Origin of the sequence: Clostridium estertheticum, assembly GCF_018861295.1 — a bacterium.
In the GTDB taxonomy this organism is placed as follows: Bacteria; Bacillota; Clostridia; order Clostridiales; family Clostridiaceae; genus Clostridium_AD; species Clostridium_AD estertheticum_D.
The window spans coordinates 1-230686 of the sequence record NZ_JAHLDM010000001.1 but is presented as its reverse complement, the minus strand read 5'-3'; the positions used below and the strand labels follow the sequence as shown (position 1 = coordinate 230686).

184 protein-coding genes, 1 other RNA gene, 2 pseudogenes, 5 riboswitches and 2 other annotated features (1 of these 194 cut by a window edge) are annotated in these 230686 nt (G+C 30.9%); of the genes and pseudogenes, 36 read left to right on the top strand and 151 right to left on the bottom strand.

Going from position 1 to position 230686, the window contains the following annotated elements; translation table 11 throughout:
• On the top strand, nucleotides 1-1538 hold the 3' portion of the coding sequence (leuS, locus tag KPL54_RS00925) for a leucine--tRNA ligase (RefSeq protein ID WP_216103813.1). The gene continues 925 nt to the left of window position 1, outside the view; 1538 of the gene's 2463 nt are visible here — the last part of the coding sequence; its start codon lies beyond the left edge, outside the window; it ends in the stop codon at nucleotides 1536-1538.
• Between the two features lie 49 nt (nucleotides 1539-1587).
• Here leuS and KPL54_RS00920 read toward each other — a convergent pair whose 3' ends face one another.
• The gene (locus KPL54_RS00920) at nucleotides 1588-2379 is read right to left on the bottom strand and encodes a GTP pyrophosphokinase (protein WP_216103812.1); all 792 of its coding nucleotides are present in this window, start codon (nucleotides 2377-2379) and stop codon (nucleotides 1588-1590) included.
• 220 nt (nucleotides 2380-2599) lie between these two features.
• Between KPL54_RS00920 and KPL54_RS00915 the strand changes: the two genes are divergently transcribed.
• Entirely contained in the window at nucleotides 2600-3487 is an 888-nt protein-coding gene (locus tag KPL54_RS00915; protein WP_216103811.1) for a DUF2225 domain-containing protein, read from the top strand.
• Between the two features lie 173 nt (nucleotides 3488-3660).
• Here KPL54_RS00915 and KPL54_RS00910 read toward each other — a convergent pair whose 3' ends face one another.
• The 7 genes from KPL54_RS00910 to KPL54_RS00880 form a co-directional block, all read right to left on the bottom strand.
• Complete coding sequence (locus KPL54_RS00910; RefSeq protein WP_216103810.1) at nucleotides 3661-4350, bottom strand: metallophosphoesterase; 690 nt, start codon at nucleotides 4348-4350, stop codon at nucleotides 3661-3663.
• Between the two features lie 42 nt (nucleotides 4351-4392).
• The gene (locus tag KPL54_RS00905) at nucleotides 4393-4659 is read right to left on the bottom strand and encodes an EscU/YscU/HrcU family type III secretion system export apparatus switch protein (protein WP_216103809.1); all 267 of its coding nucleotides are present in this window, start codon (nucleotides 4657-4659) and stop codon (nucleotides 4393-4395) included.
• Between the two features lie 44 nt (nucleotides 4660-4703).
• Nucleotides 4704-7028, bottom strand: coding sequence for a hypothetical protein (locus KPL54_RS00900; RefSeq protein ID WP_216103808.1), 2325 nt, complete (start codon nucleotides 7026-7028; stop codon nucleotides 4704-4706).
• Nucleotides 7029-7318: 290 nt separating this feature from the next.
• Nucleotides 7319-8539 carry a tyrosine--tRNA ligase gene (gene tyrS / locus KPL54_RS00895; RefSeq protein WP_216103807.1) on the bottom strand — a complete coding sequence of 407 codons (1221 nt, stop codon included), beginning with the start codon at nucleotides 8537-8539 and terminating at the stop codon, nucleotides 7319-7321.
• Nucleotides 8540-8598: 59 nt separating this feature from the next.
• Nucleotides 8599-8817: a binding site (T-box leader), on the bottom strand.
• Between the two features lie 108 nt (nucleotides 8818-8925).
• On the bottom strand, nucleotides 8926-10071 hold the full coding sequence (locus tag KPL54_RS00890; protein WP_216103806.1) for an AlbA family DNA-binding domain-containing protein: 1146 nt from the start codon (nucleotides 10069-10071) through the stop codon (nucleotides 8926-8928).
• Between the two features lie 126 nt (nucleotides 10072-10197).
• Nucleotides 10198-11319, bottom strand: a complete 1122-nt coding sequence (locus KPL54_RS00885; protein WP_216103805.1) for a Ger(x)C family spore germination protein — start codon at nucleotides 11317-11319, stop codon at nucleotides 10198-10200.
• Nucleotides 11312-12718 carry a spore germination protein gene (locus KPL54_RS00880; RefSeq protein ID WP_216103804.1) on the bottom strand — a complete coding sequence of 469 codons (1407 nt, stop codon included), beginning with the start codon at nucleotides 12716-12718 and terminating at the stop codon, nucleotides 11312-11314. Before KPL54_RS00880 ends, KPL54_RS00885 begins: the two co-directional genes overlap by 8 nt.
• A gap of 161 nt (nucleotides 12719-12879) precedes the next feature.
• Here KPL54_RS00880 and KPL54_RS00875 point away from each other — a divergent pair, with 161 nt between their 5' ends.
• On the top strand, nucleotides 12880-13971 hold the full coding sequence (locus KPL54_RS00875) for an endospore germination permease (protein WP_216103803.1): 1092 nt from the start codon (nucleotides 12880-12882) through the stop codon (nucleotides 13969-13971).
• Nucleotides 13972-13980: 9 nt separating this feature from the next.
• Here the strand turns inward: KPL54_RS00875 and KPL54_RS00870 are convergent, their stop codons facing one another.
• The gene (locus KPL54_RS00870; protein WP_216103802.1) at nucleotides 13981-14523 is read right to left on the bottom strand and encodes an ECF transporter S component; all 543 of its coding nucleotides are present in this window, start codon (nucleotides 14521-14523) and stop codon (nucleotides 13981-13983) included.
• Between the two features lie 192 nt (nucleotides 14524-14715).
• On the opposite strand from KPL54_RS00870, the gene KPL54_RS00865 reads away from it, so the two are divergent.
• On the top strand, nucleotides 14716-14871 hold the full coding sequence (locus KPL54_RS00865; protein WP_216103801.1) for a lmo0937 family membrane protein: 156 nt from the start codon (nucleotides 14716-14718) through the stop codon (nucleotides 14869-14871).
• A 138-nt stretch (nucleotides 14872-15009) separates the two neighbouring features.
• Here KPL54_RS00865 and KPL54_RS00860 read toward each other — a convergent pair whose 3' ends face one another.
• The 3 genes from KPL54_RS00860 to KPL54_RS25900 all read right to left on the bottom strand — a co-directional run bounded on the left by KPL54_RS00860 (nucleotide 15010) and on the right by KPL54_RS25900 (nucleotide 18188).
• A complete protein-coding gene (locus KPL54_RS00860; protein WP_216103800.1) occupies nucleotides 15010-16605 on the bottom strand; it encodes a peptide chain release factor 3 in 1596 nt (531 codons plus the stop codon).
• 329 nt (nucleotides 16606-16934) lie between these two features.
• Entirely contained in the window at nucleotides 16935-17207 is a 273-nt protein-coding gene (locus KPL54_RS25905) for a transposase (protein WP_253203294.1), read from the bottom strand.
• A 6-nt stretch (nucleotides 17208-17213) separates the two neighbouring features.
• Complete coding sequence (locus tag KPL54_RS25900; protein ID WP_253203293.1) at nucleotides 17214-18188, bottom strand: transposase; 975 nt, start codon at nucleotides 18186-18188, stop codon at nucleotides 17214-17216.
• A 390-nt stretch (nucleotides 18189-18578) separates the two neighbouring features.
• Nucleotides 18579-18674, top strand: a riboswitch (guanidine-I (ykkC/yxkD leader).
• Between the two features lie 104 nt (nucleotides 18675-18778).
• On the opposite strand from KPL54_RS25900, the gene sugE (KPL54_RS00850) reads away from it, so the two are divergent.
• The 3 genes from sugE (KPL54_RS00850) to KPL54_RS00840 all read left to right on the top strand — a co-directional run bounded on the left by sugE (KPL54_RS00850) (nucleotide 18779) and on the right by KPL54_RS00840 (nucleotide 20621).
• Nucleotides 18779-19099, top strand: a complete 321-nt coding sequence (gene sugE / locus KPL54_RS00850; protein WP_216103799.1) for a quaternary ammonium compound efflux SMR transporter SugE — start codon at nucleotides 18779-18781, stop codon at nucleotides 19097-19099.
• Nucleotides 19100-19201: 102 nt separating this feature from the next.
• Nucleotides 19202-19909 carry a B3/B4 domain-containing protein gene (locus KPL54_RS00845; protein WP_216103798.1) on the top strand — a complete coding sequence of 236 codons (708 nt, stop codon included), beginning with the start codon at nucleotides 19202-19204 and terminating at the stop codon, nucleotides 19907-19909.
• A gap of 22 nt (nucleotides 19910-19931) precedes the next feature.
• Nucleotides 19932-20621, top strand: a complete 690-nt coding sequence (locus KPL54_RS00840; RefSeq protein ID WP_216103797.1) for a radical SAM protein — start codon at nucleotides 19932-19934, stop codon at nucleotides 20619-20621.
• A 98-nt stretch (nucleotides 20622-20719) separates the two neighbouring features.
• Here KPL54_RS00840 and trpS read toward each other — a convergent pair whose 3' ends face one another.
• Nucleotides 20720-21718: a tryptophan--tRNA ligase gene (gene trpS, locus KPL54_RS00835; RefSeq protein WP_216103796.1), complete on the bottom strand. Its 999-nt coding sequence runs from the start codon at nucleotides 21716-21718 to the stop codon at nucleotides 20720-20722.
• Nucleotides 21719-22140: 422 nt separating this feature from the next.
• Nucleotides 22141-22515 (bottom strand): desulfoferrodoxin, encoded by a 375-nt coding sequence (locus KPL54_RS00830; RefSeq protein ID WP_216103795.1) that lies wholly within the window; start codon nucleotides 22513-22515, stop codon nucleotides 22141-22143.
• A 259-nt stretch (nucleotides 22516-22774) separates the two neighbouring features.
• Here KPL54_RS00830 and KPL54_RS00825 point away from each other — a divergent pair, with 259 nt between their 5' ends.
• The gene (locus tag KPL54_RS00825) at nucleotides 22775-22981 is read left to right on the top strand and encodes a hypothetical protein (RefSeq protein WP_071614419.1); all 207 of its coding nucleotides are present in this window, start codon (nucleotides 22775-22777) and stop codon (nucleotides 22979-22981) included.
• A gap of 125 nt (nucleotides 22982-23106) precedes the next feature.
• Here KPL54_RS00825 and KPL54_RS00820 read toward each other — a convergent pair whose 3' ends face one another.
• Entirely contained in the window at nucleotides 23107-31737 is an 8631-nt protein-coding gene (locus tag KPL54_RS00820; protein WP_216103794.1) for a GH36-type glycosyl hydrolase domain-containing protein, read from the bottom strand.
• Between the two features lie 165 nt (nucleotides 31738-31902).
• Nucleotides 31903-33204, bottom strand: coding sequence for a M18 family aminopeptidase (locus tag KPL54_RS00815; protein ID WP_216103793.1), 1302 nt, complete (start codon nucleotides 33202-33204; stop codon nucleotides 31903-31905).
• 175 nt (nucleotides 33205-33379) lie between these two features.
• On the opposite strand from KPL54_RS00815, the gene KPL54_RS00810 reads away from it, so the two are divergent.
• The 3 genes from KPL54_RS00810 to KPL54_RS00800 all read left to right on the top strand — a co-directional run bounded on the left by KPL54_RS00810 (nucleotide 33380) and on the right by KPL54_RS00800 (nucleotide 35404).
• Nucleotides 33380-34564: a cation diffusion facilitator family transporter gene (locus KPL54_RS00810; RefSeq protein ID WP_216103792.1), complete on the top strand. Its 1185-nt coding sequence runs from the start codon at nucleotides 33380-33382 to the stop codon at nucleotides 34562-34564.
• Nucleotides 34565-34712: 148 nt separating this feature from the next.
• Entirely contained in the window at nucleotides 34713-34919 is a 207-nt protein-coding gene (locus KPL54_RS00805; protein ID WP_216103791.1) for a helix-turn-helix transcriptional regulator, read from the top strand.
• Between the two features lie 32 nt (nucleotides 34920-34951).
• The gene (locus KPL54_RS00800; RefSeq protein ID WP_216103790.1) at nucleotides 34952-35404 is read left to right on the top strand and encodes a hypothetical protein; all 453 of its coding nucleotides are present in this window, start codon (nucleotides 34952-34954) and stop codon (nucleotides 35402-35404) included.
• A 747-nt stretch (nucleotides 35405-36151) separates the two neighbouring features.
• Here KPL54_RS00800 and lysA read toward each other — a convergent pair.
• Complete coding sequence (lysA, locus tag KPL54_RS00795) at nucleotides 36152-37450, bottom strand: diaminopimelate decarboxylase (protein ID WP_216103789.1); 1299 nt, start codon at nucleotides 37448-37450, stop codon at nucleotides 36152-36154.
• A 29-nt stretch (nucleotides 37451-37479) separates the two neighbouring features.
• Nucleotides 37480-38685 carry an aspartate kinase gene (locus KPL54_RS00790; protein WP_216103788.1) on the bottom strand — a complete coding sequence of 402 codons (1206 nt, stop codon included), beginning with the start codon at nucleotides 38683-38685 and terminating at the stop codon, nucleotides 37480-37482.
• A 158-nt stretch (nucleotides 38686-38843) separates the two neighbouring features.
• A riboswitch (Lysine riboswitch) is annotated at nucleotides 38844-39015 on the bottom strand.
• Between the two features lie 172 nt (nucleotides 39016-39187).
• Here KPL54_RS00790 and asnB point away from each other — a divergent pair.
• Entirely contained in the window at nucleotides 39188-41029 is a 1842-nt protein-coding gene (gene asnB / locus KPL54_RS00785) for an asparagine synthase (glutamine-hydrolyzing) (RefSeq protein WP_216103787.1), read from the top strand.
• Between the two features lie 209 nt (nucleotides 41030-41238).
• On the opposite strand, the gene KPL54_RS00780 is transcribed toward asnB, so the two are convergent.
• The 14 genes from KPL54_RS00780 to ssrS all read right to left on the bottom strand — a co-directional run bounded on the left by KPL54_RS00780 (nucleotide 41239) and on the right by ssrS (nucleotide 61168).
• Nucleotides 41239-42222, bottom strand: coding sequence for a DUF3231 family protein (locus tag KPL54_RS00780; protein WP_216103786.1), 984 nt, complete (start codon nucleotides 42220-42222; stop codon nucleotides 41239-41241).
• An 86-nt stretch (nucleotides 42223-42308) separates the two neighbouring features.
• Nucleotides 42309-45023, bottom strand: a complete 2715-nt coding sequence (locus KPL54_RS00775) for a chemotaxis protein CheB (RefSeq protein WP_216103785.1) — start codon at nucleotides 45021-45023, stop codon at nucleotides 42309-42311.
• A 127-nt stretch (nucleotides 45024-45150) separates the two neighbouring features.
• Nucleotides 45151-46596: an ATP-binding protein gene (locus KPL54_RS00770; RefSeq protein WP_253203292.1), complete on the bottom strand. Its 1446-nt coding sequence runs from the start codon at nucleotides 46594-46596 to the stop codon at nucleotides 45151-45153.
• 259 nt (nucleotides 46597-46855) lie between these two features.
• On the bottom strand, nucleotides 46856-48277 hold the full coding sequence (locus KPL54_RS00765; protein WP_216103784.1) for a glycoside hydrolase family 1 protein: 1422 nt from the start codon (nucleotides 48275-48277) through the stop codon (nucleotides 46856-46858).
• Nucleotides 48278-48344: 67 nt separating this feature from the next.
• A complete protein-coding gene (locus KPL54_RS00760; protein WP_216103783.1) occupies nucleotides 48345-50186 on the bottom strand; it encodes a beta-glucoside-specific PTS transporter subunit IIABC in 1842 nt (613 codons plus the stop codon).
• A 181-nt stretch (nucleotides 50187-50367) separates the two neighbouring features.
• Nucleotides 50368-51210: a BglG family transcription antiterminator LicT gene (gene licT / locus KPL54_RS00755; RefSeq protein ID WP_216103782.1), complete on the bottom strand. Its 843-nt coding sequence runs from the start codon at nucleotides 51208-51210 to the stop codon at nucleotides 50368-50370.
• A 276-nt stretch (nucleotides 51211-51486) separates the two neighbouring features.
• Complete coding sequence (locus KPL54_RS00750) at nucleotides 51487-53490, bottom strand: ABC transporter ATP-binding protein (protein ID WP_216103781.1); 2004 nt, start codon at nucleotides 53488-53490, stop codon at nucleotides 51487-51489.
• The gene (locus tag KPL54_RS00745) at nucleotides 53487-55262 is read right to left on the bottom strand and encodes an ABC transporter ATP-binding protein (RefSeq protein ID WP_216103780.1); all 1776 of its coding nucleotides are present in this window, start codon (nucleotides 55260-55262) and stop codon (nucleotides 53487-53489) included. Before KPL54_RS00745 ends, KPL54_RS00750 begins: the two co-directional genes overlap by 4 nt.
• Before the next feature lie 29 nt (nucleotides 55263-55291).
• A complete protein-coding gene (locus KPL54_RS00740) occupies nucleotides 55292-55732 on the bottom strand; it encodes a MarR family winged helix-turn-helix transcriptional regulator (RefSeq protein WP_071614434.1) in 441 nt (146 codons plus the stop codon).
• A 679-nt stretch (nucleotides 55733-56411) separates the two neighbouring features.
• Nucleotides 56412-57152: a tRNA pseudouridine(38-40) synthase TruA gene (gene truA / locus KPL54_RS00735; protein ID WP_216103779.1), complete on the bottom strand. Its 741-nt coding sequence runs from the start codon at nucleotides 57150-57152 to the stop codon at nucleotides 56412-56414.
• 357 nt (nucleotides 57153-57509) lie between these two features.
• Nucleotides 57510-58874: a vWA domain-containing protein gene (locus tag KPL54_RS00730; RefSeq protein ID WP_216103778.1), complete on the bottom strand. Its 1365-nt coding sequence runs from the start codon at nucleotides 58872-58874 to the stop codon at nucleotides 57510-57512.
• A gap of 8 nt (nucleotides 58875-58882) precedes the next feature.
• A complete protein-coding gene (locus KPL54_RS00725; protein WP_216103777.1) occupies nucleotides 58883-60001 on the bottom strand; it encodes an ATP-binding protein in 1119 nt (372 codons plus the stop codon).
• A gap of 14 nt (nucleotides 60002-60015) precedes the next feature.
• Nucleotides 60016-60819: a hypothetical protein gene (locus KPL54_RS00720; RefSeq protein WP_216103776.1), complete on the bottom strand. Its 804-nt coding sequence runs from the start codon at nucleotides 60817-60819 to the stop codon at nucleotides 60016-60018.
• Nucleotides 60820-60979: 160 nt separating this feature from the next.
• A non-coding RNA gene (gene ssrS, locus KPL54_RS00715) (6S RNA) lies at nucleotides 60980-61168 on the bottom strand.
• Between the two features lie 238 nt (nucleotides 61169-61406).
• Here ssrS and KPL54_RS00710 point away from each other — a divergent pair.
• The gene (locus KPL54_RS00710; RefSeq protein WP_216103775.1) at nucleotides 61407-62111 is read left to right on the top strand and encodes a DUF421 domain-containing protein; all 705 of its coding nucleotides are present in this window, start codon (nucleotides 61407-61409) and stop codon (nucleotides 62109-62111) included.
• A 23-nt stretch (nucleotides 62112-62134) separates the two neighbouring features.
• Complete coding sequence (locus KPL54_RS00705) at nucleotides 62135-62500, top strand: DUF4363 family protein (protein WP_216103774.1); 366 nt, start codon at nucleotides 62135-62137, stop codon at nucleotides 62498-62500.
• A 444-nt stretch (nucleotides 62501-62944) separates the two neighbouring features.
• On the opposite strand, the gene KPL54_RS00700 is transcribed toward KPL54_RS00705, so the two are convergent.
• From KPL54_RS00700 to KPL54_RS00485, 44 genes are all read right to left on the bottom strand, one after another.
• On the bottom strand, nucleotides 62945-65143 hold the full coding sequence (locus KPL54_RS00700; RefSeq protein WP_375372969.1) for a HelD family protein: 2199 nt from the start codon (nucleotides 65141-65143) through the stop codon (nucleotides 62945-62947).
• Nucleotides 65144-65196: 53 nt separating this feature from the next.
• Entirely contained in the window at nucleotides 65197-66285 is a 1089-nt protein-coding gene (locus tag KPL54_RS00695) for a dipeptide epimerase (RefSeq protein ID WP_216103773.1), read from the bottom strand.
• 244 nt (nucleotides 66286-66529) lie between these two features.
• Complete coding sequence (gene pepV, locus KPL54_RS00690; protein ID WP_216103772.1) at nucleotides 66530-67921, bottom strand: dipeptidase PepV; 1392 nt, start codon at nucleotides 67919-67921, stop codon at nucleotides 66530-66532.
• Between the two features lie 300 nt (nucleotides 67922-68221).
• Nucleotides 68222-68572, bottom strand: coding sequence for a PqqD family peptide modification chaperone (locus KPL54_RS00685; RefSeq protein ID WP_216103771.1), 351 nt, complete (start codon nucleotides 68570-68572; stop codon nucleotides 68222-68224).
• On the bottom strand, nucleotides 68559-70481 hold the full coding sequence (locus tag KPL54_RS00680) for an OPT family oligopeptide transporter (protein ID WP_216103770.1): 1923 nt from the start codon (nucleotides 70479-70481) through the stop codon (nucleotides 68559-68561). Before KPL54_RS00680 ends, KPL54_RS00685 begins: the two co-directional genes overlap by 14 nt.
• Before the next feature lie 635 nt (nucleotides 70482-71116).
• A complete protein-coding gene (lepB, locus tag KPL54_RS00675) occupies nucleotides 71117-71632 on the bottom strand; it encodes a signal peptidase I (RefSeq protein ID WP_216103769.1) in 516 nt (171 codons plus the stop codon).
• A gap of 196 nt (nucleotides 71633-71828) precedes the next feature.
• Nucleotides 71829-73238 carry an alanine/glycine:cation symporter family protein gene (locus KPL54_RS00670; protein WP_216103768.1) on the bottom strand — a complete coding sequence of 470 codons (1410 nt, stop codon included), beginning with the start codon at nucleotides 73236-73238 and terminating at the stop codon, nucleotides 71829-71831.
• A 223-nt stretch (nucleotides 73239-73461) separates the two neighbouring features.
• Nucleotides 73462-74706, bottom strand: a complete 1245-nt coding sequence (locus tag KPL54_RS00665) for a hypothetical protein (RefSeq protein WP_216103767.1) — start codon at nucleotides 74704-74706, stop codon at nucleotides 73462-73464.
• 493 nt (nucleotides 74707-75199) lie between these two features.
• Nucleotides 75200-76045 carry a nitroreductase family protein gene (locus tag KPL54_RS00660; protein WP_216103766.1) on the bottom strand — a complete coding sequence of 282 codons (846 nt, stop codon included), beginning with the start codon at nucleotides 76043-76045 and terminating at the stop codon, nucleotides 75200-75202.
• 245 nt (nucleotides 76046-76290) lie between these two features.
• On the bottom strand, nucleotides 76291-77136 hold the full coding sequence (locus KPL54_RS00655; RefSeq protein ID WP_216103765.1) for an alpha/beta fold hydrolase: 846 nt from the start codon (nucleotides 77134-77136) through the stop codon (nucleotides 76291-76293).
• A gap of 75 nt (nucleotides 77137-77211) precedes the next feature.
• On the bottom strand, nucleotides 77212-78213 hold the full coding sequence (locus tag KPL54_RS00650) for an NADP-dependent oxidoreductase (RefSeq protein ID WP_216103764.1): 1002 nt from the start codon (nucleotides 78211-78213) through the stop codon (nucleotides 77212-77214).
• A 234-nt stretch (nucleotides 78214-78447) separates the two neighbouring features.
• Complete coding sequence (locus KPL54_RS00645) at nucleotides 78448-79026, bottom strand: TetR/AcrR family transcriptional regulator (RefSeq protein ID WP_216103763.1); 579 nt, start codon at nucleotides 79024-79026, stop codon at nucleotides 78448-78450.
• 257 nt (nucleotides 79027-79283) lie between these two features.
• Nucleotides 79284-80669 carry a 23S rRNA (uracil(1939)-C(5))-methyltransferase RlmD gene (gene rlmD, locus KPL54_RS00640; protein ID WP_216103762.1) on the bottom strand — a complete coding sequence of 462 codons (1386 nt, stop codon included), beginning with the start codon at nucleotides 80667-80669 and terminating at the stop codon, nucleotides 79284-79286.
• A gap of 124 nt (nucleotides 80670-80793) precedes the next feature.
• Nucleotides 80794-81153 (bottom strand): DUF1540 domain-containing protein, encoded by a 360-nt coding sequence (locus tag KPL54_RS00635; protein ID WP_216103761.1) that lies wholly within the window; start codon nucleotides 81151-81153, stop codon nucleotides 80794-80796.
• A gap of 288 nt (nucleotides 81154-81441) precedes the next feature.
• On the bottom strand, nucleotides 81442-83202 hold the full coding sequence (gene pyk, locus KPL54_RS00630) for a pyruvate kinase (RefSeq protein WP_216103760.1): 1761 nt from the start codon (nucleotides 83200-83202) through the stop codon (nucleotides 81442-81444).
• Nucleotides 83203-83273: 71 nt separating this feature from the next.
• On the bottom strand, nucleotides 83274-84233 hold the full coding sequence (gene pfkA, locus KPL54_RS00625) for a 6-phosphofructokinase (RefSeq protein ID WP_216103759.1): 960 nt from the start codon (nucleotides 84231-84233) through the stop codon (nucleotides 83274-83276).
• 422 nt (nucleotides 84234-84655) lie between these two features.
• Nucleotides 84656-88237 carry a DNA polymerase III subunit alpha gene (locus tag KPL54_RS00620; RefSeq protein ID WP_216103758.1) on the bottom strand — a complete coding sequence of 1194 codons (3582 nt, stop codon included), beginning with the start codon at nucleotides 88235-88237 and terminating at the stop codon, nucleotides 84656-84658.
• A gap of 39 nt (nucleotides 88238-88276) precedes the next feature.
• Complete coding sequence (locus KPL54_RS00615; protein ID WP_216103757.1) at nucleotides 88277-89581, bottom strand: DRTGG domain-containing protein; 1305 nt, start codon at nucleotides 89579-89581, stop codon at nucleotides 88277-88279.
• 7 nt (nucleotides 89582-89588) lie between these two features.
• Entirely contained in the window at nucleotides 89589-90539 is a 951-nt protein-coding gene (gene whiA, locus KPL54_RS00610; protein ID WP_216103756.1) for a DNA-binding protein WhiA, read from the bottom strand.
• A 43-nt stretch (nucleotides 90540-90582) separates the two neighbouring features.
• The gene (locus KPL54_RS00605; protein ID WP_216103755.1) at nucleotides 90583-91923 is read right to left on the bottom strand and encodes a gluconeogenesis factor YvcK family protein; all 1341 of its coding nucleotides are present in this window, start codon (nucleotides 91921-91923) and stop codon (nucleotides 90583-90585) included.
• On the bottom strand, nucleotides 91920-92804 hold the full coding sequence (gene rapZ / locus KPL54_RS00600) for an RNase adapter RapZ (RefSeq protein ID WP_071614454.1): 885 nt from the start codon (nucleotides 92802-92804) through the stop codon (nucleotides 91920-91922). Before rapZ ends, KPL54_RS00605 begins: the two co-directional genes overlap by 4 nt.
• 263 nt (nucleotides 92805-93067) lie before the next feature.
• The gene (gene murB / locus KPL54_RS00595; protein ID WP_216103754.1) at nucleotides 93068-94012 is read right to left on the bottom strand and encodes a UDP-N-acetylmuramate dehydrogenase; all 945 of its coding nucleotides are present in this window, start codon (nucleotides 94010-94012) and stop codon (nucleotides 93068-93070) included.
• Nucleotides 94013-94167: 155 nt separating this feature from the next.
• A complete protein-coding gene (gene uvrC / locus KPL54_RS00590) occupies nucleotides 94168-96033 on the bottom strand; it encodes an excinuclease ABC subunit UvrC (protein WP_216103753.1) in 1866 nt (621 codons plus the stop codon).
• A 285-nt stretch (nucleotides 96034-96318) separates the two neighbouring features.
• Nucleotides 96319-97740: a peptidoglycan D,D-transpeptidase FtsI family protein gene (locus tag KPL54_RS00585; protein ID WP_216103752.1), complete on the bottom strand. Its 1422-nt coding sequence runs from the start codon at nucleotides 97738-97740 to the stop codon at nucleotides 96319-96321.
• Complete coding sequence (locus tag KPL54_RS00580; protein WP_216103751.1) at nucleotides 97733-98977, bottom strand: FtsW/RodA/SpoVE family cell cycle protein; 1245 nt, start codon at nucleotides 98975-98977, stop codon at nucleotides 97733-97735. The genes KPL54_RS00585 and KPL54_RS00580 overlap by 8 nt, the downstream gene beginning before the upstream one ends.
• A 26-nt stretch (nucleotides 98978-99003) precedes the next feature.
• Nucleotides 99004-99432, bottom strand: coding sequence for an FHA domain-containing protein (locus tag KPL54_RS00575; protein WP_216103750.1), 429 nt, complete (start codon nucleotides 99430-99432; stop codon nucleotides 99004-99006).
• A 67-nt stretch (nucleotides 99433-99499) separates the two neighbouring features.
• Nucleotides 99500-102322 (bottom strand): excinuclease ABC subunit UvrA, encoded by a 2823-nt coding sequence (gene uvrA / locus KPL54_RS00570; protein ID WP_216103749.1) that lies wholly within the window; start codon nucleotides 102320-102322, stop codon nucleotides 99500-99502.
• A gap of 54 nt (nucleotides 102323-102376) precedes the next feature.
• A complete protein-coding gene (gene uvrB / locus KPL54_RS00565; RefSeq protein WP_216103748.1) occupies nucleotides 102377-104362 on the bottom strand; it encodes an excinuclease ABC subunit UvrB in 1986 nt (661 codons plus the stop codon).
• A gap of 106 nt (nucleotides 104363-104468) precedes the next feature.
• Entirely contained in the window at nucleotides 104469-104990 is a 522-nt protein-coding gene (gene dcd, locus KPL54_RS00560; RefSeq protein ID WP_216103747.1) for a dCTP deaminase, read from the bottom strand.
• A gap of 134 nt (nucleotides 104991-105124) precedes the next feature.
• The gene (locus tag KPL54_RS00555) at nucleotides 105125-105928 is read right to left on the bottom strand and encodes a lipid II flippase Amj family protein (protein ID WP_216103746.1); all 804 of its coding nucleotides are present in this window, start codon (nucleotides 105926-105928) and stop codon (nucleotides 105125-105127) included.
• Nucleotides 105929-106143: 215 nt separating this feature from the next.
• A complete protein-coding gene (locus KPL54_RS00550; RefSeq protein ID WP_216103745.1) occupies nucleotides 106144-106572 on the bottom strand; it encodes a hypothetical protein in 429 nt (142 codons plus the stop codon).
• Nucleotides 106573-106665: 93 nt separating this feature from the next.
• Nucleotides 106666-108306: a ribosomal protection-like ABC-F family protein gene (gene abc-f / locus KPL54_RS00545; protein WP_216103744.1), complete on the bottom strand. Its 1641-nt coding sequence runs from the start codon at nucleotides 108304-108306 to the stop codon at nucleotides 106666-106668.
• A 594-nt stretch (nucleotides 108307-108900) separates the two neighbouring features.
• Complete coding sequence (locus tag KPL54_RS00540; RefSeq protein WP_216103743.1) at nucleotides 108901-110259, bottom strand: PDZ domain-containing protein; 1359 nt, start codon at nucleotides 110257-110259, stop codon at nucleotides 108901-108903.
• Nucleotides 110260-110373: 114 nt separating this feature from the next.
• Nucleotides 110374-111654 (bottom strand): S41 family peptidase, encoded by a 1281-nt coding sequence (locus tag KPL54_RS00535; RefSeq protein WP_216103742.1) that lies wholly within the window; start codon nucleotides 111652-111654, stop codon nucleotides 110374-110376.
• A 192-nt stretch (nucleotides 111655-111846) separates the two neighbouring features.
• On the bottom strand, nucleotides 111847-112731 hold the full coding sequence (gene ftsX / locus KPL54_RS00530; protein WP_216103741.1) for a permease-like cell division protein FtsX: 885 nt from the start codon (nucleotides 112729-112731) through the stop codon (nucleotides 111847-111849).
• Nucleotides 112721-113407, bottom strand: a complete 687-nt coding sequence (ftsE, locus tag KPL54_RS00525; protein WP_216103740.1) for a cell division ATP-binding protein FtsE — start codon at nucleotides 113405-113407, stop codon at nucleotides 112721-112723. The genes ftsX and ftsE overlap by 11 nt, the downstream gene beginning before the upstream one ends.
• 249 nt (nucleotides 113408-113656) lie before the next feature.
• Nucleotides 113657-114004 carry a type II toxin-antitoxin system PemK/MazF family toxin gene (locus KPL54_RS00520; protein WP_071614469.1) on the bottom strand — a complete coding sequence of 116 codons (348 nt, stop codon included), beginning with the start codon at nucleotides 114002-114004 and terminating at the stop codon, nucleotides 113657-113659.
• The gene (locus KPL54_RS00515) at nucleotides 113964-114284 is read right to left on the bottom strand and encodes a CopG family transcriptional regulator (RefSeq protein WP_171295691.1); all 321 of its coding nucleotides are present in this window, start codon (nucleotides 114282-114284) and stop codon (nucleotides 113964-113966) included. Before KPL54_RS00515 ends, KPL54_RS00520 begins: the two co-directional genes overlap by 41 nt.
• A gap of 158 nt (nucleotides 114285-114442) precedes the next feature.
• The gene (gene alr, locus KPL54_RS00510) at nucleotides 114443-115603 is read right to left on the bottom strand and encodes an alanine racemase (RefSeq protein ID WP_216103739.1); all 1161 of its coding nucleotides are present in this window, start codon (nucleotides 115601-115603) and stop codon (nucleotides 114443-114445) included.
• A gap of 37 nt (nucleotides 115604-115640) precedes the next feature.
• Entirely contained in the window at nucleotides 115641-116255 is a 615-nt protein-coding gene (locus KPL54_RS00505) for a germination lipoprotein GerS-related protein (protein ID WP_216103738.1), read from the bottom strand.
• A 118-nt stretch (nucleotides 116256-116373) separates the two neighbouring features.
• Nucleotides 116374-116796: a holo-ACP synthase gene (gene acpS / locus KPL54_RS00500; RefSeq protein WP_216103737.1), complete on the bottom strand. Its 423-nt coding sequence runs from the start codon at nucleotides 116794-116796 to the stop codon at nucleotides 116374-116376.
• Nucleotides 116797-117004: 208 nt separating this feature from the next.
• Nucleotides 117005-117358: a DUF6514 family protein gene (locus tag KPL54_RS00495; protein WP_216103736.1), complete on the bottom strand. Its 354-nt coding sequence runs from the start codon at nucleotides 117356-117358 to the stop codon at nucleotides 117005-117007.
• 368 nt (nucleotides 117359-117726) lie between these two features.
• Nucleotides 117727-118323: a hypothetical protein gene (locus KPL54_RS00490; protein ID WP_216103735.1), complete on the bottom strand. Its 597-nt coding sequence runs from the start codon at nucleotides 118321-118323 to the stop codon at nucleotides 117727-117729.
• 219 nt (nucleotides 118324-118542) lie between these two features.
• Nucleotides 118543-119433: an N-acetylmuramoyl-L-alanine amidase family protein gene (locus KPL54_RS00485; RefSeq protein WP_253203290.1), complete on the bottom strand. Its 891-nt coding sequence runs from the start codon at nucleotides 119431-119433 to the stop codon at nucleotides 118543-118545.
• Between the two features lie 246 nt (nucleotides 119434-119679).
• Here KPL54_RS00485 and KPL54_RS00480 point away from each other — a divergent pair, with 246 nt between their 5' ends.
• Complete coding sequence (locus KPL54_RS00480; protein ID WP_216103734.1) at nucleotides 119680-119847, top strand: hypothetical protein; 168 nt, start codon at nucleotides 119680-119682, stop codon at nucleotides 119845-119847.
• Nucleotides 119848-119932: 85 nt separating this feature from the next.
• Here the strand turns inward: KPL54_RS00480 and yidA are convergent, their stop codons facing one another.
• Together yidA and KPL54_RS00470 are read right to left on the bottom strand one after the other, a co-directional pair.
• Nucleotides 119933-120757 (bottom strand): sugar-phosphatase, encoded by an 825-nt coding sequence (yidA, locus tag KPL54_RS00475; protein WP_216103733.1) that lies wholly within the window; start codon nucleotides 120755-120757, stop codon nucleotides 119933-119935.
• A 152-nt stretch (nucleotides 120758-120909) separates the two neighbouring features.
• Nucleotides 120910-121545 (bottom strand): flavodoxin family protein, encoded by a 636-nt coding sequence (locus tag KPL54_RS00470; RefSeq protein ID WP_216103732.1) that lies wholly within the window; start codon nucleotides 121543-121545, stop codon nucleotides 120910-120912.
• 272 nt (nucleotides 121546-121817) lie between these two features.
• Between KPL54_RS00470 and KPL54_RS00465 the strand changes: the two genes are divergently transcribed.
• Nucleotides 121818-122150, top strand: coding sequence for a winged helix-turn-helix transcriptional regulator (locus KPL54_RS00465; protein ID WP_216103731.1), 333 nt, complete (start codon nucleotides 121818-121820; stop codon nucleotides 122148-122150).
• Between the two features lie 79 nt (nucleotides 122151-122229).
• Here KPL54_RS00465 and KPL54_RS00460 read toward each other — a convergent pair whose 3' ends face one another.
• Nucleotides 122230-123822: an ABC transporter permease/substrate-binding protein gene (locus tag KPL54_RS00460; protein ID WP_216103730.1), complete on the bottom strand. Its 1593-nt coding sequence runs from the start codon at nucleotides 123820-123822 to the stop codon at nucleotides 122230-122232.
• Nucleotides 123822-124949: an ABC transporter ATP-binding protein gene (locus KPL54_RS00455; RefSeq protein WP_216103729.1), complete on the bottom strand. Its 1128-nt coding sequence runs from the start codon at nucleotides 124947-124949 to the stop codon at nucleotides 123822-123824. Before KPL54_RS00455 ends, KPL54_RS00460 begins: the two co-directional genes overlap by 1 nt.
• 357 nt (nucleotides 124950-125306) lie before the next feature.
• Between KPL54_RS00455 and KPL54_RS00450 the strand changes: the two genes are divergently transcribed.
• Complete coding sequence (locus tag KPL54_RS00450) at nucleotides 125307-125762, top strand: DUF441 domain-containing protein (RefSeq protein WP_216103728.1); 456 nt, start codon at nucleotides 125307-125309, stop codon at nucleotides 125760-125762.
• A gap of 37 nt (nucleotides 125763-125799) precedes the next feature.
• On the opposite strand, the gene KPL54_RS00445 is transcribed toward KPL54_RS00450, so the two are convergent.
• Nucleotides 125800-126345: a cytidylate kinase family protein gene (locus KPL54_RS00445; protein WP_216103727.1), complete on the bottom strand. Its 546-nt coding sequence runs from the start codon at nucleotides 126343-126345 to the stop codon at nucleotides 125800-125802.
• Nucleotides 126346-126730: 385 nt separating this feature from the next.
• On the opposite strand from KPL54_RS00445, the gene KPL54_RS00440 reads away from it, so the two are divergent.
• Nucleotides 126731-128554, top strand: coding sequence for a MutS-related protein (locus tag KPL54_RS00440; protein WP_216103726.1), 1824 nt, complete (start codon nucleotides 126731-126733; stop codon nucleotides 128552-128554).
• 93 nt (nucleotides 128555-128647) lie between these two features.
• Here KPL54_RS00440 and KPL54_RS00435 read toward each other — a convergent pair whose 3' ends face one another.
• Complete coding sequence (locus KPL54_RS00435) at nucleotides 128648-129280, bottom strand: hypothetical protein (RefSeq protein ID WP_216103725.1); 633 nt, start codon at nucleotides 129278-129280, stop codon at nucleotides 128648-128650.
• A gap of 256 nt (nucleotides 129281-129536) precedes the next feature.
• Here KPL54_RS00435 and KPL54_RS00430 point away from each other — a divergent pair, with 256 nt between their 5' ends.
• Nucleotides 129537-129680: a hypothetical protein gene (locus tag KPL54_RS00430; protein ID WP_216103724.1), complete on the top strand. Its 144-nt coding sequence runs from the start codon at nucleotides 129537-129539 to the stop codon at nucleotides 129678-129680.
• A 93-nt stretch (nucleotides 129681-129773) separates the two neighbouring features.
• Here the strand turns inward: KPL54_RS00430 and KPL54_RS00425 are convergent, their stop codons facing one another.
• The 6 genes from KPL54_RS00425 to galE form a co-directional block, all read right to left on the bottom strand.
• Nucleotides 129774-130523 carry an NADPH-dependent oxidoreductase gene (locus tag KPL54_RS00425; RefSeq protein ID WP_071614484.1) on the bottom strand — a complete coding sequence of 250 codons (750 nt, stop codon included), beginning with the start codon at nucleotides 130521-130523 and terminating at the stop codon, nucleotides 129774-129776.
• A gap of 159 nt (nucleotides 130524-130682) precedes the next feature.
• Nucleotides 130683-130937 (bottom strand): hypothetical protein, encoded by a 255-nt coding sequence (locus KPL54_RS00420; RefSeq protein ID WP_216103723.1) that lies wholly within the window; start codon nucleotides 130935-130937, stop codon nucleotides 130683-130685.
• A 21-nt stretch (nucleotides 130938-130958) separates the two neighbouring features.
• Nucleotides 130959-131564: a lactate utilization protein gene (locus tag KPL54_RS00415; protein ID WP_216103722.1), complete on the bottom strand. Its 606-nt coding sequence runs from the start codon at nucleotides 131562-131564 to the stop codon at nucleotides 130959-130961.
• A gap of 29 nt (nucleotides 131565-131593) precedes the next feature.
• A complete protein-coding gene (locus KPL54_RS00410; protein ID WP_216103721.1) occupies nucleotides 131594-132025 on the bottom strand; it encodes a hypothetical protein in 432 nt (143 codons plus the stop codon).
• Nucleotides 132026-132449: 424 nt separating this feature from the next.
• The gene (sugE, locus tag KPL54_RS00405) at nucleotides 132450-132770 is read right to left on the bottom strand and encodes a quaternary ammonium compound efflux SMR transporter SugE (protein WP_216103720.1); all 321 of its coding nucleotides are present in this window, start codon (nucleotides 132768-132770) and stop codon (nucleotides 132450-132452) included.
• 109 nt (nucleotides 132771-132879) lie between these two features.
• Nucleotides 132880-132984, bottom strand: a riboswitch (guanidine-I (ykkC/yxkD leader).
• Between the two features lie 491 nt (nucleotides 132985-133475).
• Nucleotides 133476-134462: a UDP-glucose 4-epimerase GalE gene (galE, locus tag KPL54_RS00400; protein ID WP_216103719.1), complete on the bottom strand. Its 987-nt coding sequence runs from the start codon at nucleotides 134460-134462 to the stop codon at nucleotides 133476-133478.
• 339 nt (nucleotides 134463-134801) lie between these two features.
• Here galE and mgtE point away from each other — a divergent pair, with 339 nt between their 5' ends.
• From mgtE to KPL54_RS00375, 5 genes are all read left to right on the top strand, one after another.
• Nucleotides 134802-136145 (top strand): magnesium transporter, encoded by a 1344-nt coding sequence (mgtE, locus tag KPL54_RS00395; RefSeq protein WP_216103718.1) that lies wholly within the window; start codon nucleotides 134802-134804, stop codon nucleotides 136143-136145.
• A 136-nt stretch (nucleotides 136146-136281) separates the two neighbouring features.
• Nucleotides 136282-137418 (top strand): SLC13 family permease, encoded by a 1137-nt coding sequence (locus tag KPL54_RS00390; RefSeq protein WP_216103717.1) that lies wholly within the window; start codon nucleotides 136282-136284, stop codon nucleotides 137416-137418.
• 149 nt (nucleotides 137419-137567) lie between these two features.
• Entirely contained in the window at nucleotides 137568-138197 is a 630-nt protein-coding gene (locus KPL54_RS00385; RefSeq protein ID WP_216104298.1) for a TrkA C-terminal domain-containing protein, read from the top strand.
• Between the two features lie 241 nt (nucleotides 138198-138438).
• Complete coding sequence (locus KPL54_RS00380; protein WP_216103716.1) at nucleotides 138439-139584, top strand: ABC transporter ATP-binding protein; 1146 nt, start codon at nucleotides 138439-138441, stop codon at nucleotides 139582-139584.
• Nucleotides 139577-141154, top strand: coding sequence for an ABC transporter permease/substrate-binding protein (locus KPL54_RS00375; RefSeq protein WP_216103715.1), 1578 nt, complete (start codon nucleotides 139577-139579; stop codon nucleotides 141152-141154). The genes KPL54_RS00380 and KPL54_RS00375 overlap by 8 nt, the downstream gene beginning before the upstream one ends.
• A 107-nt stretch (nucleotides 141155-141261) precedes the next feature.
• Here the strand turns inward: KPL54_RS00375 and KPL54_RS00370 are convergent, their stop codons facing one another.
• Both KPL54_RS00370 and KPL54_RS00365 read right to left on the bottom strand, forming a co-directional pair.
• Nucleotides 141262-142308, bottom strand: a complete 1047-nt coding sequence (locus KPL54_RS00370) for an acyltransferase family protein (protein ID WP_216103714.1) — start codon at nucleotides 142306-142308, stop codon at nucleotides 141262-141264.
• Nucleotides 142309-142516: 208 nt separating this feature from the next.
• The gene (locus tag KPL54_RS00365; protein ID WP_216103713.1) at nucleotides 142517-143044 is read right to left on the bottom strand and encodes a DUF6241 domain-containing protein; all 528 of its coding nucleotides are present in this window, start codon (nucleotides 143042-143044) and stop codon (nucleotides 142517-142519) included.
• A gap of 241 nt (nucleotides 143045-143285) precedes the next feature.
• On the opposite strand from KPL54_RS00365, the gene KPL54_RS00360 reads away from it, so the two are divergent.
• A complete protein-coding gene (locus KPL54_RS00360) occupies nucleotides 143286-145244 on the top strand; it encodes a PAS domain-containing sensor histidine kinase (RefSeq protein WP_253203289.1) in 1959 nt (652 codons plus the stop codon).
• 57 nt (nucleotides 145245-145301) lie between these two features.
• Here KPL54_RS00360 and KPL54_RS00355 read toward each other — a convergent pair whose 3' ends face one another.
• From KPL54_RS00355 to KPL54_RS00290, 14 genes are all read right to left on the bottom strand, one after another.
• Nucleotides 145302-145580, bottom strand: coding sequence for a FeoC-like transcriptional regulator (locus KPL54_RS00355; protein WP_071614495.1), 279 nt, complete (start codon nucleotides 145578-145580; stop codon nucleotides 145302-145304).
• Between the two features lie 54 nt (nucleotides 145581-145634).
• Complete coding sequence (locus KPL54_RS00350; RefSeq protein ID WP_216103712.1) at nucleotides 145635-145946, bottom strand: DUF2325 domain-containing protein; 312 nt, start codon at nucleotides 145944-145946, stop codon at nucleotides 145635-145637.
• An 84-nt stretch (nucleotides 145947-146030) separates the two neighbouring features.
• Nucleotides 146031-148097, bottom strand: coding sequence for a ferrous iron transport protein B (feoB, locus tag KPL54_RS00345; RefSeq protein ID WP_253203288.1), 2067 nt, complete (start codon nucleotides 148095-148097; stop codon nucleotides 146031-146033).
• Between the two features lie 27 nt (nucleotides 148098-148124).
• Nucleotides 148125-148349: a FeoA family protein gene (locus tag KPL54_RS00340; protein ID WP_216103711.1), complete on the bottom strand. Its 225-nt coding sequence runs from the start codon at nucleotides 148347-148349 to the stop codon at nucleotides 148125-148127.
• 22 nt (nucleotides 148350-148371) lie between these two features.
• Nucleotides 148372-148608, bottom strand: a complete 237-nt coding sequence (locus KPL54_RS00335; protein ID WP_216103710.1) for a FeoA family protein — start codon at nucleotides 148606-148608, stop codon at nucleotides 148372-148374.
• Nucleotides 148609-148817: 209 nt separating this feature from the next.
• Nucleotides 148818-149351, bottom strand: coding sequence for a GNAT family N-acetyltransferase (locus tag KPL54_RS00330; protein WP_216103709.1), 534 nt, complete (start codon nucleotides 149349-149351; stop codon nucleotides 148818-148820).
• A gap of 72 nt (nucleotides 149352-149423) precedes the next feature.
• The gene (gene argC / locus KPL54_RS00325) at nucleotides 149424-150461 is read right to left on the bottom strand and encodes an N-acetyl-gamma-glutamyl-phosphate reductase (protein ID WP_216103708.1); all 1038 of its coding nucleotides are present in this window, start codon (nucleotides 150459-150461) and stop codon (nucleotides 149424-149426) included.
• Between the two features lie 181 nt (nucleotides 150462-150642).
• The gene (locus KPL54_RS00320; RefSeq protein WP_216103707.1) at nucleotides 150643-151938 is read right to left on the bottom strand and encodes a hemolysin family protein; all 1296 of its coding nucleotides are present in this window, start codon (nucleotides 151936-151938) and stop codon (nucleotides 150643-150645) included.
• Between the two features lie 187 nt (nucleotides 151939-152125).
• On the bottom strand, nucleotides 152126-153442 hold the full coding sequence (locus KPL54_RS00315; RefSeq protein WP_216103706.1) for a hemolysin family protein: 1317 nt from the start codon (nucleotides 153440-153442) through the stop codon (nucleotides 152126-152128).
• A gap of 186 nt (nucleotides 153443-153628) precedes the next feature.
• On the bottom strand, nucleotides 153629-153775 hold the full coding sequence (locus tag KPL54_RS00310) for a lmo0937 family membrane protein (RefSeq protein WP_151553533.1): 147 nt from the start codon (nucleotides 153773-153775) through the stop codon (nucleotides 153629-153631).
• 131 nt (nucleotides 153776-153906) lie between these two features.
• Nucleotides 153907-155034, bottom strand: coding sequence for an SGNH/GDSL hydrolase family protein (locus KPL54_RS00305; RefSeq protein WP_216103705.1), 1128 nt, complete (start codon nucleotides 155032-155034; stop codon nucleotides 153907-153909).
• 141 nt (nucleotides 155035-155175) lie between these two features.
• Nucleotides 155176-157038: a nucleoside-diphosphate sugar epimerase/dehydratase gene (locus KPL54_RS00300; protein WP_309245349.1), complete on the bottom strand. Its 1863-nt coding sequence runs from the start codon at nucleotides 157036-157038 to the stop codon at nucleotides 155176-155178.
• Between the two features lie 202 nt (nucleotides 157039-157240).
• Nucleotides 157241-157915, bottom strand: a complete 675-nt coding sequence (locus tag KPL54_RS00295) for an ABC transporter ATP-binding protein (RefSeq protein ID WP_253203287.1) — start codon at nucleotides 157913-157915, stop codon at nucleotides 157241-157243.
• On the bottom strand, nucleotides 157908-159065 hold the full coding sequence (locus KPL54_RS00290; protein WP_216103703.1) for an ABC transporter permease: 1158 nt from the start codon (nucleotides 159063-159065) through the stop codon (nucleotides 157908-157910). Before KPL54_RS00290 ends, KPL54_RS00295 begins: the two co-directional genes overlap by 8 nt.
• A gap of 400 nt (nucleotides 159066-159465) precedes the next feature.
• Here KPL54_RS00290 and KPL54_RS26405 point away from each other — a divergent pair, with 400 nt between their 5' ends.
• A complete protein-coding gene (locus tag KPL54_RS26405; RefSeq protein WP_268037159.1) occupies nucleotides 159466-159594 on the top strand; it encodes a hypothetical protein in 129 nt (42 codons plus the stop codon).
• A 26-nt stretch (nucleotides 159595-159620) separates the two neighbouring features.
• On the opposite strand, the gene KPL54_RS00285 is transcribed toward KPL54_RS26405, so the two are convergent.
• Together KPL54_RS00285 and rfbD are read right to left on the bottom strand one after the other, a co-directional pair.
• On the bottom strand, nucleotides 159621-160124 hold the full coding sequence (locus KPL54_RS00285) for a hypothetical protein (RefSeq protein WP_216103702.1): 504 nt from the start codon (nucleotides 160122-160124) through the stop codon (nucleotides 159621-159623).
• A gap of 300 nt (nucleotides 160125-160424) precedes the next feature.
• Complete coding sequence (gene rfbD / locus KPL54_RS00280; protein ID WP_216103701.1) at nucleotides 160425-161258, bottom strand: dTDP-4-dehydrorhamnose reductase; 834 nt, start codon at nucleotides 161256-161258, stop codon at nucleotides 160425-160427.
• Nucleotides 161259-161441: 183 nt separating this feature from the next.
• A riboswitch (cyclic di-GMP riboswitch) is annotated at nucleotides 161442-161540 on the top strand.
• A 19-nt stretch (nucleotides 161541-161559) separates the two neighbouring features.
• Here rfbD and KPL54_RS00275 point away from each other — a divergent pair.
• From KPL54_RS00275 to KPL54_RS00265, 3 genes are all read left to right on the top strand, one after another.
• Nucleotides 161560-162921, top strand: a complete 1362-nt coding sequence (locus KPL54_RS00275) for a right-handed parallel beta-helix repeat-containing protein (RefSeq protein WP_216103700.1) — start codon at nucleotides 161560-161562, stop codon at nucleotides 162919-162921.
• Between the two features lie 144 nt (nucleotides 162922-163065).
• The gene (locus tag KPL54_RS00270) at nucleotides 163066-164313 is read left to right on the top strand and encodes a right-handed parallel beta-helix repeat-containing protein (RefSeq protein WP_216103699.1); all 1248 of its coding nucleotides are present in this window, start codon (nucleotides 163066-163068) and stop codon (nucleotides 164311-164313) included.
• 199 nt (nucleotides 164314-164512) lie between these two features.
• Nucleotides 164513-165847 carry a right-handed parallel beta-helix repeat-containing protein gene (locus tag KPL54_RS00265; protein WP_216103698.1) on the top strand — a complete coding sequence of 445 codons (1335 nt, stop codon included), beginning with the start codon at nucleotides 164513-164515 and terminating at the stop codon, nucleotides 165845-165847.
• A gap of 403 nt (nucleotides 165848-166250) precedes the next feature.
• Here KPL54_RS00265 and KPL54_RS00260 read toward each other — a convergent pair whose 3' ends face one another.
• The 16 genes from KPL54_RS00260 to KPL54_RS00185 form a co-directional block, all read right to left on the bottom strand.
• Nucleotides 166251-167465, bottom strand: coding sequence for a hypothetical protein (locus tag KPL54_RS00260; RefSeq protein ID WP_216103697.1), 1215 nt, complete (start codon nucleotides 167463-167465; stop codon nucleotides 166251-166253).
• Between the two features lie 9 nt (nucleotides 167466-167474).
• Entirely contained in the window at nucleotides 167475-168794 is a 1320-nt protein-coding gene (locus tag KPL54_RS00255) for a glycosyltransferase (protein ID WP_216103696.1), read from the bottom strand.
• A gap of 95 nt (nucleotides 168795-168889) precedes the next feature.
• Complete coding sequence (gene cps2T / locus KPL54_RS00250) at nucleotides 168890-170041, bottom strand: beta 1-4 rhamnosyltransferase Cps2T (protein WP_216103695.1); 1152 nt, start codon at nucleotides 170039-170041, stop codon at nucleotides 168890-168892.
• A gap of 37 nt (nucleotides 170042-170078) precedes the next feature.
• Nucleotides 170079-170708, bottom strand: coding sequence for a CpsD/CapB family tyrosine-protein kinase (locus KPL54_RS00245; protein ID WP_216103694.1), 630 nt, complete (start codon nucleotides 170706-170708; stop codon nucleotides 170079-170081).
• A 26-nt stretch (nucleotides 170709-170734) separates the two neighbouring features.
• A complete protein-coding gene (locus tag KPL54_RS00240) occupies nucleotides 170735-171403 on the bottom strand; it encodes a YveK family protein (protein WP_216103693.1) in 669 nt (222 codons plus the stop codon).
• A gap of 56 nt (nucleotides 171404-171459) precedes the next feature.
• Entirely contained in the window at nucleotides 171460-172521 is a 1062-nt protein-coding gene (locus KPL54_RS00235) for a glycosyltransferase family 2 protein (protein ID WP_216103692.1), read from the bottom strand.
• A gap of 87 nt (nucleotides 172522-172608) precedes the next feature.
• Nucleotides 172609-173652, bottom strand: a complete 1044-nt coding sequence (locus KPL54_RS00230) for a glycosyltransferase (RefSeq protein ID WP_216103691.1) — start codon at nucleotides 173650-173652, stop codon at nucleotides 172609-172611.
• Nucleotides 173653-173664: 12 nt separating this feature from the next.
• Complete coding sequence (locus tag KPL54_RS00225) at nucleotides 173665-174633, bottom strand: glycosyltransferase (protein ID WP_216103690.1); 969 nt, start codon at nucleotides 174631-174633, stop codon at nucleotides 173665-173667.
• Between the two features lie 28 nt (nucleotides 174634-174661).
• A complete protein-coding gene (locus KPL54_RS00220) occupies nucleotides 174662-176173 on the bottom strand; it encodes an oligosaccharide flippase family protein (RefSeq protein WP_253203286.1) in 1512 nt (503 codons plus the stop codon).
• 9 nt (nucleotides 176174-176182) lie between these two features.
• Nucleotides 176183-178270, bottom strand: coding sequence for a glycosyltransferase (locus KPL54_RS00215; protein ID WP_216103689.1), 2088 nt, complete (start codon nucleotides 178268-178270; stop codon nucleotides 176183-176185).
• A gap of 170 nt (nucleotides 178271-178440) precedes the next feature.
• Entirely contained in the window at nucleotides 178441-178998 is a 558-nt protein-coding gene (gene rfbC, locus KPL54_RS00210) for a dTDP-4-dehydrorhamnose 3,5-epimerase (RefSeq protein ID WP_216103688.1), read from the bottom strand.
• Nucleotides 178998-180065 (bottom strand): dTDP-glucose 4,6-dehydratase, encoded by a 1068-nt coding sequence (gene rfbB / locus KPL54_RS00205; protein ID WP_216103687.1) that lies wholly within the window; start codon nucleotides 180063-180065, stop codon nucleotides 178998-179000. The genes rfbC and rfbB overlap by 1 nt, the downstream gene beginning before the upstream one ends.
• 37 nt (nucleotides 180066-180102) lie before the next feature.
• The gene (gene rfbA / locus KPL54_RS00200) at nucleotides 180103-181026 is read right to left on the bottom strand and encodes a glucose-1-phosphate thymidylyltransferase RfbA (RefSeq protein ID WP_216103686.1); all 924 of its coding nucleotides are present in this window, start codon (nucleotides 181024-181026) and stop codon (nucleotides 180103-180105) included.
• 86 nt (nucleotides 181027-181112) lie between these two features.
• Nucleotides 181113-181781 carry a sugar transferase gene (locus KPL54_RS00195; protein ID WP_216103685.1) on the bottom strand — a complete coding sequence of 223 codons (669 nt, stop codon included), beginning with the start codon at nucleotides 181779-181781 and terminating at the stop codon, nucleotides 181113-181115.
• A gap of 67 nt (nucleotides 181782-181848) precedes the next feature.
• Nucleotides 181849-182760, bottom strand: coding sequence for a UTP--glucose-1-phosphate uridylyltransferase GalU (gene galU, locus KPL54_RS00190; protein ID WP_216103684.1), 912 nt, complete (start codon nucleotides 182758-182760; stop codon nucleotides 181849-181851).
• A 636-nt stretch (nucleotides 182761-183396) separates the two neighbouring features.
• A complete protein-coding gene (locus KPL54_RS00185; RefSeq protein WP_216103683.1) occupies nucleotides 183397-184233 on the bottom strand; it encodes a YihY/virulence factor BrkB family protein in 837 nt (278 codons plus the stop codon).
• A 372-nt stretch (nucleotides 184234-184605) separates the two neighbouring features.
• On the opposite strand from KPL54_RS00185, the gene KPL54_RS00180 reads away from it, so the two are divergent.
• Nucleotides 184606-185385, top strand: coding sequence for a nitrilase-related carbon-nitrogen hydrolase (locus KPL54_RS00180; protein WP_216103682.1), 780 nt, complete (start codon nucleotides 184606-184608; stop codon nucleotides 185383-185385).
• A 1146-nt stretch (nucleotides 185386-186531) separates the two neighbouring features.
• Here the strand turns inward: KPL54_RS00180 and KPL54_RS00175 are convergent.
• The 11 genes and pseudogenes from KPL54_RS00175 to addB form a co-directional block, all read right to left on the bottom strand.
• Entirely contained in the window at nucleotides 186532-186693 is a 162-nt protein-coding gene (locus tag KPL54_RS00175) for a hypothetical protein (RefSeq protein WP_216103681.1), read from the bottom strand.
• Between the two features lie 294 nt (nucleotides 186694-186987).
• Nucleotides 186988-188163, bottom strand: a complete 1176-nt coding sequence (locus tag KPL54_RS00170) for a phosphoribosylaminoimidazolecarboxamide formyltransferase (RefSeq protein WP_216103680.1) — start codon at nucleotides 188161-188163, stop codon at nucleotides 186988-186990.
• Between the two features lie 50 nt (nucleotides 188164-188213).
• Nucleotides 188214-188295: riboswitch (ZMP/ZTP riboswitch) on the bottom strand.
• 82 nt (nucleotides 188296-188377) lie between these two features.
• Nucleotides 188378-188521 (bottom strand): annotated as a pseudogene (locus tag KPL54_RS26810) (N-acetylmuramoyl-L-alanine amidase); the annotation flags it as partial.
• A 68-nt stretch (nucleotides 188522-188589) separates the two neighbouring features.
• Nucleotides 188590-189837 (bottom strand): oligosaccharide MFS transporter, encoded by a 1248-nt coding sequence (locus KPL54_RS00160; RefSeq protein ID WP_216103679.1) that lies wholly within the window; start codon nucleotides 189835-189837, stop codon nucleotides 188590-188592.
• A 41-nt stretch (nucleotides 189838-189878) separates the two neighbouring features.
• Nucleotides 189879-190844: a glycoside hydrolase family 43 protein gene (locus KPL54_RS00155; protein WP_216103678.1), complete on the bottom strand. Its 966-nt coding sequence runs from the start codon at nucleotides 190842-190844 to the stop codon at nucleotides 189879-189881.
• 328 nt (nucleotides 190845-191172) lie between these two features.
• Nucleotides 191173-191442, bottom strand: a complete 270-nt coding sequence (locus KPL54_RS00150; protein ID WP_216103677.1) for a DUF1294 domain-containing protein — start codon at nucleotides 191440-191442, stop codon at nucleotides 191173-191175.
• A gap of 40 nt (nucleotides 191443-191482) precedes the next feature.
• A complete protein-coding gene (locus KPL54_RS00145) occupies nucleotides 191483-191833 on the bottom strand; it encodes a hypothetical protein (protein ID WP_375372968.1) in 351 nt (116 codons plus the stop codon).
• Nucleotides 191834-192121: 288 nt separating this feature from the next.
• A complete protein-coding gene (locus KPL54_RS00140; RefSeq protein WP_216103675.1) occupies nucleotides 192122-195721 on the bottom strand; it encodes an AAA family ATPase in 3600 nt (1199 codons plus the stop codon).
• Nucleotides 195702-196958: an exonuclease SbcCD subunit D gene (locus KPL54_RS00135; protein ID WP_216103674.1), complete on the bottom strand. Its 1257-nt coding sequence runs from the start codon at nucleotides 196956-196958 to the stop codon at nucleotides 195702-195704. Before KPL54_RS00135 ends, KPL54_RS00140 begins: the two co-directional genes overlap by 20 nt.
• Before the next feature lie 112 nt (nucleotides 196959-197070).
• Entirely contained in the window at nucleotides 197071-201156 is a 4086-nt protein-coding gene (gene addA, locus KPL54_RS00130) for a helicase-exonuclease AddAB subunit AddA (protein WP_253203285.1), read from the bottom strand.
• On the bottom strand, nucleotides 201143-204787 hold the full coding sequence (gene addB / locus KPL54_RS00125; protein ID WP_216103673.1) for a helicase-exonuclease AddAB subunit AddB: 3645 nt from the start codon (nucleotides 204785-204787) through the stop codon (nucleotides 201143-201145). Before addB ends, addA begins: the two co-directional genes overlap by 14 nt.
• Nucleotides 204788-205105: 318 nt before the next feature.
• Between addB and KPL54_RS00120 the strand changes: the two genes are divergently transcribed.
• On the top strand, nucleotides 205106-205387 hold the full coding sequence (locus KPL54_RS00120; protein WP_216103672.1) for a late competence development ComFB family protein: 282 nt from the start codon (nucleotides 205106-205108) through the stop codon (nucleotides 205385-205387).
• A 174-nt stretch (nucleotides 205388-205561) separates the two neighbouring features.
• Here the strand turns inward: KPL54_RS00120 and KPL54_RS00115 are convergent, their stop codons facing one another.
• Nucleotides 205562-207286: a phospho-sugar mutase gene (locus KPL54_RS00115; protein WP_216103671.1), complete on the bottom strand. Its 1725-nt coding sequence runs from the start codon at nucleotides 207284-207286 to the stop codon at nucleotides 205562-205564.
• Between the two features lie 235 nt (nucleotides 207287-207521).
• On the opposite strand from KPL54_RS00115, the gene KPL54_RS00110 reads away from it, so the two are divergent.
• Entirely contained in the window at nucleotides 207522-208433 is a 912-nt protein-coding gene (locus KPL54_RS00110) for a transposase (protein WP_216103670.1), read from the top strand.
• A 465-nt stretch (nucleotides 208434-208898) separates the two neighbouring features.
• Here KPL54_RS00110 and KPL54_RS26695 read toward each other — a convergent pair whose 3' ends face one another.
• The gene (locus KPL54_RS26695) at nucleotides 208899-210809 is read right to left on the bottom strand and encodes a bifunctional diguanylate cyclase/phosphodiesterase (protein ID WP_216103669.1); all 1911 of its coding nucleotides are present in this window, start codon (nucleotides 210807-210809) and stop codon (nucleotides 208899-208901) included.
• A gap of 492 nt (nucleotides 210810-211301) precedes the next feature.
• Nucleotides 211302-211504: a binding site (T-box leader), on the top strand.
• A gap of 136 nt (nucleotides 211505-211640) precedes the next feature.
• Between KPL54_RS26695 and thrS the strand changes: the two genes are divergently transcribed.
• Nucleotides 211641-213578 (top strand): threonine--tRNA ligase, encoded by a 1938-nt coding sequence (gene thrS, locus KPL54_RS00100; RefSeq protein WP_216103668.1) that lies wholly within the window; start codon nucleotides 211641-211643, stop codon nucleotides 213576-213578.
• Between the two features lie 384 nt (nucleotides 213579-213962).
• On the opposite strand, the gene KPL54_RS00095 is transcribed toward thrS, so the two are convergent.
• The 4 genes from KPL54_RS00095 to KPL54_RS00080 form a co-directional block, all read right to left on the bottom strand.
• Nucleotides 213963-215621, bottom strand: coding sequence for a glutamine--tRNA ligase/YqeY domain fusion protein (locus tag KPL54_RS00095; protein WP_216103667.1), 1659 nt, complete (start codon nucleotides 215619-215621; stop codon nucleotides 213963-213965).
• A gap of 347 nt (nucleotides 215622-215968) precedes the next feature.
• Entirely contained in the window at nucleotides 215969-217006 is a 1038-nt protein-coding gene (locus tag KPL54_RS00090; protein ID WP_216103666.1) for a Gfo/Idh/MocA family protein, read from the bottom strand.
• 72 nt (nucleotides 217007-217078) lie between these two features.
• Nucleotides 217079-217840 (bottom strand): DeoR/GlpR family DNA-binding transcription regulator, encoded by a 762-nt coding sequence (locus tag KPL54_RS00085; protein WP_216103665.1) that lies wholly within the window; start codon nucleotides 217838-217840, stop codon nucleotides 217079-217081.
• Nucleotides 217841-217919: 79 nt separating this feature from the next.
• Nucleotides 217920-218390 carry a heme-degrading domain-containing protein gene (locus KPL54_RS00080; protein ID WP_216103664.1) on the bottom strand — a complete coding sequence of 157 codons (471 nt, stop codon included), beginning with the start codon at nucleotides 218388-218390 and terminating at the stop codon, nucleotides 217920-217922.
• 157 nt (nucleotides 218391-218547) lie between these two features.
• Here KPL54_RS00080 and KPL54_RS26390 point away from each other — a divergent pair, with 157 nt between their 5' ends.
• The 3 genes from KPL54_RS26390 (at nucleotide 218548) to KPL54_RS00065 (ending at nucleotide 220133) form a co-directional block, all read left to right on the top strand.
• Nucleotides 218548-218709 carry a glycine radical domain-containing protein gene (locus KPL54_RS26390; protein ID WP_268038688.1) on the top strand — a complete coding sequence of 54 codons (162 nt, stop codon included), beginning with the start codon at nucleotides 218548-218550 and terminating at the stop codon, nucleotides 218707-218709.
• 92 nt (nucleotides 218710-218801) lie between these two features.
• Nucleotides 218802-219668, top strand: a complete 867-nt coding sequence (locus tag KPL54_RS00070; protein ID WP_216103663.1) for an SDR family oxidoreductase — start codon at nucleotides 218802-218804, stop codon at nucleotides 219666-219668.
• 201 nt (nucleotides 219669-219869) lie between these two features.
• Nucleotides 219870-220133 carry an HPr family phosphocarrier protein gene (locus KPL54_RS00065; protein ID WP_216103662.1) on the top strand — a complete coding sequence of 88 codons (264 nt, stop codon included), beginning with the start codon at nucleotides 219870-219872 and terminating at the stop codon, nucleotides 220131-220133.
• Nucleotides 220134-220300: 167 nt separating this feature from the next.
• Here the strand turns inward: KPL54_RS00065 and KPL54_RS00060 are convergent, their stop codons facing one another.
• The 12 genes and pseudogenes from KPL54_RS00060 to KPL54_RS00005 all read right to left on the bottom strand — a co-directional run.
• On the bottom strand, nucleotides 220301-221503 hold the full coding sequence (locus tag KPL54_RS00060) for an EAL and HDOD domain-containing protein (RefSeq protein ID WP_216103661.1): 1203 nt from the start codon (nucleotides 221501-221503) through the stop codon (nucleotides 220301-220303).
• A gap of 212 nt (nucleotides 221504-221715) precedes the next feature.
• Nucleotides 221716-222642 carry a metal ABC transporter substrate-binding protein gene (locus KPL54_RS00055; protein ID WP_253203284.1) on the bottom strand — a complete coding sequence of 309 codons (927 nt, stop codon included), beginning with the start codon at nucleotides 222640-222642 and terminating at the stop codon, nucleotides 221716-221718.
• 266 nt (nucleotides 222643-222908) lie between these two features.
• The gene (locus KPL54_RS00050) at nucleotides 222909-224591 is read right to left on the bottom strand and encodes a ribonuclease J (RefSeq protein WP_375372967.1); all 1683 of its coding nucleotides are present in this window, start codon (nucleotides 224589-224591) and stop codon (nucleotides 222909-222911) included.
• A gap of 890 nt (nucleotides 224592-225481) precedes the next feature.
• Nucleotides 225482-225745, bottom strand: coding sequence for a hypothetical protein (locus tag KPL54_RS00045; RefSeq protein ID WP_216103660.1), 264 nt, complete (start codon nucleotides 225743-225745; stop codon nucleotides 225482-225484).
• Between the two features lie 360 nt (nucleotides 225746-226105).
• On the bottom strand, nucleotides 226106-226315 hold the full coding sequence (locus KPL54_RS00040; protein ID WP_216103659.1) for a hypothetical protein: 210 nt from the start codon (nucleotides 226313-226315) through the stop codon (nucleotides 226106-226108).
• Between the two features lie 124 nt (nucleotides 226316-226439).
• Nucleotides 226440-227108 carry an ABC-2 transporter permease gene (locus KPL54_RS00035; RefSeq protein ID WP_216103658.1) on the bottom strand — a complete coding sequence of 223 codons (669 nt, stop codon included), beginning with the start codon at nucleotides 227106-227108 and terminating at the stop codon, nucleotides 226440-226442.
• Nucleotides 227108-227968 carry an ABC transporter ATP-binding protein gene (locus KPL54_RS00030; protein WP_216103657.1) on the bottom strand — a complete coding sequence of 287 codons (861 nt, stop codon included), beginning with the start codon at nucleotides 227966-227968 and terminating at the stop codon, nucleotides 227108-227110. Before KPL54_RS00030 ends, KPL54_RS00035 begins: the two co-directional genes overlap by 1 nt.
• A gap of 46 nt (nucleotides 227969-228014) precedes the next feature.
• Entirely contained in the window at nucleotides 228015-228392 is a 378-nt protein-coding gene (locus KPL54_RS00025; protein WP_216103656.1) for a GntR family transcriptional regulator, read from the bottom strand.
• A gap of 225 nt (nucleotides 228393-228617) precedes the next feature.
• Nucleotides 228618-228734 (bottom strand): annotated as a pseudogene (locus KPL54_RS00020) (GGGtGRT protein); the annotation flags it as partial.
• 331 nt (nucleotides 228735-229065) lie between these two features.
• A complete protein-coding gene (locus KPL54_RS00015; RefSeq protein WP_216103655.1) occupies nucleotides 229066-229263 on the bottom strand; it encodes a phage holin in 198 nt (65 codons plus the stop codon).
• A 23-nt stretch (nucleotides 229264-229286) separates the two neighbouring features.
• Complete coding sequence (locus tag KPL54_RS00010) at nucleotides 229287-229739, bottom strand: hypothetical protein (protein WP_216103654.1); 453 nt, start codon at nucleotides 229737-229739, stop codon at nucleotides 229287-229289.
• A gap of 123 nt (nucleotides 229740-229862) precedes the next feature.
• Nucleotides 229863-230686 (bottom strand): hypothetical protein (locus KPL54_RS00005; RefSeq protein ID WP_216103653.1); only part of this gene is annotated, 824 nt, incomplete at its 5' end.

Below are 230686 nucleotides of genomic sequence, written 5' to 3'. Positions count from 1 at the left end.
ATGCTATAAATCCTATAAATGGACGCAAAGTTCCTATTTGGATTGCAGACTACGTTCTAAACACTTATGGAACTGGTTGCGTTATGGCTGTTCCAGCTCATGATGATAGAGATTTTGCCTTTGCTACTAAATACAATTTACCTATTGAAAGAGTAATTGTTGGTTTTAAAAGCAAGAATGAAGACGATGAAAAACTTCCTTATACTGAACATGGTAAAATTATAAATAGTGAAGAATTTAATGGTTTATCTACAAATGATGCAAAAGAAGCAATCGTTAAGAAATTGGAAACCATGAACTTAGGTTCCGGTAAAGTAAACTTTAGACTTCGTGATTGGTTAGTTTCAAGGCAACGATACTGGGGCTCACCTATTCCAATAATTCACTGTGACAAATGTGGAACTGTTCCTGTACCTGAGGCTCAGCTACCAGTAGAGTTACCTTATGATGTAGAATTTACACCAAACGGAGAATCACCTTTAGCTAAATGTGAGGAGTTTATTAATGTAACTTGTCCTGTTTGCGGAGGCCCGGCTCATAGAGAAGCTGATACCTTAGATACATTCGTTTGTTCTTCTTTCTATTATTTAAGATATGCAGATAATAAAAATAGTGAAAAGGCTTTTGATACAGACTTAATAAACAAAATGTTACCTGTAGACAAGTATGTAGGAGGTCCTGAACATGCATGTATGCATCTACTATATGCAAGGTTTATCACAAAAGCTCTTCGAGATATGGGATATTTAAACTTTGATGAACCATTCTTATCTCTTACTCACCAAGGTTTAATACTCGGAGAAGATGGACTAAAGATGAGTAAATCCAAAGGGAACACAATCTCACCAGACAAGTACATAAAAGAATTTGGAGCAGATGTGTTTAGAATGTACCTAATGTTTGGTTTTGGCTATACTGAGGGTGGTGCTTGGAGTGATGATGGTATAAAAGCTATATCAAGATTTGTTGATAGAATAGAAAGAGCTGTAGACACCGGAAGTGACGAAATTTTAAAAAGAACCAATAGCGTAACTTCTATTGGTGTTAATGAGAAAGAATTAAACTATTGGAGAAATTTCGCAATAAAAGGCATTACCGAAGATACTGAGAAACTTCAATTTAATACTTCAATTGCAAGACTTATGGAACTTACAAATGCTGTATCAAAATATGTTAATTACGAAACCATAAACAGTAAATTCTTAAAAGAAGTGCTTATAGATTATATTAAACTTTTAGCTCCCTTTGCTCCTCACTTTTCAGAAGAGAAGTGGGAAACATTAGGCATGGATTACTCTGTATTTAATCAAAGCTGGCCTATCTTTGATGAGAATGCTCTTATTAAAGACGAAGTAGAGATCGCCATTCAAATAAATGGCAAGATTAAATCTAGAATAACTATAGCTCAAGGTTTAGGTGAAGAAAGTATAAAACAAGCCGCTTTAAATGATGAAACATTCATTGCTGCCCTTGAAGGTAAAACTGTGCGCAAGGTTATTGTAATCAAAGGAAGACTAGTTAATATAGTAGTTTCTTAAAAAAAGGGGAGTAGAACATTTCATTTAAAATGTTCTACTCCCCTTTTGATTATGCCTTATACATGTCTAAAGTTTTTTGAGTTGCACGAAGTAAACTACTAAGTTCAAAAACCTCTCCTTCTTCTAATAACTTGTTTATTTGTTCCCTATACCTAGTTGCATCCATTAATTTTCCAAGAGATGACAACATAAGTATATTATTCATTATATCCGATACCAAATTAGATTTTACCTCAAACAATTTTTGCGCATCCTTAATTTCATCTTTAATTTCTAGCATTTGTTCATCTAGTTGAAAAGCAGCGTCTGCAGCATTTTTAAGTTTTTTTCTTATATACTCTGGAATATCATGCTTATATTTATAATTTAGAGAATGCTCAACCGTAGCCCAAAAATTCATTGCAAGTGTTCTGATTTGGAATTCTGCAAGTATTTCAGTTTGACCACCAGCTAAGTTCACAGGATACTTTATAATCATATGATAACTTCTATATCCACTACCTTTTACATTTGCAACATAATCTTTTTCATAAACTATCTTCATATCACGTCGCTTGCGAATTAAATTTACCACCTTATCAATATCATCAACAAATTGGCACATTATTCTTATTCCAGCTATATCCTCCATCTCAAATTCAATTCTGTCCAAAGGAATAGAGAATTTGTTAGCTTTCTCAAGGATACTAGATATCTCTTTTACTCTCCCTGTAACAAATTCTATAGGTGAGTAGTCATTTTTACGTCTATATTCTCTTCTTATACTTCTGAACTTTACTTTTAACTCCTCCACACCCTGTTCATAAGGGATTAGAAATCTTTTCCACTCTCTTATTGCCATATTCTCAGTCCTTTACATAATATTTCATTTTCTTTCTTTTAAGGTTTATAATTAACATATCAGCTTTTTATGGTTACGTTTTACATTAATATTATATTTATATTAATTTTCTGTTATAATTAATTTACTACTAAATTACTATAATAGCAATTTATTAAGTAAAATATAGTAAGTTATATAACTAATCATACCACATTAAATCTAACTTTGAGGTGATTAAATGGATAAAAATATATTTTCCGGTCTAGAGAATATGGGATTTGATAATATTGACCATATTAACATATATAACAAAGAAACTGAAGTCGTAAAGGAAAACAAGGAAAACAAGGAAAAATCTTTTTTATATAATAAAGAAGTTACCTGTCCTGTTTGTAACCACGTATTCAAGGCTGCAACAGTAAAATCTTCTGCTTATAGAATGATAAAAAAAGACAGTGATTTTTTTATTAGGTACTCATTAATTAATCCTTATTTCTATGATGTATGGCTTTGTAATTCCTGTGGATATGCAGCTATGAAAACAGATTTCTATACTATACGAAGTATAGAAATAGATCAAGTCCAAAAATCTATATCAACCAAGTGGCACGGACGAATGTACCCAGAAGTTTACGATGTTCATGTTGCTATTGAAAGATATAAGTTATCTCTTTTAAATTATGTTATAACAAATGCGAAATCTAGTAAGAAAGCAATAAATTGCATGAAGCTTGCCTGGATGTACAGGCTACTAGATACGCAGGCCTCTAAAGAAATCGAACTAGTATTTTTAAGCCAAGCTCTAGAAGGCCTTAGTGATGCATACTACGCCGAAGCATTCCCCATATATGGCATGGATAAATACAGTGCTATGTACCTTATTGGAGAATTAAATAGACGCCTTGGGCATACAGAAGATTCTTTAGTTTGGTTTAGCAATGTGATAACTACCCCTAATGTTAAGCAAAATTTAAAAGAACTTGCAAGAGACATGAAAGACCTAATCAAAGAAGAAGCTGCTGCGTTACTCGCTGATACTGATAATTCAAATAAATCTTCTACAGAAAACTTTGAGCCATTAGAAAATACCAAAAAATCTAGTTTTTTTTCCAAATTATTTAAATAATAATAATAATAATAATAAGGCACATAAAAATAAACAAGAAGTCAGTATACTCACATTTTAAAACGTGATTATTTGACCTGTTATTTATCTTTATGTGCCTCTTACTATTTAATAAGTTATCCACATAAATAAATTTATCACTATTAATTATACACATTGCATTAACTTATATTTTATTCTAATATTTTTAAAGGATCAAAATCTAAGTAGTCACAAGACGTCACTATATAATCAACGCCCTCTATATTTCCTTCATATAACCTATTTAAAGATGGCCCATGCAAGTGACCATAAATTACTTTTGAAACATTATATTCTTTTACTATACTAATAAGTTCAGTTTCCTCAAACTTATCAGTAGTAGGTGGATAGTGAAGCATTACAATAAATTTCTTATATCCACTTTTAACCGCTGCATCTAATGAAATTCTAAGTCTTATTAACTCTCTATTATATATCTTTTCATCATGAATAGAAAATTGTTTTGACCCCGGACAATTCCAGCCCCGCGTTCCACATATAGCAACATCATTATAGTTGAAAAAATTGTTTTGAATAAAATTCATATCTTCATAGAGAGCATTAAGCTTCGTTATACCACTCCACCAATAATCATGATTCCCTTTGATAAGTATTTTTCTTCCTGGGAGCTTATGAATCCAATCTAAATCATCCATACCCTCAGACATATGCATGGACCACGAAATATCTCCTGCAATTAGTACCGTATCCTCTGGTGAAATTTTGTTAATCCAATTTTTTTTTATTTTCACATGATGATTACTCCATTTATCTCCAAATATATCCATAGGTTTATCCGAATTGATAGCTAAATGAAGATCTGATATTGCCCACAACGCCATAATACACCTCCTAATTAACTACACTATATTCTTTTTTAAGTTCTAATTTTTTTTCATTAATGCATCTATATCCATAACATAAGCAATGACCTTTGCTATTGCATCATATAATTCTACAGGTATTTCCGATCCTATATCAACATTTGAGAGCAAATTCGCTAATTCTTCATTTTGTACTATGGCAACCTTGCTCTCCTCTGCTGTTCTAACAATTTCATCTGCAATATAACCTATTCCAGCTGCCGTTACTATAGGAGCATCATATCCATTTTCATATTTTATTGCAGTAGCTTTTTTTATCTTTTTCATTTTAACACACCTCATATGCTAATCGTCTTAAACACCTAATTATATTATACCTTTATATTGATAGCATTAAAACTTCTATCATTAAAAAATTCCCCACACTCTGCTAAAGTAAATTCGTTAATCTTATTATTTACATTAATGCTAACTCTATAACTTAGTCCAGATAAATCCTTAACTAACTTTTCCTTGCTAATATCCAAAACTTTAACAAAAAATTCATCACAATTAATATCTATATTCATACTACTATTACTAATTTTAATATATGCATCAACTGTTCCCATATTTATTGTTTTTATACTGGTAGCAATCTTTACATTTGTACTATCAATCTTTTTGCCTTTATTTCTATCATCTTTAATGATTAATTTAAGTTTATACTCATCATTTTTAACATTTATAGGCAAATCCAAATAATAATACTGCTGAGAAATAGAATTAAATATTTTTATATCGTTAAGTTTTTGATTAAAAATATCCATAACCTTCTCATAAGTCTCTGGTTTAAGATTAAGCTTATTTTGAATAATATCCTTAACTATATCTTTAATCTCACCTGTCTTTAATTTGATTTGATCCTTAATAAGAATATCTGTAGTTGTTTTTGCTATCTCTTTTTCCACGTTATCTATAACTTTTTTATCTATCTCTGAAAAATTCAATTCTTTTTTTATCATATTTATAATTTCGTTAAGTGAATTGTTTTTACCATAGCCATTAACCTTAGTATTTGTAGAACTTTTATTATCTATTTTGCCATCACTAACAGTAGCTTTATCCAACTTGTTTAAAGGAATCTCTCTATTTTGCTTTATAGCCTCTAAATTTTTACTGCTAGGCTCAATTTTTTGTGTGTTTAATTTTTCCTCTAGATTGTCTATAATTTTAGTACTACTATCTGAACTTATTTCTATATTTTCCATTTTTAAAATTTTGTCCACCAAAGTTTTAATTTCTACTTTATTAAAACTTTCATTATTTAATTTTAAACCTTTGCTTGATCCCAAATCTTTATCTTGCTGTAAATTTTCAACTTGTTCAAAATTTCCGCCTAATCCTAAGCTTTTATTCGGTTCTAAACTTCCATCCGATCCTAAACTTCCAATAGTAGAACTTGATACTATATGATTTATACCTAAATTTTTAAGTTCTTTATTTATTAGACTAACTACTTCTTTAAAATTATTATCAGATTTACTATCTAAAAATATTTCACTTGGGTTTAATTTTTTCTCTAAATTGCCTATAAGTTTAGTACTAGTATCTGGGCTTATTTTTATATTATCCATTTTTAAAATTTTGTCCACCAAAGTTTTAATTTCGCTTTTATTCAAACTTTCATTTTGTAATTTTAAATTCTTGCTTGGTTCCAAGTTTTTATCTTGCTGTAAATTTTCACCTTGTCCCAACTTTTCACCTGATTCTAAACTTTCAATAATAGAACTTGAAACGGTATGATTTATACCTAAATTTTTAAGTTCTTTATTTATTAGACTAACTACTTCTTTAAAATTATTATTATCAAACTTATTATCTATAAATGATCTCTCTGTACTAGTTTTTTCATTATTTTTAGCCATTGTAATAACATTCTGATTCTGATTTTGACTTACTGCTGAAGGCTTAATCGACCCTTGTATATCTTTATTTTCTCCACTGCTAAATAGATAGTTGTCAATTTCTTTTAAATTGTTATATATAGCTGAATCGCCCTTAAATAACTTTATAAAGCTTTCAAGATTTTCTTTAGTAAATCCAATATTATTTTCTTTAAATAATAATATCTCATCAACATTTAGGTTCTTTAAAACTACAAAAAAATCTTTTAAAACTTTTGTTATTTCATTTGCTTTAGCACTATTTGGATCAATGTTTCTACTTTCAATATATTTAGTTATAAAAGCATCCTCTTTTTCCCCATTCAAAAATATTTTCCCTTTGAAATCAACTAAATTTTTTATATCAGTTATATTATCCTTAGTTAGAGGCATATCATGTTTTATCATTTTTTCAAAAAGTAAAGCATCTGTTTTGTCATTACTTAATAATTTTCCACTATGATTGTCTTTTAAAATGTCATTTTCTACATTTTTACTATCCTCATATACTAGCTTTATTTTAAGCTTTCCCTCTTCGAATCCTTCTACTTCAAAATTCAACACATTACCGCTAGTCCCTTGTTCTAGTGGCTTATCTAGCTTCGCCACAAATTGCCATCCATCTAATAGTTTTAAATTAACTTCTCCTTTTTGCTGGTCTACACTTACTATTCTTGCATTGAATTTCTCTCCAGCTTCAAATGATATTTTACTAAAAGCTTTTTTAGCTAAAGGGTTTTGCAAAATTGGATTATTACTAATTATCGCCATAAGCCACCTCCCATTTGTTTAAGTTACTAATATTTAAAAAATCATCAATATTTTATTATCGTATATAAACCATTTTTTTGAAGGGGATATCAATAATTTTCTATAAATATTAAATTTCCCATTAAATCATCTCCTGGGTCGCTACAACAGCTTCGAAAAAGATGCATTAACAACTTCAGAAGGAAATTTATATTCCCACCTATAGAAGTGAGAGACTTTCCTTCTGAAATGTTGTTAAAATCAAAAGACAAAGCTAAAATATAAATTTTAACTTTGCCTTTTAGAATATTTTATTCAATGACCAATGAGTAATATTTTTTCTTTCCTTTTTTAATAAGTACTTTACCATCTTTGAAATCAGTATCTACTAGAGTTTCATTTTTATCTTCGATCCTCTTATCATTGATAGTTAATCCACCTTGTTCTATTAGCCTTCTAGCTTCTGCTTTTGAAGGTAATACTTTTGTGTAGACTAATATATCCATCAATCCAGTACCTAACATGCTTCCTGGGATAGATACAGTCGGCACGCTACTCATATCAACTCCAGCACCAAACAATGCTTGTGCTGCACTTTGAGCCTTCATAGCTTCTTCTTCTCCATGAATAAGTTTTGTAACCTCAAAAGCTAAAACTTTTTTAGCCTCATTAATTTCTTCACCCTTTAAAGCGCATAGCCTCCTGATTTCGTCCATTGGTACAAAAGTAAGTAAGGATAAACATTTCTCTACAACTGAATCTTCTACATTTCTCCAGTATTGGTAAAAATCATGTGGAGATGTTTTATCTGCATCAAGCCATAAAGCGCCATTTTCCGTTTTCCCCATTTTCTTGCCTTCACTATTTGTTAATAATGCACAAGTTATTCCATAAGAAGCTTTACTTTCCTTTTTTCTTATCAGTTCCATGCCAGCAATAATGTTGGACCATTGATCGTCTCCACCTAATTGCATAGTGCATCCGTATTTCTGATTTAACATTAAAAAATCATATCCTTGCATAAGCATATAGTTAAATTCAAGGAAAGATAAACCCTTTTCTAATCTCTGTTTATAACACTCAGCAGCTAACATCCTGTTTACTGTAAAATGTACTCCTATATCTCTTATAAATTCTACATAATTTAAGTTTAATAACCAGTTTGCATTGTTTTCAAGTATTGCTTTGTCATCCTTAAACTCTATAAGTCTTGAAAGCTGAGTTTTTATGCAACTTATATTATGATCAATTTCTTCCTTTGAAAGCATTTTTCTCATATCTGTTTTACCAGATGGGTCACCTATCATCGCAGTTCCTCCACCAACTAATGCTATAGGTCTATGCCCTGCCCTTTGCATATGTGCCATAAACATCATAGTAACAAAATGACCAACATGTAGGCTATCCGCTGTTGGATCAAATCCTATATAAAATGTTACCTTTTCTTTTCCTAATATTTTCTTTATTTCATCCTCGTGAGTAAGTTGCTTTAAATATCCTCGTTCTAAAAGTGTATCATATACATTTTCCATGATTTGTTCCTCCTTATTTTAATTCTACTTATTTTTAGGGATAAAAAAAACGCCCCTATGAAAGGGACGAAATAATTTCCGTGGTACCACCCAAATTGATTTAACAATCCGCTTTTTCCTTATAACGTAAGGTCAACCCGTCTCAGCTTAATCTAAAAATAACTTTATTTCAGCTTAAAGCTCCAGAATGTAATTCACCATATTCCTTAACTAGTTTACACCTACCACTAGCTCTCTTAATAATTCCTATGGTTACTTTTTTCTTTCATAGCTTTACATATTTTTTTAACTTATATCTATTTAACCATTTATTACGTTTATTTTCAACTATTTTCTCCGTATATATTAAATGTATATTTAATATATAGACATTATTAAAGATAAGCTCAAATAAAATGCTTAAGTCCTGGGAAAATAGACTTAAATGTATTATCATCTTTTGAATCCACAAATATTACTTTACCATACTTAATAAAATCCTTTTTCATTCGTGCAAATCCTTTTCCCGATTTTATAAATCTTTTTTTGTCATCTAAAGCTATTAGCTTATCATATATCCACATGTTTCTTTTTAAGTAATTATGGGTATTAACTTCAGCTGAAAATAATAGATTACCAGGACTAATTACACTTACACTATTGTAATTTACTACTATTTCAATTTCCTTATAAAATATAGTATAATCCCTATAAAGTATTGCATTCTTTACGGCTTCATGAACTGCACTTATAGGATAATTTGATGGAAATATCTTTTTTAAAATTTCTTCTACTCTATCTAACATATCTAATAAATTTCCTTGCACAAGTATGACCTCATCAAATTTATCGTTTACCTTATTTATTATCTTTATCATATTATGAGGTAAATAAATGCTATTTATTGAGGAAAATACCAATAATCCACCCAGGGTAACTACCCTTTTATTATAATCTCTTTCTATAAAAGTTATCCCTGCATTGTCCATAAATTCTAACCTATTATCGTTACTTACTAAGATGCCTTTATTTTCAAAATACTTATTGATGATATTGAAATTCAAACTATTAATATCACTATTCATAATAGGCATAGTCTCAATATTAAGATTAAAATTTTCTTGTAAACAGGAAATTAGTTCTTCTTTCCTCATTGTATCTGTTGTTGACCCTCGTCTTATGTAAAACGCCTCATTTTCCCTTAATTGATAAGGTTTCTGACCACCATCATATATAGTTATAATTGCCAGGTTTTTGCTTTGATATACTATAAAATCTATGGATACTGGAATAGGTGGTTCACATCTTGAACTAATTATTTGTTGAATTTGTTCTTCTTTAAATTCTTTGGCATCAATACCTATAATTCTTTTTGTTTTATCCTCTACCCCAATTATTATATATCCACGTCCTCCACGAGAATTTGCTATAGCAGATACATCTTTAGCTAATTCTTTTTTACCACTTTCTATTAATATATCAATTTTTTGCTTATAATCTAGTTTTGTGCCCTCATCCCTCTTTAACAAGATACTAATTCTTTTTAAATCCATATATCCCACCCCAAATACGCTGAAATAATATACTATGTTTATAGTTATAGAATTTTTCAAATTATTATATTTATAGTTTACAACAAAAGACGATGGAATACCATCGCCTTAATAAGACAAAACAAATTATTGAAAGTTCTTTTCATCACCCGTATTCATTATTTGCACTTCTACTTCAACTTTTAACTCAGTTTTTTCAATAATATTGTTTGGAATTTTAATTTTTGGGTATTTATTGTAAAATTGTTCACTTATATCAAAGATATCAATCCCCCTAGTCTTGTACTTTGCAAATAAAGTATTACAAGATTCTACAATGTTTTTTTCTGATTTCTCCACAATTTTATTTACATTTTCTTTTGTAAAAACAATCTTTTTTTGAGCTTCTGCAAAATCTACATTAACTTTAATCCGCTTTTTTAGGTGAATAACCTTACCATCATAATTTATATCTGTCTTAGTTTTACTTTTTAAAATTTCTAATGTTATAAATTTATTAATATCACAGGGGTTAGTTATTTCTAAACTACCACTTGCTACAGCGTTCATTAAAAAGTTGAATCCCTGACCTTCATCTGCTTTTATTATACTAACCATTTTATCGTCTTTAATCACTGCTCCACCATTTATTTCGAGTCTTTGCTCTAGGGCATCCTTTGGGAAATCTATTATGGTTACTACATTTGTTTTGTCCCCCTTGTTTCTTTGATTATAAAAATCATTAAGACTTAGTTTTAAAGCTCTTGAAGATGAACCAACATTTTCCACAAGATGCATAATAAAGAATCCAATGTACTTTTCTTGAAGAATGTTCATCTTTATAAGTCTCTCAGGATCCCCTAAATATATTGCAATATATGGCCTAATGAGCAATTCTTGATCTCGATCTAAAAAATCCATATAATTTTCAAGACCCTTTTCTGCGGCATTTTGAGTGAATATTATAGCCTTATTCTGTGTATAATTCAATTTATAACTAGAAGTAGAATTCATATTTCTAACAGCTTCAAACATTGTTTTTCCTTTTCCATCAAATAAAATTCGCTCATCCAACCCTTGAGGCGTTCCTGCTCCTATACCCTTATATGCTTCTGCATATATTATAGGATTACCATTACTATCTACATCTATTATTATACAAGTAACAAATAAAAGTCTATTAATATCCCTATAACTAAAACATGCTGACATGTTAAAACAACTTATTATTAAGCATATTATAACTAATGTTTTTTTATACTTACTCATTATAATCATCCTCATCAAAAATACTATTAGAGATCTTGTTAAGATCCCTTCTATATAATACATCCTTAAATTTAAAACTCTCTAGTGTACCCATAGGAAATAAATAAGGATACCCACAGCTTTCTAGTCCTGCCATATGTGCTATAAAAATAAAGAAACCAATATAAAATCCTGGTAACCCAAGAACTGAGGAAAATATTATTATTATTATATTCCATACTGATAAAGCTCCATAGAGCTTAGGCACTAAAAAAGAAGAAATGGATGAAAGTGCCACGATTACTACAGTACTTTGGGAAGCTAACCCTACTCCAACAACCGCATCTCCCAAAATTAAAGCTCCAACAATGCTCATTGCCTGGCCTATGGACTGCGGCAACCTTATTCCTGCTTCCCTAAGTAATTGAAAAAAGAAAGTCATTAATAATAACTCTATTACCGTAGGGAGAGGTACATCTGCTCTAGACATTGTAAACTTTACAGCAAGTACGGATGGAATAATAGAAAAATGGTACGTCGCAATAGACAAATATAATCCTGACAACAAGCTAGCTGAGAAGAAAGCAACCATCCTCATAATTCTTGATGCATTAGCAAAATACACGTTTGAATAATAATCATCCGGTGTATGGAAATTATCTATAAAAAAATATGGCGCAGTAATTACAAAAGGTGTCCCATCTACTATTATTGCTATTTTCCCTTCTAAAAGCTTTGATGCCGCAACATCAGGCTTTTCGGTAGTGCCTATTGTATCAAACGTCGTATTCTTGCTTTTTAGTTCTTCTTCAATATAATTTGTGTCTAATATAAATTCTAATTTTATGCTTGTTACCTTTTTCCTTATGTAATCCACGAGTTTCCTAGGTGCAACACCTTCTATATAAGCTATTACAACTACTGTATTAGATTTATTTCCCAAAAACAAAGGTTCGAATTTCAAATCCGGATTTTTTATTTTCCGCCTAATAAGTGATACATTATCTATAAAGGCCTCTGTAAATCCTTCTCTCGGTCCTTTGATTACATTTTCTGTAACTGGGATTCCAACACCCCGCCTTACATAACCCTTTGCTTCACAAAATATTGATTTATCTGCAAAAGAAAATATAAGCACCAAGTCTCCAGATAAAATATGTACTATAGCCTCGTCATTACTATTAATATCCCCAATGCTATTAGCTGGTAATACCTCTTTTTTTATATACTCTAAATCTACAGTTGATATCTTATGTTTTATTAGAGGATTAAATATATATTCACTAATAAATTTGGAATCACATAAATCATCAATAAATATGCCAGTTATTGTTCCTACATCACACTGTATCTCTCTATATTTTACATCATAACTATTTTTTAATTTTTCTCTAATATAATTTATATCTGTTTTTCTCATTTTAATCACCTAATTTATTATCCGTCATGTTTAAGTTAATTATTCTGTAATTTTTTATTTTGGAGTTTAATATTTAATAAATAGGTAAATAATACTAATATATGCAAAGTTTTATTAACAATAATTATAGACTCTAAACAAATAGGAGGTGCGATGACAACATGGATAAGCTAAATACAAAACATTTAATGTTCATAATTTGGGCTACCTCAATTGTTGCAATGAAAACCTACCCTAATATATTCATTGTAAATGGAGGTAGAGATTCTTGGATTTCAGTTATTATTGCCTCTATTATTTTATTTTTTTATTTTATTTTTCTAATATCCGTTTGTAAAAAAACAAAATGCTATAACATGGATGAAATATACCATAAAGCCCTAGGTAAAACTACGGGAAACATTTTTTTGATCTTATTTATCATAACTTTAATTGTAACCCTAATAGAAAGCTCCTCAGTAGAAGCAAATGCCTTACATGTAAATATGCTTGCAGATACTCCTGCTTGGTTCTTTCTACTGTTTATAGCAATACCAGCTATTTATATAACAAAGAAGGGTACTAGGGCGATAATTATAATTACTATTATCGCTATATCTCTCATAATGATGGCAGGAATAAACCTAGCAATCCTTACAGCTAAATATAAAAAGCTTAAATACTTACTACCTGTAATGGCCAATGGCATAACAACTTCTTTTATTTTATCAGTTATAAAAGCACTTGGATGTTATGGAAGTATAGCTATTTCTATACCATTTTTGACCAGAGTAACTAATAAGTCAAAAATAATAAAACATTGTGTTATTGCGTTATTGATTGTAATACAAATGGAAATTTTTGCAAATATTGGTCTTTTAAGTACCTTTGACGTAACTAGAACCTTAACCCTTAATTATCCCAAACTAATACAAACTCAGTTAGTTAGTTATTTTGATTTTTTAGAAGTTGGAGAATTTTTTGTAATGCTTCAAATGGTAGGTGGGTGGTTTATAAAATATGTATTAGCGCTAAACGCTATACTCATTTTATTAAAAAATCTTTCTTTCTTTAATAAATACATGATCTACATTATTACTTTATTTGTATTCATAATTTCCTATTTCATTTCTGCTAAGGTACTATTACTATATAAATTTTTAAACCTTTACGTATATTTTTCTGTGATAAGCTTCATATTAATACCAACAATAATTTTCAGTATATTCTACTTTAAAACAAAAATAAACAGTAGGAAATTCAATATAAAATAAGCCTTTTTACTAATTTATAAATCCATGCTTTTTATTATATTTAACTAGCGTTAATGATAATGGCAATGCAAGGGCAATACCAACTATAACTTGACCAATATTGGGAGGTATATCCACAAATGCAAGTAGTGCATTATTAGTTGTTAGCTTATATACTATAAGGCCTGAAAGGAAATAACCTAAAACCATCCATACACCTGCTACTATAAATGCAAATAGATTATTCCACAGATTATCTGCTTTATATCCCTTCCTATATGCAATCATCGCTGTTAGGTATGCCATTCCTCCTTTTATAATCAATGTAAAAGGCGCCCAATAAAACCACGGTGTTGATAAATCAAATAAAGTCATACCAAGTGCTGCAGCTATAACACCTTTTTTCTTTCCTAGTAATATGGCAGATAAATATACCATGCTATCACCTATATGAAATACTGCCTTATTCCCCACTGGTATTTTTATTAAATATGTAGCAATATATATAATAGCTGCCATGATTCCGATTTGTACTATATCAATAGTTTTAATAGATGTGTTACTACTTTCCATCATTCTCCCCCTAAAATTCTCTCTGAAATATGTTTTTAAATTTCTCTCTAATAACATTATATACAATATTAATTAGTTTTCAAATGTATCCATACGCTTTTCGAAATAATAGTTTATATATATTGTATATACATTGCCGAAATACTAAATACTATATAATATTTAGTTATTTTGATAAATGGAGGTATTCATATGACTTTTTTACGATGGCTCGGTGGATTTGTGGTTTTATTTTGGTTAATGGGAGTGCTTTTCAGTAAAGGTGGAAGTTTAATTAATATATTACTAATAGTTGCTGCAATTGTATTTATAATTGACATTCTATCTAGTAAAAGAAAAAACTTATAAAATTGAATACAGAAAAGTCTCTTGAAATATTTCCAAGAGACTTTTCATTTTATTTATTTTTAACGACATTTCAGAAGGAATGTCTCCTATTTCTATATTTATTTTTAATTAAGTTACCTAAAATACCTCATCATCTACTTAATCATTGTTTTTACTAACATCCGATAAGATTAAACCTTTATTATGCTCTAATGCCCAACTAATACCCCAATCATTTTGGAATAGTAATAGGTCCCTATCCTTAAAATCTTTAACTAATCTAGCATCACTAGTTAAGTTAAGTTTTTCTTTATCTATTTCACTCTTTTCGATCCATCTTATATTTTTAAATGCTAACCTATCAATTTTAATATCTACATTATATTCATTTTTAAGTCTAAATTCTAATACCTCAAACTGAAGCACTCCTACAACTCCAACTACAATTTGTTCAATTCCTATATGTAGCTCCTTAAATACTTGGATTGCTCCCTCTTGAGCTATTTGTGTTACTCCCTTTATAAATTGCTTTCTCTTCATAGTATCAACAGTTCTCACCCTTGCAAAATGTTCTGGCGCAAAAGTTGGTATTCCTTCAAACTCAAATTTATTTGAGGACGAACATATAGTGTCTCCTATACTGAATATACCTGGATCAAAAACTCCAATAATATCTCCTGCATAAGCTGTATCTACTATTTCTCTCTCTTGTGCTAAAAATTGTTGAGGTTGTGCAAGTTTTATTTTATTACCACCTTGCATATGATAAACATCCATGCCTTTTTCAAATTCTCCAGAACAAATCCTCATAAAAGCAATTCTATCCCTATGAGCCTTATTCATATTAGCTTGAATTTTAAAAACAAACGCAGAAAAGTCTTTACTATAAACATCGATTTTCCCTATGCTCGAATTTCTTGGTAATGGAGGTGATGTTAATTCTAAAAAGCTTTCTAAAAATGGTTCAACACCAAAATTAGTTGAGGCACTACCAAAAAATACTGGTGTAAGCTCCCCATTTGCTACTTTCTCTAAATCAAAATCATCACCCGCTACATCTAGAAGTTCCATATCTTCCATAAGCTTATTATATAAATCGTCGCCAATAAGCTCGATTGCCTTTTCATGGTCAGCATTAATTTTTGTTTCTTTAACTTCTATTTGCCCATGCTTTCCATCATCAAAAACAATAATTTCCTTTGTACGCCTATCATAAACGCCTTTAAAATCTACCCCGCAGCCTATAGGCCAATTCATTGGATAAGATCTAATACCAAATTCATTTTCTATTTCTTCCATAAGCTCAAATATATCTCGAGTTTCTCTATCCATCTTATTAATAAAAGTAAAGATGGGTATCTCTCTTATGCTACATACATGGAATAGTTTTCTTGTTTGTGCCTCCACTCCTTTTGCGCCATCTATAATCATTACTGCACTATCTGCTGCCATAAGCGTTCTATATGTATCCTCACTAAAATCTTGATGCCCTGGGGTATCAAGTATGTTTATACAAAAATCTTTATAATTAAATTGCATAACTGATGACGTAACAGAAATACCTCTTTGTTTTTCTATTTCCATCCAATCAGAAACTGCATGTTTAGAAGCTTTTCTAGCCTTAACTGAACCTGCAAGCCTTATAGCACCACCATATAATAATAACTTTTCCGTGAGTGTAGTTTTACCCGCATCTGGATGAGAAATTATAGCAAACGTTCTTCTCTTTTTAATCTGTTTTATGTAATCCTCCAAGGTATCCTCTCCTTTTTTATATTTCAAATTATGTAAACGCATATATATTCCTACAATCACTTGCTTAACTCCTAGTGATTCTAAAATTTCACCTATCAAATCTCTACCTATCAATTTTAGCTTTTATACACATATCTGTCAACTAAGGTTGTACTTATACAGAAGTTTAGCAGCAAATTTCCAGTAATAATTTTCAATATACTTAAATTGTATAATTTAAAATTTACTTGAATAAATGGGAAGTATGCATACTGTTGAGTCTTAAAAATAGTTATAACCCCCCCCACCCCAATAAATTCTGATAATTAATTTCCAGTTTTAATATTGGATTAGGTCTTCACAAATAGCGGGTTATCCCAATTATCTTCTATCATAAATCTTTCATCTCTTATATCTTCAATAATGTCTATTTGAAGCATACGCTTCTTTCTAAAACTTCTTATACACTTAAAAAAATACAATTGCATCAAATTAAATGCTATTATTATAAACATTAAAACTGTTTCTACGCCCGTAGGGCCATGAAGGAAACAATGATCTAAATGCCATTCTGTTTTTAACTGATGAAATGCATTGTTTTCTATATCCCATCTCTTATGCATTATTAGTCACAAACTTTTTACTGAGGTGAATTTATCTGTTGTTATAATCCATGATTCTTTAATTTCTACATTATCTCCAGTATGAATTTGTTCCACAAATTTTATAAATCTTACTTTTATATCTGAAGTTGGCATTTCAAAATGATCTTCGTCCCAAGCTTTAATTATGGTGTAGTTGTTATTTTTTTTCTTCTCAGTCCACCTTTCATCTGCCTCTCGGCATTTAAATAAAGCTAATGCGTCTTTTACGATGCTAAGCCTTTCATCCTTAACTCTTACCACTGCATTCATACCTATGGAAAGTACTTCTTTAATCCAAGTGGACTTACAGTATAAAGCATCATCGACTATAATATCTGCAAAATGATGATATTGCTTATATAGGTTTTTTATTAGTCGCTTACCGCCTGTAATCTCACCTTCATCCTTCTTTGAACCATCTTTTTTAGGTTCAAGCATTTCTTGCCCTAAAATAATATGTGGATCAGAACCTACGGTTACACATACTACTGTCCTATGGAAATAATGAGTAACTTCATTCTTATGAGTACGTGAAAGACAGTTCTCACAACACTTTTTAGCACTCTCAAACAGCTCCACACCATCTATAGCCACTATTTTTAATCCGTCTAAAGTACCAGTTCTAAATACCTTATTTTTTATACTAGTTTTTATTATATCAGTATGAACATTATTTAAACCTTCTAAATCAAAATCACTCAAACACCGCCTAACGGCGTCAATTCGTGGGATTTTAGTTTTTTTTGGCAATACTTTCTTAAATTTATCTTTTTCAAACCAGTGATTTAACCTGTTAAAACTTCTTATTTGTAACATAAACCCGAATAATACAACAAAAGTGATTGTTGTAATCTTTATTGGAGATTTTATTCTTTTATCCTCTAATGTATTGATTTTTTCACCTATATGGTATACCTTATTAATATAAGTGAGTAATTGCTTTAAATAACTTTTGCCCATTTTATCAGCATCCTTTTTTTTGTTTTCGCAAAACTATTATAAAAAGGATGCTTTTATTTTGCAAATTTTTTGACTGTAATTTCCAATAAAAATCGGAATTTATAGTTTTCTTGTTAATCACCAATAGACTATTACAGATCAACAGGCTACCGCCTTAAAAAAATTCATGTGCTAAACTTCTGGTACTTATAATGGTAGCAGGATAAAATTCTTTTAAGTGGAATTTATTATATATAAGCTTAAAATATCTATCTGTAAAATATTTATAATAAACCCTAAAGGAGGTAAAATATTACGAATATTATTTCAAGGTGAAAAAATAAATTGACTTACCTAATTTATTATGTTTATATTAATGTATAAGTTAAAACTTATATAAAACTTAATATTTATTTAGTTTTCTAGGGTTCCGCAGTTTATGACTGGCTGGTCCAAGAGAAAACGCACAGTTATCTGTGTTCACGGAAGGATAAAAGCCTGGGAGATATTATAATAATATTTCTTAAGGCTTTTTTATTTTGCTCACTTTAAAATGATGCCACGAAATATTATTATAATTTATTCCAAATATTAGTTTAGGAGGAGTAATTATGGAATGGTTTTATTTAGTGATAGCTGGATTTTTTGAAGTAGTATGGGCAATCGAGTTAAAATATTCGCTAGGATTCACGAAAATATTACCCAGTTTATTAACCATTATAGGAATGATTACAAGTTTTTATTTTTTATCATTATCACTAAAAACTCTGCCACTTGGAACTGCATATGCAGTTTGGACTGGTATAGGAACTGTTGGCACCGTGGTCTTGGGCGTTATTTTGTTTAAAGAGCCAATTGATATTATGCGTGTTATTTGCGTTGTATTAATTGTAAGTGGAATCATTGGCTTAAAACTGATAACGATAAAGTAGCAATTTATATAAGCTTTATACTAATCAACCCAAGTTCTAGTTATACCAGTAAAGGATTTAGATGAAACCCAGAATAATACCTATTAATAAGGAGGAATTTTAGTGAAAAATTTTGTAATTGAAGATGATTTTTGGGGTTTGTTCCCTAACGCAAAGATTGGGGTTGTTATTTGTCATGGAATAGATAACACCATAAGAAATGAAGAAGGATACCTTGATATGATTTTAAGGGCAGAAAAAGAAGCTTTAAAGTATTTGCAAAATGAAGAATTTAGCAATAACGAAGTAATAAAAATATGGAGAGAATCATTTCAAAAATTCAAAAGCAAAAAAGGTGCTAGGTCATCTATAGAAGCATTATTAAAGCGAATTGATAAAGGAAATCATATTGGAAATATTAATCCGTTGGTTGACATATACAATTCAATTTCATTAAGATACGCTTTACCCTGCGGTGGTGAGGATATAGACAAATTTAACGGCGATATAAGATTAACAAAAGCAATTGGAGATGAAGACTTTGTTCCACTTGGAACAGATAAAAATTCACCTCCTTATGAAGGAGAAGTTGTATATAAAGACAATGCTGGAGCGATTTGCAGATGCTGGAATTGGCGAGAATCATTAAGAACCATTTTAACTGAAAAAACAAATAATGCTTTTTTATGTATTGAATTGACTGATGAAAAAAGACAAGTGGAATTTGAGGATGCTCTAAAAGAATTATTAAAATTAGTAAAAAATAATTTAGGAGGAGAAACTCAGATTTCAATTTTAGATGCAAATAATAAGAATGTGCAAATTGATTAAATTAATTTAGGAGGGTTTATAAATGAGTAATTTTAGTTATAAGGATATTTATATTGAGGATGGTAAGCGGGTCCTTGAGATGAATATATTGCCAGAAAAGTATTGCAACTTTGATTGCATATTTTGCCCTATTGGAAGGTCACACAACAAAATAGACACACAACAAACATTTTCGGATATTTCTGAATCATTAAATGAACTGGAACATAAATTAATGAATAATGAAGTGGATTTAGTATTTATAAACTCTAAAGGAGAAGCTCTGGTTAATGATAAAATTGAAACTGTTATTAACTTAGTGAAAAGTAAAGGATTGGAAGTGAGATTACTTTCAAACGGTTATATATTGGGTAGGGTTGAATACATGAAAATAGCCAATAAATGTGATGAGGTAATTGGAGAAATAAAAGTTATTACGGATAAGGATTTTCAAAAGGTTCAACGCCCTATTGATGGTTATACCTTCCATGAGCATATATCAAGTATGATCTCTTTCAATAAACAATACAAGGGTAAGTTTATATTAGAGATAACAATTCTCAAGGGATATAATGACAGCGAAGAAGCCATTTACAAATTGAAAAATATTATTGATGAATTATCACCAAACAAGATAATTATTGAAAGAATGAACGATGACAGATTTAAAGAGAAACTCGGAATAAGTGATGAAAAATTTCATGCCATTTCAAAGGCATTACTTGATAAGTAACATGACATTATAATATAAAATAAAAAAAACCGACTCTTCTTAAATAGATAAGTCGGTTTTTATATGCATCTCTCCTTAATATTAGGTTACTTTTACTATTATCTAGGTATAAATCCTATTTTCTTTTGCATTTTTCTTAATGTCTTATTGGCAACATAGTTAGCCTTTTCTGCACCTTTTTTATAAATTTCTTCTAGATATGCTTTTTTACCTATGTATTCCTTAATTTTAATCTGTATAGGTTCAAGCTCTGAAACTATTGCTTCTGCTACATCTTTTTTAAACTGAGCATAACCTTGCCCTTCATATTTTGCTTCTATCTCTTCAATAGTCATTCTAGTTATAGTCATTAATATTGTCATTAAGTTTCTAACACCTAGTTGCTCATCATTAAACTTAACCACCCCTAGACTATCTGTAACTGCTCTATTTACTTTTTTTCTTATAACTTCTGGTGGGTCCATTATTAAAATAAATCCATTAACATTTTCTCCTGATTTAGACATCTTCTTAGCTGGTTCTTGTAAGTCCATTACCTTAGCTCCTGCTTTGCCTATATATGATTCAGGTATTACAAATGTATCGCTATATGTTTTATTGAACCTTTCAGCTATGTCCCTAGCAATTTCAAGATGTTGAAGTTGATCTTTTCCTACAGGCACTAAATTACTTTGATATAATAAAATATCTGCAGCCATTAGCACAGGATAGATAAGCAACCCTGCTCCTATACTTCCTGCGCTATTTTGTGATTTAACTTTATATTGAGTCATTCTGCTTAATTCTCCCATGTAAGTAGAACAAGTTAAAAGCCAAGCTGCTTCACTATGAGCAGGAACATGTGATTGAATAAACATGGTGTTTTTCTCAGGGTCAATACCTGCAGCTAAGTAAATAGCTAATAATTCTAAAGTTCTTCGCCTGAGATCTTTTGGTTCTTGCTTAACTGTTATTGCATGTAAATCCACCACACAAAAATAGCATTCATATTCATCTTGTAATTTAACCCAATTTTTTATTGCACCTAAATAATTTCCAAGTGTTAAATCACCCGAAGGTTGAATTCCACTAAATATTACTTTCTTATTACCTTCCAATATAACCATCTCCTAAAATAAATTATGCAGAATCATATATAATTTCCACCATTATGTAAAGTATAGGAAATTTCTCAATTTCCTTAGAAACAAAAAAACCCTATGGATAAATCCATAGGGCGAATATACACGGTACCACCTAATACTTAGAAACTATGTTAAAGCTTCTTCTCAAACAGATACACTACGATATCCTACCTCTATAACGTAAGGCTTACGTCAAGGACTACTATACTTCATCCTGAGTCTTAGAGACCCATTCAATTTAAACATAATTATCGTAATCACACCTTCTACGACTCTCTAAAAATCTGTTTTTAAATTTACTTGCTTCTCATCAAAGACTATAACATTATAATATATTTAAAATCTCTTTAAATAATATTATACTTATTTTATCGAACTGTCAATAGAAGTCAATTTTATGCTTTCCAAAGACCATGTAGATTGCAATATTCTCGTACGAATAACACTTCTTCTTCTAATTTAAATTCAGCTTCTGGTTTTTCACCTGGTTTTAAAAATTTTCTATATACTTTGTTCTCTGTGTGTACTTCAATAATTTCAATATGATGTTCTTCAAGTGATGGATGTTGTACTGCTCCAACTTTAACTTTAATACCACCCTCTATTTTTTCTGATACAGGAACATGTTTTTCAACTGCTGCATCCGTAGTGTTTTCTACTTGAAGTTTCATATCTTTTCCACAACAAACCAAAGTACCTCCAGAATTATGAACTACCTCAACTATATTACCACATATTTCACATTTATAAATTTGTCTTAATTCAGTCATTATTATTCCTCCTTTAAATTTAGAAATCAACAAATAATAATTATGCTTATCTATTCATAACAATTATTTATTGATAGTTATTATATATATTCTACATTCTTTTAAAATCCCCTCTTTTTATAGAGAATTTTATTTATATTTTATGCTAACCCAATTTATTATATACAATTATATTATATATAGTATTCCTAATATTACCTTCATTATTTTTCTTTTATGTGGAACACTATATAACATCAATATAAAGGGAGGTACTAATATGTCAAAAGATCAAGTAAAAACATATGCACCATATGAAAGAGATTTCTATGATCAGGAACCATCTGATATAAGATCTTATTCCGAAACTGATTCTACTATGCTCCCAGATCCAGTAACTGACCCCATAGTTGCTATGAATATATCTAATGTTGAATTTGACTATACTTACTATGGTGGAGTAGAGTTTGTTGATGAAGAAGACTAACCTCTTTCTCAAAGAAGACTAATTTCTTTTGTAAAAAAGACTAGCCTATTTATAAATACATTTAATTTTTTAAAGCTATAAAGTGTTAAAAACAGATGACTTCGTTTTAGAAGTCATCTGTTTTTTTAAATTATAACCTCAACTTTATGAACCCCATCAGTAAATGGTACTAACCCATCAATACATAACTTACCATCAAGCCATATTCCTTTGTCTCCAATGCGTTTAACCTCAATTACATATTCATAATTATCCTTTTTATAAATAATCTCATAATTCGGCCATTCCTCTGGGACGCAAGGCTTAATAGTAAATCCTTTTCCCTCCTTTAATTTAAGACCTAAAATAGCTTCTATTCCGGTTCTATACATCCATCCTGAAGTTCCAGTATACCAACTCCAGCCTCCTCTTCCTACATGAGGTTCTTTTCCGTATACATCAGCCGTCATTACATATGGCTCTGTTTTAAATCTCTCACATTCAGGCAGAGTTTTTGTATGATTTATAGGATTTATCATGTTATAAAGCTTTGCTGCTGTATCACCTTGATAGAGTTTAGCAAAAGCAAGAATTACCCAAGTTGCGGCATGTGTATATTGCCCACCATTTTCCCTAACTCCAGGAACATAACCTTTAATATAACCTGGCTCCAAAGAAGATTTGCTAAAAGGTGGAGTTAATAGTAATATCATACCATTATCTTCTTTTATTAAATAACGTTCTAATGACTTCATAGCCTCTGTCGCTCTTTCTTTATCTGCCGCTCCAGATATTACTGCCCAGGATTGAGATAAAGAATCTATCTTGCATTCTTCATTTTGTGATGAACCAAGTGGCGTACCATCATCAAAATATGCTCTTCTATACCAATCACCATCCCATGCGTTCTCTTCTAGATTTATTCTTATATACTCTTGCATATCCTTATATTTCTTAAGTTTTTCATCATCATTTTTGTATGTGCAAGCCTTTGAGAAATCTGCTAATATATCATATAAGAACCATCCTAGCCATACACTTTCACCTCTCCCCTTATTGCCCACAGTACTCATTCCGTCGTTCCAATCTCCACTTCCCATAAGAGGAATATTGTGAGGTCCAAATTTAAGGGCTTTTTCTATAGCTTTTGTACAATGTTCATATATACTACCTGTAAAATCTGCCTTTCCTGAAATGTTATATCTTTCATCTTCCCCTTCTGCAAGTGGTGTATCCATTAAATATTCTGCTTGTTCATTAAGGATATCAAAATCACCAGTATTTTTTATATAATCCATAGTGACATAAGGTAGCCATAATAAGTCATCAGAAAATCTTGTTCTTATTCCACTATCTACAACTGGGTGCCACCAATGTTGTACATCCCCTTCAACAAATTGCCTTGAAGCACTATACAGAATTTGTTTTCTTGTCATACTAGGCTCAATCATACTTAGTGACATAACATCCTGCAGTTGATCTCTAAATCCATATGCTCCACCAGATTGATAAAAAGCAGTTCTTGCCCATAATCTACAAACTATAGTTTGGTACATTAACCATCCATTAAGCATTAAATCCATACTCTTATCTGGTGTCTTAACCCGAATCGTATGAAGTATTCTGTTCCAATATTTTTTAACGTTTTCTAGTTCAGTATCCACTTTTTTATAATCTTCAAATTCCTTTGCTATCTTTGAAATATTATCTAAATTCTCATTTTCACCAAGCATTGCTATTAATTCTACTTCCATGTTAGGATCTAAATGAATTTTCGAAGTAACTGCAAGGCATGGATCCAGGCCCGCTCCAACATTATTTGATAGTTTTATTCTCTTTAGAACTTCCGGATTTTCAACACTTCCTCCTCTTCCTAAAAACTCACTTCTATCACCAGTGAAGCTTTGCTGAGTGCCTCCAAATAATTTTAAATAAGACTTTAATTTACCAAAATGTTGATTATAACAATTCGTTGCATATATATATTCTTGTTCGTCATTAAAATAAGTAACTATGTGCTGAGCAGTATGCTGAGGTACTACACCCATTACGAGTTCAGCATAATAAGTTATACTTATATCTCTAGCTTTATCACTATTATTCTTTAGTTTTATTTTGCATAACTTAACATTATGCGACCTTGGCACAAACATAGTTACTTCACCCATAATCCCAAAAACCTCATGTTTGAAGTTTGAATATCCAAAACCATGCTCTATTAAGTATTCTCCGCCATCCCTTATCGGCTTAGGTGTAATACTCCATATATTACCAATATTATCATCTCTCAAATATATAGCTTCTGAGCACTCATCACTTATCCAATCATTGGACCAAGTAGTAATTTTATTTTCGCGACTATTGCTGTTCCATGTATAAGCTGATCCACATTCCGACACATGAAATCCAAAATTACCATTTGAAATTACATTTATCCATGGTGCTGGGGTATTATTAAAATCTTTAAGTAGAATAGTATAATTTTCACCTTCTACATCAAAACCCCCGAGTCCATTAAAATACTCTAATGGTTTTATATTAAACTTGTGCTCCTTAAACATGAATTCTTTTTTTAAAGTTTGAAGTAACGGTAACTTCTGTACTCTCTTGTTCTTATTTTGAATTTGAGATACTAACATTCCCTTACATGAATCTATAACCAACCTAGCTATAGCTATTAATAAATCTATATCTTCATCTTTAATATTAGCCTTATTAAGTATAAATAATCCACCAGGTTTGTTTTCTTTATCTCTTAAGTGACTTCCACCTACTAAATCCTTAATATCAGCTTGTAGTGGCTGATCATATGAGGTCATTTGAAGGTTTATTATCACCAAATCAACTGTTAACCCTTTAAGGCTTAAGTATTCATGAGCATTTATAAGTTGGCGAACTAAATCCTTATCTTTACTCTCACGCACTATTAGAAGAATTATAGGTAAATCTCCTGAAATACCATATCCCCAAAGAGTGAATTGTCCCTTTTTTACATTTTTTATATGCTTTTCTCTTTGTCTAAATGTAGAATTTAAAAATAAAATTTTAGAAGCTATAACTTGATATAAATTTGCCTGAGTAGATTTTATACCCAAGTATTTCATATCTACCTGGGTTTGACTCCAAGCTAGTTCAAATACCCTATTTATGTTATGAAATTCACTATATTTTTTAGCTAAACTTATCACTTCTTCTTTTGTATTAGCTATTGACGTAGTGAATACTATAATGCATGTTTCACCAGGTTTAATTTTAACCCTTCTTCTTATACTTACTATAGGGTCAAGCACAGCTCCAACAGTATTAGATAATACCGAATCTCCCCTCATTGCTATAGGATGTATTGTATTCTCACCACGACCTATGAAATTAGCCCTGCTAGTCTCATATTGAATAGTTCCAATAGTATTGCCCTGAGTTGCGACGGTTTGCATAAGCCAAGGCTGTTTCTCTCCCTTAGACCTCGGCCTTCTCGTTGCAATAATGCAACTAGGATTATCAACATACTCCGTTTTCACAAACAAATTTCCGAATGCTGGATGTACTATATCCGCATCATAATGAGCTAGCGTTACCTCAAAATAACTTGTTATCTCTAAAATTTTACTTTTAGTATCTTTATTTATAATTGATAACCTTCTTACCTCTGAATCATCCTCTGTAGCCACAGTAATTTCCATACGCGTAACAAGATTTTTATCACGCCTTGTAAACTCAGCCTTGTCTAATGCGAATGTTACTTCATAACTATCACTTGGCTTTTTACAAGGCTCATAAGACGCACTGAAAAATTCATTTTTGGACCTATCTTTGATATAAACAAACATACCTGTATTGTCTTTTGTAACATCTTCCTTCCATCTGTAAATCATAGTTTTATCACGTAAAGCATACCCTGCTCCACTATTAGAAATCATTAGCGAGTAATTTCCATTTGAAATTAAATGTGTTTCAGGAGTTTCCGTTTTTGCTGTAGTGTATTTTCTAACTATAATCTTTTGTTTTCCTACAGGGGTACCTAATACCTTAAATTTACGTTCCCTATCATATACTACCTTCTTAGAAATTTTCTCTTGGAGTAATAACTCTGTAGCTTTCACTCTTGGTAGTGCATGAAATCTTTTTTGTAGAATATTATTTAATAATACATTATCTAAAGCCATCAAACTCATACCTTCATGATGAATCATAAAACACTTGATTATAGCCTTAGTATCATCTTTAAACATTCTGTTTTTAGTATAATCTACAGCTTCATAAAATCCATAATTCCCCTCAAGCCCTTCTTTAGTAAGTCTTTTAAGATTATCATAGGCTCCTCTAAAGTCGGTTTGGAGTGCCATGACAGTTGAATATGGTGAAATAACCAATTCATTTTCAAGTCCTGACTTTAATCCTACTCCAGCTACTCCAAACGCTTTATATTGATAATTTGAATTTATATCAAATTTATAAAATGCAGATTCAGATATGCCAAAAGGTACCCCTCTTTCACTACAATATTGCTTTTGTGCACCGATTACAGCATTGTACGTTTCATCTAGCATTGTGCCTGAATAATTTTTCATTATAAGTAGTGGCATCATGTACTCAAACATTGTTCCGCTCCAGGAAACTAAGCCCTTACTTTTCCCCATATTGGTCATAGATCTTCCAAGCTTAAACCAATGTTTTTTAGGAACATCTCCCTTTGCAATAGCAACAAAACTGGCTTGCCTTGACTCAGAAGCCAATAGATCATAATAACTCTTACCTAGATTATCATTCTCCACATCATAACCAATTCTAAACAGTTCCCTATCCTCATCATATAACATCTTAAAATCAGTAGCTTCCGCCATGGAATTTAGTTTTTCCTTTAATCCCTCTATTTTGTTAATAACAAATTGAGTTTTTTCTTTTGTTTGTTGTAACAAATCTTTTAATTTTGATAACGATTTATCATTTTTCACTTTGTCATCTAACACATTTAATATGTTTGTTGTTTTTTCTGGGATACTAATTATTGTTGCTCCCTCAAGCAAACACCTCATAGATTTAGTAAGTTCTAAATCAGAGTCTTTGTCAAAGACATAATCAAACCAAGGAAATAGTTCACTTATTTCCTCTAAATACCCACCTACATCATCTTTTAGTTTTTTATTCCAATATGCTTCCATGCAATATTCATTTTTTCCCACTTCTACAAGCTTATTAGATAACTCCCTAAGTATAGTTTTCCAACAATTAAAATCTATTGTTTCACTCTCTATTTTATTTAATACGCCCTGATATAAATCCTTAACTTTTGGGTATACTTCTGCTTCTTCAGAGGCAAGCCTCATAGTGTCTTCCAATCCCTTAATTTGAGCATGGTTAAACAATGGAGCCCTCAAATATTCATCTAACGCCTGTGCAACTACCCAAAGGTACCCAACTAAATTACCACTATCAACAGTAGACACATATCTAGGAAAAAGTGGGGTCTTAGTTTTAGTATCATACCAATTATAAAAGTGGCCTTTGTACATATCCAGTTCTTCCATCGACATCATAATTTTATCTATTCTACTTGTTACACTAATAATCCCAATATACCCTAAATCATATGCAACTAAATTTGATGTTAATTCCATTCCCATATTGGTTGGTGAAGTTCTATGTGCTACTCCATTAGGTGGATCTTCTTGGTAATTATCTGGCCCAAGCCAATTATTTTCATCATTTACAAAATCCTCAAAATAAGCCCAAGTTTTTCTACTCAATCTTCTTAAGTAATTCTTTTCTTCAATGATAATTTCAAAAGACTCAAACTCCCTATCACGACTTATCACATATGCAATTACGGGACTTAAAAACCAAATTACACAAGAAGGTACACTAAGAAATCCAATACTCATGCTTGCATTAAAGGATGCAATTAAAATTAAAATTGAAATTGCACTTCCAACCCACATAGCCTCTATAAAGTTTTTAAGTTTTTTCCCTACTTTCACCTCAACATCTGCTGCCGACTGCCACTCTAATAAGTTTTTTTTACTTATTAGTACCCTATATAATGTTCTAATTATAGCATCCGTCATCATATACGCTTGATAAGGTATAAAACAAAAAATCAAAAACACCTGTTCAATAGCCATCTTGCTATTTCCGATTTTGCCTGATAAACTTACCCCTAAAGCAGGAGAAACTACAGCTTCACTTACGTCAAAAAGTATAGGAGCTAAAATAGCTACAAAAGCTGCAATAACCCATTTATCCGTACTATCTGGCAATATTCCACCTAAAGCAAGTATAAGCAAAATCGTAACGGAGGGTGCAAGCAAACTTCTTCTTAAATTATCAAAAATCTTCCATTTAGATATTTTGTTTAATGGTGAAGACTTTTTAAGCCAACGTAATAATTGCCAATCCCCTCTAGTCCACCTGTGTAGCCTCATAGAACTAGCGTTATAATAAGATGGGTATCCGTCTATAAATTCCACATCAGTAACTAATGCAGTTCTAACATATGAACCCTCGAGCAGGTCGTGGCTTAATACAGTATTTTCAGGTATTTCATCCTTTAGCATATAATTAAAGACGTCTACATTATAAATACCTTTACCAGTAAAAATTCCCTCCCCAAATAAATCTTGATATACATCAGACACTGCCGTAGTATATATATCTATACCTGTTTCACCAGAAAAAATCTTTGAAAATATAGTTTTGTTTGCACTAAGAATAGATACTCCTATTCTTGGTTGCATTAGGCCATATCCTCTGCTTACTCGCTTTTTATCACTGTCTATAACAGCATTATTAAGTGGATGTGCCATGGCCCCTATTAATTTTCTAGCAGAGTCCCTTGGAAGTTTTGTATCTGAATCTAAAGTAATAACATATTTAACCATTCTGAGATCCTCTGCATTATTACTTATTACATTGTAACTAGTATTCTGCTTGCCTCTTAAAAATTCATTAAACTCCATAAGCTTTCCACGTTTTCTCTCAAATCCTATCCACTTATTTTCTTTTTCATTATATTGTCTCCTTCTATTTAAGAAGAAAAATATATTTTTTCCTGGGATACAATATTTTTTATTTAATTTCTCTATTTCTAAAAGTCCAACATCAACTATCTCTCTATCAGACACTTCATCCTTAGTATCACTATCCTTAAAGTCACCAAGAAGTGCAAAGAATAGATTACTTTGCGAATTCGCTAAATAGTATATTTCCAAGTCCCTTATTAATTCAATTACCCTAGAAGCATTATTTAATAAAGTAGGAATTACTACAACTGTACTATATTTTTCTGGTATCCCCTCTTCGAAATCCATTTTGGGAATAAATGAGGTCGTACATAAAAGACTTATGCTCCAGTTTAAAATTGAGATTGTTATTTCACTACATGGTACTAATATAATAATTACAGCTAATATATATCTCCATAACTCTTTATCATTATCATTTAATAAGCTACTTACAATAATTAAACCCACTATTAATAAAGTAACTATACCAATAGTCCTTATATAAACATTAACTATATTTTTCTTTTTGCTGTTTATCAATTTTTCCATGCCAGTACTTTTATATCCTATTTTTTTCTTTAATTCATCTAGTCCATCATCTATTAGATAATAACCTACATGGTTTTTATAAATATTATTTTCTGGCTTTTCACTATCATAACAACATTCAATTGCTTTTTTTGCTATATAAGATTCTGCAAGTTTTGTATGTTTGGATAGTTTTTCTATTTCATGTCTATATTTATCCCTCGATTGGAAATCCATTTCTCTATAAATGTCTGCAGGATCTTCTCCTAAAATAACCTCTACGGGACTTAACTTTTCAAAATATTTTTTCCAATTTAAACCTTCAATAACTCTTATACTATTAATAGAATTTGCCATAGAAATTTCAAAATTAGCCTCTATTTGATGTTCTAATGCTATGATTTTTTCTGAGCTTGTGTCCTGCGCTCCAAGTCTTTCATCTATAAAATCATAAACCTCCATAGAATCAATACCATTGTCCCTTAACAATTTGAGTAATCTTTCTGTAAAGTGCAAAGTGAATATATTTTTCTGACTATTTAAAAGCGATAATTCTAAATGTATTTTATCTTCATTAAAAGCATTAATTAACCTCTCTGCAACTAATTCCGCCTCTTTTTTATCTTCCTCTGCTTTAACAATTTTCTCAGTTATCTTACTAATATTTTGGATTAAGGCTATTCGGAGCATTATAGGTATAGCCCAAAGTTCGCCAGACGTCAGTACGGCATTCTTTTGATATGCGCGAATAAAGTCTTCAATTACATGCTCATCCATTCTACCATCAGTGTGAGATACTATTTCAATGGCAATATGATAGACTCTTGGGTATCCCTTAATAACTCCCTTACATATTACTGGTAAATCTTTATAATATGTTTGTGGCATATTATATTTTATGCTTTTGTATTCTTTTTCTATTAAATAAAGATTATCCAAAAGCCATTCTGCAGCAGGTAACACCTCTTTTTTATTTTTACCTTCTTTATCTATCTTCTCGTAGCCTTCTAAAATTTTCTCATAACTTCCATCTAAATTACTAATAAGCTTTTTTTTGCAATTAGTATTTTTTACATCAGAGTAATGACGTGCCATTTCGAAAGCATGTTTTTCCAAATCTTCTCTATTCACATTTATGGTTGGAACATCTTTCAGTAAATTTTCTTCTTCATAATGATTTAAATTTTTTCTTACAACTATATAAGCTAAAATACTTATTGCAACTATTGCCCCTAATATAACATATGGCATTATAAACACCCCTTTAATACTTTTTGTTAATAAACTTTGTAAAGTTTTAGAACTAGTTGAAATTATTATCCCCAACTAATTGTTCAATTATTAGTAAAAACAACAAAAAAACTCACAATTAAATATTGTGAGTTTTTTATATGGATGTTAATTAGCTAATTAATCTTAGATTTTATAAAATTCTTCAAAAGATTTTGTTACATAAAAATGATCTAATACTCCACCTAATTCTCTTATTGAATGCATAGCCAAAGTTGGACTTCCCATATCTACTGACCGTATATTTAAATGAGTTGAAGATATTGGCCCTATAGTTGAACCGCCCCTAGCATCAGACCTATTAACAAATTTTTGAATTGGAACACTCGCCTTTTCGCAAATTAATTCATAAACTGCATCTGAGTTACTATCAGTTGTATAACTTTGACTCGCACTAATTTTTATAACTGGGCCTTTATTAATATAGGGTTTGTTTGTTGGGTCATTTTTTTCCGGACTATTAGGATGAACAGCGTGTGCATTATCTGCAGATATTATAAATGATTTAGATATAGCTCTAAAAAACTCTTCACGATTTTTATGGAGAGAAATTGTAATACGCTCTAAAATATCAACTAGCATATTTGAGTCAGCTCCCTGCTTTGTTGAACTTCCCACCTCTTCGTTATCAAAACAAACTATTACATTTGTCGCCTGGACAGACGAGCCCCTAGATATTGCACTTATCCCAGCATGTACCATAGCTAAATCATCCAACCTTGAGCTTGATATAAATTCATTATTAAGTCCTATAATTGATCCCTTTTCATACTCATAAAGGAATAAATCAAAATCTATAATTTCCTTAAGGTCTACAGCTAATTCTTTTGCAATGGCACTAATAAGATAATTGTTTTTTTCTAGATTTTCATTAACCATTGAAAGTAATGGCAATAGATCCTTTTGCTTATTTAGTTCAATACCATTATTAACATTTCTATTCATATGAATAGCTAAATTAGGAATTATCATAATTGGTCTTTTAATATTTACTAGCCTAGTTTCAGGATGCAAAATATCCTTGCTTCTTAAAGTTACCCTACCAGCTATTGCGAGTGGCCTATCCATCCATGTATTTAATATAGGTCCACCATAAACTTCTGTATTTAATCTTACATACACATTATCTACTACCATTTCTGGGCTCGGTTTTATTCTAAAGCTTGGTGAATCTGTGTGTGCTCCAATAATTTTAAAGCCACTTTCCTCAATTTCTCCCTTTCCAACTACAAACGCAGTTAGTGCAGAATCATTTTTAGTCACAAAATATTTCCCGCCTTTTTTAAGTTCCCATTTATCTTCTTCTTTAATTTCCACAAAACCTGCTTTGCTTAAATCTTCTTTGGCCTTTGCTACAGCATGGTATGCTGTTGGACTATCATAAATATAATCAATAAGATTTTGGGCAAATTCTAATTTTTTAGACATATATATTCCTCCAATTAATGCTAAGACATATAAGCACCTTGCTTATCTCTATTATTAGTATAACAAATTTATTGCATAATATTTCTATAAAAACTAAATAAATGTTATAATTAATTATAAAAAATGTGTTTAAATTTAATTTTTTAAATTATACTATATAACTAGAGGTGTAAATATGTTATCAAAATTTTTAATTTCAAAATTTGTAAAAAATTATCAAGATATAAATAATAAAAAAGTAAGAGATTCCTATGGTTACCTAGGTGGCTCAGTTGGAATTATTTTAAATTTAGTACTTTTTACTACAAAACTAATTATAGGAATAATATCAAATAGTATAGCAATTACAGCAGATGCCTTTAATAATTTATCGGATGTTGCTTCGTCAGTTATTACAATTCTAGGTTTTAAATTAGCTAGTAAACCAGCAGACAAAGAACATCCCTTTGGTCATGGAAGACTTGAATATATTTCTGGTCTTATAGTGTCGTTTATAGTAATTCTAGTAGGTTTTGAATTTATTAAAACCTCTTTTGATAAAATAATTCATCCATCAAAAGTAATTTTTAAGCTTATACCCTTTATATTAATATTAGCCTCAATAGGTGCTAAACTTTGGATTAGTAGGTTTAATAAGATTATGGGCAAAGCTATAAAATCCTCAGCCCTAGAAGCCTCTTCAACTGATGCATTAAGTGATGTAGTAAGTTCAAGCTGCGTTGCACTATCACTTCTTTTATCCATTTGGATTAATTTCCCACTAGATGGGTACATAGGTATCCTTGTATCCCTTATAATAATATATGCTGGATACTCGCTTATAAAAAAAACCATGAACCCGCTTCTTGGTGAAGCACCTGATATAGAACTAGTAAACGGAATTCGATCAAAATTACTATCCTTTGATCATATTACAGGTTGCCATGATTTAGTTATACATAACTATGGTCCCGGCCGATGTATGGGATCTATTCATGCTGAAGTTCCTTGTGATATGTCTATAGTTAAAATCCATGAAATTATAGACGAGGCTGAAAAAGAAATTTCTGATGAATTTAGTCTATATTTAGTTATTCACATGGATCCTATAAACAAAACAGACAAGGAAGTTAACGCATCTCGCTTAGAGCTTTTAAATATATTAAAATCCTTTTCTATAATAAAATCAATTCATGACTTTAGAATTGTAGGCGAAGGTAATCATAAAAATTTAATCTTTGATGTCGTAATTGATTTCGATCCTAAATTTTCAGAAAGTGATGAGCTTAAACTTCAAGATGATATTAATATAGCTCTTAAAAAATCTTACCCTTATTATAATGCTGTTATGACAATAGATAGAGATTATATAGGAGTATAACTTAAGAAGGTATATTTTAGGAAATAAATTCAGTTATATACTATATATTATATTTAGCAGTGGAATTCCCACTGCTCTTATTTTTTATTTTTTCGGCAAAGCTAGCTATACTAAAAATGCAAAGTTAACATTGCAGGGGAGATCTAATATGAAAACATGTATTCAAGAACTTAGGAAAAAAAACAAATTATCTCAAGAGGAACTAGCATTAGCAGTCGGTGTTTCAAGACAAACAATCACATCCTTAGAGTGTGAAAAATATACAGCCTCACTTGTTCTTGCATACAAAATAGCAAAATATTTCAATCTTACAATTGAAAAGGTTTTTGATTTTTCAGAAATTAATAAATTATAAAATAAGGTTTTATAAAATGGAGGGATTATATAATGGTAGAATATAAAAAGTTATTAAGTAAAAATTTAAAATTTATGAGAACATTCGCCTGCCTCGCAGCTGTATTCATTGCCCTAACCGGCACTTTTGTAAGTATGACCACAGGCATCAATGAAGATATTTCTGATTTAATACCAGGATCACAAATAGGTATATTTATAGGTCTTCAGATTGCCATGTTAATATATATTAGAAAATATAGTAAGGCCTTAAAAACTGAAGACGGATTGAAAACTCTTTATATAGAAGAACACGATGAGAGAACAAAACTTATTTATGATAAAACTGGTGTTTCTGGATTTAGATTATCATTAGCTGTAATAACAATTGCTACTATTATCGCCGGATTTTTTAATCAAATAATTTTTTTAACTTTACTTGCTGTTCTATTTTTTATGCTTATGGTATCCATATTTTTAAATTTATATTACAAAAATAAATTTTAGCAAGCGCTTTCAAATCCAGTTTTCATACAATTATATTGCTTTTAATTTAAAACTAAAAATAACTTTATTTTAAAAAAACAAACTACAATATACGGAAATACAAATCAAGGGAACCCAAAATGGATTCCCTTGATTTTTTCATATTATCAACATTTTTATTAAACATATCCCAAATTCAAAGATGTGTATCACATTGGCAGCCTAGCGGCTAAAAGACTTTTTAGCAAAGCTATTAATCTCTTTCATTCTTTTCTTATTTACCAACTTTTGCAGATACACTTTAGTACAAATAAATAATAGTATAAGTTTCTCTGCAGTGACTTGCAACAAGAAACGAAAAAACATTGAAGTGCATTTAAAAGTTCTTCTCATACAACCTTAAATTTAAAAATTATATAGCACATCGACAGCCTAACGGCTAAAAGATTTTTTTTAATAGGATATTAGTTCTTTCAATATTTTCCATCTTTTACAGATACACTATAGTGTAAATAATAGTATAAGTTTCTCCGGAGTGGATTGCAACAAGAGACGAAGAAACTATTGAAATTGTATTTAGTAATTCTTGTTTTGCAGAAATACAATTCTCGTGAGCTTGCCAGGATGGCAAGCTAGTGAACCCGAGACAGGACGTCGAGTGTGAACGATAGAGAATTTTATTGTAGCAAAATATTAGAATTTCTTAATACAATTTCACGTTTCAAGCTCATGTTGCAAGTCACGCTGGAGAATTTGATACTTTGTTACCTATAAACATACTTCGTTACTAATCATATCTTTGTATGTTTGTCTTTTGCATATTATTTTGTGATTACCCTCATTAACTAAAACTACTGGAGCCTTAGGTATTTTATTATAATTACTACTCATTGAATAACCATAAGCACCAGTTGATAATACAGCCATAAGATCTCCACTATTCACCTTTGGTAAATTAACACCCTCAAGGAGTATATCACCACTTTCGCAACACTTACCTGCAATTGTAATTACTTCCATACATGATCCACTTATTTTATTTGCAAGCACACATTGATATTGTGCATTATACAAAGCTGGTCTTATATTATCAGTCATTCCACCATCCACTGCCACATACTTTCTAACGTCTGGAATATCCTTTATTGCACCTACAGTATATAGTGTTATACCTGCATTAGCTACAATTGATCTACCAGGTTCTATAACAAGAATGGGCTGTTTTATTCCATATTCTTTACAGCAAACTTTAGTCTCCTCAAGTATAACTGAGCAAAATTCTTCTATTTCCTTAGGCTCATCACCCTCATCATAATAAACGCCAAATCCTCCACCTAAATCTAATTCTTCTATATCATAATTAAATTTTTCTTTTATATGCTTAATTACAGTTGTCATTATATTTACTGCTTCTCTATAAGGTTCTACTTCGAAAATTTGAGACCCTATATGACAATGAAGTCCTGCAAGTTTTATACTGGGTAAACTTAAAACAGTCCTTATAACTTCTTCAAACTCATTATTTAATATAGTAAATCCAAACTTTGAATCAATCTGTCCAGTTTTTATGTAATCATGAGTATGGGCTTCTATACCAGGAGTTACTCTAAGAATAACCCGTTGAATAATACCTTTTTCATTTGCATTTTCATTTATAATTTCCATTTCATGAAGATTATCTACCACAAAGGTTCCAACTCCAAGTTCTATTGCCATTTTAATTTCATCAATTGTTTTATTATTACCATGAAAATATATGTTTTCCAATGGAAATCCAGCCTTATAAGCAGTGTACAATTCTCCTCCAGAAACTACATCTAAATATAAACCTTCACCTTTTATAATTTCACACATTGCAATAGTTAAAAATGCTTTCCCTGCATAAGCTACCTTATTATGTTCACTCTTAGCTTTAAAAGAATTATAGAACCTTCTACAATTATCTCGTATAAGCTGTTCATCCATTATGTAAAGTGGAGTACCATACTCCTTTGCTAGAACCTGTGCACTTACACCTGCAATACTTAACGTATTATTCTCATTTTTTACGTTGCCGAAAAATCTCACATAAATCCCTCCTTATATCAATATATTATTTATAGATTAAATTCCTTTGCAACAAGCTTTATAGCCTTTAGTTTGTCACTAGTTTTAATTGCACAAGTAATTCTTATTTCTGATGTAGTAATCATTTTAATCTCGATGTCATTTTCACTAAAAATCTTGAACATTCTAGCAGCAACTCCAGAGGTTGTCTTCATCCCCAGACCCACCATAGAAAATTTAGTTATATCCTCATCAACTATAACTTTATTATCAACTGTTATTTTTTCTATGATTTTCAAACTATTTTTTAAGCTTTCTTTAGGAATTGTGAACGACACACTCACCATTCCATCTACAGGCGATGATTGACTTATCATATCTATATTAACCCGTTTACTTCCTATAGCTTCAAATATCGTTGACAATATATTTACATCTTTAGGTATATTTTTAAGCGTTACTGCAACATCATCATCACTTGTTGCAATACCAGTTACTGGTTTACTTTCCATATTCACGTTTTTTACCTCCTTAATTACAGTTCCTTTAATATCACTATCACTTAATCCTACATATATAGGTATACCATATTTTTGAGCAAGCTCGATTGACCTTGAATGCATTATCTGAGCCCCCAAACTTGCAAGTTCAAGCATCTCTTCATATTCTATTTCATCTAATTTTTTAGCCTCACTATAAGCTCTAGGATCTACACTATATATACCGGAAACGTCCGTATATATTTCACATCTTCCATTAAGCTTTACTGCAAGCGCAACCGCGGTAGTATCAGAACCACCTCTACCCAGTGTCGTAATATCACCTTCTCCATTTATTCCTTGGAAGCCAGCAACTATTACAATTTTACCTTCTTTTAAACTTTTTTTAATTTTGTTACCATGTATATCCTCAATTAATGCCTTACCATATTGTCCACTAGTCTTGATTCCAATTTGGTATGCAGTGTAACTTATTGCATCATATCCAAGTCCCTTAATTGCCATAGCAAGTAATGCACTTGAAATTATTTCTCCCGTTGAGAGTAATGCATCTAATTCCCTTTTATCTGGCTCTTCTCCTATTCCTTTTGATAATGATAATAAATCATCTGTAGTATCTCCCATAGCTGATACTACTATTACTAAATCCGTATCCTTATCTTTATCTTTTCTTTTTATTATACTTTGTGCGATCTTTTTAATTTTTTCTGTAGTACCTACAGATGAACCCCCATACTTTTGGACAACTACTGACATTATTAAATCACCCCTAATATAATTTACAACTTTTGTGTATTCCTTAATCTGTCGCTAATATTTTGATTTTTTACTGTTAATACATGTTTCCAAAAAAAAATAATGCAGCAAAGGAACACCCTTGCTGCATAAAATATGTATTTTTACACAAACTTCGTGTACCTTGTAGCTCTCCACTAATAAATTAGTGACAACCCTACACATATTATGTGTAAAACCAGAAAATAATTTTACCAAATATATTTTCTTCGGCCATAACTCCTTTTCTTATTTATCCTCGCTTGCATGCTCCAAATAAGTACTAATAGACACAGCACCTCTACCCTAGGTAGTTTATTATTTAATTAGTCTCTAGTTTATCATAATATGTTTAGAAGTACAAGTGTCAATTATCTGAGTTTTTACTGAATTCTAAATTAACCTATACTATTTATATACACCTTTCAAACTAAATAACATAACATATATATGACAATGTTATTTAAATTTAGGAGATGATAAAATGTGCGGTATTGCAGGATGGATTAATTTGTATACTAATATTGAAAAAGAAAATAGAATTCTTTTTAAAATGACCGATACATTGAAACAAAGAGGACCTGATGCCGGTGGTTTTCATTTTTCAAAGCATGCGCTTTTAGGTCATAGGCGTCTTGTGGTTGTTGATCCAGAAGGCGGCTCACAACCTATGACAAGAAAAATAGGCAATAATACCTATACTATCGTTTATAATGGTGAGCTATATAATACAGAAGACGTACGGAAGATATTAAAAGAAAATGGTTTTAGTTTTACCTCATATTCTGATACTGAAGTACTTCTAGTAGCCTTTATTTTCTGGGGAGCCGAATGTGTTAAACATATAAACGGCATTTATGCCTTTGGAGTTTGGAATGAAACACATCAAACATTATTTTTAGCAAGAGATCCTCTAGGGGTTAAACCACTATTTTATACACTCAAGGATAATTCATTAATTTTCGGTTCAGAGATAAAGACACTTTTAGCTCATCCATTGGTAGACCCAATCCTTGATAAACAAGGCCTTACTGAGCTATTTGGCTTTGGACCTGCAAGACCTCTCGGTAGTGGTATCTTTCAAAATATAAAAGAATTACCACCATCGCATAGCTTAATTTATAATAAGGAGGGTATTAAAACAAAAGAATATTGGAAACTTACTGCTAAAACACATGATGAGAATTTATCTACAACTTCAGATCACATACGTTCATTGCTTGTAGACTCAATAGAAAGGCAACTAGTTGCGGATGTTCCAGTGTGCACATTTTTATCTGGCGGTCTTGACTCAAGTATAATTTCGGCAGTAGCCTCTACCTACTTCAAGAAAAATAATATGCCTAACTTGAACACTTATTCTATAGATTATGTTGATAATAGAAAGTTTTTTAAACCTACAGAATTTCAACCAAATACGGATGCAGACTGGATTTATAAAATGGTAGACTATATTGGATCTGATCATCACGATATATTAATTGATACACCCGAGCTTGCCTCATATCTTAAAGATGCTGTTATGGCTACCGATTTACCGGGTATGGCTGACGTAGACTCATCATTATATCTCTTTTGCAAAGAGGTAAGAAAAAATTCTACAGTTGCTCTTTCAGGCGAATGCGCTGATGAACTCTTTGGTGGTTATCCATGGTTTAGACGCGAGGAAGATATTAATGCGACTACATTCCCATGGTCAAAATTCGTAAGTGATAGAAAAAGTATACTCTCTCCTGATCTTCAGAGTCTTCCACTAGAAGAGTATGTTCAAGATAAATATGATGAAAGTTTAAGGCAGGTTCCAGGTGTTCCTGGTGAAAGCCAAAGAGAGCATAGAATGAGAGAATTATTCTATTTAAATATAAAATGGTTCATGATAACATTACTTACAAGAAAAGATAGAATGAGTATGGCGAGTGGCCTTGAAGTAAGAGTTCCTTTTGCAGACCAAAGACTTGTAGAATATGCCTATAATATTCCTATGGATATGAAATATTATAAAGGACGTGAAAAAGGAGTTCTACGTGAAGCTCTCACAGGCCTTCTTCCAGATGATGTACTTTGGAGAAAAAAGAGTCCTTATCCAAAAACTCATAATCCAGGTTATACAATGGCTGTTCAAACGCTTATGAATAATATACTAAAGGATAAATCATCACCAATACTACAACTAATAGACCAGAAGCATGTTCAAGAAATAGTTGATTCTGGTGGTAATGCCTATAAGAATCCTTGGTATGGTCAACTTATGACAGGGCCTCAACTTATAGCATATTTAATTCAAATAAACACTTGGCTTAAAGAGTATAATGTTATACTAAAATAAAAATATTATTATACGCAAAAAAAGTATATGTTACGTATAATGCATTGAAACAAGCTTTAGAACTTCTTATTTTACTTCTAATTAAGTTGCGTTAAGAAAAACATATGTTTGAGCGTATAGTTTATGTTTTTTAGTAAATTAATTAAAAATAAAATTAGTAGTTCTTAGCGAGTTGAGTGCATTAATAGTAATATATACTTTTTAAAATTTTATGTAACCGGCTCCCCATAAATTGGTACTACTCTCGTCCAGCCTTTCATTTTTCCATACTTAAGATATTTGTCGTAATAACTGAGCTCAGCATCAAGGATATCAGTCCATAACTTACGCAAGGATTCGTTCCTAATAGTCTCAATTATTGCTCTAAGATGAGCATCCAATGCAGATAATTGCCAGCTTAAAATAATTCGATACATAAACTTATCCGTAATCATTTCTGGGTCTATTGGAGTTGCGACCGGTAGTGCCGATCTATTAGGCAACGGTATATTAAGCTTTAGTGCTAATTTTTCAAGCTTGTTAACCTGCTTGTTGTAAATATATACCCCATGCTCAAGTATCACTTTAAACTCAGTATCATGAGCAAAACCTGAGAATATACCAATGAGTTCAATTTGTTCATATCTCATAACAATATGATCCCAAATATGAAAGGCTTCTGAAGTGGAAAGCTGTTCCTTATCCTGAATAATAGCTGTTTTGTATGTAGGATATGTTTCCTCCCAGCCTTTCAATTTACCAAACTTATAAAGTGTATCAAAATCCTGAAAATGTACCTTTAAATCTTCTATAATAACATTTCTTAAATTGTCATTTGTACTGGTTGAACGAACCGCATGGCTAAGAGACATCAGCTGTGCTACAAGGTCATGGTATATCTTTTTATATATATAATCATCTGTTATATCATTAAGACGAGTTGCAAACTTGACGTCCACCGGAGGTCTGTTTGGCATTATGATACGAAATTTTTCACCTAATTTTTCTAAATTATTTATTTGATTTTCAAAATTTTTCTGAAATCCACCTAGGATTACTTCCCAATCTACGTCATGAACAAAATTCTTAAATAATTGAACTGTTTGAGTGCTTACATATCTTGCTCTTAAAAGACTATATATATTAAATGCCTCCTGGATATCTACAACATCTTCTCTCTTATGAACTTTCTTAATTAACGAAATTATATCCAATACCTTCACCCCTCAGTTTTAAATATTGTTATTACTATGTGTAAAATAACTTATATATATACCTCGAGGGATGAAATACTTATAACTTACTGCTCCTGATCAATAGACGCAGCGATTTCTCTATGACCTCGTTCTTCTTGATCCATCAGCCTATTATTTGCAATTAACAGCTCGCCATCTTGATCCTCAATACGCTTTTGCAAAGCCAATTTTGATTTACCGAGCTCCGCCTCTATCGTTTTTAATTTAGTGATATTTACAAAAGTGATTACTACACCATCACTTTTACCATCCAACGTGCGATAAGGAAGGATTGACGCATTAAACCAACTACCATCGCGAGACAATATCTGTTTCTCAACTGCAATCAGCGTGCTTTGCACCTGCCTAACATCCTCTGTTAGTTCAGTATAAATAAGATCTGACACGATGTCAGTAACTGGCCTTCCTACGTCGCTTGGTATAAGCCTTGAGACTACAGTCATTTGATTGGTAAAGCGTTTAACAAGCAACTCATTATCCAAAAATAAGGTGGCAATCTTCGTGCTATCCATTAGATTTTTCATATCGTTTGTGACTAATGACAAGTCGTCCAACTTATCCTGTAGTTCAAAATTGATTGTCTTCAGCTCTTCATTTGAGGACTGTACTTCTTCCTTGGTTGTGGTCAGTTCCTCGTTTGTCGACTGAAGTTCTTCGTTGCATGACTGTAATTCCTCGTTACTTGATTTGAATTCTTCTTGAGATACCTGCATTTCTACACTGCTAGCTTGCCACATTTGGCGAGCTTGTAGTAGTTCTCTCTCTAGTTCCCCCTCCCTCTTATTACTGACAGGTATTTGTCCGGTTGCGCTTGTTTTTTCGCATACAGTAGGAGTTACTACATCAGTAAAAATAATCATTACCATCCCTCGTAGCGTCTCCGGCTCTTTAAGAGGATTTACTGTGATATCTACCCTAAGCTTTCCACCTTCGTTTAGTACAACAGCATTCTTGGAAATAACCACTTCTTTTCCCCTAACAGCCTTGTAGAAAGCGTCATTCAATTTATAATTTAACCCTTCACGTGCCATGGCAAAAATATTCCAATTAACCTTGCCGGTAGCCGGTTCCAGGTACTTACCCGTTCGCCCAGTAATGTAGAGGATATCACCTTTACCATTAACAAGAACTGCTGCAGGTGAATAATGCTGCAAAACTAGTTTATCAGCTAGCGACTGCATGTTTTGAACCTCTTCCGACGGCTGGTTCGCTTCTGGTTGATACGGTGCAAAGGAGTTAGGAAATTCTATAGGCTCCTTCTGAATTAAAGGCCTAAGCCTCTGATAAATTCGCGATTTGAGGTCAAGTGGTTTAAAAAGATCAGTAAAGTTCCCTACTGACTCCGCACTTCCTAAAAATAAAAATCCACCACTATTAAGACTGTAATGAAAAAGAGGAATAAGCTTTTTCTGAATTTCTGGTGTCAAGTAGATAAGTAAGTTCCTGCAAATCATTATATCAACCTTTGTAAATGGAGGATCCTTAATCATGTTCTGCTGAGCAAATATGACCATATCCCGAATTTCTTTAACAACCTGATAGCCACGATCCGCCTTAACAAAATACTTACTTAGGCGTTCGCTCGACATATCTTTTTCGATATTTTCATAGAAAACCCCCTCCCGTGCTTTATCAATAGCTTCAGAGTCTAGATCAGTAGCAAAAATCTGAATAGAAAAGTCTTTGAAAGGCTTTAATTTGTTTATCACCTCTTTGAAAACAATTGCTAAGGAATAAGCCTCTTCACCAGTAGAACAGCCAGATATCCAAACTCGAACCGTATCAGTTGGCGACCGCTGTGCTAAGATTGCCGGTATAACTTTGTCTTTTAGCAATTCCCACTCCGCCTGTTCACGAAAGAAATTTGTAACTCCAATTAAAAATTCTTTAAATAACAATTCCAATTCTTGAGGATTCTTCTTTAAAAAGCTCACATATGTAGCTATATCATGGAATTTATGAATACCCATACATCGCTCAATCCTACGCTGTATAGTGTTTCTTTTATATGAAGAAAAATCATGCCCTGTATGTGCTCGTAACATAGCTATAATATTATCGAAGTGACACTTTAGTTTTTCTGTCTGTTCCTTGTCAACCACAACCATATTTGTCTTGTGTTCTATATAATAAATAATCTTTGAAGGCATTATCTCTACAGTCGATATAACGTCTGCTACTTCTGTCTTAATAGCGCTACAAGGCATGCCATCATATTTAGCAGAGGAAGGTTCTTGAATAAATACACCTCCGCCTTTTTCCTTAATTTTTCTAATTCCCGCTGTACCGTCACTCCCCATACCCGATAGTATGACACCAATACTTCTCTCTCCCTTATCACTCGCAAGTGAGTAAAAAAAGGAATCTATAGGCAGATGCAGAGCGCGGGGCTGCCTATAATCAGAAATATGTATCACGTTATTTTTGATCGTCATATCCTTATTTGGTGGAATTATGTAGACTTTGTCAGGTTCCACAGATATGTTCTCATAGGCCTGTACAACCCTCATACTTGTATCGCCCTGAAGTAACTCTACCAAAATATCCTTACTATCCTTCTCCATGTGCTGAACTATAACATAAGCCAAGCCGCTATTTTCAGGCACATTACGAAGGAAATCTGACAGAACCTCCAATCCCCCTGCGGATGCACCTATGCCAACAATTGAAAAGTCTGTTTCTGATGCATCTATTTTAATATCATCACTACAATAATCTTTGGTCCCTACTTTTGTATCAATGTTCTTATTCTCTTTCATAATAGCCCTCCATTAACAGATTTATGTACACATTATTATAACAAATTGTTTGTAACCAAAGTATAATAGTCTTTAAACTTCTATATTTTTAAAATAATCCGTTTTAACGACATATACACAAATCTATCTAATTTAAAGAGTAAATATCGGAAAACTCAATATGTATTCTCTCAATCCTTTCTTGTGATTCAGATTCAAACACTTCAAATATATCATTCTCTTTAGGAAGCACTATTATTGGAAGTACAATAATAAACTCTGTTCCTTTGCCGTATTCGCTCCTTACTGAAATTGTACCCCCATGTAACTCGACAAGTGATTTCACTATGGAAAGTCCTATACCACTGCCTTCCTGTTTTCGTGTAAGTGACCTATCTACCTGTCTAAACCTATCAAAAATAATATTTAACTTATCAGGTGGAATTCCTATTCCTGTATCTTTTATGGATATTATAATGTTTTTTCCTTTATCATACATATTAACTTTCATACTCCCACCTGATCTTGTGAACTTTATCGAATTGGAAAGTAGATTTAGTATCACCCTTTCAATCTTTTCTGGATCGCAAGACATTATACACTCCTCTATATCAGTATCAAAAATTAATTTAATAGATTTAGTTTTAATATACTCGGCTACTGACATAGTAACACTCTCCACAACATTTACAATGTTACAATTCTGTAAATTTAGATTAAAAAAACCTGCATCAAGTTTTGTAATATCAATCATATTATTAACGAGTCTTAATTGCCTATAACAATTCTGCTTCATTATACCAATATATTGTTTAAATTTTCTCTCTTTATCATTAACTTCACTACCAGTTGTATATGTATCCAAAAGCTGCAAAGTACATAAAATTATATTTAAGGGCGTTCTCAGTTCATGAGAAAGATTACTGAAAAACTCCGTCTTTAAAGTTTCCGATAAAATTGTTTCATCTAATAATTTTTTGTTTGTTATATCCACAAGAGATAAAACAACCCCTTTAATTAAATTGTCAAATGTACAGTAGGGTGCACATTTCAATAAATACCAACTACCATTTTTGCTTTCAATTTCCTTCTCATATAACATATGACTACTCAATACTTCAATTGCACCTATATTTAAATCATCATTGATGAGATTATTTGATATATCATGCATTGGACGCCCAATATCTTGCACCTTAAGGTTTATCTCTTTAGTAATGCTAGGTGTAAACTTTCTTATACAAAGTTTTTCATCTAGAAAAATAGTTCCAATATCTGTGCTATTTAAATAGTTTGTCACATCACTATATAGATCAGACAATTCTTGATTTTTATGTTGATACTGAGTATTTATTTTTAATAATTCATCATTTACTGCTTTAAATTCTTCGTTTGCACTCATTAGTTCTTCATTATAAACAAGATGTTCCTCATTTGATAATTGAAGACATTCCTTAGTATGCTGCAGTTCGTTTTCAAGTCTCATAATTTTTTCATTTAATTTCTTTTCTAAATCATATTTGTTTATATATTTATCTTTATTTACACTATCATCCTTACAATCCATACTTATACTTGTCATTATATTTCCCATAATGCGCACCTCCTTTCGTTTTATTATTTAAATAATGATTTTAATCATATTATTAATCATAACATCAGTCTATTTATTCTTTAATACATATATATTTCTACAAATATACATAACTTCCTTTAATTATACTGTTTTTAGCACTATAATTCATTCGCAACTTTCGTCAAACTCTGCGTATATAAAACCATGATATATAACTTTTTTAAATTTAAAAAGCCACGTTGAAATTAATTTCAACGTGGCTTTCGATGCATAAATCCTATATCAAGCTTTTTCCATTTGTTCTTATTACTTCTTTATACCAATTAAAGCTTTTTTTCTTGTATCTTTCTAAAGTACCTGTTCCATCATTATTACGGTCTACATATATGAACCCATAACGTTTCTTAAATTCTGCAGTTGATGCACTAACAAGATCAATACAGCCCCATGAGGTGTACCCCATTACATCTACCCCATCTTCTATTGCCTTGGCTACCTGAACCAAATGATCATTTAGATATTTAATTCTATAATCATCATCGACAGTTCTCTTTCCATCTTTATCAATTACTAATTCATCAACAGCACCTAACCCATTTTCAACAATAAATAGTGGTTTTTGATAGCGATCATAGTAAAGATTGAGAATATATCGCAATCCCTTTGGATCTATTTGCCATCCCCACTGCGAAGATTCTAAATATGGATTTGGGACTCCTGAGATTATATTCCCACTTACTCCTTTTGCCTTTGTTAAATCTGCTGTTGCACAAGAGCTCATATAGTAACTAAATGAAATAAAGTCTACTGTATTTTTGAGAACCTCAACATCTCCTGGTTCCATAATAATTTTTATATTATTATCTTTAAAATATTTATCCATATATTTAGGATATACTCCCCTTACATGGACATCTGCAAAATATAAGTTTTCCCTATCTTGTTTCATTGCTTCAATTACATCACTAGGATCAGGAGTTAATGGATAATTGGGTACTCCAAGAATCATACACCCAATTTTTGCACCAGGCATCATTTCATGTCCAATCTTAACTGCCATTGCACTTGCTACTAATTCATGATGAATTGCTTGATATAAATCCTGTTTTGTTAACTTTTCTTTATCTGTAAATATACCACCGCTCATATACGGTTGATGCAATACCGAATTAATCTCATTAAATGTAAGCCAATATTTCACTTTATTTTTGTACCTATGAAAGATTGTTTTGCAATAGTTTTCAAAAAATCCTATAAGCTTTCTATTTACCCAACCATCATAATTCTTAGATAAGGCTAGAGGCGTCTCATAATGAGAAATTGTAACCAGTGGCTCCATTCCATATTTTAAACATTCATCAAATAAATCATCATAAAATTGTAACCCTTTCTCATTAGGCATGGCATCATCACCATTCGGAAATATTCTAGACCATGCAATAGATGTTCTAAATGTCTTAAATCCCATCTCAGCAAATAATTTGATATCCTCTTTATATCTATGATAGAAATCAATACCTATCAATTTCAAGTTATCTTCTGTTGGTTCTTTTGTGATTTTCCCAATGATGCCTCTTGGTGCTATATCCTGTGTTGACAATCCCTTACCATCTTCATTATATGCCCCTTCACATTGGTTAGCAGCAACTGCTCCACCCCATAAGAATCCTTTTGGAAATCTTTCTGTATTACTTTGCATTTTTAGTTCCTCCTATTATTCATTATTTTTTACTTACTCATTTTTTATATTTCAAATTATTTTTTAACTATACAATAGTTAATAGTGTTTCACCCTTTTTAATTTGTTTTATGTTACTTGCCAAAACATCTGAATAATTGTCAGTATTTGTTATAATAATAGGTGTTATAACTTCATATCCTGCTTCTTTTATTTTGTCTATATCAAATTTTACTAATATGTCACCTTGTTTCACCCTATCTTCTTGTTTAGCTATTTGGGTAAAATATTTCCCTTCTAATTGAACCGTATTTATTCCAATATGGATCAATATTTCAGCGCCTCCATCAGACATAATTCCAATAGCATGCTTTGTTGGAAATATTGCCTTAACGGTTCCATTTACTGGCGATACAACCTCACCGATTGTTGGCTCTATAGCAATCCCTTTTCCCATTGTTCCTGCTGAAAAAACAGGATCATTCACGGATGATAACGATTTTACTTCTCCAGTTAATGGACTAACAATAACTTCTTTCTTTAATAAGAATGATTCATCTCCATTATTTAACTCATCTTTAACTTTAATTCTTTTATCTTTACTTTCATATCCAAATATTATAATAAGAAGTGCTACCATAACAAAAGGAACTGACATAGCAATTGCGTACCTAGGCATTGGCGAAAATGCTGGAATTGATAATGCACTAGGAAAAGCAAAAACTTTTTCTTGTACTCCTAATACTCCACTAACTGCTCCACCGACAGCTCCAGCAATAGCAACATATGGAATAGTACGCTTAAAACGTAATAGCAACCCATAAATTATAGGTTCTGTTACTCCTGAGAGTAATGCTGGTAACAATGCGGCTCCTGAGAGTGTTTTTAATTCTTTATCTTTTGTTTTTACAAAAATACCAAAAGCCAAACCCATTTGAGCAAAAACAGCCGCTGCGGCCATTGCATAAATCGGGTCACCACCAGATGCAATATTTGATAAAATAATAGGCACTAACCCCCAATGAAGCCCAAGTATAGTTAAGAATGTCCAAGCAGTACCCATAACAGCCCCTGTTAATATGCCACTTTTACCACTTAAAAATGTAACTCCTGCTCCAATAGCATTTCCAGCGTAAACACCAAAAGGTCCAAAGGCTATTACAGTTAAAGGCACCATAACCATCATAGATATCATAGGAACTAAAAACATTTGTACATCTTTGTGTATAATTTTCTTAAGTAGTCTTTCAAACACTGCAAAAATACTAACAGCTATAAAAATTGGAAACACAGTAGATGAGTAATTCATCAATACAACAGGTATTCCAATAAACGAAGTCGTTTTGCCTACAAGAAGCAGTGCCGTAATATTCGGTTCTAAAAGAGCTGCTCCAATAATTCCTCCGACATATGGATTAGCCTCTAATTTAATAGCACAAGTGATTCCGAGGAATATTGGTAAAAAGTAGAAAATAGCGTTTGCAGCTGCAGACAAAATGCTATAAGTTCCACTATGAACAGATAACAAACCTGTCATTGTAAGAACTGTAAGTAATGCTTTCAACATACCTGAACCAGCAAGTGCTGGAATAAGTGGTGAAAAACTTCCTGAAATAACTCCGAAAATCTTTGAAGAAACTGATTCTTTTTCTGTTACTACGTCTTCTGAATCAGACTTCACGCCAAAACTTGCAATTTTTATTATTTCTTTATAAACATCGGAAACATCACTTCCAATAACTACTTGAAATTGTCCTCCGCTTTCAACTACGCTTAAAACACCATTTGTTTTATCGAGTTCAATCTTATTTGCCTTTTTCTTATCTCTTAATTTAAATCGTAATCTGGTAGCACAATGAACAACACTTAATACATTTTTTTCTCCCCCAACCAACTTAAGAATTTGACTTGCTAGATTATTATAGTCCATTTAATTCACCCCTTAATTTAATTTTTCTAAAATTTATAAAAAAAAGACCTAAACTGTAAACTAAACACTCCAAGTAATTATCATGCTTTTTGATTTCTAAAAGCTAATAATATTAAGTGGATTATTTAGTAAACATTTTAGGTCTTGCCTGAATCTCAGTCACAATCCTCATTTATTTACTTTATTTAATTGTATCTCGATTAACAACTCTTTGAATATGAATAGTAAGGTATACCATTTCCTCTTTTGACAATGTTGCATTATAAGCTTTTTTTAAATGAGCCTTTATTTTATTTACACATTTATACACATCACTATACTTCTCTATTACAATGTCATATAAATATTCATCATCACTTTTAGCTGTAGTTTCATTCATCATTCGTTGAGCAAAAAACTTTAAATGTGTTACTAATCTGTGGTAGCTTAAGGACTCTTCATCAAAATCCATTTTAAAGTTATATCTAATTATATTAAGTATTTCCTGAATAACCTTTGTCATAGCTACAACTTTTGGCATATCTTGATTTAGTTCTGCATTCACAATATGAAGAGCGATCGAGGCTGCCTCATCCTCTAGTAACGTTACCTCAAAGTTTTCTTTTATAATATTAAGTGCAATAAGTCCAATTGCGTATTCTTGTTTGTAAAATCTTTTTATCTCCCAAAGCATAGGATTTTTTATGTTTAATCCTTGTTTGTGTCTAGTCATTGCAAAACTAATATGGTCTGTTAAAGTTAAATATATATTTTCATTTAATTTTTTTCCTAAATTCCCTTCTGCATATTTTATTATTTCTTCTGAAATTTCCACATATCTTGCAGGAATTTCACTAATGAGATTCTTTAATCTTTCAGATACCTCTTTATTTTCTAGTGTAAATACCCTCTCAATTCTATCCTCTTCAAGCTCATCTCCAGCCCTTTTTTTAAAAGCTAATCCTAGACCCATAACAACTATTTCCCTATTCTCATTATTCATTACAGTAACAGCATTATTATTCAATACTTTTTTTATTTTCATTATTAACACCACTTTATATAATTATATTTTATATAATTTCGAATAATATTTAATTGTTTTTTAGTACTACCGTTTTAAAAGTAAAAAACCCAAATTAAAATCAAACACCTATAGACTCGCTATAAGTATGTTTCACATTAACCTAGGTCTTGCCTGAATTATCAGTCACAATCCTGTTAGACATTATTTAGTTTACAAAATTATATTATCACTTAATGTAAAGGTTGTCAACATAAAAGAATACACTGTAGAATTTTTTTCTACAGTGCATTCTTTTTACATTACTTCATTATCTAAGTTTGCACCAGCAAACTGGCTATTATAAAGATCTGCATAAAATCCGTTTTTAGCAAGAAGTTCATTATGATTACCCATCTCAATAATACTTCCTTTATCCATAACTAAAATTAACTCTGCATCTTTAATTGTAGAAAGTCTATGTGCAATTACAAAACTTGTTCTATTTTGCATAAGTTCTGTCATAGCCCTTTGTATATAAACTTCTGTTCTTGAATCGACACTACTTGTAGCCTCGTCCAGTATCATAATAGTTGGATTAGCAAGTATTGCGCGAGCTATAGTAAGAAGCTGTTTTTGTCCTTGTGATATATTAGAAGCTTCTTCATTTAGTATTGTATTATATCCATCAGGAAGAGTCTTAATAAAGTGATGTGCATGGGCAGCTCTTGCTGCCTGCATAGCTTCCTCATCTGTTGCTCCCTCTCTACCATAAGCAATGTTCTCCATTATAGTTCCATTAAATAACCAAGTATCTTGAAGCACCATACCAAACATACTACGTAACTCTCCACGTTTTATATCTCTTATGTCAACTCCATCAATTAAAATTTTACCAGCATCTATCTCATAGAACCTCATAAGCAAGTTAACAAGTGTAGTTTTACCAGCACCAGTTGGTCCAACAATTGCAATTGTATGCCCCCTCTTTACATCAATATTCATATCTTTAATAAGAGATTCTTCTTTTTTGTAACTAAAATCAACATGTGCAAACTTAACTTCTCCCTTTGGAAGTTCAATTACCTTAGAATCCGCAGTTTCTTCAATCTCTTCAACTTCATCTAGTAATTCAAAAATACGTTCAGCGGATGCTACTGTTGATTGAATAATATTAGCAATATTTGCAGTTTGAACTATTGGTTGAGTAAATTGATTAGAATATTGAATAAAGGCTTGAATATTACCTATTGTAATTTTTCCTTGTGTTGCTAAATATCCACCGACAACACAGACTACTACATAACCTATATTACTAACAAATCTCATCATAGGCATTATTACCCCAGATATAAACTGAGCTTTCCATCCTGCATTGTATAACCTGTCATTAATATTTCTAAACTCCTGTACTGAGTCCTTCTCATGTCCAAAAGATTTAACAATTTTGTGACCAGTATACATCTCTTCAACATGACCATTAAGTTCTCCAATTTCCTTTTGTTGCGCTGCAAAATATTTTTGTGATCGTTTTGCTACAAATGCTGTCACAACAATATATAACGGCAATGTTAAAATTACAACTAGCGTCATAAGTGGGCTTATTGTGAGCATCATAACTACAATACCAATGATTGTGACAATAGATGTAATAAGCTGAGTAAGACTTTGTTGAAGAGTTGTTGATATATTATCAACATCGTTTGTTACACGGCTTAATATCTCACCATGAGTTTTTGAATCAAAGAATTTAAGTGGCAATCTAGATAACTTATCTTCAACTTCCTTACGTAAATTATATACAGTTTTTTGTGCAACTTCAGCCATTATATATTGTTGAAGAAATCCAAAAATCGTACTTATTACATATAATCCAAGTAATAAAAGAATAATGTTTCGTATATATGTGAAATCTATCATTCCACCATTTATATCCATTATTTTAGATACTCCTGCCTTAATTTTATCAAGACCATCAATCACTTTAGGACTGTTTGCAGCCCCTGGGTTAGCCTTTATTACAGCTGCTATTTTATCTTGCTGTGCATGTAACTGTAATAACCCATATTTATTCATCATACCATCAACTAATTTAGTTATAGCTTTTCCTGAAATCTTAGGTCCTACTATTGTAAAAACGGTACTGAAGATTGCAAATATAAAAACTAATATAAAATTGGTTCTTTGTGGTTTTAAGTAACTTAAAAGCCTTTTTAATGTACCTTTGAAGTCTTTGGCTTTTACTTTAGGACCTGCAAAAGATCCCATTGGTCCACCACCCATACCCCCGCTTGGTTTATTGTTCTTATTTTTTTCACTCATGATAATTCCTCCTCTGAAAGCTGTGAAGATACAATTTCATGGTATATCTTACAACTGGTTAAAAGTTCCTTGTGAGTTCCTATGCCTGCAATTGAGCCGTCATCTATTACTATAATTCTATCTGCATCCATAACTGTTGCAACCCTTTGTGCAATAATTATTACAGTAGATTTTGATGTTTCTTTTTTAAGTGCTGCTCGTAATTTTGCATCAGTTTTAAAATCAAGTGCTGAAAAACTATCATCAAATATATATATTTCAGGTTGTCTAACTAAGGCACGCGCTATAGATAGACGTTGTTTTTGTCCACCAGAAACATTTGTACCTCCCTGGGCAATAGGATGATTATACCCTTCCTTCATTCCATTGATAAAGTCAGTAGCTTGTGCTACTGTGGCTGCATGCTTAATTTGCTCAATAGTAGCATTATCTTTACCATATTTAATGTTTTCTGCAATAGTTCCAGTAAAGAGAACAGTATTTTGAGGAACAAAACCTATTTTAGATCTTAGGCTTTCCTGACTCATTTCGCGAACATCTACCCCATCAACTAATATTGCACCGCTAGTGACATCATAGAAACGCGGTATTAAGTTTATAAGAGTTGACTTACCAGAACCAGTACCACCAATAATAGCTGTTGTTTCACCTGGTCTTGCACTAAATGTTATATTACTAATGGCTGGCTGATCTGCACCTGGGTAACTAAATGTTACATCCTTAAAATCAACATATCCACTTTGTTTGTCAGCTAATTTAGTATTCTTTGAATCAATTATTTCTGGCTCCATATCTAATACTTCATTAATTCTTATTGCAGATGCTTGCGCCCTTGGTATCATTATAAATACCATAGCAAGCATTAAGAATCCGAATAAAATTTGCATTCCATATTGTATAAATGCTATTAATGAACCAACCTCCATGCCTCCAGTATCTATTCTTCTAGCACCAAACCAAATAATAGCAACTGTTGTAACATTCATGATAAACATCATTATTGGCAATAAAAAAGCCATGATCTTATTTACTTTTACAGCATTATTCATAAGATCAGTGTTAGCATCATCGAATCTAGCCTTTTCAGTCCTTATACGATTGAATGCACGTACAACTCTAATACCAGTAAGTGATTCACGTAATACAAGATTTAATTTATCTATTTTAACTTGCATTAATTTAAATAACGGCATAGCGAATTTAAGAGTTATTCCAATAATAATTCCAAGAAGCGGAATTACAACTGCAAAAATCCAAGTTAAAGTTGCATCTTCTCTTAAAGCCATAACAATACCACCTATTGCAGTTAAAGGTGCAAAAAGCATGATTGAAAAAATCATTACAGTTGCTGTTTGAACCTGAGTAACATCGTTCGTAGTCCTTGTTATAAGTGTTGCAGTACCAACCTTATCAAACTCGTGTAGCGAAAATCCTTCGACTTTAGCAAATAATTTATTACGAACAATTCTACCAAGTCCAACAGAAGTTTTTGAAGATAGGAATGCAGCTATAATTGAACATATAACACCACCTGCTGAGATTATCAGCATAATAGCACCTATTCTCATAATATAATCTATCCCTTTGTAAGCTCCACTATATCCTAGGAATGAAATATTTTGAACTACATTTTTTTGAACTATACCTTTATCTATTATATCTGCCATTAATGTTGGCAAATAAAGATTCGCAAGTACCTGAATAAAAATTAATATAACTATTGCAATTATGTGTATTGTGTATTGTTTAAGAAATCTAAATAATTTAATCAAAAGTGTCATCTCCATTCATTGTTATTGTTTTATTTTTCTTGGTCTTTTAGAAGTTTTTTTAGTACGTCTAAACCCTCAAATATTTTATGAATCTCCTGTGCATTTCCTTTACTCATTACGTCTGCAATATTTTTTTCAAACTGTTTATGGAAAGTTTTATGCATATCTTCAAAATTTGGCGCTATACTTACATATACTACCCGCTTGTCCTTCTCACTTCTTTCTCTCACTACCATTTTCTGCTTTTCAAGTCTGTCTATAATTCCAGATACTGTACTATTTGATAAACAAAGCTCATTGCTAAGTTCAGTTATCTTCATCTTCTTTTTTTTACTTAAAAGTCCTAAAACCATACCTTGAGGTGCAGACATGCCTGTATCACACAATACTTTGGACATGCTATGTTTAAATAACTGCATAACCTCTTGAAAAAGTCTTGCAACTTCTATACTTTCATTCAATGTTTCCACTTAATCACCACCTTGAATATATTTCGAATACAAATGTTTCGTGTACGTATATTTAGCTTACGAAATATATTATAATCCCATAAATATCTCATGTCAATACATTTTTAAAAAGTAAATGGACACACGCTAACGTCTGCCCATCAAACAGTTTACAAGTATATGTTGTAAACATTTTCAACCATTTCATCAAGATTTTTTAATCATAAATAACTATTTTAAGCTTTCCTTTTAATCCTCTAAAACTATATTATGTAATAATTTCTAATTATGTTCGACGTTATTAATACACCTAACAGAAAAAAAAGATAACACCTTGGGGGTAAGCCCTTAGTATTATCTTTTTTTACTTATAGTTATATCAGTGTAACACTCATATCTTAATAAGCATAGTAATCCCACCGGAGTGACTTGCAATAAGAAACGACAAAACTATTAAATTTCATTTAGAAATTCGCTTTTGCGAATGTAAAATTTCCGTAAGCCTGCCAGGTTGCATAACAATTAATAATTGTTATGTCCCCCAGAGAACTACCCAGAGGCCCAGGCTAGTGAACTTGAGGCAGGACGCCGAATGTGAACGTTAGGTAATTTTATATAAGCAAAGATTAGAATTTGTTAATTGAATTTCTAGTTTTTAGTTCTTATGCAAGTCACACAGGTGATTTCTTGCTTCGTTATCTTAGTATTCAACGCCTCTTAAAGATAATCCTTTTGATTTAGCCATTGGTATATATGCCGATGCTTCTGTATCAATTAATAAATTTTCAATATCAATTGGTTTTATATTTCCTTTACCTACTTCTAAAAGACTACCCACAATAATTCTTACCATATTCCACAAGAAATCATCAGCATTAATTTCTATCTCAATAATACCTTCTTCTAATTCTATTATATTAATATAATTAATAGTTCTTATAGTAGACTTAATATTTGTAGGTGCAGTGGCTAAATACTGAAAGTCATGAGTACCAACTAAATATTCTGCTGTATTTCTCATTTCTTCCAAATTAAGTAGCATCTCGGAGTTATAAACATATTTTCTATTAAACACGTTTCTTAATTCACTATTACTTATTTTATACACATAAGTAATTGCTTTTATATTATATCCTGAATTAAATTTTTCACTTGCACGATCCATAGACTTCACTACTATATCATCTGGTAAATCTCCATTAAGATAATCTATAATAGCTTCTATACTTAAATCACAGTCGGTATGAAAATTCGCCACATAGTTCTCGGCATGCACACCTATATCTGTTCTCTCGCAACCTGTAACCTCTACAGGTTCCCCTACCATTTTAGATAAAGAACTTTCAATTTTGCCTTCAACTGTTAAATCATTATCTGGTTGTTTCTGCCATCCTTTATATCTACTTCCATCAAATTCTAATATCATTTTTAAATTTCTCATATATATCCACCTTTACCTTATTTCTTAACCAACTCTCCTGTTTTAAGTTGTTTTACTTTTCCTCTGCACGTTCAGGTATAAATTGCTTTCTTTATGAACATATTAAGCGCAAATTTCTACGAAGTGACTTGCAATACGGAACGACAAAACTATTGAAATTCGACTTAGACATTCTTGATTTATGAATGTAAAATTCTCGTAAGCCTGCCAGGACGGAAGGCTAGCGAACCTGAGTCAGGACGCCGAATGTGAGTGATAGAGAATTTTTCATGAGTAAATCATTAGAATTTCTTAGTCAAATTTCCAGTTTAAAGTTCGTTTGCAAGTCACATAGAAGAAATTCATGGGATTATCATGCTAATGTATTGGCTCTTGACTTTGCATAGAAAACCCATCAACCATTATATCTAATCTTTCCTGCGTATCCTCTATTATCTCTACAGGTTTTAATTTTTTTATAATTCCAAAAGGTTCCTTTAATGATAGTTTATCACCGCGTCCTGATATAACCCACAATGTTTTATAACCCTTTGGTAATATATCCAGTTTTTCTTCGCCTTTTCCATCTGTAAAATATATTAGTATATTAGTATCTGTACTATTTACATACTTAAACACAGGTGTAAATTTCGTACCACCACGACTAGTACATCGCTCTCTTATACTATTAATAGACTTAACCTTGTATACCTGCCTTATTTGCGTATCACATTCAATCAAAGTTATTTCATGTTTATAAGTTTTCACTATATTAAATACTTCCTTTATTGCTCCCTTAAACTCCTCATCGCTTATGCTACCGCTTACATCTATAGCCAAGGTAATTCTAGCAGTATGCCCCCTAAGTTCTCCTCTTAGATCCAATCTGTTAGGTTGGCGCCTACTTCTTCTTGCAACAGTCTTTTTTTTATCACTTTCTAATGTTCCCATAATCTTTTTCAAATACAAATTCCAAGGAATCTCACCTTTTTTGCTCTCAAGTCCCTTCAAAATCCCCTCTAAATAAAGAGGTACTTTGCCTTTTTCTGATAACATGGCATATTTCTGCGTAAAATTTTCGAGAGTTTCCTCGTCTACTTCTATAGAGTCTTCCCATAAGTCATGAGTTTTACTAGCATCATATTCTTTTTCTATATGCTTATCCTTAGAGTCATCCTCTCCACTTTCATCATCTTCCTCTAAAAGATCCAAAGTTTTCTGAATCTCCTTTGCATAATATTCCATGCCCATATATTGTTGAAGATTTAATCTATACTTTGAATTTATACTGTCTATCGTTATAGAAAATGGTGGAAGATAATCTAAATATTGATTTACTACTATATCCATAGCCATATTAATAGCCAAGGTGCTATATTTTGTTTTAAGGCCTCTTGCACGTTTTAAATGAAATGATAATATGTGATAAATCTCATGTTTTATACTGCTTTTCATCTGCTCTGCTGTAAGGTTTAAAAAAATATAGGGATTAAAGTAAATAACATACTTAGATAATTTAAAATTCACAGCGGTTGGAGAACTTATATCATATTTTATCTCTCTAGACATTTGAAGCAGAAAATAACCATAAAAATTATCCTTATCCTCTATTAACATAAAATTAACCATTGTAACTAGCTCCAAAAAATCTTTTGTAAAATTACTTGGCATATCCCTTATGCTTTTCACATTAGAAATTTCATCATAAAGTTCACTTTTAAGGATTTCAAATTTTTTTCCCATAATTTCACCTAGCCTTTTATTTGATTATAGGCCTTGAAATACATTTCAACGAAGGCTTCATTTTCCAAACACAACTTATAAACACTATTACTGCTTTCTTTAATATCCTGCATAATTCCTACACCTAAATCCACAGGATAAATACCCAATAATTCTATAAGCCTCTTTATATCACTGTGTAAAATTACTTTATTATCCAATGCATAAATGATATTTTTTGATATTAAATATAATCTAGTATGGGTTTCATTTTTCACCTTAGCAATTATTTCTTGTGATAATACCTCCCCTGCAAACACATCATCAAAAGAAATTAACGGCTCATTATCTTCCTGCGTAAATGATATAAACTCATTCGCTATTCTATTACCTAAATTTCCTTTTATTATATTAAGAAATATTCTTTTAGGAATAGTATCTTTATTTTCCTTGTATATTTTATAAACTTTAGAAACCCGCTCGTAACTTCTAGGGGTTGCTCTTATTTGATCATCCTTTTGATTATTTAGTAGATATTCCGGAAATGTAGATATGAATTCTATAACTTTTTGCTCTAGGTTATTTTCTATGGCCCATGAAATCCAAGCTTTTGAGTCACATTCCATATGTAATAAAACAAATCTATTTTCTTGTGCTGCATCCATATCAACTACTTGATAATCGAAATCTTCACCATATTTGCTAGAAGGATTCATTGCTGCTAATATTTTTACTTTTTTATCTAGTTTGTATCCATTTATCTCTCTATTTAATATTAGATTCATAAGTTCCTGTTGCACTGTGTGCTCACAACGATTTATTTCATCAATAAATAAAAACACTTCTTTACCCTCATTTATTAATTTATCTATCTCCTGTAGTTTTGTGTGAACCGCATAAACAGTATTTTTTGATCGAACCGCCTTGCCATTTTCATCTTTAAAACTATAATCCTCAACTGTTGGAAGTCCCCCTATTTCTCCTTCTTTTAATAGGTTACCATCTATAATAACTAAGCTCCAACCTTTATTTTTTGAAAGTGTTTTCGCGAGTGCTGTTTTTCCAATACCACTCTCACCTACAATTAAGGGCACTTCATTCGTTTCTATAACAAGTTCTACACTTAACATAGTATCTTTTAAATTCATTAGTTCATCCCTTCTTACATCATATTCAGTTTTTCATCAACTGCTATTTTTTTACATGTTTTGCTACCATATTTGTAAATAAAAATTACTTTATCCATAGATATGTTACCGTATTTCTCATTTATACTGTCACAATTTATGAAATCTCTAACATAATTGTCCCTTACAGTTTCTTTAGATAACACCTCTTTAAAAGCCATCTCTACACTCTCCATTGAAAGATCATTAATAATATATTTCATTACCAATGCGTTGCTTTTTAAAAACAATATCTTTTTATTGTCATCTATATTTTCAATAAACCTTATAGCTGATTCATTTTCGCGTATTGCCAATACCTCAGCACTTAATGTTGCATTTTTTATATACCTTAAAGCAACATAATTTATTTTTATAGCAAAAAATTGTATTTCTTCACTTGGTTTTTCTATATATTTTATAGAATCATAATCTTTTTCTATAGCTATCTTTTGAAGTTTTTCACTTGGATTTTTAACGTATTTTATTGCATATCCCTTTTGCTTCATACCTATTATTATCAATTCTTCTGAAGGATTATCAATAAATTCTAAAGTATTCCATAGCTTTGACACAACATATTTTTTCATATCATAAGTTGGTTCCTTTATAAACTCAATTACCCGTGGATTGCTTTGTATTGCTAAATCCGCCATTTCACTTGTAGGATTTTTTATATAACGTATCATTATACCGTCTTTTTTTATCGCCATAAGCTTCATCTCATCACTAGGATTTTCAATATTTTTTATAACAATTGGGTTAGTCTTTATTATCTCAAGAACTTTGTCTTCTCTCATATTATTGCACCTCTTTGCAAGACATTGTGCGCTTGCTGCTTTTTTAAAATGTCTTATTAATTTATATTAATTATAACATAAAAAAATTAAATTATAATTTAAGACACAATAAAAAAAGAGATATTTCTATCTCTTTATAAATTAATCAAAATTTTAAAATTATTAATCCAAAATACCGTTGCCCCAATTTTTACACCTATCTTTATGATAGGTGGGTGTCCTCAGAGATGTATAACAGTCCTTGCCAATTTAAAATTGGTCTTATAAGCCAAATGCACATCTAGATCTCGAACTCCCGTATAAATATTGTAGGTTGAAAATAAGAGCTTGACGAATACCCCAGAAATCTAATTTTTAAAATATTTGAATACGTTTAATTTGTTTTGTTAATTTTATTATATCAGAATTAAATTAAAATTCAATAGTATTTTATGATTTTTTTAAATAAATATACTTAAATATACTTAATAATATTTTCTTTATCAATCACCTCTTTAAATTTATATCACAACAATAATAATAATTATGATTTCTACATAAATACAAATTATAAATATGGAGATACTACTATTAAAGAAGGTGTTATTATGAATGAAGGTCTAATGGTTCTTGTAAGAGGAGTCATCGGCTTTTTTACGTTATTGATATTTACTCGTGTTCTCGGAAAACAACAAGTTAGTCAGCTAACTTTTTTTGATTATGTAGTTGGTATAACTATAGGTTCTACAGCCTCTACTTTAACTACAGACTTAACTAGTAGAGCTTGGCCTCACTGGGTAGGCTTAATTACCTGGACTGTCTTATGTCTTATCCTTCAATTAATAACCATCAAATCAAAAACTGCTGAAGAATTTCTAGATGGTCAGCCTACAATTATTATAACAAATGGAAAGATCCTCGAGGAATCCATGAAAAAATACCGTTATACCATAGGTGACCTTCTAGCACAGTTAAGAGATAAAGGTATTTTTGACGTAAACGATGTTGCTTATGCAATACTCGAGAAAGATGGTCAATTATCCATTTTAAAAAAGACTGAAAGTGATCCAGTTACACCAAAAGATCTAAATATTAAAACTTCTACTGCTTGTATTGATTATGAAGTTATATATGACGGCCGCATTGTACAAAACAACTTAATAATTATTAATAGGAATGAAAGATGGTTAATGAACAAACTAAAAAAACAAAATATTACTGATGTCTCTGAAGTATTTTTAGCTACATATAATGAAACAAGTGGTTTACATGTAGATCTTTATAACGATCATATAAAGCAGACAAAAAAATAAAATATAAAGGAGTAACTTAAACTATGAAAAAATTTATAACTTACTTTATACCTATAGTTACTTTAACAGTTTTTGTATTAATAATGCTTGGGGGTAACTATTTAAAAAAGCCTCAGAGCCCTTCAGAAGATGTAATCGCTTTTGTAAATCTATCCATAAAACATGCAAAAGTTGAAAATTGGGATAAACTTGAACAAGATGTGACTAGTATTGATATTGCCTGGAAAAAAATTATACCACGCATACAATTTAGCGTTGAAAGAGATGAAATGTATAATATAAATTTAAACCTTGCTAGTCTCCGTGGATCTATATCTAGTAAAGATAAAGCTAGTACATTAATTGAATTAAATGAAATGGTTGAAAATTGGGATGAACTAACAAAATAATTTGTACCGTCGAATAATAGATTATCAACTTTTCTTAGATGATATAGCAACAAAAAGATATATCACTATAACTGCTTTCGCTTCGCTAAGAAATTCTAATATTTAATTTATTTACAGATGCTAAAAAATACAAACTCGCTATCGCTCAAACATGTATTTTTCTTAACGCATCTTCAAATAAATTAAATAAAGAATTTCTAAAGCTTGTTCAAACGCATTTTACGTGATATATCCTTTTGTTAGCATCCTCTAAGAAAAATGATTTCATTTCAAATATTCATCAGAGTTGTTTGCAAAATGTAAACATAACAAATATATGATTATAAGATATAATAAAAATAATTCTTCAGATGCAAGACTTGTTACTTACAAAAGTATGAATCATTTTTTTGTTATATTCTGAGTCGACAGGCTACCGCCTTTAAAACCTTTTTTTGCAACTTTTTAAAAGTTTTTCTTAATTACTTGAAGTTCATGTAATGCTCTAGTTGCCATCACATACCTAAGTTTATCTTCTTGTTTATATTCACTTAAAGCATTATCTGCTTTATGATCACTTACATCCTCAGGCTCATCTAAGACCATAATTACTGCATCAAATTCGAGTCCTTTAGCAAAATATGATGGTAACACTACAATTCCACTATGATATACGTCATTTTCCTTATCTATAATTTTAATGTTTGCATTTCCATTAACTAGCCCAAATATATCTTCTGATTCTTTTATATCTTTACATATAATCGCAATGTTTTCATAAGTTTTATCTTTAAAATCATCAATTTTACCTAGTACAAACTTCTTAAATTCATCCCTGTTTGAAATTAATATTTCTCTTACGGGTTCACCACTTCTTACTATTGGAACAATTGGATCATGATCTAAATATTTATTAGCATACTCCATAATTTCTTTTGTAGATCTATAACTAGTATTTAGTCTAAACTCCTGAACATTACAATTTGGAAGTATATTTTTCATATCATGCATAGGTAATTTCCCGCCATATGGTATTAATCTTTGATTGCTATCGCCAACTATAGTTAAAGAACTACACCCGGTTAATTCCTTTATAACTAAAAACTGAAGTTCATTATAATCCTGAGCTTCATCTATTACTACATGTTTTATTTGTTCAGATGTTTTTGTACCTTCAAGCTTAATCTTAAAATATAAGATACCACCTAAATCATTTTCAGTTAATCTTTTATACCCATTGATCTTGTTATATAAATCAACACAGTTTCCATTATTGAGCCAAGTAAGGCTTCTTTTTAGCATAAGTACTGCTCTTATAACTTCGCGAATATTAAGTCTTCTATTAAAATCTAAATCATTTATTTTTAATTCCTTTTCTTCCTCAGGTAAAGAAAAAACAGTCTTTTCATATTCCTTTTGTATAACCCTAACTTTTTCATCTCTCGCATCAGTAATTTTAGAAAATATAATTCTTCTAATTTTTTTACTTCTTCTGAATAAAGGCATGGTTTTATAATAATTATGGAACATTTCTTTTATATCTTCTTTAGATATTATTAACTCATCCATAAAAATTAAATCTTCAATCTTAAAATATTCAATATCTAATTTTTCTACAGCTTCATCAATAAATTTTTTATAATCTATAGAATTTTTATATGTTATGTCTTTTGCGAATTCTTTTTCTCCACCAAGCACTTTTTCCATGTATTCTTTTAGACTCATTACTTCTTTAAGTTCTAAAATATCAAAAGCAAAGTCTCTAAATGTCGTTTGCTTAACCCCTGATTCCCCAAGACTTGGGAGAACTGTTGATATATATTCTATAAATACATTATTAGGTCCTAATATTAAAACCTTATCCTCAAGTATTTTTCTATAATTATAAAGTAAATATGCAACTCTATGGAGCGCAATAGTTGTTTTTCCACTACCAGCAACACCATCAACTACAATAGTTTTTGTTCTTGGTTGTCTTATTAAATCATCCTGTTCCTTTTGTATTGTCATTATTATATCTTTGAGCTTTTCACCCGTATTCCCACTAAGCACCATTTGTAGTATTTCATCCTTTATATCTAGTGCTGAGTCAAACATGCCTTTAAGCTTTTCTTTCTTTATTATATATTGCCTTTTAGCTAAAATATTCACTGCTATTTTTTCTTTTGGTGCGTCATAAAATGCCTCTCCTAAAGACCCAGTGTAAAATAGAGATGCAACAGGAGCTCTCCAATCTACTACTATAGGTTCATAAGTATTGTCTGGCGTAACCCCAAATCTTCCTACATACATTTCATTTATACCATAATCTTCTTCAGAAAAATCTATTCTTCCAAAATAAGGAGAGCTTTTAAGTGCAGTTAACTCCTTAAGTCTTCTATCAATAGTTTTAAACGCCTCTTCTTTCACATATATCTCATGATCAAAATACTCTATTACCATATCTTCATCATCTCTATAGTCTTCAATTACTTTTTTTCTATATTCTAAAATATATTTTGTAATTTCCTTTCTCTTCTCAATATATTTTAAAATTTCCTCACTAATAATATCAACAACAGACTTTAATTTATCTTCTTCTATATTAAACTCTAGCTGCTTCTTTAATTCGACTTCCACCGAACTAGCCTCTATATCATATTCATTATTATTCAAAACTATCACCTCATTTGCTTGTAATTTTTAATCTATTAACTCTAAAATAAATATACATATCTCTAAGAAATTTCATTCCATCCAATGATATCTGAAATACCAAGACCCGGGGAATCGTTAATAGTTATAGTATTACCCTCTACAGCTGCGCCACCAACTATTGCACACTTATCAAAGTACAACATAGTGTCTAAATCAGCTTTAACCAAGTTAGACTTTGATGCTGCAAAACTAGCTGCTGCTGTTATGCCTATTCTATTTTCTAACATACATCCCATCATACATCTTATACCCATATTTTCTGCCATGTTATATATCTTTATTGCATTATTAATTCCTCCACATTTCATAAGTTTTATACTTATGAGATCTGCTGCTCTTTTTTCAATTATCTTAAAAGCATCCGATGGTCCAAAAACTGCTTCGTCTGCAAGAATCTTCGTTGAAACATTGTCTGTCACATATTTTAGTCCATCTATATCCCAGGCATTAACCGGTTGTTCAACAAACTCAATATCAAGCCCCATATCTTCGAATTTTCTAATTATGCTTACAGCTTCCTTAGGTCTCCAGCCTTGATTAGCATCTACTCTTATCTTTATTCCACGCCTTACTGCTTTTCTTACTGATTTAACTTTCTCTATATCAAAATCCACATGATTCCCAACTTTGACCTTTAAACAAGTATAACCATCCATTACAGCTTTTAAAGATTTCCCTACCATTTGCTCTACTGTATCATTTACTATAGTAAGATCTGTAGTTAATGAAGTCTTATAACCACCCAAAAATTTATAAAGTGGTATTCCATATTTCTTGCAAAGTAAATCATATATAGCTATATCAATAGCAGCTTTCGCGCTATTATTACCGTGAATAGAATTATGAAGTACCTTCATAATTTCTTCAATATTTTCAATATCTAAGCCTATAATTTCAGGTTTAATATAATTTATAGCTCCAATTATTGAGTTATCTGTTTCCCCAGTTATAAGCGGTGTTGGTGCGGCGCTGCCATAACCTACTTCCCCTGTATCTGTAATCATTTTTATAACTATTTCATCGGAAAATGTAAGCATTCTCTTGCCTACTTTATATCCGTGTTTCAGCGGAGTACTAATTCTACCCATCTTAATGTCTTGTATTTTCATAATTATCCCTCGCTAAAAATCTGATTTTTTATAGTTTTTATATTATTTAACTTATTTATACAATGTTATGAAAATTTTTTATAGTATAATGTTCTATTATACTTCTATATCCAGTTTAATTCTATGACTTTATACAAATTCACATTACAAGAACACTAAAACCTATATCTTATTTTATAAGACATAGGTCTAAATGTTATTTATTATTTACCAAGATACGTACCTTATAAAATAAGTTATATATCTATTTTGCTAGTTCATACAATGCATGAGCATATATTTTAGCATTCTTAATCAAATTATCTATTGTAATATATTCATTTTGTTTATGAATAGTATCTGGTTCTCCTGGAAACATTGGTCCAAAAGCTACAATATTAGGCATTTCTTTAGCATAAGTTCCTCCACCTATAGATACCAATGTAGCTTCTTTTCCAGTTTGCTCAGTATAAACTTTTTGAAGTGATTTTATAATTGAGCTATCTGGTGGGAAGTATAATGGCTCTTGATGTACAAATTTTTCCACTCTTAATCCAGTCCCTTTTATTTTTTCATTAAATGGAGTCATCATATCCTCTAATTTGTTTGTTACAGGATACCTTAAATTTAATGTTACCGTAGCAGAATTTCTATCCATATTTATAACTCCAACATTAAATGATAACTTTCCCGAAATCTTATCCTCAAGGCAAACACCAAAAGACTCACCATGCGTCTGCATTCCTATATTCTTATTTAAAAACTCTACTAACTCAGAAGCATCATTTGAGTCAAGATTTATGGTTCCTAGAAATTGTAATAATTGCATTATTGCATTCTTTCCAAACTCTGGTGTACTTCCATGAGCTGCTTCACCTATAGATTTAATTATTATCAAATTTGTGTTAACCACTGCAGATAGTTTATACTCAGTATCTTTTATAAAAGTCCTTAATAATTTAACTATAACATTAGCATTAGTAGAAATAATTCCTGCCTCACAATAATCAGGTACCATGTTAGAAACTTGACCACCTTTAATATATTTTATAATGTTTTCACCTTTATTTATGTTATTAAAATCTTTTACAATATCAAAAATAGTTATACCTTTTTCTCCATTAATTATTGGGTAGTCAGCATCTGGTGTAAACCCAGCAACTGGTGGTTTTTCTTTTTCTAAGTAATGATCAAGTTCCTTGCTTCCTGTTTCTTCATTAGTGCCAAATAAAACTCTAATTCTCTTAGATACAGGCAATTTTGCATCTTTTATTGCTTTTAAACCAAACAGTGTTGCCATTATTGGACCTTTATCATCCGTAGTTCCACGTCCATACATTTTTCCATCATGAATCTCTGCGCCATAAGGTGGGTAAATCCATCCATCACCTTCTGGAACTATATCTAAATGACCTAGTGCTAAAACATAATCGTCACCCGTTCCATACTCTGCATATCCTACATATCCATCTACATTAACTGTATGAAGTCCTAATCTCTTTGCAGTGTCTAACGCACACTCTAATGATTTAGCTACACCCTCACCAAACGGCATCCCAGGTTTAGGTTCACTTTCTACACTTTTAATTTTTATAATTTCTTGTGTAGATTTAATAATGTCCTCTTTCATGCCATCAATTAATTTGTTTAATTCCATATTCTTTCCCCTCTCTTAATAATCTATTAAAGTAGATTATTTTTGTTTTTATTATTAAACATAAATGTCTCCTAAAAAACAGTTAAGAGCCATAACGGCTCTTAACTTATATTTTATATTTATTATTTAATCTATTATTTATTCCGTAGTTAAATTATAACATTAAATAGTTTTCGTGTCTATTTTTGTAGCATACACGTCTCTTCTTCTACATTAAACTTTTTAAGCTGTCTTTTTCAACCATGTCCTAGCTTACTAATAACAAAAGATGACAACTACAATGCATTGCCATCTTTTGTATTATAAATTTGTTTTTTCTATATAGTGGCAATTAACATCGATATGGTTTAAGAACAACAATAATCTTTCATAAAGTGGGTGAGCTTTATCACCATACTTTGCTTCTAGATTTTCTCCAATATCTTTTACAGTTTTCTTGCCATCTATTTGTAAAAACACACAACTTCCATACTCATCTAAAGAAGTCTTTTTATAATCTGGAATTTTGAAATTAAGTTTTCTAAAGACCCTTTGAAGCTTATGATCTTGTTTTTCAAGTACAGTCACAATATTATCTTTATCCAATTCATACTCTAAATCATGAAAAATTTTAAATATTATATTTAAAACATCTTCATTATTTTCTAGCATCTTTTACCTTACTTTTCATTATAGGTATTATAGTGGCTATTACTAGAACTGCTAATATTACGAATGCCATTCCATTAGAAGCAGCAAACCCACTTGGTCCATTTCCTTTTATAACTTTCAATACTTGAAGTACAATACCTATAAGTCCAATTATTGAACCACCAGCAACAAGACCAGACGATAATCCTATACCATTCTCAATTTTAACTTCTTTTTCTTCTTTAGATTTAGAAGTTTTCTCTATAAATAAACGAACTAACGCGCCTACTAATATTATAGAATTTGTAGCTATCGGTAAGTAGAATCCTATAGCAATTGTCATTACAGGAAGTTTCAATATATATAAAACAATTCCCATAACAATACCAGCAATTACCATAACCCAAGGTAATTTACCTGACATTATACCAGCAGTTAACGTTGCCATTAAGTTAGCTTGAGGTAATGCAAACGAAACGTTATCTCCAGTCATTGCAAGTTTACTCGAAAGTAATAATATAGTACCAATAACTACTACAACACCTACTATACCAGCTATAGCATAATATTTTTGCATTTCATTTTTGTCGCCACCTACTATGTAAGTAACTTTTTGAGATTGACAATAACCAGCCGCTACAGATATAACAGTAACTATAAATGTACCAAATAAAAGTAGTGATTTGTTGTTTGCAGGATTTTTCCATCCCATTACAACAAATAATAATGTTACAACAACTATAGAAGCTATAGTCATTCCAGATACAGGAAGATTTGAAGTTCCTATAGTACCTGTTAAACGACCAGAAACTATAGCAAATAGTAATGATAAGAATAATGATAAAATAGAAGCAGTTATCGCCATTAATATATTACCACCAGATATCATGAATCCTCCTATAAAAGCTATCACTATACCACTAATTAATATAATGTTTCCAGCAGATGAGCTACCAGTACCCTTTGAAGCCTTAGCATTCATAGTCTCCTTTATGGAAGATATTATGGTAGGTATAAGCTTTATAGCACCTATAAAACCACCAGAAAGCATCATACCAGCACCGATATATTTCACATAACTACCTGCTATATCTTTAACTTGCATAGCATTTATAGCAACGCTAGGATCATTCCATACAGTTGCTCCATCTCTTCCAAGATTAATGAAATATCCTATTAAAGGCATAATACCGAAATTAGATAATATAGAACCAGCAAACATAGTTAGAGAAACATCTATGCCGACTATAAATCCTATACCTAATAATAGAGGATTAACTTCCACTTCAAATTTCCACTTGTAGAAAGATTCATTTACATAACTTATAACGTTGTTAGCTACATTCATAAAAGAACTAGTTACAACAGTTATAACACCTCCTATTCCAAAACCTATTCCCATGTACTTCATTGTTTCTCCGGCTCCTTCTGAAGCAACAAGTGTTTCAGATATAGCCATTGATTCAGGGTACATTAATTTACCATGTTCTTCAACCATTAAGTAATTATGAACAAGAGAAGCTATTCCTATACCGAATAAAACTCCACCTACACCAACAACCAAACCTTCCATGAACGTAACTTTAGCACCTATTAAAAGAATTGCAGGTAAAACAAATATTATACCACTAGCGACTGACTCTCCACCACTTGACATACCTTGCAATAAATTTTTCCCAAGTATACCCTTTTGCTTAGCAAATAACGCTATAAATGCTGAACCTATTATAGAACCCGGTATACCAGCCGCAACTGTAAGCCCTGATTTCATACCTGAATAGGCAGTTGAAGCTGAGAACAAAGCAGCTAAAAAAATACCAATTATTAATACGGCAACGTTTCCACCTGATTTAGAACCAGTTGAAACGTAAGGAACGTAATCTTTACCATTTACTCCACCGTATGCGCCTTTTGACAATTTATTATCCATAATACGTACCTCCTTTTACATTTATTGGCCATAATTATAACCTAATTTACCTAGAATTATTGATATTGCTATTATTGTTTTGCATTTCTTGCCTAGCTGGTACAAATGGCAAATAATCTTCACCTTTAATTCCACCATAAGCTATATGAGAAACTTTTTAGATTTCTCCATAATATGTCCCCCTTATAATTAGTATATTTTTAATTAACAATTTATAATACCATATGTTATAAAAATGTCTAAATATGAAATTAGTTATTTTTTACGAAATTTTCATATTATCTTTGTTTATTACTTAAATATCTACACAATACTTCATTTCTCATAATTTAATACCATTGTTGCATAGTCAATTTAATACTATATTATGACTTTTGAAAGTACAGTTATATTCTTATTCGTTTTTATGATTTTGTCATGTATATATATTGTTTCCTAATCCTCAAAAAATACTAATAGTTTTTTTCAAATATGCCATAAGTTTACGTTAACCTTTACAGTACCTTTTATAGGGTTGTTTTGCATAAGATTACAATTTAGTAACCATTAAATTGTAATTTAAATTGATTCCTACTGAATTTTCAAAAAATTAAAATAGCAGATATATAAACTTGCATTTATACTCTGCTATTTCATTATTTTAATTTTCCAAAGTTACTAAAAGGACTAATTCTGATTCTCGCCTTACCCATTATATCTTTCCCAGGTATATAAGGTTTATCCCAGTATCTCGCATCTAAAGAATTAATTCTATTGTCTCCCATAAAGAAATAACTATCCGCCGGCACTTTATATTTACCTGTTTTACCACCTGGATATACAACATAACTTTGATCTATTTTTTTATTGTTTATGTACACAGATCCGTCTTCTTTAACTTCCACCAAATCATTTGGCAACCCAATAAGTCTCTTTATTAAATCTTCGCTTAGTTCATCGGAGTGAAATACTACTATATCTCCATGCTTAAGATTATTTAGGTTATGAACTCTTGTTACTAAAATCTTATCATTTAGATTTATTGTTGGTAGCATTGAACCAGTCGGAACAGTTACATTAAAAAAAATGACCTTATTTATAATAAACGCTATTATAATCGCTGCAAATATCGGTAATATCCAATCTTGAAATATCTTTTTTACTAAATTCATGTTTATCCCCTCTCAAATATTATACATTAATATTTTATCACAATATAAATATATAGTCTGTATTAAAAGTTTATTATATGTTAACATTTGATAAACTTTAAATGATTTTGATTTTAAAATATGTATAATTTGAATTGTAAAAACTCCTAACATTATAACATGTCAGGAGCTTTTCTTTTATAAATATGAAATTTAATTACATCTGAATATTTTTCACTTCTTCATTAACAACTTTTCCTTTATCATCAATTACCTTTATTGGATCATTATCTATTCCATCAAGATTATCATCCCATAAATATTTTTTAGTTTCACTTACAATTACAGGGCTGAGTAATATTAAAGCTATTAAATTCGGAATAGCCATTAATCCATTAAACAAATCCGCTAAATCCCAAACTAGATTAAGTGAGAACACTGAGCCAACAAAAACAAATATAACCCAAAATATCTTATAAGGAACAATTGCTTTTTTACCAAGTAAATATTCAATTGCTTTTTCTCCATAGTATGACCAACCTAGTATAGTTGAAAATACAAATGTAAGAAGTCCTATGGTTAAAATTATAGGTCCTATAACTGGTATAGCATCAAATGCTCCTTTAGTAAGTGCAGCTCCCTTTAACCCCTCCTGCCACAAACCCGAATTTACAATAACTATACCTGTCATAGCACACACAACAACTGTGTCCCAAAATGTCCCTGTGCAAGAAACAAGAGCTTGTTTAACAGGATTTCTTGTTTTTGCTGCAGCCGCAACAATTGGTGCACTACCAAGACCTGATTCATTTGAGAAAAGACCTCTTGAGACACCATATCTCATCGCCATCATAATTCCTGCTCCGGCAAATCCACCAGTTGCAGCTTGAGGTGAAAATGCGTCCTTAAATATAAATACTATTGTACTTCCAATTGTTTTATATCCCAATATAAGAAGTACAATACATCCAAGAACATAAAATATTGCCATGAATGGAACTAAAATATCACAAACCTTAGCTATTTTCTTTATTCCACCTAATATAACAATTGCAACTAATATAGATATTACAAGTCCAGTAATCCAAGTTGGCACCTTAAATGTTTCATATACCAATGATGATACAGAATTCGCTTGCACCATACATCCAATACCAAAAGCCGCTATGCTTGTAAATAATGCAAATAATACTCCTGCCCATTTCTGCCCAAGACCATATTCAAGAACATACATAGGGCCTCCCGCCATGCTTCCATCCTTAGTTTTAACACGATATTTAACAGATAATAAAGATTCAGAATACTTTGTAGCTATTCCAAAAACACCCGTTAACCAAACCCAAAGAACTGCGCCTGGCCCCCCAAGGCCGATTGCCGTTGCAACACCAACTATATTTCCAGTTCCAATAGTCGCCGCAAGTGCTGTTGTTAAAGCACTAAATTGACTTACATCCCCATCCCCAAAATCATCTTTTGTTACTGAAATTTTTATAGCCTTGAATATATATTTTTGAATAAATTTTAACCTAAATGTTAAAAATAAATGCGTTCCAAATAATAAAACGATAAGTGGTATGCCCCATACCCATCCATCAATTTGAGATATTAGTTTTGCAAATGATTCCATATACATTCCCCCTTTTATAATTATTTTATTATTATATATTATTCATAAATTTTTATCAATTCTAAATTTTTGCACAAATGACTTTTATAAGCACAACATCATTCATATGCTCGTATTTACTGCCTTTTATATTAGCACACAAAAAAGGTTCATAAGCGCTATGCCTAGGAGCCTTTTCAGTTTTACAACTGTATATTTATTAAGTTTATAAACATATTATTATTTATTTTTTTGCAAAGTGTTCCATAATCTTCCCCCAAATACATTGTGTTTCAAGAAATTCACCGTAATGTTTTTCTACATTTTTATGATATTTTTCAAGTTCTGACAAAATGTTAATAAATTCAGGTTTTCCGAAATATTCACAAATTTTAGGCAACGTAACTTTCAATTCTTCTCTCATTTCTTTAATCTTTTCCTCATAACGGTCTGGATGTGTTATATATAGCAGTAATGGTTTATAACGAATCCAGCCTATGCACGCATTGTAAAACCGTGTAGTAACCTTCTCATTATCAGCCCTAATAAACTTAAGTCTTATTGGGAGAACACCCTCTAAAAGATTATTATATGTAGAAAATCCATCATGAAATGTGTAACATGGCACGCGTAGAACTTTTCTATCACTTAGACATGTAGCTAGGAAAGTATCTTCTCCTCTAGCTCCCGGTGGATTGTAAAATGGGAAAACGCGCTCAGGTTTAGTAAGATTAATGCATAAATTCGCCCCTGATATAAATTTAGAATGATTTTCTTCCACAACCTCTACGGCATCATGGCTAGTAAGTATACTTGTATCAGCATAAGTTATTCCTCCGTTTTTCATAACTGATTTTAAACTATCCCACTTAACAATATCATTACTTATAGCCTCAATAAATGATCTGAAATCTCTTTCAGTCATAATATCATTAAACTCCATATACGGTATAGGAGATATATACCCGCAGTGATGTCCATGGGTAATGTCTGCATTCTTAATATTTTTAAGATGCTCTGACAAAACAAATTGCCCTCCCCAAATTGCAGTATCACGTGTATTTGTTACTGCCATTGGATACTCATCATCATCTAGAAACACTAAATAATCCATATTTTTTTTTATAGCATTATATAGCACAGCATTACGTTTAGCTGCATACCCCCTACCAAAGATCTTTTTAGTTTCTTCAAGGGTAAGAACATTCTCTCTAATTAAATAGTCAATTTCTTCTTGTGTTGATACACTTCCAATAAAAGTGCTACTATCAATTTTCTTAACTAAATCTGGATGTATGTTTGTGTAATCAGTTACTTTAGTTTTATTATAATGAAGATCATATGCCACAAAAACATTTAAACTTATCCTTTTGTTTTCCACCAAACCAGATTCTTCCCAATTGCTTATGTTAGTTCTAAGTACCTTTTGGAAGCTTTTTCTTCCAGTTGCAAATCCTATTCCAACTTTAATTTCATTAATTTTTTGCACTTAATCGCTCCCTTTCTATGCAAAATCTAAATATTCATATTATTCTATTATACCATAATTAATACATGTATTAATTATTATGGTCATTAAAAAAGCACTTGTCCTAGAATACATTTTTTTAGATAACTACCCTTAAATTAAAAAATTCCCCCAAACTAATGTCTGAGGGAACATAAAAGGCAATTCAATTTTGCTTAAAATCTTTCACATACCAGTTGCCACGTGGGTGGCACCTAACTTTTCTCTATCCTTGCAACGCATTCAATATGTGTTGTGGTAGATAAATGATACTAATACGCAAAACCTATTTTCATAACTTTATCTATAAAACCTTTAAGAATTTCTGGAACATCATTCCATCACAGTGGTGCAATAATAATTATTTTATCTACATTCTTAATAGATTTTTGATACTTTTCCACTAATGGATCTAATGTTTTTCCTTAAAGGAATCACATTACATTTCATGTATTTATCACCCCTTAGATATTTTTTATTTCTTATCTATATTCCAGGAAATAATATAGTCCGTATTATCTGGAACATCTATTTTAAAATCTGACTGCTTTTCAAAATTTCCAGTTAATCCATTCTCCAGCACTGTCTGATGGAAATGACTTAAAGCAATTCCAACATCAACCTTTTTAATCATAATTTCCTCTTCTTTTATATTCTTCTTATGTGACTCAAAAAAATGATAAGAGCCTTGTTTTTTCACTACTTTCCATGGTTGTGCATTAGTAGCAGAAGGTGCTAAGCGAAGCATTTCCAAAGGTTTTAAATACTCATTTGCTTCTTCTTTTGAAAGTGGATTTTCAAAAGAATCCTGGAAGAAAATCTCTTCCCATGGTTTCCGTTTATCTGACTTCATTGTTTTTCTCATCAGGCTTTCAGTAATACTTTTTTTGCCTGCTGCATATCCAATTGGAGAAATTGCCGGAAACAGTTCGTCTTTTTTTATATCCATGGCAGTTTCAAATTGCTCTCTGCTAAATGTCGCTGCCAACCAGACAGTTGCAATCCCCATATTGGTGGCATATAAAATCAGATTCTCAAATTGATATCCAGCCGCAACAAGTCCATATTCACTCTTCTCAACAGAAACACCTAAGAATGTCTTTGCACCTTTAATTACTCCATATGTTCCTAATTTTCCTCCATTGGCTACTGCCTCTTTTTCAATTAGATGAATTTGAACCTTTGCTCCAAATGGATTCGTTAACTTATTAATTTCATTCACTAATTTTTCTTTATCCTTTTCTGAAAGGCTTTTAGAATCATAGGTTCTTACACTTACCCTTTTTTTAATAGTTTCTTCTATTGGAATATTAAGTTTCATTCTTTCTACCTCATTTCGTTATATTTAATAAAAACTGCACTCTCATTAAAGCACTCCTCTAATTTATAATCCTATGTAATGCCGTCCTATGGATATAATCAACATTCCGCCTTGCTTGATAATGTGAAAATTTCTACATAACAAACTATTTTAATAGCACAATCCCACTGTTATAAAATCAAGTCAACTATCGCTTTTCTTTCTTAAATGTACTGCCCATTTTTGGGTGTCTTGATTTCATATTATTATTTTGTCATAAATTCTAGTACTGCTTTCACAAATTCAACATGATTTTGAAAAATCCCAACATGACCGGAATCCTTATAAATAATCAACTTGCTATCCGAAATTCGCTTTGCCAAATCATAGGAATTCAGCGTAGGTACCATTCTGTCACTGTCCCCATTCACAACAAGCGTAGGTTGCTTAATTTTTGACAAGTCAGCAGGTTCTGCCGATCCCCATTTGTGAATCGCCTTAAGCTGTGTACAATATCCCTTGATACTAATCATCTTATCTCGCGCCTCTTTACGTTCCTTAATACGAGCCAGAAACTCCTTTGATTTTTGTTTGCCATTATCTGTACGCGTAAAAAACAAATATGTTTTTATGTCTTTCAGCGTAAATATGGCGAGTACCATATCAAAATTAGTGATTTTCGTAACGTTCTTAATACCTTCACCGCCACGGGGACCTGTTCCAGTCAATATAAGTTTGCGGACAAGTTTCGGTTCAATAGCTAAAAGTTCTTGCGCAACCATGCCACCCATAGAAAGTGCTAATATATCGATTTGTTCAAAGCCCAGAGTATGAACAAAGGTCAAAGCATCTCTTGCCATTTGCTCAATGGTATCCGGAACTGTTCCACCGGAAAGTCCGATGCCCTTATTATCAAATGCAATCACCCAATGCTTTTCGGCAACGCCATCCACGACACGCGGATCCCAGTTGTCAAGATTCGCTGACAGATGAGTAAAAAAAATCACTGGAATACCTTTTTTCTCACCTAGCTCACGGTAAGCATATACTGTTCCATCTGCCGCCGTAATACTTAAATTTGGCTGTCTTATATATGAATATTTTGTGTTCATTTAAGTCCCTCCTTATCTAAAATGATTTCATTGGAATATAACACAAACTTAAAATGAACCTGTACAGATCATTCCTTAAAATTTGATGACAACTTTCCCTTTTATATGGCCTTGCGCAACAAGATTAAGTGCTTTATCAATGTCTTCAATACGAAATTCTGTCTGATCCACCGCAGGTACGATCTTGTTATCTTCAATAATTTTCTTAATCTTTTCTAATTGTGCTCCGTCACTTCGAACAAAAATGAAACGATATTGAACCCCTTTTTTCTTCGCCTTTTTATCATATCTAGACCCAGCAAAAGCAAAGAGTTTTTGTTTCCAACCTGGAAATCCATGATCTTCTGCAAAACGCTTGTTAGGACCGGTCCGCAGAGAAAGAAGCCTGCCGCCTGGTTTAATAATCGAAAGTTCATGATCGAATTCATCTGGTCCCAAGGTATCAATCACATAATCTATGTTGCTAAGCAATTCCCAATAATTTTCAGTTGTATAATCAAGGTATTGGTCTGCGCCTATCTCAATTGTCCGCTCACGTGCCTGATGATTTCCGCTGACAATCACTTTAAGCCCCATTGACTTGGCAATAGGAATGGCCATTTGTCCAAATGATCCGGAACCGCCAGGGATAAACACGGTTTCACCGGCTTTCGCTTCCAATTCTTCATGTAATCCCTGATAAGCAGTCAATCCAGTTAATGGTGCAGCCGCCCCGGTCACAAAATCAAGATTAACCGGTAAATGCCCGATAGCACCTGCATCAATTGCCGCATATTCGGCGAAAGCTCCGATTTTTGTTAATGGCAGCCGTGAATATATTGCACCTCCTACTTTAAATCCCTGCACTTTTTTACCGATTTTTTCAATCACACCTGTCAGTTCGTTACCAAGCGTCAATGGGAACTTATAATCCTGAATCAATTTTACGCTACCGGTAATAATAAGCATTTCCAACGGATTGACTGCCGCAACTTTAACCTTAACTAAAACTTCATTGTCACCAATTTCTGGAATTGGAATATCATTTACTTCTGCTGCAATAATTTTTGAATATTTTCTAATCTGTGCTACTTTCATAAATACCTCCTATAATAAAAATCACTAGTACAAATTTTCCTTATGTTGCTTGTCAGCATTTTATCACCGGGTTTGCTAACTAGTTTTAAAATTAATTAATTATTTTTTCATAGAAATCAATTCTTTCTTTATTAACGATTTGCATAATGATTCTACTTGCTTTATTGTTAAATAGGATTTTCAAGGAGCTAAGCGCATTTTTTGAGAACGTTCATTCTAATTAGCGTAAAAAAATTATTTATTTAACAAATCCAAGAAAAAATTCTCTATACGATGCAATTTTTCTTTGCTCGCCGAGGTTCTTAAAAGTACACGAATTCCAAGCAAAGTATTTTGCAAGATTTCTGACAAAACTTCAGCATCATAATCACAGGAAAATTCACCGCTTTGCTGTCCCTTTCGAACAATATCCGCAAGAAGATGCTCTGTTTGCATAAATGCCTCTTCCGTCTTTTCTTCTACCTCTTTATCTCGAAGAGCCATCTCTGTTGCTGAATTTACAATTAAGCAACCCCATGGTCTATCCTCGTATCCTTCGATCATAAAATCAAAGACAAATTGTATCGCTTGTTTTGCCGTTTCTGCATGTAAAATTCTAACTTGTACTTCGTTTTTTATTAATTCTTCGTAACAATCTATCGTTCTTAAAAATAATGTATGCTTGTCGCCAAATGTATCATATAAACTTCTACGATGTATTCCCATATGCTCTACTAGATCGCTCAAAGATGTCTTTTCATAGCCTTGTTCCCAAAATAATTCCATAGCCTTCTGTAGAACTACATTTTCATCAAATTCCCTGCTTCGTCCCATTAACTTCCCTCCTTGATAATAGCATAATAACATTTTGAGAACGATCGGTCAAGAATTATTTTCATATTCCTTCAATGGTCTATATTTTCGTTTAAACCTCTAAGCTCTATATTTAGTAAAGAGCATAACAAGTACATAATCTTTATATATCGAAGAGTCTATTTTGACCCTAAATTAAAAATTCCCCCAAACTCTCGTCTGAGGAAACATAAATCACACATAAATTTTCACTAATACTTAACTCTTCTGATATCAGCCTATTTCCTCTCTATCCTTGCAACGCACTCAATATGCGCCGTCTGTGGGAACATATCTACGGGCTGGATTTCCTTTGTAATATATCCAAGTTCATTTAAAATTCCTAAATCACGAGCTAATGTACCTGGATCACAAGAAACATAAACTATACTTTTAGGTCCCATATGGCTTATTGCTTCTAGTAGAGTTTTATCGCAACCTTTTCTTGGTGGATCAACTACAACTACATCAGCAATTACTCCATCATTTATAAGTTTTGGAATAATTACCTCTGCTTCCCCTACTAAAAACTCTGTATTTTCTGCATTGTTTACTTTAGCATTTATTTTAGCATTTTCAATAGCCTGTGGTACTATTTCAACACCATAAACTTTTTTAGCCTTCTGAGATAAAAACAATGAAATAGTACCTGTACCACAATAAGCGTCAAGTACAACTTCGCCACCGCTTAAATTTGCATACTCTAGTACCTTATCGTAGAGCACCTCTGTTTGAACTGAATTAACTTGGAAAAATGATAGTGGAGAAACTTCAAATTTAAATTCTCCTATGTAATCAGTTATTGTATCTTTACCCCATAACGTCGTGCAAGTTTCTCCGAGTATTACATTAGTTTTTTCGCTATTAATATTTTGTATTACGCTCACAATACCCTTAATCTTTTTAGTAATTATTGCTATAAATTCTTCTTTATAAGGAAGGCTTTTACCATTTGTAACCAACACAACCATAACCTGTCCTGTTTTAGATCCTTTTCTAATCATAACGTGGCGTAAAATTCCTTGATGATTTTCTTCGTTGTAACATTGTATATTAAACTCTTTTATCCACTTTCTTGTAAGTTTTACTACAATATCTGCTACACTGTCTTGAATATAGCAGTTTTCCATGTTAATTATGTCGTGACTTCTTGCCGCATAAAACCCAATTTTCACTTCCCCATTTTTATTGCTGGAAGGTAATTGAACCTTATTTCTATAATTATATGGAGACTCCATCCCGAGTGTTGGATGCACAATTACTTTCTCTAATTTTCCTATTCTATTTATAACTTGATTTACTCTATTGGTTTTAAAATCTAATTGAGCCGCGTAATCTATATGCTGCAAGTTGCACCCTCCACAGCTTTTATATATGTCACATACTGGTTCTATTCTGCTTATCGATTTCTCAATTATCTCGAGCAACTTTCCAAAGCCAAAATTTTTAGATATCTTAACAATTTTTATTAACACCTTTTCTCCTACTATTGCACCCGCAACGAAAACGGTAAATCCATCAATCTTACCTACGCCCTCACCCTCGTATCCCATATTATCTATAGTTATTATATAATCTTCATTTTTTTTAACAGGTATAACATAATTCTCAAGTTTTCTTTTCATGAATTCTCCTCCAACCTTCTATCTACTACTATTTTTCCCATACTAAAAGCATCTAGATTTTTTTCTAGATGCCTTTATAACAAATGCAAAGAAAAAATGCTTATTTCACAATCTTAAATTTTTCTTATTCTTTAAACGTCTGACATTCTGTTCTTTCACTGCTTAAAGCCTCTCTACCATTTACCATAATATTACGAGCAACACATTCTTCATCCCTATTATGCACACAGTTTATAACTTCGCATTCAATTTTGGGACTCATTTCTATTTCGTCATTATTAAATGCTTGTTTAATTTCTCCAATAACATTCATATTAAGTACATTATTAAATGAATTTTTCAGTCCCTTTTCAGCAAATGTTTCACACTGCGTCTCCTCTTTGCTATGAACATTTGATCCTAAAATATTGATAGTACTCGCTGAGCATATCCCAGACATATTATTAACACAATTTGTGGCAGTACAACTTAGAGTCCCTCTCATATCTACCCCTCCAAATATTTAATTTTAATATTATATTTAATTATAATTCCTTGCTTTACTTTTTATTATACTACAGATAAAAAAAAAGCACCATATAGGTGCTTTAAAAGAAATCAGTTGCCATGTTATTTGCTTGTACTTATAATTGTAACCAAATTTTTTTTATTTATGCATAATTACTTAAAATATTTTATATTCTTATAAAAAAGAAAAAGGATTGCCAATTATATGACAATCCTTAATTCATCTCCTGGGTCGCTTAAATATCAACAACTTCAGAAAGTTTTTTTAGTTTTTTATATTAGCCCTACCACTATACACAAGGCCTCTAGCTGCATCCATTGTTATAAAAGAACCAGTTTTAATAATATCAACTGCTCCTTTTGCATTGTATATCATTGGAACTGCTTTTGCAGTACCCTCAACAACAACATCTGATCTTGTTGCATCTTCTTCAACAATAATTCCTGAAACTCTATCTAATAAATTAGTATATTCCTTAGTCAATGTTTTTACTACTAAAATATCACCATCACGCATAGTTTCATTTGCTTCTTTTGCATTTTCAGCAAAGCAAGCTGTACCACAAGCTGATGCGCTTATATTTCCTTTACCTTGAAGTAATATATCACCAACAATATGAACCTTCATCATGTTTGTACTACCTACAAAATTGGCAGGAATTCCAGCAGCAATAACTACTAAATCTCCCTTTTGTACATATCCTGCTTTTAATGCAATAGCTACAGAATTATCTATAAGTTTATCTGTAGATTCTATTTTATCAGCACATACTGAAACAACGCCCCAATTTAATGCTAAACTTCTAGCTACTACTTCATAAGGAGTAACCGCAATAACTGGACATTCTGGTCTATAAGCTGAAACTTTTCTTGCTGTATTACCACTTTGAGTTGCAGTAATAATAGCTGAAGCGTTTAATTCCATAGCAGTAGTACAAGTAGCTAAACTAATAGCATTTGGTACATTAGGAATATGAACTGCTCCCTTATTCTTTAAATTTTCTTTGTAGTTAAGAGCATTTTCAGCAGTTTGTGCTATTTTAGCCATTATAGTAGCTGCTTCAACTGGGTATTTACCATTAGCAGTTTCACCACTTAACATTATAGCATCTGTACCATCAAATATTGCATTTGCAACATCTGAAGACTCTGCCCTAGTTGGTCTTGGGTTTCTGATCATAGAATCTAACATTTGAGTAGCTGTTATAACTGCTTTACCAGCAGCATTACATTTAGCTATCATCATTTTTTGAACTATTGGAACTTCCTCTGTTGGAATTTCAACGCCTAAATCTCCTCTGGCAACCATGACAGCATCGGATAACTTAATAATATCATCAATGTTATCAACACCTTCTTGATTCTCAACCTTAGAAATTATTTGTACTTTTTCTCCACCATTTTCATTAAGAACACGTCTTATATGAAGTACATCTGATGCTTTTCTTACAAATGATGCTGCAATAAAATCAACACCTATTTCGCATCCAAATTTTAAATCATCAATATCTCTTGCTGTAAGTGCAGGAAGATTTATTGCAACTCCAGGAACATTAACTCCTTTGTGATTTCCTACCATACCAGTATTTGCAACTACGCAATGTACTTTTTTGCCTTCAACGCTTTCTACTGTGAGTCCTACTAAACCATCATCTATTAATATAGTATCTCCAGCAACAACATCTTTATATAATTCTTCATAAGTTACAGAGCATATAGTTTCATCTCCAATAACTTCTTCACCACAAACAACAGTAAATTTAGATCCTTCTTGTAATTCAACTTTGCCAGCTGAAAAATTTCCTGTTCTTATTTCTGGTCCTTTAGTATCAAGTATTATAGCAATATGTCTATTCATTTCTGCTCTAACTAGTTTTACTTTATCAATTCTTTCTTTATGTTCTTGATGATCACCATGTGAAAAATTATGTCTTGAAGCATCCATTCCTGCATTTATTAAAGCTTTTATAGTTTCCATACTTCCACTAGCTGGTCCTACTGTACAAATCATTTTAGTTTTTTTCATTAATTATTCTCCTCTTATTGTATATTATTTTATATTTAGCTTTTATATATAAGCTTTCTTATTAAATCACTTTAGTAAGAAAGAATTTTAGATATTTCATAAAGTTCTTCATTAAATTTTCTTGGTATTTCTAGTGCTTCATTGATATCTTCATCAACTATTTTGCCATTTTTCATACCAATAACTCTTCCTGATCTGCCTTCTATAAGTACTTTTACAGCAGCTACGCCCATTTTAGATGCAAGCATTCTATCAAATGCACTTGGACTTCCACCTCTTTGAATATGTCCGAGTATTGTAGCTCTTGATTCAATTCCGGTTATTTCTTCAACCTGCTTTGCAAGTTCATTGGCACCGCCCACACCTTCAGCAAGGATTATTAGATTGTGCATTTTGCCTCTTAGTTTACCTTCAAATATAGTTTTGCACAAAGAATCTATTTCATACCCTTTTTCAGGTATAATTACTTCTTCAGCTCCTCCACCAATACCAGCATATAAGGCTATATCTCCACAATTTCTTCCCATTACTTCAACTACACTAATTCTCTCATGAGAACTTGAAGTATCTCTTATTTTATTTATAGCATCAAGCACTGTATTTAGTGCTGTATCAAACCCTATCGAATATTCACTATATGGAAGGTCATTATCTATAGTTCCTGGTATACCTACAGTTGCAATACCGAGGTCTGATAAAAGTTGTGCTCCTGCAAAGGAACCATCCCCACCAATTACTACTAGTCCATCAATACCAAAAACTCTTAGTACATTAACTGCCTTTTTTCTTCCAGCCTCAGTTTTAAATTCTTCACACCTGGCAGTTCTAAGAATAGTTCCACCTCTATGAATTATATCTGAAACCGAATGTCTATCCATATCAAATATTTCACCATTTATAAGTCCACTATACCCTCTTTGTACACCCATAACTCTTATTCCTTTGAATATAGCCATCCTAACTACTGCTCTAATGGCTGCGTTCATTCCTGGTGCGTCGCCTCCACTTGTTAATACCGCTATTGTTTTCATAACTATTCCTCCTTATAACTCTCTATAGAATAAACAATTACTAATTTTTCCCCTTATAATTCTTCGAGGTATAAAACAATTATTAATTGTTTTCCATTTCTGTACCATAGGGATAAATCTATCCCACCATGGTCATAATATGTCCATGTTAACAACAAAAATATAACTATTATTAAAAAATACCCTTTATACTCTAATATTATACAAAATTCTCGAAACATTCAACGGTTTATAGAAATAAATATTTATTTTTTATTAAACTACCTATTACTAGTGTAATGTAATCCTTTTAATGGTTATATTTAAGTTAAATATATATATATTACCATTTATGAAGATAAAATTACCACTTTAACTAAGATTGTTATTAAAGATAACAATCTTACCTTTAATAACCACCTCTATAATTATACAAAAATATTTTATTGTATTTTTATATTATCTTGGCCAAACATTTTTCTTAAAACTTCCATAACATCAATTTCTTCACTGAGCCATAAAGCCTTATCCACAGCATACATTTTTCTCGGCTCTTTTGTACACAGATATATAGGAGTACTTCCCCTATATATAGCTAAGTTTTGCTTTATTTTCTTTAATGCATCTTTCATCATAACATCATTTTCGACTAATATATAAATTTTTTCGCTGTTAATTTTTACAAGTGGCTTAATATCTTCGCATAATATTTTTGGTTGTTCCTCTTCGCGAATACTAACCCTGCCTTTAATTATTACTATTTCATCTTCTTCAACAAGTGACTTATATTTTTCAAATGTCTTTGGAAAAACTATTACTTCAACACTAGCATATAAATCCTCTAAATTAATAAATGCCATCATATCATTGTTTTTAGTAACTTTTTTACTAACCGATGATATTATACCACCAATTATAACTTTATCACCATCTTGAAGTTTAAAACTTTCACTAAGCATTTCATTATCTTCTTCAAGACTTTCATCTACCACAATATCAGATATTCTAGTATTGGTCTGTATATTAAGTGTCTCTTCGTATTCATCTAGAGGATGACCAGATAAATATATTCCAGTCATTTCCTTTTCCATAGCTAAAATATGTTTCTTTTTAAATTCTTTGATACTCGGATACTCTATTTCAAAATTATTATAATCATTATCAAAATCTAAAAATAGATTTATTTGTCCTGAAATATTCCTCTTTCTATCATTGTTCACTCCGTCTAGTACCTTCTCGTAAACTGCTAGTAGCTGCGATCTATGAACATTAAAATCATCAAATGCTCCTGCCTTAATAAGACTTTCTACTGCTCGTTTACTTACACAAGATGTGTCTATTTTATTACAAAAATCCATAAAACCTGAAAATTCGCCTTTCTCTTCTCGATTACGTACAATGCTCTCTATTACATTTACACCTACATTTTTAAGTGCTGATAGACCAAATCTTATAGTATCCCCTTTTACAGTAAACTCAGCGAAACTTTCATTTATACTAGGTGGCAACACCCCAATATCAATTTGAACTGCATATCTAGTATAAAAGGCTATTTTCTCAGCATTTCCTTTTACACTATTGAGCATTGCAGCTATAAATTCTGTAGGATAATAACACATTAAATATGCAGTCTCATAACCTACAACAGCATATGCTGCAGCATGTGATTTATTAAATGCATATGATGCAAAATCCATCATTTGATCAAATATCTTATTTGCTGCCACCTCAGTTATACCATTTCTAAGACAACCTTGTACTTCTATATTTCCAGTCTCGTCCACTATTCCATGAATAAAGTTATAACGTTCTTCTTCCATAACCTTGTGCTTTTTCTTAGACATAGCACGACGGACTAGATCAGATCTTCCCATTGAGTACCCAGCAAGTTTTCTAACTATTTCCATAACTTGCTCCTGATACACCATTACCCCATAAGTAACACCAAGGATTTCCTCAAGCTGCGGAGTAACATATTCCACTTTGTCCATACTATTCTTATTTCTAATGTAACGTGGAATTTCAGCCATTGGGCCCGGTCTGTATAAACTTATACCGGCAATAATATCCTCTAAATTGTCAGGTTTTAATTCCTTCATAAAGCTAGTCATTCCTGCAGACTCCAGCTGGAATATACCTACGGTTTTCCCTTCTCCAATCATTTTATAAACCTTATGGTCTTCAATGTCCAAATCATCTATATCTATAGATACATTTCTATTTTGTTTTACAAAATCTACACAATCCCTCATAACTGTAAGTGTACGAAGTCCAAGGAAATCCATCTTCAAAAGACCAAGTTCCTCAAGCGTCCCCATAGGGAATTGTGTTACTATCATTTCATCGTTTTTCTGAAGAGGCACATAATTTACTAGAGGCTTAGACGCAATAACTACTCCAGCTGCATGGGTAGAACTATGTCTTGGAAGCCCCTCCAGCGCCTTTGCAATATTTATAAGTGCTTCAACACGCGAATCATCTTTATATAAGGAATTAAGTTCTGCATTCATTTCTAGAGCCTTATTTATAGTTATATTAAGCACAGATGGTATCATCTTAGCGATTCTGTCCACCTCTGCATATGAATAATTCATAGCACGTCCAACGTCTCTTATACAAGCTCTAGGAGCCATTGTTCCAAATGTTATAATTTGTGATACATTAGTAGATCCATACTTTTCAACAACATAATCAATTACGTCTTGACGCCTTTCATAACAAAAATCTGAATCTATATCTGGCATAGATACTCTTTCTGGATTTAAGAAACGCTCAAAAATAAGACTATACTTAATAGGATCAATCTTCGTTATATCTAAAGTATAAGCAACTATTGAACCTGCTGCCGATCCACGCCCAGGGCCTGTTGGAATTTCATGATCTATTGCAAACTTGATAAAATCCCATACTATAAGAAAATAATCTACATATCCCATTTGTTTTATTATATTAAGCTCATATTCAAGTCTATCCACATACATCTTAGCAATTGGACTAACCTTCGCTATTTCATTTATGTATTCTATAGAGAAACCATCAGTAAGTACATCACTAAACACCTCATACCTAGGTGCCAACCCCTCGTAACAGTGTTCTCTTAGAAATTCATAAGGATCTACCCCGCCTGGCAGTGGAAACCTTGGAAGTTTCGATACATGAAATTCATAATCAAAATTGCACATCTCTGCTATTTTGACTGTGTTACTAAGCGCCTCTGGAACATAGGCAAAAGTCTTTTGCATCTCCTCTGGGGACTTTAAATAAAACTGATCTGATGGATACCTCATTCTATTTTCATCATCAACAGTTTTTGCTGTCTGAATACATAAAAGAATATCATGAGCCTTTGAATCCTCTTGCATTATGTAATGAGTATCATTTGTACAAATTAGTGGAATTCCCGTATCGTTAGATAATTTTACTAAGAGTTCATTAACTTTAAACTGGTCTTGCATACCATGATATTGTAGTTCCAAATAATAGCCATCCTTGAATATATTTCTATATTTCAATGCTATTTCCTTTGCTTTTTCGTAATTGCCTCGTAGAAGAAGACTTTGGACCTCTCCACCAAGACAAGCACTACTAGCAATTATTCCTTCACTGTACTTTGATAGAAATTCATAATCAACCCTTGGTTTATAATAAAAACCTTTAATTGACGCTGCCGACACTATGTGCATCAAATTTTGATAACCCTTATCATTCTTAACTAAAAGTATTAAGTGATGGGTAGCGTTGTCTCTATCAGTTTCCTTTATATTCATAGATTTAGCAGCTACATATATTTCACAACCAATAATAGGTTTAATTCCCTGTTCTTTCGCTTGTTTATAAAATTCCACGCATCCATACATTACTCCATGATCTGTTATAGCAATACTTTTCATGCCTAGCTCTTTGGTCTTAGCTATAAGTTCTTTAATCTTTCCAGAACCATCAAGAAGGCTGTACTCTGTATGCACGTGAAGATGTACAAAACTCCCTAAATCTTCCTGCTTTTTTATCTTTAGCTTCTCCGTCATTTTTTCACTTCCCCTCAACCCATAATTTAATTATATATATTATTTACCAAATATTTTTGCAGAAATCATAGACTTTGCAATAGGCTCATTATTCTTATTGTACATATTTATTTCTACCTTAGAAAAACTCCTACCTTTATCAACAATTTTCGCATATATATCTATATCACTTCCCATTTGCACAGGTTTCATAAAGTACGACATAATACTATCCACCGAGATATTAATGTTATTATTTTGCCTTAATGACATTATACCCATAGTTGATAGGAGCATATTTAGTGAACTCCAAGAGGCCGTTCCAAAAGGATCTAACATCTGAGGAATAATTTGGCCATTAAAATGTAAGCTATTATCCTCGTGTACACATGTAAAATTCATTAAAATAAGATCTTCTAAAGTTTCAGCTACTTGTGGTTGCCTTAGTGCAAACTCCATTGCTTTTATAACATGTTCTATAGTTAAAACCCCTACAAGCTTCTTCTTATCAACTACAGGACAAATTTTAATTCCATCCCAACCCATAATATGGGCAGCATAAGCTATAGTTGTTTTAGGTGTTACACATACAGGATTCTTATTCATAATTTTATTAATTAGTTCATCATCATCGTTACATCCTTGTAAATCTCTTAATGTAACTATCCCAATAATTTTCATATTCTCATCTAGTACTGGGTATCTCTCATGATTAGTTTCTAGCATTAGTTGCCTCCAGGTAGCCACAGTGTCCGTACCCATAAGACAAGTAGTATTAGTATCCATCACATCTTCAACTAAAATAATTTCCTTTTTAATCATAGTTTCATAAAGAGCCTTGTTTATCATACTAGCTACTGTAAAGCTATCATAAGTTGACGATAATACAGGAATTCCTTTTTCATCCGCAAGTATCTTTACCATTTCACTACAATCAAAACCCCCAGTAATCAATACTGCAGCCTCATTTTCAAGGGCAAGTAGTTGTGCTTCTTCTCTATTTCCAACAATAAGGAGGTATCCTGGCTTTAGATATCTAATTATTGATTCAACAGCCATTGCTCCTATAATAAATTTATTTAAACTTTTATTTATACCTTCTTTGCCGCCCAAAATAGTAGCATCAAGAATTCTTATAACTTCAGCATAAGTAAGACTATCAATGTTTTTTTTATATACCTTCTCAACTCTTACCGTTCCCACCCTAGGAACGGTATTAACAATACCCATATTTTCTGCTTCTTTTATCGCTCTATAAGATGTACCATCACTAATGCCGAGTTCAGAACTGATACCTCTTACAGATATCTTAGTACCAATTTGCAGGGCAAGGATATGATTAACTATCTCCTCATGTTTTGACATTCTCTTTTTACCTTCCTTCTTTCCTTAATTCTTCAGCAATTTTTTCTATTCTTCTTAATCTATGGTTAATACCAGATTTCCCTACTGGTGGTTCAAGTATTGCTCCAAGTTCTTTTAAAGATTCATCAGGATACTCAAGCCTTAGCTCAGCGATTTCTCTCAAATTCTTAGGCAATCTCTTAAACCCTATTTCTTTTTGTATTAATTTTATACTTTCTACTTGTCTTACTGATGCATTTACTGTTTTACTAAGATTAGCTGTTTCACAGTTCACAATTCTATTTACATTATTTCTCATTTCTTTCATTATCCTTACATTTTCTAAGAATAGTAATGAATTGTGTGCTCCAATTATGTTAAGAAGATCAACAATTTGTTCACCCTCTTTAATATAAATAACAAAACTGCTTTTCCTTTGTATTATTTTTGAAAACAATCCATAGCTATTAATAAGTGTGCTTAATTCCTGTGCATAATCACTATCATGAGTCACAAACTCTACATGATAATTTTTTTCAGGGTTACTAATACTTCCACCACCTAAAAAGGCCCCTCTTATATATTTACGTTTGCATTCCTCAGCATCAATTAACCTGCTTGGTATAGTATAATCTATTGAAAAGAAATTTTCATCCTCAAGGACTGCCACTTGCTTTAATAAGTCTTTAACACCCATTTCTTCCGTAATTATAACAACATATACATTTTTTTTCTTTAGTGAATTACTTCTCTTAACTAATAATCTAGCGTGAATAGCAAAATGCTCCTTTAACAATTTAAAGATAAGTCGTGCTATTGCAGGATTTTCAGTTGTTATTTGGAAATTTATTTGTTTATTTGATCCAAGTCCAATAGTACCACTAACCTTCATTATAGCCGCCATTTCAGCCATGGCCTCTTTCTTACTCATATCTGTAAATCTACAAATTTCATTCTTAACCTTAGACGAAAATGACATTATTCTACTCCTTATTGCATTTATTTTCTAAAAGAACATAAAATCAATTATTTTTTTTGTTTTTGTTTTCCTTAAGCCTCTGTGATAAATAAAAGTACTCACCTATTTTCTTTTTATCGTTAAATAACTTTTTCTCCATAATTGTTTCTACTAAAATGGTTGCAAGCTTTTCTGTATCATGTCTTATATGACCTTTTCCTATTTTTACAAAATCACTCCTAATTACTCCTATGCCTTGCTTTTTAATTTCCTCTTCATTTATAATAACCATATTAGAATTATCATTACGATATCTTAGTTCTAGCTCACTACTTATTTTCCCTGTATTTACTAAAACGTAATCAACAACTTTTCCTTTAGCATGCCGATTTATAGCCTTTATATGATCATTAACAGTATAATTATCACTCTCACCTGGTTGTGTCATTATATTTGACACATAAATCCTTATAGACTTTGTCTTATACAATGCATTTCTTATTTCCTTTACTAATAAATTAGGGATAATACTAGTATAAAGGCTTCCAGGTCCTAGGATTACTGCATCTGCTTCATTTATAGCAACTAACGCTTCCTTAAGTGCCCTAGCATCTGTAGGTTCTATAAAGACTTCATCAATAGGGCTCTTATTGTCTATTACGCCTTTAGGAATATTTGATTCACCATCAATTATATTTCCATTTTTAAGTTTTGCCTTTAATGTCATATTGTCTAAAGTAACCGGGATAACCCTACCCGTTACAGCTAGTACTGAACTCATTTTCTGTACAGCTTCTTCAAAATTATTTGAGATTCCATCCATCGCTGCTAAAAATAAATTACCGAAGCTTTGGTCCTTTAGTCTTCCGTCTTTAAATCTATACTGCAATAATTCGTCCATTAGTGGTTCCGTATCTGCTAACGCCAAAATGCAATTTCTAATATCCCCTGGAGGAAGTATTCCTAAATCTTCTCTTAAAACGCCTGATCCCCCACCATCATCTGCTACTGTAACTATTGCTGTTATATTATTAGTATATTTTTTCAGCCCCCTAAGCATAGTAGATAAACCGGTGCCTCCTCCAATTACTACAATCTTAGGTCCCTTTATAAGTACTCTTTTTTCATATATTAAATCTTCAAATTTTCTCGAACTCATAGCTACATCAATACTGCCTGTATTAACTAATATAATAAAAAATTTTATGATTTGTATTATAGCAATATATATTATCAAAGCTCCAAGCACTATAATCAGCGCTGATAAAACTATCTTTGGCAGAGAGTGATATTCTCTATTTATTAGTTCAAAAATTCCAAATATTAAAATAGAAACACCTACAATACCTAGAAGAATCCACCTTTTTATATTAATTCCAGGCTTCAGCAAATTCCTTAGCATCATAGCTTACCATCACCTCTATTTACATCTTCATTTATGTCCCTGTGATCTATATTAACATCATACCCATTACGCCCAAGTATTTCATAAATTCTATTTGCTATAGCAACTGACCTATGTCTTCCCCCTGTACATCCTATAGAAACTATAAGTTGTCTTTTTCCTTCTTTTTTATAATTTGGGATAAGAAACTGTAGCATATCTTGAAGTTTTTCTACAAATACTTTAGTCCCTTCAAATTCTAATACATAATCGCGAACCGGTTGGTCATTACCTGAATACTTCTTAAGCTCTGGAATATAAAAAGGATTCGGCAAAAATCTCACATCAAATACCAAATCTGAATCCACAGGTATTCCATATTTAAATCCAAAAGAAAGCACAGTTATAACAAGCTTAGTTTCTATCTGACCCTCCTCACCATAGATATTATTTATTTCTTCTGTAAGTTCTCTTGCAGAAAGCTTAGATGTATTAATTATATGGTCAGCACGCTCACGTACATCCCTAAGTTTGCGTCTCTCAGTTTCAATTCCATTTACAACTCTTCCTTCTGGCGCTAGAGGATGTTTTCGCCTTGACTCTTTATATCTTTTAATAAGCACTTTATCTGAGGCCTCTAGAAATAATATTTCATACTCATATCCTTCATCTTTTAGGTATGTTAAACTTTCAAATAAATCGTCAAAGAACTTTCCACCACGAATATCTATAACTAAAGCAATTCTGTCAATACTACCATTAGATTTATAACATGCCTCAGCAAATTTAGGAATTAAAGTAGGTGGCAAATTATCCACACAAAAAAAACCTAAATCCTCAAGGTTTCTTACCGTTTGTGTTTTTCCAGCTCCCGATAACCCCGTCAATATAACAAATCTCATCAAAAAAAACCCCCTATACAAAAATTAAGAATTTCTATTATACCAAATATTTTATTATTGCTACTAATATTTTAATATTATCAATTATTCACTTTAAATGTCTGTCTACTTAGTTGTACTAATACAGTTTCATTTTTAATTATAACACAAATAATCATAATTATAGATATGTAAATACAAAAAAAAACGCACAAATATTTATCCCCTTGTGCGTTTTAAAATCCTACTTATTTTATAATTTTTTTAAAATATTTATAAAAAACTCACTGATTTACCGAAATTTCAGAAGATTCTTTGTCCTCTCCCCAAATCTTTACCTCAGTATCAAGCTTTACACCAAATTTTTTTTGCACTTCATCCTGTACAAGCTTGATTAAATCCAAAATATCTGTTGCACTTGCGCTCTTTTTATTGATAATAAAACCAGAATGTTTAACAGACACCTCTGCATCACCAACATGAGTTCCTTTCAAATTTGAATCTTGTATAAGTACACTTGCATAATGCCCTTCTGGTCTTTTAAATGTACTACCTGCCGATGCATATTCCAAAGGTTGTTTATCACTTCTTTTTTTTGCAAGGTCATCCATTCTAGCTTTTATAACTTCCTTGTCACCGGCCTGTAATTTAAGAGTAACGCTTATAACTGCATAGCCATATTTAAGAACAGCACTACTTCTGTAAGATAGCTCCATATCGTCTTTGTCTATTGTTAATAATTCTCCATTCTGGTCTATTGCGAGTAGACTATCTAGAACCATAGACATTTCGCCGTTATATGCTCCTGCGTTCATAGCTGCTGCCCCACCAATGCTACCTGGAATTCCGTTAGCAAATTCAATACCTTTAAGCCCTTTGTCTAATGCTGCCATTGTAACATCATATAAACTAGCTCCACTTTGAGCTGTTATTTTATTTCCTTCAACCTCAATTTTATTAAGGTTACATAGTTTTATAACAACACCGCGAATTCCGCCATCCTTAACTAGTAAATTAGAACCATTTCCTATTAAATAATATTTAACTTTATGTTTTTTACAAATTTTTATTAAAGCTTGAACTTCTAAAACTTCATTTGGTGTTACTAAAATATCGGCGGGTCCACCCACTCTAAAAGAAGTATGGTTTTCCATTGGTTCATCAACCTTTATATTAGAATTGTCTGTTACTTTATTTATTTGTTTAAATAATTCCGCATATAATTTCATATTCTACTCCTTGAAAATATTAATATATTTATATACTTGAATAACATAAATAATATTATTTATGTTATTCAAGATATAGTTCTTTTAGTTTACCCTTTTTACTGCAATATTTCAACAGTTTAAATTTTTGATGTATATAAATATTCCTAATAAGTTTATTTATTATTTTTAAAATATAATATAACGCACTCTGCAGACTTGCTATCCATAGATGGGGTATCCATTAGCTCTTTTGCGTCAGCACCTTTTATATTATCTATACTACCAAACTTTTTTAATAACTCTCTTCTTCTCTTTTCACCTATATTGGGTATATTATCCAATATAGAATATAATGTTCTTTTATCCCTAAGCGTTCTGTGATAAGTAATTGCAAATCTATGGACCTCGTCTTGTATTCTAGTAATTAAGTGCATACTTTGGGAATTACTTTTCATAAATAGCTCTATATTATTATATATTAAACCTCTAGTTTTGTGCCTATCATCCTTAACCATTCCACATACCGGTATATCAATATTAAGATTATTTAAAACCTCAAGGGCCACATTAACCTGACCTTTTCCACCATCCATAAGAATTAAATCCGGGAACACACAAAACTTGCCCTTACTAAGTTCTAAATTTCTCTCTTTTATTCTCTCCACTTCATCCAGTCCTCGACGAAACCTCCGCTCTAAGATTTCCCGCATACTATCATAATCATTTGCTCCTATTACTGACTTTATCTTAAACCTTCTATAATCACTATTTTTAGGCTTTCCACCTTCGAAAACCACCATACTCCCTACAGAATCTACCCCCATTATATTTGAGATATCATATGATTCAATTCTATCAGGTATTTCATCAAGTTTTAATAATTCTGTAATTTCCTGCATTGCGATTTTATGAATTTCCTTATCTTGCATATCCTTTAATTTAAAATTTTCAAGAGTTATCTTTGCATTATTTGCAACCATCTCTAAAGTTTTTTTCTTTTCTCCCTTTTGAGGAATCTTAATAGTTACCTTCGAATCTTTTTTAGCGCTAAGCCATTGTTCTAAGATTTCCACCTCACTTATAAAAGGTACATATATTGTTTTAGGGATAAATGCTGTCCCGCCATAAAACCTCTTTATAAATTCTTCTATAAGTTCATTTTCTACATTCTCTGCTTCATCATTTAAAATAAAGTGTTCTCTACCTACTATCTTACCATCACGAAGAAAAAACACCTGAATACAAACATCTTTTTCATCAACATATACATTAATGAAATCTTCATTCTCACAATTTCCTATTATAATCTTTTGTTTCTCATTTATTTTTTCTATAGCCATAATCTTATCCCGAAGCATTGCTGCTTTCTCAAATTCCAAAACTTCCGATGCACTTTCCATTTTGTTTCTTAAATCTTCCTTTATACTTTTATCTTTTCCTGTAAGTAGATCCAAAGCACCTTTTATAATTTTTCCATAATCTTCTTTACTAATATACCCTGTACAAGGGGCCTTACATAATCCTATATGATAGTTTAAACATGGTCTATCATATAGGACACCTTCTTTAATATTTCTTCTGCATGTTCTAAGCGGAAATATTTGTTTTATAAGTTCAATAGTACTATATACAGCTGCAGAATCTGTGTATGGCCCAAAATATCTCCCTCCATCATTTGCAATATTTCTAGTTACAAATACCCTCGGGAACTCCTCATTAATAGTTATCTTTATAAATGGATAATGCTTATCATCTTTAAGCAAAATATTATATCTTGGACTATATTTCTTAATAAGATTGCACTCAAGTATCAATGCCTCCATCTCCGAATCAGTTACTATATATTCAAATTCAGCTATATTTTTCACCATAGCCATAACTTTTACAGAATGGTTTTTTGATGATTTAAAATACTGTCTTACTCTATTTTTTAATATTTTAGCCTTTCCAACGTATATTATTTCACCAAGATTATTTTTCATAAGATATACTCCTGGTGCATCTGGAAGAGTCTTTAGTTGATAATCAAAGTCAAACATAATACAACCCCTCCCCTTTAAGATTATAATTATTTTCACTTAAACATATATATTCAAAATTATACCAATACATTTAAATTTCCCGGGCAATTTATTACAAGTTACTACATATATTATTTTTTCTATACTAGCATTCATTTTATACGTCATTATCTCTAATTATACTACTAAATAAATCATGGTATATAAAATATAAAGTCAAATATTATTGTAATATTTGACTTTATATTTTCACTATTATGCCCATGCTTTCGCATGTTTTTCAAAATTAACAAAGTTAAATCTTTATTGCAAATAAGTTCTAACAAGTTCTCTAGTTATCTCAGCAGCTTTAACGCCACCTTGTCCGCCTTCCTCTACAATTACCGCTATAGCAATTTGAGGATCATCATAAGGTGCAAATCCAGTAAACCAAGCGTGTGGGGCTTCTTGTTTACTTGGGTCATCATGGTCTGCTGTACCCGTTTTACCACTAACTACTATGCCAGTAAGAGCTGCACTAGCGCCTGTTCCTTGAGACACTACTTCCTTCATTAAGCCCTTCATAATATCAGAATTATTTTTTGTCATCACTTGTCCAAGCTGCTTAGGCTGTAATTTTTCTATAGATTTACCCTTGCTACTTAATATTTCTTTAACAAGCATAGGTTCCATCATTGTACCACCATTAGCAACTGCACTCACAACTAATGCCATTTGCATAGGCGTAACTAAGACACCTGCTTGACCTATAGCACTCTGCGCAATATTACCTTTTTCATTATTTTTATAATTTGGAAACACACTATTTTCTACAGTTAACCCTATGGTTGGAATGTTTTTGTTAAAATAAAATTTCTCAGCTGTTTCCTTTAGTTTATTATTTCCTAAATCAAGACCTAATGATCCGAAAAACACATTACTAGAATGCATATAGGCAGATTTAAAATCTATATTTCCAAAAGATTCACCATTATAATCTTCCAATAGTTTTGTTCCATTGACAATTAAACTACCATTATCATTTAAGCTGCTATTGTAAACATTGGCTATGTTTTCTAAAGCACTTGCTGCCGTAACAGTCTTAAATGTAGATCCCGGTGGATACAGTCCAGATACTGCTCTATTAAGCAGAGGCATCTCCTTATTTGCAACTATACTCTTCCAATCTTTCTCTAAATTATTAGGATCATAAGAAGGTTTAGAAACCATAGCTAAAATTTCTCCGGTTTTAGGGTTCATTGCTACTATAGAACCTCGATGATCACCTAAAAGTTCATAAGCCTTCTTTTGGAGTTTAGAGTCAAGTGTAGTCCTTAACCCATTACCAACCTTTTGATCAGTGTCCTTATTAAAAAACACAAATTTTGAAAGTGGTGTATCATTATTGCCCATAAGCTGTGCATCATATTTTTTTTCAAGTCCGCTAAGTCCATAAACAGGATCCATATATCCTATAGCGTGTGCAAAAACTGCACCTTGCAAATAATTTTGTTTTTGAGATGTTTCACTTGTCTTAGTGCTTTTTGTTAAAGCTACCATATCCTTGTCATAAATTGTTCCACGTAGAACCTTATTTCTCTCTGCCCAAAGCCTTCGATTAAAGGTACTAGCTACCGCTTTCTGACTATTAAACATATATACATAAGTTATATATGTAATCAAAGCAATAAAGAGTATTAAAAATACCAACAGGACCTTTTTTATATTACTTACAAAATCATTCATAATCTTGACCGTCCTCCGAAATTTTTTGAAGTATACCTAGTGAAAAAAAAGTTATTAACATAGAACTCCCTCCAGCACTAACTAATGGTAGCGTTATACCCGTTAGTGGAATAGCTCCAACTACTCCTCCTACTATAACTAATACTTGAGCAGCTAGCATTGTACTATATCCCACCGCAAGTAACCTTGTAAAGTTATCCTTGCTATAAATAGGTACCCTCATACACCTATAAAACAATAAAAAATATAAAATAATAATAGCAAATCCAGTAACTAGTCCCATTTCCTCACAAATAGCAGCAAAAATAAAATCTGTAGTAACTACAGGAACCATTCCAGGGTGTCCAAGGCCAAGACCTGTTCCGAAAAGACCACCCGAGGCTATGGAAATTAAAGATTGTACTATCTGTAGTCCTTGATCAGTAGCATATTTCCAGGGGTTCCCCCAAATCATAACTCTCAATTGCACGTGGTCAAACATTTTATAACTTATAAATCCGCCTATCATAAATAATACTAAACATATTAGGATATATTTAAAATTCGAAGTAGCAATATATAACATAGTTATTGATATAGCGAAAAATAGGAGAGCTGAACCCAAGTCCTTTTGAACTACCATAAGTCCAAGTGATATCATAACTACTATTCCAGGTTCAATTAAAGCCTTAAATTTAGAAATTTCTGAATTTCCCTCGGTTTTTATTCCGTAATATTGCAATGCTGCTGCTAAATAGGCCACTAAAGACAATTTACCAAATTCTGTTGGTTGAAAAGTGAATCCCGCTATTTGAACCCAATTTTTAGAACCATTTACTTTATGAGCCAGTATGCTTCCCAAAGACATAAGAATAAGAGTACATATCATATAAACATATTTATACTTTCCAAACTTACTTAAGCTTGGGAAAATAACTACCACTAAAATAAATACAGCTATTCCAACTGCATAGAAAATAAGTTGTTTAATCGCAACGGGTGAGTCCAGCCTGTATAACATTCCTATACCTATAACCGCCAATACATTTGAAAAAAGCAAAATATATTTATCCCCATCCGGAAAAAATCTTCTTATAACAAAATGTGAAGCTGCAAAAACAAAGCATATTATCCCACCCATTATTAAAGCATTTTTGTCAAACTCATTTTTCCCAATGAGATACATATTCAAAAATAAAACTATACATAAAAGATAGGTATACCGTAGCAGCTTTCTCTCTTGTTTTATACTATCCATAATATCACCCCGCTTGCACTCATAATTTACCCTATAACCTTAAAGGTTGAAGTTCCTATTTTAATTACGTCACCTTTTTTTATATACACTGTATCCTTAACCGCTTTGTTGTTCATTATAGTACCATTAGTACTTCTCAAATCTTGCAAAATATAATCTGTATTTTTAATGTATATTTTTGCATGCTGAGAAGACACATATTTGTCTCCCAGAATTAAAAGATTATCTGCCTTTCTACCTATTGAAAGTTGATCATTTAAAGGTATAACTGCACCGACCCTTAAATTAAGATTATCTCCTCTTTCAATAACCTCAAGACCCATAGTTTTCTTTATAACTGGTTTCTTTTTTGCACCACCTTTTATGTCCTTATACATTATTCTCAATGCAAATATTATTATAATGTAAATAATCGCTATAATAGCATATTTCATAATCTTGCTTATCTCAGCCATAATGCACTTTCTCCTCTTTAAAAAATAATCAAAGACTAGCATTCACTTTATGCTAGCCTTATATAAATTATAACATTTTTTTTAGATAATGTCCTGTATATGAATTTACATTTAAAGATATTTCTTTTGGTGTACCAGTGCACAAAATGCTTCCACCCTTATCTCCACCCTCTGGCCCTAGGTCTATAACATGGTCTGAACACTTTATAACATCTAGATTATGCTCAATTACAACTACTGTATTCCCTGAATCTACTAGTCTTTGAAGTATTATAATAAGTTTACTAACATCATCAATATGGAGTCCTGTAGTTGGCTCATCCAAAATGTAAAACGTTTTTCCAGTACTTCTTTTAGATAATTCAGAGGCAAGTTTAATTCTCTGAGCCTCACCACCTGATAGTTGCGTAGAAGGTTGCCCTAGTCTTATATAACCAAGACCAACATCCATTAGTGTTTTAAGTTTACTGTAAATTCTCGGAATATTCTCAAAAAACTTTACAGATTCTTCAACAGTCATATTCAAAATATCATCAATATTTTTCCCTTTATACTTAACCTCTAAAGTTTCTCTATTATATCTTTTACCCTTGCAAACTTCACAAGGAACATAAACATCAGATAAAAATTGCATTTCTATTTTGATTATTCCATCACCGTGGCAGGCTTCACATCTTCCACCCTTCACATTAAAACTAAATCTCCCTGGTTTATACCCCCTAATTTTCGACTCGGAACTCATGGAAAAAACATCACGAATCACATCAAAAACGCCAGTATATGTAGCTGGATTTGACCTTGGAGTACGCCCTATAGGACCTTGATCAATATTTATAATTTTATCTATATTCTCTGCGCCTGTTATATCCTTGTGAAGCCCAGGATTCTTTTTAGAGTGATTTAATTTTTTATTAAGACCTTTAAATAAAATTTCATTTACTAAAGTACTCTTTCCAGATCCTGAAACACCAGTAACAGAAGTAAACACGCCTAATGGAAAATCTACACTAACGTTCTTTAGATTATTTTGCCTTGCATTAAGTATTTTTATACAATGGCCATTCGATCCTCTGGTTTTGCTTGGAACATCAATCTTCTTCTTACCGCTTAAATATTGGCCTGTAATTGATCTTTCACAATTTTTCACATCTTCAATTGTTCCGGCAACGACAATTTCTCCACCATGTTCTCCAGCTTCTGGACCAACATCTACAATGAAATCTGCGGCTTTCATAGTATCCTCGTCATGCTCTACAACAATTACAGTATTCCCTATATCTCTTAAATGTTTTAATGTCTTTATAAGCTTATCATTATCCCTTTGATGAAGACCAATACTAGGCTCATCTAAGATGTATAAAACCCCCATTAAACTAGACCCTATCTGAGTCGCAAGTCTTATTCTCTGCGCTTCCCCACCAGATAATGTAGCTGCTGATCTTGCTAAATTTAGATAATCAAGGCCTACATCTTTCAAAAAATTAAGTCTATCATTTATTTCTTTAAATATTTGATTAGATATAATTTTATTTTTCTCTGATAATTTTATATTATTTAAAAATGTAACTTCATCTACAATAGACAATTGACAAAATTCACTTATATTCTTGCCACCAACTGTTACTGCAAGTACCTCTGGGCTTAACCTTGCACCCTTACACTTAGGGCATGTATTATCACCCATATATTGTTCTACATCTCTTTTTATATAATCAGAAGATGTCTCAAAATATCTTCTTCTCAAGTTATTTATAATACCTTCATATTCATGATTAAAAGTACCCGATCTATACTCCTTAACATAATTAACCTTAACTTTTTCCCCATTTGTTCCATACAATAGTATTTTAAGAATTTCTGGGTCATAATCCTCTATTGGTGTATCTAGACTAAATTTGTACTTTTCACTTAGAGCTCTTAACACTGAAAAAGTCCAGGAATCCTCCTTAAGACTACCTTCCCCAAAAGACATAACAGCTCCACCTTTAATACTCTTACTTTTATCTGGTATTATAAGGTCCTCATCAATTTCCATAAGGGTACCAAGTCCATCACAATTGTTGCACTTACCATAAGGAGCGTTAAAAGAAAACATCCTAGGGGCTAATTCTCCAAGGCTAATGCCACAATCTATACAAGCAAAATGCTCACTAAAGAGTATATCCTCACCATCAACAACACTAGCAATAGCAGTACCCTCTGCTAGTTTTAATGCACTCTCCAAGGATTCAGTAAGTCTACTACGCACTTCATCTTTTACAGAAATTCTATCTATTACTATATCTATACTGTGTTTTTTAGTTTTTGTTAGTTTTATATCCTCTTCCATAAGTTCTACAGTAGTACCATCTATTCTAGCACGAACAAAACCATTTTTTTTAATATTCTCTATAATTTTGAGATGTTCACCCTTTTTTCCCCTTATGATTGGAGCTAAAATCGAAATCTTAGTTCTTAGTGGCATGTCCATTATTCTATCCACCATTTGATCCACGGTCTGCTGGGTAATTTCCTTGCCACATTTAGGGCAATGCGGTGTTCCCACCTTAGCATAAAGCAGTCTCAAATAGTCATAAATTTCAGTTACAGTGCCCACTGTAGAACGCGGATTCCTATTAGTAGTTTTCTGATCTATAGAAATAGCAGGCGATAACCCCTCTATATATTCAACATCTGGTTTATCCATATTGCCTAGAAACTGCCTTGCATAAGCCGATAATGACTCTACATACCTTCTTTGTCCCTCTGCATATAATGTATCGAAAGCAAGAGACGACTTACCAGATCCCGAAAGTCCAGTAAACACTATTAATTTATCTCTTGGTATCTCCAAATCAACATTCTTTAAATTATGGACCTTCGCGCCCTTTATAAATATCTTATCTCTCATGGTCTCCTCCTCAGTAACAAAACAATCAAATCCTCATATTTTTTTAAATTAAATTTAAATATCTTTAATCTGCTTTTTAAGTTTATAAATTATATCTCTAAGCTGTGCTGCCTTTTCAAAGTGTAAATCCTTAGCTGCCTGCTTCATCTCGTTTTCATACTTATCCATTAATTTTTTAGTTTCATCATAATTTGCTTCTTTAGCCGCCTCAAGAGTTTCATATACCTCTTCATCCTCGGCTACCGTTATAGATCCTATTACATCTCTAATATCTTTTACAATAGTAGTTGGCACTATATCATGTTCTTCATTATACTCCATCTGAAGTTTTCGCCTTCTTGTAGTTTCATCCATAGCCTTTTTCATAGACTTTGTAATTCTATCTGCATACATTATTACTCTACTCTCTGAGTTTCTTGCAGCTCTTCCTATTGTTTGAATTAATGAAGTTTCAGAACGCAAAAACCCTTCCTTATCTGCATCAAGTATCGCAACAAGAGCTACCTCTGGAATATCTAATCCCTCTCTTAAAAGATTTATACCTACTAACACATCAAATGTTCCCAGCCTAAGATCCTGAATAATTTTCATTCTTTCTATTGTATCAATATCGGAATGCAAATAAGTTATCTTCATATCCATTTCTCTAAAGTATTTAGTCAAATCCTCCGACATTTTTTTAGTTAGTGTTGTAACTAAAACTCTAAATCCTTTTTTTATTGTGCCCTGAATGATAGCATATAAATCATCTATTTGTCCTTTAACTGGCCTTATTACAATCTCAGGATCTAATAATCCCGTAGGTCTTATTACTTGTTCTGCGATGTTTTCACTATGTTCTTCCTCATAAACACTTGGCGTTGCACTTACAAATACTGTTTGGTTCATGCTCTTCTCAAACTCTGGAAAAGTTAAGGGTCTATTATCATAAGCTGATTTAAGCCTAAACCCATAATCAATTAAATTAGTTTTTCTTGATTTATCTCCCCCAAACATAGCCTTAACCTGTGGAAGAGTTACATGGCTCTCATCTATAAACATCAAGAAATCTTTCGGAAAATATTGCATCAATGTTTGAGGCGCTGTTCCTGCAGGTCTACCATCTAAAATTCTAGAATAATTCTCTATGCCAGTGCAGTAACCCACTTCTCTCATCATTTCAATATCATAATTAGTTCTTTGTTTAAGTCTTTGCGCCTCGAGTGCCTTATCTTCCGAAATAAGTTCCTTTAATCTCTCTTCAAGCTCCTGTTCTATTTGAGCTATACCGATCTCTAATTTATCCTTTGATGTCGCGAAATGAGAAGCCGGAAAAATAGATACATGTTTACGAATTCCTATAGTTTCTCCTGTAAGCGCATCAAATGATCTAATTTTCTCTATTTCATCTCCGAAAAATTCTACCCTAATCCCCTCACTAGAAGACGATGCAGGGAATATATCAATAGTGTCACCACGTACTCTAAAAGTTCCACGAATAAAATTCATATCATTTCTTTCATACTGTATGTCTACTAGATGTCTTATTACTTCATTTCTATCCTTTTCCATGCCTTCCCTAAGCGACACTGTAAGTTTTTTATACTCTTCTGGATTACCAAGTCCATATATACACGAAACCGAAGCAACCACAATAACATCATTACGCTCAAGTAACGCAGATGTAGCTGAATGTCTTAATTTATCAATATCATCATTAACTGACGAATCTTTTTCTATAAATGTATCTGTCTGTGCAATATAAGCTTCGGGCTGATAATAATCATAATATGACACAAAATACTCAACGCAATTGTCTGGAAAAAACTCCCTAAACTCTGAGCAAAGTTGCGCCGCAAGGATTTTATTATGAGCCAGCACTAAGGTAGGTTTTTGAACTTTCGCAATAATGTTAGCCATGGTAAAAGTTTTACCTGAACCAGTTACACCTTTAAGCGTCTGGAACTTTTCACCTTCTTCAATTCCTTTCACGAGGCTATCAATAGCCTGTGGTTGATCCCCCGTTGGCTTAAACTTTGAATGCAACTTAAACTCATACATAAAATCACCGCCTTGTTTTTCCTTTATATGAACGTTTGTTCGTTACTTTATATTTTAACTATAAGTTTTTAATATGTCAATATGGTATTTCAATTTAGATATTACTTTAACGTTCAAAATCTTTGTATAATAAGCTTGGTTGAACACCCTCATTATTTTGATATTTCCCACTCGTATATTCATCATAATCACCTTCGATACAATGATAATATATCTGACATATTTGAACTCCGGAATAAATTTTTATTGGTTGAACACAAAATATTTCTAGAGTCCAAAACCCTTGAAAACCAACGTCACCAAATCCTGCTGTTATATGAATGAATAACCCCAATCTCCCAATAGAAGACCTACCTTCGAGCATAGGTACATAGTTATTTGTTCCTGTATACTCAACTGTTCTTCCAAGATATAATTTTCCAGGTTCCAAAACTAGTCCCTCTTCTGGTATAAAAAGCTCTTTAACCTTATTTTCTTTTTTCATATCCAAAGTTACTTCATCATAAACAAGTAATTCATTATGTAATCTCAGATTATAGCTATTAGGATTAAGTTGTTCCTCATTAAAAGGTTCAATTATAATTTCTTTACCTAGTTTTTTCTTTATTTCTTTTCCAGAAAGAATCATGTCTTATGCCTCCTCGCATTTTTTGTTTTGTTAATTAATCATGCTTGCTTTCACAAAAGCTAAATCACTTATAGACGTTATATATTGTAATTAATACTCTATTTTAAAAGCTAGTGAAGCTACACTCTTCAGTTTTAAATTAATTTTGCTATAAATGATATTACCTCTGCTGCTGGTATTAATAAAAACTGAGCTAAGATTGTTCCCACTATTAATCCCCCAACAATAAAAATTATACATCTATCAAACTGCAATTGACTACATTCTCCATTTATTACATCATCCGTTAAAATTGATATAAATGGATCTATGAATATAACCATAAGTATTGTTGCACTGCCATTTATAACAGCTGATAATGTGCTACATGTGGTTCTTAATTCTGGATTTAAACATCCTGCATACAATGATGCCAAAACACCAACAGTCGATATAGAAAAAGCTATAGTATTAAGCAATATTATTTTTTTAGGCATCATTTTGAAACTCTTAAATTGTGCAAAATTCTCTTTTCTAGGTTTTGTAACACTACTCTTGAACTGCTCTATTCCTGCTTTTGAGAAAGCATGCATTAATAATTTAGGTATAGAACGATTAATACTAAATGATTCTACTACTTTTCCAAAAACCTTTATAAATGTTGGCATAAGTGCTGAACCAATAATTGTTGCAACCGTTGTAGAAAATAGTATCCACCTAAATGTAGCTAATAAGCTCTGAGGGTTTCCTATTTTTATAGTACTTTCAATTGTTTTAGCAAGTAGCGGTGCTTGAATACTGTTTGCAGTTCTAGAAACCAACGCAAAAATATTAAATACCGCAAAAGATACTGCTATTCTTCCTGTCCTTACCCCAACAATTCTAACTGAATAAGCTAGCGTTGAAATTATAGAGATGATAATTGTAAGAATTAAAACTATTATTACTTGTGTAGACATTTATATTCCTCCATTATCTTTAGAATATAATTACGTATTTGCTTATCGTTATTTATAAACTTCATAATAACACACCTAGCAACTATATATTACTAATTATCCCTTCTAATATAAATAAAATCTACAAAAAGAATAGGGTACTAGGTCCCTATTCTATCATTTAGTATTACTTTTATAATTGTCTCAATATTAGTACTGTGATAAAAGAAACTTTATTAACTTTCAAATTTAAAATCTAGAATTTTTGACAAAGCGTTTACATTACCTTTGAAGGGGAAACAAAGTAGTTTATTATCATCTTCAAATATCATAAAAAATGGTGCATCATGCTGTGGAATTATTATAAAAACATTATCTACAAGTGCGTTTAAACATTTCCCCTGTAACTTAACAGCAGGGTAAATTGGAACTCTAATTGCATACCCATCATCTGTAAGTGGTTTACTTTTTGGATATAAACTATCCACATCCTTTATCGAGCTTACAACCATATTATGAATTTCATCATTTAACTGAACTACCTTTACTACCTTATCTTGTTTTGGATCAAAAATTTGAACATATTTAAATCCTATAGCAGAAGCCACTGTTGAATGCACTAACATAACAAATAAGCACATAACTATTAATATTTTTTTACTCATAAACATCACCCATTATTAATATCCCCATAATAAATATAGTTATGTTATAATAATAATATTTTTATATTATCACATGTATTTCATTTTAATTTACTAATCTAAATTTTTAATCTCTTTTAATTCTTTTATAAGGTCTTTATATTTTAAATCTAACAGTTCCACATTGTCTTTTTTACTTGGCATTGAAATCTTTCCTAAAACTTCTGAAATTTTGTTTTCAATAATTAGCCTTCGATCTTTTTGATTAAAACCTTGTGATTCTTCATTTTGCTTTCGTAAATATTCATTATATCCGCCGCTAAAAGCTTCAATTTTATTGTTGCTTATTATCATTAAATGGTCCGCCACCTCACTTATAAATTTTCTATCGTGGGAGACAAATAATATTGTACCATTAAATTCTTTTAAAGCAGTTTCAATTGCTTCTGATGAATAAATATCAAGATAATTTGTAGGTTCATCTAGAATCAGCATATTTATATCGCTAGCGAATATTTTTGCAAAAGATACCTTTACTCTTTCTCCACCACTTAGAAAATTGATTTTTTTATGAATGTCTTCACCTCTAATCAAAAGCCTAGCCAACAGTATTCGTACAAACGTCTCATCATATACACTTTCCCTAATAACATTTTCAAGTATACTTTTTTCTTCATCAAGTATACTTAAATCTTGATTAAAGTAACCTATCTTTAAAGTACTAGAACTACTAATATTAGAATCTTTATCGATTATCATTCGTATAAGTGTACTTTTACCGCAACCATTATTTCCAATTAAAGCGACCTTCCACCCATTACCTATTTGAAAGTTTGCATTTTTAAATATTTTTCTACTTCCAAAATTTTTGCTAAGCCTACTTCCTTTAATCAAAATTTTGCTGTGTAGCCTTTCAGTTTTCTGTATATCAACTTTTGTCATATATATATCTAAAGGTTTATCCTTTATTTCTAATTTATTAAGCCTAGATTTAAGAGACTTTGCCGCATTGTCTACATTCTTTTCAGCCTTTTGATTTCCTAATCTATGAAGTCTTGCTTCAGAATTTCCCATACGCTTAGGCGTTTTTCTCATAGTATCCTTATGATGTTTCCTATCTACAATAGCTTCCTCAAGTCCTCTTTTATCTCGTATAAACTGAACATACTCAATGCTTTGTCTTTCCATTTCTAGTTGCTTGTGCTTTTTATAAAAACTGTAGTTTCCATTATATATTTTAATTTTTCCATTTTCTAATTCAATTATTTTATTACACAACTTATCTAAAAAAAATCTATCATGAGAAATCAGAACCAAAGCACCTTTATGGGCTAATAACTTTTCCTCTAAAAGTTTAATACCTTCAATATCTAAATTAGATGTAGGTTCATCAGCAAAAATTATATTTGTTTTTCCACTTAAGCTATTAGCAATTTTAAGTCTTGTCTTTTCCCCGCCACTCATAAAATTGCTGTGATTTATTGGCACTTTAAACAAGCTAGCCACTTGAGCCAAAGGCTTTTCATTAAAACTATAATCCATCTGAGTTATATAAGAATAACTACCATATATGTCCACGTAACCTTCGTCTGGAACTAACTTTTTTGAAAGAATATCCATTAAAGTTGTTTTCCCAGTTCCATTAAGTCCTACAATTCCTATTTTTTCCTTAGAATCAATCTCTAAATTCTTAATGTCAAAAAGTAATCTATCACCAAAACTTTTTTTAATATTTCTTATTTGTAAAATCAACATAAAAAAAACCCTCCTTTTTTCTGGAGAGAATAAAATTCGCACTAAAAAAACATATCAAAATAGAATTACTAAAGATTCCTTTAATAATACCAAAAAATATAAACCTAGTGTACCTCTATCCCATCCAAAACTATAAAATTAAACATTAAAAACAAACCCTTCAAAGGGTTTAAATTATCATGTTAACAAATTAGTCCATATAGATAAGATTAGATTCTCATTTCAGTCCACCATTTTCCTTCGTTTAATATTGTATATTATCTATAATATTATACATAAAGTTACATTGTGTCAATACATAATATCCTCTTAGGCTTGTAACATATAAAAATTCACTATACCAATACGCTTCACCATTCATGGCAGCGATATAATGTTGAAATTATATCTTTTTCATAGAGCATGCTAAAAAAGTATATATTGCGTAGAATGCGTTCCCTGCGCCTTAGTAATTCTTAATTCATTTTATTTTCGGTTGCATTTTTTAGTAACTGAAAACAAAATGAATTTTAGAATTACTTAGAGATGTGAACGCATCTCAGCAATATATACTTTTAGTTATAGCATGCTCTATGAAAAATTTAAAACTCATCTTTACTTCTTATCTTCCTCTTGTTCTTGCTTTTGATCTTCCTCTTGTTTTATGTCTTTATCTTCATCTTTGTCTTTGTCTTTATTTTTTATTTTGTCAATTACCTCTTTAAATGTCTCATCATTCATATTAACTATAGCAGTATCCTTAGGTATCTCCCTAGGTACAATTACTATTCCTAGCCTTTTATTCGAAGCCATATTACTATAATTTACATTTCTAAGATCTCCAAAGGGTTTCTTGATTTTTAAAGATAGCGAACTAAAATTTCCTTTAATTATATTAAAGATTTCTTCCTCAGCCTCTATCGCTTTACCATTAAGCTCAACTATCAAGTCTCCACTTTCAATTCCCATTTGAAAAGCAGGAGATTTAGGGGCTACCGCTAGCACCATAATTCCCTCATCACTACTGCTAAATTTAGGTTTCATCGTGAACTCCATATGCTTTTCTAGTCTAAGCATTGCCTCATGTACTACTGCCGCAAATATTAGAATAAAAAATTTATACGCTGTGCCTAGTACCGCGAGTTGTGCTACGGCTGTTAGCAATACTCCATAAACCATAATTAAAGCACCTGAAGTGAGCGTCTTTGCCCTCTTACTCTTAGTAAAAGTAATGCTACTATAACCTATGACTCCATACAATGCAATTGAGGCTATAACAGAATTCTTCACAATTCGATCTATTATCTCCCCTTTTATTAAATGTCTCCATTCAGGGATCATTACGCTCTGCCCAACCACTAAATTCGCTGAAGTTGCACTTAAAAGTATAAGTAACGCAATCGGTAACGCCCAGTATCTTTTTAATGCGAACCCACCAATAATTTTGTTGTCTCTGTTGGTAAATACAGGGATAGCTCCTCTTGAACCATCTATCATAACTAGACTTCCCTCTACAATATGTAATATTCCAACCAGTGTCATTAAAGTCAAAATATCAATATTTATAACATCTAATTGTGGCATATTTAATGTGTTTGCTGCATATTTAAACAATAAACTGGCTATACCTAGTACTGCACCAGAATAAGAAAAACAAATAAATCTAGGCTTAAATGCCATAAAAAATAACGAAACCATAAACAATAAATAAATGTTTGAGTTTTCATCAAAAACCAATCCTGCGTACGTAAATATTAGACTAGCTGCAGTCCCAGCAAAAATACCTATTACAATTTGAGAAATAGTTAATTCAAATGGTGAGTCTAAACTTTCTCCCATTATCATCTTCTGCATAGCAGCAATTTTCTTGTTTTTATTATAAAAAATCAATGCAATCATCATTAAAATAAACGCATTTGAAGGGTCTGCAATTGCATAAGCAACTGCTCTTAAAGTATGTATTGCAATCTCCATTGGATAAAATTCTCCTCCCATATTAATGAAGTTTATTAAGGTAATAGCCTCATTAACAAAAATGTTCTTAAAAACCAAATATCTACCATATTATTGGTAGATACTTGTTAATTATTAATTGATTTTATCCGTAGCTATCTCCAAAGCTTTTTTAAATTGTGGATCTAAAGCTCTATTATATACCTTCTCTTTAAGTGCTTGTGGATACACTACTGCAACTCCTGGTTTAATTCCAATATGCTGTATATTTTCACCATTTGGAGTATAATATTTTGATATAGTTACCTTTAATGCAGTACCATCATTAAACCCACTATTGCTTCCAGAAAGCATAGTTTGAACTATACCCTTACCAAAGGTTTTTTCTCCAACCAGTGTACCAACCTTATAGTCTCTTATAGCACCTGCAAAAATTTCTGAAGCACTTGCTGATCCCGAATCTGTTAGTACAGTTAATGGCATTCCTATTGCTATACCACCCTTTGACTTATACTCAATCTTTTTCTTGTTTTTGTCTATTGTGTATACTATATTTTTCCCCTTAGGTACGAAATTAGATGTTAAATCTACAACCTGATCTAAAAGTCCGCCTGGATTTCCTCTTTCATCTACTATTAAACTCTTCATTCCCTTACTTTGTAACTCTGCTAATTTTTTATTGAAATTAGCGGCAGTATGTTCATCGAACATTGTAAGTTGAATATATCCAATTTTATTTGGTAACATTTCACCCTTAACTGTTACTAAATCGATAGCAGCACGTTTCATATTAACATTAAAATTAGCTTTTCCTTTTCTACTAAGTGTTAATGTAACGGCCCCGCCTTCTTTACCTTTCATCATAGCAACTGCTTTTTCTAATTCTTTCCCAGTCACTTCAGTTGAATTAACCTTTTTTATGATATCCCCAGAAATTATTCCTGCCTTTTTAGCTGGTGAATCATCAAATGTTGAAATTACGACTATGTTATCGTCTTTAACTCCTACTTGTAGGCCAAGACCAGTGTAAGCCCCTTCTGTTTGAGTATTAAAATCTGTGTACTCTTTTTTGTTCATGAAAACTGTATAAGGATCATTTAAGGAATTAGTCATACCTTTTATAGCTCCCTCTACTAAAACATCATCACTAATTTTACCATCATAATACTGATATAATTTATTCCTGACTAAAAACAGTTTTTGAAACTTTAATACTTGTTCATAATCATCTCTTGCAATTATTACTTTACCGTTTGGGGTCCCTAAAGAAATCTGATTTGAAACAAACAAAGTTATACAATTAGTAATAATAAGTAAAACTACAATCCATATAATTTGTTTCTTTTTTCTCCCTTTAAATCCTTCACTATCATTTCTAACAGTTTTAAAACTATTAAACTTATTTTCATCACTCATTTTATACACCTCTTTGTGATTCTCTATATATTATTATGTAATTATATATAATTTATAACACTAATATTAAATAAACATATTTAACGACATTTTAGAAGGGAATTAATTCCCTTCTAAAATCGTTAGTTTTAAAGCTTCTACAAGCTAAACAGCTTAGTATGTTATTAAAATCCTTACAAAAAAGCTTTGATATTATACAATCAAGAACTTTCTTATTGATATAGAGCTTCCTAACGCTCCAATAATTAAGCCACCTAACATAAACTGCCATAAAGTTGTGCTCAATATAATATAAGGGTTAATTAATGTAATTCCAAGTACCGCACTAGTAACCTTCTCAAAAGCCAGTTTATAAGCATAATACAATACCCCAGTAGAAATAATTGCTCCTGATATGCCAAGAAGCATTCCTTCAATAATAAATGGCCATCTTATAAACCAATCAGTTGCACCAACGAATTTCATAATTCCTATTTCTTTTTTTCTAGAGTATACTGTAAGCTTAATTGTGTTTCCAATTAAAAACAAAGATACACTTACTAGTATTGCAAATAATACAATTCCTACAATTTTAAGAGTATTCGTTATTTTTATAACCTTATCAACGATTTCTCGTCCATCCTTAATTTTCTCTATACCTTTTAATCCAGTAGCAGCCTTAACAACACTGCTTATCATCTCAGGCTTTTCTACCTTTACAACATATGCAGTTGGAAAAACTTTTTCCAATCCTTTTGTTAAGGATTCGTTTTCCTTACCAAATTGTTTCTTTGCATTGTCTAGTGCATCATTCTTATCTTCAAACTTAATACTTGAAACTCCCGCTACTCCATTCAAAGTTCTTTCTATAGCTGACTTGTCTGATATCGTTACATTATCTTTAAGATAAACTGTAGCCTCAAGCTTAGACCCTAGTTCTTTAACCCCTGCATTAACATTAAAAACAATTAGCAAAAACACACCTAAAATAAATAAAGTAGCTGCCACTGTAGCCACCGACGCTATACTAACAGTTTTATTTCTTTTTAAACTCTTTAAAGCATCCATGATAAAATATTTAATTGTACTAATCTTCATAACCGTATCTTCCCCTCTGCTCGTCTCTAACTAGAACACCTTTTTCTATAGCGAGCACTCTCTTCTTCATAGCATCCACTATATTCTTAGCATGTGTTGCCATAACCACAGTGGTACCTGCTTTGTTAATGTCATTTAAAACATCCATAATTCCTAATGCAGTTTCTGGATCTAAATTTCCTGTTGGCTCATCTGCTATTAGCAAAGTGGGATTATTTACTATAGCCCTTGCAAGAGAAACTCTTTGTTTTTCTCCACCTGAAATTTCATTAGGAAAAGCCATATGTTTTTTCGACAGTCCAACTAAATCTAAAACATAAGGTACCCTTTTTCTAATATCCTTTGCAGAACATTCTGTAGCCCTGAGTGCAAATGCCACATTTTCATAAACATTTAGAGTATCAATCAATCTAAAGTCTTGGAAAACCACTCCAATTTTTCGCCTATAGTATGGTATATTCTTTCTAAGTATGCTTGTTATATCTACATCATTTATAATAACACTACCCGTAGTTGGTTCTACCTCTTTTAAAAGTATTTTAACAAAAGTGGACTTACCCGCTCCACTAGGTCCTACAAGGAATACAAATTCCCCCTTTTCAATAGTAATATCAATATTCGACAAAGCTATTACATTATTATCATAGATCTTAGTTACTTTTTTCACTTGTATCATATTAAAATCTCCTTACCACGTTTATATATTCATTACAGTAAAATCACTAATAACATTATAACATAATGACAATGCCTTAATAAATTTTAATATAAAAATTTCGTGAATATTCTTTAAATTATTATGTATTCTAGTAGAAAGCTCACCTTTATGCTAAGAAGTTTCTACATTATCTTATCATTGCTCTATTTTAACAACCCCTGTATAGTTCAATAAAATAGATAAGGGCATTAAATACCCTTATCTATTTTATAAACCTACACTTATTAAAAGTGCTGTATCTACTTTTTTCATATCACCATCAGTCATGTGACCAATTTTTTCTTTTAATCTTTTTTTATCCAATGTTCTTATTTGTTCCAGCAAAACCACAGAATCTTTGTTTAGACCATACTCTTCTGAAGAAATTTCAACATGAGTAGGGAGTTTCGCTTTATTTATCTGAGAAGTAATAGCTGCAATAATAATAGTGGGACTGTACTTGTTGCCAATATCATTTTGAAGTATAATCACTGGTCTAATCCCGCCTTGCTCTGAGCCTACAACCGGGCTCAAATCAGCATAAAATATATCTCCTCTTTTTACTATTGTTGTCATTTGACAAATCACTCTCCGAAAGCTTAACTTCGTATTCTTTAAACTCTTTAATATCTTTTTCAAAACCCATATTAGCTATTTTTAAATTTAATTCAGCCATTTCCAAATATCCTTGTTTCATTCTATCTATATAATTAAGTCTTTTCTTTTCCTCAATATATAGTATTATAGCTTCCCTAATAAATACACTTCTTTTTTTACAATCTTTTTTAAGTGCCTTATTAAATTTAATGTAAAGTTCCTCCGAGAGGTTTATTACTAATTTCTTTGAAGTCGACATAGAGAATTTAATACCTCCTATTTAGTAAAGCAACAATATGTATAAAATTATTATAATTCAATCTATGTCAATCTGTCAAAGAAATTATTCGTTTTTTCGCCTTTTTTCAACAAGTTATTTTACATAAAACAGACTATTTCACATGTAAAAGAGTATTATTATACATACTCTTTTATCTTTACAACTTCGCCTTCCTTGATGTATACTCTCGGAACTCTTTTGCCAATCATACAAACTATCTCATAACTTATAGTACCTATTAGTCCCCCGACAATGTCTGCATTAAATTTATTATTTTCGTCTTCGCCTATTAGTATAACCTCGTCCCCAACTTTTACTCCATTGATCCTTGTAATATCAATCATACACTGATCCATACAAATTTTTCCTATAACTGGAGCAAATTTACCTTTTATAATAACCTTTGCCTTTTGAAATAAAAGCCGTGTATATCCATCAGCATAACCAATTGGAAGTGTTGCTATAACACTTTCTTTATCTGTTTTATATTCTCTTCCGTAACCAACGCATTCTCCAGGTGGCAACGTTTTTATATGTACAACATTTGTTTTTAAAGTCATAGCCGGCAATAAATCTAATTTTTCCTTATTTACCTCATCCGACGGATAATAACCATAAATTATTATTCCTGGTCGTACTGCCTCATAATGGATTTCTGGTAAATCTATGATAGCCGCACTATTGGCAATATGTCTTGTGTTTATGTAAACTTTTTTTGCTTCTAATTTTTTATAAAACTCATCAAATTTTTTCACTTGGATATTAGTATATGTCTTATCTTTTTCATCTGCGGTTGAGAAATGACAAAAAATTCCCTCTATGATTACGTTAGGTAATAAACTTATCTTATATACTTCTTGTACACTTTCATCACTTGATAAAAAACCTATTCTACCCATCCCTGTGTCTAAAGCTATGTGTATTCTTGCTATTTTATTTTCGTCTTGGGCCATCTTTGATAACTGTTTTGCAAATTCATATGAAAATACAGTTTGTTCAATATTATATTTTAACAGATTGTCTATAAGTTCCGGTGGTGTAAACCCTAATATCATTATTGGACATTCTATGCCCGAGCGCCTTAGTTCCATTGCTTCACTTAACATTGCAACGGCTAAACTATTTGCACCATTTTCAAGGAGCACTGGAGCTACATCTACAGCCCCATGCCCATAGGCATCTGCCTTTACAACTGCCATAATTTTTTTACTTTTCGTTATTCGTCTAATCTCACGCATGTTATGTGCCAGTTTATCTAAATCAACCTCAGCCCATGCGGGTCTTAAATGTTTAAACATTACCTTCACCTCATTTGTTACTAAAATTTAATATATATTATGGAACATTAAACTCTTTAGGTTCAATCTTTAAGTTGGCAATAAAATTAGTATACGTTATATTAATTTTTTCTTTACCACTAGTATCGTAAATAATCATTTTCTCTGGCAACATACTTTTATTATTAACATATAAAAGTGCATTATTAATATTTTTATTATTACCAGGTATAAATAAATCAATTACTGTGTATTCAATATTATTTACCTTTTTAGTAACATATTTTATTTCCTCATTAGTATACAATAATCCTATGTATTCACCTATAAAACTTAGTTTAAGTACTTCATCAAAGCTTTTGCTTTGTACATATGACCTTCCATTATTTTTATCATTAATATAAATTTTATCATCGGATTTATATATAAACACTCTGTTTTTGTTTAACTCTAGTTTATATCCGCCTCCCTTTAAATAGGATTGTTTTACCTTATAATTAATTGTCTGCTTATCATTCTTTATATCCATGTTCATATTTGTAGTATAGCTATCCATGTTTTTTAAAAAGGTTGTAATATCATTAGTATCCTTTGGGGTTTTATCACAAGAAGTAAATAGAACCGAAGTTAAAACGAACAAAAGACTTAAAAATAATAACGATACTTTTTTCATTGTTATCCTCCTAGTATTTCTCTAGAGATACAACAATTATTATTGTTGCAAGCCTTGTTAGCTTACTCTACTACTTATATTATTACTAATGATTACATACTATTACTAAAATAATTAATTATAATAAATCAGATACCTTCTCTTTTTCCACAACTTCTTCATTTTTCTTTTCAACTTCTAATATAGCATAAGCGATTGCGCTTTCTTCCCCATGAGATATGCTAAGATGAATATTATATTGACCTTCTTTTTTAGCTATTAACTTTGCTTTTCCTTTTAAAATTACTACTGGCTTTCCAAGAGTTGTTCGATCAACTTCAATGTCTTTAAAATCAAACCCCCTAAAGCCTGTCCCTAAAGCTTTTGCTACAGCTTCTTTTGCAGCAAATCTTCCAGCCACATATTCAGCCCTTAAATTTCTACTTTTAAGATATTCTAGTTCTGAACTTGTAAAAATTTTTTCTAAAAACTTATTGTTGCTTTCCATTGCATGTTTTATCCGTCTGATTTCAACTATATCAGTACCTACACCTAGAATCATACTTATCAACTCCCACTTGTTAATCTATGTTTACAAATTTAAAGCTTTAGTAATGTATTATATTGCAATGGTAGACTGTTCTATTATAACTATGACCATTTCTAGTATTATACTCTATAATTCTGTAATTTTCCATTATACAAAAAAGAGAATAATCATCCTCTAAAGGTGGAATATTCTCATCAATATGTTAGGTCAAAATAAATTATTAACAAGAAGCTATACTTGCTAACACTTCATCAAAATCACTAGTATACTCATCAATATACTCACCCAATATGTCAATCATGTGAATAGGTGATACTGTATTATCGTATAATATTTTCAAAAGATTTTTAACTTTATACCTTTGGGGACTTATATTTTCTGCACAATCTCTTTGTATTCTTACAACTGTACCATTGATAATATCTTGCCTTTCTATTTCAATGCCATAAGCTTGTATTTCAGTAAGCTTACCATACATTGATACAGACATGTGACTTTTTACCAATCTGTAAGCATAATTATAATTCACTTCACCATCTGTTATTTTTCTATACAAATCTTCTATAATTACCATATGCGTTTGCCTCCCATACTTTCTTATGAGAATACAGTAACATTACTTTCAAAAAAAATATGTCATTTTGTGAAATACGTTTACATTATATTATCTCTTTTTAATGACAACTTCAACCCTATACACCCATAATGTCACGATTAAGAAAGAATAGCAATAGGTTAAGATTTATATGAGGTAGTTTATTTGTCGAAATTATAATAAATATAACTAAAAGTTTTTTATATAAAATTGAATATTCTTAAACAAATTATAATCGTTTTTTAAAAACCCCTTAATTCAATTCAAAATATTGTTATTTTGTAAATATTTATCACATTTAATTAAAATTTAACATGTTATTTTATTTATTTTTTAATTTAACTTTATTATTTGTAAATTTTATTTTTTAATTCATTCACCATTTTATGTCTATCAACACCAATATATCTACATAAATCCTCTAGTATTAATAGTGTAGCAATGACCATAGTACAATCCTCTTTGTTGTAATCCTCTAAGGCATATCGATTTATATATACAACCTTACTCACTTGCTTACAACTAATAGTTTTATATAATTCATTCAGCGTATCATATAGTATTGAATATGAAATTAAAATAAAATCTACTTTCGACTTTTCGGACCCATTAACCACTCCCCTAATAATCTTATTTAAAAAAGTATTCTTATAATATTCCAGCATTTTCAAATTATAATTATTCTCTATAAATTTGCCTACTACCCCCGCATCAATAAGTGTTATTTCACCCTTTGTATTAAAAAAAACACCAGCATCTAAAATCCCACTTTTTTCATTAATCTCTGAGAGTATTTGTTTCATCCTGTAATTGAAGAAACTAGTAAATTCACCCTTAGTAATAAAAGACTCAAGTTCCGTTGTAGCAACAACATAAACTAAGTCAGAAAAATTTTTATAAATCTTCTTTAAATGTTTTTTATCATTATTCTCCATATCACTCATAATCACATCTCTCTCTTCACCAAAATAAATTAATTGAGAACTCTCAATTATATTACATTTAGTGTGGCATAATACATATAAACTATACCAAATAACATAAAAATAAATACTAATAATTTTTTAAAAAAACATTTAAAATTTTTTATTTCTTAATGGAATTTCATGTTTTGAGCTCTGTTGCAAGGCACGCAGGAGAATTGGATACCGTTACTGATACCTTTACTTTAACGCCGCATCAATTCCCTCTGCCAAACCCTTTGCTAACTTATCTTGGTAAGATTCAGTTATGAGAAGCCTTTCTTCACTAGTATTCGACAAGAAACCCATCTCCACTAAAATAACAGGAACCTTAGACCAGTTGAATCCCGTCATATCATCTCTTTCAACAACGCCTCTATCATTCATTCCTACATCATTAATAAGATTTCTAAAAACTACTTGTCCATATTGTTTACTCAACTTATATATTGGATCTGTATTTTTAGTATCTGTAGGTACAAGCATTGATGCTCCACTAACAGATGAATTATCATTTGAATCTGCATGAATTCGTATAACTAAATTTGCCTTAGAATCGTTTCCGATCTGAGCCCTTGCAATATTCCCAAGCATTTGTTTATTCTCTGTCTTAGTCATTATTACAGTATATCCTTTTTTAATAAGCAAAACTTTTAGTCTAACTGCTACCGCCATATTAACCACATACTCAGGCGTTTTTGTATTAATTCCTTGAGCTCCACCTGGTTCCTTTATTTTCATTATAGTTGAACCTGGTGCTTGCTTTTCTTGCTCGAGGCTAGTAATACTCGCATGTCCTGGGTCTATAACGACTACCTTCGCCAAATCTTTCTGCCTTTTTAAAGATTCTTTATCTTTGTTAATTTTAAGCAGTGCCTTTGCATCTTTTACTGCCTCTGCTTCTTTTACTCCTTTTGCTTTCGCTAGTAACTTCTCATTAGCTATCTTATTCAACTTTTTATCTTGCTCATTTGTTTTTATAGCTTGTACTGATTTTTCATGTTCTTTTTTTATGTAATTTACTTTATATAATACTCCGCCTATAATAACAAGACACATAAAAGCTAATAATATTTTTTTAATTTTAATCATTTTACCCTCCTGGATTCTTTCTGTAAAAATAATGTATGTTCATTGTACCATTTCTTTATTAACACATATGATTTTTGCAGATCATCTTTAAATCTCATAAAATATGTTTTTCCATTAAATATCAATTTATACAAGTTATTGTCTTAATTATGTTATATATATTAAATGCCAATTATCTCATAGTATTAAAGAAAATAAAAAGCCTAAAATAATAAAAGTAAATATATAAAAAAAGGAGGACTTTTAATGGCTCACAATAACAATATGTACTATAATGACGATCGTTATAAAATTGAAAAAGCTAATGAACTAGAAATGCTTGAAAAGCATTCATATATAACCTCCTTTGAAAAATCAAATGAGGTTATAGTCAAACAGCAAAACAACAGTGACAAAATGAACGACTTTGTTTAACGACATTTTATTTTGTTATTAAAATTTACTATAAAAATAAAGCAAGCAAATCCCTAAGGAATTTGCTTGCTTTATTTTTATAGTATTATACCGCAAACTCTTCTTGTGGATTCAAAATGAATTTGTTAATAATAAATGCTACGCCATCTTGATCATTAGTTTTAGTTATAAAATTAGCAACTCTTTTAACCTCTGGATATGCATTTCCCATAGCAACTCCAAGTCCAGCATATTTAATCATATGGATATCATTACCTGCGTCCCCTATGCATATAACTTCTTCTTGTTTAATATTTAATTTTTCAGCAAGTGCTGCTACTCCCGCACCTTTATTAACTGATTTAGGGAGAAATTCTAAGTAGAAAGCTGCACTTCTAACTACTGTATATTTATCACTTACTTCCTCTGGTATTTTCCCCATTACATCTTCTATAACTTCTGGCTTGTCTACAAACATAACCTTAACTATAGTAGTACTTGCAGGTACATCATCTACAGCAATTATATCATTAGGAATATGATTCATTTCTGCTTCGTGTCTAGTGAATGTCGTGTCTTTTGGAGAAATTACCGAATCTTCCGTTAATGCATGTATATTAACATTTAGCTTTTTACTTAAACTATATATATATTTATAATCTTCAAGAGTTAATGTTGTTTTAGATATTATCTCATTACCTTCACAGTTCTGGACAAGTGCTCCATTAAATGCTACTGCATAATTATCCTCTGAAACTAAATTAAGTTCTTCTAGATATCTTTTAAATCCAATTAGAGGTCTTCCTGATGCCAGTACAACCTTAACTCCAATATCTTTTGCTTGTTGTATTGCATTAAAATTAGCTGGTGAAATTTTCTTTTCGCTATTTAATAAGGTTCCATCCATGTCTATTGCTATTAATTTATACATTTTTTACCCCCACGTAACCACTTTTCTTAAACTAACTATAGTATATCATAGAATTTTATAAGTAATGGATTACATGTTTTATAAACTTTAAATTGATTATATTTTCAGCTCAAAAAATGTCATCATTTAAATAAATAATGACATTTTTGTTACTATCTTATAAAGTTCATAAATACCTTGTCTTCAACTTTAGGTTCTTCTATTTTATCTTTACCAGCATCTACAAGTTTTAAAAGCCATGACATGTTTTTACCTAAGATTTTCATAATCTGCATTCCCTCTTCATCTTGAGTTGCTTCGCCTGGTGCAGTACCAAACACTACATTCCAATAATTTGATGTAGGCATTGCCATTTCTGAGTAATTAATATAATTATTTAATTGATCAAATGTTGGAATGCCACCCGCACGCCTTACTGCCACCACACTAGCTCCTACCTTATGTCTAAGCATACCTCCATTTGTAGATGTTACAAGAAATGCACGATCTAAAAATGATTTCATAGTTCCAGCTATCGCGCTGTAATGTACAGGTGAGCCTAAAATAATTCCGTCAGCCTCTTTCATTTTTTGAATCCATTCATTAACCTCATCATTCTTAATAACGCACTTTTCATCCATGTTTCTACTACATCCGCCACAGGCTAAACATCCACGTATTACTTTATTTCCTACATGAATAATTTCTACCTCTATATTCTCTTTTTTAAGTTCTGTAGCTACAGCTTTAATAGCCTCATATGTATTTCCATTTTTATTAGGACTCCCGTTAAAAGCAAGTACTTTCATAATATATACCTCCATATAATCTTCATTTATTTAAAACCTGTGTTCATTATAATGCTTCCCAATTTAACTTGCTAGTACGCACTATTTAGTTAGTTACCTTACCTTTAGGTAAGATTCTTACACTTTAGGTAAGATTCTTATAAATATCTATATTTATTTAACATTATGCATAAGTTTGCTTATATTAAATTGCTCCTATATAATTAACCCTAATATGTTATAACTCTCATTGAAGACCCTAAATATAAAAATAATTAAAGGTAGGTACCCTAATGATATACTGTAAAGGTAAAGAATATATATGTTTATTAGATTATGCAATGGATTTTGTACGAGGCAAATGGAGGGCAGTTTTATTATGTCATTTATATGATGAACCTAAAAGATTTTTAGAACTTCAAAGAATAACTATAGGTATAAGTCAAAAGGTCCTAAATGAGAATCTCAAAGAATTAATAAATGATGAATTAGTTGGTAAGAAAATCTATGCAGAAATTCCACCCAAAGTTGAGTATTACCTTACCGATATAGGATATGAGCTAACTAAAATTATTAAAGAAATTGAAAATTGGTCTATTAGTCATTATTCGCACTTGTTGAAGTAATAGTTAATATTAAAATAATCCATCCCTACATATAACTGTAGAAACGGACCATTTAAATTATAAAACTCATAAAATAAAACTACTTAATCAATTTATTTTCTCTAAGGAAGTCTTCAGCAACTTTTGCTGGAGGCACCGCTTGTTTATCAACCTTATAATTTAATTCTATCATTTTTTCCTCAGTAATTTTTCCGCCTAATTTGTTAATTAAAGGCTTAAGTTGTGGATATTTCTGAAGGGTTTTACTATTAACTATCGGTACACAATCATAATTTGGGAAGAATTGTTTGTCATCTTTTAAAACCTTAAGTTTATATGACTTTAATAAACCTTCTGTCGTAAAGGCATCTATAACATCTACTTTTTTATTCCCTATAGCTGTATACCTTAGTCCCCCATCAATTGAATTAAATTCTTTAAATTTAAAATTATATACTTTACTTATTCCTGAATACCCATCTGCTCTATTACAAAATTCTAATGTAGCACCTAGTTTAAGCTTATCTCCCACCTTTGCAAGGTCTGAAATAGTCTCTAAATTATATTTCTTTGCTGTGTCTTGTCTTACTGACAATGTATAAGTATCGTTAAATCCAAAAGGTTTGAGCCATATTATACCATAGTTATTAAGATAATAATCACTTACCACTTTATATGCTTTAGCTGGATCATTAATTGGTGCTCTCTTCATAATACCAACCAAACTCATTCCAGTATACTCAGGATACATATCTATTTTACCAGTTTTTAACGCTGTGTATGCCAGCCCTGAACCGCCTAAATTCAACTTTTTTTCCACTTTAATTTTTGTGTTTTTTTCTATTAGCGTTGCTAACATATTACCTAATATAATTTGTTCAGAACTGTTGTAGCACCCTACCACAATTGTGTCGGTTTTTCTTGTGGCCATAAATATGCCACTACCTACTAACACAACTACTAAACAACTAGCTATGATTTTTTGTGTTTTATTAAATTTATATCTTTTTTTTCTAGACAGTTTAATTGTACCATCTGCTTTTCTAATTCCTGGTGGTGTAACCCCTTCTTCGATTTTCGCTACAACAGCGTCCATTAATAGTGCGAGTAAACATGCAGGAATTGCTCCGGCTAGAATCATATTGTTATCTACAGTTTGCACACCTGAGAATACCATATATCCAAGTCCACCTGCACCTACAAATGCTGCAATTGTCATAAGCCCAACTGCTGTAACTGCTGATATTCTTATTCCTGTCATAATTATAGGAAACGCAAGTGGTAATTGAACTAGCTTAAGTATTTGTTTACTCGTCATTCCCATACCCTTAGATGACTCAATTACATCTGGATTTATATTCATAAGTCCAGTATATGTGTTTTTTATAATAGGAAGTAATGAATATAAAAACACCATTAGTATCGCCGGTGCACTACCTATTCCCATTACTGGTATTAGAAATCCGAGTAATGCTAAACTAGGTACCGCTTGTATTAAATTAGCAAGACCTATAACTGGCCCCGCTAACTTCTTAACTCTAGATATTAATATACCTAAAGGAATTCCAATAATTATTGCTATAAGCACAGCAAATACTGTTAATTCGATATGCTGAAGTGTTAAATCTATTATCTGCCCATGTGTTTGAAATACAAAATCTTTAAAACCAACTATTGAACGTATTATTCCCATTACTCCTCATCCTCCTGGTTAATATACTGATTGCTTAAAACAATTAACAAACTACTCTCAGTAATTAGCCCAACTAACTTTGAACTATCATCTACAACTGGCACATATCCGATTTTAAGTTCATTCATTAGATTTAATATATCTACTAAAGAGTCCTCTAGATTAACAGTTTTAATTTCTGTGCCCATAATAGTATTTACCCTTAGAGACCCCGTGTAATTTCTTATAATATCTTTTATTGTAACAATTCCTTCTAGCTTATCTTCTTTATTAATAATTAACAAACTGTCTACTTTGTTTGCCTTCATAATTTCCAAAGCTTGTACTACTGTTCTGCTTCCACTAGTCGTAATTGGCTCCGTAATCATAATATCCTTAGCTCTTATAAACCCTGGTTGTTGCCATATTCTATTTTTCCCAATAAATTCTTTAACAAAATCATTAGCAGGATTATTTAGAATTTCTTCTGGAGTATCATACTGAACAATATTTCCGTCCTTCATAATACAAATTCTATCGCCAAGCTTAAGTGCCTCATCCATATCATGAGTTACAAAAACTATTGTTTTTTTAGACTCTTGTTGAAGATTAAACAATTCATCTTGAAGCTGATTTCTGGTAATTGGGTCTAATGCGCTAAAAGGCTCATCCATAAGAATTACATCCGGATTTGTTGCCCAAGCTCTTGCAACTCCGATTCTTTGTTGCTGACCTCCACTTAACTCACATGGATATCTGTTTATATACTCTTCTGGCTTCATTCCCACCATTTCTAAGAGTTCATTTGTCCTTGCAAGTATCTTTTCTTCTGGCCATTTCTCAAGCATTGGTATTATTCCAATATTCTCCCCTACAGTCATATGTGGCAAAAGCCCTGTTTGCTGTATGACATATCCCATATTCCGTCTAAGCTTAATGGTATCCTCCTTAAATATATTTTTACCATCTAAGTTTATACTCCCTGATGTCGGTAAAATTAATTTATTAATCATTTTTAAGGTTGTGGTTTTACCGCAACCACTTTGTCCTACTATAACTACAAATTCTCCCTTATTTACAGTAAAACTAATGTCGTTAATTACGGTTTTATTCTTAAAAACCTTCCTTAAATTCCTAAACTCTAACATATAACCTCTCCTCAATATAATAATGCATCGTTAGCTAATTTACACTAATTAGAACTAACAACTTATATGATATCATAGGCGTGTCTGTTTGGAAAACTCCATAAACTGTGAATAGATGTGGCAGTTCTATCAATATTAGGGTACAGTCGATATATACATAAAAACGGTTCATATGCTACGTATTGGTGCGTTTATTGGCTATATGGCATTTTAATAATCGGTTTGTGTTTTGGAAAACCTTCTTTCTTTCATTTTAGAAAAATATTATAGAATTAATATAGCAGAAAAAGAATAGTATATTATGAATGTTTAATTTATCTTAATATTGAAATAAATATATTCCAGGAGATGATTCGTTTGAATCCAACTATTATTCTATTGTTTATTCTTGCCGCTGCCATATTAGGAAAAGCAAATTCGGTTGCCATTGCAACATGTATTCTACTTATGGCAAAACTTTTAGACTTAGACAAATATGTTTATCCACCTCTTCAAAAGAGCGGAATGACATGGGGACTAATACTTCTTATAGCTGCCATTATGATACCTATAGCTAACGGTACCATAACATCCGTAAACATAAAAAGTGTATTTACATCCTGGATAGGCCTAACAGCTTTAGTTCTTTCTTTTTTAACAACATATTTAAGCGGACAAGGTTTAAACTATCTTACTGTTCAGGGTCATAGCGATATAATGCCTGCCATGATAGTCGGCGCAGTGGCAGCTGCATCATTTTTAGGCGGAGTACCTGTAGGGCCACTTATTACATCTGGAATACTGGCAGTGTTTGTGAAAGTTATTCATAAATGAATAAAAAGTAATACGCGCATTTATTTAAATACGCGTATTACTTTTTATCACTGCATTCTCGCAACTTCTCTATAGTTTTTTTAATCACTTCATCCATAGTCATATTGGTAGTATCAATAACTAAATCATAATTACTATCATTGTCTATATCAATATTATACATTTCATTAAACCTTATTACCTCAAGTCTTCTTCTTCCAATTATTCTTTCTTTGGCCTCTTGCACACAAGTATAATTTTCACACTCTCCTCGATTGCTTTCCATAGCACGTTCTACTGCAACATCTATATCTACTTTGAAATAAATCTTAAAAGAATTTGGTATGAAATGCCAAGCAAGTCTGGCATCAAAAATAAAGTTTTCATTTTCTCTCCCAATTTGCATAGTTCTATTATCAACCTCATGGTCTAAATTGTTTTGAAACACATAATCATTGTATTCCATAATAGTCATACCTTTTTCTACCGCAAGCTTTCTTTGTAATTCACCCACACTAAAATAGGTATAATCCATTACCTCGCATACACCCTTAGCTACACTGCTCTTTCCCGAATATAAGTCCCCCGTTATAGTTATTTTCAATTTGACATCATCTCCTATGCTTAAGAAATATTAAGACAAATAATTTATTTTCTTCAATTTTAAAACTTTTTATCACAATAGGAAATAGCCCTATCTCTCTCCTTGTTCTCATTCTTATATATTACCACAATTACTATATTTTTAAGTCCAAATCAAAGAATTCATTTTATTTTACAATATTATACTAATATAGAAAATTGCGGACCGGACCTTTAATATGGTATTATGTATTTAACGACATTTCAGAAGGTAAATCTTATATTTTCATAAATAGAAGTTATATATACCAAAAATAAATTTCAGCAAGGGTATCTATACTCTTCTGAAGTCGTTAATACATCACCGCAGGTGATGATTTAATTAAGTAATCATCTAGGAGGTTATTATGGAAAGACAAAAATCATCTTATGCAAATCGAAAGAAACATTATGAAGATTTATTAAAAAAACAAACCCAAACCATAAGTTTTATAAGCTTATTGAGATTAATAATCTTTGTAGCCGGACTAAGTTTTTCAATTTTCTTCTATATGCGAGCTACTTATTACTTAAGTGTTTTTGTATTAATTACAACACTTATCGTATTCATAACACTTGCAATAAAACATAAAAAAATAAAGTATAATAAAATCCGCTGTACTATTTTATGTGAAATTAATGAAAATTGTCTAAAACGTCTCGATAATAATTGGAAGGGTTTTTCTGATAGTGGTCAGGACTTCGTTGATGAAACTCACAGCTACTCAAGAGATCTAGATATATTTGGTGATAACTCTCTTTTCCAATGGATAAACACCTGTATAACTTACCTAGGACGTCAAAAGCTTAAAGAAACGCTCCAAAAACCTAAGTATAATATCGAAGAAATATACAAAAGGCAGAAAGCCATAAAAGAGCTCGCTAAAAATATTGGATGGACACAAAGATTTGAAGCAGAAGCAATACTTAGTGAAAATAAAAATCATGACCCAGAAGAATTATTTAAGTGGGCAGAGGATAAAAATGAATTTTTCCTAAAACCAATAATCATAGCCGTAATAAGAATATTGCCGATAATAATTTTCTCTCTTCTAGTAGCCTCTTTTATTTTATCTATAATATCATATAAAATATTTATGTTAGCAATAGTCCTTCACATAATTCTTCTTTTAGTTGGATATAAAGAAGTAAGTAGAAACTTGGACACCGTGTATCAATATAAAGATTCTATTCTTATATATAATAGGTTACTTAAGCACATAGAAAAGAAGAAGTTCGACTCAGAGTACTTAATTAAATTAAAAGAAAAGCTTATAAATAAAGATGGAATGAAAGCTTCCACTCAGATTAAAAAGTTGGCAAATCTAGTAACTGTAATATCTGACAGAAAAAACATTTACTATTTCCCTATAAATATACTTACTCTATGGGATTATCAATGTTTAATCAATCTACAACGCTTTAAAAAAGCTAGTGCATCCTCTTTAAAAACATGGCTTGAAGTTATAGGTGAAATGGAGGCATTAAATAGTTTATCAACCATTGCCTTTGAGCACAGTGATTGGGCTATGCCAAAATTCCAAGATAATCCACCTATATTCGATGCTAAAAAACTCGGCCATCCATTACTTGGAGATAAGAGAATATACAATGATATTCATATAGACAAGTCACAAAACATTATTTTAATAACAGGTTCCAACATGTCAGGTAAAAGCACACTACTTCGTACAACGGGCATTAATTTGGTTTTAGCCTATACCGGTGCTCCCGTATGCTGTGAAAGTTTTAACTGCTCTATAATGGATATCTATACTTGCATGAGGACAAGTGATAATTTAGAAAAAAATATTTCCTCCTTCTATGCAGAACTTTTAAGAATAAAAAAACTTGTAACTGCAACTGAAGATAAGACCCCCATTTTTTTCTTATTGGATGAAATTTTCAAAGGAACTAACTCTATTGATAGACATACTGGTGCTAAAGTTTTAGTTGCAAAACTAAGTAATGAAAATGCTTTAGGTTTTGTATCTACCCATGACCTAGAACTTGGTGAAATAGAAAAGACAAATAGAAAAGTTAGAAATTATCACCTTCGTGAATATTATAAAGATGATAAACTATACTTTGACTATAAATTACGAACCGGTGTTTCTACCACTAGAAATGCATTATACTTAATGAAAATGGCAGGACTTGAAATTCCTAGCGATATCGATCTTCCTAAATAAACTCAACTTTTTTTAATATCTATTATTTTTTTAAATGAAAACTATTAAAATGCATGTAGTGTATTTTGATAGCTTTTCTTTTATTTTTTATAATCAGAAAGATTTTTTCAATTGTGTTATACTATCTGCATCAATATTGCAAAGTATTGCATTCTTGATGTTACTCTTACTATTGGCATCAAGCTTGTTATAAGTAGATTTAATACTAGCTTGATCTGTCTTAAAATCATAGGAAGGATTAGTTTCAAGTTTGTCTACAGTTGAAATCATTATCGCTATCACCTGTTTCTCCTTTTGTGACTCAACTTGCGAATATGCATTTTTTAGCTCGCCATGCACTTTTATTAACAAAAGGCGCTTATTTGCAGCTTGCACTAGAACATCTTTGGTGTTTTTTTCCTTTTCTCGAGTAACATATTTAGACTTTTTAACCTCCTCTCTTATAATTTCTAATTCTTTCTTTTTATCAATACCCAAAGTTTTATCTTCTGCTTTTTTACTCTCATCTACATCCTTTTGAGTTATCTTAATAACACCACCTTTTACCAAGGTATTTTTATTTTTATTTAACCCCTCTGTTGAATTGGTTTTCCTAAGATTTACTTTACTATTAGTTGATATTATAGATAAAAAGACGACAAATACTCCTAATAAAATAATCAATGACAATGATAATATTTTTTTCTTTTTTTGATTATATTTTTTTATTCTTTTGTTTTTCGTCATATTTCCCCTTTTTCTGCTTAATATCAATATGTTATCATATTTATAATCATTTTATACTTTACTACAGATTGTTAACAAAAAATTTATCCATGTTTTAGTGTAACTTTTCAAATAATAAAATTACCACAAGCATTTTTGATTAACAATTTAACCATGTATATATCTTAGTAATTTCCCTATGTTTCAATAGGTTTTTAATATTATTTTAGAGCAAAATAGTAACATAGTAATAGAGAGAAAGGAGAAATGTAATCTTATGAAAATTAATTCGAAGTTAAAAAATTTTATTATAGTAATTTCTATAATTGCTCTTTTTAAAGGTTACTTTTTATCCGATTTTGCCAGCAAAACAAAAGACTATAAAGATAAATATGGTGTTTATCTAGTCTTAGCTGAATGATTCAATAAAATACAAAAAAATTAAAAAAATTGTATATGCTAACCTAAGGATATAATTGTCCTCAAGGAAAGTTTATACAATTTTTTTAAAAAATTATTTATTACCTTTAAACCCTTGTCTTTCAAGTGATTCTTTAACTTTTGGATAATAAAAATATTTATATGTTCCTGATATATCCTGGCTCCATGAATTACTAAGTCTACCATTTGTTACTTTTATCATATGATCTTTAACTACTTTATCATATTTTTTAATTTTTGATTTTAACTCTAAAGAATCTTTATTGTAAACTTCTTTATTATAAATTACATCTTTAGGAAATCTTGGTTTAACTTCTGACTTATCAGCCGGATGACCAATGACAAGCCCTACCATAGGATATACAAGTTCAGGTAATTCTAAAAGTTCAGCTACTGCCTCTGCCTCTTTTCTGATACCTCCTATTGGTACAATTCCAAGACCTAATGACTCTGCTGCAGCTATCGCATTACTAAGTGCCAATCCTACATCTACTGCACCTACTAATTTTGCTTCTTCACTTTCAGTAATTACAAACTCTTCACCATTTATTTCAGACGCAAGTTTAGCTCTATAAAAATCTGCACAAAACACTAAGAAAACAGGCGCTTTATCTACATAAACTTGATTTCCCACAAGTTTTGATAACTTATTTTTCTTCTCAATATTCTGCACACTAATTATAGTAACTTGTTGCCCATTTATAGAAGAAGGAGCCGCTTGACTAGCTCTTATTATTAGGTCTAAATCTTCCTCACTTACAGCATCAGATTTATAATCTCTAACTGATCTATGATCATTTAATAATTTAATTACTTCATTCATATTCTCGTCTCCAGTCATTTATTATTTGTTAATAGCTCTTATTATTTACATAATACTCTCTATCTTTTTCTTTGTCAATATGTTCAAATTTACTCTGGTTTTTAATGTCGTAATTTTATTATCATTATTCCAAAGTTTAATAAGAACTCCTATTAAAAATTATTTCTTAACCCCATATACACTTGAGGTAATGCCCATTACAACAATAATAGAACCTATTATATTAAAATAAAAGGTCTCATTAGACGAAAACCCACCCCCACCAAATGCTATAATTGCTACTCCAACAATAGTAACTTCTATGCCTATTAACATTATTTGTATTGAAGTCTTATTTTTTGTATATTTATCTAACATAACTATAGTTAAAAGTACTGGAACAAGAAAAATAACGATTAAAAATAAAACTCCCACAAAAACACCCCTCCGTCTAGATTAAAATCCAATTTTTTCATCTATTAATACGATTTCCATATCGGTGTTATTCATCTTTTTATAATAAATTAAAAGACCATTACAAATGCGATCTGGACTGGAACAATTATAACAGCGATCTCCTTTTACTGCACACGGTGTTCTTATTCCTAATCTCTTGGCATTACTAGGTGCAGCAATGTTACGAGCACGCCAGATAGCAGCTTCAAGCGTAGGTTCAATTTTATTTGTGCTGACAACAAAATATACCTTCTTGTGACCGAACAGTGAACCAGCTACACGATTACCTGTGCCATCAATATTTACCATCTCTCCCGTTTCTGACAGCGCATTCACTGAAGTAAAAAAAATATCTGTAGTCAAACACTTTATGGCAGTATCACGGAATGTTGCCTCTGCTTCACAATGCTTAGGATCAACAACCTTGTTGTGTGATGAAAACCTATCAAACAGGTTCATATTAAACATAGTTTGAGAATCGCCAAAGCCTATGTATTCGTCATTAAGTCTACTTTCTAAATACTGTGCTGCATCTTCTGATGTTTTAAAGAAACTAACCTCATAATTATTTTTTTTAAGTGCTAAAATGGTTTTTTCAATATTCATGATTTTACTATACCTCCAATGTTTTTTAATTATATTTGTTTATATAAATGCTTTAACAATATTATTTTCTTTTTATAATCATCTTCATCCTTTAAAATAATATTCTTTTGAGATAAATTAAATATAACTTTAACACTTTCATCGTACTTCCTGATATTTTCATTGCTCTCATCAACTAAATCAAGATTACATAATGATTTTTCAAATTCATCATCAGTAATTATTTTATTACTCTTTAAATCATTAAGTGTTGAGAGTATGTCAACATCAAATTTAATTTTATTACTATGTTTGTTATCAGTGTATATTTTATTCAATTGATAAAATGCAGGACTAAAAAAACCGATTAACCCAAATAAAATAATGCCAAACTCACCAGCTTGACCACCTATATTTAAAATTACCGATCCCAATATTAGACCTAAAAATCCACAAATTATTGAGTATATAATTAACTTCATAGCCATCACTCCTTCTTCTATATGCCTTGATTATTTTACAAACTCGACTTAAATCTATAGAAATTATATCATATCTCCACATTACTATATTCCAATAATGGTAGATATTTTTTATGAACCCTCCCCCTAGACCCATCCTCGTATGAATTTTCTCGGGAAGTGACTTGAAATAAGAAGTGCAAAAACAATTGAAATCCCATTTAGAAATTCTTGTTTTGCGAATGTAAAATTCTCGTGAGACTTCCTGAAAGGAAGGCTAGCGAACCGGCAGGATGCCGAATGTGAGTACGTAACAATTGAGAATTGTTACGCCCCCCAGAGAGCTACCTAGCGGTTGAGAATTTTACGTGAGCAAAACACTAGAATTTCTTAATGAGATTTCATGTTTCAAACTCTTATTTCAAGGCACAAGTGAGAAATTTCATTAACTAGGTGACACCAATTTTAATCCTACAATTCCTATTATTATAAATCCAATACAGCCTAACCTCATTGCATTTACAGGTTCTTTGAATAATACTATTCCTAAAATCACAGTACCAACTGTACCAATTCCTGTCCAAATTGCATATGCAGTTCCTATTGGAAGGCTTTTCAATGATAAAGACAAAAAATAGAAACTTGCTATCATTCCCAATATCGTAAATACGCTCGGTACAAGCTTTGTGAATCCTTGTGAATATTTAAGTCCTATAGCCCAACCCATTTCAAAAAATCCTGCTATAACTAAAGACACCCATTGCATAATTTTCACTCTCCTCTTCTAATATAAAAATTTTTAATATTTATTAGTACTTAATAAATTTGCCCTTAACAATAACAAAAAATAAAAGCCAAAGACGATATTGTAGAATATCTCCCAGGCTTTTATCCTTCCGTGAACACAATTAAACTGTGCGTTTTATCTTGGACCAGTCCAGTTATAAACCTAAAACTGCGGAACCCTATAAAACTTTTATTTATATGAGTTTTACAAACTCTTTTTTACCAATTATGTTTTCATTAATTACTTAGTATAAAGCAAGACGACAGCCTAACACCTAAAAGAATTTAGACTAGGATTAAATCGTTTTTTTAACACTATCCCTCTAGACCCATCCTAGTATAAATTTTCTCTGGAAGTGACTTGAAATAAGAAGTGCAGAAACAATTGAAATCCCATTTAGAAATTCTTGTTTTGCCAATATTAAATTCTCGTAAGCCTGACAGGTTGCATAACAATTAATAATTGTTATGTTCCCCAGAGGACTACCCAGAGGCCCAGGCTAGCGAACCCGAGACAGGACGTCGAATGTGAGCACGTAACAATTAATAATTGTTACGCCCCCCAGAGGACTACCCAGAGGTTGAGAATATAATATTGAACAAAACATTAGAATTCCTTAATGCGATTTCATGTTTTAAACTCTTATTTCGAGACACATAAGAGAAATTTCATAAGGATAGCTTCTTATTTAATGTATCCTTGTGGATGACCTTTATGCCAATTCCATGCAGTTTCTATAATAGTTTCAAGAGAAGCATATTTAGGTTCCCATCCGAGAACTTTTTTAGCCTTATCACTAGAAGCTATAAGTACTGCTGGATCTCCTGCACGTCTAGGTGCCATTTCAGCCTTTATGTTAATTCCAGTAACTTTTCTTGTTGCTTCAATAACCTCTGCAACAGAAAATCCTTTTCCATTTCCAAGATTACAAGTTATACTGTCCTCTCCTCGTCTAAGCCTCTTAACTGCAAGTAAATGAGCACTAGCAAGGTCAGTTACATGAACATAATCTCTAACACAAGTACCATCCTCTGTTTTGTAATCATCACCAAATATCATAATCTTTTCTCTTTGTCCAAGTGCTACCTGAAGAATAATCGGTATCAAATGTGATTCCGGTCTATGATCTTCTCCTATTTTCGAACTTATATGTGCACCTGCTGCATTGAAATATCTTAAAGCAGTATATTTTATGCCATAAGCATTATCACACCATTTTAATATTTTTTCAACACATAGCTTTGATTCTCCATAAGGATTAGTAGGAAAAGTCTTGTCATCTTCAAGTATAGGAATATTATCTGGCTCACCGTAAGTTGCTGCAGTCGATGAGAACACTATATATTTAACCTTATGATCTCTCATAGCCTTTAATAAATTTACTGTAGAACCAATATTATTTTCAAAATATTTTAAAGGTTCTACAACACTCTCACCTACTAATGAATCTGCTGCAAAATCTATAACTGCATCTATAGTATTCTCCGTAAAAACTTTGTTAAGTATAACATCATCTCTTAAATCTCCACAGTATAGCTTTCCACCTATTAATGCATCATGATGTCCCTTTTGAAAATTATCTAAAACAACTACCTCTTCACCTTTTTCTAAAAGCTCAGCCACCATATGACTTCCAATATAACCTGCTCCACCACATACCAAAATTGCCATTAACTAAATTCTCCTCTCATAAAGCTTTTTATTTAATCTATAATCATTTTAACACATTTTTTCTATTAGTCATAAATTTGTTATTCGGTTACATTATTTCTATACGGTTGACACTACAGTGCCTCGTGGAATATAATAAATTATCTTAATTACTTAAGCTTTTTAGTACTGTGCTAAAAAGCTATTTTTATGGGAGGTAGTATAAATGGATTCTGGACCTGGTCAAAATATATATTGTATAAAGTTTAATATTATTATAAAGAGAGAATTCATATATACTAGTGCGCAAGTACCGCTATTTTGAAACTTTTCCCTCTAGCCACAATTAGGAGGTTTAACATGTCACATAAATTAAACGAAATAGAACTAACTGAATTTTTATTAACTGAGTCTATAGATGAAGTAAATAAACTTATTCAATTTATTCATCCTGCTGATATTTTAATAGCTATTAGGCAATACGAAGGATTTAAGTTGGATTTATTTAAAAAACTATCCCCAAATATTATTGCAGATATTATTGATGATGCGGATGATGATGAAAAATACGCTCTCCTATCAATTCATGAAGGTATCATGCAAAAGAAAATCATACATGAAATGTCCTCAGATGAATTGGTTGATTTATTAGAAGCTGTAACAGACGACGAAGCTAAAAACATCATGATAAATATGGATAAAGAAGATGTTGATGAAGTAACCGAATTATTAACCTACCCTCCAGATAGTGCAGGTGGAATTATGGCAAAGGAATTTGTCAGTATAAAAGAAAATATGACTATCGGCGAGACTCTGCATTACCTTCAGAAGGAAACACCTGACGTAGATAATGCCTATTATATATATGTAGTTGATGAAAATGCTCTTTTAAAGGGAGTTATATCCCTTCGAGATATTGTAATTAACAGCTTTAATGTAAAAATATCTGATATTATGAATGATAATGCCATGAGTATACCAGTTGATATGGATAAAGAAGAGGTTGGCCACATATTTGAAAAATACGGTTATTTGACAATGCCCGTAGTAAATGAATTTATGCAAATTTTAGGAATAGTAACTTCAGATGATGTAATGGAAATTCTTAGCGATGAACATACTGAGGATTTATATCGTCTTGCAGGTATAAAAGAAGATGAAAAGGTTACTGGGTCACTTAAGTCTGCTGTGAGAAGTAGATTACCCTGGTTATTTGTAAATCTATTAACTGCAATCCTTGCAGCCGCAACCGTTAGCCTTTTTGAAGGAACCATACAAAAGGTCGTAGCCTTAGCCACCTTCATGCCAATAGTTGCAGGTATGGGAGGTAATGCAGGCACCCAAACCCTAACTATTATTATTCGTAGCATAGCCCTTGGAGAAATAGACGCTAAAAATTCCCTTAAAATATTATTAAAAGAATTCGGTGTAGGTCTACTTACAGGTATCGCAATGGGTATCGCTGTAGCAATTTTAGGTTACTTATGGGAAAAGAATATTGTTTTTGGAGTAGTTATTGGTCTTTCTATGGTTTTAAACATGGTAGCTGCAACCATATCAGGTTTTACGGTCCCAGTTATACTAAAGAAACTCAATATTGATCCAGCACTTGCCTCTGCTGTATTTGTTACTACAGTAACCGACGTTTTGGGTTTCTTTTTCTTCCTAGGTCTTGCAACACTATTTTTACCTTACTTAATATAAAAAAGAAAAAAGTATATATTACGCGTATTGCAATACGATTAATGCATTCACTTCGCTAAGAACTATACGTAATATATACTTTTTTTACATGTAAAATTATAGTTTTATACGTTAACTTTAGGGTGGGTGATGAGATATGTTAAGCATAGGTTCTCTTAAGAATAACATTGCACAGATATTAATTATATTAAAAAAAGATTTAGTTTTTTCGCTAGCTTTAGCACTTTCTGTTATAACATCATTCTTTTCCACTCCTAAAATAGAATACATTGATTTTAAGGTTTTATTTACATTATTTAATCTTATGCTCATCGTCAGTGCCTTTAAACATATGAAGGTGCTCGACAAACTAGCTGTAACTTTGCTTATTAAATACGATAGTTCTAAAAAGATCTCTTTTATTTTAATATACTTAACTTTTTTTAGCTCTATGCTTATAACCAATGATGTGGCTTTAATAACCTTTGTGCCTTTAGCCCTTATAATAAGTAAACGCGCGAGTATTAGTCCTATGAAATTAGTTATATTTCAAACTTTAGCCGCTAATATTGGTAGTGGCCTTACCCCTATGGGGAATCCACAGAATTTATTTCTTTTCTCCTATTATAGACTAACAGGCTTTGAATTCTTGAAAACAATGATTCCATTTACACTTTTAGGTATTGTATGGCTTTTTATTCTAAATAATTTCCAAAAAAATAAAAAACTTAAATTTGATTTAGATAACATAATTATTGAAAACAAAGTAAAAGTGATGGTTTTTTGTCTTCTATTTATATTTATTATATTATCTGTGTTTAATATAATAAATTATAAATTAGCCTTTATCATTACACTGCTTACAGTGCTAATATTAAATAAAAAACTATTGTTAAAAGTAGATTATATTTTATTACTTACATTTGTATGTTTCTTTGTATTTATTGGTAATTTATCAAGTTTACCTTTTATAAAATCGCTAGCAAGAAGTTTTTTGCAAAACAAAACAACAACTTATTTCTCATCTATTATATTAAGTCAAGTTGTTAGTAACGTGCCATGTTCAATACTTCTCGCAAATTTCACTTCGAACTGGAGGGAACTTTTACTTGGAGTAAATATAGGTGGACTTGGGACACTAGTTGCTTCCTTAGCTAGTGTTATCTCATATAAGCTCTACATAAAAAAACGAACTGCAAATGCTCAAAGTAGATATCTCACCTTATTTACATTATATAATTTAATTAGCTTACTAGTATTCACCTTTGTACTTTACTTTATTTTTATATTTTAAAGTACCTACTGTAGACAATATTAACATAGTAATTTATACTTATTCTTATAAAAGCAATAATATTCATATAAATTATTTACTGAAACCTACACTATATGGGAGGAGGATTTGTCAAAAGTTTAAATATTCCTTTTGATAAAATAAAAAAAATGCCAACTAACACTATTTTAAAACCTATTTATAAAAAAATAGCTATTGATATTACTAATAGAATATTATCAGGGGATTTTTGTATAGGAGATAAACTATATGGTCGCTCTTCTCTTGCGAGCGAATATAACGTATCACCAGAAACTATAAGAAGATCCGTAACTCTTCTAAGTGACATGGATATAGTTACCGTTACTAAAGGGAGTGGAATAGTCATAACCTCCGTGGATAATTGCCTAAAGTTTATTGATAAATTTAAAGATATAGATTCAATAAGTTCTATTAAACAAAATATTTTTAACTTACTCGAAAAGAAAAAGGAGTTAGATAAAAGTATAAATTATTCTATTGATGAACTAATAGATTATTCTAGTAGATTTAAAAATAGCAATCCCTTTATTCCGTATGAATTTGAAATACAGCCTGAAATGGTTATCATAGATAAAACAGTATCTGAATCTAAATTTTGGCAAAGTACAGGTGCAACTATAATCGGTATCAGGCGTGATGATAAACTAATGCTTTCGCCGGGTCCACATTCTACCTTCAAAATCAAAGATGTCTTCATAGTAATTTGTGATGAGGGTAGTTATAATAGAATTAAAACTTTTCTTTATGGAAATCAATAAAGAAAAAGGCGATATATTATTAAAATATATCGCCTTTTTCTGCTCAAATTAAATTCCATTAAAACACCTCATTAAAATAGAAACCTAACTTACAAAAAGTTTGCATAAATACGCTTTAATAGATAAATAATAATTTAGTAATAATTCTATACAAACTTTTATGAATTTGCACAATCTTTACAAAGTAACAACTCAATGTTATAATAGGAGTTGTTACTTTATAAAATTAGGAGGTTTTAACTTGATCGAGTTTAAAAATGTAAGCAAAAGCTTTAATGGTAGAAAAATATTAAAAGATATAAATATTACTATACAAGATGAAGAATTAGTAGTTTTTATAGGACCTAGTGGTTGCGGTAAAACTACAACACTAAAAATGATTAATAAATTAATAACTCCCACTTCTGGTGAAGTTTTGATTAATGGTAAAAAGATCGGAGACCAAAACACCATAAAATTAAGACGTAACATGGGTTATGTTATACAACAAGCAGGTCTACTTCCACATTTAACTATAGGTGATAATATAGCATTAATTCCTTCTATAGAAAAAATGGAAAAAGAAAAGTTGCACACTAAAGTAATTGAGTTATTAACACTGGTAGGCCTAGATCCCGATATATATATAGATAAATACCCCAATCAGTTAAGTGGAGGTGAGCAACAAAGAGTAGGTGTTGCAAGAGCTTTTGTAATGGATCCTGATGTTATACTTATGGATGAACCCTTTAGTGCCCTGGACCCTATAACAAAAACTCAGCTTCAAGATGAAGTATTTAATATCCAACAAAACTACAAAAAAACTATTATATTTGTAACTCACGATATGGATGAAGCATTAAAACTCGGCGATAGAATTTGTATTATGGATGGTGGATATGTGGTTCAATTTGATACGCCATCAGAAATTTTAAAGAATCCTGTTAATGATTTTGTACGTGACTTCGTAGGTAAAAATAGAATATGGAATCAGCCTGAGTTAATTATGGCAAAAGATATTATGATAGATAAGCCTGTAAAATCAGTTGGAGAACGAACAATACTCCAAGCACTTGAAATAATGAAATCTAACAATGTAGATAGTTTACTTGTTGTAGATAAAGGTAATACGCTAACTGGACTTGTTACGTTAAAGCAAATTAGAACAACTCTAAGAAAAGATCCAGATAAAACTAAAAGAATAAAAGACTTAATGGAAACTCAGCTTATAACCGTAAACCAAGAAGATTCAATAATAAATATATTAGAGGTTATAAAAAAGGAAGATATAAATTTTGTTCCAGTAGTTGATGATAACCATAAGTTAGTAGGCCTTCTTACAAAGAGCAGCCTTTTATCTATATTAAGTAATCAATTCATAGATATGGAGGTAGATGTTAATGAATAGTTTCACTTCATTTTTTAATTTCGTAGTAGAAAGAAAAGCTCAAATAATAGATCTAACTATGCAACATATTCAACTAACTTTATTTTCAATTGTTATTGCTATATTAATTGCTATACCACTTGGTATACTTATAGTTAGATATAGAAAACTTTCGGTTCCTGTAATTGGTGTTACAAATGTAATCCAATCAATACCTAGTCTTGCGTTGCTTGGATTTTTAATACCAGCACTTGGTATTGGTAGTAAACCCGCAATTATAATGGTAGTTATGTATTCTCTTCTACCAATTGTAAAAAATACATTCACAGGACTCACGAACGTCAGCCCTGCACTTATTGAAGCTGCCGATGGTATGGGACTTACCAATACTCAGGTACTTCTAAAAGTTCGTTTTCCCCTAGCTATGCCAATTATCATGTCAGGTATTAGAATATCTTCAGTTACAGCTGTTGGGCTTATGACTATAGCTGCCTTCATAGGAGCTGGTGGTCTTGGATACTTAGTATTCTCCGGAGTTCAAACTGTCGATAATAACATGATTCTTGCTGGAGCTATCCCTGCTTGTATCCTTGCTATTGTATTAGATTTTGTACTAGGTAAGATAGAAAACATCGTAGTTCCTGAGGGAATAAAAGTTACTCATAGTAAAGGTTCTAAACGCAAAGGTTTATTGGGAAGTAAAAAATTTAAACTTATAACTTCAGGAATTGTACTTTTAGTTATATTATCAACAGTAGCTACAAGTTTTATTAATGATAAAAATAAGATAGTAGTAGGATCTAAGAACTTTAATGAACAATTAGTACTTGGAGATATGGTCTCCTCATTAATTGAAGCTAAAACAAAATACAAAGTTGAAAGAAAATTGAATTTAGGTGGAACTAACGTAGTATTTAGTGCCCTAAAATCAAAAGACGTAGATTTGTATGTAGAGTATACTGGTACCGTTCTTGTAAATATGTTAAAACAACCTACTATGAGCGATCCAACAAAAGTTTACGATACTGGAAAAGCAGCTTTGGCTAAAAAGTACGGTATAGAAATGTTAAAACCAATAGGATTTAACAATACTTACGTACTTGCAGTAAAAAAAGATTTTGCAAAAAAGAATAACTTAGAAACTATATCCGATTTAGCAAAAATAAGTCCAACCGTAACCGCTGGAGTTACTATGGATTTTGCTAATAGACCAGATGGTTATCTTGGACTTCAGAAAAAATATAATTTAAAATTCAAAAGTGTAAAAGGTATAGATGGTGGACTTAGATATACAGCACTTAAAAATGGTGAAACCCAGGTTTTAGATGCATTCTCCACTGATGGGTTAATTAAAAAGTTTGATTTAAAACTTTTAAAAGATGATAAAGCTTTCTTCCCACCATATTATGCAGTTTCACTCGTAAACGCAGATACATTGAAAAAATATCCTGAGCTAAAGGGTGTTTTATCAGCCTTAGATGGAAAAATTAACGATGATGAAATGCGAGCTATGAACTTAAAAGTAGATAATGGCGCACAATCTAAAACAGTTGCCGAAGACTTTTTAAGATCAAAACACTTAATTGATTAATTATCTCCTACGGAGCTATTAAATTATCTCCTACGGAGCTATTATAATAAAAAAGGCGTGGTATATTTAAAAATATATCACACCTTTTTTATTTATTATTACAAAATCTAGTTAAAGTTATCTTTAATATTAAAAACATATTTACCTAAAGATGTTTTTATTAAAATCTTATAGAAACAAATACTAAGTATAATGGAACCTACTGCTATAAATGGTATCATGACCTTAGAACTATATAAACCATGACTAACTAATAATCTTGATATCTTACTTACAAACACTGGTTCATGGAACAAATATATTGCGAAAGAATATTTACCTAAGATTAATAGTATTTTACTATTTTTTAAATATACCGCTATATAATACATTGCAACTACTGCAATAGGAGTGAAAATTAAATTTGTGCTTAAATTACTTATAAGTGGATTTTTTATGAGTGATACTACTGGTAATAAAAACAGATAAGATGTAATAGTTATTTTTATATACTTCTTTTTAATTCTTTTAGAATACAATTGGACTCCTAACTCGTATAAGTAAAAGTAATATATGAAATTAATAGGCTGCATATGTGGGCTAGCAAGTAGTTTTGTTTTATTTTGAATAACAGTTATTATAATAGCTATGATGTATAAAATAATCAGTCTTATTCTAGAATTTTTTAAAAATTTAATTATAATAGGATAACTGAATACAACAAGTGTGTACATAGGAATATACCATAATTGATACGCAAAATTATCGCCTAAAAATGTATTAAATAGATCCTTTAAGCAATTCATAAAAACATAATAAATATTAACATGATCATTTAGCATTATATTTTCTATACAAAGCTTACCCCACTCAAATAATATCCAACATATACTAACAATAAGAAATGGTTTAATAATCTTAGTAAATTCTTTATATATAAGTTTAGTATATATTTCATTTTTGTCATGCATTTCGTATTTATACCCTGAAATAAATATAAACATTGGAACTGCTACATGGACAACTTTATCTACAATGTTAAATAGAAACCCCACTTGAACATAAGTTTTTAAGTGTAATATACTGAGTAGAAAAAATGCATTGCTATGTATAAGTGTGACAAATAAAATTGCTATCCCACTATACACTTGTAGTTCACTTAAATGTTTCTTCATAAATACACCCCTTAAAGAATTCCATAAGTTTTTTACTAGCATATGAAAAAGAAAGTTACATACGCATTATACTATCAGTTACGACATCTTTCAACTTTTTTCTCCAACTAACTTTATTTTACCTAATAATAATACGTCTATATTAATCAACTAAAAAAAGTGCCTATAGACACTTTTTCAAAATTATTATATGTTTTTGATATCGTTATCATCTAAGAGATTTTGCCTTTCCGATTGTACCGTTAAGGCCATCCCATAAGTAATTGTGCTCCTCAACTCCATTCTTAAAATCTTTATTTTTCCAACGAGTAAGAAACTCTAAAAGCACTACCTTATCAGGATACCCACTTTTTGAAACATCGTTAATTAGTTGGTCACACTTGCCATCAGTTATCTCTATCTCTCCCCATATCTTTCCATCTTCTGCCACAATTTTAGTATTTATCATTTTATGCATCGTATTATATAGTACTAGTTCTTTATCACTTATATTTTGTGTGTTATGGTTTTGTTTTATTACAACCTGCTTAGCCTCTAACTGCTGCTTTATCTGAACAGCTTGTACAATTTTAGGACTATCCTGTTTATTTAGTTTGTGTTGTGAAATATAAAAACCTCCTGTACCTATTATAATAATCACCAATAATATACTACCTACGACACTCCACCTACCACGATTGGCAAATAGTTTTTCACATGCATCAAGGAATTTACCTCCTATTTTATCTAGTTTCATTAAAAAAACCTCCCTTATATATTATGTTATGGCAATAACATAATATTGTATGTAATTCTTTAGTTTATTTGTCAATTTTAAGTATATCACTATTGTATCGCTATTGTAATATTTTTCCAATAATATTTTTTTAAATAATACATAATGATAAAAATTATATAAATTTACTATATAGCATAGTAATTTATTGTAATATATGGTAACATGTATACGTATAGAATTAAGGGGTGGGGGTTATTTTATGATAAATACTTTTAGTGAAACAATAATAGTTCCATACTTGTATTCGTGTACTAACATTGTAACCGAGGTTAATAAGGAATTTCTTGATTTGACAGAATACACTTGGAGTGAATTGGTTGGTAAATCCATTAAAGAAGTAGGAAACATGTTAAAATTTAATTTGTATCCTTTAGAATATAAACTAAATAATAAGTACTCTGGCTATATATTCACAAAATCCCTTAACGCACTTGAAGTGGATATATCAATATCCCTCGTGTCTGAGACAAATAGTAAACTATATACTTTTGTTGAGAAACCAAATTCCAGGCTTAATGACAAACTCATTTTCGTTGAACAAATGTTTATTGATAACATATTAGGTGCCGCTGTTTACAGTGTTCCCGATTTAATATTACTTAAGACAAATCAAAAATATCTTAATTTCACATACTCTAATTACAATAAAGAAGAAAATAGTATTGGCAAACCTATAGGTGAAGTTATAACTGACTTTGCCGGAACTCCAGCTGAAGTTATTTTCAATTCTGTTCTTATTTCTCAAAAGGCAAGTTATATAAAAGAATTCGAATTTGATAATATAACAAAAGGTAAAACTTATTGGGATTCTACTCAAACACCTATATTTGATAATGGAAGGATGAAATACATATTTCACACTGCTATTGAAGTTACTCAAAGGGTTCTCAAAAATCAAAATATAGAAATACAAAATAGAATAATCAGCCATCAAAATGACTGCCTAGAACATGAAGAAGCTATTAAAAGGCGTTTTGATATTTTAAAAAGAGTGATAAATACCTTTGATTTACCTGTTGTTAGATTATCCTGTCCTGATTTAAAAATTATTGCTATTAATAAGAAGGCTCTTAATACTATTAAATTGATTACGCCTGAATTTATAACCAACACGAATATAAAAAACAATGCGATGAAATTTTTGTTAGGATTGCTCCAAACAAGCGAATATGATCGCCGCATTAGCGGAGTCTTAAAGGAAAAGAAAACTAAATATTTAAATAAACAACACTATGTTATAAATGGGAATGAATTATATTTTAATATTATATTCGAACCTGTACTTGAGGTAACTGGCGAAATACAAGAAATTTTAATACTAGTAATAGATGTTACTCCTGAAATTAAGTCTAATATAAATATGGAAAAAGCATTGAGATCACAAGGAGAATTTCTCGTTAACATATCCCACGAACTTAAGACACCACTAAATGTTATATTTGCAACAGCTCAGTTATTTAATGTGTATTGCGAAAGTGGCTCCCTTGATGAAAATAAAGACTCAATCATTAAATATATAGATTCGATTAAACAAAACTCCTATAGATTATCTAAAATGATTAATAATATAGTTGATTTGTCAAAAATCGAAGCAGGTTTCTTTAAACTTAACCTATCAAATAACGATATAGTTAAATTCGTAGAAGATATAGTGCTGTCTGTAACTAACTTCACTGACAGCAAAGGATTAAATATTATCTTTGATACTAATACAGAAGAAAAGATAATTGCTTACGACCCAGAAAAGATAGAAAGAGTAGTATTAAATCTTATATCAAATGCTATCAAATTTTCAGATGCAGGTAATGAAATATTAGTAAATGTTAATGACAAAAATGAATTTATTGAAATATCAGTAAGTGACAATGGCATTGGAATTGAAAAAAAGTACTTTGATATGATCTTTGATAGATTTAAGCAAGTAGATAAATCTTTATCAAGAAATGCAGAAGGTACAGGCATCGGCCTAAGTCTAGTTAAATCTATTGTCGAATTGCACGGTGGTACTATAACAGTCGAGAGTCAGTATGGTACAGGAAGTAAGTTTACCGTTAGTATTCCTTCTAGAAATGTTTCTAATGAAAATAAAATATACAATAGTGAAGTACGTGGTAAAGATCAAAGTATAAGAGTTGAACTTTCTGATGTTTATTCATAATAAAAAAAATCTAAAAAGAAAAAAACAAGCATAATTATCAGCTTGTTTTTTTCCATTTTAGTGTGCTACTCTTAATGCAGCTTCCTTACCTTTGCTAGTAATCCTCCACATTATTATATCGGTTTTTGAACTACAACAGCTTGCCTTTTTAGATCCATTTCCGCAATTACATCCACCAGAGCAAGACGTCATATCTTCCTTTTCAATATATTTCATCTGCGCAAGTTGTATTAACATCTGCTCAACCATTCCTTCATCTATTCCAAGTTCCTTCGCCATTAGCTTATTCGAATACCGATCACCCGCGGCTAATCTTTTAAGTACCCTCATTAACATTCTACATTCCTCCATTCTATATAAATCCTTAAATTTGATGTTTTTATATTATATCTAAATAGTAGCTTTCGGTTGACACCCAAGTTCCTTAGCACATTCCTGTATCTTCTTTTCCATGTGTATCCATGAACGTTTGGAATATACCACTTTAACATTAGATCTTCTTGACTCTTCTTTAACAATCTTTGTTAGCTGGTGCCCTACAAAATCTATCAAAACCATTACTAAATCTATGTTACCTGGTAATCTAAAATTTTTGGCGTCCTTTTTTCTACCGGTTATATGCTCTATGTCATTAAATCCATTTTGCATTAGTTTTTGCGTAATATTGCCAAGTTTATCTCCACCTATGAGTAATATGCACATAGGTTCACCTCCCCTTTGTATATTATAATCACAATATTGATTTTCATTATCAATTAATTATTATTTTTTTAATGTACCTTTATACTAATTGAATCCTAAAAGTTTTCCTATTTGGTAAACTAAAACTCCGCCCACCCATCCGATAACGCATGTATATATTACTGCAATAAGAGCCCATTTTCTAGAATTTGTTTCTCTCCTAATTGCACCTATAGTTGCTGCACAAGGACAATATAATAAAGTCATTACCATAAACGCTAGTGACGTGAGTGGTGTAAATGCCTGTTGAATAGCAGCTGTTAGTGAGGCATCATTTGATGCTGCATAAACTGTCCCTAAAGTACTAACTACTGCTTCTTTAGCAGCAAGGCCTGTTATAAGTGAAACTCCCGCCTGCCAAGTTCCAAAACCTGCAAGATTAAATATTGGTGCAATAATTGAACCTACTGACCCTATTAAACTATCTTTAGTTCCTGGAGTAACTCCCATTGGTAAGTTTGAGAGTATCCAAACAACTATAACTAGTCCTAATATAATCGTACCCATCTTTTTTAAGAAATGGGATGATTTTTCCCACATATGAATAAATACACTTTTAGCGGTAGGTATACGATAAGGTGGTAGTTCCATTACAAAATAAGACTCTTCCCCTTTGAATACTTTTTCACTTAAGAATTTACCCATTAATATTGCAACTGCAATACCTAGAACATATAAACCAAAGACAATAACTCCACCTGCATCAAAAAACCAAATCTTTCTACCTGTAAAAAAAGCACCAGCAAACAATGCATAGACTGGAAGTCTTGCACTACAAGATACGAAAGGGTTTATAAGTATAGCTATCATTCTATCTTTTCTACTATCTAGTGTCCTTGTAGACATAATTCCTGCTACATTACAACCACTAGAAATTATAAGAGATACTGCTGTTTTACCATGTAGCCCTATTGAATTCATAAATTTATCCATTATATAAGCTGCTCTTGCCATGTATCCACTATCTTCAAGGATAGCTATGAGAAAATACATAGTAAAAATCATAGGCGTGAATACGAACACCGACCCAAGTCCCCCGATTATTCCATCAGTTACAAATGATTGCAACAATACCGGCGCTCCCATGCTAGCCAAAATGCCACCTACAAAATCTCCAAAAGTACTAAATCCTGTATCCACAAGTCCACCTAAGAACCCATTTCCAAATGTCATTGCTATTTGATACATAAGGAACATTACCACAGCAAATATTGGTATTCCTAAATATTTGTGAGTAGTCCATTTATCTATTTTATCAGAAGTACTCTCAACATTTGACCCTTCTTTTTTTACACTATCGAAAACTATTTTAGTTATAAGTTCATATCTTTTATCTATTATAAATGCGTCTGGTTCGTAACCTATTTTTACGATTAAACCTTCTATACTCTTAGTAAGTGTATCATTTATCTTTTCGAAATTCTCGTTCTCATTCACATATTTTTTTATATACTCATCGCCCTCTAAAAGCTTTAACGACGACCACTGCGTTGGATATTCTTTAGTTACCGCAGTCTGTTCGAAAGTTTCTGTAAGTGTTCTAATTTCTTTTTCTATGTCTTTGCCATAATTAATTTTAAATACATTGTGTTGCTTAGAATCTCCTATTTTCATGGCCTGCTTTATAAGTTCTTTCATGCCTTCATTTTTAGTCGCAACTGTTGCAACCACTGGTACATTTAAGGCTTTCGATATTTTATCAATATTTATTTCTATATTCTTGTTTCTTGCTTCATCCATCATATTAAAAGCTAAGACCATTTTTGCACCAGTTTCTAGAATCTGCATCGTTAAATATAAATTTCTTTCTATATTACTGGAATCAATTACATTAATTACAACATCCGGCTTACTTTTTAATATAAAATCACGAGCTACTACTTCATCCTCCGAATATGCCCCAAGGCTATACGTTCCCGGTAAATCCACCACAATCACGTTTCTACCTTCAAACTTGAACCTACCCTCTTTTTTTTCAACTGTAACTCCTGGCCAATTTCCAACGTGTTGTTTTGAACCAGTTAATGCATTAAATAAACTAGTTTTTCCACAGTTAGGATTACCAGCTAAAGCTATTACTAAATCTTTCCCCTCATTATTCATGTTACTCATGCACGCCCCCATATTTTCTTATTATTTTTATACTTCACTTGCCATAATCTTTTGTGCCATACTTCGTCCTAGCACTAATCGTCTCTCTCCAACCTTAACAATTAACGGACCACTATCATTTTTCATGATTTTTATTATAGCACCTGTGCTCATGCCCATCTCCATAATCTTCTTGCACATATTCTCCCCGCCATGTACACTATTTATTTTTGCAAATCTTCCCATTTCAATAAAATTAAGTGACATACTCATCACTAAGCCTCCCTTATTATTTTTATACTACTTCTACCATAATATCTTTGGCTTCGCTTTTTCTAAGGCTTAATGTATATCCTCTAACCGAAAGCTCTATAGGATCTCCCATTGGGGCTTTCCCTGTTACTACAAGCTGTGTATTTTTAACTATTCCCATGTCCATTATTCTTCTGCGTACTTTACTCTCTAATGCTATTTCAACTACCTTAACTCTAGTTTTCATCTCTACGTCAATTAATGATATTTGCTTTGTCATATAATCACTCCTTATAAATATTATTGCTAATATTGAAACTCATTATCAATATAACCTTAAAAAATATATTCTATTTTCATATAATATATATAGTCACTTGAGAACCATTATCATAATACTACATTATAGTGTATCTGTAAACATATAATTTCTTAAAATTAATTAATATATACAGAAAAAGTGAATATCTTTAAGATATTCACTCCACTTTAAACTACTCTATCGCTACAAATTATATTATCTAAGGATTCTTTTGATGTTGCTACAGCATATTCTTTGCATAACAATGCTCTAATATATCCACGCTCATTATTCGTTGACTCTATATAGAAGCATCTTCCATAATAAAATCTAATAAGTGAAAACATTCTAGATGCAGTATGGAGATATAAACTGGTAACTCCTTGCTCCATCATTGAAATATCAACTGCATTCATTAATATTTTACCAATACCATTATTTTGATGTAACGACGAAACCCCAAATCTACTTAAATAAGCACTATGATCAGGTTTTACCTCTATTCGTACGCTACCTATAACTTCCTCATTCGATAGAGCTACAAAAACATTAGTAGTTTCTATCGCTTTTAATACATCATCATATGATTCCTCAAAAGGTGCTACTAGTCCCGTAATTCCTGCATTCTCGGCATACAACTTAAACGATTTTTTTGCTAGTAACCTTATTTCTTCAATGTCGCTAGTAACTGCTTTTCTAACTTCAAAGAACATTTTATCCATTTATCTACCCCCATATCATATTATTTCCGCAAATAATTATATACATAATATATATATAACAACTTGCAAACTTTAAGGTGCCATAGCAATAATTTCGAGTCCAGTGGTTTCAGGTATTCCGAACATAATATTCATATTTTGTACAGCTTGACCTGCCGAACCTTTAACTAAATTATCTATAGCAGATATTATTATTACTCTATTTGTGCGTTTATCCACTCTGATCCCAATATGACATATATTAGAGCCTCTTACCCATCTTGTTTCAGGTAATCCATCAATAATTTTCACAAAAAATTCATCTTTATAAAAATTTCTATATAAAGATATAATATCTTGCTCAGTTATATCTTTCGTGAGTTTTGCATAACAAGTTGATAATATTCCACGGTTCATTGGCACTAAATGAGGAGTAAAACATATCGTTACATCATTTCCAGATGCCTTGCTAAGTTCTTGCTCAATCTCTGGAGTATGTCTATGAGTAGTAACTGCATAAGCTTTAATTGATTCATTACATTCTGTATAAAGTGAGGCAACATTCGCAGCTCTACCTGCACCAGATACTCCTGATTTAGCATCAACTATGATTGAGCTTGTGTCTATCATGTCGCTATTTAACATCGGTGTGAGTGCTAATATAGTGGCAGTTGGATAACAACCTGGATTAGCTAATAAATTACACCTTTTTATAGCTTCTCTATTTAATTCGCAAAGGCCATAAACTGCATCTTTTAGTAGACCTTCACTTTCATGTTTAACTTTATACCATTTCTCATAAACATCTTTTGATTTTAATCTGTAGTCCGCACCTAAATCTATTACTTTTACGCCAAGAGCTAGTGCTTTCTGTGTTATTTCAAATGATTTGCCATGTGGCATAGCAATAAAGAGAACATTTATATCTGATAACTTGCTTATGGCTGTCTCCATATCAACACATATATCATCTATATAACTATAGAAGTTACTATATATTTCACTATAAGTCATGTATGCATATTTATGTGAAGAATAAAACTCTACGTCTACATTGGGATGCTTGTATAAAAACCATGCTAACTGTTCACCTGCATAGCCAGTTGACCCTATTATACCTGCTTTTATCATATTAAATCGCCTCGCCTCTAAAATTTATTAATAAAGATTATTATACAATAGAGTTATAAAAAAATCAACAACAACATGAATATTTATTCATATTGTTGTATATTTATTCATATTTGTGTTATAAATTTAGATAAAAAATGGCCCCTTTAGCTATTAACTACATAACCAAAAGGGCTTATTGCTATTTTTCAACTAACTTCTTAATTTTAACTTTACTAATTCTTTTACTATCACATTCTAATATAATAAATTCATAATTCTCATAAATAATTTTATCATTCACTTGTGGGTATGATCTTAGTTGTGAATAAACCCATCCACCAATTGTATCAATGTTTTCTTCCTCTATATCTATACTTAACAGTTCGACAATATCCTCAATAATAACTTTTCCATCGACACTGTAGCCACCATCTTCTGTTTTAATAATCTCATTAACCTCTTCATCAAACTCATCTTGGATCTCTCCAACTATTTCTTCTAAAATATCTTCAATAGTTAAAAGTCCAGATGTTCCACCATATTCATCAATAATTATAGCCATTTGTACCTTATCTTTTTTAAATACTTTTAATAATTCACTTATTGATAATGATTCTGGTACAAATTTAATTTCACGGATAACATCCTCTATCTTTTGGCTATTCCCTTCGATTTTTTGCTTATACAAATCCTTAATATGTACAAACCCAACAACATTATCTTTACTATCCCGACATACTGGATATCTTGTTAGCTGTTCATCTAAAGTAAATGCTATAATATCTTCAAAAGAATCTTCGAGGTAAATGCATTCCATATCAGTTCGAGGTATCATTATTTCTTTTACTGTTTTCTCTGAAAAATCAAATATATTATCTATAAAAGTTAATTCAGTTTTATCTATTAATCCATGATTATAACTTTCCTCAACTAATAACTTTATTTCCTCATCAGTATGCGCTATGTCATGTTCATCAACTAGTGATACACCAAACATTTTTAAAACTAAATTAGTACTATGGTTAAAAGCCCACATTACTGGAAAGGTTACATTATAAAACCAAACGAGGGGTAGCGCTGTATACATTGCTATCTTCTCTGTATTTATAATTGCGAGTGACTTTGGTACTAACTCCCCAAGTACTATATGAAAACCAGTTATAAGTGAAAATCCTAAGATAAAAGAAATTGAGTGCACAGCGGCTTCTGGCAGATCCATTAAAGTAAATAACGGAGTGAGCATTGCAGCTACTGCAGGCTCTCCTATCCATCCAAGCCCTAGGGATGCTAAAGTTATTCCTAGCTGACATGCAGATAGATATGAGTTCAAATCTTTTACAACCTTTAAAGTGTATTTTACATTTTGAGCTCCATCAAGTACTAATGTTTCTATCCTAGATTTTCTAACCTTTACCATTGCAAATTCTGTGGCAACGAAAAAAGCATTCATAAATACCAGTAAAAATACGATAACAATGTTTATAAAAATAGTCACTTTGATAACTCCTTCCAAGTCAACACATATGCTTAGTATTATCCATACTTAGTCTATTATAATCATAAAATACTCTCCTAATTATATAATACCATATTTATCTACGAATTCAAATTTTCTTCATATAGAAAGTGTTATAATTTGATCGACTTTAAATTACCCTACTTTACTAAAAGTAGGGTAATTCTTATATACATATTTTAATTTTTTCTATTCTTCGTTCGCGAACTTCCTCTATTCTAAATATTACATCTCCATATTCAACAGTTCTCTCCTCATTTATCTTTGGAATACATCCCATAAGATTAATTAAAAAGCCTCCTATTGTATTATAATCTTTGGAAACTAAATTTAAATCTAAATGCTCATTTAAATCATCTAAAGAAAGTAATCCACTTACTATATAAGTATTATTATCAACTTTCTTTATTTCTGGTTCCTCGTGATCATATTCATCTTCAATATTACCCATGATTTCTTCTGTAATGTCTTCAGTTGTAACTACCCCTGAAAATCCTCCATACTCATCTATAAGCATCGCAATATGATTTTTAGAACTTTTCAATTCTTTAAATAATTCATCTATATTTTTATTTTCCTGAACAAAATAAGGTGAATGTAATATATTCTTAATATTTACATTTTCAAAACCACTTTTTCTTGCCTCTATCATAAAATCTTTCATATGAAGTATTCCTACGATATTATCAACATCACCCTCAAATACTGGCACTCTTGAATGACGCTCGATTAATAACTCATCTAAATACTCTGTAATAGGGTCATCCATATCAATCATATATACGTCAGTTCTTGGAGTCATAACTTCTCTTGCCAATTTGTCATCAAACTCAATGATGTTATTTATCATTTCTTTTTCTGTTTCATTAATAACGCCGTGTTCCTGACCCACTTCTATAAGTGACTTTATTTCTTCCTTCGATATCTTTTCCTCTTTGCTCTCATGACCAAGACCAGTGATTTTAACTAGAATATTGGTAGATACTGTTAGTAAACTCACAAATGGTGTAACTATTTTAGATATATACATAATAGGTACTACAGAAAACATTGCAATAGCCTGAGAGTTTTGAAGCGCAATACGTTTTGGAAACAATTCTCCAAATACAAGTGTTATATAAGCAAGTCCAATTGTTATAACAACTAGAGCAACTCCTTCACTATAAGGTACACTTATATTACTTAAAACGAGTGTTAGTTTACCTGCTATCGCGGTAGCCACATAAGCACTTGAAAAAAATCCTGCAAACGTAATACCCACCTGAATCGTCGATAAAAATTTTGTTGGCTTTTCTATAAGTCTTGATAATAGTATAGCCTTTTTATTACCTTCCTCTGCTAAATGTTTAAGTTTGTTCTTGTTCAAAGATACTATTGCCATCTCTGCAGATGCAAAAAACGCATTTATCAGTGTTAAAATAACAATTAATATTAATTGCACCACTATATTGCTGTTAGGCATGGGCGCGGGTTCTGATTCCATTAAAAATTCCTCCTCTAAAATAAAAGCTTTTCATACTATCATGATAACACAAAATTTAATACTTTAATTAATATTATAAAAATAATTTTATATTTTTACATAATTAAATAGGAACCAACTTACAGTTAGTTCCTATTTAATCATGTATTTAATTTAAAATACTTATAATATATTATTTTATTAAATTTATCTTTTCCCAGAAATTTTATCAACAAGAAATACTATTACAGCGATTACTAGCAACATATGTATTAATCCGCCACCAATTTTAAGTATAAACCCTACAACCCAAAAGAATACTACTATTCCGCCTATCCAACGTAAAAGTCCCATATAAAACACCACCCTTCATATATGCCTATTTACTAGTTATCCTTAAATGTTTAATAATTATATCAAGAAACCAGTATATTTGCAATACTACTTCTGCCTCTTTTCCCTATTTTTCGAGTTTTTAACAATTATTAATTTGTTACAAGTCCTAAAATTTTTACAGAACCTTTCTTAATTATATAGGATATCTCAATCCTAATTTTATGATTTCCTCTCAAATTATAAGCTATTAAATCAGAATAGCTAACCTGGAATGTTGAATTAGTGTTAATTTCTTTTATAAAATTATCATCTATAAATACTTTGAACTTTCCACCATTAGGTTTTCGTAGGAAATGTATAATGGCTACACTCTTAGTTGTATTAAAAGTTAAATTTTCTGAAACCTTATTTCCAATAAATCCATTTTCTATAGTGAACCCATTATTTAAATCCGGTGAATTATCAAAAACATAATCAGTTAATTTCTTAGTGTTATTGTATAATACACTATAATCAATATTTGTTTTTTTATTAGATAAGTAATTATCATTTATAACCTTTTCAATTGTTTTAGCATAATAAACGTACCCTTTGCCATTAGGATGTACCAAATCATTAGATAAATAAGAATAGAGCTTTCCTGAGTTATTAAATGCCCTCACGGTATCCGCGTACTGAAGATTATAATGCTCCGCTAAATCCTCTATAGCCTTTGAATAATCATTATACTGTCTAAATGAGCTTTCTATAATTGGTATTATTTCTATATTAGGATTTAATTTTTTAAGTTTAATTATAATACTCTCGTAAAACATTCTAAATTGTTTTGGCTTTATATTAAATTGGTCATTTTGCCCCAAACATATAAATGCCACATCATATTGTTTTGTAAGTTTAGCATTGTTTAGCTCAACCCAAGCACGTATTCCCGTTGTACTTCCTCCCGTAATAGAATCAGTTGTTATGGTTGATCTATACTTTTTCTGCACATCTTTTATTACTACATTAATCCACTTCTCATGAAAATTAGACGTACCTGTACTTTGAGCTATGCTGTCTCCAACTATCAAAGCATTTATATCCTTCTTTTGATGAAGTTTCTGATAAAAATTCAAATCTGAAATTCTACCTACCTCACCTCGATTTATTACCTTTTGCTGCTCAACTAATTCCAAATTTTCTTTTATATTTGTCTTGTTACGAATAATCACCACAATAAAAATGAAGCTCAATAACACAACCAAAAACATACACGAAATTCCTATACTCTTTTTCATGTGAAATCACCCCTTAAATACTAAATAAATTAATTAGTTTATAATAAAAAAGAACCACCCAAACGCATAAATATGCATTTGGGCGGTTATTCTAACAGCTCCAATGGAGATGACTTGGCCATAGAAAAAATGATCTAAAAGCTAGACAGCTTGATCATCCTCGCCACCGGTTTTTTTATAAGTAGGAACAATGTCTTTAATTTTACTAGTTAATGCATCAACATCATTTGCCTCAATAATTACCGCAAGCTCCTTCATTCTTTCTTTCATTACTCCTAAATCACTAAAAGTAGGTTTACCAATAAAAATCTTCGCATGTTTAGTATTAGTAAGTCCTTCTTCACTCATTAGCAGTTCTTCATAAAGTTTTTCACCCGGACGTAGCCCCGTAACTTCAATTTTAATATCTTTATTTGGCTCAAATCCTGAAAGTTTTATTAAATCCCAAGCTAAATCATATATTTTAACAGGCTTCCCCATATCTAAAACAAAGATTTCTCCCCCCTGGGCATAAGCACCTGATTGAAGCACTAATTGTGCAGCTTCCGGGATAGTCATAAAGAATCTTGTTATATATTTATTAGTAAGTGTAACTGGACCACCATGAGCTATTTGGTTTTTAAATAATGGTATAACTGATCCATTACTTCCCAGAACATTTCCAAATCTCACTGCTACAAAATGTGTCTTACTTATCTTATCCATAGATTGTATAATCATCTCACACATTCTCTTAGTAGCACCCATAACATTAGTTGGATTTACTGCTTTATCTGTTGATATCATTACAAATCTTTCAACATTAAACCTATGAGCACACTCTGCTACATTATAAGTTCCAAACACATTGTTTTTTATTGCTTCCATAGGACTTTCTTCCATTAGTGGAACATGTTTGTGCGCCGCCGCATGGAAAACTATATCCGGTGAATATGTTGTAAAAACATCCTCAAGTCTTTTTTTATCTCGAACAGATCCTATAAGTACCTTTAAATCTAATTTTGGGTATTTATACTTAAGTTCAATTTGCAAATCATAAGCATTGTTTTCATATATATCAAAAATAATTAATTGTTTAGGTGCAAATTTTATAATTTGACGACATAACTCAGAACCAATTGACCCTCCGCCACCTGTTACTAAGATTGTTTTATTTTGAATATAACTTGCAATACCTTCCGTATCAAGTACTACTGCTTTACGTCCTAGTAAATCCTCAATGTCTACTTTTCTAATTTGACTTAATGAAACTTTCCCATTAATTATTTCATACATACCTGGAATAATTTCTATTTTACATTTGGTTTTTTTACATATTTCAAGTATTTGTTGTTTATCCTCATCCTCTATGGTCGGAATTGCTATAAGAATAGTTTCTATATCTTTTGCTTTTGCAATAGACAAAATATCTTTCCTATTTCCTACAACTTTTACTCCCATAATGTTTTTTCCTTTTTTATAAGGTTCATCATCAATTACAGCTATAGGTGTATACTTGCTCTGGTTACTGCTTTTCATTTCTTTTATAACCATTGCTGCAGCTGCCCCAGCCCCAATTATCATTACTCTATTTCTATCATTTTTACTGACATTGCAATTAATAATACCCGTAAATCTATCATAGACTCTAAATGACATCCTAAAGCCAAGTATGAAAATAATACTAAAAGCACAAGCTATTATGCTTACTCCATAAGCAAATGGATGTCCAATAATTCTAACAAAAACAATCATCAAAATATTCGCAGCAAGGCATCCACCAATAGCCAACATAAATTCATCTACACTTGCATAACTCCAAAGACTTTCATAAAGTTTAAATAGATAAAAACATGTTATGTAAATAACTGTTACAATTATCGCTATCTCTTTATAATCATTTGAATAGAATTTGAAATTTTTATAGTTATACCTAAAATAGAAAGCTAATATATATGCTAAGTTTATTAAAACTGCATCGCTTAGTATTAGTATCGGCTTTTTCCATTTTCCTAAAGCTTTCACAATATACACCTCTTCTTTATGTTTCTCAAAATTTGTTCTCATAATATTATATCATCATTTTTGCTATTAAACATCTTTTCAATAAAAAACCACAAAAATTCCTATTTCTATAATTAATTTTACAAAACCCACAAAAATAATATTAAATACATGTATATTATATGTAGTGGTGAGGGAGGTGATAATGCATTAATTAGCCACTTTAAAATTTAATAACACCATCTTCTATTTCAATTATTCTATCTGTTTTTTTTGCTATTCTCTCATCGTGGGTTATTATTATGAAAGTAGTTCCAAGTTCTTTATTTATATCTCTAAATATATTATATATAACCTCAGAAGTTTTAGAATCCAAATTTCCCGTTGGCTCATCTGCAAGTATTATCTTAGGGCTGTTCATAAGGGCCCTTGCAATTGCGACCCTTTGTTGCTCTCCACCTGACAAATCATAAACTTTGTTTTTCTTAACCTTTGGAAGTCCCACAAGTTCCAAAAGTTCTTTTGCTTTTTCAGAAGTTTTTCTACCGCAAAATATGTTTCTTATAGATCTAGGCATAATGACATTCTCGATAGCATTAAACTCTGGCAATAAATGATGAAATTGAAATACAAAACCTATTTTACGGTTTCGAATATCAGCTAAAGCCCTTCTACTCATCTTATCTATTCTTCTGCCTTCCAATTCAACTTGTCCACTTGTAGGCCTATCAAGCATTCCTATTATATTTAATAAGGTCGTTTTACCACTACCTGATGCCCCTATAATAGAATTAAAAGAGCCTTTATCAATAGATAAATTTATATTGTTTAATACCTGTGTTTTCACTCTTTTTCCATAAATTTTATTAATATCTTTAAGTTCTATAATGCTATCCATTTTTTATAACCTCCACAGGCGTTAATTTAAAAGATTTTAAAGCTGGAAAAAATGCCGCTGAAGTTGATGCTATTACATCAATAATACATAATTTAATTATAAAATTATAATTAACAATTATATTAACTATAGGTTTTCCATCAACTGATGACACTATATATCTATTAAACCCTTTTACATACAAATAGGTTAACCCCACACCAATACCTGTACCAATTACCCCTAAAATAAAAGCTTGAATTAAAAATATAAGGGCAGCTGAACCATCTTTTATTCCCATAGCCTTTAAAATACCTATTTGCTTGTATTTTTGAACCACACTTATACTCATTATACTTATTATACTTAAAACAGCAGCAATCATTACACTAAGTTGAATTATTAGGCTACATACTTTTTCACCCATTATAGCGCTTACTAATAACTTGTTCTGATCTTTCCAATTTTCTATTACTAAATTTTTATCATTTAACCCTTTTTTCAGATTACTCGCAATAACATCGGCATTATAAGGATCACTCGTAGTTAATTCCATAGATGTTGCAGCATCACCAATCGCCGACAAATTCTGAGCAGTTTTAAAATTCGTAATAACTAAAATTTTATTAATTTTTATTGTATCAAAATCATAAAATCCTACGGCTTTAACGACTATCTTTCGATTATCAGCCGTTATTATATTAATGTTATCATTTATTTTCAATCCTAATTTTTCACTAAGTTCCTTACCAATCAATACTTCTCCAGAATATTTTACAGTTCTTCCTTTATAAATTTTATCTTTAATATTATATAATGACTCCAAATCTTTAGAAACAAATCCACTAATTTGTATAGGCTCCGTCATATTTCTAATGTTAAGAGATGCATTATATCCAACCACTGGCGCCACCGATGTTATCCTACCATCCAGCTTTTTAATTTTATCTACCTTGACCTGATAATCCTTTATTATATTGTTTTTAGGATTGATCGTTATATGAGTTGAATTTCCCACGACTTTATCAATTAAAGAGGTTTCCAAACCTGTACTTAGTATCCCAACAAATATCTGTACCGAAATCCCTATAGCAATACCTAAAACTATTACTAATGTTTGAATCTTACTGTTTATTAAGAATCTCCAGGCTATTTTTATTGCTGTAAACATACCCTCTAGCCTCCGCTTATTTTTTTTATAAAATTTAATCATAATTTAACAGTTTTCAATAAATATAAACTTATACCATTTATTCTATCACACAATGTCATATTTCTCTATAAATATACAATTAACCCACCGAACTATGAATTCCTATGGTTTATTATTATAAATACATAGAAAGTAATTAATTAGAATATATAAAACCAAAAATAATTAGCATCATTTCGCTAGTTATCTTTGGTTTTTTGCAATTATTTTAGATTATTCAAACTCGAATTTAGTGAAATGTTTTTTTACGGTATAATTGCAAAAATGAAACTATATTGATAAGGTAACCGTTATATAAGTATAATCATTAAAAGGTTATACATTTTCACTCATTTTAATAGAAGAGGACGTGTTCTTTATGAAATATGTAGTTTTAGTAATAATATTAACTATTGCGTATGTTTTATTATGCAGCTTAATGAAAGCAGCTAGTAAAACAACCCCCTCAATGCAAGGTAACAAACATAATGAAGGTAGAAATAATTAAACAAGATTAGAGTATTTTTATATAATTCATCGATTACAAATCACACATTTTTCACCATTACCACACTCCGTACATGTTTCTACTCCTGAACCAATAGTTTTAACTTTAGGACATATTTCGAAATAATCATGTGCTGTGAATATAATTTTTATATCCATTTTATTCGCAGCGGATATAAACTCTTCATCTAAGTTCACCAATGTATGAATATGTATGATATTAACCTCGATAGTTTTTAAGAAATCAGTATATATATTAAAACCCATATGTTTAAGCGATACTTTAGGATCATGTTCTCCGCTGAGTAATGTAGCGGAAATCGGATTATTTATTTCATATACTTTTATATTGTTAAAGGATTTATTCATTTTGATTTTTAATTCTCTATCTATTGAAATATTTCCTGGATATACTAATGAAACTTCATTACCATTAGCTACTTGGCGTACCATAATATTTTGTGGCTGTTTCGCTAATCCCCCTGTGTTAACCGGAGGCAATCCAAGTGCATAATGCAAAATTTTAATCACACTCACCTCCTATATTAATAAAAAAGCAGATCACCATTTTGCGTTCTTATGACAAATTGTGGAATAAATTGCCACCTTCCTTACGTATTTCTTCTAATTCTCCTTTAATTATAACATTAATTGCTATGGATGTCGTAATACTAAAAAAAGCTAACAAAATCTACCTCTTTTCATTTATATAAATGCATATACCTTAACAAAGGAAATAAAAAAAGATAGAATATGCTTTGCATTAGCATATTCCATTTTTTTACTTCATAAGTTTAGAAACTATTTATCCTCAAGGGAATCACGATTAACTTATTTTAAATATTCATGAATTGCTTCTTGCCAAGTTCTAGTTATATCTCCTGTTGTAAGTTCCAACATATAATTTCTAAGCACTGAATATTCTGGCCTTTTTGCCGGACGTGGGAATTCATCGGTTGTACACGGTAAAACCGTCGTCGTTATACCCTTAAATCTAAAAATTTCTTTAGTGAACTCATACCATGTACATTCACCTTTGCAGGTACAATGAAATAGTCCATAATTTTTTTGCTCTACAAGTTTAATTATAGTTCTAGCTAAATCAACTGTACTTGTAGGTGTTCCTTTTTGGTCATTAACCACTTTTAATGTGGTATTAGTTTTACTTAAATTTATCATAGTATTTACAAAATTATTTCCATCTCCATAAAGCCATGCTGTTCTAACTATGTAGTGTTTAGGATTATGATTTTTAACTAATATTTCTCCCTCGAGCTTAGTTTTCCCATAAATAGTCAAAGGATCTATTTTGTCAAATTCCGTTAGTGGCTTATCTATATTACCGCTAAACACATAGTCTGTTGAAACTTGGACAATTTCTGCACCAATTTCATTTGCAGCTATTGCTAAGTTTTTAGGTCCTATTGCATTTATCTTATATGCCATATCTATTTCCATCTCACACTTGTCCACAGCTGTAAGTGCAGCGCAATTTATAATCACATCTGGTTTATTTTCATTTACGAAACTATATACTTCATTAATATTTGATATATCTAGATCTGACCTTCTCGCACATATTAAATCAACCGTCTTTTTCTCTTTGTATTGATTAGCTAATTCTCGACCAAGTTGCCCATTAGCTCCCGTGATTAATATCTTCATATTTAATTCTCCTCTTAAAGCTTATTCTTATATAAATTATACCTTACTTTAATAATTAATTGAGGAAATTCTAAAGAATAAAAGATTATTAACGATAAGTTAATATATTATTTCAAATAAATTCTTGCAAATAATATTTTATACAATATAAAATTCATTTTTAATACCTTAAGATAAAACTTTTACAGAAAACGGCAAATTTGCTTACATGTAATCACTTATTGAAAAGTAAGGACGCAAAGCCATAGGGCCTTACGAGAGTATGGTAGCCTAGCCACCAAATTAAAAGGAGTGATTTATTATGTTTAAAAACAATATGAAAAAAAGTATAACACTATTAATAATGTTAATTTCCTTATCAACTGTTAGTCCATTTCTAAATACCACAAATGCCGTAGGTATTACAACTTCTGCTAGTATATCTGAGTCAACAAGTAATCCTACTATAATAGATGTTACAACTTATAAATTGGATATAACAGGAATAACCGATACCTCAATCCAGTTTCAACAAATGATAGATTCATTACCAAGTGGAAGTACAATACAATTACCAGCAGGTACGTATAAATTGTCGAATGTTGTTAAGTTAAAGGATAATTTACATATTATCGCCTCTAATGATGTTATAATTAAGGGGACTGGTTATAACACTTTATTTTCCACAGGTAATGCTAATAGTTTCGAGGGTATAGAATTTCAAAATTGTGCAACTGCTTTAAGTGTTTTTCAGAAAACTGGATTTAATATTACAAACTGCAGATTTACAAATAACATTAATTATGCTGCAATTAATTTCTATGGAAGTCGCAATTCAACAGTTAAAAATTCATATTTCTACAACATCCACAAATATGGAATTTTAATTGATAGCGCTAGTTCGGATATTACAATTGATAACAATAATTTTGATAACCCATTAGTTTTTGATGGCTATAGCGTAGAACAGATAGGTGGGCATGTTTATTGTCTAAATGGAACTAGAATTTTCGCGACAAACAATATTATAAAAAATAGCGGTGGGCAGGGTATTATATTTGGTTATAATTCAACAACTGGAAAAGGTACAACAAGTTCTGTCGCATTTAATAATCGGTGCATAGGTAATGGTCAAGAAGGTGTTACAACATATGGCGGAAGCAAAAAGGTTTCTAATGGAAACTCTATTGTTAGTAATACATCTATAAATAACAGATTTAATCAAATTGAAGTATGGCAATCTGATAATAATATTGTTCAAGGCAATACAGTAGAAGAATCAATATTTGGTCGTGGAAGTTTAGGATCTATTTGCCTTTTTGGTACGACCGGTACAACTGTTACGGATAACAATATATTATCGTCTCAAAGTAATGGAATAGCAATAATTGCGGGTAGCTTAAATTGCAACGTATCAAACAATTTTATAGCTGATACAAATAGGCAAGATTTTTCTAAAACTCCTGAGAAAGGTAACGGAATATTACTTGATTGGAACGGAGTAGCTGATCCGCAATATATAACAATCGCTAATAATACAATTAGCTCAAGTAATGGAATTATTGCTAAAAGTGGTGTTTACTCAACTTCCAATACTAATCATCATAACAAGATAAATAGCAACATAATAACGGGTTATCAATATGGAGTTCACTGGTATGCCCTAGCAACTTGTGAAAAATAGATTGACCTTATAACCTCCCCACCGACATAAGAGGAGTGAATTAATATCTTAAATAATAACATAAGAAAAAGTATAGCTGTTACAATAATATTAACTGCTTTATTAAATGGTACTTCCTTTGTAACTACTACAAAAGCTCACGCTGTGACGGCTAATTCAACTAATGTTCCTGCAACAATAGATGCCCAAAAATATAATTTGGATAAAACGGGAACATCAGATACTTCTGCTTCATTTCAAAAAATGATAGATTCGTATCCAAAAGGTAGTACAATTAATTTACCAAAGGGTATATATAAGATATCTAACACTATTAATTTGAAAGATGGGATGAATTTGATTGCAGGTAGTGACGTTGTAATAGAGGGCACTGGTAAAAACACTTTATTCGCTACAGGTAATGATAACACTTTTAAGGGTATAGAGTTTCAAAATTGCTCTATTGCTTTAAGGGTGTTATATGTAAAAGGAGTTAATATAACAAACTGCAGATTCACAAATAATATTACTTATGCTGCAATCGATATTTATGGGAGTAGTGATTGCACTATTACTAATTCATATTTCTATAATATAAACAAATATGGAATTAAAATAGATAAAAATAGTTCTAATATTACTATAGCTAAAAATTATTTTGATAACCCTAAGGTTTTTGGTGGATATAATAATTCACAAATAAGTGGTCATGTTTATTGCTTAAGTGGCACCAAAATCACTGTTGAGAACAATATTTTGAAAAATAGCGGTGGCCAAGGCATAATATTCGGTTACAGTTCAACCTTAGGTAAAGGTACAACTAACTGCATAGCACGTAATAATACTTGTACCGGCAATGGTCAAGAAGGTATCACAATTTATGGAGGCGTTAAGAAACTCTCAAGTGGAAATTCTATTATAGGCAATACCTCTAAAAATAACAGATATAATCAAATAGAAGTATGGCAATCTGATAATAACACTGTAAGTGGCAATACAGTTGAAGAATCAATAGCTGGGTGTGGTAATCTAGGCGCAATATGTCTGTTTACTACGACTGGGACAACTGTTACTGGAAATATAGTACTATCTGCTCAAAATAACGGTATAGATATAACTGCTGGAAGTTTATATAACACTATAACAAATAATAGTATAGCAAATACAAACTTAAACAATAATATTACTGCTCCGCAAAAAGGTAATGCAATATTACTTGACTCAGCTGGAATATCACAGCCACAATATACAACAATTAGAAATAATAAAATTAGCTCAAGTAATGGCATCATTCCTAAGAGTGGTATCTATTCAACTTCTAATAGTAATAAGTACAACAAAATAGATAGTAACTCTATAACAGGTTACAAATCTGGATTTCATTCTTATGCTAAAATGACTTGTGGAATGTAACAACCTCTCCTTAGGATCTACTAAACAAAGGATAAAAGCTATAATATTTGTAGACTTTATCCTTTGTTTTTATTTATAATTCACTCCGTAATATTGGATTGAATTACTCCTGAGCAGCTGGGCATACTAAAATATGCTCCTACTAAAGTAATTTTAATACTATATCAAATTTACTAATACGACAATAAAGGGTGGATATATGAAATTTTTAAAAAACAAAACAGTTATAATTATTATAATAGTCTCCTTTGCATTTCTCATAGGGACATTTGTAGTAATTAACAAAACGAAAGATCTTTCGATTCATAACATCAATAAGAATGATATAAAAAAATACTCATTAGACATAACTGGAGCTACGGACACAACAGCCGCATTTCAGAAAATGTTAAATTCTTACCCAAGCGGAAGTACACTAAAGTTACCAGAAGGTAAATATAGTCTTCACGGTAGTGTAAAACTTCCAGATGGGATAAGGTTAATTTCTAAAAATAAAGTAGTATTCATTGGTTCTGGCAAAAACACTTTATTTTTTGCAGGAAATGATGACAGCTTTCAGGGTATAGAGTTTCAAAATTGCTCTACCGCAATAAACGTTGATTTGAAAAAAGGATTAAATGTAACTGAGTGTAAATTTACAAACAAAATTGATTATGTTGCATTAAGTATATCTGCAAGTAGCAACTGCAATATTACAAATTCTTATTTCAATGATATTCGTAAATATGGGGTTAAAATAGATAACGATAGTTCTAATATTACAATCGATAAGAATAATTTTGATAACGACAAAGTTTTTGGTGGTTATCAAAAGGAACAAATAAGTGGCCATATTTACTGCTTAAATGGAAACAAAATCTCCGTGACAAATAATGTGTTAAAAAATAGTGGCGGGCAAGGAGTGATATTCGGTTTTAATTCAACAACTGGAAAAGGTACAACAAACTCTGTAGCAAGTGGTAATACATGCATCGGTAATGGTCAGGAAGGCCTCACTATTTATGGCGGAGACAAGAAAGTTACAAGTGGAAATTCTCTTATAGGAAATGTTTCTAAAAATAATAGATTTAATCAAATAGAAGTATGGCAAACTAAAGATAACATTGTTAAAAACAATACAGTAGAAGAGTCCATCAAAGGTGTTGGCAATCTAGGAGCAATATGTCTGTACGAAACATCAAATACAACTGCTACTGGAAATAAAGTGTTATCAGCACAAAAGAATGGTATTGATATAACTGCTGGAAGCTCTAATAACATTGTATCTAATAATATTATAAATAATACAAATGGCGAAAATGATAATAAAGCTCCAGAGAAAGGTAATGGAATATTGCTGGACTCAAATGGAAAAGATCAGCCTCACCATATAACAATTAAGGATAATAAGATTAGCTCAAGTAATGGAATAATATCTAAGAGTGGTATCTATTCAACTTCTAATACAGATCAGCACAACACGATAGATAACAATACAATAAAAGGTTACAAAATTGGACTTCATGAGTATGCTAAAATGACTGTTGGTAAATAAAACAATTTCTCATCCATGACTTGCAATATAAGCTCAAAACATGAAATTGCATTAAGGAATTCTAATCTTTTGCGAATATAAAATTCTCTAACTCTCACACTCGACGTCCTGTCTCGGGTTCGCTAGACTGATTTCCTGTCAGTCTTACGAGAATTTTATATTGGCAAAACAAGAATTCTAAATTCAATTTCAATGTTTTCTCGCTTTTTATTGCAAGTCATTCCCGGAGAAATCCATTTTATTAAACCTTTATGCTAAGATACATCTAAAAAAGATGATGGATAAAAAAAATAGAATAGATATAAATAATCCTTACAAAAAAAGTTTTTCAGCCGGTAGGCTGCATATGTAGTAAATATATTTAATTAATTTAACAAAACTACTGCATAAGAAAAGAGATAATCTATGAGATTATCTCTTTTCTTATGTCCAAATTATCCTCTAGTTCAATTTGCTTAGGTGTCCACCTGCTTAGTATTAAGCCGTATATAATCCAATTTAATGGGTTTGTAAAATAACCGCCGTAAATCTGATATAAGAAACTAAATAACAGAAGGTTTGCGAGTAACATATTTTTTTTGATACCTACATTAATTACGAGTAGTGTGAGTAATAAAACTAAATATATTATCCCAAATAAACCACCCTCTGCAATAAAATACGGATACGAAGCTGCTACTACTGCTGTCATTCCAGTAGATTTAAAGATTTTCCTTGTATTATCGGTATTAAGATTTCCAAAGCCTACTCCGATGCCTTCTGTCTTAGTTATTGCTGTAGATGTGAATTCCTGAGTAACATTTACTCTGTAACTGTTGGAAGAATCTTTTCCATTTAACGTATCTACTGTTCTCATATACATTGACGATTTCGTTACTATGAACAATATTGTTATTATGGTAAAGATCATTATTAATCCATATCCAACTAAAATGTTTTTAAAATTCAGTTTTGTTATAATTATAATAAATGATATGAATATTATGGTTGAAAATAACATTACTGATGATCCATAAGCTCCAGATAATGCTAATAGGCCTAAACAATCTATCATATAGATTATATATTTAGCTTGCAACTTATGAGTTTTTTCTTTAATAATTAAATACATTAATATAAGAATTATTATAGATAAGTGAAAACCTAGCTCACTAGGTTCTATGTAAAATAAATTTAGTCTTACAAGATTATATTTATTTATAGTATCATGAAGCCTCCATAAATAATCATTTTGTTTTAGAACAATCGCTATAGGTGTAAGTATTAAGTAGATTCTACAAATATAATCAATAAACTTTTTAATCTTAAAGTCATGAATTTTTCTCGATACCAAAATCATTAAAGAAATGCATATAGTAATTTTAGAAATATTAACCAAAAGTTTTTGCATTTCTACATTTTGTATTACCATTCCTTGAATGATCCCATAAATTACAATCGGTAAAGCACATATTATTAAGAGTGAAATATCTCTCTTTTTTTTAAATATAACAAAGACAATACCGAGCATCCCCAATGCATAAAACAGATCTAAATTACCAGTTAATGTTTTACTAACAAAAGGTAAATTGGCAAACATCTGATGAAAGCAATACAATAATGCCATTAATATTTCCATTTATTTCTCCTATTCTTTAATCAGACCTGAGTACAATTCCATTATATCCAATGCATGTTTTTCCATTGTATAAATACTTGCTAGATTTAGTATATTATTATTAATATAAGATAGTTTTTCTCTATCCTCTATTATAGCTCGTAAATTTTCATATAATTCATCCTCATCGGCTTTTATTACTATGCCAGTAGTTCCAGACTTTACCATATCTTTAAACCCTACAAGATCAGTTAAAATTACAGGTACAGCATAAGAGAATGCCTCAAGTGCTATATATCCAAATGTCTCATACCAGATGCTTGGAACTATCAATACATCTGTATTCTTGAATAATTCCTCAAGATCAGAATAAACATAGGTACCCTTTATATTTACTTTCCCCATAAACTCATCTATATTTATATTTACATTTTTTCCATAGACATTCAAATTCCATTCGCTAATATTATTTTTCAGTAGTTGTCTAAGCACATCTAATAGAAAATATAACCCTTTATACTTCTCTATCGACCCGATATATGTTATTTTTAATGGTTCTTTGCTATTACTATGTTTTTTTATTCTATTATCCTTTATATTTGAATGAGAAATATTAAGAACTCTACTTTTTACATTATTTATATATCTCTCATATGTATTCTTTGCTACACTACTATTATAATGAATAAAATCGATATTATTAAGTATATCAATAGAATTTTTCCTAAACCTAACATATCCACTAGCCGAATGATTATTTTTATTGTTTTTTTCTTCTTTTATAAGTTCAATTTCAGTTAATTCATGATTTTTTTTAATAATTAATTTCTGCTTATAAGCTCTTAGCTTTTTTATAATACTACTATTCTTTAAATATCTATAAGTTCTTGACTGCATAAAGAATATCAAGGAATTACTGTATCCATTTCTATTACATGTTATGCAGTTCTCTCCATTATTATATTCCTCGCATATTTCCCCTTGCAAATCAATAAGATTGACTTTAGGGCATATTCCAAAATAATCATGAGAAGTAAATATGGTTTTTATATTTAATTTTTTTGCAGCTGCTACAAGCTCTTTATCTAAACCCATCAATGTATGGATATGTAAAATTTTCACCTTTGATTCTTTTAAGAAATCTATATATACATTTATATCTCTATCTTTAAAATACGTCTCTGGACTTGGTATTCCGCTAAGTAGCGGAATATCAATTGGGTTTAGTATTTCATATACTTTAACACCCTTAAATGACTTATTCTCATCAATTCGTAATTTTTTATCAATCGTGAAATGACCAGGATATAATATTGTAACGTTATTACCACCTGCAACTTGTTCTAACATAAGATCTACAGAATATTTAGTTAATCCTCCAGTCCGTAGTGGAGGTAATCCAAGAGAATAATGCAATATTTTAATAAGTCGACGCCTCCTTAAACTTATAAAAAAAGCTCTTCGTAATCATGAACAATCTTGTCCCAAGAGTAAGAATCTTTTATTCTGTTTGTAGCTCTTGTAGACATCGCTAAAATCTCACTTTCTGTTAATTTTTCTGCTTTGCTTATTAAAGAAGCTAAATTGCCATCTTCATCACTAAAATACATAGCTCCATTTTTCCCAACTTCTTTATTAAAATTAACATCTAAAAGCAGATTAATATCCGTACTCGATAAGGCTTCAAGAAGTGAAGGATTCGTCCCTCCCACTGAATGTCCATGAATATATGCAAATGCTTCTTCTCTTATCTTTTTTAGAAGTTCATTATCATAAACAGTTCCTACAAATTTTATTCGCGTGTCGCGAGTAAAGTTCGTAGCCTTCAGTAATCTTTCATAAAATTTATTTTTCTCCACATTTGTAATTATAACAAGATCCTTATCAACATCCGATTTCATAAACTCTCTTATCATAGTTTGATAACTGTTCTCTGGTACAAATCTGCCAACAATTAAGTAATATTCTTTCCTTTTTATTAAAAAATCGTCAAAAAAGTTTGTTATAACATCATCCTTCTCCATTAGCTTAGATCTTCCAATTTCCGCTCCATAAGCTATAAACGTAGTATTAGGATTGTACATATCATAATCTGTATTTATGTAATCCTCTATACCTCTTGAATCACATATTAGTAAATCTGCATGTTTTACCATCAGTTTCTCAGAAAACTTCCAATAATTCCTCACAGGCATACTCCATTTACTACGTTTCCATTCATGTCCATCAGGATTTATATAAAGCTTTATTCCCAAATCTTTGAGTTGTTTCTTGTAAAATGATATAAATGGACCAATACGACAAGCAAGAATAAGAACAATTGAATTAGATAATTTCTTTTCCTTAATATACTTTATTGATTTACTTAAAGCTTGCAAATCATAAAGTACTGCTTTCGCACTACCTATATCTTTTACATTAACATTAAAACATCTTGCTTTATTATAATAAAACTCTTCTTCCTTAACATTTAGGCAAGCCACATGATACATGATATCCTGCCTTTTTTTATAAAGAGTTAATTTATCTACGAAGGTCTCGAATCCACCATAATTAGATGGTATTCCTTTAGAACCTATAATGAATACATCTGTCATTTGTTTACACCTCTATTTTAGTTTTATAAAATTATCTTTAGTCCGTTCCATTTAGGAATACACCTATAATATTAGCATGCACTTTTTGAAGAATTTCTTTAGCCGTGTGGGCAGATTTTCTTTCTGTTTTTCCTGATTTAACAACAAGAACACATCCATCAGTATATCTTGATAAAACCTCAGCATCAGCACCTATTGTAATCGGAGGTGTATCAATAATGATATAATCATAATCTTTCTTTAATGAAATTATAAATTCATTAAATCTCGATGATACAAAAAGTTCAGCATAATTTAATGTAGATGCACCAGAAGTCAGTATAGATAAATTCTTTATCTTCGTAGTCTTAACTACTTCTTCAAACAATACATCTCCGGATAGATAATTCACAAGTCCTTTATCGTTTGTTAAATCAAACATATTATGTATATTTGGCTTTTTCAGATCACAATCAACAATTATAGTTTTCTTACCGCTTTTTGCAAGTGATAGTGAAAGATATGCTGTTGTAGTTGATCTACCTTCACTACTGCCAGCACTTGCTATCATAATAACCTTTTTTTTACTATCCGCGTTTAAGAGCTGAATATTTGCTTTTAGTTCGTTAAATGCTTTTAAATTAATTGAGTCTAAGTTAAGATACTCTGCATATTTTGTTTCTCCCATTAAATCCATCTCCCTTCTAATTTATATTAAATGTGCGATTTATTTCTTTTTGGTAAATTCCCCAGAACATGTAGACCTAAATATTTCTCTACATCATCTTTGGTCCTGATCTTTTCATCAAAGAACCCTATAAGTGTCACAATAAATACCGAAAGGAACAATCCAAGTAAAAATGCTAATATTACATTCATAGATTTAAATTTATTGTTTATAAGATCGCTCTGTCCCGAATTCTCCATTATTTTCATGCTCTGCGAAGGATATATTCTCTTTACTTCTTTTGAATAGGATGTTATAACAGCGTTTGCTATAGCTATAGACTGCTTTTGTGATTCTCCACTAGCTGTAATTGTAAGTATCGGAGCATCAGCTGATACAGTAACCTCATAACTCTTTCGTAGTTTCAAATCTGATACAGAACCTTTTAATAATAAGCTAGCATTCTTTGATATAGTACTAGAGTTTGCGATTTGCTCAAATGTAGGGCTTAAACTTTTCGCATTAACTATATCTTCTTTATTTCCTATTACAACGCTTGTTATTGTTTGATACATCGGTTTAGAAATTTTCATAGAATAATAACTGAATAAAGTTGCTGTTAATGTTGCTAAAATTGTTACAAGCAATATAATCCATTTCCCTCTTTTTAGAACATTTATAAATTCTTTATATCCTTTTGTAGTTTCATTATTCATTTTAATACCTCCATGGTAATTGTTCTTTTTATGATATTGTTTTATTAATTTTAAAGCTATATACCTTTTATATTGTTGTATACCAATTTAATCTTTACTAGAAACAATATCAATTCAACATTTCTTGATTTCATAGATTTAATAAGTAATTTATGGAATTTCCCAATCACCTTGGAATCATCCAAATTCTTTCTAACTTCTTCATTATCTAATAAATTTAATATTTCTTGGCTTTTACTTTTTAAAGTTGATTTTTGCTCTATTTTACTTTCCAAATTTAAAAAATTTTTAGAGGAAATTATCTTATAAAAATACTCAATTATACGATAAGTAAAATGAGTTGCTTGGTACTCTCTAGCATCCTTGCTATATTTACCCCATTCTTTAAGTTTACCTACGATAGTATCATTTTCGTTCCTTACAATATCCAAATAATTATCACAGTATTTAAGCCATACTGGATTTGCATTTTCAATTCTGTAATTATATAAAGCTTCTGAAATGACTATGCATTTGTCTATATGCTGATAATAATTAGCATTAAATATTGTGTCTTCCCCCCGTTTATAATTCTCAAATTTCAAATTATATTTTTTTATGATCTCTGATTTGTAAATTTTATTCCACAGGGTATCTCCAATTTCTTCTTTTCTAAGTAAAATATAATTTGACAAAATCTCATCTTTTGTTTTAAAATTATATTTATTAGGTAATACAGTAGTTTTTCTGATAACTTCTCCGTTTTTATCTACAAAAACATTGGTTTGACCTGATATAACTAGATCAACATCATTGCTTTTTATACTTTCATACATTTTCTCAAATAAATTGTTCTCATACCAATCGTCACAATCTAAAAATATAATATATTTACCAATGGATTCATCTATTCCCCTATTTCTAGCAGCCCAGGTTCCTCCATTTTCTTTGCTAATTAATTTGATTCTAGAATCAATTTTTGCATATTCTTTGCACATTTCCTTACTGTTATCAGTAGATCCATCATCTATTATTATTAATTCAAAATCTTTAAATGTTTGATCCATTATCATCTCTAAACACTCTTTGATATATTTTGCTCCATTATAAATTGGAACTATAATACTTATCTTCACCATACTAACACTCCTTAATAATGACCTTTGGTGCTTTTAATCATAACCTTTAATTATACAAAATTCTATTGGTAATAATAGCAATGTTTTTTACTTCATAACATTTTTAATCTTGTACAATAGAGAGAAAATAAGGCCATACATTTTTGTCTTTATAAGCAATATATTAACTTTATCTTTAAATGTTAGCTTACTATTCCTTATTATTTCTGAAATTTGTAAATTATCTATCTCTTTTGATACTATCTCTTTAAACTCAAAGTAATATTTCTTATCTCCAGTTTCAGAGCTTTGTATAAAGTATTTATTATGTATAGCCCATAGGGTCTTTATCAAATAAACTCTATAATAATCTATTAACTCACCATAAATAAGCGGGTTCTTTGTTATAAAATCTCTCATTATATAACATCCATCTATCATATCTTTCATTGATTTAATTGAAAATGTTCTTGTAAGTGATAACTCTCTTTGCCTATAATAATAAAATGGTTCTATCATTGAATAAATCTTATTTGCGTTTGCAAGTAATAAAAATCCAACTGGGGTATCCTCACATACTACAAAATTCGGAAATGAAATTTTATTTTCAAAAAAAAGTTCTCTTTTATGCAGCTTATTCCAAACATAACCCTTGATATCATTTAACAAAAACATCTTAAGGGCCTCCCCTTTATCTAAAAACCCTTCTTTATCAATTCCTTCTATTTTCTTATAATTAGAATCCTGCGCCACGCGAGAATCCTGCGTGCCTTGGCCTTCTCTATACAATATGTAATTACAAATAACTATGTCAATATTTCCACTAGCAGCTGTTTTATACATTTTCTCAAACATATCAAGCTCTACAAAGTCATCACTATCAACAAATGCTATGTATTCACCCCTCGCTGCTTTGAGCCCGGCATTTCGAGTTTCACTAATACCACTATTCTTTTGATTTATAATAACTAATTCAGGGAATTTCTTTCCATATTCTTTAAGTATTTCATAACAATTATCTGTAGAGCCATCATTTATTACAATAATCTCTTTATTATCAATAGTTTGATTAATAATGCTATCTAAACATTTTGGCAAAAATTCCTCTACATTGTAAACAGGTATTATAATGCTGACATCAACTCTATCCAAAAAACATTCCCCCTAGTTAGCCTTCTTTATATACATTAGTTTCTTAACTTTATGAAAAGTGATATCCGTAAGTAAAATCCGTAAATATTTTGAACTTATACAGCTTTTAAAGATTAAAAAAATTCTATAAATCTGATTTTTCTTCTTATATAATTTTGATTTAGTAAGCCCTTCTAATGCTAAACTATATCTTTTTTCTTGATGTACATTAATTTTTATGTTTTTTAAATCTTCTACTTTCTCATTTTCATGCCCGTATTTAACTCTATCTTTATACATCTTAACAACGTGTTTTGAATATAAAAGCTGTTTAAGAGAATTACTTTTAGATATTCCACTCTTGCGAATCCTATATCTAACTAAAAACTCATTAGTATTTCCAAGTTTAAATCCATTAGTTATAAGTCTTAATAGGAAGTCATAATCCTCTGCACATGTAATTTCTCTATAACCTTCATTTTTATCTATACATTCTTTTCTAAAAAACCAGGTTGGATGATTAATAAAATCTACATTTAGAAGGCAACTCTTTATTAATTTCATATCCACTGGCATAATTTCATCTCTATATAATTCTTTGCCCTCCTCATCTATATTAATACACCTAGCACCCATAAAATCTACATCCGGATGACTGCTTAAATATTCCATTTGTTTATCAATTCTGCTTACCAGTGATATATCATCTGCATCCATTCTTGCTATAAAATCACCTTTAACATAAGTTAAAGCTTTATTTAAGCTCCTAACTAATCCAATGTTTTTTTCATTTTTAAAGAATCGTATTCTAGCATCTTTTTTGTTATAAAATTTAATTATATTCTCTAACTTCTTATTATCCGGATCGTCTAAAATAATAATAAATTCTAAACTTCTATAACTTTGATTTAAGATTGATTCTATTGCTTCCATTAACCATTTTTCTTTTTCGTTATATACACTCATAATTACAGACACCAATTGTTGTTTATTAAATTCCATTAAATCATCTCCTTGGGAGCTGCAATATTTATTGTTTAATCCGACCTTTGTTTAGGACTGATATGAAGATCTTCTTCTCATATTTATTAAATCCCATAATCCAAAAAACTATGAAATATATTATTGTGAATAGAATACCAAACATCAAAATTGAAATATACGATGTCAAACTAAACAGGGATAAAGCTAAGAATCCTAAACCAAATGTTATACTAGTTGGAACTACTAATTTTAATATGTTCATCCAAAAGTATTTTATATCTAGCTTTATAACAAATTTATAATAGATATTGTTTGCCACGGCATTTATGATCATACCTATTGCTGTACCAATTGCACATCCAAGTCCTTGATATTTTTGAACTAGTACTATTGATAAAAGTATATTTATGACAGCAATAGATAAGTATATGTATGCCTTCACTCTATGTTTATTCATCGCTTCTAGCATTGTCGCAAAAAGTGATTGGATAATTGAAAATATTTGAGGAAACATTAGTATTATTGCAATGACATAACAGAATGAATACCCCTCGCCAACCCAACGCACAATAAATTGTTTCCCTACTAAAACAAAACCTACAAAAATATAACTACATATGTAATATTGAATTCTGCCTATTTTTGTTAATAATCTCATTAGATCATTTCTATTTTCCTCGACTGTTACCATCTTTGTAAGCTTTGGCAAAAACATACTTGATAAAACATTAGACAATGATAAAAAATATGTATTAAATTGTGATGAAACTGCGTATATAGCAATTGGTGCTGCTCCAACAAAAATTGCCAGTATTAGTTGATCTGAATTCCAATATATTTGATATGCTATTGCACTAAGGAACACGAAAAATGAGTAATTAAATATCTCGGCAAATAGTGCTTTATCAAATCCTGCAAATTTTATTTTTAATTTTAATATCTTAAAGCAATACATAACATTAACTAGGCCCAGCAAGATATTAAAAACCGTTGATCCTACAACCATTCCAAACGCTCTAGACCCAAATAACAATACAGTTATCATAATGGCAGGGTTCAAAATTGTTCTTAATAGATTGATTATTTTTATGTACACAAATTTTTCATGTGCCGTTATTATTGAATTAAATATACTTAAAGGAAATGATAATGATATGTTAACTATAGCAACCATAAACATTTGCTTTGTTCTATTGATTTCATCAAGACTTAAACTTTTACTCATGATTTTTCCTAAGTTGAAATAAATTATTACTCCGACGATCATGGATATCAAACCCAAAATCAGATACAATGATAAAAACATTCCGTTTACTTTTTTTCGTCCATCTTCATTTTTCTCTACCATATATTTAGAATTATATCTAATAACGGCATTTCCAAATCCTAAATCTAGAAGATAAATATAAGCTACTATTGAATTTACTAAAGAGAATAATCCATATTCAGCTTTTCCAAGTTTGGTTAACATAAACGGTGTGTACACCAATGAAATTACATTTCCAATTATTATAGTTATATATGTTATAATTACTGCTTTTTTCATACCGTTTTTCAAATCTTACCTTCACCTCTGCTTCATTACTTCTAATATTTTTTCATAATTTTTCATAGCAAATGAATTATCATACTCTTTAATTTCGATCCCTTTAAGTTCCTTTATTAAACAAGGAATCTCCTCTACATCATTTACAAATTTGATATAATTCAAATCCTTAAGCCACGCGTAAGTATCTTTAACTTTGTGATTGTAATTTGCGATAACAATACAAGGTGTCGATGTAATTGCACAAAACACCAATCCATGTAACCTATCAGTGATAACTACTTCGACTTCTTTAAACTGTTTCCATTTTGCTTTCAATCTTTTCTCTCTTTGATTTAGATTAATCATATATTGCAAAATTTTATCTTCATGCGTCGTAAATACATCTACAGTATCTGTAATAATTATCTTATCAAAATTGCTTTGAGCCTCGCTTCTAATATTATCCTTTTGCTGTGAAGTTAAGAGACCTTCTTTATCTTGTCTAAGACTTAATAAAACACCTTTTCGCTCAAGTTTTGGATAAGTCTCATTTAAATATAAAACAATATCTGGAGTTAAAATTACCTTACTATTTACAAATGTTTCTTTCATTATGTTATAAGATGTTTCTTCTCTTGCAACCATAATCAAATTTTTATGTTCATTATAGATTGTTTTAGTTTTACTAAGTTCTGTTTTACCAATAACAGTTTCTTTAAAATATATCGATTGCGGGAATAAAATAATCTTATTTTCTTTAAATTCAGAAATTATTTTCCGTCTTCCTTCTTCTTCCCATATATATTCATCGCCTAAGTTTCCGCCACCTTGTAAAGCGAAAATATCATCCTTTTTAACATTCTTTTTTAAATTTTTTATATGCTTAATTATATCCGCTGTAACTATTTCTATAATTATAAAATCCTTAAAATTATCCTTTAATATTTTCTCTTCTGCATATGCAATAGCATGATCGCCCAAATTACCATGATTTGGTGTCCCTATGATAAAGATTCGTTTTTGATCCACCTTTGTTTCATATAAATATTTTGTTTCTTTATATCCTTTACCTTTTAACTTAAGATATTTTATTTTATTTAAAACTCTTGGTGAAAGGATTGGTTTTAATAAATTTATGATTTTCGTCTTATTTACCTTATGCCTTGGGTAAATGGTAGTATATAAATTAGGGTAACTCGCTATAAACATTAAGGACAGTTTCTGTTTTATTCCCATTTGATCGCTATTTCTTAGGATAGAATAGTTTTGTTTTAATTTATCTATAATTTCATTTATTTGAATAACATAATCATCCGTGCCGTAATCAAGTAACAACATATCATTTAAACAAAAATGCAATCTATTAAATAACTGCTTATCACACATGTCCCCAAGTAGTGGTTCTAAGCTTTTTATATATTCTAAACACTTGATATTAGCTAGGCAATAATCATATCTTTTACTAGCAGTGTTGCTACCACAGATACTATCGTCCCTTAGTAAATAATAATATTTTGGACTTTTTATATCCACAATTTTATTCGATTTTGAAAACAATTTATATGTAGTAAATATATCCTCATAATACTTACCCTCTGGATATCTAACATCATCAAATAATTCTTTCTTATAAAGCTTGTCCCATGCAAAGTTTTTCATGCCGCTATATTCATCAAGAACTAGTTCTGACAATGCTTCACGTCTTGTAAATACTTGGGCCTTTTCACTATCTGAGATTGTTGTTATTCTATCTGCCTCTACAATATATCTACCGCAAACTGAAATGTCAGCCTTATGAGAAGTCAAAGCATTATATAATGATTCATACATATCGCTTTCTATCCAATCATCACTATCAATAAATCCTAAATAGTCACCACTTGCAATATCTATTCCAGCATTTCTTGCAGAACTTAATCCGCCATTTTTTTTATGTATTACTTTTATCCTTTTATCTTTTGACCTATACTCATCGCAAATGTCTCCACAATTATCGGGTGATCCATCATCAACAAGTATAATTTCAAGATTTTTATATGATTGCCCTAATATACTATCAACACAGTTTTTTATATAAACCTCGACATTGTAAATTGGTACTATAATTGAAATCAAGGGGTTGTTCATTAAATCATCTCCTTCTCTTTAGTAAAACCCTGACAAAACCCTGGGGACGGTTAACAACTAATTGACCTTTAACCTTAAGGAAAACCCTGGGCAAATCCTTGGGGACAGTTAACAACTAATTGGCATTTGACCTCGAATGAAAAATGAAATACTAACGACATAAAATATCGTTAGAATCTCACATTTGTAGCTTTTAGTCCTTGTGATTTTTTATCTTTTTCTGAAAGTAGTACTTCCTCTATACCAGCTAGTGGCCACTCCACTGCTATGTCCGAATCATTCCAGGTTATTGAACCTTCAAATTCAGGATGATATAAATTAGTACATTTATATACGAAAGTTGCCTCATTTGATGTTACAAGGAATCCATGAGCAAACCCTTCTGGTACATAAAACTGCCTTCTATTCTCTCCGCTCAGCATTACACCAAACCATTTACCATATGTCTCGGAGCCTGCCCGCAAATCCACAGCTACATCAAACACTTCACCGCTTAGAACTCTCACAAGTTTTCCTTGAGAATACTCCCTTTGAAAATGTAATCCCCTAAGTACTCCCTTTTTAGATTTAGATTCATTATCTTGAACAAATACCATATCGAGTCCTGCTTCTTTAAACTCATCATAGTTATATGTCTCCATAAAATATCCTCTGTTATCTCCAAAAACTGTAGGTTCTATTATATATAAATCTTTTATTTCCGTATTTATAAACTTAAATTTTCCCATTATATTTCTTGTACTCCTTTATACATCTTTTTGTAATATTTTTGGTATTCTCCAGTCGTAACATTTTCCATCCATTTTTTATTATCAAGATACCACTGAATTGTCTTTTTTATGCCTACTTCAAAGGTAGTTTCAGGATACCATCCTAGTTCGTCCTTTATTTTGGTCGGATCTATTCCATATCTTCTATCGTGACCTAATCTATCTTCAACATGTTTAATCAAATCCCGTGTTACTGCCTTATCTACATTTTCACTTAAATAAGAAATAATACTATTGACTATTAATATGTTTGTTTTCTCATTATGTCCACCAATATTATAAACCTCTCCAAGGCGTCCACTCTCTATTACCATATCTATTGCTTTGCAATGATCTTCTACATATAACCAGTCCCTAATATTTAAGCCATCTCCATATACCGGCAAATCTTCGTGGTTTAAACAATTATTTATTAAGAGAGGTATAAGTTTCTCTGGAAATTGGTATGCCCCATAATTATTTGAACATCTAGTTATGTTTATTGGCATTTTATAAGTATCTGAATATGCCTTTACCATTAAATCACTAGCAGCTTTTGATGAAGCATATGGACTATGTGAATCTATAGGAGTTGTTTCTACAAAATACCCAGTATCACCAAGAGAACCATATACCTCATCTGTTGAAACCTGAAGAAATTTTGCACCATTCTTAAAACCATTTTGGGTTTCCCATGCAATTTTTGCATTGTTTAGAAGGTTTACTGTTCCAAGTACATTTGTTTGAACAAATATCTCAGGGTCTTTTATACTTCTATCCACATGTGATTCTGCTGCAAAGTTAACAACATAATCAAAATCATACCTCTTAAATAAGTCCCCTACTAATTCCTTATTACATACGTCACCTTGAACAAAAGTATAATTTGTTCTGCCTTCGACCTCTTTAAGATTTTCCAAATTTCCTGCATAAGTTAGCTTATCTAAATTTACTATTTTAATATCCTCTGAATATTTTTTTAACATATAATGAACGAAATTTGATCCTATAAATCCTGCTCCACCTGTTACTAAGTAAGTTTTCATATTATTTTCCTCCAAATTTTATCCTTGTTATATATTATTATTTTATTTGCTCAATATTAGCTAATTCTTTTAATGCCGCTATATTTGTTTTTTTATATTCCATAGCAATATCCATTAAATAATTTCCATATCCAGTTTTTAAAAGCGGTTTTGCTAGCGCTTTTAGTTTTTTCATAGTTATCCAACCTTTTCTATAAGAAATTTCTTCTAGGCAAGATATATATGTTCCTTGAGTACTCTGAACTGCTTCTACAAAATTTGAAGCCTTAAGCATTGAGGCATGTGTTCCTGTATCAAGCCAAGCAAGGCCTCGTCCAAGTAAGTTTACCTTAAGCTTTTGATCCTCCATATACATTCTATTTAAATCGGTAATTTCAAGTTCTCCTCGTACCGATGGTTTTAATCTTTTAACTTTTTCTACAACCGTATTATCATAAAAATATAGTCCCGGAATAGCATATTTAGATTTGGGATTTTCAGGTTTCTCTTCAAGTGAAAGTACATTTCCATCTTCATCAAACTCAACAACTCCAAATGAAGTTGGATCATTAACATAATATCCAAAAATGATAGCACCCTCATCAAGAGTCGCAGCCTTATTAAGACTTTGAGAAAAACTCTGTCCCCAAAATATATTATCCCCGAGAATCATAGCTACTTTATCATCACCGATGAAGTCTTCTCCGATTATAAATGCTTCAGCTAGTCCATTAGGCTCTTCTTGAACTGCATACTCTATTTTAAGACCCAATTTACTGCCATCATTAAATAACTCCTTAAAACCAGGTAAATCCCTTGGCGTCGAAATTATAAGTATTTCTCTTATCCCAGCAAGCATTAAAACGGATAAGGGGTAATAAATCATTGGTTTATCATATATTGGCACCATTTGTTTTGATACTGCTTGTGTAACAGGGTAAAGCCTTGTACCCGATCCCCCAGCTAATATAATACCTTTCATAATTATATTCCCTCCTCTTTTAGTTTATTAAGTTCAAAAACACTCCTTAATTTTAAAAACTCTAAACTTATAATTTAGAGTTAACCTTACCTTGCACCCTCATCTCCAAACAAAACTCCTACTGTCTTAAATATAAGGATTATATCTATCCATGTGTTTCTTTCTTCTATGTATTCAACGTCCATTTCCATCCACTCTTCAAAACTAATATCACTTCTACCTCTAACTTGCCAATAACAAGTTAAGCCTGGTTTTGCAATTAACCTTCGTTTTTGAAAAGATGTAAACTGTACTACTTCTTTGGGCAAACTCGGTCTTGGTCCAACCAATGACATTTCCCCTTTTAATATATTAAAAAGTTGTGGAAGTTCATCTATACTTGTTCTACGTACAAACTTACCAACCTTGGTTATTCTAGGATCATCTTTCATCTTAAACATAGGTCCTGACATCTCGTTTTCATTTTTAAGTTTCCCTAAAAGACATTCTGCATCAGAACACATAGACCTAAATTTATACATCATAAATTTTTTTCCATCTCGCCCAACTCTGCTTTGAGCAAAGAATACAGGCCCCTTTGAATCAATCTTAATCCATATAGCAACAATAATCATCACCGGACTTATTAATATAACTCCGCTTAAAGATCCAATAACGTCAATTATTCTTTTTATTATAAAATATCCTAGGCTTTTCTTGTATTCGCAAGTTTCATCTACCTCTGTAACTTCTGAACTTCTTTGTGGTTGTTGCATCTATTCATCCCCCTTTTTATAGAATATTAAACTTTCCATAACGTACCCGATTTAGCATTGCTATTACTTATGACTTTTCACTCATTACTTCTTCATACAAAGCATTAAATTTATCATTGTTTTTTAAACTCTGAAGATATCTCATAAAGGGAACTTTTAAAGCATCTCTTTTTAAAGCGAATTCAACTGTAGCTTCTAGAAAACCTAATTTATCTCCTACATCATATCTACGTCCTTCAAATACATATGCATACATATCTTGCTTAGATATTAATGTCTTTAGAGCATCAGTTAACTGAATTTCTCCACCCTTACCAGGTAACGTATTATCTAATATATCAAATATATCCGGTGTTATTATGTATCTGCCAAGTATAGCTACATTAGATGGCGCAACATCTACTCCAGGTTTTTCAACAAGATCATTTACTTTGTACACCCTATCAGTAATTTGAACTCCATCAACTATTCCATATTTATCTACATTTTTCTTTTCTACCTTTTGTACTCCTAAAATCGATCTATTTTTTTCTTCAAAGCAATCCATAAGTTGTTTTAAACATGGTGTTTTAGCATCAACTATATCATCACCAAGCATTACAGCAAAAGGTTCATTGCCTACAAATGCTCTTGCACAATTTATAGCATGTCCAAGTCCTTTTGGTTCTTTTTGTCTTATAAAATGTATATCCACCAAATTTGATATCTCTCTAACCTGTTTAAGAAGGCCATCTTTATGTTTATTTTCAAGTTCAAGCTCTAGTTCTACCGATTTATCAAAGTGATCCTCAATAGACTTTTTGTTTCTTCCTGTAATAATTAATATTTCTTCTATTCCTGACGCAACTGCTTCCTCAATAATATATTGCATTGTAGGCTTATCAACTATAGGTAACATTTCTTTAGGTAATGCCTTCGTTGCTGGCAAAAACCTTGTTCCAAGTCCTGCTGCTGGTATAATAGCTTTTCTTACTTTCATTTAAATTTCTCCTTTGTTTTGTAAATTATTTTGTAATCATACTTATATTTTCCTTAATTATTTACATTTTTAAAACTATTTTGAATTTTTATACTTAATTTAATAAAATGTAATTTTATCTCAATTCATTTTTGAAAATAAAAATCCATCCAAAATATAAACATGACCAATTTATCCTTATACGTTTATCAAATTAATGTTACATTACATTATATTTTCTAACCTTATATGTGATAATCAATGGTCATCATATATATTTATCTCTGTAATTAATATTTCAATCAAATAAAAAATTGTCTTAATCACTGAATTGATTATATCATAATACTACAAAATGTGTGTTAATTTTTTATTAAGTTTGTGAATATTCGACATAAATCTTTCTTTTTATTTAGTCTTAAATATTTATCTTCCCACATATATCAATTTAACTCAAATTAATGCAATAAATAAAGTTAATATTATTTATACCTTAAGACCACTCTGGCATGTTCTAAGTATTATGTTCTCATAATGAACAGCTTGATTTTCATAAAAAAAAGATCAGAAGCATTTCTACTTCTGATCTTGATTATTTCTCTTTGCAGCTCATATAATAAGTATTAAATCTCCAAATAATATTGCAAACAAAATAATTTAATACTTTTTACACTTAGGTTTTTGTTTACCCTCTTTTTCAAATGCTAACATCGCATTAACTTCTCCACCCAATAATATTATTATAGAAGTTATATAAAGCCATAACATAAGCACTATAACTGCTCCTATTCCACCATATAGGATGGAGTAATTATTGAAATTATTTACATAATATGCGAAACCCAAAGAAGCCACAAGCCAACACAAAGTACTAATTACAGCTCCAGGAATTACCTCTTTCCAGGTTAATCTTCTACAAGGAGTAAAATGATATAACGCTGCAAAGGTAATTCCCATTCCTCCTACAGATACTAGATATCTTATGATATCCCAATTTAATATAAAATCACTTGATAGATTTAAACTATGTGCAATAGTTCTTCCTATCATTTGTCCAAATACCACCAATGCCACTGAAGCAACAATTGCAAAAGCAAGGCTTACCATAAATAATACAGATATAACTATAGTCTTCCAATAGGGTCTTGTTTCTTCCTCATCATAAGCTTTATTTAGCCCCTTAATTATAGCCCTAAAGCCACTAGAGCCCGACCAAACTATACCTACTATACTTAGTGACACTAAATGACTAGTAGTTGAACTAGAAGCATTTTTAATAGTAGTGTAAATTAAATTAACAGTACTCTCTGGCATTATTTGTTGTACATATATAAGAATATCTGTACTTTTTAAATCACTATAACTAATCATTGTAAGAAGCAACAATAAAAAAGGGAAAAATGATAAAAGTAAGTCATAAGCAAGCTGACCTGCCAAAGCAGTAATATCATCATCTATAATTCTACAGAAAAGTTCTTTTAATTTTTTAAACATATAGCACCCCTTCCTTTTGTTGTATTTTAAATAAATTCATCTACTATTTTAAGTATCATACGGTACTATTCTAGGTATCGCATGAAAGTTCGGCATGTATGTCGTTTGGATAGTCTATAATTCGTTAACAGACTCTAAGTTTATTCCATGTAAACCTAATTATATGCTATCTGTCCCTATCCTACATACTTTCACCTTCAATGCTTATAAATTATGTATATGATAGTATAAATTTTTCTGTTTCAAGTTCGTTTGCAAGGCACGCTAGAGATTTAGATACCTGTGCGCATTTTATCCTTACTCTGATATAATATGTATTATAAAGATATATTATTAGTAAAGATGCTTTAACCAATAAAAAGGAGGCATAATATGAAATTAGCACTAGCTCAATTAGATATTGCTTTTGAAGATAAGTCTACCAATAAAGAAACTACAAAGCAATTTATAAAACAGGCAGTTTCTGAAAATGTGGATATAATTTTCTTCCCAGAAATGACTTTAACAGGTTTTTCTATGAATCCTTCTTATATCGGAGAGGATAATAATGAAACTATTGAATTTTTTAAGGAAATGAGTACTAAATACAACCTCCCTATAGGTTTTGGATATGTAGAAGGCACATCACACGCCAAAAATAAATACAAAGTAGTGACACCTCAAGGCAATGAACTTGTGGATTACGCTAAAATTCATCCCTTCTCCTATGGAAATGAAACTGAATTTTATGAAAGTGGAAATGAAATAAAGCATTTTAATGCTTTTAATTTCAATATAACTCCTTTCATCTGCTACGATTTACGATTTCCAGAAATATTTCAGCTAGCATCAAAAACAGCTACCTTAATTACTATTGCAGCTAACTGGCCTATAGAGCGTCGAGAACATTGGATTACTTTGCTAAAAGCAAGAGCCATAGAAAATCAATGTTATATTGCTGGGATAAACCGAGTTGGTGAAAGTAATGGATTAACCTACAGTGGCGATTCTATGATTGTAGATCCACTAGGAAACGTAATAGGCAGCTTATATACTGATGAAGGTTTAGTTATAGCTGATATCAATCAAGATGATGTAATCGCAGTTCGAGAAAAATTCAGATTCAAAGATGATAGAAAAGAAATACTGTATTATACACTATATAATAAGTAACCTGTGAAGGTTCAGCATGTAGGTCATTTGGATAGTAAAGCATTCGTTAACAGAATCTAAGTTTATTCCATGTAAAACACGAAGCAGACCTATTCATAGCAGGTATACATTTTCTCCGAAGTGACTTGCAATATGAAACGCAGAAACAATTGAAATTTAATTTAGAAATGCTTAATTAAATTTCACGTTTCAAGTTCATTTGCAAGGCACATAGGAGAATAGTAATACTTTTCAGCATAAGAAACCTGTCATAAATTAACACTTTGAATTGAGATTAATGAAACCTCGCAGCTACGCCAAAGTTTGAATTTTCAGAATCTTACTGGAGCAACATAGTAGAATTTCTTATTGAAATTTGTTATTTTTAGTTTTAATTTAATACACAGCGGAGAAATTTTTCTGTTACTATTTTAATATATTTTCAGATAATTAAATATTTATCCACAAAATCAAGAAAGTTATCCTCTTTTAGTGGATAACTTTATATCTTTCTTCGATAAATAAACCATATTATGATAATAATACAATATTTATGAAATTATATTCAATTTTATAGAAAAGTTATCCACAGGCTTAAATTTATCTTACTAACCTTAGCCGTGTAATATTTTTCTTCTTTTCATTCATTATTACTTTAAGACTTACTTTTGTTTTGTAATATACAATAATTCAAATAATCCTATATTACGATGTCGCAACTCATTATAACCTCAAAACATTAAAAGTTCAAGGCGAAATTGTAAAAAATTTAACATACTTATAACACTACAGCTTTATGTAATTTTTTGTATTTTTTTACACTAATACCACCATAAAAAATTAATTAAATTACAATAATTATTAAAAACTATCTATTTATGAAATAGTTCAAAAAATAGTTTATGTGAAAATTAATTTTCAGATAATTAAAAATTCATCCACAATTCAAACAAAGTTATCCACCAAATGAGGATAACTTTGTCTAATAACATGTTCATAAACCCATTAACTGCCATAATAAATAACTTTTATTATATTTAATTGAATTATAAGGGTTAGTTATCCACATACTTAAATTTACATTTTAAAAAAATTAATATTACAAATTATATAAAGAATTATATTGACAACAAAAAAAGTTATATAATAATCTCAAGAATTCAATTGTTACTGGGTAAAAAACAATAATATAACCCCTATCATTGTGATAACTATTAATGTATATTCTATTATATTTACTGTTTTTGACTTTAATTTTTTACTGAATATTGAAAGTAAAATACACCCAATTAACGAAATTGCGATTGTATATACTGGTGCAAGTTCCATATCAAATTCCTTCTTTCTAATTTATAATTAGGACACACAAACTTTTTGATAAACTTATGTTTTCTTCAATTATTTTTATATAAGGTAAATTAGTAATTGTTTAAATAACTATTATGTCCATAAAAATAAATTATCTTTAATTGTTTTTCAAAAATAAAGCGTATTTACTCTCATATAAAACAATAGAAACAAAGGTACTATCCATATGAATAGTACCTTTGTTTCTATATACTTATAAATTGTTTTCCTGATGATAATACCTTTAGCTTAGTAGCTAAAATATTTATCGTTTTTCTAATGATGAAATAATCTTGTATTTGAACAAGCCATTGCTATATTATATTCATTACATGCTTTTACTACTATGTCATCTCTTATTGAACCGCCAGGTTGTACAATATATTCTACCCCACTTTGAAATGCTCTATCTATATTGTCTCTAAATGGAAAGAATGCATCTGAGCCTAAAGATACCCCTGATAAATTAGATATCCATGAGGCTTTTTCTTTCTTTGTTAACCTTTTAGGTATTTCATTAAGCACTTCGCCCCACTCCCTCATCTCTATAGGAGTAGTGTCGTCCCTAAGGTATTGATCTATAACATTATCTTTATTAGGTCTTGATATGCCATCTTTGAATGATAAATTAAGAACACTTGGATGCTGCCTTAAATACCATATATCAGCTTTCGACGCAGCCAGTCTTGTGCAATGTATTCTGGATTGCTGTCCTGCACCAACACCAATTACTTGACCATCTAAAACAAAACAAACAGAATTTGACTGAGTATATTTTAATGTGATCATTGAAATAAGTAAGTCTCGTTTTGCATCATCTGTAATATTTTTATTATTAGTTACTACATTATTAAGCATTTTCTGTTCTAATTTAATATTATTTCTTTTCTGCTCAAATGTTATACCATATATTTCTCTCTTTTCAATATCTTCAGGTTCATAATTTGGATCCATTTTAATAATGTTAAAATTCCCTTTTTTCTTTTTCATCAAAAGTTCCAGAGCTTCATCTGTATAGCTAGGAGCAATTACTCCATCTGATACAGATTGTTTTAAAATCATCGCTGTAGGTAAATCAACAACATCACTTATAGCTGCCCAATCACCAAATGATGACATTCTATCTGCACCTCTAGCTCTTGCATATGCAGAGGCAACAGGCGATAATTCTATGTTTTCAACAAAATATGCTTTTTTTAACACATCACTTAAAGGAATCCCCACTGCAGCACCCGCTGGACTTATATGTTTAAAAGATGCTGCTGCTGGTAATCCTATTGCTTGTTTTAATTCTTTCACCAATTGCCATGAATTAAATGCATCCATAAAATTAATATAACCTGGGTTTCCATTAAGGATTTCGAATGGTAGTTTCTTGTTTTTGATGTAAATTTTAGCTGAGCCTTGATGTGGATTACATCCATATTTAAGTATAACCTCTGAATTTGTCATAAACAAAACCTCCTATATAATTGAATAAAAAAAACCACCTGAATAAAATTTTATTTTACCCAGGCGGTCGATATTCTTCTTTAGTCATGCTCCCTATGGTAAACACCATTTCCGCCAGTTACATGATTAATTATTCATTTTTATTGAATTATACATTATATACATATTTGTGTCAAATCTAAAATTAACAATGTATATCAAAAATGACATGAAATTAATATGTTATATTAGTTATCCCTAATGTCTTTAAGATACCCTTCGCAATTGCCTTAGCTAATATATCTTGGTAGGAATCACTAGCTAATAATGCTTCCTCTGTTGGATTTGTTATAAATAATGTTTCTATAAGTATTTCAGCTGCATTGGTATTATACTCTCATGTTTAAACGAACTGGAACTCTCCCATAAACTATAATCAAAATTTAATTAGTTAGATTTGACTGCATAAGTAGGAACTTCTTTACTAATTTCTTTGTCATTAGTAAGGGTAAAAAAACTTATTACAGTGATTACCAAAACTATTGCACTTAAAAAATAATAAGTATCTTGAAATCCAATACTAGAATACATATTTCCAGCAATTGAAGAAAGTATTACAACTGCACCTTGCTTTGCAAAATTGAATCCTAACAAATAAACAGTGGCTGATAATCTAACATCAAACACATGTGTAATGTACTTCATAATAGATACTAATAACAATGGCATCTCAAAAGCAGCTATCAACCTAATTCCTGATAAAGCTATTGGATTTGCAAATGTAGCACTACCAAATATACGTATAAAAGTTAAGAGACCAAATAATAACAATCCCTTCTTAGCACCTATTTTATTTACTAAATAAGGTGCAAAAAGCATTAATATAGCTTCTAATCCAGTTTGAACATACACTAGTTTGCTAAAATAATTAGTTCCTTGTGCTTTAGTATCAAAAAAGCTTGAATAATAATTTGGAAACTGCTGATCAAATACATCATATACACAGGCTGTACCAATTATTATTAATGCTAGATACCAGAATTTTTTCGTTTTTAATATAGAAATAACTGACTCCATGTTAAGGCTACTTTGCTTACTATCCTCTTGGACACTTTGTGTTCCAGTTCCGCTAACCTTAGCTTTAATTAATAAAAGACAAAGACAAACTCCAGATAATGATGCTGCCCAGAAAATGCTTCCAGGGCTTTTAATATATAAAATTCCACCTAGAAATGAGGCTGTCGCTCCTGCAATAGATCCAAATAGTCTTGCATGACCATATTCAAAATTATTTGTTCTACTTACTTTTTCAATATACGCCTCTACCACACCAACACCTGCATAAAAACATGCGCTTAAATATATACTACCAATTATTGCACCAAAGTATATATTCATATGTAATAATGGTATGTATGCATAATTAAAAAAAGGTCCCATAAATACTAAAAGAATAGCAATTATTGCAAATAAATTTTTTTTGAAGCCTAATTTATCTTGCATAAATCCAAAGAATGGTTGGTAGCATAATGCAAGTAAAGACATAGATGAGAAAACAAACCCAGATTGACCTGCGTTAAGATGCGCTACATCTTTGAGCCATAAAGGTAAAAATGTTAAAACCATTGCCCAAACGAAAAAGTAAAAGAAAAATAATCCGCCAAAATCCCAGAAGTCTTTTTTTAAAGCTTTCATAATAGTATTCCCCCATCATTTTAATTTTTTATCTATACTTACTATATAAAATATTCATCTCTAATAGGAATACCAAAATCAGGCGTTCCATCTTCTCTCCAGTTAATAACTTGTGCCCTTGTGTGTCTGCTTGGATCGTTTAGTGCATCATCTTTAATTTCAGTATGATTTCTTGAATGATAAACTAGGATATCTTGTTTCCCATCTTCTGAGATGGTAAAACTATTGTGACCAGGTCCATATTGATGGTTTTCATCAGATGTTTTAAAGACAGGTTTTTGTAATTTTTCCCATGATGTAATCTCTAATAAATTACTGCCCTCTTTTGCCATAATCATTCCAATACAATAGTTTTCATCTGTAGCACTAACTGAAAAAGTTAAAAATACTCTTCCATTTCTTATTAATACTGCCGGCCCTTCATTAACCCAAAATCCAATTGTTTCCCAATTTAATTCTGGTTTAGTTAACATCACTGGTTTAGTCTTAAGTGTCCATGGATTTTCCATTTCAGCAATATATATGTTTGAATGTCCCCTTACATCAAAATCTTGCTGAGCCCACACAAAATATAATTTACCATTGTTCTCAAAAGTTGTTGCATCTAAAGCGAATGATTCCCAACCAGTCTTAATCTGTCCTTTTTCAATCCAATTGCTTGTCATTGGATCTTCATTATCATTTTCGATTACAAATATACGATGATTAAATGTGTCATCTACTATTTTATCATCCGGAGCTGCTGCAAAATATATGTACCATTTACCATTAGTATAATGAATTTCAGGTGCCCATATTAAATGACTCATTGGTCCTGAAACATGTTTTTCCCAAACAGATATAGCTTTTGCTTTACTAATTCCATTTATTGTTTTTGATTTTCTAATTTCAATACGATTAAATTTAGGAACTGACGCCGTAAAATAATAATATCCATCAATGTGTTTGTATATTAATGGATCTGCTCTTTGCATGACAATAGGATTTTTTAAAACTTCTGCTAACATAAGAAATCTCCTTTTTCTTCATAATATTATATATTGAAAGCGGTTACAACGTTATTGTAATATTTGTACGCATAAATGTCAATACATTTATATATATATTATGAATATAAATCATTATAAGGTCTTTTATGGATGTAATTTATACTTTTAGCATTTAATTATAATATTTATTGGTATAACTTAAACAGTTTATTATAATTTGTACCTATAAAAACCTAAAACATATTTGTATAATAAACATATTGGAAATGTTGTTGGTATATTATATAATTTAACAGACAAAAAAACGAGGCACATACTGAATATTAATTTCAGTATGTGCCTCATTTTAAAATGCCCTATAAATATATTTAAAAAATATAAATATCTGAACTATAAGTATTGCCGGTATTCCTATTACAAACTTATTATGCTTAGTTTTATGCCTAAATAATCGCATACCTAAAAATATACCCAAAGCACCATAAGCAAAAGCTATAGTGAAAAGTGTTTTCTCTGGGGTTCTCCATTTTCCCTTTCTTGATTTGTTCTTATCCGAATACATTACAAAAATCCCGTACAAATTAATAGCTAAAACATAATATAAAAATATCTTCATTTGTTTTCCTCCGTTTTAATAATAATTAAAATTATTCATCTTATTGTGACAATTCTTTTTCTTTGTTGGTTATCCTTAAGTCATTATATATAAATATAACAGTAATAATGCATCCTACTATAGCTGCTCCATTACTGAAGACTCTATTATCTATAAAACCCTCTAAAAGCGGCATACCTACAAAAAAATAAATCATAATTAAAGGATATACTACTTTTCTCAGTTTCCCAGTTGATATAAATTCTGACATACTAACAATAAATAAAAGTATTATCGATATTCTTATCATCACTATCGGTAATTCAAATTTCATAAGTATCATCGTACACCCAGCTATACCAATAATAAATGAAAGTTTTGTTAATAGCATTGTTATTGATTTCAATTTCACAAATATCATCTCCAACATAAAGTATTATTAAATATATATGTTGGGATAATTAATGTATTCCTAAATTTCAACAACATTCCTAACCATACCATCGCTGAAAAGACATTAAATACGCCGAATGTGAGCGACATAACAATTAATAATTGCTGTGTCCCCCAAAGAACGACCCAGAGGAAGAGAATTTTATATTTACAAAAGATTAAAATTTCTTAGTAAAATTTCACGTTCCAAGTTCTAATTACAAGGCCTGAAGGAGAATTTTGATACCTTTTGCACGTGGAATATTTTCTACGTATACTCTAGTTTTACCTTGCTACCACCCTGCCCTTGCTCTGCTGGAGTAACTATTAGTTTTATTGGAACTCTATTACGAAGCTCCTCCACGTGACTTATTATTCCCACAGACAATGTGCTTGAATGAAGTTTTTCAAGTGAATTCATTACTACATCTAATAAGTCCGTATCTAATGTCCCAAACCCTTCATCTAAGAAAAAGAATTCTAGTGGAGCACTCCCTTTTAATTGAATTTGTGAGGAAAGTGCTAGCGCAAGACATAATGAGGTTAAGAAGGTTTCTCCCCCTGATAACGTGTTAGTTTCACGTCTTATGCCTCCATTAAAATCATCTCTCATTACAAATGCTCCATTAGCATCAAGCTCCAATGCATAACGTCCCCTTGTTATCTCTTTTAACCGTTTTGAAGCTTCCATAGATATATATTTCAATTGCTTCATAGCTACGTATTCAACAAATTTATTTCCTTGAATAAGAGTGTCAAGTTCTCTTAAAAGACCTAATTTATGCTCTACTGATTTTTTCTTTGTTAGGAGTGTTTTAATTTCTCGCAAACTTCTCTCCATGTCCGCAAGTTCCCTAAATTGAGCACCTATTGCCTTAGTCTTTTCCTCTAGAACTGTTCCAATAACTTCTCTTTTTTCTTTTAATTCTTCAAATAAAGTAACATCTACTGCTTTCCCTTGAAGCAAGATTTCAATTCTTTTTAAATTATCTATAAGGTTACGTTTAAGTTCCTCGTATTGTTTTATTTCTTTCTCGAAGATTACCAAAACTCCTCTTGAAACGGAGTGGATTAAAACTGCTTCAGTATCTTCAAAGGAATTCTCATTAAGGGATATTTTTAATTTTTCTTGTCCCTCAAGTAACATCTTAGATAACATTTCTTTTTTATTTTCCTCGCTAGTCTTTTGAGTTAAAACTTTTTGTTTTTCTATACTTTCTCTTTCAAAGACTACTTTTAGACTTGATTCTTTTAAAGTGATCTCTTTAATTTGGACTCTTACCTTTTCTACTTCTATTTTAGGGGTATGATCCACCGTAGGCGTAAATCCACAAAGCTCTACTATTTGAAGCGTCAATCGTTCTATTTCCGCCCTTTTCTCCTTGCCACTTGTTTCTATTTCTGTTTTCAAGTTGGTAAGTTCCCTTAAAGTCCTATCTATATCTACTCTTTCTTTTTCTAATGTTACAATTTCTAATCTATTTTTTCTAACCTGCGATGTAAGTTTTATTACTTCATTATCTATCCTTTTAATTTGCAAAATCTTTTCTTTTATAGACATTGATTTTTCATTCGCATTTCGTTCCTTCTTAAATGAATCCTCTTCTCGTAATAAGTCTGCATTTAAAAATTTATGATTTTGAGAAAGTAACTCTAACCTCTCACCTGCAATAGAGATATCACTTTGTAAAACTATAAGCGCTTCGCTTTCTTTTCTTAAACCTTCTCCAAGTTTTGCCTCATCCATAGCTGCTTTACTTTTTTCTTCTCGAGCCTCCGCAAGTATAACTTCTAGCTCTGCCTTTTGTTTATTATATAATTCGATCCTTTCTTTAAACTGGAGTAAGGATAATTCACTCCTCTTTTTCTCCTCTTCAAGCTCTTTTATGTTTATATCCTTAAGATTTTTGGTTACTTCTAATAATTGATTATTTATATACTCCTCATCTTTTGAAAATCCCGCAAGTTTAATTAACTCATTTTGATAATCCTTAGATAAATTTTCTAGGTTTATCGCTACACTTTGTTTTAAACTTTTTAAAACTTTTAAATTTGTATCCACTTTTAACTCTGCTATTTTAGGATGATGCTCAGCCCCACATACCGGACATATGTCACCTTCTTGCAAATTAGAAGCTAAAACTACTGCCATGTTCCCTATCTCTATTTCTTTTATCTCACCTTCTAATTTTTCGCCCTTATCTTTCATAGTTTCTATGGACTTTTCTACATTTTTTACATTCAACCTAACTTTTTCATTTTTTGTATTTACAATTTCATATTTACCCTTAAGATCATCATTTGTTTTATGGTTTTCTACAGCCTTTTCAAGATTTACCTTAAGTGTGTTGTAAACTTCTTGTTTCTCTAAAAGCAAATTATTATCTCCTGGGAAATCATTCGCTAGTTCCACACTTTTTTCTTCTAAAAGCACTAATTTATTTTGTTTATCTTTCAACTTAAGTTTAGCTTTATTATGAAGCAACTTCGTACTAGACAATACTTCCTTCAAAGTTTCGTCTTTATTTTTAAGTTCTAACTCATTTTTAGCAGCTGAATTTACTTCTAATTCACTGTTATATGTTTTGTACAGTTTTTCCCTATACTCTGGCAATATTTCTATTTCATTTAATTTTATTTCACATGATTGTAACTGCTGCTCTATTTTTTCTTTATTTATAAGAATAATTGATGTTTTTGAATTTTTATCAACTATAGCATTAGTAAGTTCTTTATGTTTTTTTAATAAAACATTTTTTTCATTAGCTAGATAAATTATTTTCTCTTCAATATTAGATGCTTGCTTTAAACTTACTTCCTTTTCAATCAAAGCTGGTAATTTATCATTTTTAGATTGAAAAGCTTCCTCATAAGATATTTTTGTACTCTCTAGTTTCTGAGATATAGCTTCATAATCTTTGATTAATTTTTGGAGTTTCTCTCCGTTTATAGACAAGTTTTTTTGAGTCTCTGCTACATTTTCAATGTAAGGTTTTACATTTAACGCTAAACTTCCTTTTGTAAATTTTACTTTTTTATTTTCTATGTCTTCCTCTTGGAGTTTTAGCAAATCTTCCTTTTTTACATACTGGCTCTTTTCCTTTTGTAACTCAAAAATGTTTTTGTATACTTCATACTCTTTATCTAGAGTACTTTTCTGGAGTTTAATTCCCTTTTCTTCTTCTTTTAAAATCACCAGCGTTTCCTTTAATTGATTATGAGATTCTTCATCTACATTCTCATAACCCTTCATTTCTCCCTCGAGCAATGTTTTAGTGTTTAAATTTTCATTTCTGACTTTTTTTATCTTATCATAAAGTTTAGAACCATATTTCTCAAGAGCAAATATTCTCTCAAGCATATCTCTTCTGTCTTTTCCTGATAGCTTTAAAAATTCATTGAATTTGCCTTGAGGTAATACTACTGACCTTGTAAAATCCTCAACTTTTAATCCTACAATACTTATAATGTTTTCCGCTAAATCTCTTGGTCCTTCAGCAATAACTTTGTTCTCATCAGGATTTTCTTTATTTATCTCAATTAGCCTTGCATAAGCAGTTTTAAAGTTTCCAGTTTTTAATCTCTTTATACATCTTTCTGCTCTATATGACGTGCGGCTTATACCTAGTCCTATTTCGAAATCAAAACTTATTTCTACTACATTTGTTTCTGTATTTACAAACTCTTTAGTATCCCTTGATACTTTTCCGTATAGAGCTATAGTTATCCCATCTAATATAGTTGATTTACCACTAGCTGTTGGCCCAAATATCCCGAAAAGTCCTTTTTCTGTAAGCTTTGAGAATTCTATAGTTTGTTGCTCTACAAAAGAATTTAACCCTTTTATCTTAAGACTTACTGGTTTCATCTTTGGTTTCCTCCTCATCTAATGCTATACTTAAGAATAATTCCATTAGCTCACTTGTTGGCTCAAGCCCACCCTTTGCAAGCACAAAATATTCTTTGAACATTTCCTCCATAGATTTTTCTCTTAAGCTTTCTTTTAATTCTTTAGAATCTTCAATTTCATCTATTATTGGCTGAATCGATACTATGTCCGGCCTTAATCTTTTCATTTCCTTTATATTCTCCGTACTTATTATTTCCTTAGTCTTTATTTCAAGATACACCCAGATTTTTTTTTCGCCCTCGAGCTTACATTTCTCTAATGCTTCCTCTGTACTATTACATTTCCATATCTCTATTGGTTTATAATTTCTAAACAATATATTTGATATTTGCGCATCTGCTCCAGCTTTAACATCTACAAGATATGCTCCCTTACTATAATTTATTTCACTTTTGCTATATTGAATTGGAGAACCAGAATATCTTATTTTACCCTTAGTTCCTGGGACTTTTTGTGGTCTATGAAGATGTCCTAGAGCGCAATACTGTGCTTTTTCTGGGAACTTACTTGGAGATACCGAGAGGCTTCCCCCAAGTTGTATACTTCTTTCAGATCCACTCTCCTCTCCCCCCATAACATATAGGTGAGATATTACTAGATTTATAGTGTCATCTCTATATTTAAGGGATAAATCATCAAATAACTCTCCGATTCTATCCGAGTAACTCTTCTGTCTATCCTCATCATTTAATTCTGTGGTCAGTACTTCGTTCAGCCTTTTTTCACTTGGATAAGGAAGTGTTAATATAACTGCCTTTTCTCCTCTTATACTTAGCTCAACATATCCTTCGCCACTTTCTATTATTTCAAAATCATAATTATTAGCCGTATTATATTCTCCAAAAACACCTTGCCTTGCTATGCTTTTAGGTTCCCCAAGGAGTATTACTCCATGCTCATATGCAAGGGGGCTTGCAGCTACTAATCTTTCTGGGTTGTCATGATTCCCTGCAATGACAAGCACCGCAGTCTTACCACTACTTGTTATATCGCTAATAGTACTATAGAACATTTTTTCTGCCTTTGCTGGTGGGTTACCATTATCATATATATCTCCAGCTATAAGGACTAAATCTATGTCATTATCTTTAACTATTTCTATGAATTCTTTTAGGAATTCTTCCTGTTCCTCTAGCCTACTATACTGCTCTAAGGTCTTCCCCAAATGCCAATCTGATGTGTGAAGTATTCGCATATTTATGACTCCTTTCTTTAGTTGTTAATGTTGGTTAAAGTAAGGGACGGTTAACAACTATCCATAATTTAATGATTAATGCGAGGGACGGTTAACAACTATCCCACATTTTCTATTGTTTTACTTCTACTGCTTCATCTGTGCTAAACGAGTATATGTATCTCTCTTTAACATCTACTTTCAGTGTAACCTCAAGTGCTTTTGCATAATAATCGAGCTGAGACTTATATTTGTCAATTAGTGAGTTTACCTCTCCATTTTTCACGAAGTCTGTTTTATAATCCACGAGTATTATCTGTCCATTTTCCTCGAAATAGCAATCTATTATCCCTTGAAGCATTATTTGCTCATCTCCATATAGTTCTACTGGAAGGCTTTTATCTATATCAGTACTACTAATTTCCATATGGAATGGAACCTCTCTTTTCAATTGGTTTAGAGCATATGCTTTTATCATTCTTTGCCCAAGTAAAGTTTTAAATAACTTTCCTAATTTATCTATACGGACAGCTTTGCCCTCTTCTTTGGATAATAACGATTTTTCTACAAGGATTTGAACTTGTGCTTCTATTTCAGTGGATGTTGTCACTTTAGTTAGGTCTAATCTTTGAAGTACTGAATGCATTGCAGTTCCTTTTTCAGCTGGCGATAAGCCTTTTACTTCTTCTAGGAATTTTGGTTTGTTTATAAGTCTTGGTGCATACATATTGCCAGAACCGAGCTCCGTTAGCTCAACGTTGAACTTCCTTTTAAGCTCTGTTACTGTGAGTACTGTAGGCATTTTTGTAGACTTCTCGTATTTATAAACAAAGCCTAACCTCTTTTCTATCTCTGCCATTAATTTCTCTTCAGATGATTTTTGAGATGATAATTCTTCCTGCGATAATTTATCATCTAATAGTTTATCATATATAGATTTTTCCTTAAGAAGACTAAGCCTCTTCTCTGCACTAACAAGAGTTTCCTCCTCCAGTTGCTCGTCTTTCTTTATATGTTCTCTATTCCAAAAACGCACAATGAAGTTTGAAGGATCACTTAGTAGATGTAAATTTTCATCCTCTATTTGTATACGCTCCCTTAGAGGTTTTCCATCAACATGCCTAATTACTGCAGGTATTATCCAATCTAAATAGCTTTTTCCTTTTAATATTTCATATTCCCCTAGCTTTTCACTGCTCTCATCTAAGCTTGAACTCATTCTAGATAAATTTTTATCTATATTTCTAATTGAGCCAGTTATTATTAGTTTTTCCTTTGCCCTTGTTAAAGCTACATATAATACTCTCATTTCCTCGGCTAAACTTTCTATTTTTATTGTCTTTTTTAGTGCTTGCTTTAGTACTGTAGGATACGAAATCCTTCTAATTGGGTCCACATAATTTGGGCCATACCCTAATTCATAATGAAATAATATACTCTTATTTATATCCATCAAATTAAAGTTTTTTCCCATTCCACTTAGAAATACTACAGGGAATTCTAGTCCTTTGCTTTTATGAATGCTCATTATTCTGACTACGTTCTCATTCTCGCCTAAGGTTTTAGCGCTACCCATGTCACCACTGCTCACTTTTAGCTTATTTATAAAATTTATAAAATTAAACAATCCCTTATAGCTTGTCTCTTCATATTGCCTTGCCCTTTGAAAAAGCACTTTTAAATTTGCTTGTCTTTGAGGACCTCCTGGCATGGCTCCTATATAACCGTAATAACCTGTGTTCGTGTATAAATACCAGATGAACTCATCGATAGGCATATATGTGCAGATGTCTCTAAAGTGATCCAATTTCTTTAGGAATCTTTTAAGTTTTTTATCCACAGAATCTAGCTGTTTATCCTCTAAGTCGCAATTTCTATCCCCAGGCTCTAATTTTTTATCCCCAGATTGATCTTCTTTATCCTCAGACAGTGTATCTTTAAAATCCACGAAATTTACCATTGCCTCATAAAAGCTTACTTCCCTTTGCCCTATTCTTATATCAACTAGTTCCTCTGAGGTAAACCCTCCTATTGGGGAACGCAGTACTGCAAGCATTGGTATATCCTGCCTTGGGTTATCTATAATTTGAAGAAGACTCATAATTATTTGAATTTCTACAGTACTAAAATAGCCTGTCCCTGTATCTGCATAAACCGGTATATTCTCAAGCTTTAATTGCTCTAAGAAAGAAGGTGCCCAAGCTGAGGTTGCACGAAGTAATATTACAATGTCCTTATAATCAACATCCCTATATTCTTTAATGTTTTTGTCATAGACTTTAAAAGCTTCAGTTTCATTCCCTTGATCATCGATATGCGCCATTAATTCTTTTATTCTTTTTGCCACAATTCTTGCTTCAAGTTCAATGTTCGTTGGAGTTTCATCCTCATTTATGTTGCCTTGTCCCTCACTTTTACCATCATCTTCAATTGTGTTTACCTGTCCCCCACTTTCCTCTTCATTTTCGTCATTTTCTGGGTCCTTAACTTCTTTTTCGATAAGATGTAGTTCCACGGGTCCACCTATCACTCCTTGCCCAACTAATTCATCAAAATGCGCTCCTAAATTTAATGCTTCCTCATCTGTATAATCAAGATCTCCAATATTTTTGCACATTATTTGTTTGAAAATATAATTCACAGCATTTATAACTGTCTCTCGACTTCTGAAGTTTTTATATAAAGTTATTTTTCTTGTTTTCGCACCTTGATCTTTAGAATAGCTATTATACTTGGCTAAAAAAAGCTCTGGCCTTGCCTGACGAAATCTATATATACTTTGTTTTACATCTCCCACCATAAATACATTTGGTGATCCAATTTTTTCTCTTGAAATTATATTTAGTAAAGTTTCCTGAACCATGTTGCTGTCTTGATATTCATCTATCAGAATTTCTTCATATTTATTCCTTAGCCCTATTGCTACTGAGGAAGGTTCTGGTTTTCCATCATCGCCTAAAACCACTTCCCCCTCCTCATCCTTTTTCATTAATATGTCGAGGCAGTAATGCTCAAAATCGTTAAAATCAATAATTGACCGTTCCTTTTTCTTTTCTCTGTACTTTTCTTGTAAATCTATAACAAGTTGAGATAATTCCATCATAAGTGGATATAATTTTCTTATATCTTCTAAAGAATCTTCTGAATTTGCATTCATTACTTGCTTTTGCAGTTCTTGTAATTGTTTTTTTACCTTATTTCTTATCTCTTGAACAGCCTTTTGTTTTTCCTTGTCCTTGCATGCCTTTATACTAGGAAGTTTTGCAAAACTTAGCTCTTCAAAAGTTGTTGCCAAATTTTCAAAACAGTTATTCGCTGCACTTAAAAGATCCGCAATTATAGCTAAATCCGACTTGAATACCTCATCATATAAAATTATAGCCTCATTGTCTTCTACATTTTTTAATGCTTTAACCATTACTTTTTCTATTCCTAGTAATTCTATTTTAGTATCATCCATTAAAACTTTTGCCCAAGGGGTATCGCTAAAGCTTGCCCCATCTTTAATGTTAAAATTTTCAGCTGAATCTATTAGCCATTTATCTGGATTTGTTGAACTCATAGCAAAATTATAAAGGCTTAGAACTATTCCTTGAAGACCTAAATCCTCTTTATTATTACTATAGGCTTCAACCAGGTTTAAGAAACTATTGGATTCTAGATTTGGGAATCTAGGGGTTACCGGTACGTCCGAAGAACTATTTTCTCCTTCGCTCTTATTTTCATCCTCAATTGCTATATACCTATCTTCAAATAATTCCTCTAAAGCTTCTTGCTTAAGAAGCACTGCTTCTGTTCCATCTGCTATTCTAAAATTAGGATCTAAATCTACCACATGAAAATTATTACGAATAACCTCAAGACAAAATGAGTGAATAGTTGTAATGCTAGATTTATTTAATAATGTTAATTGTCTTTGAAATAACTTGCTTTGTGGATTATTGTGAAGTTCTTTCGAAATTGCAGCAGCTATTCTCTCCCTCATTTCGGATGCGGCAGCGTTTGTAAATGTAACTACTAGAAGCTTATCTATATCTGTAGGCCTTTCCTCATCCGTTACTATTTTTATTATTCTTTCAACTAGTACCGCAGTTTTACCTGAACCTGCAGCTGCAGCTACTAGGATATTGCAATCCCTTGTTAAAATAGCTTTCTGTTGATCCTGTGTCCAAGTAACATCTGATTTCACTTCATTAATTTCATTCTCATTTTTTATCATTATAATTCTCCACCCCACTTTCTTTTATGTCTTCCTTTGTTTCAATTGCTTCGCTAGTATCATTTTCCTGGCTTGCTTCATTTGATAAGAGCTCCCATATTTCCTTGTCTTTCTTATCCTTTATTATCTTATAAGTATTTTCTTTTAATGTAGGGTCAAATTGGCAAATAGCCGTATACTCACAATAACTACATGGGGTAATATCCTTTTTCTTATATGGTTTTATGTCTATTTCTCCAGAAAGCATTCCCTCACAAGTTTTTATAAGATTCTCTTTTACATGATTAAGCAGCATATCAAACTGCTCCTTAGTTGCAACTGATGATCTTGATCCTAATTCTCCATTTTTCTTAATAGATGCTGGAACAACTAGGGATGCACCTTCTATATTTCTATCCATCTCCCTAATTATCTTAGTATCTGCTAGTAGTAACCCCTTCATTTTTAATGCTTTCATTATAGCTTTTTCTAATTCTTCTTCATCTAAATTATTTTTAGCCTTTATAACTGGGTCATCTATTTTAAAATATAGTATACCTGCTGGGAAAATTGGTTCATCCACGCTTTCATTTGATATAGCACTTTCTTTAGATAAAGCTTTCTCATTTCTAAGCATAGCATCTAAATAGGTAAGTAACTGTATTTGAAGTCCATAATATACGTCAGATAATTTAAAATCCTTATTTCCAGATTTATAGTCTATTATCCTGTAAAATTCCTCTCCCTCATTTATTAGCTTATCCACTCTATCAATTCTACCAACTAAATTTACGGTTTCACCTGTTGATAATTCTACTTGTATCAGTGGGTAATCTCCCTCGTTATTGCCAAAGGACACTTCGTAACCAAAAGGTTCGAAGCCACTGTTTTTCATCTGCTCAACTATTACGTAGATAGTTTTCTTTAAAACTCTTTTAAGTCTCTCTGTAAAGTACTTGTACCTAGGGGTACTGTTTAATATATACCCACTTGTACCCGTTTCCGCTTCTTTTTCTACAATTTCCCCTATATTTTGTTCACACCAATCCCTATCAAGATCTGCCCACTTTATTTCACTTTTATCCACAAGTTTTGAAAAATCATCAAGCACACTGTGCATAAAACTACCTAAGTCTGGGGATGAAAATGTAAAAGTTTTTCTATCTTTTGCTTTTAATCCATATTGAACAAAATATGCAAAAGGACATTCTTCATATTTTTCTATTCTAGATACACTAAAGTAATTTTTTTCTCCGTAAAGTCGTTTTACTTTTTCTTTCTCAAGCATTTTCACTTCATTTTTATAGTCAAATCCTTGAAAAATGGTATTACTTTTTTCTCTCCATAATGGATCCTTTTGATACCATTTATAAACCGCGATCCAAAGTGGTGATATATAACCTTGCTCTAAATATCTTCTAAGCGCAAATATTAAATCATTAAATGTTGGCACTTTAGCACATACCTGGTAAAAATCGCGTAACACATGCCTATCAAATGCTTCATGTACATCACTTAGTTTTTCCTTATTATGCAAGCCATCATTACTAAGTGTTATATTGCTTTCCTCTATTAGATTTTTAAATAAGGCTTTAACCCTTGTTATTATAATAGATGGTCTTAAAGTTTTACCTTCATAATCTGCTATAGGATAAGTTATATTTAAATATTTACTTGGAATGCTTATCGTTGCGTAGATTAAATACTGCTCATTAAACACCTCAGTTTTTGTGTCATCGGCAAGCTTTATACCTTTTTCTTTTAAAATCATTCTGTCGCTATCTGTAAATATCCCCTCTTCCTTACTTGCCTTTGGGAATACTCCATCATTTACTCCTATAATATATAACGCTTTTATATCATGACTTTTTACACGCTCAACACTACTAATTGTTACTCCATCAAGCGCCGGTGGAATAAGTCCCATTTGATGTTTGCTAAATCCCATGGACAGTACTTTTACGAAATCCTCAAGAGATAGCGTTTCTTTGCCAATAACCTCTACCATCTGATCCAGTAATTCCATAACTAGATTCCATATTTTACTGTACTCAGTGACAAGCTCCTGATCACCTTCTGCTTTAAAACCTTCTATCCATTTCTCTAAGGTTTTATATACATTTATAGACTCTAGGAATTCAAATAGAGTTGTACATATTTTTGTGACGGTCCCGCCACCTTTTAATTTCTCCTTAAATTGTAATAATGGTATAATTATTTTGTCCCTGGTTTCATTTAATATTTTAATTGTAGACTCTACTTTTTCAGTTTCATCCTCACTTGCCTTATCATTGTTATAATAATCTCTAAAATAATAATCTATTTTTTCCTGCCATAAATCAATTTCTGTCCATTTTCTTTTACCCTTTATTCCAGTTGCGATAATAAAGTTTTCTAATATATCTATATGCTGCTTTTCTATATCTAAAAGCCCTGTTTTAAGATACCTAAACATTGCTTCATAACTAAAGTTTTTAGTGAAAATCTCAATAGCTCCAGTTATTAAAACTATTAAAGGGTTACTTGTTATATCTTTTTTCTTGTCTATAAATAAAGGAATATTGTATTCCGTAAATATCGCTTTAATTAATTTCTCATAGGTTGGCAGATCTCTAGTAACCACTGCTATTTTATTAAATCTTATATTCTCATCTCTACATATTCTTAAGATATCCCTTGCTACATATTCTACTTCACTGTAACCATTGAGAGCTTTAAATATCTTTATATTTTCACATTTCTTAACTAATGGTGTATAAGGAAATTCAAAATAATTATTCTCAAGAAATGAAAGCTCGACATTATCTTTAAACTTACATTCTTTATTACCTTGTAGCTCTATAGGTGCTTCTATGCTTGTCCCACTCTCCTTAGCTATATTTAAAAGATTATCTTCCGTAAACTTTATAGAATAAAATGCATCAGAGGGCTCCATAAATTTTGAATGCTCTGAGCTTTTTAAGGGCAATGTTATATTTATTCTTTTAGCCTTTTTATATAATTTTTCTAATACTCCATATTGCTGTGGTGTAAAGCCTGTAAATTCGTCAAGCCAGAACTCTGCTCCATCAAAAATGCAACATTCATCAAGGACGTTACATAAACGAATCAAATCATCGTCAGGATCCACATAGTTTATGTTTAAAATATTATCAAACTCTCCATATATAAGTGATAAATCTATTATCTTATCTATAAGTAATGGGTTCGCGCCTAGATCTTCTTTCACCTTATTTAGGTCACCAATCGAAATTCCATATTTTTTAAACTCAGTGATAATGCTAGCTACATTATCTACAAAGCCCCTTTGCCTTGCCGCTCCTTTAAATACCTTGAATTCTTCTCCATTCTTTTGAAGTATACTATGAATAAGCATTGCCTTTCCTGATGTATCCATAGGTTTAAGTGTTATGCCTCCAACTTCACTAAATACTTTGTATGCTAATCTATTAAAACTAAGTACTTGGACATTTTTTATTCCTGTGGATCCAACTACTTTTATAAGATTCTTTTCAGCTTGAAAAGAGAATTGTTCTGGGACCAAAAGTACTAGAGGTTTTTCAATTTCTTCCTTTTGCCTGCGCCTCATATCATCTAAACAGAAAGTACTTTTCCCTCTCCCAGCTCCTCCATAGATAAATCTCAAACTCACAAAAACACGTCCTTCCTTTTATATTTTATACGAATTCTGTAAATAAGCTAACATACTTACTTGTTATTTATTTTAGTATACCTTTTATATATATTATACCATGTATGATTTCTCTTAATGACTAACATCAACTTTTGTTCACAACATGTTAAACACCTCTCGATGCAACAATTACATTAAAATTCATTTATATACGATTATTGCATACAATGTATTAAACGGCTAAGATGAATACATTAATTTTCATTTAAAGTATTATTATGCATGCTATAATTGCTGTATTATATTGTTTATAAAAAGACTAAAAGGAGGTATACAGTGTATCATTTGAAAAATTTTTCTGAAGTTGAAGTAAACAACCTATTAGCAAAGATATTAGAAAAATATGATGATATTTGCAAATGTGAAAAGTGCAAATTAGATATTAATGCCTTAGCACTAAACTCTTTGGCTACAAAATATACCGTTTCCGAAAAGGGAGAACTATACACAAGTGCCTTAGCTGAAATTAACAAACAGGAAACAATCGATGTTACTACTGCAATTACAAAAGCTATAGAGATAGTATCTACTAATCCAAAACATTTAGTTGACTTCTAGCATCATTTTTGTAATCCTTTACTTGTTTTTATATTGGACTACGTGGAACAATATCTACTTACAATACATTCTAGATAAATTTGTACATATAAAAGGATTCATGTAGTGCGTAGAATATATTAAGCATTACATGAATCCTTTTATTAAATTATTTTACCTATATTATTTTCGTTTCTATTTTGTGCTTTGAAGTTTCGCTATTATAACCTCTTCCATTTCTACTAGTTTTTCTTCTGCAGCTTTTAGAGTTTTTCCTTTAGAGTACATATATATTTTAATTTTTGGTTCTGTACCTGAAGGTCTTACTGCATACCAGCTATCATCATCGAAATAGAATTTAAGTACATTAGATTTTTCTATTCCACTAGGTTCTTCCGTGCCATTCAAGATGTCATAAGCTTTCTCAACTTCATAATCTATAAACTTTGTAAGCTTTGAACTACCTATTGTTAATAAATAATCTTTTCTATATTCTACCATCATTCTAGAAATTCTTTCTTGTCCTTCTATACCTTCTAAAACTAAAGATATTAGGTTTTCTCTATAATATCCAAACTCAACATAAATCTCATTTAATATATCTAATAAAGTTTTACCTTTTGATTTATAATAGGCTGCTGCTTCACATAAAAGCATTGATGCTATGACTGCATCTTTATCACGAACAAAAGTTCCAGCAACATAACCGATACTTTCTTCATATCCAAATATAAATTCAAAGCTATTGTCTTTTTTAAAATCATTGACTTTACCACAAATATTTTTGAAACCTGTGAGTACTTCGAAAGTTTCTACACCATATTTGGTAGCTATTGCCCTTCCTAGATCACCTGTTACTAAGGATTTAACTATAGCAGCATTTTTGGGAAGTGTGCCATTTTCTTTCATTCCTTCTATAACATACTTTATGAGTATAGCCCCTATTTGATTACCATTAAAGGCAACATATTCACCAAGCGTATCTCTAACCATTATAGCAAGTCTATCACAATCTGGGTCAGTAGCTATTAACAATTCTGCCCCTTCTTTTTTTCCAAGCGCCCTTGCATATTTAAAGGCTTTTACATCCTCTGGATTAGGATACCCAACGGTTGTAAAATCTGGATCTGGCTTTTCTTGCTCTGGCACTACTATTATGTTAGTAAATCCTCTTTCCTTAAGAACCCTTCTTACAGGGACATTTCCCGTCCCATTTAGAGGAGTATATACAATTTTTATATCTTTGTCTATATTATCTCTTATAGCTAGTCCCTTTACTTTCTCCATGTATTCATCGTCCATTGCTTTTCCAAGGATTACTATTAATCCTTTTTTCTTTGCTTCCTCAATATCCATAACTTTTATAGTACTAAAGTCTGTAATACTCTTAATTTTTTCTGTTATTCCCTTTGCAGTAGATGATAAAATTTGTGCCCCATCTTCCCAATATACCTTGTATCCATTATATTCTTTAGGGTTATGACTAGCAGTCACAACAATTCCAGCAGCTGTATGTAACGTTCTTACTGCATAAGATAGTTCTGGCGTAGGTCTTAATTCTTCAAATAAATATGCTTTTATTCCATTTGCTGCTAATACTTGTGCTGCTGTAGCTGCAAATTTAACAGAATAATGCCTGCAGTCATAAGCTATTGCTACACCTCTATCCATATATTCTTTTCCATATTCCTTAATATAATCCGCAAGCCCTTGCGTTGCTCTTGAAATAATATATATATTCATTCGGTTAAGTCCAGCACCTAACTTCCCTCTTAATCCTGCAGTTCCAAACTCTAAATCCATGTAAAATCTGTCTTCAATCTCTTTGTTATCATTTTCTATGGACTTTAACTCTTCTCGTGTCTCTTCATCAAAATACTTATTATTTACCCATTCTTCGTATCTTTTTATATAAGTCATACTAAATCACACCTTTCCAAATAATTACCATTTGATTATATTATACAGTATATCCTCCACATTTAAAATATCTAAAACTATATTAAGTAAAATTTTTACAAATCATTAGTTTTAGTTGTTAGTTTTAGTTTGGGACGGTTAACAATCAATTTGACTATTTGATTTAAAATATGAATATCATCTCGACCTATCGGCAATAATTCAAACAAATTCTTATTAGAAAGGGTGATTCTTTATGTCGAGAACATTTAGATTAAAAAGCGATGAGTCAATATATCATATTATGTGCAAAAGTATAACTGAGGTAAATTTATTCAAGGATACTGAGGATAAGAAAAAGTATCTGTCTCTTATAAAAAAATATAAAACTCTTTATAATTTTAAGCTTTACGGATATTGCCTAATGGATAATCATTTACACTTAATCATTGATGCTAATGGATCTGATATATCAAAAGTAATGCATGGTATAAATTTTTCCTATGCAATGTATTTTAATAAAAAACATGAAAGGGGAGGTCATCTTTTTAGAGATAGATTTAAAAGCATAATAGTTGCTAATGATAGATATTTGAAGACTTTATCACTATATATACATAATAATCCTACAGATATACTTGACCATAAAAATTGCCCTGAAAAATATGCTTTTTCTAGCTTAGCAATATTTATAGGAAAGAGGCGTGATTATTTTAAATTAGTTGATTATGGGTTCATTATAAGTCTTTTTGGTGAAAGCATTAAAATCGCAAGGAAAAATTACTATGATCTTATTTTTATGTGTAACGAAGAAAAATTGAAACAAGAAATAGAATTTGAAGATGAAAAATCAGAGTATAAAAATGAAAGGATAACACTTGTAAGAAATTTTAAATCCGATGATGTATTAGAATTCATAGCATCAAAAATGAACGTATCAAAGATCCAGCTTTACATGAAATACAGTAGAAACCTTGTGCAAGCGAAAGCATTAACAGTTGTTCTAATGAGGAGCCTCTGTAATTTTAAATCCAGCGATATATCCCGCACACTTGGAAATATTACACAGGCTAGAATATCAATGTTAAGCACTATTGGTATTAACTTAATTGGGACAAACAAAAAATTTGAAAATATTATTGGTGATTTTATTAAATGTTATGCCTAACTAAGATTCACTTATCATTTTAGTATAGTAAACAAAAAAATTTAGAAAATAATAGCTGATTTTTTATTAGTTTAAAATTCTTGGACAAGCCTATTGAAATATACAATTTACCTTATTGATGATAAAAATGAATCATGATAGTACCTTAAATAATCTTACTCTACAAGTTTTCATAGAGACCTTTATCAAGATAAAGAGAAAATAATTCTTGTCCATATCCACATTTTTTGTCGTAACTCACGAATTCTAATTTATTTTCTAATTATTATTTAATTATTTAATTATTTATTTATTTATTTATTTATTAACCGTCCCTTAACATTCTCTTTTTCATTAATCCTTAATTACTAATTTATTGTTAACCGTCCCGTCTTGTCTTGTCCGCTAACCTATTCCCTTCTCACAAACCGAAAAAAATTCCACGATTACTTTTTCTCCATTCACTATAGCTCTTTCACCCCATCGCTAACAATTAATACAGTTAGTACGTAAAAATTTTTCTTCAATTTCACATGCCGATAGAGGTCTACTAAAATAATAACCCTGTATTTGATTACATCCCATTCCTTTTAATAGTTCAATTTGATTCTTTGTTTCTGCCCCTTCTGCAATTACGTCGAGTCCGATTTTTTGTGCAAGTAATATTATCCCATCTACAATAACTTTTTCTCGCTCATTTGTATCGATATTATCTATAAACGACTTGTCTATCTTCAGCGTATTTATAGGTAGCCGTTTCAAATAACTAAGCGATGAATATCCCGTCCCAAAATCATCTAAAGCAATAGTTATGCCCAATTCTCTTATTGCAGTTAGTAATTTAATGCTACGCTCAAAGTCCTTCATGAAAATACTTTCTGTAATTTCAAGTTCCACAAACTTTGGGTTAATCTTCGTTTCATTTATAATGTTTTTTAGTTTTTCTTCGAAATCATCATTCTGTAATTGAATTCCAGATAGATTTATTGCAATAGTATCATATAAATATCCTTTACTTTTCCATAAACTATTTTGGAGGCACACCATTTTTATAATCCACTCACCAATAGAAACTATTAGTCCACTTTGCTCTGCAATAGGTATAAACTCCGCAGGTGATACTTTTCCGAGCTTTGCGCTATTCCACCTTAAAAGTGCTTCAAACCCTTTTAATTTATTATTTATAATATCTATTTGTGGTTGATAATACATTTCAAACTCATTATTTTCTAGAGCATTCCTTAATCCCTTTTCTATTTCAGCACGTCTTACAATTATAGAACTCATACTTTCATTAAAAAAAGAATACCTTGCTTTACCATTATTTTTAGCACTATACATCGCGGTATCTGCATTTTTTAATAATATATTAGTATCATATCCATCATTCGGGAAGATTGCAATACCAATACTTGCCGAAGTATATACATATTTATTATCTATTTTTATCGCACAATTTAGCAAGCTTTGAAGTTTTACACATAATCCGCTTATTTTAGAATAATCTTTAATATTTTTCATTAAAATAAAAAATTCATCTCCACCTACTCTTGAAACAAGGTCTCCCTCTGCCATAGTAGCTTTAATCAAATTTGCAACATTTATTAACAATTCATCTCCATAGGTATGCCCTAAAGTATCATTAACTTCTTTAAAATTATCTAAATCAATAAACAATATAGCATGTTTAATTTGCTTGTACATACCCTTTGATTTAATAATCTCATTTTCTAGTGTGCTAATAAATAATTTTCTATTAGGTGTATCTGTTAATATGTCATAATATTTTAATTTATTAATTTCTTCTTCAAAATTTCTTTGAATAGCTATTCCTAAGACGGAACCTACAATTTTAATTGCAACACCGCTTGTATCTCTTAGGCACATACTTCTAATCAAAAACCATCTATTGTCTATGCCATTGAAATTAAGTTTTAATCTACACTGATAATATAATATTCCGCCATTAATGAGATCAATAAAATCTTTTATTACAATTTCCCTATCTTCCTCTAAAACAAGTTTAATTATATTTTCAATAGAATTTGCTACCTCTTTGTCATATCCAGTAATGTCATTAAATCTATTAGATGAAGAAAACATTTTAGTTGTTAAATCAATTTCCCACATAGCATCATTGGTAGAATCTAAAGATAATTTGTATCTTTCCTGGCTCTTTTCAATTATTGCTAATTTTTCATAAATTTCATCATATTGCACCCTTAATTTCTCTTTTACTGCTACTGCTTGTCCACATGTAACATAGAATTTTTTGTACCCTTTTCGAAATTTACAAAACCTCTCTCTACCTTTTTTAGTTAATATATTTGAAAAAATTATATATGCTCTTTTAATAAATTTACTTATTTTGATTTTGGCTGTTTTTTTTGCGTTCACTTATACCCCTCCAGTTATAATGTATGAAACACTTGGTTATATATTTTACATCTTAAAATCCCTTAATAATGTTATTACTATAACTATCGTGAAATTTATATTTTTATTAATGGTTTTTTATAATATAACCTTGATTTTATATTGTAAACGTTTATCATAAGTATTCATTAAATAATTTTAGCATAGATTACCTATATTTAATAAAACAGTAAATTAATTATACCAATATTTACACATAATGCATATTAAAGTTTAAATTTTAAATTTTTTATATTCTATAATTTTGAGATAACAAGAATATAAAAATAAAAAGCCATACTCCAATTGATTTCCATTATATTTGAAAACGAATAAGCAATATATTAATATTGTTTATTCACGAATTACATTATTATATTACAAGTACCATAAAACTAGACTAAATTACATATTAATCTTTTTACCTATCTTGACATATATACCGCAAGTGATATAATTAATGTAAGCAAATAAATCAATACTACGATGAGGAAAGTAAGCCATGGTACATTTACAGAGAAGGAATACATTAGCTGAAAGTATTCTTAAATGAAATTAGCTGAAGACTACCTCTGAGCGGCTTCAACAAAGCCCGGTAATTCCGTTATAATTATTAAGTGGTTTATTGTATAAACAATTTGGGTGGAACCGCGGGAAATTATAATCTCGTCCCAATTCTATAATTAGAATTGAGACGGGGTTTTTTTATTTTTCAAAAAATATGAGTTTACAAACTTGTTGATAATATTTTTTGTTTTTTCATTTCTATAAGAAAAAATTTAAACAAGTATATAAAAGAAAGGAGCAATGTACATGATAAATCTTAAACTAAAAGATGGTTCAATAAAATCTTACGAATCTGAAATAACTGTAATTGAAGTTGCTAGGGATATTAGCGAGGGACTTGCAAGAGTTGCTTGTGCTGGCATGGTAGATGGTGAAACTGTAGATTTACGTTATAAACTCACTAAGGACTGCGAACTTAGTATATTAACTTTTGATAGTGAGGAAGGTAAAAAAGCCTTTAGACATACTGCAACTCATATTATGGCTCAAGCAGTTAAAAGATTATTCCCAAATACTAAACTTGCCATAGGACCTGCTATAGATGGCGGTTTCTACTACGATTTTGATAAACAAAACTCTTTTTCTGCTGAAGATATTAAATTAATTGAAGCAGAAATGAAAAAAATTATTAAAGAAGACCTACCTATAGAAAGGTTTGAACTTCCAAGAGCTGAAGCTATAGCCTTTATGGGTCAATTAGATGAGAATTTTAAAGTTCAGTTAATTGAAGACCTACCCGTAGATGCAAGCTTATCTTTCTACAGACATGGCGAATTTACAGATCTTTGTGCAGGTCCTCATTTAATGTCTACAAAATATATAAAAGCCTTTAAACTTACTCAAGTTGCAGGCGCTTACTGGAGAGGTAATGAAAAAAACAAAATGCTTAGCCGTATATACGGAACTGCATTTACAAAAAAATCTGATTTAGATGCTCATATAGAGAAAATGGAAGATGCTAAGAAAAGAGATCATAACAAACTTGGACGTGAACTCAAACTCTTTACTACATCAGAAATGATAGGTCAAGGATTACCTCTACTTATGCCTAATGGCGCAAGGGTAATTCAACTATTACAACGTTTTGTTGAAGATGAGGAAGAAAAAAGAGGTTATGTTCTAACTAAAACACCATTAATGGCTAAAAGCGAATTATATAAAGTATCTGGTCATTGGGATCATTATAAAGATGGAATGTTTGTTCTTGGTGATGAATCCAAGGGTGAAGACGTTATGGCATTACGCCCTATGACATGTCCATTCCAATTTACAGTTTATAATGCAGATCAGAAAAGTTACCGTGACCTTCCAATTAGATATGCAGAAACTTCAACATTATTTAGAAATGAATCCTCAGGTGAAATGCATGGTCTTACAAGAGTACGTCAGTTCACTATTTCAGAGGGTCATTTAGTTGTTAGACCCGATCAATTAGAAGATGAATTTAAAGGTGTTGTAGATTTAATTCACTTTATGCTCAAGACACTTGGAATTGAAGATGATATTACTTATAGATTCTCAAAATGGGATCCTAATAATAAAGAAAAATATATTGATAACCCAGAGGCCTGGTCACTAACTGAATCTAAGATGAAAGTCATTTTAGATGATCTTAAAATAGACTATAAAACAGCTATTGGTGAAGCTGCTTTCTACGGTCCTAAGCTTGATTTACAGATCAAAAATGTTTTTGGTAAAGAAGATACTATAATTACAGTTCAAATTGATTTTCAACTACCAGATAGATTTAACATGACTTATATTGATAAAGATGGAGTTAAAAAACGTCCATATGTTATCCATAGAACTTCTATTGGTTGTTACGAAAGAACACTTGCAACGCTTATTGAAAAATATGCTGGTGCTTTCCCAACTTGGCTTGCACCACTTCAAGTTAAAGTATTACCTATTTCTGAGAAATATCATGATTATGCAGAAACAGTAGTAGCAAAACTTAAAGAATCTAGAATTAGAGTAGAAGCCGACTTTAGAGCAGAAAAAATTGGGTATAAAATTCGTGAAGCTCGTAATGAAAGAGTTCCTTTCCTACTAATAGTTGGAGAGAAAGAAGCAGAACTAAACGAAGTTTCTGTTAGAAGCCGTAAAAATGCTGATGAGGGTGCAATCGCACTAGACTCATTTATTACAAGAATTAAAGACGAAATCGATACTAAATTGTTATAATAAAAACCTTCTCCAGCGTGAATTGCAATATGAGCTTGAAACGTAAAATTTCATTAAGGCATTCTAATCTTTTGCGAATATAAAATTCTCAGCCTCTGGGTAGTCCTTTGGGGGGCATAACACTTATTAAGTGTTATGTACTCACACTCGACTTCCTGTCTCGAGTTCGCTAGACTGCCGTCCTGGCAGTCTTACGAGAATTTTATATTCGAAAAGAAGAATTTCTAAATGAAATTTTAATGTTACTGCACTTCTTATTGCAATTCAATCTGGAGAAAGTTATACTATGATGTATCTAAGAGGGCTACCGACTATATCCTGCCCATAATGAATAAGAGCAAGTACAAGATCATATCTTGTACTTGCTCTTATTCATTATGGTTATTATTTTTGAATTTTGAAAGAACTTTTTAAAGACACTATTCTGTTAAACACTAGTTTATCCTCAGTTGTGTATTTATAATCCACATTAAAATATCCATGTCTAAAGAATTGGAATTTGTCATTTGGTTTTGAATCTTTCATATTTGGTTCTATAAATCCTTGTAATATTTCTATAGAATTTGGATTTATTTGATCTAAGAATGTTTTTCCTTCTTCTTGCTCATCATCTAAAATTAAGGGTTCATATAATCTAAATTCTGCTGGAAGTGCATTTATTGCATCTACCCAGTGGATTGTTCCTTTAACTTTTCTTCCTATAAATCCACTACCACTCTTAGTCTCCACATCATAAGTACAATGTAGTTCGGATACATTTCCATCAGAATCCTTAACCATTTCATTGCACTTAATAAAATATGCTCCCTTTAGTCTTACTTCATTACCCACAAATAATCTGAAGTATTTCTTTATTGGATTTTCCATGAAATCTTCTCTTTCTATATATATTTCCCTTGAGAATGACACCTGGCGAGTTCCCATGGATGGATCATCTTGATTGTTCTCAATTTGAAGCATTTCAACCTGAGATTCTGGATAATTTGTTATAACTACTTTTAAAGGTCTTAAAACAGCCATTGTTCTAGGTGTTTTAGGGCTTAAATCTTCTCTTATAAAGTGCTCAAGCAATTGACCATCTACTTTACTATTAGCTTTTGCAACTCCGATTTCTCTACAAAAATTACGTATAGATTCTGGTGTATAACCCCTACGTCTAAGTCCAGCTATAGTTGGCATACGTGGATCATCCCATGAATCTACTATCTGTTCATCTACTAATTGCTTAAGGTTTCTTTTACTCATTACTGTATTTGTTATATTTAATCTTGCAAACTCAATCTGCCTTGGAATATCTTCCATTTCACAATTATTTACAACCCAATCATATAGAGGCCTGTGATCTTCAAATTCTAAAGTACAAATTGAATGTGTAACTCCTTCAATTGCATCTTCTATTGGATGTGCATAATCATACATAGGATAAATACACCATTTATCTCCCGTATTATGATGAATTGCATGAGATATACGATAAATTACTGGATCTCTCATGTTTATATTAGGAGATGTCATATCAATTCTAGCTCTTAAAACCTTTGCTCCATCAGGGAATTCACCTTTTCTCATACGATCAAATAAGTCTAAATTTTCTTCGATTGTTCTATTTACGTATGGGCTAACTTTGCCAGGTTCTCTTAAAGTACCTCTGTACTCTTTCATTTCTTCAGCTGTTAAATCACAAACATAAGCTTTACCTTTTTTTATTAATAACACGGCACGCTTATACATCTGATCAAAATAATTAGATGCAAAAAATAAATTATCCCACTGAAATCCGAGCCATTTTACGTCTTCTTCTATAGATTTAACGTACTCTTTATCTTCTTTCGCTGGATTAGTATCATCAAAACGTAAGTTAGTCGTACCGTTAAATTCATCTGCTAATTGAAAATTTATAATAATTGATTTTGCATGCCCAATATGCAAATATCCGTTTGGCTCCGGCGGAAAACGAGTAATTATTTTTTTATGTTTTCCTGTTTCTATATCTTCCATAACAATGTTTCTTATAAAATTTGATGAATTGGTCTTAGTTTCCATGTTTGGCACCTTCCTTTTAATCTAGCAAACTTGTAATATCCCTTACTATAATCTAGATTACTCTTAAGCAGACTTACACGTAAGTTTGCTTAAAAATAAGTTTGCTTAAGAGTAAGCCAAATCACATGTAAGTTCAGTCGCTTGTAAGTTTTATGTATATCTACTAAATATATCACAAAAACAGATTTTTTCCTAGGATTTAAACGTTTCATGGCATTAAATATTAAGTTTTTTAAATTATATTTATAGTCTTCCCATATTAACCAAATTCTAGTTTATTAATACGAATTTTAATTGAATTTCCATTGAAATTTCTTATTTGAATCCATATAAGAGAATTTTTATACCTATCTCCAATACACCATATCAATTACTCTCTGACATTTTAATGCATCATCAAAATCAGCAGCTATGCTTTGAGATGAATTATCATAAATCTTATTTGCAAAGTTTATAAGTGACGCTGTATGACAATTTTGGAAATATCCCAAAGAATTTCTTTTATCCGCATAAAATTTTAATAAGTTATCCCCTGCTGCTACATTTTTTATCTCTGTTGAATTACTTTCATAACTATATACTTCAATTTCATAAGGATTGTTAAAATTAATCTTTATGCTACCATGGCTTCCATAAACTACGTAATCATCTGTTTGTTCTCTCTCAGTAAATACTCTTGAAACCTCAAGGCTTCCAATTACACCATTTTTCAATGTAAATTCACAATTTGTAATTTCATCTACTTCTGATCTTTCTTTAAAGAAAATTCTAGATTTTGCATCCACTCCTTCTATATCTCCCATAGTAAATTGTATCATGTCAATCAAATGGACACCTAAATCGAGTAATGCACCACCACCAGAATTTTTTCCAGTTCTCCAGGTATCCTTTTTCTTTTCATTTAAATAACTATCATGATAAGTTCTCACTTTAAAATCTATAATCTTGCCTATTGTCTCTTTTTCAAGTTCTATTTTTAGTAATGACAAAGCTGGCATAAATCTATAAACTAGAGCTACAGAATTTTTTATATTATTTCCCTTAACAAGGCTTGCCATTTCTATCGCGTCTTTAAGATTTGTAGCTAGGGGTTTTTCGCAGTAAATAGCTTTGCCATATTTTACTGCCTTTACCACATTGTCAAAATGGACATTATTTGGTGTACATATGTCAATAAAATCAACCTCTTCATCCTTAAGTACCTCTTCAATGTCTGTAACATTTATAACGCCACTAATAGGAAGAATCATAGGATCCCTAGTTACAATGTATTTTAAATTTAACTCATAAGGAAGTGAAAATCTTAAATTAGCATCATAAACTGCTAATGAATGTGTTTTAGCTATCCCACCAAATCCTATCATTGCAAAATTTATTTTTTTCATAAATTTATACCTCGCTTTCATGTTAATATCACAAAAAAAGATTACCACTAACCATATTTATTTACTATAATTTTAGATTAGCTCTACATTCATCTTTTCTAATACCGAGCAAATTTTATCATCTGGAGTCTCATCTACAATGATAACATCTACATCAGAGATTTCTGCAAATTTATAAGTTGCATCATAATAAAACTTCTTGTTTTCTATCACTAAATACACTTTTTTACCTGAACTAATAATAGCTTTTTTTGTGTTCCCATCTTCAACATCATAGGTTGTAATACTTTTATCAAACATATTAACTCCACAACTACCTATAAAGGCTCTATTTACCTTGTGCTTTAATATACACTCAATAGCTGACGATCCTACGAAACCATTCACTTCTTTATTAAAGACTCCACCAGTGCCTATTACGCCCACATGATCACATTTTGAAAATGTTCTAATAATATCAATCATGTTAGTTATAACTAGGAGCTCTTTATTGCCTTTTGCAATTTTCTCTGCAATTAATATATTTATGGATGATATATCTAAAAAAATTGTTTCTCCAGACTTTATAAGTTCAAAAGCCTTTTCTGCAATTTTTATTTTACCTTCTAAATTAATATTTACTCGTCTCAAAATATCATCATGTGGTGCAAACTGCCTATTTAGTACCCCTCCGCCATATGTTCTTTTAATAATTCCCTGTTTTTCCAAAGTTTTTAAATCTTTTCTTATACAATCCTCTGTTACATTAAACCTTTTACTTAGTTCCTTTACAACTACCTTTTGATTTTCATTTAACAGCTGGATGATTTTCTCGGACCTCTCCTGTGCAAACATAGTATCCCACCTTACCCCATTAATCATTCATTCTTTAGTATAAATTTTTCTCCCCTTAAAAAAATCCCCTTACGTAACCTTACTTTTTTAGAAACTCTTTTAATACCTCTACAATTAAGTTGTGTTCTACCATTTGCTCAGCACCTGATGAAGTAATAGTACCTACTACCCCCACATTCTTAATAATTATAGGGAATGCACCTCCATGTGCGCTATATTCCTTGTCTGATATAAAATACTTTTCATCAATTGCTTTGTCTGTAATTTTTAGCTTGGTTCCAATGTACAAAGAACTGGTCCAAAATCTATTAACAACCCTATTTTTTCTAATAATCCAAGCATCATTATCTGGCGTTGTTCCCTCAAATGCATAGTGAAATATTTGATGCCCACCCTTTGTAATATCAATTGTTAAAGACAAATTTTCTGCTCTTGCTTTTTCAATTAACTTAATTCCTATTTTTAGTGCTGTCTCACTTGTGAACTCAGTAAATTGCAACATTTCCTCTTGCTTTTCTATATCCCTTAGCATTTTTTCATAATCTTCCATAATGTTTCTCCCCTCTTAGCTTTTTACGTTAATTATTATCTTTAATACTATTTTAGCACCTAAACTAGCAATAATTTATTTGTAATTACATATTGAAATTCTATTAATTTCATTATACAATAGGAATAAACAATAAACAATAATAACAAACAATAAATTGTTAGTTGTTTTTGCAATCACTCTTAAGAACGCTCAGGCAAGTCCAAATGCTTATAAGAGTCTAGTAGTAAGGGTTACAGGTTACATTGCATTTTTTATAGAACTCAGCCGTGATATTCAAGATAATATTATAAGAAGAACTGAACATACTTTATATTAGGAAGTGATTATCTGATCTTTAAATAATGGCCTAAAAGTAGTTATTAGTGGTTAATTATTAACAATTCACAAAATATAAAATGAGGTGCTAAAATGAAAAAAATATTATTAACCGGCGGAAATGGTTTCTTTTGTACAAGATTTGCTACCAAATATAGAAACACTTATGAAATACTCTCAGCAAGTTCATCTATGCTTGATGTCACTGATGAATCTAATGTTACTGAAACCATTAAAAAATTTAAGCCTGACTACGTTATTCATGCAGCTGCTATCGCAAGCACGGAATTTTGCGACAAAAATCCTGAGTTAGCCTATAAAATTAATGTTACAGGAGCAATCAATGTTGCAAAAGCCTGCAAAGAATTCAAAGCAAAAATGATATTTCTTAGCTCTGAGCAAGTTTTTAATGGAAATGTTGAACCTGGTCCATATTCAGAAGATGTTACCCCGTGCCCAAGCACCGTGTACGGTGAAAATAAACTAGAAGCTGAAGGAATACTTAAACAAACATTAGATGAACTTTGGATTTTAAGATTTACTTGGCTCTTCGGTCTTCCAGAACGAAATTGTAGTATGTCACCCAATATACTTTGGGATACCTTATCTAGTATTTTAAAAGGTAAAAAAATAAAGGCTAGCCCAAATGAATATAGAGGGTTAACCTATGTTTATGAAGTAATTGATCAATTTCCACAAATATTTAATCTTCCTTATGATACCTATCACATTGGTAGCCAAAACAGTTTAAACCGTTATTATATATGTTCTTTAATATTAAAAGAAGTTGGTTTAGAACATAGAATAGATGAATTATTAGAAAAAGACTACGGTAAATATAAAAATCATTCGCGTGATATAAGGTTATGTACAGATAAAATTAAGAATTATAATATAAATTTTTCAGAATCAAGCGATGGAATTAAAAAATGCTTAAAAGAATTCAGATTAAAATTATAATAAATGACAGATAAATATGTTATACTATTTACATACTGCATTTTATGGTATACAGAAAACATTTACAAATTTTACATTATAGGTACAGTTATCACGACTTTAACGATCGATTCTTATGAAATCAGAATCTTCCTTATATTTTATGATATCAGGAAAGTTATAAGTGATGAATAAGCATTTAAATTTTAGGAGGCTATATTAATGGAAAAAACAGTTAAAATATTAAATGAACAAGGGTTACACGCAAGACCAGCTTCTATCTTTGTAAAAACTGCAAGCAAATTTAAGTCTACTGTTAGTATCGTACATGGTACTGGAGTTGCAAATGCAAAATCTATAATAAACATAATGAGTTTAGGACTTAAAAAAGACGAAGAAATTAAAATCGTTACAGAAGGCGCAGATGAAAAAGAAGCTATGGCTGCTTTAGTAAGCCTTGTAGAAAATAAATTTGGCGAAGAATAGTCAAATTTATAATTTAAAATGCTGAAGTAAATAAGCATTGATTATCTATTACTACTCAGATATTTTATGAATTAATATCTGAGTAGTAATATTTTTTTGAAATTAAATTAATTTTTATTAGTTAATAAAAATTAAAAGGAAATTGATATGTGCTAAGTGCGTGGTAATTATTCATTAGCATAAAAGATTGCCTCATAATATGCATCTGGCAACCACTTTTCATCTAATTCTAGTTGTTTAGAAATTTTTGATACCTCATCCCATCGGCCTTCTTCATAATTTATAATTAAATCAAGTAATTTTCTACAATCATTATTACTACACCCTTCTAAAGCACCCTTAACTTCAATTGGTAACAATAATTCCTCAAGTATTTGCTCTAGTGGTACATCCAAAAGTAAATCCACCATAGAAAATAGACCTATCATATAAGCATTAAATGAATTAGCACCTTTTCTAATTTTACATGATATTAATTCTGAAAACCTTGCCCTTGTTAAGGATTCTATTACTATAATTTCTGGTTTATCCTCACCCATAGTTTTAAAAACTATTAAATATAACCACTTTTTTATTTCTTTTTCCCCAAGTAATGACAATGCTTGTTTAATAGACTTTATTTTACTTCTAAAAACATAATTTGCTGAATTTATAAGTTTTAAAAGTTTAAACGATAATGATACATCTTTTTTTATTAACTCTTCTATTTTATCTATATCAAAACTACCACTATTAATTTCCTGTAATAACTTCATATAAACAATCTTATTTTCTGATATTCTTTTTCCTGAAACCATTCGTGGTCTACTAAAATAATAACCTTGGAAGTATGAATACCCAAACGAAACAGCTTCATTGAATTCTTCCATAGTTTCAACTTTTTCTGCTATAAAGTTTATATGGGTGGAGTTCACCTGTTCAATTACTTTTCTTCTCTCATGCCCTTTAGTTATTTTAAAATCCACTTTAATTATATCTGCTACCTCTATAAGTTTTATGTACTTGCTTGAATAAACAAAATCATCTAAGGCTATAAGATAACCTTGTTTTTTTAAATTTTTACATAACTCTACTATTTCCTCTGTAGGTTCTATATCCTCTAATATTTCAATTATTACCGTCTCTGGTGGCAAAACCATAAAAATATCTGATTTTAAAATATTTTCAGTAAAATTAATAAACGCTTTTTTACCTCCAGTTACTTCCTGAATTCCTATATTTACAAAACAGTTTTTTATAACTTCAACAGTTGCCTTATCTCCACTTTCTGCTTGGTATATGTTTTTTCCGCTATCTCTAAATAACAATTCATATCCAAGTAATTTATTGAATTTATCAAGAATTGGTTGTCTTGCTAAAAAAACATCCATACTACCCCTCCATTAAAATACATTTAAGATGTATTATGTTTATTATACATAATATTACACACATTTACAATATCGCATATAATATGCAATATATTTTGTTTATACTATTAATAATGCAAGCAAATTTTAAACTAATATAAATATTTTTAAACTAATATAAATGTTTTAAAATAATAATTAACCCCCGCCTTAATCAAGACGGGGGTTAATTATTATTTTAAGCTGTCATATATCTCAGATAAATTCGCTTCCATACTCTCAAGGTAACCTTTATTATCTTCACTGCTTTCTATTGTATATATCTTTTGTACCTTGGCCCCTACCTCTTTTGCAAGGGTTTTAGACACTCTAGGACTTGCAAGTTCCTCCATGAAAATAACTTTCACTCCATATTTTTTCGATAACTCGACTATTTTTTTTAGTTTTTGAGGAGTAGGCTCTCCTCCCGCGAATACATCTTCTACACTATTTTGCGTTAACCCAAACTCTCTGCACAAATACCCAAAGGCTGCATGACCTGTAACAAAATTCTTGTTTTTTATCCCTGCAAATTTTAAATTATATTCACTATAAAGTTTATCAAGTTTCTTTGAAAACTCTTCATAATTTTTCTCATAATACACTTTATTCTTTTTATCTGCTTTAACCATAGCATCTTTTATATTTTTAGTTTGAATTTTAGCGTCTTTTAAGCTAAGCCATATATGCGGATCAAATTGTCCATGTTCCTGAACTTCATCACCCTGGCTTTTTATTGGATTTATTCCAAGTGACGAATCAACAACAACTAAATTCTTATTATCTATAGCACTTAGAGTTTTAGAGACCCATGTTTCCATTCCAAATCCAGAATATACAAACAAATCAGCATCACTTATACTTTTCATATCCTTTATTTTTGGTTCAAAATCATGTGGCTCAACGCCTTCTGGCACTACTGTTTTTACTTGTACTTTATCTTTACCCACAGCCTCTGCAAACTCTTTCAATGGATTAAAAGACACAACTACCTGTAGCTTTGACTTATCACTTTTAAGAGTCCCCGTAGCTTCTTCTTTGGTATTAAGTGTAGACTTTGAGCATCCAACTAGTGTAAATATAATACATGTTAAAAGCATCATACTAATAATTTTTTTCAATGTTTTTTCACTCCTTAAATCATTTCCTTCAATTTACTTATAAATATTAAAAGCCCCTAAAGGCGCTTTTTAGTTATTGCAAATCATTTGCATTTCATCTTATAATATACTCAAGTATTTGTACCTTGTCAATAGTTTAATTATTCCCATTATTTCATGTTATAACTTATGCCTCATCATTCTTATGTAGCATACAAAAAGAGTACGTATTATTACAATACATACTCTTTTCCATAACTAAACATAAATCATAAAACTTAGCCTTATTATATTTCCATTATTATTGGTATAATTATAGGTCTTCTCTTAGTTTTTATATATAAGAATTGGCCTAAAGCATTCCTAATACTAGATTTTATTACTGCCCATTCTTTAATTTTATTACCTAAGCACTGTTCTAATTCTTTTCGTACAATATCTCTAGCCTCATTAATAAGTTCATTAGATTCTTTCATGTATACGAATCCTCTAGTTATTATGTCTGGCCCTGCTACAATGCTATAAGACTCTCTTTCTATAGTAACTACCACAGTAAGGATACCCTCTTCAGCTAAGTGCTTTCTATCACGAAGCACAATGTTCCCAACATCTCCAACTCCAAGCCCATCTACCATTATAGCTCCCGTTTGAATTCTTCCAGCTATTCTACATTCGCTTGGGGCTACTTCTAATATCTGTCCAGTTTCTGCTATAAAAATATTATCAGGACTCATTCCTAATTTTTCTGCAAGTAGCGCATGTTGTTTTAGATGTCTATATTCACCATGTACTGGCATAAAATATTTAGGTCTTACTAATGCGTGCATTAATTTTAATTCCTCTTGACATGCATGCCCTGAAACATGAATCTCCTCTGTAGGATTGTATATTACATTAGCTCCCTTTTTAAAGAGTTCATTTATAACATTGTATATGAACTTTTCGTTTCCTGGGATAGGAGATGCAGATAAAATAATCAAATCACCCTTTTGTATCTGAATACTTCTATGAGTAGATGCTGCCATCCTAGTTAACGCAGCTAGTGGCTCACCTTGACTACCTGTAGTTACTATTGTTACCTTATCATCAGGATAGTTATGAAGATCTGCTACAGTAACTATAGCCTCAGCTGGTATATGCAAATATCCTAGATCCATAGCTATTTCAGATATTCTTTCCATACTTCTTCCGCTAAATGCTATTTTTCTTCCGTAGAAAATTGAAGCATTTGCAATTTGCTGTATTCTATGGATATTTGATGCGAATGACGCTACTATAATTCTACCTTCAGCTTTATAGAAAATTTTCTTTAAATTTTCTCCAATTACTTTCTCAGATATAGTAAAACCAGGACGCTCTACATTAGTACTATCAGCCATGAGTAATAAAACCCCTTGACCGCCTAATTTTGCAAATCTCTCTAAATCTATAACTTCTCCATCTATTGGAGTATAATCTATCTTAAAATCTCCTGTGTGTATAATTCTTCCAATAGGAGTGTGTATACAAAGAGAGCATGCATCCGCTATACTATGGCTAACTCTTATGAATTCTACACTAATTTTATCAAGCTTAACTATATCCCCAGCTTTTATTACATTTAGTGTACAATCTGCGAGTATTCCATGTTCTTGTAACTTATTCTCTACAAGTCCTAGTGTTAGGCATGTTCCATACACTGGTACATTCATCTGTTTTAAAACATAAGGTAATGCTCCTATATGGTCTTCATGACCATGAGTTAGGAAAATCCCTTTTACTCTATCTTTATTTTCCAAAAGATATGTTATATCTGGAATAACCAAATCTACTCCGTACATATCTACATCTGGAAACGAAATTCCACAATCTATAACAATAATTTCCTCTTTATATTCTATTGCAGTAATGTTTTTCCCAATTTCTCCAAGTCCACCTATTGGGATAACTCTGATTTTGTTTTTACCCTTACTTCTATAATTATTATTCACTATTTCCCCGATTTCTAAATATTAGGCATTCTATCCATCCAATATTTTCGTTCTGTTTACTAAACAAAATGGTAGTATCACAGAATATAATTACTTAGGTCAGTACCGCTTACTACAATTAACATTAATCTTTTAGCCGCGGAGCTGCTCATCTTCTAAAGATGCATTAACCACTTCACAAGGAGCTTTAAATTTCCACCCATAAAATGAGATACTTCCTTATGAAACTTCGTTAATTTACTATTCCAAGTGTTTTTTTCCTATTAACTAACCATAAATCAGGTTTTCACCTACCTTTTCTTTTATATTTTTATTACAATTACTTTATAATGATTTATTTTTGTGAGAGAATAGTTTGTATTGCCGATATCCAAATCTATTTCACCTATTGTCATTGTTTCATCCTCTTAATATTTTCAATAGTCTCAGCTTTCTCTAGCTTTTCACTATTTCCAATATTTACAGCCATTTTTTCTTTTCCCCTTTCTCCTTTCTTATAAAATTTTTGAATGTTTTTAATGAATTTATATTTTAAAGTGCTGCCTTTTTAAAACACCACTCTCTTTATACATATATTTTTATACTATTATTCATATTTTAAAACTACTCACTGTATGAGTTCTTTATAATTCCCTAATAACTACATTCTATACCAATGCATTATACTAATCCAATGTAATTATACCATATTATATTTGATTATAATATAAAAAAGGTTAAGAATAATCGCAATAGATTAAAATATCACATTATTCAAACTTAAATTATCGTTTTATTTCTATATTTATACTGTACAAGAATAGTAAACATATACAAACGTTACTTATCGTATAAAAAAATAACTAGCATATTCACTAGTTATTTTAGAAAATACTTTATGAAATTTAGCACTATTCTAAGTTAGCTACTTTCTTATTTAAAATAATTCTCTTTGTAAATAGTCCACCATGCTTAAGATAATGTAAAACATATTCATTATCATAAACATTATGTATTTCTAATTTTATTATTCCTTTTGTTTTTAGGACTAATTTCACTTTATTAAATTCATCAATTTCAGCTTTTTCAGTTAGCATAGTATAGACAAGTTTTTGTGAATACATAGCCCAAGTTTCTAATAATTCATCAAGTGGTGAGTTTACATCTATATTCATTTATTTCCTCCTTGTATAATATAAGTAATATTACTATATTTACTTCATACTTTTTCTTGTACATTCCTATTATATATAATTCATTATATATAATCAACTTACATTATAAATACGGCTGATATATTTCACTATATTTGTTCCTAAACACTACGAATTATTATACTCACTTATAATCATTGCCACTTTTTAGAAAATAAAACAATTATTTTTTTATATAGATTATTTCACTTTATCATTTTCTAGCACAAATCAGTAAAATAAGTTATTACCACTCTTTTGCTTCCATACTCAAAAAAATCAATCTATGATTTCAATTAAAATCATAAATTGATTTAAGCTTTAAAACATTTATGCTATTTATTATAATGAAGTATCAGTTGTTTTTCTTTCATTAAACCAAAGCAGTGACCATACAAGCACTGGTAAAAATGAAAGAATCAAATACAACATACCAAACTTATTCCCCAGTATCCCAAATCCTGCTGATAAGCCCAAAAACAACATAGTACAACTCATTTTATAGTCATGAAAATTGTGAATTACAATACTTAATAATTTATTCTTCTTCACTGATAACACCTCCAATTTATTTTATATATTAAAATCATTGTTATTCTTTTTAAAGGTTTATTTATCTAAACTAAAGAATAACTATTTATTATGAATAATATAAGTCAATGGATATCTAATTTCATTAAAACTCTTTTTTATTATAAATGTGGATTGATACTGTTAGAGAAATCATAAATAAAATCAAGCCTGTTATTAGAACTACAGAATTTATAGTTAAACTAGAAGTGTTGTTTATAAATAAATTAACCTTATGAACAAAAACATTATTAGGATTTTCAATAACATAACTAATACCATTCATTGGTACTATAAAAATTATTATAAACAATATAGTGTTAAATATTCTCATTTTTATGGCCCCAAATTTAAAATATAACGGAAAAAATATAGCGCTAAATATACCTATAGATGCAAAAACTGAACCAATATCAAATAAAGAAATTGATACATTATATATTGAAAGTCCAGTAGCCTTTCCTATTAGCCCAATTAATATAGCATAAGTAATTTGTATTATCGCAAATACAAAAATTGATATATATTTTGCTATAACAACATCCTCTCTATTAAGTGGTAAACTATTTAATACGATTTCACTGTTGTTTTTGTCATCATAGTTTACTGCATTAATTATATGCATATAGGTATTTAATATAGGAGCTAAAACATATAAGCCTAAATCACTAGGATTAGCTGAATAAAAACAAATTGATATAACTATGGTATAAAAAAAAGTAAATAATAAGGTCTTTTTTTGAATAAGAATATCCTTTATTATTAGATTCACCATTAAATATTCCCCCTAACTGTATATACCATAATGTCTTCAAGAGAAGCCTTTTCAATAATGCCTCTGCCTTTAAATATCTCCCTTGCTTTAGTAATATCCTTTGTTAGAGCCTCAAACCCAAAACTATTTTCTTTTATGCTTACAAATTCTCTCCTAATATCATTGTCTAAAAGTTCTTTACTCCCTTTAACCATTCCATAATTTTCAATAATTTCATCCTTAGTCCTTGAGAAAACTAATTTTCCTTTATTAATAAAAGTAATATAATCAGCTATCTTTTCAAGGTCAGTAGTTATGTGGGTTGAAAAGAATATACTTACATTTTCATCTTGAATTACATTATACAAAATATCTATAAGTTCACTTCTGAATACTGGATCTAGTCCAGAAGTAGGTTCATCCATTATAATAAGCTCTGCATTATGGCAAAGAGCTAATGCTAGAGAAAATTTCATTTTCATTCCTTTTGATAAATTTTTAATTTTATTCTTTTTAGGCAGTTCAAATTCTTTTATATACTTTTCAAACAAAGTATCATTCCAACTTTTATAGAAAGGTCGAAGAATGTTTTTCATTTCTATGATGTTTAATTCTTCATAAAAATAATTTTCGTCATAAACAAATCCGATTTTCTGCTTAATCTCTTTATTATGCTTTATATTATCTAATCCAAAAATATTTATATCTCCACTATTTTTTTTAATAAGATTCATTATAAGTTTTATAGTGGTACTCTTACCTGAACCATTTGGACCTATAAACCCCATTATAGAACCTCTTTCAACATTAAAAGTTAAATTGTCTAGAGTGAAATCATTATAAGACTTATTTAAATTTTTTATTTCTAAAATGTTATCCATGTTTGTTCCCCCTTAATTAGTTCAAAACTAAAAATTTAATTATGTATTAATTTTCTTCGGTATATAGTATTGCTAACATACCTTGTAACTCTTCTAAACTTAAATTTAAAAACTTACTTTCAGATACAACACCAGCTAGGTTTTCTTCTATAGTTTTTAATCTTTTTTCTCTTATTAGATCTTTGTTTTGACATGATACATATGAACCTTTTCCAGGAACAGTCTCTATAAAACCTTCTTTTTCAAGTTCTTCATAAGCTCGCTTAGTTGTTATAACACTTATAAGAAGCTCTTTTGCTAAACTCCTTATAGAAGGTAATGCATCCCCCTGCGCTAATTCTTCTTTCATAATGGCAGTTTTAATTTGTGTCACTATTTGTTCATAAATTGGATCTTGCGATGAATTCGAAATTATAATATTCATAATTCGCTCCTTTGTAGCTACTGTATATAATCAGTATATACGCAGCAGTATTTAATGTCAACATTATTTTAACTTTTTCAATATTTATCACAAATAAAAAAAAGCCCCACATTTAGCCTATTATGACTTAATGTGAGGCTTGTCCCTATCTAGTTTAACCTAAGCTTTTCTATAAACATAAGAAACCAAGATGAGAAACTTTTTTATTAACGTACAATAAAAAATTTATTTGCTCATTGCTTCTTGTACTGCAACTGCAACTGCAACTGAAGCACCAACCATAGGATTGTTTCCCATACCGATAAGTCCCATCATTTCTACATGAGCTGGAACAGATGAAGATAAACCGTTGGTATCACTAACTTTAGATAAGTTTTTATTGAAAAGCAGGTCATGTTATATTACTTTCATTATACCCTATTCTGGGAAATAGTCAACATAATATTGTTAAATTGTTACTCAAAGTTTATTATAAACATAATAAACCTTATGTAATTAATTCTATTGTGCTCTATATCCAATCTAAGAGAGATTAAATTTATACGTGTAATTGCATTGCTTAGTTAGATTATATTTAATATGGCTAAATCTGTAGCTATGAATTCGATTGTGTGCTTTACAAAAAAAAAGAAAAAGGGACATCTAAGCAATTAAGCCTAAATGTCCTTTTAAATTATTTATCTGTTATTCCACTAGTTAGGGGATTGCTTAGAATTCCCATTGCTACTAGTATAGCAAGAACACTATTTGTTACTGCTGTATATGTAGCAGGAACAATAGCAACTCCAAAACCTGATAATACTAAAGGAACTAAAGCTATTATTGCTACCCACAAACTATAATTTTTAAATCTACTCTTATCAAATTTCATTTTAATAAAACCTCACTTTCATATTATATTAAAGCTATTAGCAAAGGTAATATAGTAATTAAAGCCACAAAAATTGAGCCATATAAAACCATCTTTCCTTTAGTTATCTCCATTTTATTTTTATTGTTAGACTCAATGCTCCCTAATTTATTTAAAATAATTTCTTGTCCATCAGCTATTTTATCGAATTTATCAGCATTTTTATCATCCGTTTTTGAAATACTTGCCAATAAATTTGAAAATTGATAATCTATTTTTGCATTGGTTTCTCTATCTAATTTTAATGTAAGTATTTGTTGTTGGTCTTGGCTCTTTTGCAAGTTTGCAAATTCTCGTGTCATAACCAAGTTATTTCTTTCTAAGATTACTACACGGCTAACTGTATCTTCTTGTTTGTCCATTATTTTATCTAAATTCTTAGTAATAGTATCAAATTGAATTTTATTTACTTTGCTATCCACACATGTATCCTCCATTTCTAAAACCTCCCTTGTATTGAGTATTTGACATTTATTGCTGAAGAGGTTTATAATTTAATTGTCCTCTAGGGGATTTAAAGTAGAGTTTCTAATTAACGTTGGGACTCTACTTTTTTATTGTTATACTGGTCTTCTTATATATAATACAAATAAATATATCGCTACCCATTTTTTGCCATTAGCAACTGCAATACTATTATTAATCATTACATTGCTACTATAATCTGTTAAAAATGGCTCTATACTACCTGCTCCTGAATAATGAGGTACAGGAAACCATTGAGAATAATCGGTACAACCCATACCTCCAATAATAGATTTAATTATATTTCCTGTTCCTGCCAAACTAGCAGAGGTTACTTTAAAAGCACCAACAGTAACATTAGGTACTAATACTACTTTTCTATATAGCTTTTCTCCACTAAACCATACTCCTACTTCTATTTCTTTATCAAGTGTATAATCATCTGAACCACCAATACTTGTACTACCACCACTAGTAGCATCTGCACCCTTTAAATTAGGAGTCGTTGTTGTTCCTACTGCATCGACAATAGATAATGTGTATTCTGTTGCTGTATTTGTTGCTACTGTTACTGTAGGAGAGAACCCACTATCACCTTTTGCTCCAGTTATACTTGTACCATCATTTCCCTTTTCACCTTGCAATAAAATAGGTTTATTAACTAAATCATTGTAATTTATTTTTCCATCATTATCAGGATCATAAACCGATTTAGCCATATCTCCTGAACCAGTTCCATCTAAACCATTTTTTCCATCTACACCATCAAAATAGTCAGTCCCTTTGATAGGAGTAATACCGTTAGTTCCATTAATTCCATTTTTACCGTCAAAATAGTCAGTCCCTTTGATAGGAGTAATACCGTTAGTTCCATTAATTCCATTTTTACCGTCAAAATAGTCAGTCCCTTTGAGTGGAG

Coding starts and splice junctions, on each gene's coding strand:
- KPL54_RS00225 (WP_216103690.1), bottom strand. CDS start 174,633: ATGGAATTTAATAAACAACAATTGGTGTCTGTAATTATGAGTGTATAT.
- KPL54_RS00800 (WP_216103790.1), top strand. CDS start 34,952: ATGGTAGAATATAAAAAGTTATTAAGTAAAAATTTAAAATTTATGAGA.
- KPL54_RS00840 (WP_216103797.1), top strand. CDS start 19,932: ATGAGTAATTTTAGTTATAAGGATATTTATATTGAGGATGGTAAGCGG.
- KPL54_RS00635 (WP_216103761.1), bottom strand. CDS start 81,153: ATGAGAGGGACTCTAAGTTGTACTGCCACAAATTGTGTTAATAATATG.
- KPL54_RS26405 (WP_268037159.1), top strand. CDS start 159,466: ATGAAATATGTAGTTTTAGTAATAATATTAACTATTGCGTATGTTTTA.
- KPL54_RS00710 (WP_216103775.1), top strand. CDS start 61,407: ATGAATGAAGGTCTAATGGTTCTTGTAAGAGGAGTCATCGGCTTTTTT.
- KPL54_RS00180 (WP_216103682.1), top strand. CDS start 184,606: ATGAAATTAGCACTAGCTCAATTAGATATTGCTTTTGAAGATAAGTCT.
- KPL54_RS00730 (WP_216103778.1), bottom strand. CDS start 58,874: ATGGGAAAAAAATTTGAAATCCTTAAAAGTGAACTTTATGATGAAATT.
- KPL54_RS00515 (WP_171295691.1), bottom strand. CDS start 114,284: ATGTCGACTTCAAAGAAATTAGTAATAAACCTCTCGGAGGAACTTTAC.
- KPL54_RS00465 (WP_216103731.1), top strand. CDS start 121,818: ATGATATACTGTAAAGGTAAAGAATATATATGTTTATTAGATTATGCA.
- KPL54_RS00310 (WP_151553533.1), bottom strand. CDS start 153,775: ATGGGACTTTTACGTTGGATAGGCGGAATAGTAGTATTCTTTTGGGTT.
- KPL54_RS00365 (WP_216103713.1), bottom strand. CDS start 143,044: ATGAAACTAGATAAAATAGGAGGTAAATTCCTTGATGCATGTGAAAAA.
- asnB (WP_216103787.1), top strand. CDS start 39,188: ATGTGCGGTATTGCAGGATGGATTAATTTGTATACTAATATTGAAAAA.
- KPL54_RS00505 (WP_216103738.1), bottom strand. CDS start 116,255: ATGAAAAAAGTATCGTTATTATTTTTAAGTCTTTTGTTCGTTTTAACT.
- KPL54_RS00705 (WP_216103774.1), top strand. CDS start 62,135: ATGAAAAAATTTATAACTTACTTTATACCTATAGTTACTTTAACAGTT.
- KPL54_RS00350 (WP_216103712.1), bottom strand. CDS start 145,946: ATGTGCATATTACTCATAGGTGGAGATAAACTTGGCAATATTACGCAA.
- addA (WP_253203285.1), bottom strand. CDS start 201,156: ATGATAAAAAATGAGAATGAAATTAATGAAGTGAAATCAGATGTTACT.
- KPL54_RS00540 (WP_216103743.1), bottom strand. CDS start 110,259: ATGGAGATTGCAATACATACTTTAAGAGCAGTTGCTTATGCAATTGCA.
- KPL54_RS00910 (WP_216103810.1), bottom strand. CDS start 4,350: ATGGCGTTGTGGGCAATATCAGATCTTCATTTAGCTATCAATTCGGAT.
- KPL54_RS00550 (WP_216103745.1), bottom strand. CDS start 106,572: ATGAGTAAAAAAATATTAATAGTTATGTGCTTATTTGTTATGTTAGTG.
- KPL54_RS00870 (WP_216103802.1), bottom strand. CDS start 14,523: ATGGAAAGTAGTAACACATCTATTAAAACTATTGATATAGTACAAATC.
- KPL54_RS00585 (WP_216103752.1), bottom strand. CDS start 97,740: ATGAATGATTTTGTAAGTAATATAAAAAAGGTCCTGTTGGTATTTTTA.
- KPL54_RS00370 (WP_216103714.1), bottom strand. CDS start 142,308: ATGAAGAAACATTTAAGTGAACTACAAGTGTATAGTGGGATAGCAATT.
- KPL54_RS25905 (WP_253203294.1), bottom strand. CDS start 17,207: ATGCATAAGAGATGGGATATAGAAAACAATGCATTTCATCAGTTAAAA.
- KPL54_RS00410 (WP_216103721.1), bottom strand. CDS start 132,025: ATGAAGTTAATTATATACTCAATAATTTGTGGATTTTTAGGTCTAATA.
- KPL54_RS00645 (WP_216103763.1), bottom strand. CDS start 79,026: ATGGGACGAAGCAGGGAATTTGATGAAAATGTAGTTCTACAGAAGGCT.
- KPL54_RS00375 (WP_216103715.1), top strand. CDS start 139,577: ATGAATAGTTTCACTTCATTTTTTAATTTCGTAGTAGAAAGAAAAGCT.
- KPL54_RS00660 (WP_216103766.1), bottom strand. CDS start 76,045: ATGAAACTTAATATTCCAATAGAAGAAACTATTAAAAAAAGGGTAAGT.
- KPL54_RS00520 (WP_071614469.1), bottom strand. CDS start 114,004: ATGACAACAATAGTAAAAAGAGGAGATATATTTTATGCTGATTTGAGC.
- sugE (WP_216103799.1), top strand. CDS start 18,779: ATGGAATGGTTTTATTTAGTGATAGCTGGATTTTTTGAAGTAGTATGG.
- KPL54_RS00030 (WP_216103657.1), bottom strand. CDS start 227,968: ATGGATAACATTTTAGAAATAAAAAATTTAAATAAGTCTTATAATGAT.
- KPL54_RS00170 (WP_216103680.1), bottom strand. CDS start 188,163: ATGACAAATTCAGAGGTTATACTTAAATATGGATGTAATCCACATCAA.
- KPL54_RS00245 (WP_216103694.1), bottom strand. CDS start 170,708: ATGGGAGAAACAAAATATGCAGAGTATCTTAACTTAGACTCAATTAAT.
- KPL54_RS00490 (WP_216103735.1), bottom strand. CDS start 118,323: ATGAGTGATATGGAGAATAATGATAAAAAACATTTAAAGAAGATTTAT.
- KPL54_RS00775 (WP_216103785.1), bottom strand. CDS start 45,023: ATGAAAGAGAATAAGAACATTGATACAAAAGTAGGGACCAAAGATTAT.
- KPL54_RS00010 (WP_216103654.1), bottom strand. CDS start 229,739: ATGGAGGATACATGTGTGGATAGCAAAGTAAATAAAATTCAATTTGAT.
- KPL54_RS00890 (WP_216103806.1), bottom strand. CDS start 10,071: ATGGATTTAAAAAGAATTAGTATCTTGTTAAAGAGGGATGAGGGCACA.
- KPL54_RS00470 (WP_216103732.1), bottom strand. CDS start 121,545: ATGAAAGTACTTGCTTTTAACGGGAGTCCTAATAAAAATGGAAATACA.
- KPL54_RS00720 (WP_216103776.1), bottom strand. CDS start 60,819: ATGAGAGAAGACAAAGTTCTTGAGATAATAAAGACTAACCCAATTGTT.
- rfbB (WP_216103687.1), bottom strand. CDS start 180,065: ATGAAAACTTACTTAGTAACAGGTGGAGCAGGATTTATAGGATCAAAT.
- cps2T (WP_216103695.1), bottom strand. CDS start 170,041: ATGACAGATGTATTCATTATAGGTTCTAAAGGAATACCATCTAATTAT.
- argC (WP_216103708.1), bottom strand. CDS start 150,461: ATGATAAAAGCAGGTATAATAGGGTCAACTGGCTATGCAGGTGAACAG.
- rfbC (WP_216103688.1), bottom strand. CDS start 178,998: ATGGGAAAATTTAAGTTTATAAATACGGAAATAAAAGATTTATATATA.
- KPL54_RS00195 (WP_216103685.1), bottom strand. CDS start 181,781: ATGCAACAACCACAAAGAAGTTCAGAAGTTACAGAGGTAGATGAAACT.
- KPL54_RS00685 (WP_216103771.1), bottom strand. CDS start 68,572: ATGCTAGAAAATAATGAAGATGTTTTAAATATAATATTTAAAATTTTT.
- KPL54_RS00430 (WP_216103724.1), top strand. CDS start 129,537: ATGAAAATTAATTCGAAGTTAAAAAATTTTATTATAGTAATTTCTATA.
- KPL54_RS00830 (WP_216103795.1), bottom strand. CDS start 22,515: ATGACTGAATTAAGACAAATTTATAAATGTGAAATATGTGGTAATATA.
- KPL54_RS00485 (WP_253203290.1), bottom strand. CDS start 119,433: ATGATTAAAATTAAAAAAATATTATTAGCTTTTATGTGTCTTGTTATT.
- KPL54_RS00185 (WP_216103683.1), bottom strand. CDS start 184,233: ATGTTTAAAAAATTAAAAGAACTTTTCTGTAGAATTATAGATGATGAT.
- KPL54_RS00045 (WP_216103660.1), bottom strand. CDS start 225,745: ATGAATATAGATGTAAACTCACCACTTGATGAATTATTAGAAACTTGG.
- rlmD (WP_216103762.1), bottom strand. CDS start 80,669: ATGAAAAGAAAACTTGAGAATTATGTTATACCTGTTAAAAAAAATGAA.
- pfkA (WP_216103759.1), bottom strand. CDS start 84,233: ATGAAAACAATAGCGGTATTAACAAGTGGAGGCGACGCACCAGGAATG.
- KPL54_RS00620 (WP_216103758.1), bottom strand. CDS start 88,237: ATGACGGAGAAGCTAAAGATAAAAAAGCAGGAAGATTTAGGGAGTTTT.
- whiA (WP_216103756.1), bottom strand. CDS start 90,539: ATGTCATTTTCGTCTAAGGTTAAGAATGAAATTTGTAGATTTACAGAT.
- galU (WP_216103684.1), bottom strand. CDS start 182,760: ATGAAAGTAAGAAAAGCTATTATACCAGCAGCAGGACTTGGAACAAGG.
- dcd (WP_216103747.1), bottom strand. CDS start 104,990: ATGATTCTTTCTGGAAAAGAAATAAAGAAAAAACTAGGTAAAGAAATT.
- KPL54_RS00580 (WP_216103751.1), bottom strand. CDS start 98,977: ATGGATAGTATAAAACAAGAGAGAAAGCTGCTACGGTATACCTATCTT.
- pepV (WP_216103772.1), bottom strand. CDS start 67,921: ATGGAATTAAACAAATTAATTGATGGCATGAAAGAGGACATTATTAAA.
- KPL54_RS00260 (WP_216103697.1), bottom strand. CDS start 167,465: ATGGAAATATTAATGGCATTATTGTATTGCTTTCATCAGATGTTTGCC.
- uvrB (WP_216103748.1), bottom strand. CDS start 104,362: ATGTATGAGTTTAAGTTGCATTCAAAGTTTAAGCCAACGGGGGATCAA.
- KPL54_RS00335 (WP_216103710.1), bottom strand. CDS start 148,608: ATGACAAAGCAAATATCATTAATTGACGTAGAGATGAAAACTAGAGTT.
- KPL54_RS00615 (WP_216103757.1), bottom strand. CDS start 89,581: ATGTCAAAACATGAGGAGATAGTTAATCATATCCTTGCCCTGCAAATT.
- tyrS (WP_216103807.1), bottom strand. CDS start 8,539: ATGGAAAATGTATATGATACACTTTTAGAACGAGGATATTTAAAGCAA.
- KPL54_RS00070 (WP_216103663.1), top strand. CDS start 218,802: ATGAAAAAAATATTATTAACCGGCGGAAATGGTTTCTTTTGTACAAGA.
- KPL54_RS00135 (WP_216103674.1), bottom strand. CDS start 196,958: ATGCGAATACTTCACACATCAGATTGGCATTTGGGGAAGACCTTAGAG.
- KPL54_RS00035 (WP_216103658.1), bottom strand. CDS start 227,108: ATGGTGAATCTAATAATAAAGGATATTCTTATTCAAAAAAAGACCTTA.
- KPL54_RS00875 (WP_216103803.1), top strand. CDS start 12,880: ATGGATAAGCTAAATACAAAACATTTAATGTTCATAATTTGGGCTACC.
- KPL54_RS00255 (WP_216103696.1), bottom strand. CDS start 168,794: ATGTTAGAACAAGTTGCAGGTGGTAATAACGTTACAATATTATATCCT.
- uvrA (WP_216103749.1), bottom strand. CDS start 102,322: ATGAGAGATAAGATATTTATAAAGGGCGCGAAGGTCCATAATTTAAAG.
- abc-f (WP_216103744.1), bottom strand. CDS start 108,306: ATGTTGATTTTACAAATAAGAAATATTAAAAAAAGTTTTGGTGATAGA.
- galE (WP_216103719.1), bottom strand. CDS start 134,462: ATGGCAATTTTGGTATGTGGTGGAGCAGGTTATATTGGAAGTCATATG.
- KPL54_RS00915 (WP_216103811.1), top strand. CDS start 2,600: ATGGATAAAAATATATTTTCCGGTCTAGAGAATATGGGATTTGATAAT.
- KPL54_RS00900 (WP_216103808.1), bottom strand. CDS start 7,028: ATGGCGATAATTAGTAATAATCCAATTTTGCAAAACCCTTTAGCTAAA.
- KPL54_RS00435 (WP_216103725.1), bottom strand. CDS start 129,280: ATGACGAAAAACAAAAGAATAAAAAAATATAATCAAAAAAAGAAAAAA.
- KPL54_RS00275 (WP_216103700.1), top strand. CDS start 161,560: ATGTTTAAAAACAATATGAAAAAAAGTATAACACTATTAATAATGTTA.
- KPL54_RS00920 (WP_216103812.1), bottom strand. CDS start 2,379: ATGGCAATAAGAGAGTGGAAAAGATTTCTAATCCCTTATGAACAGGGT.
- KPL54_RS00815 (WP_216103793.1), bottom strand. CDS start 33,204: ATGTCTAAAAAATTAGAATTTGCCCAAAATCTTATTGATTATATTTAT.
- KPL54_RS00655 (WP_216103765.1), bottom strand. CDS start 77,136: ATGAACACAAAATATTCATATATAAGACAGCCAAATTTAAGTATTACG.
- KPL54_RS00885 (WP_216103805.1), bottom strand. CDS start 11,319: ATGAGTAAGTATAAAAAAACATTAGTTATAATATGCTTAATAATAAGT.
- KPL54_RS00765 (WP_216103784.1), bottom strand. CDS start 48,277: ATGCAAAGTAATACAGAAAGATTTCCAAAAGGATTCTTATGGGGTGGA.
- KPL54_RS00235 (WP_216103692.1), bottom strand. CDS start 172,521: ATGGTGAAGATAAGTATTATAGTTCCAATTTATAATGGAGCAAAATAT.
- KPL54_RS00805 (WP_216103791.1), top strand. CDS start 34,713: ATGAAAACATGTATTCAAGAACTTAGGAAAAAAAACAAATTATCTCAA.
- KPL54_RS00155 (WP_216103678.1), bottom strand. CDS start 190,844: ATGTTAGCAGAAGTTTTAAAAAATCCTATTGTCATGCAAAGAGCAGAT.
- KPL54_RS00825 (WP_071614419.1), top strand. CDS start 22,775: ATGTCAAAAGATCAAGTAAAAACATATGCACCATATGAAAGAGATTTC.
- KPL54_RS00150 (WP_216103677.1), bottom strand. CDS start 191,442: ATGAAGATATTTTTATATTATGTTTTAGCTATTAATTTGTACGGGATT.
- KPL54_RS00495 (WP_216103736.1), bottom strand. CDS start 117,358: ATGGTAATTATAGAAGATTTGTATAGAAAAATAACAGATGGTGAAGTG.
- KPL54_RS00330 (WP_216103709.1), bottom strand. CDS start 149,351: ATGGATAAAATGTTCTTTGAAGTTAGAAAAGCAGTTACTAGCGACATT.
- KPL54_RS00115 (WP_216103671.1), bottom strand. CDS start 207,286: ATGACTTATATAAAAAGATACGAAGAATGGGTAAATAATAAGTATTTT.
- KPL54_RS00790 (WP_216103788.1), bottom strand. CDS start 38,685: ATGTCAGTAGTTGTCCAAAAGTATGGGGGTTCATCTGTAGGTACTACA.
- KPL54_RS00060 (WP_216103661.1), bottom strand. CDS start 221,503: ATGGATGTTTTTTTAGCAAGACAACCAATTCTTGATAAATTCAATAAA.
- KPL54_RS00415 (WP_216103722.1), bottom strand. CDS start 131,564: ATGAATATTGAAAAAACCATTTTAGCACTTAAAAAAAATAATTATGAG.
- feoB (WP_253203288.1), bottom strand. CDS start 148,097: ATGAGTAACATGAATAATGAGGGGAAAGATTTAGTAATAGCTTTAGCT.
- KPL54_RS00290 (WP_216103703.1), bottom strand. CDS start 159,065: ATGTTTACAGCAATAAAAATAGCCTGGAGATTCTTAATAAACAGTAAG.
- acpS (WP_216103737.1), bottom strand. CDS start 116,796: ATGATTCTAGGTGTAGGTACTGATATAGTTGAAATCAGACGGATAAAA.
- KPL54_RS00085 (WP_216103665.1), bottom strand. CDS start 217,840: ATGTTTGCACAGGAGAGGTCCGAGAAAATCATCCAGCTGTTAAATGAA.
- KPL54_RS00605 (WP_216103755.1), bottom strand. CDS start 91,923: ATGATGCTAAGGAATTTGCTGAAGCCTGGAATTAATATAAAAAGGTGG.
- KPL54_RS00355 (WP_071614495.1), bottom strand. CDS start 145,580: ATGTTAATGAGGGTACTTAAAAGATTAGCCGCGGGTGATCGGTATTCG.
- KPL54_RS00810 (WP_216103792.1), top strand. CDS start 33,380: ATGTTATCAAAATTTTTAATTTCAAAATTTGTAAAAAATTATCAAGAT.
- KPL54_RS00015 (WP_216103655.1), bottom strand. CDS start 229,263: ATGAAATTTGATAAGAGTAGATTTAAAAATTATAGTTTGTGGGTAGCA.
- KPL54_RS00340 (WP_216103711.1), bottom strand. CDS start 148,349: ATGAGTATGTCACTTAATTTTATTGAAATGGGAAGATTTGCAAAAATA.
- KPL54_RS25900 (WP_253203293.1), bottom strand. CDS start 18,188: ATGGGCAAAAGTTATTTAAAGCAATTACTCACTTATATTAATAAGGTA.
- KPL54_RS00360 (WP_253203289.1), top strand. CDS start 143,286: ATGATAAATACTTTTAGTGAAACAATAATAGTTCCATACTTGTATTCG.
- KPL54_RS00455 (WP_216103729.1), bottom strand. CDS start 124,949: ATGTTAGAGTTTAGGAATTTAAGGAAGGTTTTTAAGAATAAAACCGTA.
- rfbD (WP_216103701.1), bottom strand. CDS start 161,258: ATGAAGATATTAATCACGGGAGCTAATGGGCAACTTGGTCGAGAATTA.
- KPL54_RS00440 (WP_216103726.1), top strand. CDS start 126,731: ATGGAAAGACAAAAATCATCTTATGCAAATCGAAAGAAACATTATGAA.
- KPL54_RS00385 (WP_216104298.1), top strand. CDS start 137,568: ATGCCAACTAACACTATTTTAAAACCTATTTATAAAAAAATAGCTATT.
- KPL54_RS00140 (WP_216103675.1), bottom strand. CDS start 195,721: ATGAAACCAGTAAGTCTTAAGATAAAAGGGTTAAATTCTTTTGTAGAG.
- KPL54_RS00160 (WP_216103679.1), bottom strand. CDS start 189,837: ATGAAAGCTTTAAAAAAAGACTTCTGGGATTTTGGCGGATTATTTTTC.
- truA (WP_216103779.1), bottom strand. CDS start 57,152: ATGAGAAATTTAAAAATGATATTAGAATTTGATGGAAGTAGATATAAA.
- yidA (WP_216103733.1), bottom strand. CDS start 120,757: ATGTATAAATTAATAGCAATAGACATGGATGGAACCTTATTAAATAGC.
- KPL54_RS00650 (WP_216103764.1), bottom strand. CDS start 78,213: ATGAAAGTAGCACAGATTAGAAAATATTCAAAAATTATTGCAGCAGAA.
- KPL54_RS00680 (WP_216103770.1), bottom strand. CDS start 70,481: ATGGATAATAAATTGTCAAAAGGCGCATACGGTGGAGTAAATGGTAAA.
- mgtE (WP_216103718.1), top strand. CDS start 134,802: ATGTCACATAAATTAAACGAAATAGAACTAACTGAATTTTTATTAACT.
- KPL54_RS00770 (WP_253203292.1), bottom strand. CDS start 46,596: ATGGGAAATATAATGACAAGTATAAGTATGGATTGTAAGGATGATAGT.
- KPL54_RS00090 (WP_216103666.1), bottom strand. CDS start 217,006: ATGAAAAAAATAAATTTTGCAATGATAGGATTTGGTGGGATAGCTAAA.
- alr (WP_216103739.1), bottom strand. CDS start 115,603: ATGTTTAAACATTTAAGACCCGCATGGGCTGAGGTTGATTTAGATAAA.
- sugE (WP_216103720.1), bottom strand. CDS start 132,770: ATGCAATGGGTGTCTTTAGTTATAGCAGGATTTTTTGAAATGGGTTGG.
- pyk (WP_216103760.1), bottom strand. CDS start 83,202: ATGAAAAAAACTAAAATGATTTGTACAGTAGGACCAGCTAGTGGAAGT.
- KPL54_RS00480 (WP_216103734.1), top strand. CDS start 119,680: ATGGCTCACAATAACAATATGTACTATAATGACGATCGTTATAAAATT.
- KPL54_RS00460 (WP_216103730.1), bottom strand. CDS start 123,822: ATGGGAATAATACGTTCAATAGTTGGTTTTAAAGATTTTGTATTTCAA.
- KPL54_RS00065 (WP_216103662.1), top strand. CDS start 219,870: ATGGAAAAAACAGTTAAAATATTAAATGAACAAGGGTTACACGCAAGA.
- ftsX (WP_216103741.1), bottom strand. CDS start 112,731: ATGAAGATTAGTACAATTAAATATTTTATCATGGATGCTTTAAAGAGT.
- thrS (WP_216103668.1), top strand. CDS start 211,641: ATGATAAATCTTAAACTAAAAGATGGTTCAATAAAATCTTACGAATCT.
- KPL54_RS00695 (WP_216103773.1), bottom strand. CDS start 66,285: ATGAAAATACAAGACATTAAGATGGGTAGAATTAGTACTCCGCTGAAA.
- KPL54_RS00760 (WP_216103783.1), bottom strand. CDS start 50,186: ATGGACTATAATAATCTAGCAAGTCAAATTCTTAAGTTGGTTGGGGGA.
- uvrC (WP_216103753.1), bottom strand. CDS start 96,033: ATGTTTGACTTTGATTATCAACTAAAGACTCTTCCAGATGCACCAGGA.
- KPL54_RS00725 (WP_216103777.1), bottom strand. CDS start 60,001: ATGAATTTAAAAGATACTATGTTAAGTGTAGAACTTGTTATAGAAACG.
- KPL54_RS00820 (WP_216103794.1), bottom strand. CDS start 31,737: ATGCCATATGTTATATTAGGGGCAATAGTTGCAATAAGTATTTTAGCT.
- KPL54_RS00670 (WP_216103768.1), bottom strand. CDS start 73,238: ATGGAATCATTTGCAAAACTAATATCTCAAATTGATGGATGGGTATGG.
- KPL54_RS00315 (WP_216103706.1), bottom strand. CDS start 153,442: ATGGAATCAGAACCCGCGCCCATGCCTAACAGCAATATAGTGGTGCAA.
- KPL54_RS00215 (WP_216103689.1), bottom strand. CDS start 178,270: ATGAACAACCCCTTGATTTCAATTATAGTACCAATTTACAATGTCGAG.
- murB (WP_216103754.1), bottom strand. CDS start 94,012: ATGAAATTATATGCGGAATTATTTAAACAAATAAATAAAGTAACAGAC.
- KPL54_RS00295 (WP_253203287.1), bottom strand. CDS start 157,915: ATGGATAGCATTATAGAACTTAAAGATATTAATAAAATTTATGGAAAA.
- KPL54_RS00110 (WP_216103670.1), top strand. CDS start 207,522: ATGTCGAGAACATTTAGATTAAAAAGCGATGAGTCAATATATCATATT.
- KPL54_RS00095 (WP_216103667.1), bottom strand. CDS start 215,621: ATGGAAACTAAGACCAATTCATCAAATTTTATAAGAAACATTGTTATG.
- KPL54_RS00535 (WP_216103742.1), bottom strand. CDS start 111,654: ATGAGTGATGAAAATAAGTTTAATAGTTTTAAAACTGTTAGAAATGAT.
- KPL54_RS00575 (WP_216103750.1), bottom strand. CDS start 99,432: ATGGCTGAGATAAGCAAGATTATGAAATATGCTATTATAGCGATTATT.
- rapZ (WP_071614454.1), bottom strand. CDS start 92,804: ATGAGATTTGTTATATTGACGGGGTTATCGGGAGCTGGAAAAACACAA.
- KPL54_RS00880 (WP_216103804.1), bottom strand. CDS start 12,718: ATGAGAAAAACAGATATAAATTATATTAGAGAAAAATTAAAAAATAGT.
- KPL54_RS00305 (WP_216103705.1), bottom strand. CDS start 155,034: ATGAAAAAGAGTATAGGAATTTCGTGTATGTTTTTGGTTGTGTTATTG.
- KPL54_RS00555 (WP_216103746.1), bottom strand. CDS start 105,928: ATGTCTACACAAGTAATAATAGTTTTAATTCTTACAATTATCATCTCT.
- ftsE (WP_216103740.1), bottom strand. CDS start 113,407: ATGATACAAGTGAAAAAAGTAACTAAGATCTATGATAATAATGTAATA.
- KPL54_RS00265 (WP_216103698.1), top strand. CDS start 164,513: ATGAAATTTTTAAAAAACAAAACAGTTATAATTATTATAATAGTCTCC.
- lepB (WP_216103769.1), bottom strand. CDS start 71,632: ATGAATTTAGTAAAAAAGATATTTCAAGATTGGATATTACCGATATTT.
- rfbA (WP_216103686.1), bottom strand. CDS start 181,026: ATGAAAGGTATTATATTAGCTGGGGGATCGGGTACAAGGCTTTACCCT.
- KPL54_RS00425 (WP_071614484.1), bottom strand. CDS start 130,523: ATGAATGAAGTAATTAAATTATTAAATGATCATAGATCAGTTAGAGAT.
- KPL54_RS00865 (WP_216103801.1), top strand. CDS start 14,716: ATGACTTTTTTACGATGGCTCGGTGGATTTGTGGTTTTATTTTGGTTA.
- KPL54_RS00905 (WP_216103809.1), bottom strand. CDS start 4,659: ATGAAAAAGATAAAAAAAGCTACTGCAATAAAATATGAAAATGGATAT.
- KPL54_RS00750 (WP_216103781.1), bottom strand. CDS start 53,490: ATGAGTGAAAAAAATAAGAACAATAAACCAAGCGGGGGTATGGGTGGT.
- KPL54_RS00025 (WP_216103656.1), bottom strand. CDS start 228,392: ATGAATATTATAATTTCGAATTCATCGCAAGATCCAATTTATGAACAA.
- KPL54_RS00175 (WP_216103681.1), bottom strand. CDS start 186,693: ATGGAACTTGCACCAGTATATACAATCGCAATTTCGTTAATTGGGTGT.
- KPL54_RS00080 (WP_216103664.1), bottom strand. CDS start 218,390: ATGGAAGATTATGAAAAAATGCTAAGGGATATAGAAAAGCAAGAGGAA.
- licT (WP_216103782.1), bottom strand. CDS start 51,210: ATGAAAATAAAAAAAGTATTGAATAATAATGCTGTTACTGTAATGAAT.
- KPL54_RS00240 (WP_216103693.1), bottom strand. CDS start 171,403: ATGAATAATGAAACTACAAAAGGATATAAAGAATTTATAAATGTTCTA.
- KPL54_RS00390 (WP_216103717.1), top strand. CDS start 136,282: ATGTTAAGCATAGGTTCTCTTAAGAATAACATTGCACAGATATTAATT.